Genomic DNA, 230,686 nt, shown 5'->3' on the forward strand with positions numbered 1-230,686 from the left:
CCGAATTGATGTAAATTGGTTGTTCGGTATCGTTGCTTAATGCCCAGCCGGATGTGCTGACTGCCAGGCAAAGCAGGGCGCTAATTTTGCAAAGCTTCATATCTACCTTTTACATTGTTCATCAGGGTCGCCACACTGCGCTCCATATTGCCTTTCATGCCAATCCCTTCATTCTGAAAGGCGCTGCCGGTAATCGTAACCGGATCGGGCGTATCGAAATCTTTACTGATTAAATCCAGCCGCAGTGTATCTGTTTTTATCGCTTCAATGGCGGAGTCGGGTAACAGGTTGAAGATTCTTACATTACCAGACATCTGCAGGATGTGTTCTTTATTTAGTGTGGCGTGATTTGCACTGATACGCCATTCGGTTTCATCGCCGTCTTTGTAAACCCAAATCACCGGCTGCTGGAAATCCGTGTTGCCGCTGAGATTGAAATACTCCAGCGTCTCAGATTCGATCCGATAACTGCGAATGCCCGACTCGGTATATGAGGTATTTCTGACCCCAGTACCCGTGAAGATTGGTTTTTCAGTATCCGGGGCGATCTGTGTTTCCTGTTGCCAGTGTTTCTGGAGCAGGTAGTAACCGGTCCATGCGCACAGGACGATCAGGAGCGCATAGAGCAGCCGGTTAAACGTCATATGCTCAGTCCCTTATGCTGATCCAGCTCACCGCGTGCTTCCAGAATCAGATCGCACACCTCACGCACGGCGCCGTAACCCCCTTTGATCCGGGTGGTCAGCTTGGCGCGCTGTGCCAGAAGCGGATGGCCATCGGCAACACAAACGGACAGTCCGACTTCGGCCATGACCGGCCAGTCAATCAGATCATCACCGATATAGGCGGTATGTTCCGGCGCGATAGCCAGTTTTTCTGTGAGATCCCGATACGCAGCCAGCTTGTTGTCCTGTCCCTGATAGACATGACGGATCCCCAGTGCGGACATCCGGTCTTCGACAATTTGTGAACGGCGGCCGGTAATGATGGCGACTTCCACACCGGCCGCCATCAGAGATTTGATGCCGTAGCCGTCACGGGTATGAAAGGTTTTCAGTTCTTCACCGTGGTTACCCATGTAGATCCGGCCATCAGAAAATACCCCGTCCACATCGCAGATCAGCAGACGGATATTTTTGGCTGTGTTGAAAGTTGCATCCGGGACTGGCCCGTACAATGTTGTTTGCATGGCGTTTGTCATTACATTACTCCGGCTCTGAGCAGGTCATGCATGTTCAGAGCGCCCACCAGTTGCTGATCATCCACAACAAGCAGGCCATTGATTTTTCTTTCTTCCATCAGTTTCAGGCCTTCGGCAGCCAGGACCTGAGAGGAAATCGTGCTCGGATTCGGTGACATGACCTCACCGATCGGGGTCTGATGGATATCGATACGTTTGTCGAGCAGGCGGCGCAGGTCGCCATCTGTAAAAATGCCGCTTAACTGCTGGTTATCATCAACAATAGCGGTCATGCCAAGTCCCTGACGGGACACTTCCAGCAGGGCATCTTTAATGCTGGCATCCTGATGGACGACGGGCAGACGCTCGCCGCTATGCATGACATCGCTGATCCGCAGCAGCAGTTTTCGTCCCAGTGCACCGCCTGGGTGGGAGAGAGCGAAATCGTTGGCGGTGAAGCCGCGTGCTTCCATCAGTGCAATGGCCAGCGCGTCTCCCATGGCCAGGGTTGCTGTGGTGCTGGAAGTAGGTGCCAGATTTAGCGGGCAGGCCTCCTGAGAGACTGTAATCTGTAAATGCACCTGAGCCAGCCGGGCCATGGTGGATTCTGGTTTGCCTGTCATCGCAATCATCTGAATGCCCTGGCGTTTGATGACCGGGAGCAGGGTCAGAATCTCGCCGGCTTCGCCGGAATTTGAAATTGCCAGAACAATATCGCGTTTATCCAGCATCCCCAGATCGCCATGGCTGGCTTCTCCCGGATGAACAAAAAAGGATGGGGTCCCTGTGCTGGCCAGTGTGGCAGCAATTTTATTGCCGATATGGCCGGATTTGCCCATTCCCATCACGATCACTTTGCCCTGACAACGGCGAATCAGCCGGCAGGCTTCGCTGAAGCTGCCGTTGATATACTGGGACAGCCCCTTGAGGGCTGTCGATTCGATTTCAATTACGCGGCGGCCAATCCGGCCGTAGTCAAAGGAATCAGGCATAGTTTCGCTCTCTGTTAGGCTGACAGATTATAAAGCAGATAACCCTGGTAAGCGACAAAGCATAAAATCAGCACCAGGCCTTCAAAACGATTGATTCGGCGACGCTTGCCCAGCGCCATCAGAACCAGCAGGACAGAGACGCCCAGCATAATATAAAAGTCACGCCCCATAGCCAGCGGGCTGAGTACTGAAGGATTCAGCAGCCCCGGGATTCCCATGACAGCCAAAATGTTAAATACATTGGAACCGATGATGTTCCCGACGGCCATGTCATCCTCACCCTTGTAAATACTGGCGATGGATGCCGCTAGCTCTGGCAGGCTGGTGCCGACAGCAATGATGGTCAGTCCGATCACCAGATCGCTCATGCCGAAGTGTTTGGCAATGATGACTGCCGAGTCAACCAGCATGCCTGCAGCGTAAGGCAGCAGGACCAGACCGATGATGACCCAGACGACGGCTGCCATATTACTGACCCCGTCCGGGATTTCTGATTCCTGTTCTTCTAAGAGGATGTCTTGATCTTTATTGCTGTTGCTGTTGCTGTTGCTGTTGCTTTTGCTGATTTTCAGCATCGCCAGGATAAAAATGATAAAGAGAACAACCAGCAGGACACCTTCAAAGAACCCCAGATAGCTGTCCCATAGCAGTGCACCGGCAATCAGTGTGACCACCATCATCAACGGGAGTTCACGGCGAATAATCCCTGAACTGATGGATAAGGGCTTTAAAATCGCAGTCAGGCCCAGAATTAACGCAATATTGGCAATATTTGAACCCAACACGTTGCCGACGGCAGTATCGGTTTTGCCTGCCAGGGCTGCAGTGGCGGAAACCATCATTTCCGGGGCAGAGGAGCCCATTGCCAGAATCGTCATCCCGATAATCAGCGGGGCGACCCCCAGGTTTTTTGCCAAGGCTGCTGATCCAAAGACAAGACGATCTGCACTCCATACCAGTAACGCGAGTCCGATACAGAGCAACACGATGGCTTCAAGCATTATTATCCCTTATTTCATTTTTTCTGTGAGCGATTTTTAAGAGAGCAATTTTGACGTTTCACTGACGAAAATGGAAGGAAAAGCCTTGAGTATTTACGGCTCTGGTTGTGATCTTCGTGTGGGAATGGCGGACTTCCGCCGAAAATTACTGAAGTAAAAAATGAATTACGTCGGGTATTGGTTCTATTCAGGTCAGTTATGATATAAAAAACACGGTTCATAAAATGAGTTGTTGAACGGCAAGTGCAGCCAGTCCGACCGTTGGGCTGAAAAATCACAACGTTCTGACAGCCGTTGCCTTGAGTTGGCCGGGGATTCTACCTATGATCAACCCGACTCAGATAACTATTTAATAATATTCATTTATGCCTGTATTGCGGCTGATCCCGGATGGATTATCTCAGCAGGTGATTGGGAAGGTTATGACAGCAACCGAAGCGCTAATTCGAATTGATCACCTGACGTTCTCACGGGGTGAGCGCAACATCTTTGATGATGTGTCGCTGACTGTCCCGAAGGGGAAGATTACCGCCATTATGGGGCCGTCAGGAATCGGTAAAACGACACTGCTTCGTCTGATCGGTGGGCAACTGATGCCGGATCAGGGCGGAGTCTGGTTTGAAGACCAGAACATCCCTTCTTTATCGCGCCGTGCGCTATATCAGGTACGCAAGCGGATGAGTATGCTGTTTCAGTCAGGCGCCTTATTTACCGATATGACGGTGTTTGACAATGTGGCATTTCCGCTGCGGGAGCACACCGACTTACCGGAAGATCTGCTGCGCACGCTGGTCTTGCTCAAGCTGGAAGCGGTCGGACTGCGCGGTGCCGCCAACCTGATGCCGAATGAGTTGTCCGGCGGGATGGCGCGTCGGGCGGCACTGGCAAGAGCCATAGCTCTGGATCCAGACCTGATTATGTATGACGAGCCTTTTGTCGGACAGGATCCCATTACCATGGGTGTTTTGGTGAAGCTGATCCACAGCCTGAACCATGCCTTGGGCATTACCTCTGTGATTGTGTCGCACGATGTGCCGGAGGTAATGAGCATTGCTGATCATGTGTATCTGCTGTCGGGCGGAAAAATCATTGGCAGCGGAACCCCGGATGAGCTGAATTCAAACCCGGATCCCAGAGTCCGGCAGTTTCTGGATGGCAATGCGGATGGCCCCGTTCCTTTCAAGTTTCCTGCCCAGTCACTGGAGCAGGATTTGTTCAGTCAGCCGGTCTCTTAACTGCGTGATGAACACGACATCGCAAATAAAGGTATTTTCATAATATGTTAACGGATTTTGTTGCTCGGCTGGGACATCGTTCACTGTCCCGCTGCCGGACCATGGGACGGGCAACCTTGTTGCTGTTTGGTGCGTTGGTGAGTAAGCCGCAGCCTGCCAAAATGTTTCCGCTGCTGATGAAACAGCTCTATACCGTCGGTGTGCTGTCCGTCGCAATCATTATGGTTTCCGGTTTATTTATCGGGATGGTGCTCAGCCTGCAGGGGTATATCGTCCTGGTGGATTTTGGTGCCGAAACCAGCCTAGGTCAGATGGTGGCTTTGTCTTTGCTGCGTGAGCTGGGACCTGTGGTCACCGCGCTATTGTTTGCCGGCCGTGCCGGTTCGGCACTGACCGCTGAAATTGGTCTGATGAAAGCCACGGAGCAGATTTCCAGTATGGAAATGATGGCTGTCGATCCGCTGCGACGTGTAGTTGCGCCGCGTTTTTGGGCCGGGGTAATTTCAATGCCGCTGCTGGCAATGCTGTTTATTGCCATCGGCATCTGGGGCGGCCAGTTGGTTGGTGTGAGCTGGAAAGGCATCGATCACGGCAGTTTCTGGTCTGTAATGCAGTCTTCCGTCGAATTGGGGTACGACATTGGCAACAGCCTGATCAAATCAATCTGTTTTGCGATAACCGTGACCTGGATTGCGGTGTTTAACGGGTTTGATGCCATACCGACATCTGAAGGGATCAGCCGGGCAACGACCCGGACCGTCGTGAATTCTTCACTGGCGGTACTAGGATTGGATTTTGTGCTGACAGCACTCATGTTTGGGAATTAATCATGCAACAGAACAGACAATTAGAATTATGGGTCGGCACCTTTGTCCTGGCAGGGATTGTTGCTTTGCTGGTGTTGATTTTTCAGGTCGCTGATGTGAAAAATCTGGGCGGCTCAGAAACGTATAACCTGAAGGCCCGGTTTGACAATATTGGCGGCCTGAAAGTGCGCTCTCCTGTGAAAGTGGGTGGGGTCACGATTGGCACCGTCAGTGATATTACGCTGGATACGACAACTTATGTTCCTGTCGTGACACTGGCGATTGATAAAAAGTTCGGTTACTTCCCAGAAACCAGTTCGGCTGCCATTCTTACATCAGGGCTGCTTGGAGAGCAGTATCTGGGAATGACGCCGGGCTTTGTTGATGAAGGCATTGTAATGCTGGAAGACGGCGACATCATTGAAGATACCAAATCCGCCCTGGTGCTGGAGGAGATGATTGGCCAGGTACTTTACAGCATTGGTAAAGATGGCGATGACTAAGGAATTCACAATGAAAGTATTCAAAATCTTCTGGCTTGCGATTCTTGCCAGTCTGCCGTTGTTTGCGAGTGCGGCGCTGGTTGATAAAACCGATCCGTATCGGATGATGGAAACCGTATCACAGCAGACATTTTCTCGTCTGAAAGCAGAGCAGGCGCAGATTCAGCGAAACCCTGAGCACCTGCGTACCGTGGTCCGCCAGGAACTGCTCCCTTACATCAATACCCGTTATGCTGCTTACAAGGTTCTTGGGCCTCAGTTGAAGCAGACCAGTAAAGAGCAGCGGAATGAGTTTGTGAATGCATTTACTGATTATCTGGTTGCTTCTTATGCACAGGTGCTGACGCAGTACACGGATCAGGAGATTCGGATCGAACCGGCCAAGAAAATACCGGCCAGCAGTTCGATCGTGTCGATTCGCGTGGATATCCTGGATCCTCAGCGCCCGCCTATTCGTCTGAATTTTAAATTACGTAAGAATAAGCAAAGCAACGAGTGGCAGGGTTATGACATGGTGGCAGAGGGTGTCAGCATGATCACGACGCAGCAAAGTGAGTGGAGTGGCCGGTTGCGGACGGAAGGAATCGACAAAGTGACCCGGGATCTTCGGGCGATTTCAGCTAAGCCAATCAAGCCAGAGGGAAAATGAGCATGAATCATGGATCCGTCCATTGGCAAGTGCTGGAAAATGGCCATTATCGCTTGTCAGGGGCGCTGGAACGTGACACAGTGCCAGCCTTTTGGCAGCAAAGACGTGAATGGATGCCACAAGATGCTAAGGTCACGATCGATCTGTCTGACCTGTCTCGGGTAGACTCTGCAGGCATGGTGATGTTGCTGCACCTGCAAAGGGAACTCAGTCAGGCAGGACGTCACCTGGTGTTGCAAGGAGTGCCGGAACAATTGTTAACGCTGCTCCGCCTTAGTCATGTCGACACGGTGCTGGCTGCCTGTATGGAAGTGTAGTTGAGGATAGCTTGTGGAAACATCTGAAATTAAACAAATTCTTGAGAATGCATTGGCGCTGGACGAAGTCATTGTGAACGGCGAAGGCAGCCACTATCAGGTGATTGCTGTTGGCGCGATGTTTGAAGGGATGAGCCGGGTGAAAAAACAGCAGGCGGTTTATGCCCCCCTGATGTCGCATATCGCCAGTAATGCCATCCACGCCTTGTCCATTAAAGCTTACACTCCGGAAGAGTGGGCGCGCGACAAGAAGCTGATGTCTTTGTAAGAGAAAACCAATGCAGAAGTTTCGAATTCAGGGCAATGGCCCTTTACGCGGCGAAGTCGCGATCTCAGGTGCTAAGAATGCAGCCCTGCCTATTTTATTTGCTTCGCTGTTAGCGGAGGAGCCGGTAGAAGTCGGCAACGTCCCTAAGCTGAAAGATATCGACACCACGATGGAGCTGCTGAGCCGTCTGGGTGCTAAAGTGGAACGCAATGGTTCTGTTTATGTCGATGCCAGCAATATTACTGAATATTGTGCGCCATATGATCTGGTGAAAACCATGCGCGCTTCTATCTGGGCGCTGGGCCCGCTGGTTGCTCGCTTTGGTCGGGGCCAGGTGTCTCTGCCGGGTGGTTGTGCCATTGGTGCACGTCCGGTGGATCTGCACATCCACGGGCTGGAGCAACTGGGCGCTAAAATCACCCTGGAAGAAGGTTACGTCAAAGCAGAAGTTGACGGCCGTCTGAAAGGCGCACATATCGTGATGGATAAAATCAGTGTCGGTGCGACCGTTACGATTATGTCGGCGGCGACGCTGGCTACCGGTAAAACCGTCATTGAAAATGCGGCCCGTGAGCCGGAAATCGTTGATACGGCTAATTTCCTAAATGCTATGGGTGCCAAAATCACCGGTGCAGGTTCCGACACTGTCGTCATTGAAGGTGTTGAGCGTCTGGGTGGCGGTTATCATGAAGTGCTGCCAGATCGCATCGAAACCGGAACATTCCTGGTTGCTGCGGCTATCTCTGGTGGAAAAGTGGTCTGCCGTAATACCCGTCCGTCTCTGCTGGAAGCAGCACTGGCGAAACTGGAAGAAGCTGGCGCCCTGATTGAAACCGGTGAAGACTGGATCAGTCTGGATATGACCGATCGTGAACTGAAAGCTGTGAATATCCGCACTGCACCGCACCCGGGCTTTCCGACCGATATGCAGGCTCAGTTCTCATTGCTGAACCTGGTGGCGAAAGGCACAGGGATCATCACGGAAACGATTTTTGAAAACCGCTTCATGCATATTCCGGAACTGATCCGGATGGGTGCACACGCTGAGATCGAAGGAAACACCGTGATCTGTGGTGAAACTGAAGGTCTGAGCGGGGCACAGGTTATGGCGACGGATCTGCGGGCTTCAGCCAGCCTGGTGATTGCCGGCAACATTGCCAAAGGCGAAACCATCGTTGATCGGATTTATCATATCGACCGCGGTTATGAGCGGATTGAAGAGAAATTGCGTGGTCTGGGCATGCAGATCGAACGTTTCAGCGAATAAGTTACGCATCTTAATTTTTCAGGCACGGCACGCTGTGCCTGGACACTTCTGCTTCATACCTTGAACACTTGCTGCCGCAGTATTCTCTGCACTTTTCTGCTTATCTGTCCGGCTCGTCGCCAATCAATACCTTGAGCTTTTTCGGTTTACCATTGCGTAGGACCGTCATTTCGACATAAGTCCCGGGGCGTAGTTCGGTGACAATATCCAGGACATTTCGCATGTCAGTCACTGGTTTATCGCCGATTTCCACCAGAATATCCTGGACCTTGAAGCCGGCTTTGTAAGCAGGCCCGTTGGGATCCATGCCCATCACGATAATCCCGCTGACCTGATCGGCATCATAAAGACGTGCCATCACCGGATTGATTTCCCGCCCGTCAATCCCGAGGTAGCCGCGGATCACCCGGCCGTCGGCAATCAGCTTGTTCATAATTTTCTGGGTTAGTTTGAACGGAATTGCAAAGGAGATCCCATAGGTTTCAATATCTGTCGCCTGCTGGAATGAAGCTGTATTGATTCCGACCAGTTCCCCGCGGGTATTAACCAGCGCACCGCCTGAGTTACCGTCATTGATGGCAGCATCGGTCTGCAGGAAGTCCTGGCGGCCGTAAAAGCTCATCCCGGATCGTCCGGTGGCCGAGATAATACCGTAAGTGGTGGTTTGGCCAAGGTTGTACGGGTTTCCGATCGCCAGCACCACGTCACCGACAGAAGGCATATAATCCGGATTGAGCGGAATGACGGGCAGGTTTTCCGCCTGAATCTTCAGTACGGCGATATCCGTTCGTTTGTCTTTCCCAATCAGTTGGGCGGTAAAAATCCGACTGTCCTGCAGCGCGACAATCACCTGATCGGCTTCAGCGACGACATGGTAATTCGTCACGATGTAGCCTTTTTCACTCATAATGACCCCGGAGCCCAGCCCCTGAGTACTGAGTTGCAGACGGTCTTCAGCGTTGTAGCGGCGGTTATAGATATTGACGACTGCTGGCGAGGCCCGGCGGACGGCATAGCTGAACGAAATTTGCTGAGGAACGGTGACCTGACCGTTCAGTGCGACCGTCGGGGAAAACATCTGGCTGCGCAGGCCCGGGAAAGCAAGTAGCAGTACTCCAGCCGTCAGTACGCCCAGTAAGGCGGATCGACCTAAAAATGCCAGCATTGATGCTCTCCTGATTGACCTGCACTTTGCTTTGATTGCAAAAAGTTAAAAAACCGCTTGAGAATAGCATTTACATCCAGTTTTCAACAAGTCGAAGCAGGCTGGAGTTGCGAGAAATGTAGAAATGTGAAAGTCCGGGCAAAGGCCCGGACTGATGCTGAGTGCGGATGATTCATCGGATGATGAGGTAGAGCTCGTTATCGCCGCGTCTGATCTCCAGAGCCAGAACGGAAGGCTGTTTATCGAGTGCCTTACGCAGCTCTCCCAGATTCCGGATCGGCTGTCGGTTCAGACCGATAATGATGTCATCTTCTTTGAGTCCGTAGCGTGCAGCCATCGACTGAGGGTCGATGCGGGTGACTTTAACGCCTTTCACTTTGTCTGCAGACGTCGTGTTACTGAATTCAGCACCTTGCAGGCTTTGGTGCAGGTGGTCTGCTTTCAGGTTCGCCATTTCGGCTTCTTGCAGGGTGACATCAAAGGTCATCTCGTCCCCGTCCCGCAGAACGCCGAGTTTCACTTTTTTACCGGCACCAATGGTCGCAATTTTGGCGCGCAGTTCCCCAAAAGTACGAATTGCTTTGTCATTCACAGAAACAATAATATCACCAGCTTTCAGACCGGCTTTTTCAGCGGCGGAGCCTGGCATCACCTGATTGACGAAGGCGCCATGGTTTGTTTCGTAGCCAAAGGCTTCGGCAAGCTCGGAGGTGAGTTCTCCTCCCTGAACACCCAGCACGCCACGTTTGACTTCACCATATTCAAGGATCTGGCTGGTCAGGTTTTTCACCATGTTGACCGGAATAGCAAAACCGATACCGACGTTCCCGCCGTTCGGGCCGAGAATCGCAGTATTGATGCCAATCAGCTCACCATTCAGGTTCACCAGCGCGCCACCGGAGTTACCGCTGTTGATGGCAGCATCTGTTTGAATGAAGTTCTCGAAGTTCTCAATGTTCAGGCCGCTTCGCCCCAGGGCGGAAATAATCCCTGAAGTGACGGTCTGGCCCAGTCCGAACGGGTTCCCGATTGCGACAGAGAAATCACCGACGCGCAGCTTATCTGAGTCTGCCATTTTGATGGCTTTCAGATTTTTGGTGTTTTCCAGCCGAAGCAGGGCAATATCTGACATTTCGTCGCTGCCGATGAGTTCGGCTTTCAGTTCCCGGCCATCATGGAGCTGAACCATGATTTTATCCGCACCGTCAATCACGTGATGGTTGGTAACCACATATCCTTTATTTGCATCAATGATGACTCCCGAACCCAGGCCACGGAACGGACGTTCCTGCAACTGCTCGCTGGGAGCATTGGGCCCGAAGAAGTAGCGGAAGGGCTCAGGGATCTGTTGTTTGGAAACATGCTTGCCTTCGACGGCTATACTGACCACGGCTGGGGTGACTTGCTCCAGCATCGGGGCCAGGCTGGGTAGCTGCTGATCATTGACAGCCAGAGGAAGAGCGGCAGAGGCTGTGACAGGGGACATCACTGCGCTAATACTGAACGCCAGCGCACTCAATACAAGTAAAGGCTTTTTCATCGTGACTCAACTCCGGTTTAACAAGTGCTTATTACGACTGGTAAAATCGGGCAAAGTTCCGAGAATTATCAAGATTGAAACAAAATGTGAATCTCAGACTCTGACCGTGGCGTCTCAGACGTACGACACGGTCAGGCAGACAATCAGGGCTCAGCTCGCTTTCGCTGGCTCTTCCAGCGCGCGTTCTTCTGCTTTCAACAGGCCCGATGCACCATTGGCATAATCACGTGGCTGTTGGGTTGATTCCTGTTCTTCCTGGCTGACAGGCTCAGAGGCTTCCGCCACCGCGGTCAGTGTACTGATCCGTTGTGAGAACGGATTGTCCTGTTCAGGCAGGTTCGGCATCAGCTCAGCAGAAGTTTTGGCCATGTGCTCGTAAAGTTTGCTGTAATCTTTTGCCAGATTGTCGAGCAGGTCGGAACTGCGGGCAAAATGATCGATAAGCTCCTGGCGGTATTGCTCCAGCTGATACTTGGTTTTATCCAGTTCTTTCTGTAACTCTTTTTGCTGTTTCAGGTTTTTATTCCCCAAACGGGCGGCAAAGGCACCGACCAGCGCGCCTGCGACAAAAATCAAAATCGCGTAGATCCAAGCCATGAAAAACTCCTTGTGACTGTGAGTACAACAGGTAGACCTGTTTTTTTATCTAATAAGCACATCTGCTTATTAGGGGGTTATTTAGTTACTATACATGCACATGAAGTGTCGTGGTACTATCTACGACTAAAGATGGAAATATTCAGAGGCATGGGTTGTGCTGAAAACCGATGTCTCCCAGCGACTGAGCAGGATGAGGATGACTCCGGAACAACGCTATCAAAACGATCTGAAAACCCCCGGCTTTTTGCCTGACGCCGCTCAGGCGATGGCGGTGGCTCACCTCAATGATCTTTATCATCGGATGCTGGCACCCAAGCCCGAATCAGAGAAGCCGACTTTACTCGGCCGCTTGTTCAAGCGTCAGACGCAGGAGCCAGTCAAACCAGTCAAAGGTTTGTATTTCTGGGGCGGGGTCGGTCGAGGCAAAACTTATCTGGTTGATACTTTCTTCGACTGTTTGCCGACAGAGCGCAAAATGCGGATGCACTTTCATCGATTCATGCATCGGGTCCATAAGGAAATGCAGTCTCTGGGTCACCAGACTGATCCGCTGGAAATTGTTGCGGACCGTTTTAAGCTGGAAACAGACATCATTTGTTTTGATGAGTTTTTTGTTTCAGATATCACGGATGCGATGATTCTGGGCACCCTGTTCCAGGCACTGTTCCGTCGCGGTATTACGCTGGTGGCAACGTCAAATATTCCGCCGGATGAGCTGTATCGTAATGGTTTGCAGCGTGCTCGTTTTCTGCCTGCGATTGATCTCATTCAAGAGCATTGTGAGATTGTCAATGTCGACTCCGGTGTGGATTATCGTCTCCGTACCCTGGAACAGGCTGAGATTTATCACTGGCCACTGGATGTAAGTGCGGCAGAGAACATGAAGCACTACTTTGTGCAGCTGTCGGTGGAGCCCCGTCGTGATGGCGGTGAGATCATTATTCATGACCGGCCGATTACGACGTGCCATGAGGCTGAAGGCGTGGTTCATTTTACTTTTGATGCATTGTGTCGGGGCGCGCGCAGCCAGAGCGATTACATGGAAATTGCGCAGATGTATCACAGCGTACTGCTTTCAGATGTGCCGGTACTGACGGAAAAAGATGATGATGCGTCCCGCCGTTTTATTGCCATGGTTGATGAATTTTATGAGCGGCATGTCAAACTGATCATCTCCGCTGAAACCAGCATGGAGAAGCTGTACCAGAGCGGCCGTCTGAGTTTTGAGTTTAAGCGCTGCTGTTCCCGCTTAATTGAAATGCAGAGTCATGAGTATCTGGCACGACCGCATCTCGCTTAGCTGAATTTGCCGATTGATGCATAGGGGAAAAGACAGAACTTTTTTTGAAAAAAAGGTGATTTTTTCCCCATGCTTCCGTATAATCCTGCGACCCACCGTACCTGTGACGGCGTTATGCCGGGAGTGCCAACCACTCGAAGGGGTGATGACTGGGCTCTTTATACAGAGAGAGCGCTTTGCGTTCTTAGAAAGTGAAACTATTTAAATTTGGGTAAGAATTAGCATGAAAACTTTCGTTGCTAAACCAGAAACTGTAAAACGTGACTGGTATGTTGTAGACGCTGAAGGTAAAACACTGGGTCGTCTGGCAACAGAAATCGCATCTCGTCTGCGCGGTAAGCACAAGCCTGAGTATACTCCTCACGTTGACACTGGTGACTACATCGTTGTTATCAACGCTGAGAAAGTTGCAGTAACTGGCGCGAAGCGTACTGACAAGATGTACCATCGTCACACTGGTTACATCGGCGGTCTGAAAACTATCAGCTTTGACAAGCTGCTGGACAAAAAGCCAGAAGCTATCATTGAAATCGCTGTTAAAGGCATGCTTCCTAAAGGTCCTCTAGGCCGTGCTATGTACCGTAAACTGAAAGTTTACGCAGGTAGTGAGCACAACCACGCTGCACAGCAGCCACAAGTTCTAGACATCTAATTGGGGAAGATGACAATGGCAGAGAATCAATACTACGGCACTGGCCGCCGCAAAAGCTCAGCTGCTCGTGTTTTCATCAAACCGGGTACTGGCAACATCGTAATCAACAAGCGCAGCATCGAAGAATACTTCGGTCGTGAAACTGCTCGCATGGTTGTTCGTCAGCCACTGGAGCTGGTTGAAATGACTGATAAGCTGGACCTGTACATCACTGTGAAAGGTGGTGGTATCACTGGTCAGTCTGGTGCGATCCGTCACGGTATCACTCGCGCTCTGATGGAGTACGATGAGACTCTACGTCCTGCTCTGCGTGCCGCTGGCTACGTGACTCGTGACGCTCGTCGCGTTGAACGTAAGAAAGTTGGTCTGCGTAAAGCACGTCGTCGTCCACAGTTCTCTAAGCGTTAATTCAACGCACCAGACTTCTGTCTGGTTACTGTGTACCGCAAAGCCCAGCCATTGGCTGGGCTTTTTGCATTTATTGTCAAAATTATTGAAAAACTGGCACGATTTTTTGCATTTTTTGCTCTTGACGAAAACGCAAATTATGCCCACAAATCTCTCACATTTGCGGTGTTTACCTTGTCTTAAAGTAGGGTTTTCTTTATCATTTGCCGCGATAAATAGCAGCATGAAAATTCTTAATCAATAAGCTGTTGAGTCTTTCCGTAGAAAGTTAGCCGTAAGCTCCAGGGACGCAGAAGGAAACTATAATCCTGAGCGGGAGCACATGGGAGAATGTTGGATGAGCAAAGCGCCAGTAAGTAACGGCCGACGCCGCTTCCTGACTGCGACGACCTCGGTTGTTGGAGGCTTAGGTGCAGTCGCTGTCGCCGTACCCTTTATCAAATCATGGAATCCGAGCGCCAAAGCCAAGGCCGCCGGTGCACCAGTTGAAGTTGATATCAGTAAACTCGAAGAAGGCCAGATGATCCGCGTAGAGTGGCGAGGCAAACCGGTGTGGGTAGTACGCCGGAGCCAGGCTATTCTGGATGAACTGCCGACTCACGACGACCGACTGCGTGATCCGCAGGCCGCTGAGCCTCAGCAGCCTGCCTACGCCACGAACGAATACCGTTCACGTAAACCTGAAATCTTTATTGCCGTTGGTATCTGTACCCACCTTGGCTGTTCGCCAACTTATCTGCCAGACACGTTCAGTGAGCAGGTGAGTGGTGTTCCTGCCGGCTTCTTCTGCCCATGCCACGGCTCTAAATTCGACTTGGCTGGTCGGGTTTTCCAGGGCGTGCCTGCGCCGCTGAATCTGGTGGTTCCAAAGCACATGTTCCTGAACGACAACACGATTTTAGTGGGTCAAGATGAGGAGTCGGCATAATGGAAGCTTTTCTGGGTTGGATTGAAAAACGTCTGCCAGTGATGAATGCTTATAAAAAGCATATGTCTGAATACCCGATGCCGAAGAACTTCAACTTCTGGTATCTGTTTGGCTCGCTGGCCATGCTTGTACTGGTGAACCAGATCCTGACGGGGATCTGGCTGACCATGAACTATGTACCATCCGGTGATGGTGCTTTTGCCTCAGTTGAATACATCATGCGTGATGTCGATTACGGTTGGCTGCTGCGTTACATGCACTCGACCGGTGCATCAGCATTCTTCATCGTGGTTTATCTGCACATGTTCCGTGGTCTGATCTACGGTTCCTATAAAAAACCGCGTGAACTGCTGTGGCTGTTCGGTATGCTGATTTTCCTGGCACTGATGGCGGAAGCTTTCATGGGTTACCTGCTGCCATGGGGACAGATGTCTTACTGGGGTGCTCAGGTTATCATTTCTCTGTTTGGCGCAATCCCTGTGATTGGTGACGATCTGACCCTGTGGATCCGTGGTGACTACGTGATCTCTGGTGCGACACTGAACCGTTTCTTTGCGCTGCACGTGATTGCATTGCCTATCGTTCTGCTACTGCTGATCGTGCTGCACATTCTGGCGCTGCACGAAGTGGGTTCAAACAACCCGGACGGTATTGAAACCAAACTGCCAAAAGGCAGCAAGGGTGACAATTACTCACCGAGCTTTAAGTTCCACGAGTACTACACCAAGAAATACGACATTATTGACTCTGTGCCTTTCCACCCTTATGGGACGGTGAAGGACATGGTGGGCGTGGCGATTTTTGCCTTCCTGTTCAGTTATGTGATTTTCTTTAACCCTGAAATGGGCGGCTATTTCCTTGAGCCACCTAACTTTGAAGCGGCGAACCCGCTGAAGACGCCTGAACACATTGCACCTGTATGGTACTTCACGCCTTTCTATGCGATTTTGCGTGCGGTTCCGGATAAGTTGGTGGGTGTAATCGCGATGGGTCTGTCGATTGCAATGCTGTTTGTGTTGCCATGGCTGGATCGCTGTAAAGTGCGTTCTTACCGTTACCGCAGCAAGCTGCATCTTGCAAACATCGTTCAGTTCACTATCTGCTTCATTGCATTGGGTATTTTGGGTGCGTTGCCTGCGACGCCTGTATACACCCTGATGGCGCAGATCTTCAGTTTCGGTTACTTCATGTTCTTTGTTCTGCTGTTCTTCTACAGCAAGAATGAAGCAACCAAACCGCTACCAGAGAGGGTCACATACAAATGAAAAAGCTGATGGTTATGCTGCTTGCTCTGTTGCCGTCTCTGGCGATTGCGGCTGGCGGTCACAGTGTTCACCTGGATGCGGCAAATAATGATTTGTCGGATAAGGCTTCGCTGCAACGCGGTGCCCGTACCTTTGTTAACTATTGTTTCGGTTGTCACGCGACTCAGTATCAGCGCTACCAGCGTGTTGCCGAGGATCTGGATATTCCGCTGGAACTGATGAAAGAAAACCTGATTTTCGATCAGAATGCGAAGATCGGTTCTCTGATGACCAACGCGATTTCTAAAGATTACGCAGCCGCTTCATTCGGTGCACCAGCACCGGATTTGACACTGGTTGCCCGGGTTCGTGGTTCAGACTGGCTTTATACGTATCTACGTTCATTCTATGCCGATCCAAACCGTCCGTTTGGTGTGAACAACCTGGTTTTCCCAAGCGTTGGTATGCCACATGTTCTGGAAGAGCTGCAGGGCACGCCACGACAAGTGTTTGAAACCCGTACGATTGACGGTCAGGAAGTCCAGGAGTTTGTCGGCCTGGAATCGGATGGCAACGGTGAGCTGAATACTGAAGAGTATGATGCGGTCGTGCGTGATCTGGTGAACTTCCTGGAGTACTCAGCAGAACCGATGAAGCTGGAACGCCAGCGCATGGGTCTGTGGGTGATGGGCTTTATCGTGATCTTCTTCGTTCTGACGCTGCTGCTGAAGAAAGAATATTGGCGCGATGTCCATTGATCGGGTAATCTAGTGCGTTAAGAAACTCGCAATGGGGGCAAGTGCCCCCGTTGCTTTTTGTGTATATGAGTATACTGGAGGGGTTGATGGCTGTAGCTGCCAATAAACGCTCTGTGATGACGCTGTATTCTGATGCTTCGGATATGTATAGCCATCAGGTGCGTATTGTACTTGCAGAAAAAGGCGTAAGTGTTGAGATTGAGCTGGTTGACCCAGACAACTTGCCTGAGGATCTGCTAGACCTGAATCCATACAATTCTGTTCCAACCCTGGTGGACCGTGAACTGGCTCTGTATCAGGCTGGTATCATCATGGAATACCTGGATGAGCGTTTTCCTCACCCACCTCTGATGCCAGTATATCCGGTTGCTCGTGGTAACAGCCGCCTGATGATGTATCGCATTGAGCGTAACTGGTATTCACTGGCTGAGAAGATCGAAAAAGGCTCAGCGGATGAAGCTGAGAAAGCCCGTAAACAACTGCGTGAAGAGCTGCTGGCTCTGTCGCCAGTGTTTGCTGAATTCCCATATTTCATGAGCGAAGAGTTCAGTCTGGTTGACTGCTACCTGGCACCACTGTTGTGGCGTTTGCCAGCGATGGGCATCGATTTGATCGGCCCTGGCTCTAAAGAAGTGAAAGCCTATATGAGTCGTGTATTTGAACGTGATTCATTCCTGGCGTCTCTGACTGAAGCTGAGCGCGAAATGCGCCTGGCAGGTCAGTAATGGATATGGCGGAGATGACCCCGCGCCGTCCTTATCTGGTGCGGGCTTTCTACGACTGGCTGGTGGATAATGATTTGACTCCCCATCTGGTTGTTGATGCAATGCTGCCAGGGGTGCAGGTTCCGCAGGAGTTTGTCAGCAATGGTCAGATCGTCCTGAACCTGGCACCTCGCGCGGTGGGTAATCTCGAGCTGGGTGATGAAGTGATTCGCTTCAATGCCCGTTTCGGGGGACGGCCTCAAGTTGTGGCCGTGCCTCTGGCTGCAGTCATGGCGTTGTATGCACGTGAGAATGGTGCAGGCACGATGTTTGAGCCTGAACCAGCATACGAGCTGTCTTCCAGTGAGTCTGAAATTGCTGAAGTGATCGCCGAGGAAGAGCAACTGTCGGCTGTGACCAGCGATGGCATCGATCACGAAGAGTCTGTTTCGCCTGCGGAAGAAGCACCACGTCCCCGTGGCCGCCCAAGCCTTCGGGTTGTGAAGTAGTTTTTCACATCTGTCAGCCATGAAAAAAGCAGTGCCTCCGAGGAAGCACTGCTTTTTTTATATCTTCATTTCGGAATCAGCGACCTGCTGGTTGCGATACCTGAAGTTTAGTCTGTGTACTCAAAGGCTTTGATGACATGCTTCACGCCGTCAATATTTCGGGCGATATCAGCCGCGGTTTGTCCCTGCTCACGGGTGACAAACCCAAGCAGATACACGCGTTGGTTTTCCGTCGCGACGGTCACGGCGCTGTTTCTTAATTTTTTACTGGCGATCAGCTGGGCTTTGACTTTAGTGGTCAGCCAGCTGTCTCTGCCGACATCGGCCAGTGTTGGCAGCGGACCGATTTGCAGCTGGTTATAGACCGTTTTGACAGAACCCAACTGTTTGACGTCAGTAACCAGTTGTTCGGCTGTTGACTGATCGACAGCCTGACCGACCAGTAACACTTTTCCTTCAGTTGAAATGGCATTGACTCTGACTTTGTTCAGATAAGGGGACTTATTGACCATACCGCCAATCTGCATTGCGACGTGTTGATCCTGCCAGTGCTGCTGGCCGCTGCGCGGGTCAGTTTGCAGCAAAGTGCCACAGCCCTGTAACAGGATCAGAAAGAGCAGGGCAATCCGAGAAATGCACTTCATAGCTTATCCTTCGTGCTGAGGAAACAAAATCTGGTCAATCAGATCGCACAGGCAGTGCACCGTGAGTAAATGACCTTCCTGGATCCGTGCCGTGCGCTGTGAAGGAATCCGAATTTCCACATCCTGTACACCCAGCAGGCCCGCCATTTCTCCGCCATCTTTCCCGGTCATCGCAATGATGTTCATGTCACGGGTCAGTGCAGCTTCCATGGCTTTGATAATGTTTTTGCTGTTGCCGCTGGTGGAAAACACCAACAGGATATCGCCGGGCTGACCTAAGGCGCGAATTTGTTTCGAGAACATTTCATCCTGATGATAGTCGTTCGCAACAGCGGTCAGCGTTGTGGTGTCTGCGGTCAGCGACAGGGCCGGCAGGCTGGGACGCTCTGTTTCAAAACGGTTAATCAGGCAGGAGGCAAAGTGCTGTGCGTTTGCCGCTGAGCCGCCATTTCCGCAGCACAGAATTTTATTGCCATTCAGCAGGCTCTGAACCATGAGTTGCGCTGAACGTGAGATGGCATCCGGCAGCGCTTCTGCCGCGGCGATCTGGGTTTGAATACTTTCGGTAAAGCTTTCTTTGATGCTCTCTAGCATATGTCACTCTTCGACTAAGATATTGGTCAGCCAGGTAATATGGCGGTCATCGCCCTGAATGGCGACTACATCAAACCGTAGCTGGCAGTGTTCGGCTGAGAGACCTTGTGAATGCAGCCAGTACAGCGCGGCACGTTTCACTCGTTGCTGCTTGCGCCAGTCGATGGCTTCAGCCGCTGAACCATAGCGGTCGTGGGCACGGAATTTGACTTCGATAAACACCCAACATCCGCCGTCTTTCATGATGAGATCCAGTTCGCCGCCCCGGCAATGGATATTGCGGGCGACACTGGTCAAACCCTGGCGTTGCAGGTACTGCTCCGCCAGAGATTCGTAATGGTACCCTTGCTGGCGCTTATTGAACAGGTTCAATGCCATTGGCGGTGAAAACAGCCCAGTCCAGCTGGCGCTGTACGACACAATGATCGTCAATACTCAACTGGCCGGTACGACCCTGTGTACTGTAACTGTCGACGACTTTCATCTGAGGCAGTTCGGTGATCATCCGGTACGCGTCCATACCAAAAGCATGCAGGCGGATCATGCCGTTCTTCTGTCCCGGCCAGAGCTGTTCAAATTTCTGCATAAACGGCTGATCCGGAGCAGCGAGCAGCGGGATGTCACTGAATTCAATGCCAGACAGTTCATTCATACCGGCTTTGTTATCCGGGTTGGCACGTGAACTGGCATAAAGCTTCGGTGGTGTGACATCCGGATTAATCGCGACCTGTATGAAGGGCTTCAGCAGCGTGACTTCATTTCGGTTCGCAATCAGGTAGACCGCATCTGTATCTCTGCGGCTGCGGGCCTGGGTTTCAAGTGACATACCCAGCACTTGCTGCATCTGCTCATTCCGGGCCCGGCTGTCGGTCAACCCGAATACAGTTGCAATCTGGTTTTGAATGTCACGGCTGGAACCGAAGGTCTGCAGTTCTGCCTGTTTACCCGTCAGGGTTTGCCATTTATCGACAAATGCCTGGCTGACCCGGCGGCCAAAGTCGTTGGCTGGTGCCATCACCATCGGATTGTGGTGACCTGCGGCATAGAGGTGCTGCGCGGCCTGTTCAGCTTCCTGCTCTGGTGAAAGTGAGAAATAACAGGTATTTGGCTGGCTGAGATCCAGATTCTGCGGTTCATTCAGCGCCAGCTGCGTCATGTTGCCCCCTTCAGCAGACTGAAACTCCGTGATGAATTCTTTCCGGAGCGGACCGATAACCAGTTGGATACCGTCCTGCTGAAGTTTATTCACGATACTGAACATCGGTTCGGATTCGGTATCGTAAATCGATAGTTCAGTGCTTGGGTCACGTTCGCCATCTTCGAGCATCGCATTGAGGAAGCCGTCGCGAACGGCTTTCCCCTGGCTTTCAAATTTACCGGAGAGCGGCAGCAGCAGCGCCACTTTTTCCAGCTCGATGACTTCCAGACTCATGATGGCCTGCAACTCGGCTGGCAGATAAGTACCGGCCGGATGATCCGGGTGGGTCGAGAGCCAGTTTTCAACTTCAGACTTCAGCCGGACCGGACGCTGAGCATAAGCGTTCTTCAGCATGCTCAGTTCGACCCAGCCCTGCAACACCGTTTCATTGGCCGCAATTTTTGCACTCTGGAGCTGGTGAGTATTGTATTGCGATAAGTCTTGCCACAGGTTCTGCCAGTTCACCGCTTTTTCACTTGTGTTGAGGTACTGAGCCAGGGAGGTGCGCTCACGGGCAGCCTCAAAGTATTGCTCTGTCTGGTTCAGCAGCTCGGCACGCAGCAAGTGGTAGCGACGGTACTGGTTATCGGACAGTGGCCACCATGGCAGGAAATTCAGGGTTTCCAGTGCGGCTTTGGGCTGTCCTTGCTGGTATCGCAGCGTCGCGCGAGCCAGTTGCCATTCCGCCATCTGCACCGGAGACATGTTCATGCTAGCCAGTTTGTTGGCTTGCTGCTCGGCCTGTGACCATCGGCCTTCTTTGATCAGGGCTTTCAGCGCCAGAATGTGCCAGTCGATACTGACGGCACCTTCGGAGGCTTCCGCTTTCAGCAGATAATTGGTCGCCGAGTCCGTTGCAGGTGCAGTGATATCCGCACCATAGGATGACGATTGTGTGCCCGGCGCTGAACAGCCTGCCAGGATCACGGCAAGGGCCACAGGGGCCAGAATACGTGATACACTTTTGCGCTTATGGGTAAAATTAAGCATTGAATTCATTCAACTGTGACAAATTACTCTCTATATTAATTGCAGATGAGATCATAGACAAATGAGTGAGACCAATTCGTGTTCGGTGGATGTCGCAACTTTGTACATCGTTCCGACCCCGATCGGCAATTTAGCCGATATCACCCAACGCGCGCTGGAAGTTCTTGCCAATGTAGACTTAATTGCCGCTGAGGACACGCGCCATACCTCTCGCCTGTTGTCCCATTTTGCCATTTCTACCCGGACTTTCGCGCTGCATGATCACAATGAACAGCAGAAAGCGGATGTACTGATAGACAAATTACGTCAGGGCAGCAGTATCGCGCTGGTCTCTGATGCCGGTACACCTCTCATCAGTGATCCAGGATACCATCTGGTGACGCGCTGTCGTCAGGCGGGTGTTAAAGTTGTGCCGCTGCCGGGAGCCTGTGCGGTGGTGACAGCATTAAGTGCTTCAGGGTTGCCATCAGACCGATTCAGTTTTGAAGGCTTTCTGCCGGCCAAGAGCAAAGGACGCCAGGATACCTTTCGTGCCTTGATGGAAGATCCGCGCACTCTGATTTTTTACGAATCACCGCACCGTATTCTGGATTCCCTGGCTGATATGCTGGCTGTGCTGGGACCGGAACGGCAGGTAGTGCTGGCCCGGGAACTGACCAAGACGTTTGAAACGATCCATGGCGCTCCTTTGGGTGAACTGATCCCCTGGCTGAATGAAGACAGCAACCGGATCCGGGGGGAAATGGTTCTGCTGGTGGCCGGTCATCGTGCAGATAAAGACGATCTGCCTGCGGAGGCGCTGCGTACCCTGAAGATTCTGGCGGCTGAGCTGCCGCTGAAGAAAGCCTCTGCGATGGCCGCAGAGATTCACGGTGTGAAAAAGAACGCGCTTTACAAGTGGGGACTGGAACACCTGGATTAAGCCAGAATTACCTGAGACTGATTACTTTCACGTCAGTTTCCGGGCAAAGGTGATCTTTCTCTGGTATCCGGGCCGGGAGTTTTATACAATCCGCGGTCTGAGTTGACCAGGTAACCGCTGCTTCGTTGATGTCCTTTGGGAGACTGACGAGGGGGAGGAAAGTCCGGGCTCCACAGGACAGGGTGCCAGATAACGTCTGGGGGGCGTAAGCCTACGACCAGTGCAGCAGAGAGCAAACCGCCGATGACTCGCTTGCGAGAACAGGTAAGGGTGAAAGGGTGCGGTAAGAGCGCACCGCGCGACTGGCAACAGTTCGTGGCACGGTAAACTCCACCCGGAGCAAGACCAAATAGGTCCCTAATGGCGTGGTCCGCGCTGGGGACGGGTAGGTTGCTTGAGCCTGCGAGCGATTTCAGGCCTAGAGGAATGGTTACCGCCGCGCAAGCGGAACAGAACCCGGCTTATCGGTTGACTCACTTCATTTTGGAAAGGTGATGTTTGCATTCGTGCGGGCATCACCTTTTATCGTTTCTGGGGGAGCAAACCGAAACGTTTCTCCCGGGCAATGCCCCGAAGCCGGCGGCGATGCAGGGCAAAACAAGGCAACCGCATCAAATGTTTGTCAGAACCGCTGTCGCTGTCTTGACAACATTTTTGCCGCCTTCGTACACTTCGTGTTGGTTTTTTGCGGAGAAAATGCGGATTCTGTGGCAAGAATTTCATTTTCCCTGTTGCCTGCATTCAAAGGGCAGGTATAAATAATGTTGTGTGTACTGACTGGGGCATAGAAACATTGCCCGGTTGGTGACCGATGACTGTCCTGAACAGTTCAGGCAGTGCAGCAGACAACCAACGCCCAGTGTTTTCTGGAGAGGGCATCCGGCCGGTGCCTTCAGTACGCTTTTTATTCAGCTGAATCAACAATTATGTCCGAACAATTTGCACATGTTTCCGTGCTGCTCCATGAGTCTGTCGATGGCCTGGCCATCAAACCAGACGGCATCTATATCGATGGCACTTTTGGCCGTGGCGGCCACAGTCGCCTGATCCTGTCCCAACTTGGTGAAGATGGCCGGTTATATGCCATCGACCGCGATCCGCAGGCGATTGCGGAAGCGGCTAAGATTGACGATCCGCGCTTTTCCATTATCCATGGCCCTTTTTCCGGTATGGCGGGTTATATGGCTGACCTGGGTCTGACCGGCAAAATTGACGGTGTGCTGCTGGATCTTGGCGTTTCCTCGCCTCAGCTTGATGATGCCGAGCGTGGCTTCAGCTTCATGCGAGACGGCCCGCTGGACATGCGAATGGATCCGACTTCCGGTGTGTCTGCGGCAGAATGGCTGGCGACAGCTGATGCTGACGATGTTGCCTGGGTACTGAAAGAGTTCGGGGAAGAACGTTTTGCCAAGCGAATTGCCCGCGGCATCGTGGAATACCGGACGAACCCGGACAATCAGCCGCTGGAGCGAACGACCCAGTTGGCGAAACTGATCGCGGATGTGTCACCGTTTAAAGACAAGCACAAACATCCGGCAACCCGCAGTTTTCAGGCAATCCGCATTTATATCAATAGTGAACTGGAAGAAATTGATACCGCCCTGCATGGTGCCCTTGAGGTGCTGGCTCCGGGAGGCCGTCTGTCCGTGATCAGCTTCCATTCACTGGAAGATCGTATGGTGAAGCGTTTTATCCGGAAGCAGAGCAAAGGACCGGAGATCCCGGCAGGTCTGCCGCTTACTGAAGACCAGATTAAAGCGCTGGGCAGTGCCGATCTGAAGGCTGTTGGTAAGGCGATTAAGCCAACGGCAGCGGAAACGCAGCATAATCCGCGAGCTCGCAGCTCGGTATTGCGACTGGCAGAGCGCCTATGAGTATTCAGCCAACACCTGCAGACAGTCTGATCCGTCAGATCGGTCGCGATTTGGCGACAGTCGGCCGTGTGCCGCTGGTACTCATGGTGTTGGTGCTGATCTCGGCACTCGGAGTGGTGTATATCACTCACCAGTCACGTCAGCTGGTGGCGCAGCAGGAGCAGTTACTGATTGAGCGGGATGACCTCGACATTGAGTGGCGTAACCAGCTGCTGGAGGAAAACTCGCTGGCAGAACACAGCCGTATTGAAACTCAGGCTGAGAAGGCGCTTGAAATGAAGCGCCCGAATACAAATAACGAAGTTGTTGTGCAGTGATGAAAAAAGACACGTCTGCTCCCGAACCGCAAACCCCACGCCCTGCATCTGCCTCATCCGCCTTTATTCCTTGGCGCTTCGGGTTAATCTGCGTAATTATCGCACTGGCTCTGATCGCTTTGATTGGCAGGGCTGCGTATATCCAGGTTCTGGAGCCGGGCAAGCTGATTCAGGAGGGAGACCTCCGCTCGTTGCGTGTCAAAGCGATGCCTTCTGCACGGGGCATTATTTCCGATCGCAATGATGAGCAACTGGCTGTCAGTGTACCGGTACAGGCGGTCTGGGCTGATCCTGTTGATATCTATAAGCATGGCGGCATTACCGAACCGGCCCGCTGGCATGCGCTGGCCGATGTTCTCGGGCTGGATCGCAAAGAGATGCTGTCCCGACTGGAAGAGAACAAAGCACGTCGGTTTATCTATCTGCAACGTCAGGTCAGCCCGGCGATGGCGGCTTATGTCGGCCGTCTGAAACTGCCCGGTATCGGACTGAAAGATGAGTCCCGCCGTTTTTATCCGGCTGGAGAAGTCAGTGCGCACCTGATCGGGGTGACCGGTATTGACGGACGCGGTCTGGAAGGAGTGGAACGCACCTACGACGGCTGGCTGACCGGAGAACCGGGACGCCGCACCGTCCGAAAAGACCGCTACGGCAGGGTGGTCGAAAACATTTCCCTCAAACAGCGGGAGCCTGGTAAACCGCTGACCCTGAGTATCGATCAGCGCCTGCAGGCCGTCGCCTATCGTGCCGTGAAGCAGGCTGTGGTGGATTACAACGCAACTTCTGCATCGATTGTCATGGTGGATGTCCGAACCGGCGAGGTTCTGGCAATGGTCAATGCCCCGTCTTACAACCCAAACAATCGCGATCAGCTGCAAAGCTTCCGGATGCGTAACCGGGCTATTACCGATGCAATGGAGCCGGGTTCTACGATCAAACCTTTTGTGGTGCTGGCAGCACTGGAAAACGGTGTTGCTGATGAGCAAACCATCATTGATACCGGCAACGGCATTATGCAGGTCGGCGGCAGCCGGGTCCGGGACGTGTCCCGGGTCGGCAAGGCGGATCTGGCGAAAATCCTGAAAAAGTCCAGTAACATCGGGGTCAGCAAATTATCACTGGCAATGCCGGTTGATGCCGTGCTTGGCATGTACAGCGGGATGGGATTGGGAGAAGCCTCGGGGATTAACCTGATTGGTGAAGCCCAGGGGCTGTTTCCGGATCGCCGTCGCTGGTCTGATTTTGAACGCGCAACACTGGCATTTGGATACGGTATTTCGGTAACACCGATTCAGTTAGTGCGCGCTTACGCAACTCTGGGAGCGATGGGCGTAAACCGGCCATTGTCGATCCTGAAAACTGAGGCTGTGGTACCTGGTCGTCAGGTAGTCTCTGCAGCGAATACCCGTAAAGTTCTGAATATGCTGGAAGGCGTGACTCACGCGGACGGCAGTGCCAAGCGGGCTGCGGTGCCGGGTTACCGGGTTGGCGCCAAAACGGGGACCGCGAAAAAAGCGGCTGCCGGGGGCTACAGTGATGAATATGTTGCCATGACCGCAGGTCTGGCACCGATCAGTGAGCCGCGGATTGCCATGGTTGTCGTGGTAAATGAGCCGCAGGGCGATGCGTATTATGGGGGTCAGGTTGCGGCACCGATTTTTTCAGAAGTGATGGGCAGTGCCTTGCAGATTCTGAATGTCAAACCTGATGCCGGAAAGGGTGATCAATTAAATATCGTACACAACAGAGGCAAATCTGATGCCGGAACCTGATGTTTCACTTTCTCTGGGGGAGCTGCTGGCTCCCTGGTTTGATCCAGCCGTCCTGACACCATCTGTCGCGGCACTGGCTGTGCGTGAGCTGACAATGGACAGCCGGGCGGTGTCGCCGGGCTGTATTTTTGTGGCCATTAAGGGCCATGCCGTGGATGGTCGCCAGTATATTGCTGCTGCAATTGCTGCAGGAGCCGCAGCGGTGCTGGCTCAGGCCGAAGAGAATCAGTCAGACGGACAGGTGGATTATCTGGACGATGTTCCGGTGATTGCGATTCAAGACCTGCAGGATCGGTTGTCCGAGGCGGCGGGAAGGGCCTATGGCCAGCCGGATCAGAAACTTCAGCTGGTCTCGGTGACCGGCACCAACGGTAAAACCACGGTCAGTCAGCTGCTGGCCCAATGGGCAACATTGCTGGGACGGACTTCCGGGGTGATGGGCACCACAGGAAATGGTTTGCTCGGCAGCCTGGTTCCTGCGATGAATACGACCGGGAACGCCATCGATATTCAGCGGACGCTGGCTGATCTGGCTCGTCAGGGGGCGGACTTTGCCGCCATGGAAGTTTCCTCGCATGGTTTGGTGCAGGGGCGGGTCAAGGCTGTGCATTTTGCTGCCAGTATTTTCACCAACCTGAGCCGGGATCACCTTGACTACCATGGTGATATGGATGCGTACGCAGCTGCGAAACAAAGCCTGTTTACCCAGCATCATGCAGGTATTGCTGTGATCAATGCCGATGATGCCGTTGGGCGGGCTTGGCTCATGACCTTATCTGATGCCGTGGCAGTTGCCACCGACCGGCAGTGTCTGGCGGCACATAGCGGACCGAAACTGTGGCTGACCGCTGTCAGTTACTCCACTCAGGGCGTGACAGTATCGTTTGACTCCAACTGGGGGGCGGGTGAATTCACTGCACCTCTCGTAGGCGCCTTTAATGTGTCGAACCTGCTGCTCTCGCTGGCAACGATGTTATCGCTCGGCTATGTGCTGGATGCGCTGCTGGCGGCAGCACCACGTCTGCAGGCCGTGACTGGCCGGATGGAAGTTTTTCAGACCGCTGACAAACCTATGATGGTGGTTGATTATGCTCACACCCCGGACGCGCTCGAGAAAGCGCTGGCGGCCCTGCGCCACCATTGCGAAGGGCAATTGTGGTGTCTGGTGGGCTGCGGTGGCGAGCGGGATCGCGGTAAACGACCGATGATGGCGTCCGTGGCCGAACAATTGGCAGACCATGTGATTTTGACCGACGACAATCCGCGCAGTGAATCACCGCAACAGATTGTCGCCGATATGCTGGCTGGCCTGACGTACCCAGAACGGGTCCAGGTCATCCATGACAGGGCCGAAGCCTGTAAACAGGCATTCATTCAGGCCGGCACCGATGACATTGTGCTGGTGGCCGGAAAAGGGCACGAGGATTATCAGGTCCTGGCGGGGAAAACAATTCACTACTCCGATCGTGAAACCGTTCAGGCCTTGTTGGAGACACACGCATGATTCAGGTGACACTGAACGAGCTGGCGAGGGCGCTGGACGCCCGTCTGATTGGTCAGGACGTCAGTATCGGGATGGTATCAACCGATACCCGGACGATTGAGCCGGGGACACTCTTTATTGCGCTCAAAGGTGAGCGTTTTGATGCCCATGATTTCGCCACACAGGCTCAGGCGCAGGGAGCAGCAGCACTGCTGGTCAGCCGACCGCTGGACGTAGCGTTGCCGCAGCTGCTGGTCGACGATACCCGGCTGGCTTTGGGGCAACTGGGGGCCTGGCTGAAAGCGAAGATGACCCGTGAGCACGGACTGAAGACGGTGGCTCTGACGGGCAGCTGCGGTAAAACCACGGTGAAGGAAATGGTTGCGGCGATTCTGGGTCAGTGCGGTGAGGTGCTGGCCACTGCCGGAAACTTCAATAATGACATCGGTGTGCCGCTGACGCTGCTGCGTCTGACACCGGAGCATGATTTTGCCGTGATTGAGCTGGGTGCGAATCATGAGAAAGAAATCGCCTATACCACGGCGCTGGTTCAGCCAGAGGCGGCGCTGGTCAACAATCTGGCGGCTTCTCATCTGGAAGGCTTCGGCTCGATGGATGGCGTGGCAAGAGCCAAAGGCGAGATTTTTGAAGGGCTGGTGCCGGGCGGCACGGCTGTAATCAACCTTGATTCCAACGCTCTTGAAATCTGGCAGCCAGTACTTGCTGACAAGCAGGTTATCAGCTTTGGCATGCCGGAAGCGGCGGCTGAAACGGCTCAGAAAACTGTCGCAGGGCTCTCAGCCAGCGGGATTAGCATTAACCCTCAGGGCTGCCCTTGCTTTACAATGCATACCCCTGCCGGTGATGTGACACTCACGCTGCCGGTGGCCGGACGTCACAATGTTGCCAACGCGCTGGCGGCCGCAGCTTTGGCTCTGGCAATGGGGGCGACGTTGACGCAGGTCGTGGCGGGACTGGAACAGATGATGGCAGTGAAAGGCCGTGCTCTGATCCTGAAACCCAGAACCGGACTGCGTCTGATTGACGACACTTATAATGCCAGTGTGGCATCTGTGAAAGCTGCGATAGATCTGCTGGCTGATTTCGAGGGACAACGCTGGCTGGTCTTTGGCGACATGGCTGAGATGGGACTGGAAAGTGAGCGGATGCATCGTGAGATTGCGGATTACGCCCGGCAAAAACAGCTGGACCGCGTGATGACATTCGGCAAAGACAGTGCCATTGTCAGTGCGCTGAATCAGGGACAGCATTTCAGTGATAAACCAGCTCTGCTGGACGAACTGACAACACTGGTACAGCAGCATCTTCATCAGGAATCCTTGAAGGATCCTCAACAACAACAAGAGATAACAGTGCTGGCAAAAGGGGCGCGCAGCGCCCGGATGGAAGATGTGATTGCCGCATTGCAGGACTTATAAGAATGATTTTTTGGTTAGCAGACTTACTTGAGTCGACTTTTCCTTTTTTCCGTTTGTTTGAATACCTGACGTTTCGCGCCATTATCAGCGTGCTGACAGCGTTGATTCTTTCCCTGTGGATGGGACCTCGCCTGATCGCTCGTTTGCAGATGATGCAGATTGGACAGGTTGTTCGTCATGATGGTCCGGAGTCTCATTTCAGCAAGCGCGGAACACCGACGATGGGCGGGATTATGATCCTGGCCGCCATCACTTTGACCGTGCTGCTCTGGTCTGATCTCAGTAACCCTTATGTCTGGGCCGTGCTGACGGTGATGCTGGGTTACGGCGTTGTGGGTTTCATCGATGACTACCGTAAGGTTGTCCGTAAAAATACCGACGGCCTGGTCGCCCGCTGGAAGTATTTCTGGCAGTCAGTGATTGCGCTGGTCGTGGCGTTTGCTCTGTATGTACACGGAAAAGACACGGCGGCAACACAGCTGGTGGTGCCGTTCTTCAAGGAAGTGATGCCACAACTGGGTTTGCTGTATATCGTCCTGACCTATTTCGTGATTGTGGGTACCAGTAATGCTGTGAACCTGACGGATGGCCTGGATGGACTGGCCATTATGCCAACCGTGATGGTTGCGGCAGGGATGGCGTTTATTGCCTGGGCAACCGGCAACGTGAACTTCGCCAGCTACCTGAATATTCCTTATATCAGCGATGCCAGTGAACTGGTGGTCGTCTGCGCCGCGATTGTCGGGGCCGGGCTGGGTTTCCTGTGGTTCAATACCTATCCGGCTCAGGTCTTTATGGGTGATGTGGGTTCACTGGCGCTGGGTGGCGCATTGGGAACCATCGCGGTTCTGGTTCGTCAGGAATTGCTGCTGGTGATCATGGGCGGTGTGTTCGTGATGGAAACCGTGTCTGTGATCCTGCAGGTGGGCTCTTATAAACTGCGTGGTCAGCGGATTTTCCGGATGGCACCAATTCATCACCACTATGAACTGAAAGGCTGGCCGGAGCCGCGCGTCATCGTGCGTTTCTGGATCATTACTCTGATGCTGGTGCTGTTTGCGCTGGCAACCCTGAAGGTACGTTAAGATGGAACGCTTGGCACTGGCAAAAAATGTCGTTGTCGTGGGGCTGGGCGTGACCGGGCTGTCTGTGGTGAATTATCTGAAAAGACAGCCTGTGGCACCGCAGATCCGGGTGATTGATACCCGTGCCAATCCGCCGGGTCAGGATCAGTTACCAGCGGATGTCGCGCTGAGTGCCGGTGCGTGGCAGATGGACTGGTTGCTGGCGGCCGATCTGATTGTCACCAATCCTGGTGTGGCATTAGCGACACCGCAATTGAAAACGGCTGCCGACGCAGGAATCCCGATTGTCGGCGATATCGAACTCTTTGCCTGGGCGGCGGATAAACCTGTCGTCGCCATTACCGGTTCAAACGGAAAAAGTACGGTCACCAGTCTGGTGGGTGAAATGGCAGCGGAAGCTGGCATGAAAGCTGGTGTCGGCGGCAATATCGGCCTGGCGGCACTCAATATGCTGGGGCAACAGAATGCGCTGTATGTTCTGGAACTGTCGAGCTTCCAGCTGGAAACGACAAGCTCGCTGGATCTGGTTGCGGCGGCCTATCTGAATCTGTCTGAAGATCATATGGACCGATACGACAGCTTTGCGGATTACGGTCTGGCAAAGCAGCGGATTTTCCGTCATGCCCGGCTGGCGATCAGCAACCGGGACGATGCAGCGACACAGCCCGCTGAATTTTCCGGTAAACAGACCAGCTTTGGTTTTGATGACCGGGATTACGGTCTGATCCAATATCAGCAGGAAGAATACCTTGCCGTCAACGGTGAACCGGTTTTGCCGAGCCGGGAGCTGGCGCTGGTAGGCCGTCATAATGTTGCCAACAGTCTGGCTGCGCTGGCACTGGCCGATGCGGCCGGCATTGATCGCGAAGCATCCTGCCGGGTACTGCGCCGGTATACCGGCCTGCCACATCGCTGTCAGCGCGTGGTGCAGGCGCATGGCGTAGACTGGGTCAACGATTCTAAAGCAACGAATCTCGCCAGTACGCTGGCGGCGCTGAACGGACTTTCGATCCCGGGCCGTTTGCATCTGTTGGTTGGTGGTGACAGCAAAGGCGCAGATTTTGCGCCGCTGAAAGCCATTCTTGAAACACTGAACGTGCAGCTGTACTGCTTCGGTCGTGACGGTCACCGGTTTGTTTCTCTGACTGCCAATCCGGTCGTGGTGGAAACGTTGGATCAGGCGATGGCAATGGCCGCGGCAGAGGCAACAGCCGGAGACATGGTTCTGTTGTCACCGGCTTGCGCCAGTCTGGACCAGTACCCGAACTTTATGGCTCGCGGGGATGCCTTTGCGGAACTGGCGCAGAGCCTGAAAGATCAGGTGCGGGGAGCGCACGTATGCTGAAAGGGGTCAAAGAAGCCCTGTTCGAAATCAGCCAGTGGTTTAGCCGGCCGGCACCGCCATGTCAGTATGACCGGCAACTGGTGTGGATCAGCCTGTCTCTGATGGTGACCGGGCTGGTAGTGGTGAGCTCGGCTTCTGTCCCGGTCGCCACCCGACTGACTGACATTCCTTTCTATTTTGCTCTGCGCCATGCCTTCTTTCTGGTTTGCGCGTTGCTGATTGCAGCGCTGATGGTCCAGGTTCCGCTGGCGCGCTGGCGACAGCTCAGTGTTCCGATGTTGTTCGTCTCACTGGCGTTACTGGTGATCGTGCTGGTGCTGGGGCGCTCGGTTAACGGTGCGGTGCGCTGGATCCCGCTGGGGATTTTTAACTTGCAGCCAGCCGAAGTTGCCAAGCTGTCGCTTTTTGTCTTTCTGTCAGGATATCTGGTGCGCCAGTATCAGCAGGTCCGGCAGAGTTTTTACGGTTTTATCAAACCCCTGGCAGTTCTGGCGCTGATGGCGATTCTGCTGTTGCAACAGCCGGATCTGGGTTCTTTCGTGGTGATGTTTGTGACCACGGTTGGCATGCTGTTTATTGCCGGGGCCAGGTTGTGGCAGTTTCTTGCGATGCTGTCGATGGCTCTGGTCGGCATTGTGATGCTGATTGTTTTTGAGCCTTACCGGATGCGACGGGTGACAGCGTTCCTGGATCCCTGGGAAGATCCCTTCGGCAGTGGCTATCAGCTGACCCAGTCGCTGATGGCTTTTGGCCGGGGTGACTGGCTGGGGCAAGGGCTGGGAAATTCAATTCAGAAACTTGAGTATCTGCCGGAAGCCCATACGGACTTCGTTTTTGCCGTTCTGGCTGAAGAGCTGGGGCTGGCGGGAGTGACTGTTGTATTACTGCTGATTTTTGCGCTGGTCTTCAAGGCACTGCTGATTGGCCGGAAAAGTTTGCAGTCCGGTCAGTTGTTCGGTGGCTTTCTGGCTTTCGGGATAGGCTTTTGGTTTGCCTTTCAGACGTTGGTTAATGTGGGAGCCGCGGCCGGCATGGTGCCGACCAAAGGTCTGACTTTGCCGCTGATCAGTTATGGTGGCTCCAGCTTATTCATAATGTCGACTGCAGTGGCAATCTTACTGCGTATCGATCATGAGCAGCGCCATCAGGCACGCTTCGGCCATGCTCAATCAAGTGATGAAAATGACAATGACGAAAAATAAACGCCTGTTGATCATGGCAGGCGGAACAGGTGGCCACGTATTTCCGGCGCTGGCTGTTGCTCGCCAGCTCCAGCAGCAAGGCTGGGAAATTCGCTGGCTGGGCACCGCGGACCGGATGGAAGCCGAGCTGGTACCTAAGCATGGTATTGAGATTGATTTTATTCAGGTCAAAGGATTACGTGGTCAGGGACTGAAGAAGCTGCTGGCTGCACCGTTCCAGATTCTGGGCGCCATTGCGCAGGCCCGTCGTTATATCAAGGCCTGGCAGCCGGATGCTGTGCTGGGGATGGGCGGATATGTCAGCGGACCGGGTGGCGTGGCTGCCTGGCTCAGCGGAATTCCGGTGATTTTGCATGAGCAGAATGCTGTGGCGGGTTTGACCAACCGCTGGCTTTCCCGAATTGCAGCCAGTGTATTGCAGGCGTTTCCGGGTGCGTTTCCGGGAAAAACGGTGGTCGGAAATCCGGTTCGCCGTGATGTAACCGAACTGGCCGGGCCTGAATTACGGCTGGCCGGACGGCAAGGTCCGACCCGTATTTTGGTGATGGGCGGAAGCCAGGGCGCGCGGATTCTTAACCAGACGCTGCCACAGGCTGCGGCAATTCTGGGCAAGGCCGTTGATATCTGGCATCAGGCCGGAAAAGGCAATCAGATGGCTACCGAACAGGCATATGCCGATGCTGGTGCGTCTCAGTACAAAGTGACTGAATTTATTGATGATGTGGCATCCGCGTACGACTGGGCTGATTTGGTGGTCTGTCGCTCCGGTGCTCTGACCGTTTCAGAACTGTCAGCAGCAGGTGTCGGTGCGATTTTCGTTCCTTTTATGCATAAGGACCGCCAGCAGGCTCTTAACGCCGACCATTTAGTCGCTTGCGGCGCCGCTTATATGATTGAGCAGCCAGAACTGACGGCAGATAAACTGGCTCAGCTGATTGCCACATTGGACCGCCCTGCATTGCTGAATATGGCCGGGGCGGCGAGAAAAGCTGCAATACTTGACGCAGATGTCCGGGTGGCAGATGTGATCAAGGCGCAGGCAAAGTAACAGATAAGAGAACAGAGTGATGAATAAACTGGATAACCAGCAAATAGCCAAAATCAGAACGATGGTGCCAGAAATGCGCCGGGTTGAGCGCATTCACTTTGTTGGAATAGGCGGTGCCGGTATGAGTGGTATCGCTGAGGTACTGCTGAACGAAGGTTATCGGATCAGCGGCTCAGATATCACGCCGAATTCTGTGACTGAACGTCTTTCAGAGCGCGGTGCAGAGCTGTTTTTCGGCCATGCCAGCAGTAACGTGGAAGGCGCCAGCGTCGTGGTCGTTTCGACGGCGATTGCTGCAGATAACCCGGAGCTGAAAGCCGCGCGTGCATTGCGTATTCCTGTGGTACGCCGCGCTGAGATGCTGGCAGAGCTGATGCGTTATCGTCATGGTATTGCCATTGCCGGTACGCACGGAAAAACCACCACCACAGCACTGACAACTCAGATTTACTCAGAGGCTGGCCTGGATCCAACGTTTGTGAACGGCGGTCTGGTGAAAAGTGCCGGAACCAATGCCCGTCTGGGATCCAGCCGTTATCTGATTGCTGAAGCGGATGAAAGTGATGCGTCGTTTATCCACCTGCAACCGATGGTGTCGGTGGTGACGAACATTGAAGCAGACCACATGGATACCTATGGTGGTGACTTCGAAAACCTCAAACAGACCTTTATTGATTTTCTGCATAATCTGCCGTTCTACGGTCTGGCGGTGATGTGTATTGATGATCCGGTCGTGCGTGAACTGTTGCCGCGTGTCGGCCGCCAGGTGATCACTTACGGTTTTTCTGAAGATGCGGATGTACGTCTTGTTGATTACCGTCAGCAGGGGCAGCAGGGCCATTTTTCGATCCTGCGAAAAGGCAAGCCAGCTTTGTCGGTGACGCTGAATATCCCGGGTCGCCATAATGCTCTGAATGCGACCGCTGCTGTGGCTGTTGCGACGGAAGAAGGCGTAGAAGATGACGCGATTCTGCGTGCGCTGGCTGAGTTCGAAGGAACGGGTCGCCGATTTGACCACCTTGGCGAGTTTGAAACCGGAAAAGGGAAAGTCATGCTGGTGGATGACTACGGTCATCACCCGAGTGAAGTTGATGTGACAATCCAGGCGGCTCGTGCCGGTTGGCCGGACAAACGGCTGGTGATGATCTTCCAGCCACACCGCTACAGCCGGACGCGTGATCTTTATGATGATTTTGCCAATGTGCTGGAGCAGGTGGATGTCCTGCTGATGCTGGATGTTTACAGTGCGGGTGAAGCTCCGATTCCGGGCGCTGATGGCCGCTCATTGTGCCGGACCATTCGTGGCCGGGGTAAGATCGATCCGATTTTTGTTCCGAATGCAGCCGCATTACCTGCCGCTCTGGCGAATGTTATGCAAGAGAATGACCTGGTCCTGACGCAAGGTGCTGGTGATGTTGGTAAAATTGCACGTCAACTGGCTGCACTAGGGTTGGATGAGAAAGAAATGAAGAAATAATGTGCTCCAGAGCCAGCCTGTCGTTAAAATCTAGGATATTTTGTGTCACTTTCTTGCGCTTTTTCGCTAAGCTTGTGGAAAAAGGCTGAAAAATCCTGTCGATGAATATGCAATGATGTTTCACGGCAGGAAATTGCGGACAATAGTTGGAGAGCTTCGTGTTGGTCGGTATAATCGGCCAACTTTTTTGCTGTCCTCGCCTGGATCTGGTGAAATTTTATGACAGGTAAGTCTTCACTTCGCTTGTCTGGTGATCAAAATAACGGCAGACTGATATGGTTCAGGAAATGAAGTGTTAAATCATGACTGAGGCAGCCTTAAAGCAGAATCATTGGGTTTCCGGCCCATGGTCCCAGTGGCGCGGCCTGAGCTTTCTGGCTTTGGTGATTGCCGGAATGATCTGGCTCTTTGTATCCGTGATGCACTGGATGACAGATGCCAACCGGATGCCGCTGTCGCAACTGATCATTCAGGGCGATCTGGAACATCTGACAACGGAGCAGGTGAGACAGGGAATCCTGAAGATGGGGGCATTAAGCAGTTTTATGCTGCAGGATGTTGATGAAATTCAGTATACACTGGAATCGCTTCCCTGGGTTGCGCAGGCATCGGTCCGCAAACAATGGCCGGATACGGTAAAAGTTTATCTGGTCGAGCACCGACCTGCGGCGGTCTGGAACGACAAGTTTCTGGTCAATCAGCAGGGACTGGTGTTTGAGGCGCCTGCGTCGGACGTATCCGGTGAATCTCTGGTGACGCTGGAAGGTCCGGACGGTAGTAGCGAAGAAATGCTTAAAACGTGGCGCGAAATGCAACCTGAGTTGCAGCGTGGCGGATTGGAAATTGTTAGGCTGTCATTGAATCAACGGCGGTCCTGGCGAATCTGGCTCAGTAACGGCATTCGGCTGGAGCTGGGGCGGGAAGCGCGACTGGAACGAATCAAGCGCTTTTTATGGCTTTACCCCGAGCTGGAACAGCAGGGCAAAGCAATAGATTATGTCGATCTGCGTTACGATACGGGTGTCGCCGTAGGTTGGCAGCAGAATAATGAAGAAGTGGTTCAGGAATAGAGCGTGCGCTAATGACGAAGGCTATAGATAAAAAACTCATCGTTGGCCTTGATATCGGTACCTCCAAAGTTTGTGCTTTGGTGGGTGAGGCATTGCCGGACGGCCTGGTGAATGTCATTGGTGTGGGCAGCAGCCCGTCTAAAGGCATGGATAAGGGTGGCGTCAACGATCTCGAATCTGTCGTCAAATCCGTGCAACGGGCGGTTGACCAGGCGGAACTTATGGCAGATTGTCAGATTGCCTCTGTATATCTGTCTCTGTCCGGGAAACATATTCGTTGCCAGACCGAAAAAGGTATGGTGCCGATTTCCGACAAAGAAGTGACTCAGGATGACGTGGATAACGTCATTCACACGGCAAAGTCGGTCAAAATCAGTGACGAGCACAGAACGTTGCACGTTATCCCGCAAGAATTTGCCATTGACTACCAGGAGGGGATTAAAAACCCGGTTGGTTTGTCTGGTGTGCGAATGGAAGCCAGCGTGCATCTGATCACTTGCCATAATGACATGGCAAGAAACATCGTGAAAGCGGTTGAACGCTGTGGCCTGAAAGTGGATCAGTTGATCTTTTCAGGGTTGGCTGCCAGCTATGCGGTGTTAACGGCGGATGAGCGTGAACTGGGTGTCTGTGTGGTCGATATCGGTGGCGGAACCATGGATATGGCTGTATGGACAGGCGGTGCACTCCGGCACGCGGAAGTGATTCCTTATGCAGGTAATGTGGTCACCAGCGACATTGCCTATGCCTTTGGCACCCCTCCGGGGGATGCTGAGGAAATCAAAGTGAAGTACGGCTGCGCACTGAGCGAGTTGGTCAGTAAAGACGCCAAAGTCGACGTTCCTAGTGTGGGCGGACGACCGTCGCGCAGCTTGCAAAGCCAGACACTCGCGGAAGTGATTGAACCGCGTTACAGCGAATTGCTGGGTCTGGTGAATCAAAAGTTGGTGGAAATACAAGAACAACTGCGTAATACGGGTGTCAAACACCAGCTGGCAGCTGGCATCGTGTTAACCGGCGGAGCCTCACAAATGGAAGGGCTGGTCGAATGTGCTGAGCGGGTATTCCGCAATCAGGTACGTTTGGGCCGACCGCTGGCATTAAGTGGCTTAACGGACTATGTCCAGGCCCCGCATTACGCAACGGCAGTAGGCTTACTGCATTACGGAAAGGACAGTCAGACATTTGAAGATAGTGAGTTGGAGCCCAAGCGTTCAGTGGCAGGCTTGTTCACTAAAATTAGTGGTTGGCTACGAAAAGAATTTTAAACCTGATGCGAACAGGAAAAACGGAGAGAACACATGTTTGAACCGATGATGGAATTGTCTGATGAAGCGGTAATTAAAGTCATTGGCGTTGGCGGTGGCGGTGGTAACGCTGTTGATCACATGGTCCGTGAGTCGATTGAAGGCGTACACTTCATCAGTGTGAATACTGATGCTCAGGCGCTGCGTAAAAGCAACGTTGGCACAGTGATCCAGATTGGCGGTGACATCACGAAAGGTTTGGGTGCAGGTGCTAACCCTCAGGTTGGCCGTGACTCAGCGCTGGAAGATCGTGAAGCGATTCGTGAAGCACTGGACGGTTCAGATATGGTCTTTATCGCGGCTGGCATGGGCGGTGGTACCGGAACCGGTGCTGCACCGATTATTGCTGAAGTTGCGAAAGAGCTGGGTATTCTGACCGTTGCTGTGGTGACCAAGCCTTTTAGTTTCGAAGGTAAAAAACGCATGGCGTTTGCAGAGCAGGGTATTGAGGAGCTGTCTAAGCACGTCGATTCTCTGATCACGATTCCGAATGAAAAACTGCTGAAAGTGCTGGGTCGTGGCATCACATTGCTGGACGCCTTTGCAAAAGCCAATGATGTACTGAAGAACGCGGTACAGGGCATTGCAGAGCTGATCACCCGTCCGGGCATGATCAACGTCGACTTTGCGGACGTACGTACCGTGATGTCTGAGATGGGTCATGCCATGATGGGCAGCGGTGTTGCGACCGGTGAAGACCGTGCGGAAGAAGCTGCTGAAATGGCGATTTCCAGCCCGCTGCTGGAAGATATCGATCTGGCTGGTGCTCGTGGTGTTCTGGTCAACATTACCGCAGGTCTGGATATGCGTCTGGATGAGTTCGAAACTGTCGGTAATACAGTGAAAGCATTCGCTTCTGATAATGCGACTGTGGTGATTGGTACTTCACTGGATCCGGACATGAGCGATGAGCTGCGTGTCACAGTTGTTGCGACCGGTATTGGCAAAGAAACGAAGCCTGATATTACGTTGGTTACGAACACGGCTAAACCTGCAGTGCAGGAAAAGCCAGTGGTTCAGCAAGAGCCGCAGGAAGAAACGATCAAGCCTCAGACCGTGCAACCAGCGGCAGAGAAAAATGTCCAGTCAGGTGCGGCAGCAACAGCGGCAAAGCCGAAGCAGCAAGCCGACCATGACTACCTGGATATCCCTGCGTTTTTACGCAAGCAGGCAGACTAATTTTAAAAAGTTTGGGTTAGATCACAATTGATGGTAAGATGACCGCCTGGCCGCATTAAAGTTTGCACCATGGCGGTCGATATATAATCATCAGTCAGTTGAGACGAGTAAGCAGATGATCAGACAACGTACACTAAAAAGCATCGTGAAAACGATTGGGGTGGGTCTTCACTCTGGTCGTAAAGTGACGCTTATTCTGCGCCCGGCCGCAGCAAATACTGGTGTTATCTATCGTCGTACGGATCTGAATCCGCCGGTGGATTTTCCGGCAAATGCTGATTCTGTGCGAGATACAATGTTGTGCACCGCGCTGGTGAACGATCAGGGCGTACGCATCTCAACTGTTGAGCACCTGAATGCCGCGCTGGCTGGTATGGGCATTGATAATGTGATTGTGGAAGTGGATGCACCGGAAATTCCGATTATGGACGGTAGCGCCAGCCCATTCATTTATCTGCTGCAATCTGCCGGGATTGAGACACTGAATGCGCCGAAGCGTTTTCTGCGTCTGAAAAAAACTGTTCGTGTTGAAGATGGCGACAAGTGGGCAGAGCTGAGACCTTACAATGGTTTCCGTCTGGACTTCGCGATTGAATTTAATCATCCGGCGATCGATGCAGATCAGCAACGTCTGGTTCTGGACTTTTCCAGTCAGTCGTTTGTGAAAGATATCAGCCGCGCCCGAACTTTTGGTTTCATGCGTGATATCGAATATCTGCAGTCACAGAATCTGTGCCTGGGTGGTAGCTTCGATAACGCCATTGTTCTTGATGACTACCGCATCCTGAATGATGAAGGTCTGCGTTTTGACAATGAGCTGGTGACACATAAAGTACTGGACGCCATTGGTGATCTGTACATGTGCGGTCACAATATCATTGGTGAAATGGTCGCTTATAAGTCCGGCCATGCCCTGAACAATAAACTGCTCCGTGCTGTTTTGGCAGACCAGGAAGCTTATGAGTGGTCGACCTTCCAGGATGAAGCGGACGTGCCTGTTACTTTTGCTCAACCGGGTATGGTACTGGCCTAAGCTCTTTTTCTTCTGCTCGCGACCGGCCCTGCAAGGACATCACTTGCAACAAATTGGTCGGTCCTGCGGGTAGATCATCTCCCATCCTTTTTGATACTGCCCTCCATTGACACTTAGTCTTTTCAATCTCTCATTGAACACCTCAAAGAACATCAGCATCTGATCCGTAAAGATAATCCCTTGATTTTCAACGATCTGATAGTCACTTTCTTCAACTATCATTGATAAGTGCATGAAAAAATAAGCTTTTACTGGATGGGAAGCGCAGCCATTGTTCTGAAAAGCTGTTGACGGCGTGATGGCGCCAGACGCAATCCTCTGAAATCAGTCAGGGATAAATAGGCTTCTGTAGTTTGATATCACATCGCTCAACGAGCGTTTGAGAGATGTGAAGAAACCGAGCAGATTATTTATTTTTGTTTGCCAGTGCAGCCAGTCGTTCCAGGCGGGCTTTGATCTTTGCCGGGGCATCCTGAGCAGTTTCCATGAGTGACTGGGCGGCACGTTCGGAAATGGGTTTGCGTTTCAGAACTGGCGTTTTATCGGCTTGGATCGGTTCTGCAGCCAGTGAAGGATTGATACTGATTTGAATATCCTGCAATTTGGGCAAGGTGTGCTCACGCAGCCGGTTGATGAGTTGATTGCGCTCATAATTCAATCGCATCGACCAAGCGGCAGATGCAACCTCGATCACCAATATGCCCTGACGATAGTTACTGACACGGCATGCCTGGGCGCAGCTGAGATATTGCTGTACCTGGCTGTTGAGTTTGTGAAGTGCCATCGCTCGTTGCTGGATATTGCCCAGGGCACTGTCATCATCGAGCAAACTGGCTGTCGTCTGGGGACGGTGATCTCTCATAGAAATGCCGAAAACCTCAATTAAATGAATGCGAAGAACCCACGGAACGGAGTGAGATCTAAGTTTTTGTATCTGGTTGCGAAGTTATTGTGATAAGTCTAGGCGTTCCTGCAATTATTTTTTTATCATAACAAATTCGGAGCTGTTCGGGGCCGGCTTGGTGAATGGTTCCATTTCACAAAGCATGTTATTGTGCCTGATGCCCTTGAAATTCCGTTCGGGAAACACAATATCACCATCACTGACATTTGTTTTCATCCCGGCGACAGTCATGATTGTCTGTCTGGAGAGGGGCGGAGCAAGGAAATGCTTCGTTATGATGGCAATTTTTGAGTCCTCAGCCTGCGCCTGTGCTGGGATCTGATATCACAAAGAGTAAAACGGCACCGCCATGTTATCAAAACTACTGACTAAAGTTATCGGCAGCCGCAACGACCGTACCATTCGACGTTTGCGTAAAATTGTTGATCAGATCAACAAGCTAGAACCTGAATTTGAGAGCCTGCAGGATGAAGAACTGAAGGCAAAAACAGCTGAGTTTCGTCAGCGGCTGGATCAGGGTGAAACCCTGGACCAATTGTTGCCTGAAGCCTTTGCGACTGTTCGTGAAGCCTCCAAACGTGTCTTCGGCATGCGTCATTTCGATGTTCAGATGATTGGTGGTATGGTTCTGAACAATCGCCAGATTGCTGAAATGCGTACCGGTGAGGGTAAAACCCTGACGGCGACCCTGCCTGCTTATCTGAATGCGTTGACCGGTAAAGGTGTTCACATTGTTACGGTGAACGATTATCTGGCGAGCCGGGATGCAGAGACGAACCGTCCGCTGTTCGAATTCCTGGGAATGACTGTAGGTGTGAACCTGTCCCAGATGCCGCCACAGGTGAAGAAAGAAGCTTACGCCTGTGACATTCTGTACGGAACCAACAACGAATTCGGTTTCGATTATCTGCGCGATAACATGGCCTTCCGTCCGGAAGACCGGGTCCAGCGTGAGCGTTTCTTTGCCGTAGTGGATGAAGTGGACTCCATTCTGATTGACGAAGCCCGTACCCCACTGATTATTTCCGGTCCGGCAGAAGACAGCTCTGAGCTTTATACCAAGATTAATACGTTGATCCCTGAACTGGTCAGACAGGACAAAGAGGACAGCGAAGAATACCGTGGTGAAGGGCACTACACGGTCGATGAAAAATCCAAACAGGTTCACCTGACAGAAAACGGTCAGGAGTTTGTTGAAGAACTGCTGAAGCAGCATGCGCTGATGCAGGAAGAAGACACCCTGTACTCTCCGGCCAATATCTCTCTGCTGCACCATGTCAATGCAGCGCTGCGTGCACATGTCCTGTTTGAGCGCGATGTTGACTACATCGTGAAGGACAACGAGGTCATCATTGTTGATGAGCACACCGGCCGTACGATGCCGGGACGTCGCTGGTCTGAAGGTCTGCATCAGGCTGTTGAAGCCAAAGAAGGTGTGAAGATTCAGAACGAAAACCAGACGCTGGCTTCGATCACCTTCCAGAACTATTTCCGTCTGTATGAAAAACTGTCTGGTATGACAGGTACAGCAGACACTGAAGCCTTCGAATTCCAGTCGATTTATGGTCTGGAAACAGTCGTGGTTCCGACCAATAAGCCAATGATCCGTGATGATATGGGTGATCTGGTTTACATGACGGAACGCGAGAAGTTCGAAGCGATTATTGAAGATATCAAGGCGCGTGTCGCCAATGGTCAGCCGGTGCTGGTCGGTACGGTCTCGATTGAGAAATCTGAGCTGTTGTCAAATGCGCTAAAGAAATCCGGAATTGCGCATCAGGTGCTGAATGCCAAGTTCCATGAAAAAGAAGCCGAGATTATTGCCCAGGCGGGTAAGCCGGGCACAGTGACGATTGCGACCAACATGGCCGGTCGTGGTACGGATATCGTGCTGGGTGGCAGTTGGCAAAGTGAAGTCGAGCTGCTGGAAAACCCGACTGAAGAACAGATTGCGTCGATCAAAGCCGCGTGGAAAGAGCGTCATGAAGCGGTTCTGACATCCGGTGGTTTGCATATTATCGGTACTGAGCGTCATGAATCCCGTCGTATTGATAACCAACTGCGTGGTCGTGCCGGTCGCCAGGGCGATGCCGGTTCTTCCCGTTTCTATCTGTCGATGGATGACGGTCTGATGCGTATCTTCGCCTCTGAACGTGTTTCTGCCATGATGAAGAAACTGGGTATGGAAGAAGGCGAAGCCATTGAGCACCCATGGGTGACCAAGGCTATTGAAAATGCTCAGCGTAAGGTTGAAGGCCGTAACTTCGATATCCGTAAACAGCTGCTTGAATTTGATGATGTCGCGAACGATCAGCGTAAAGTGGTTTATGAGCTGCGTGATGAACTGATGTTTGCTGAAGACATCAGTGACATGATGGTCCAGAACCGTGAAGATGTTCTGAACAGCGTGATTGATACTTATATTCCGCCGCAGTCCCTAGATGAAATGTGGGATATCCCGGGACTGGAAGAACGACTGAGAGTCGACTTCGATCTGGATCTGCCGATTCAGGATTGGCTGGATAAAGATGACAAGCTTTATGAAGAAGCGCTGCGTGAGCGTATCATTTCGGAAGCCGTGCGTGTTTACGATGAGAAAGAAGCGGCAGTGGGGGCGCCAGTCCTGCGTAACTTTGAAAAAACTGTGATGCTGCAGAATCTGGATACTCTGTGGAAAGAGCATCTGGCAGCGATGGATCACCTGCGTCAGGGAATCCATCTGCGTGGCTATGCGCAGAAGAACCCGAAACAGGAATACAAGCGTGAGTCTTTCGAGTTGTTCCAGGATATGCTGGAAAACCTGAAATCTGATGTTATCGCGATCCTGAGCAAGGTGCGGGTGCAGCAGCAGGAAGAAGTAGACCGGGTTGAAGCTGAGCGTCAGCGTATGGCTGAAGAAATGGCCCGCCGTCAGCAGTTTAACCATCAGGAAGCAACCAGTGCTGTGGCTGAAACCAGTCAGGGGGGCGAAGACAGCTTCTCGGGTGGTGAGCGCAAAGTTGGCCGAAATGAGCCATGTCCTTGTGGGTCAGGTAAAAAATATAAGCAGTGCCACGGTCGTATCAGCTGATAGAATCGGGTGAAGCTTTGTTCGAAGGCCGCTATTGCGGCCTTTGTTTTGTTCTGACTCAGGTTAAAATTGTATTCGGATTAACATCCTGGAGTTCAGGGTGTAAGTAAAGATTGAAACAGGTAAGCAGCGTGGAAAAAAAACGAGTCTGGATATCAGCTGGCATTATTCTGAACAGCCAGCAGGATAAAGTATTTATTACCCGTCGTCCGGAAACCTCCCACAAAGGCGGGTTCTGGGAATTTGCCGGTGGTAAGGTCGAACTCGGTGAAACAGCGGAACAAGCGGTCATCCGGGAGCTGAATGAAGAAGTGGGCATTGTGGCAACCGAGCTGGAGCACTTTATTGCACTGGAGCACGATTATCCGGAGAAGGCCCTGAAATTCGACTTTTTTCTGATCAAAGCTTTTGACGGCGAAGCTTATGGCCGGGAGGGTCAGCCGGGGCAATGGGTTGCGCTGGAAGCACTCCGGGATTTCGCTTTCCCTGAAGCGAATTATCCCGTGATTGACAAGCTGTTGGCTCGGTAAGCCTGTCGGGTTATTGGTGCGGGTCTCTGAAAACAGAGAACCGCACATCCGCATTACATCTCTTCAGACCAGCCGTCGGAATCCGACAGATCCGGTGCACCGGGAATGGCTTTTTCTTCCGCTGCCCATTCACCTAAATCAATCAGTTGACAGCGTTTGGAGCAGAAAGGCCGGAAAGGGCTTTGCTCACCCCAGACCACGTCTGTTTGGCAGGTGGGACATTTGACGATTGTCGGTGTTCTTGATTGCGACACGTTAACCTCAGCAAATCGCTAGTGTGAATTCAATGCATTCGGCAACCGGGTTGCCTGTTGTTGCCTGCCCTTCATCAAACGGCAGGAAACGAACAGCGAACCGGCTGCGATGTCCGGATATCATAGGGTAAACCCCATAACTCGGACAAACCTGCAGACGCAGCAGGCTGGCATTGTCGGCATCATGCTGGAAAAATCCGTTGCGGGCAACCCGGGATTTAAACTGACCCGACTCGCGTGTCACTCTCAGCCACAGCTGAAGTGCCCGGGCCATGGGCTGAAGCTGCTCATACCAGGCGGCCATATCGGCCTGTTTTCTGTCAAAAGACAGGTGCAGCCAGTGGTGCAGGCTGGGCAGGTCAAAGCAGCAACTGCCTCCCGGCAGGGAAAATCGCTGCTTGATTCCGGCCAGAAACCGATCTTCCCGGAGGTGCTGACCCAGCCGGGGCGCAGTGATCAGGTGGTGATGTACCGATGTCATCTGATCCAGCAGGGCAAGGACAGCGGTTTGATCAACGCCATCAACATCCAGCCACTGTTTGATTTGCAGCTGTTGTTTATCAAGGTCTTTGGCCAGTTCACTTTTGACCTGTACTTGATCGAGAATATCGAGAATGTCGAAAAGGGCGCGGAAAAAGACCTGATATTGCCAGGGATCATCAGAATCACGGGCATGGTTGATCTGGAGCATCAGGTACTCCAGTCGCAGGTAAATACGGACTTTTTCGTTTAACGGGTGCTCAAAACGGGTTGTCTGCATAGTTGCGGGCCTGTTTGTTGATCTCTGGTGTAGGTTCAGTTGCGACCGGGTTTTTCGCTCAGGCGCAGGTATTGCTGGTGCAGCCTGGCCACTTCGCCGTGCAGCTTGTGGCTGTCGCCATTGTTGTCGATGACATCATCTGCGGCAGCGAGACGTTGCTCCCGGGTCGCCTGTGCGGCCAGAATCTTACGGACCTGGATGCCATCGACTTGATCCCTGCTGGTGGTACGGGCGATCTGAACGTCTTCGCTTACATCAACAACCAGGAGCCGATCGGTCATCTTCTGGAGCTGGTTTTCTACCATTAAGGGTACAACCAGCAGGCAATAAGGCGAGTTGGCCTGGCTGATCTCCTGTTGCATTTGCTGACGAATCATTGGATGGAGCAGGCTATCCAGCCAGGCTTTTAAGGCTGGCTCATTGAAGATCGCCTCTCTGAGTTTACTGCGGTTGAGCTGGCCATCTGTCAGCAGGATGTCAGCACCCAAACGAGTTACGATTGCTTTCAGGCCTTCTGAACCGGGAGCCACAACTGCCCGGGCAATCACATCAGCATCAATGATATCAATCCCATAGTTGGCAAACAGATTGGCGACAGTTGTTTTTCCGCTGCCGATACCCCCGGTCAGGCCGATCACCAGAGTCATAGCGCATATCCTAAATAAGTGCCGACATACCACGTCAGAACCGGAGAGCCCCACAGTAAGGCTGCCCAGCCGGCAAGTGCGAGGTAGGGGCCAAATGAAAACGGTGTCTGTGCAGTATTTTCGGATTCACTGCGTTGCATACGTAATAAAATGATGCCACAGACAGTGCCAAGCAAGGAAGATAGCAGCACGATAAAAGGCAGTAACTGCCATCCTGCCCAGGCGCCCAGAGCCGCCAGAAGTTTGAAATCGCCGTATCCCATGCCTTCTTTGCCGGTCAGCAGTTTGAAGAGCCAGTATAGGCTCCAGAGTGACAGGTAACCGGCCATAGCGCCAATGACCGCAGATTCCAGACTGACCGGTCCGACTCCCAGCAATGCCAGCAGCAGTCCCCCCCAGAGCAGGGGAAGAGTGAGCTGATCCGGCAGCAGCATTTTGTCGATGTCGATAAACGTCAGAGCAATCAGCACAAAACTGGCAGCGATCACGGCCAGACTCCAGACTGATGGAGGCAGGACCAGTGCAACCGTCAGCGCTGCCAGAGAAGATAAGAACTCAATCGCAGGGTAGCGGGCGCTGATTTTCTGTTTGCAGTGACTGCACCGGCCGTGTAGCACTAACCAACTGATGACAGGGATATTTTCCCATGCCCGGATGCGGTGCTGGCAATGCGGACAGTGTGACGCCGGTACGCTGAGATTGAAGGCTGGCTGCGTCTCGACAGGACCGTATTCAGGAAAGCAGGCTGCACAGTCTGCACGCCACTGTCTTTCCATCATGATCGGCAAGCGGTGAATGACCACATTCAGAAAACTGCCGATGATCAGGCCCAGAAGGGCGGCAGCAAGAGGATAAAGCCAGGGATAGTCGATCAGCAGTGCCATGAGAAGACTCAATTTCCGTCAAGTTATCGCAACAAAAGGCTATTTTAGCCTGAATATATTGCCGGTAGCGAGTTATCCCACCACTTTCATTAAATCGAAGACAGGTAAGTACATGGCCAGCAGTAATGTCCCGACCAGTGCACCAATCAACAAAATGAGTAATGGCTCTGTCAGGGTGGTGAGTGTTTTGAGCTGGTGGGACAGCGCACTGTCATCCTGATCCGCCAGCCGGAGCAGCAGTGTATCGAGCTGACCGGTTTCTTCTCCGACCATGACCATGTGAACCAGACGATCAGAAACGCAGGCCTGCTGTCGGAGGGCCTGATGGAGTGGTTGACCGGCAGAGACCTGACGGGAAGCCTGACGATAGGCTTGTTCTAAAGCCCGGTTTCCGCAGGTAGCGGAGGCAAGTTTTAACCCGCTCAGCAGGGGCAGACCTGCCTGAAAGGTAATTCCCAGTGTGCGGGTGAATCTGGCTTGTGCGGCCAGCTGCCAGAGCGGGCCGAGTAACGGACAGCGGAGGCCGTACCGGTGAATGCGGGCCTGCCATAGGGGGCTCCGCTGATATAAAAGCCGGCTACACCCTATCAGGAATACAAGAGCTGTGGCGGCAGGCAGCCCGATATCTCTGAAGCGGTCGGAGAGAGTCAGAACGGTCCGGGTCAGCCAGGGAAGCTGATTGCCCATACTGGCAAACAGGCTGGCGAATTGAGGGATCACCCAGGCAAGCATCAGTGTGGTGACAGCTGCAGCCACCAGACATACCGCCGCCGGGTAGACCAGAGCCTGTTTCAGGTTGCGTTGTAATGCCTGGGACTGCTCCCGGTAAGTCGCGATCTGAGCCAGCATCTGAGGCAGTTGTCCAGCCTGCTCTCCGGCTGTGAGCAGACTGCAGAGCGTCGTGTCCGGAAAGGGCAGAGAGTCAGCCAGCGCATCAGACAGCGGGCGCCCTGACGCCACCTGCGTCCCTAAGCGGCGGAGGAGTGCGGCAGGTGCCATCCGTGACTGTTCACGAGCCAGCAGAGTCAGTGCGCTGGAAAGCGGCAGCGATGCGTGGAGCAGAATACTCAGTTGGCGCAGGAGCTGTGTCAGATCCTGTTGCCGGAGGTCATGGCGACGGCGGGTTAACCAGCCCGGCCTTCGACGTCGCATTGCCAGCAGGGTTATCTTTTCAGCTTTCAGCCGCTGAACGATCTCTTCGGGATCATAGGCGGCGGCCAGTCCCTGAGTACGCTGACCGTTCTGATGTCGTCCGCGCCAGAAGAAATAACGCAGCTGTACTGACAGCTTCATCATGCCGTGCTCATTAATTGGGTGAGCGGATCAGATGCGAGGACGCGCCGTAACTCACTCAGGCTGGTGATCCCCTGACGCAGCAGCCGGATACCGGCGGTTTCCAGAGACAGGCCATCGACCGGGGTCTGGGTCATGGTGAGGGTATTGTCTGCCGTTGGTGCGGATGAATTTGACATACAGAGCTCGAACAGGCCGGTCCGGCCAAGATAGCCCTGATTGCAGTATTCGCAGCCTTGCGGGCTGGCTTCGTACAGGGTAATCGGGAGCTCAGGATGGTTTTGCAATGAATCCGGCAGGGAAACAGCTTGCCGGCAATGGGGGCACAGACAGCGCACCAGACGCTGGGAAATAATCAGGCTCAGTGATGCGCCGAGTTCATAAGGCGCGATGCCAAGATGCCCCAGCCGGGTCAGGGTCTCGGCAGCAGAATTGGTATGCAGCGTCGAAAGTACCAGATGTCCGGTTTGTGCAGCTCTGACGGCCATGGCTGCGGTTTCCTGATCACGGATCTCGCCGATCATGATGACATCCGGATCCTGGCGGAGAAAAGTACGTAAGGCGGATGAAAAATCGAGCCCGATGACCGGGTTGATCTGGAGCTGATTGATCCCCGGCAACTGGATCTCTACCGGATCTTCCGCAGTACAGATATTCCGGTGTTCCTGGTTCAGCCAGCTCAGTCCGGCATAGAGCGACAGTGTTTTCCCGCTGCCAGTGGGGCCGGTGACCAGAATCAGTCCTTGCGGCTTTCGCAGGGCCTTTTCGAAGGCTTCCCGCTGGGAATCCGGGTAACCCAGATGTTCAAGGGAGAGTGGAATGTGGTTGTTATCGAGCAGTCTCAGAACGATTTTTTCTCCCCATTGTGCCGGGAGCGTGGACACTCGCATATCGACGGTCATGTTCTGGTTCAGTGCCAGCCTGAAACGGCCATCCTGTGGCAGACGGCGCTCGGCGATATTGAGCCGGGCAAGAATTTTCAGCCGGGCAGTCAGCCGGACGGCTAAATCCGTTGGCTGGTTGGCATAGATTAGCAGCAATCCATCACACCGAAAGCGGATCCGGCAGGATTGCTCGAAAGGTTCGATGTGAATGTCGGAAGCCTGTCGCCGGATTGCATCCAGCAGAAGCTGGTTCAAATAACGGCTGAGCGGCGCGTCATCGTCTTCCGGAGTGGCATCGGATCGTACCGGTGACTCGGTCAGCTGCATCAGATCCTGTTCACTGACGGGAGTCATGTTGAGAGTACTGGCAACCTGTTGACCATACACGCGACGGATCGCATTCTCCAATTGTTGCCGGGGCAGCAGCACGGGCTGAATGGTCAGTCCGGTTGCGAACCGGCACTCATCCAGGCTGCTGGTTTCCGTGGGATCTGCAATCCCCAGAGTTAAAATATTGTTGTCGATGGCCAGCGGCAGAATCCGGTGTCTTTCGATCAGCGGCCGGATAGCCAGCTGCTGGCACAAGCTCTGATAGTCAAACTGGTGGACATCTGCTACAGACAATGAAAACAGGTGAGCCAGGTGCCGGGCCAGATCTTTGTCGGTAAAAATGCCAGTCCGGATGAGTGCTTCGGGATACCCGATATGGTGTTGCCGGACTTCGTGCTGAACCTTGTCGATTTCGGTTTGGGAGATCAGGCTGGCCTGATGCAGCGCAGAGAGGAGGGAGCGGGTCATTTTCAGCTCCCCGGACAGAAGCTTGAGTGATCGTCACCGGCACATTCCGTTTTCCAGACTAGACCGTGTTCACTATTGTCCGGCAGCAGCCGGATTTCTGCATTGGCGGGCAGGCTGCCTTTGCTGTGACCATCCGGAATACTGCTGATCACCCCGGTGCCCGTGCGAACGCTCAGGTTGTTGCCAGTGTGGGTTGCCGTGACGGTGGAACGGATTTCAAAACTGTCACCATTCCCCTTATCGAAGCGTTGGGAATCCGGTACGCCGTTGCGACCGCTCTGGCAATCAATGGTGCGGGATGCACCGGAGACCTGACGCGTCATCAGGCACAGGCTGACGGCTGTTTTCATGGCGGTGGCTGCGTGGAGCATTTCGGTTGCATGCGCTCGCTGGGTGTAGCCCTGATAAGCCGGCATGGCAAAAGCGCTCAGTATGCTGATGATTGCCACGACAATCATGAGCTCAATTAAGGTAAATCCTCGGGATCGGGTCATTGCAGTCTGCCTTTCACTGAAAAAATCGCAGTCAGCATAGGGAGCGGGGATGCCCTGAAAAGCATGACCGAAGAATTTTCCGGTCCTCTTCAAACGAGCGGGTGAAAGCCTGGGCTATTACATATGAGTGCTGGAGATGTCTCGACAGCATAAAGGGATGAATCGGGGGATAGAAAGTAAAGAAAACCGGCATTTTTCGTCGTATTGAGATGGGGTGAAAGATAAGTAACTGTGTGCATACCTCTCAAAATCAAAAGTAAAGCCTTTGAAAAACATTACTTTTTATGTGTGTTCTTGAATATCAAACTCAGATCACAGATAGGGGGTGAGCAAAAACGAAAATATTTACTTTCGTCATCTCAGTTAATACGCTCACTCGCTCAAAAAATACCATCGCAATAATGATAATAATGAGGTTACCTCTGAATGTTTGGAATATTTCAACCTAAAGCGCATCAGCCTCGGCTTCCGGCCGATAAGCTTGATAGCACCTATACCCGCCTCCGGTGGCAGCTCTTCATCGGTATCTTTTTCGGATACGCCGGTTATTACCTGGTTCGTAAGAACTTCAGTCTGGCGATGCCTTACCTGATCGAGCAGGGGTTCAGCCGCGGTGATCTGGGTGTTGCCCTGGCCGCAGTGTCAATCTCTTATGGTCTGTCCAAGTTCCTGATGGGCAGTGTATCTGACCGCTCAGATCCGCGTTATTTCCTGAGTGCCGGTCTGCTGATGTCGGCTCTGGTCATGTTCTGTTTTGGTTTCATGCCGTGGGCAACGGGCAGTATTACGGCCATGTTTATCCTGTTGTTCCTGAACGGCTGGTTCCAGGGCATGGGCTGGCCTGCCTGTGGCCGGACGATGGTGCACTGGTGGTCCCGGAAAGAACGGGGAGAAATCGTCTCAGTCTGGAATGTGGCTCATAACGTCGGTGGGGGTCTGATTGGTCCGCTGTTCCTGCTGGGTCTGTGGGCTTTCCAGGACGACTGGCGCGCAGCCTTTTATGTGCCTGCTTTTTTTGCCGCGCTGGTTGCTGTCTTCATCTGGATGACTGTCCGCGATACACCTCAGTCCTGCGGATTGCCGCCGATTGAAGAATACAAGAATGATTATCCGGATGATTACGACAAGTCGCATGAAACCGAGATGACCGCGAAGGAAATCTTCTTCAAGTATGTGTTCTCGAACAAGCTGCTGTGGTCCATTGCAATTGCGAATGCCTTTGTTTACCTGATCCGCTACGGTGTACTGGACTGGGCACCGGTTTACCTGAAAGAAGCCAAAGAATTTACTGTGGATAAATCGTCCTGGGCTTATTTCCTGTACGAGTGGGCCGGGATCCCGGGTACCCTGCTGTGTGGCTGGATCTCTGACAAACTGTTCAAAGGCCGTCGTGCACCGGCTGGTATCCTCTTCATGGCGCTGGTTCTGGTGGCTGTGCTGGTTTACTGGTTTAACCCGGCAGGTAATCCGACAGTGGATATGCTGGCGCTGATCGCCATCGGCTTCCTGATCTACGGTCCGGTGATGCTGATCGGTCTGTATGCGCTGGAACTGGCACCGAAGAAAGCTGCGGGGACAGCGGCAGGTCTGACAGGTCTGTTCGGCTACCTGGGTGGCGCTGTGGCAGCGAATGCCATCCTGGGTTATACCGTGGATCACTTTGGCTGGGATGGCGGCTTCATCGTTCTGGTCGGCTCTTGTGTCGCATCAATCGTCTTCCTGTTGTATGCCTTTGTGGGCGAACGCGCACATCATGAGCAAAAAGCCCGTGAACAAGCAGTTGCTTAAGGTTTTGCTTTAATTTTCAATATATACAGGCCGTTTCATACATGTGACGGCCTGTTGTTTTGTGGCGTCTGACAAACAAAATATGGATAAAAATATGAAACTAAACGTAATTGGCTTATCAATGGCTGCCCTGACACTTTCTTCTGCAGCTTTTGCAGATCCACTGGTGATTGCACACCGCGGTGCTTCAGGTTACCTGCCGGAACATACGCTGGAAGCGAAAGCGATGGCTTATGCCATGAAGCCTGACTACATCGAGCAGGATGTGGTCATGACAAAAGATGACCAGCTGGTGGTCCTGCACGATCATTTTCTGGATCGTGTGACTGATGTTGCGGAGCAATATCCGGATCGTGCCCGTGCTGACGGTCGTTATTACGCGATTGACTTCACGCTGGCTGAAATTAAAGGTCTGAAGCTGACCGAAGGTTTCAATATCGATAAAGATGGCAAGAAAGTAGCGGGTTTCCCACAGCGTTTCCCACTGTGGAAATCGTCTTTCACTGTCCCGACGCTGCAAGAAGAAATCGAGCTGATCCAGGGGCTGAACAAATCGCTGGGTTACAACATCGGTATTTATCCGGAAATCAAAGCGCCTTGGTTCCACCGTCATGAAGGGAAGGATATTTCGAAAGCCGTCCTGAAAGTACTGAAAGAATATGGTTACGACAGCAAAGATGACAAAGCTTTCGTTCAATGTTTTGACCCAATCGAGCTGAAGCGTATCAATGATGAGCTGATGCCAGCGATGAAGATGGATCTGAACCTGGTTCAGCTGATGGCCTACACCGACTGGAATGAAACCATGGTGTACAAAGGCGATAAAGCTACACCATACAACTACGACTGGATGTATGAAAAAGGCGGCATGAAAAAAGTGGCTCAGTATGCTGACGGCATCGGTCCATGGAAGCCAATGCTGGTGGATGACAAGTCAACCAAAGACAACCTGATCATCCTGCCGCTAATGAAAGATGCGAAATCTGCCGGTCTGGTAGTTCACCCGTATACTTTCCGTGCAGACGAAGGCCGCATTGCGCCTTACGCTGACAGCTTTGATGACATGCTGGACGTGTTCTACAACAAAGTGAAAGTGGACGGTGTGTTTACCGACTTCCCGGACAAAGCGGTGTCTTTCCTGCATCGCGGTTAATCACAACGATAAGTAAGACCGATTCAAAAAGGGAGCGCATGGCGCTCCCTTTTATTGTTTTTTGTTTTCTGCGTATCAATGAGCAAGTAATACTGAGTTGAAATGCTTACTTGAAACGCATCGACAGATCCATTGCCCGGACATGCTTGGTCAGGGCGCCAACAGAGATATAGTCGACACCGGTTTCAGCAAAAGTACGCAGGGTTTCATCGGTCACATTGCCGGACACTTCGAGCGCGACACGGCCCTGATTCAGTGCTACGGCTTCACGCATCATGTCGGTGGTGAAATTGTCCAGCATCACGATGTCGGCACCGGCCTCAATGGCTTGCTTGAGTTCATCCAGACTTTCGGTTTCCACTTCAACCGGTTTGCCCGGGTTCAGCTGCTTGGCTGTTTCTACGGCCTGTTGAATGCCACCGCAGGCAATGATGTGGTTTTCCTTGATCAGATAAGCATCGAATACACCGATACGGTGATTAAAACCGCCGCCGCAGGCCACGGCATATTTCAGCGCATTGCGCAGGCCGGGAATGGTTTTCCGGGTATCCAGCAGCCGGGTTCCGGTGCCGTCGAGCAGGGCGGCATAATGCGCGACCTGAGTTGCACAGCCGGACAGGGTCTGAATGAAGTTCATGGCGTTCCGTTCTCCGGTCAGGAGAATCCGGGACGGGCCACGAAGAGTGCAAAGTACCTGATTGGGTTCAACCGGATCACCGTCGCTGACCTGCCAGTCGATACTGACTTCATCACCCAACTGACGAAACACTTCATCGGCCCACAGGCGGCCACAAAATACCCCGTGTTCCCGGGTAATAATGGTGGCTTCTCCCTGGCTGTCTGCCGGGATCAGGCTGGCTGTGATATCGCGGCCGGCATCAATGTCGCCGCCGAGATCTTCACACAGGGCATCGGCGACATTGCGTCGAATATCTTCAGGCAGTTGCTGACGCAGGTAGGCCAGGCGTGACTCAGAATCGTGTTTTTGTTCCGTAGGGCTCATCGTCGTTTTCCGTAATGGCTGAAGCAGAGATCGAAATGAGCCCGATCATACTGTGAGATGTTGGCAAGGGGAAGGCATTCTCGGGTTGAGTGGGAGGGGGAACAGGTTTTATGCTTGGCATCTGAATTACAGAGACATCACAGGTAACCTTATGGCATTTACCATCAATCAAGACCACTGGCTGGAGCAGGTGCGGCAGGTGCCTTCTTCGCATTGCGATATACGGGAAGATGAGCAGGATATCTCGTTACTGGTGATCCACAACATCAGCCTGCCGCCGGGCCAGTTTGGCGGGCCGTATATCGAGCAGTTGTTTACCGGTACCCTGGATCCGGCCGGGCATCCGTATTTTGCGGAAATTCATCAGCTGCGGGTTTCAGCCCATTGTTTGATCCGCCGTGATGGGGAAGTGGTGCAGTTTGTGCCTTTCAATGCCAGAGCCTGGCATGCCGGCATGTCTGAGTTTGGCGGCCGGGAGAAGTGTAATGATTTCTCGATCGGGATTGAACTGGAAGGAACGGACACGCTTCCTTACACCCCGGAGCAATATGACGCCCTGAAGGCACTGACGCAGACTTTAATGCAGATGTATCCGGCGATTACCCGTTCTCGTATTACCGGTCATGAGTTTATCGCACCCGGCCGGAAAACTGATCCGGGCCTGGCCTTCGACTGGAGACGGTATAAAACTGCGCTGAAAGTTTAAAAAATTTTGGGGGTATTTTACAAAAAGTGACATATTTCCCATTGTGACAAAAATGTTAAATAATTGGTCTGACCATTAACCTTTTCCGTGAATCTTGTTCGCAACACACGGAAAACTAGTCTAAAGTTGCCATAATTTTTGGCTTTCCGTCTGCTGAAAGGGAATATTTGCTTCCATTTCGGCCATGACCTGAATCAAGTTGTCGGTAGACATCCTCAATTATTTCTGTAAAATTTCTGTATATAGTTAAATTGGTATGACCAATTAACCGGTCGCAGGGTCGAGTTGTAAGATAAAAAATTACAAGAAGCAGAACGATATAAATGACTTATAAGCGTATCCGCCAAGCGAAGCTCTCAGACGTCATTGAGCAAGAACTTGAGCGACTGATTCTGGAGGGGATCTGGTCCCCCGGACACCAACTGCCGCCTGAACGTGAGTTAGCGCGGCAGTTTGACGTTTCACGTCCGTCAGTCCGCGAAGCGATTCAACGCTTAGAAGTCAAACATCTGCTGATCCGTCGTCAGGGCGGCGGTACCTTTGTCTCTGATCAGTTATGGCAAAGCTTTTCTGACCCGCTGCTGGACTTGCTGGCAGCCCACCCTGAAACACAACTCGATTTACTGGAATCACGCCATGCCCTGGAAGGGCTGGCCGCTTACTATGCTGCCCTGCGCGGAAATGAAGATGATTTTGACCGTATCCGTGACTGTCACAGCCGGATACAGGAAGCCCAGCAACAAGGGGATCTGAAGTCTGAAGCTGCCGCTGTGATGCAGTACCTGATTGCGGTGACCGAATCCGCACACAATCTGGTTTTGCTGCATATTATCCGCAGTCTCGCCCCATTGCTGGAGCAAAACGTATACCAAAACTTTGAACTCCTGAACCGTCGCCCTGAGGTGGTGGAGAAGGTGAGCAAGCACCGAGCCGACATTGTGCATGCGATCGTTTCCGGTCAGCCGGAAATGGCGCGAGAAGCATCGCATGCACATTTGGCTTATATCGAGGAAACATTGTTGGATTTAACTCTGGAAGACAGCAGACGTGAACGCTCTCTTCGCAGGATTCAACAACGCAAGGACGGGCTGGATTAATACCTCCCTCATATAAGCCGAGGTCGGTATCAAACAGTCGCGACATTGTTAGGGGCAAACCCAAGACCCTAGTTTTGTAGAATATCAACGAAAGGATAGATCGCATGTCTGAAGTCATGAAGAATGACGTGGACGCACTGGAGACCCAAGAGTGGCTAGCAGCCCTGGAGTCCGTCGTTCGTGAAGAAGGTGTAGAGCGCGCACAGTACCTGCTGGAGCAAGTGCTGGAAAAAGCTCGTCTGGATGGTGTCGACATGCCGACTGGCATCACCACCAACTACATCAATACCATTCCTTCGGCGCAAGAGCCGGCTTATCCGGGTGATACCACACTGGAACGCCGTATTCGTGCAATTATCCGTTGGAACGCCGTGATGATCGTACTGCGTGCTTCTAAGAAAGATCTGGAGCTGGGTGGCCACATGGCTTCTTTCCAGTCTTCTGCTGCTTTCTACGAAGTGTGCTTTAACCACTTCTTCCGCGCATCGAACGAGACCGATGGTGGCGACCTGGTTTACTATCAAGGTCACATCTCTCCGGGTATCTACTCCCGTGCATTCGTTGAAGGTCGTCTGACTGAAGACCAGCTGGACAACTTCCGTCAGGAAGTGGACGGCAAAGGTCTGTCTTCTTATCCGCACCCGAAACTGATGCCTGAATTCTGGCAGTTCCCGACTGTATCTATGGGTCTGGGTCCAATCGCTTCTATCTATCAGGCACGTTTCCTGAAGTATCTGAACGGCCGTGGTCTGAAAGATACCTCTGCTCAGCGCGTTTACGCCTTCCTGGGCGACGGTGAGATGGATGAGCCGGAATCACGTGGTGCCATTTCTTTCGCTGCGCGTGAGAAACTGGACAACCTGTGCTTCCTGATCAACTGTAACCTGCAGCGTCTGGACGGCCCGGTTATGGGTAACGGCAAGATCATCCAGGAACTGGAAGGCCTGTTCAAGGGTGCTGGCTGGAACGTTGTGAAAGTGATCTGGGGTAACAACTGGGATTCTCTGCTGGCAAAAGATACCTCGGGTAAACTGCTGCAGCTGATGAACGAAACCATCGACGGTGACTACCAGACTTTCAAAGCGAAAGATGGTGCCTACGTTCGTGAGCATTTCTTCGGTAAATACCCAGAGACTGCAGCCCTGGTTGCTGACATGACTGACGACGAAGTGTTTGCACTGAAGCGTGGTGGTCACGAGTCTTCTAAACTGTACGCTGCGTTCAAGAACGCACAAGACACCAAAGGCAAGCCAACTGTGATCCTGGCCAAGACCGTCAAAGGTTATGGTATGGGTGAAGCTGCCGAAGGTAAGAACATTGCGCACCAGGTGAAGAAAATGGACATGACACATGTTCTGCACCTGCGTGACCGCCTGGGTCTGCAAGACCTGGTTTCTGACGAAGCCGTGAAGGGCCTGCCTTACCTGAAACTGGAAGAAGGTTCGAAAGAATTCGAATACCTGCACGCCCGTCGTCAGGCGCTGCACGGCTACACGCCGAAGCGTCTGCCAAACTTCACTGGCGAATTCGTATCTCCTGAGCTGGAAGAGTTCAAACCACTGCTGGAAGAGCAGAAGCGTGATATCTCAACCACGATGGGCTTCGTACGTGCGCTGAACGTGCTGCTGAAGAATAAGAACATTGGTAAGAACATCGTTCCTATCATTGCTGACGAAGCACGTACTTTCGGTATGGAAGGTCTGTTCCGTCAAATCGGTATCTACAACCCGCACGGCCAGAACTATACGCCGCAAGACCGTGACATCGTGTCTTACTACAAAGAAGACACTGCGGGTCAGGTTCTGCAGGAAGGGATTAACGAGCTGGGTGCGATGTCTTCGTGGGTTGCTGCTGCGACGTCTTACAGCACCAACGACCTGCCAATGATTCCGTTCTACATCTACTACTCAATGTTCGGCTTCCAGCGTGTTGGCGACATGGCGTGGATGGCGGGTGACCAACAGGCACGCGGCTTCCTGCTGGGTGCAACTGCGGGTCGTACAACGCTGAACGGTGAAGGTCTGCAGCACGAAGATGGTCACAGCCACATCATGGCAAACACCATCCCGAACTGTATTTCTTACGATCCGACTTTCGCATACGAAGTTGCAGTCATCATGCAAGACGGTATCCGTCGCATGTACGGCGAGCAGGAGAACGTGTTCTACTACCTGACGCTGATGAACGAAAACTATGCGATGCCAGCAATGCCGGAAGGTGCTGAAGAAGGTATCCGTAAGGGAATCTACAAGCTGGAATCTTACGCGGGCGATAAATCAAAAGTTCAGCTGATGAGCTCCGGCACCATCATGAACGAAGTGCGTAAAGCGGCTCAAATCCTGAGCGACGATTACGGCATCGCATCTGACGTCTACTCTGTAACCTCATTTAACGAACTGGCCCGTGACGGTCAGGACGCAGAGCGTTACAACATGCTGCACCCAGAAGCTGAGCAGAAAGTATCTTACATCGCTGAAGTGATGGGTACTGAGCCTGCGATTGCAGCAACTGACTACATGAAGAACTACGCGGATCAGGTTCGTGCTTTCATCCCAGCTGAATCTTACAAGGTTCTGGGTACTGATGGCTTTGGCCGTTCTGACAGTCGTGAAAACCTGCGCCGTCACTTCGAAGTGAACGCTGGTTACGTGGTTGTTGCGGCTCTGACCGAGCTGGCGAAGCGTGGTGATGTTGAGAAATCTGCAGTTGCTGAAGCAATCAAGAAATTCGACATCGACGCTGACAAGATCAACCCGCTATTCGCGTAAGAGGCAATAAATAATGGCAATCGAAATTAATGTACCTGACATCGGTGCTGATGAGGTTGAAGTAACTGAGATCCTGGTCAGCGTTGGTGACAAGGTCGAAGAAGAACAGTCGCTGATCACCGTAGAAGGTGACAAAGCTTCTATGGAAGTACCGGCTTCTCAGGCGGGCATCGTGAAAGAAATCAAAGTAGCGGAAGGCGACAAAGTGTCGACCGGTTCTTTGATTATGATTTTTGAAGCGGAAGGTGCAGCAGCGGCTGCGCCTGCAGCTGAAGCGGCGCCAGCACCTGCAGCGGCTCCGGCAGCAGCAGAACTGAAAGAAGTTCATGTGCCGGATATCGGCGGTGACGAAGTTGAAGTGACTGAAATCATGGTTGCTGTCGGCGACAGCATCGCAGAAGAGCAGTCACTGATCACTGTGGAAGGCGACAAGGCTTCGATGGAAGTACCAGCACCATTCGCTGGCGTTCTGAAAGAAATCAAAGTTGCTGCGGGTGACAAAGTGTCTACCGGCTCTCTGATCATGGTCTTCGAAGTGGCAGGTTCAGGTGCTCCGGCAGCGGCTCCTGCAGCAGTTGAAGCGCCAGCAGCAGCACCTGCGGCAGCGGCTGACAAAGAAGTGAACGTACCGGATATCGGTGGCGACGAAGTTGAAGTCACTGAAATCATGGTTGCAGTTGGCGACATGGTGACAGAAGAGCAATCTCTGATCACTGTGGAAGGCGACAAAGCTTCGATGGAAGTGCCTGCACCATTCGCAGGTAAAGTAAAAGAAATCAAGATCGCGACGGGTGACAAAGTGTCTACCGGTTCTCTGATCATGGTCTTCGAAGTAGCAGGTGCAGCACCGGCTGCGGCACCTCAGGCAGCGGCTCCGGCGGCAGCCCCAGCAGCAGCTCCGGCAGCAAAAGCTGAAGCCCCTGCAGCGACCGGCGATTTCGTTGAAAACAACGAATACGCACACGCGTCTCCGGTTGTTCGTCGTCTGGCACGCGAGTTTGGCGTGAACCTGGCGAAAGTGAAAGGCACTGGCCGTAAGAACCGCGTTCTGAAAGAAGACGTTCAGAACTATGTGAAAGAAGCGCTGAAGCGTCTGGAGTCTGGTGCTGCGGCATCTGGCAAAGGCGACGGTGCGGCTCTGGGTCTGCTGCCTTGGCCGAAAGTTGATTTCAGCAAGTTCGGTGAAACCGAAGTGAAGCCTCTGTCTCGCATTAAGAAGATCTCTGGCGCGAACCTGCATCGTAACTGGGTGATGATTCCGCACGTGACTCAGTGGGATGATGCTGATATCACTGCACTGGAAGCATTCCGTAAAGAGCAGAACGCGATCGAAGCGAAGAAAGATTCAGGCATGAAGATCACCCCGCTGGTGTTCATCATGAAAGCAGTTGCGAAGACGCTGGAAGCCTTCCCTGCGTTCAACTCTTCTCTGTCTGAAGATGGTGAGAGCCTGATCCTGAAGAAATACGTCAACATCGGTATCGCGGTTGACACGCCAAACGGTCTGGTTGTACCTGTGTTCAAAGATGTGAACAAGAAAGGTATCTACGAGCTGTCTGAAGAACTGATGGTTATTTCTAAGAAAGCGCGTGCCGGTAAACTGACTGCATCTGACATGCAGGGCGGCTGCTTCACCATCTCAAGCCTGGGTGGCCTGGGTGGTACTGCATTCACACCAATCGTGAATGCACCGGAAGTGGGCATCCTGGGCGTGTCTAAGTCTGAGATGAAACCAGTATGGAACGGCAAGGACTTTGAACCTCGCCTGATGCTGCCATTGTCACTGTCTTACGATCACCGTGTGATCGACGGTGCCGAAGGTGCACGCTTCATTACTTACCTGAACGGCATGCTGTCTGACATTCGTCGACTGGTGCTGTAATAGGTGTGACCCGAGATTCCTTGCCCGATAAACGGGCAAGGAATTGTTGCCTGGCTCACAGGGAATGCCATTTTCCTTTTCAGGTTGATAACAGGTCTGTAAACTGTTGCGCGGTCTGAAAATAAAAATATAACGCATTCTGCCTTACAGCCAGTTTAGGGATAGATGACTTACAACGAGGTCAATAATGAGTAAAGAAATTAAAGCCCAGGTCGTAGTTCTAGGCTCAGGTCCTGCCGGTTACTCTGCCGCTTTCCGTTGCGCAGACTTAGGTCTGGAAACGGTTCTGATTGAAAAATACAGCACTCTGGGTGGCGTGTGTCTGAACGTGGGTTGTATCCCATCGAAAGCACTGCTGCACGTGGCGAAAGTCATCGAAGAAGCGAAAGCCATGGCCGAGCACGGCGTGGTCTTCGGTGAGCCGCAAACCGATATCAACAAGATCCGCATCTGGAAAGAAAAAGTCATCAACCAGCTGACTGGCGGTCTGGGTGGTATGGCGAAAATGCGTAAAGTAACGGTTGTGAACGGTTACGGTAAATTTACCGGCCCGAACACCATCGTTGTTGAAGGCGAAGAAACCACCACAGTGAACTTCGATAACGCGATTATCGCTGCGGGTTCTCGTCCGATCGAACTGCCATTTATCCCGCATGAAGACCCACGTATCTGGGATTCTACTGATGCGCTGGAACTGAAAGAAGTTCCTGAAAAACTGCTGGTGATGGGCGGCGGTATCATCGGTCTGGAAATGGGTACCGTGTATGACGCACTGGGCTCTCAGATCGATGTGGTTGAAATGTTTGACCAGGTGATCCCTGCGGCAGACAAAGACATCATCAAAGTCTTCACCAAGCGTATCAGCAAGAAGTTCAACCTGATGCTGGAAACCAAAGTGACTGCGGTTGAAGCGAAGGAAGACGGTATCTACGTATCAATGGAAGGCAAGAAAGCACCTGCTGAGCCTGTTCGTTATGATGCGGTTCTGGTTGCGATCGGCCGTACACCAAACGGTAAGCTGATCGACGCTGAGAAAGCTGGCGTTGCCGTTGATGAGCGTGGCTTCATCAACACTGACAAGCAAATGCGTACCAACGTCCCACACATCTTCGCGATTGGTGACGTTGTGGGTCAGCCAATGCTGGCGCACAAAGGTGTTCACGAAGGTCACGTGGCTGCAGAAGTCATTGCCGGTAAGAAACACTACTTCGATCCGAAAGTGATTCCTTCAATTGCTTACACTGAGCCAGAAGTGGCTTGGGTTGGTAAGACTGAGAAAGAAGCGAAAGCAGAAGGCATCAACTACGAAGTTGCAACCTTCCCATGGGCAGCCTCTGGCCGTGCGATTGCTTCTGACTGTGCCGACGGTATGACGAAGATGATCTTCGACAAAGACACCAACCGCGTGATCGGTGGTGCAATTGTGGGTACCAACGGTGGTGAGCTGCTGGGCGAAATCGGTCTGGCGATCGAGATGGGCTGTGATGCTGAAGATATCGCGCTGACCATCCACGCGCACCCGACGCTGCATGAGTCTGTGGGTCTGGCTGCTGAAGTGTTCGAAGGTTCGATCACTGACCTGCCAAACGCAAAAGCGAAGAAGAAAAAGTAAGTCATTACCTTTTCTGAAAGCATGAAAAAAGCGCCTTGATAGGCGCTTTTTTGTTTTCTGTGACCTGCCCACAACATGGTGTCTGTCCGGTCTGATTTCCCCGCCATCGCGGCGGGGCTGCCTTGATTATTGTTTGAAGCTGCTGACCATGCGTTCCAGACGAACTGACAGCGCATGCAGATTCTGACTGGAAGAAACCATCTGATTGGCGGTTTCTGAGGTACGCTGGGTATTCTCGTTGATCTCTTCAATATTCACGTTGATGTCGCTGACCACAGTGGACTGTTCTTCCGTCGCTGTGGCGACCTGGGTGTTGAGATCGGATATCTGCAGGATCTGTTCATTGATCAATTGCAGGGCCTTGGTGGCATCATCCGCAGCCTGGGTGCCGGCTTCCGTCAGCTGCTGACTGTTCTGCATGGCATTGACCGCATTCTGGGCTTCCTGCTGCAGACGGTCGATCATGGTCTGAATCTCATCGGTGGATTTCGCAGTCCGGCTGGCTAAGTTACGGACTTCTTCTGCCACAACCGCAAAGCCGCGGCCCTGTTCTCCGGCACGGGCGGCTTCAATGGCGGCATTGAGCGCCAGCAGGTTGGTTTGCTCAGATACCCCGCGGATCACTTCCAGAATGCCGCCGATCGCAACCGTGTTATCGGCCAGATCGCTGATGACCCGGGCCATGTTGTTCATATCAGCGGCCAGCTGTTCGATGCTGTCCTGAGCACTCAGAACCACTTGCTGACCATTGCTGGTGGCAGAGGTTGCCTGCGAGGCTGAATCAGCCGCAAAGGCTGCATTGCCTGCGATTTCATTGACGGTTGCGCCCATTTCATTGATGGCGGTTGCCACCTGCAGGGTTCGGTCGCGCTGATTCTGGCTGTGAGACAGGGTGGTTTGTGCGTGCGTGGAAACGTCTTCGGCGGCAACCCGCAGTTCGGTTCCCGTGGCAGCTACATCGGCCACCAGAGTATGGATCTTATTGGCAAAGGCATTGAAGCCTTCGGCCAGTTGCGCCATTTCATCCTTGCCGGACACCGGGATACGGCGGCGCAGGTCACCATCGCCTTCTCCGAGTTCACGGAAGGTTTCAGCGGCCTGCTGAATCGGTCCGGTGATGGTATGGCTCAGATAGATGGCCAGTGCGATGAACGCCAGGGTTGTCAGTACGACCAGCAGCATGACGTGCTGGCTGGTTTCCGCCAGCTGGGCGAAGACTTCTTTCTCAGGGACCTGAGCAATCAGGAACCAGTCGATGGACGGAATATAGCTGGAGGCCAGCAGCAGGCTCTCTCCCTGATATTCTGTGGTAAACAAGTTAAACGGTGTTTTTTCCAGCAGAACCCGGCTGTCCGGGCCGAAGCGGTCGATCAGACGGGATTTGTCCGGATTACGGGTGTTGGGATCCAACTGGATCACCCCCTGTGCATCGGTCAGGACCACAAAACCGCTTTTTTCCAGTTTGAATTGCGACAGCAGGTGGGCCATGTCATTGAAGGAGCGGGAAAAGCCCGCCATGCCTTTGCCGTTGGTCTGCTGGTAATTGACAAAGAGCTTCAGCTCACCGTTCGCTTCCCGGAAGACCTGAACCATTCTTGACTTGTTGCTGTCACGGAAGCTGAAGAACCAGCTATCCTGAGCGGGATTCAGGCGTCGCAGGAAACCATTCTGGTTCCAGTAATCACCGGTCTGGCGGTTTGCAATGGACGCATCATTCAGGCCATATTGCGCTTTCAGGGTGTTCAGCTGTTCAATCAGCTGCTGGTTATCGGCCGCACTGACGGGTTGATCCAGCAGTTTCAACGTCGCCGTATTGGAAGCCAGTTGCTGGCTGGCATTTTGCAATTGTTTGACTTCGGATTCGACCTTGTCACGAAATTGTGTCAGTCGTGTCGGCAGCTCAGTATTGAGCAGGCGCGTCTGAATAATATCCTGCGACTTGCTCAGGCTGAGGTAGCCAACCAGGGCACAGGACGCGATCACGGCGATACTCATCGCGAGTGTAAGTTTTTGTCTGATGGAAAGGTGCTTGATATTCATGCATCAATTCTCTGTTGCTACCGGTGTATCTGCGGTATAAGTGTGCGGATTAGTTGTGTTTTCAGGTCAGCCTTTGGGAGGCTGACCGCGTGATCAAAATGGTGTTTCAAAAAAGGATGTTACGGTTTTTTGCATTATTTCTTGTGATATCGGCAGTATTTCCATCAACTTTAGTGCTTGCAGAGCAAAAAAATGCTGAGCGGATCAAGGTCGGGCTGGTGCTGGGCGGCGGTGGCGCAAAAGGCGCCGCCCATGTTGGCGTGCTCAAAGCACTGGAAGAAATGCAGATACCGGTGGACTACATCGTCGGAACCAGCATGGGGGCTTATGTCGGGGGGCTGTATGCTTCAGGCATGAGCGCAGATGAAATCGAAGCCATTCTGAATACCGTGGACTGGGCGTCCGGTTACGAAGACCGGGTGAAGCGCAGTGAACGCCGGGTCCGGGAAAAACAGCAGGAAGACCGTTTTCAGATCATCACAGATTTCGGATTTTCTTTCTGGGAAATCAAGGTGCCCCGGGGCTTCGTTCAGGGGCAGACAATGGGGGAAATCTTGCGGACCACTTCAGGGAATCTGCCCTGGATGGCCAGTTTTGATGAGCTGCCGATCCCTTACCGGGCGGTCGCCACGGATATTGAGCATCTCAAACCTGTTGTGTTGTCCGGGGGCGATCTGGCGGAGTCGATGCAGGCCAGTATGTCGGTACCGGGGTTATTACCGCCGGTAAAACTCGATGGCAAATTACTGGTCGATGGCGGGATCACCAATAATCTGCCGATTTCGGTGGTCAAGGCTATGGGCGCGGATGTTGTGATAGCCGTCGACATCAGCAATGACTTCAAAACAGCGGATGAGCTCACCGACTATCTGGTGGTCATGGATCAGCTGACTGATTTTATGGTGCGGGACAATGCGGCCCGCCAGGAATCCTTGCTGCAGGATGCTGATTTTCTGCTGCGGCCCGATATTCAGGGCATTACTACCACAGACTTTGACCGGATGCCCGAAGCCTTTGACAGCGGCTATCACACGGTACAGGCGCAGCGTTTTCAGCTCTCGGCCCTGGGAAGTGCCACTATTTATCAGGACTATATCGAGAAAAAACAGGCCGCGCGCCGCCAGCTGGAGTTTCTGGAAGAAGGGCGGATTGATGAAATTAAGCTGATCAATAACAGCGATTATGCGGATGCGGTGTTGCTCGACCGTCTGCAGCTGAAGCCGGGCATGAAAGTCAATACGGAAAAGCTCGAGAAAAGTGTCCGCGATCTCTATGCGCTGGACCGGTTTGAGCGGGTGGATTACCGCATTGTGCGGCGGAATGACCGTCATATTCTGATCCTGGAAGTGAAAGCCAAAAGCTGGGGGCCGAACTTCATTGATATGCGTTTTGCTCTGGAAGATGATTTTGCCAATAACACGGACTATTCGATTGGATTGGCGCTGACGGCCACCGGACTGTCGGAGAAGGGTGCTGAGTGGCGGAATGAATTGGAATATGGTTCGGACAAACGCATTGCCTCTGAACTCTATGTGCCTTTCACCAGTGATCAGGAATGGTTCTCCGTGCTGGGGATGGCGTATGACGTGACCAATACGCATGTCACGGTTTCCGGTGAGGAACCGGACCTGAGAAAGATTGATGATTTCCTGGCTGCCCGTTTCAGCGATGTGTCGATTGACAGTTCGATCGGTTGGCAGCCGGCGCTGTGGCAGGAATTCAGGCTGGGTTACCTGTTTGGCAACGGGGAGACTGAGTTTCCCGGGATTCTCCAGCTGGGACGTGAGAAACGCAGCAGTCGTCGGATTTATCTCAGATACAATCTGGATACACTGGATGATTTTACCTTGCCCAAAGACGGGCACTATTTCCTGGCTGAGGTCGCGTCGTCTGATGACAGCGTTCGCTATAAGGGAGAGAAGTTTTCAGATTCCTCACTGCATTTCGATATTGGCTGGAAAGGTGCCTACACCTTTGGTCGCCATACAGTCATGGGTAAGGCGGAGTACGGTAAAGTCCGCTCCGACGCAGATTTGCGGCTCGATCCGAAAGAACTGGGCGGCTTTCTGAATTTATCCGGGATCCCGAAAAACAGTTTGTCCGGGAATAATAAGCTTTTCTCAGCATTGGTTTATCGTTACCACCTGATGGATAACGACTTTGGTCTGTTTAATTCGTCCATTTATCTGGGGGGCTCTGTGGAATGGGGCGGGGTGTACAATAACCCGGATCTCTCAGCCTCAGAAATTCCGGGCTATTATGCCGGGAGTATTTTTACCGGAATTACAACACCATTCGGGCCATTCATTCTGGCTTATGGTCAGACCGAAGAAGATCTGAGTTCATTTTATTTATTCTTTGGAGGAGAGTTGTAAGAAGCGGATTTTTCATGTTTTGTGAATGTTGTAAAAGTCCGTCCGATTTTAATTTTTAGTTAAAAATGGTATGCTCCGTAACCGGTTTTGGTCTCTCCTGCACGCCACAAAGGTCTGAATCAAATCAAGCATAATGCGTGCGAGAAAACCGGAGAGGGCAATCACTTCCAAGGATGTTTAACCGGTTGGTTAAACCGAAAAAAGAGGAATATGTCGTGCTTGAAGCCTACCGTAAACACGTCGAAGAGCGTGCTGCCGAAGGGGTTGTTCCCAAGCCTCTGGACGCCGAGCAAACTGCTGCTCTGGTTGAGCTGCTGAAAAATCCCCCTGCAGGCGAAGAAGCCGTCCTGATTGATCTGCTGGAAAACCGCATCCCACCGGGTGTGGATGAGGCAGCATATGTGAAAGCAGGTTTCCTGGCAGCGATTACCAAAGGTGAAGCCTCTTCCCCTATCGTCAGCAAAGAAAGAGCCGCTGAACTGCTGGGCACCATGCAAGGTGGTTATAATATTGAGCCGCTGGTCAGCCTGCTGGATGATGCTGTGCTTGCTCCGATTGCCGTGACGGCCCTGTCTCACACCCTGCTGATGTTTGATGCTTTCTATGATGTTGAAGAGAAAGCAAAAGCCGGCAATGAATATGCCAAACAGGTGCTGCAGTCCTGGGCTGATGCAGAGTGGTTCCTGTCTAAGCCTGAACTGGCTGAAAAAATCACCCTGACTGTCTTTAAGGTCACAGGTGAAACGAACACCGATGACCTGTCTCCGGCACCGGATGCATGGTCTCGTCCGGATATCCCGCTGCATGCGCTGGCCATGCTGAAAAATGAGCGTGACGGTATTGAACCGGATCAGGCTGGCAGCATTGGTCCGATGAAGCAAATTGAGGCCCTGAAAGAAAAAGGTCATCAACTGGTTTATGTTGGTGATGTTGTGGGTACCGGTTCTTCCCGTAAGTCTGCGACGAACTCCGTGCTGTGGTTCATGGGTGATGACATTCCGCATGTTCCGAACAAACGTGCCGGTGGTTATGTCCTGGGCGGTAAGATTGCGCCAATCTTCTTCAATACCATGGAAGATGCAGGTGCACTGCCAATCGAAGTGGACGTGACTGCCCTGAACATGGGTGACGTGATTGATGTATACCCGTTCAAAGGTGAAGTCCGCCGTCACGGCAGCGACGAAGTTGTGTCGACTTTCAAGCTGAAAACAGACGTGCTGATTGACGAAGTCCGCGCCGGTGGCCGGATTCCTCTGATTATCGGTCGTGGTCTGACGGACCGTGCCCGTGAATCTCTGGGTCTGGAAGCATCGAAAGTCTTCCGTCGTCCGCAGCCTGTTGCCGATACTGGCAAAGGTTATACGCTGGCCCAGAAGATGGTGGGTAAGGCATGTGGCGTCGACGGTATCCGTCCCGGCACATACTGTGAGCCGAAGATGACGACTGTGGGTTCTCAGGACACCACAGGCCCGATGACCCGTGATGAGCTGAAAGATCTGGCATGTCTGGGCTTCTCGGCTGACCTGACCATGCAGTCATTCTGTCACACCTCGGCCTATCCGAAGCCGGTGGATGTGAACACGCACCACACCCTGCCTGATTTCATCATGAACCGCGGCGGTGTCTCGCTGCGTCCGGGTGACGGCGTGATCCACTCCTGGCTGAACCGTATGCTGCTGCCTGATACCGTCGGTACCGGTGGTGACTCGCATACACGCTTCCCGCTGGGTATTTCTTTCCCGGCTGGTTCTGGTCTGGTTGCTTTCGCTGCGGCGACAGGTGTCATGCCGCTGGATATGCCTGAATCCATTCTGGTTCGCTTCAAAGGCGACATGCAGGAAGGTATTACCCTGCGTGATCTGGTTCATGCGATTCCTTACTACGCGATCAAACAAGGTCTGCTGACCGTGGAGAAAGCCGGTAAGATCAATGAATTCTCTGGTCGTATCCTGGAAATCGAAGGTGTTGAGCACCTGACGGTGGAGCAGGCGTTTGAACTGTCTGATGCGTCTGCTGAGCGCAGTGCTGCGGGTTGTACCGTGAAACTGTCTCAGGCATCTGTGGCAGAGTACCTGGAATCGAACATCGTGATGCTGAAGTGGATGATCGCTGAAGGTTACGGTGATCGTCGCACCATCGAGCGTCGTATCACTGCGATGCAGGAGTGGCTGGCGAACCCGTCACTGATGGAAGCTGATACAGATGCAGATTACGCTCATGTGATCGAAATCGATCTGGCTGAGATCAAAGAGCCGATTCTGTGTGCGCCAAACGATCCAGATGATGCACGTCTGCTGTCTGATGTTCAGGGCACAGCAATTGATGAAGTCTTCATTGGTTCGTGTATGACCAACATCGGTCACTTCCGTGCCGCCGGTAAGCTGCTGGATAAATTCGGTGGTCAGCTGAGCACCCGGATGTGGGTTGCACCGCCAACGAAGATGGACCGTGACCAGTTGACTGAAGAAGGTTACTACGGCATCTTCGGCCGTGCCGGGGTACGGATTGAAACGCCGGGATGTTCTCTGTGTATGGGTAACCAGGCGCGTGTTGCTGACAAAGCGACCGTGATGTCAACGTCGACCCGTAACTTCCCGAACCGTCTGGGTACGGGCGCGAATGTCTTCCTGTCATCTGCTGAACTAGCTGCTGTGGGTGCAATTCTGGGTCGAATTCCGACGCTGGATGAGTATCTGGAGTACGCGAAGCAAATCAATGCAACGGCAGCAGATACATACCGTTATCTGAACTTCCACCGCATGGATCAGTACACCAAACGTGCTGATGATGTGATTGTTCAGGCGGCGGTGTAATCCGGTCTGCTGACAACATGTAAATTGAAAGGGAGCCGATGGCTCCCTTTTTTAGTTCTGTTTTTTTATCCGCCTTTATGGAGATGATGCCTGTCTTTCAGCTGACCGCCCATGGTGAGCAAAGCGGCGATGTTGCGTGCTGTCAGCTCAAGGTTGGCAGCACCTTGCGCCAGTGCCTCATCCAGATCGCAGGCCCGGTTGACGATGCTGAACACAGCATCAATGCCCTGGTCGTGAACTACACTGCAGTCTTGAGACAAACTACCGGCGATCCCAATGACCGGTAATCCGAAGCGCTTTGCAGCCCGTGCCACACCCACGGGCGTTTTCCCGTGAATACTCTGACTGTCGATCCGGCCTTCACCGGTAATCACCAGGTCGGCATCGGCGATGGCGTCGTCCAGCCGGACGGCGTCCATCACAATCTCAATACCGGGACGCAACGTTGCACCGAGTACAGCAAGCAGCGCGGCGCCCATTCCGCCCGCTGCACCAGCGCCGGGAGTGTGCCCGATATCACGGCCAAGCTGGCGGCTGAGCAAGCCAGCAAAGTGAGATAGGTTCCGGTCGAGTTGCCCGACCATCGCTGGCGTTGCGCCTTTTTGCGGACCAAATATGGCGGAGGCTCCATGGGCGCCGCAGAGCGGGTTGTCGACATCACAGGCAACTTCCAGTCTGAGCGCTGCCAGCCGGGGATCCAGTCCTGAGACGTCGATGGTCGTCAGATCTGAGAGGGCGCCACCGCCACGGCCAATTTCCTGCCCGTGCTGATCGAGACACCGGACTCCCAGCGCCTGCAGCATTCCGGCACCGCCGTCATTGGTTGCACTCCCGCCGATACCAATGATGAGGTGCTCAATATGTTGTTCCAGGGTTGCTTTGATCAGCTCGCCAGTACCGTAACTGGTGGTCAGTAGCGGGTTGCGTTCATGCATGGGCACGAGGTGCAGCCCTGATGCGGCAGCCATCTCGATGACTGCCGTTTTGCCGTCCCCCAGCAAGCCGTAAAATGCCTCGACCTGATTGCCCAGTGGCCCGGTGACGTGCTGATGGATGATTTGCCCGCCGGTCGCATCCACCAGTGACCGGACGGTTCCTTCGCCGCCATCCGCCATCGGCAGTTTGTGGTAGTCAGCATCCGGCATGACCTGCCGAAAGCCGCGCTCAATGGCATCGGCAACTTCCATCGCCGTCAGGCTTTCTTTGTAGGAATCCGGCGCAATAATTATTTTCATAAGCAAGCCTTGTCAGCTTCTGCCGGAGGCATGGGAGGAAGCTGGTTGCAATTTGTCTGAGTTCCTGACATGGTGCGCGCCTGCTTTCAGCACGCACTGCGATGCCAGGCTGTGATGATGCCTTTTGCATTCAGTCTATCGAGCAAATGATCAATCGACAAACCGCCTGGTGGCGAAAAGAACAAGAGTAGGGCAGGTATGGATTACGAGTTTAAGAAAAATATGCTGGATGGCAGCTATCATGCCGTCTTTTCCATGGGACATGAGGCCCTGGGACGCTGGCTGGTGGAAGAGGTTCAGGATGACGAGGCGAAGATCAGCCTGATCCTGACTCATCTTGGTGCACTCAAGGGCACTACGAGAGAGTGGCAGCTGTCCGGGGAAGAAATGTCGCTGAACCTGCAGGATAATGAAGCGATCGTTCAAGCCAACTACCTGTTTTTCAATACGGAAGACGAACTGGACGAAGACATGAGCCATTATGATGACGAAGCAGTGTCCTGTTGCGGCTTTGAAGATCTTGAGCAGGTTTTGCATGCTTGGCGTGCATTTATCGCCGGCCGGTAGCCCTTCCGGCTGAGAGAAGCAGAGACTTGCTTCTTTTCGGGGAATCAGCCGCACCACGATGGTGCGGCTTTTTTGTGCAATTTGATTTCTTTCTCTTTAACTTGTTGTTTTTCAATTGATATAAAAATTGGCACGAAGCTTGTTTACTTGACTGTGTACTGACTGAGGGATGCACAGGTTTAAGGAGCAGGTTAATGAAACTCATCAACGCAATTATCAAACCTTTCAAGCTGGATGATGTTCGTGAAGCACTGGCAGATGTCGGCGTCGAGGGGATGACGGTTTCTGAGGTTAAGGGATTTGGCCGTCAGAAGGGACACACCGAGCTGTACCGTGGTGCGGAATACCAGGTCGACTTCCTGCCAAAAGTCAAACTGGAGATTGCCACGCAGGCTGAGAACCTCGACATCATTCTTGAGGCAATCACCAAGGCTGCACACACGGGCAAAATCGGTGACGGTAAGATTTTTGTTTATGACCTGGACCACGCGGTACGGATCCGTACCGGTGAGACAGATGCCGAAGCATTATAACAACAAGATGTGATAAGAGGACGATGACCATGGAATTATCAACCACAGTGACTGAGTTGCGTTACGCACTCGACACCTTCTTTTTTCTGATTTCCGGTGCGCTGGTGATGTGGATGGCGGCAGGTTTTGCCATGCTTGAAGCGGGCCTTGTGCGTTCAAAAAACACCACCGAAATTCTGACGAAAAACTTTTGTCTGTACGCGATTGCCTGCACCATGTATCTGATTATCGGTTACAACATTATGTACGTCGATAATGGTGAAGGAGGATGGCTGCCATCATTCGGCACCTTGTTCGGTGCTCAGGCTGAAGGGGCGGATCACTCGCTGGAATCGGATTTCTTCTTCCAGGTCGTCTTCGTGGCAACTGCGATGTCTGTTGTTTCCGGTGCGGTGGCTGAGCGGATGAAACTTTGGGTCTTCCTGATTTTCTCTGTGGTCCTGACAGCTGTCATTTATCCGATTGAAGGCTACTGGACCTGGGGTGGTGGCTTCCTGTCTGCAGCCGGCTTCAGTGACTTCGCCGGTTCCGGTATCGTGCACATGGCTGGTGCATCTGCGGCACTGGCGGGTGTTCTGCTGCTGGGTGCCCGGAAAGGGAAATATGGCAAGAATGGTGAAATTCTGCCAATCCCGGGCTCCAATATGCCGCTGGCGACGCTGGGTACTTTCATCCTGTGGTTTGGCTGGTTTGGCTTCAACGGTGGTTCTCAGCTGATGCTCTCCGATTTCGAGAATGCTACAGCGGTCGGTAAAATTTTCCTGAACACCAATGCGGCGGCGGCGGCGGGCTCTCTTGCTGCACTTGCGGTGTGTAAAACCACCTGGGGTAAAGCGGATCTGACCATGATTCTGAACGGTGCGCTGGCAGGTCTGGTTGCCATTACGGCGGACCCGCTGTCTCCGTCACCCATGTCAGCTGTGATTATCGGTGTGATTGCTGGTGCTGTGGTGGTCTTCAGTATTGTCGGTCTGGATAAGCTGAAAATTGATGATCCTGTGGGTGCGATTTCTGTTCACGGTGTGTGCGGCTTCTTCGGCCTGATGGTCGTCCCATTCAGCAATGGAGATGCAACTTTCGGTGCACAATTGCTGGGCGCAGCAGTCATCTTTGCCTGGGTCTTTGGTGCGAGTTTGGCTGTCTGGGCCATCCTGAAAGTGACAATGGGTATCCGTGTCAGTGAAGAAGAAGAGATGGCGGGAATGGACCTGCACGATTGCGGTATTGATGCGTATCCTGAGTTCGTCAGTGTGAAATAATTGCTCTAAATCTGAACTAATTCACAAAAATGTCAAAAACGCTGCTACTGGCAGCGTTTTTTTGTGTTCATTTGTTTCAGCGCATTGTTGGACGAGGCTGCTACAGTATAATTGAGCGATACTGATAAACGTTATCATTCATTTTTGTATTAAGGAATTGCTCGATGAAAAAGCTGTTAGCCTCAGCCGTATTACTTGGCCTGTCTGCGCCACAAGCAGTGCTTGCTGCTGAAGAAGTCAATGTTTACTCTCTGCGCCAGCCTTTTTTGATTGAGCCGATGCTGAAAGAATTCACCGATGAAACCGGCATCAAAGTGAATGTGAAATTTGCGAAAGATGGTATCGCCGAGAAGCTGGTACAGGAAGGCGAGTACAGCCCTGCGGATGTGATTCTGACTGTTGATATTAGCCGCCTGGCGGAGCTGAGCGAGAAAGGTCTGGTTCAACCGGTGCAAAGCGAAGTTATCGAGGCCAACGTCCCGGCTCAGTACCGTGATTCTGATGATGAGTGGTTTGCCCTGACACTGCGCACCCGCAGCGTTTACTCCTCCCGCGACCGTGTCGGTCATCTGCCGGACAGTTTTGACTACCTGGATCTGGCGAAACCAGAGTGGAAAGGCAAGATTTGTACCCGTTCTGGAAAACATCCGTACAACATCTCTCTGGTTTCTTCGATGATTGCTCACTACGGTGAAGCTGAAACCAAGACCTGGCTGGAAGGGGTGAAAGCGAATCTGGCCCGTAAGCCGCAGGGGAACGACCGGGGTCAGGTGAAAGCAGTGAAAGAAGGTCTGTGTGATCTGGCAATTGGTAACAGCTACTACCTGGGTAAAATGCTGAGTGATGACAGCCAGAAATCCTGGGCTGAGTCGGTTTACATTGACTTCCCGGGCCAACAGGCGAATGGCACCCATGTCAACATCAGCGGCATGGCGATGGCAAAATATGCGCCAAACAAAGATAACGCGAAGAAGCTGATGGAGTTTCTGACCTCAGACAAGGCGCAGCACATGTATGCGGAAGTGAACTTTGAGTATCCGGTGAAAGCTGGTGTTGCGCGTTCCGAGCTGGTCGCGTCGTGGGGCGACTTCCGGGCAGATAAACTGCCGCTGGAAGCGATTGCCGAGCATCACAGTGCGGCGACCAAACTGCTGGACGAAGTGCAGTTTGACCTGTAAGTGAAAGAAAAATAGGGGCCGGTTGGCCCCTTTTGCACTTTTGTCTGGTATCTTTGGGGGCGTTTTTTTCGCGGACTGCTTGGACGCATGCGTTGCTTGACTGAAGCAACAAGTACTATCGTGTCCGGTCAAGGATACTAAGTTGTAGGCAATGAAAGACAAATATCCTCTTTGGCAAACCAGTGGCTGGACGTTCGGAATGCTGTTGGTCATCCCTATTCTGGCCATCTTCTACACGGCGCTGGGCGCATCTGATCAGCTTTTCTCACACCTGATGGATACGGTGATGGGCACCTACACGCTCAATACGCTGGGGCTCGTCTTCGGAACCTCTTTGCTTGCTGCTGTTTTTGGCCTGCCTGCAGCATGGCTGATGGCCATGTGCCGTTTACCCGGGGAAAAGTGGCTGCAGTGGGCGCTGGTGCTGCCTCTGGCGATGCCGGGTTATATTATCGGTTATATCTATACCGACTGGCTGGATTATGCTGGTCCGGTTCAGATTTTGCTGCGTGACTGGTTTGGCTGGCAGAGCTATCAGGACTACTGGTTCCCAGACATTCGCACGTTGGGCGGCGCCTGTCTTGTTCTGGCGCTGGTCTTATATCCCTATATTTATCTGTTGGCGAGAACCGCATTCATGGAACAGAGCGCCAGCCTGTTGCAGTCGGCCCGGTTGCTGCGGTGTTCGCCGCTGGAGAGCTTCCGGCGTATCTCTTTGCCTTTGGCTCGTCCGTCCATTGCGGTAGGACTGTCACTGGTTGCCATGGAAACACTGGGCGACTTTGGGACGGTCAGTTACTTTGCCGTCCATTCTCTGACCACTGCGGTCTATGACACCTGGCTGGGATATTCCAATCTGAATGCCGCTGCGAAGATTTCAGCGTTGATGCTTTTGGCGATCTTTTTGCTCATCAGTGCAGAACGATTCAGCCGCAGGCGTCAGAAACTTTTTCAGCAGCACAATGGACTGAATGAAGATGTGCGATACACGCTGTCCGGCTGGAAAAAAGTGATGGCTTTGGTCTGGTGCTGGGGGCTGATCGGTTTTGCTTTTGTATTGCCGTTGCTGCAACTGATGTATTACGCCTGGCACTACTTCGCGCAAAGCTGGACAGCAGAGTTCCGGGACTACACGCTGAACAGCCTGATGGTTTCCGTGAGCGCGGCATTACTGGCGGTGTTGGTAGCGTTGCTGGTGAACTTTTACAATCGTCTGGATGGCAGGCCTGCGAGTCTGGCGCCGATGCGGATGAGCGCCATGGGATACGCGGTCCCGGGGACTGTTCTGGCGATCGGCGTGATGATCCCGCTGACGTCAGCTGATCATCTGCTCAATGACATCACCCGCACCATGGACTGGGGCCGCCCCGGACTGGTTTTTTCCGGCACGATGTTTGCGATGATTTTTGCCTTTGTTGTCCGTTTTGGCGCTGTGGCTGTCGGGAGTGTGGAAAGCAGTCTGGCTAAGATTTCTCCGTCACTCGACATGGCCGCGAAAACAATGGGATGTGCTTCCGTGTCAATGCTGCGCCGGGTGCACCTCCCGCTGATCCGACGAGGCTGTCTGATTGCCGGCCTGCTGGTGTTCATTGAATCCATGAAAGAGCTGAATGCAGCTTTGCTGCTGCGTCCGTTCAATTTTGAGACCCTGGCAACCTACGTTTTCAACTATGCCTCTGATGAGCAGCTGGAACTGGCGGCACTGCCAGCCATTTTGCTTGTCTTGGTTGGTTTGATCCCACTGGTTGTTATCAACCGTTCACTGGAGCAATCACATTGATGAATCATGCGTTATCCGTCCAAAATCTGACGTGCCGTTATAACGGCCAGGCAATTCTGGAAAATTTGTCTCTGGTGGTCGAAGACAGCGAAATCGTCTGTTTGCTGGGGGCCAGCGGATGCGGTAAAACCACGTTACTGAAAGCGATTGCAGGTCTGTTGCCGCTGGAACAGGGGCGTATGGTTATTAATGACCGGACGATAGCGGACAGTCATCATTGGGTCCCGCCTGAAAACCGTAACATTGGCATGATTTTTCAGGACTATGCACTATTTCCGCATCTGACCGTAGCAGAGAATGTTGCGTTTGGTCTGCGTCACTGGAGCAAAGCCAAAGCCGCGACCAAGGTCGCTGAGATGTTGTCACTGGTCCGTCTGGACGGGCTGGGACAGCGTTATCCTCATCAGTTGTCCGGCGGGCAGCAGCAGCGTGTAGCCATCGCCCGGGCACTGGCCTGTGAACCGGATCTGATCTTGCTGGATGAGCCGTTCTCCAATATTGATACTCAGGTCAGACATGGTTTGATCCGGGAAATCCGCCGGATCTTTAAAGCACAGGGCGTGACAGCTATCTTCGTGACTCACAGCCGAGAAGAAGCTTTTGCCTTTGCGGATCGCCTTGCCGTGATGCATAACGGCGTGATCGAACAGTTCGGCACGGCGGCGGAATTGTATTACCAGCCCTGCAGCCGGTTTGTGGCAGACTTTCTTGGTACTGGTTCTTACTTACCGGCAACCGTACATCATCATGAATTGCAGACGCCACTCGGTCCGGTCGATTTGTCCCGCGCGGTGACATTCGGAGAAGGAAAGCATCTTGAGTGGCTGGTCAGGCCGCAGAATCTGAGACTCATTGAGGATGATGAGGGAGAAGGGGAAATTCTGGAGCAGCAGTTTATGGGAGACAGTTGTCGTTATACGGTGAACTATAAGGGGCACCACCTGATTGTGAATACCCCTATGATCCTGCAAACAGGTCAGCGCGTGTCCGTGGAACTGGATTTATACCAATCGGTGTTGCTGGCGGCTGCCAGCTGACGCTGAAGTTGTCTGTTTACGGGAACATTAGGCTGATGTAAGCATCGGCCTGTGCCTGCATGCTGTCTTTGTTGGGTTCAATGTTGGCGCGCAGGTACAGTACATAACAGAGACCATGCAGCAACCAGGTCAGATCGTAAGATGCGATATCAGTACTCAGCTGGCCGTTTTGTTTACCCAGTTCAAAAATGTTGGTGACCTGTTTCAGGTTAGGCTGGTTTGCATCCAGGAATTGGGGCCATGTTTCAGTACGGACGGAAGTACTCCATTCGAACCATACTTTGAGCCAGTCTTGCTGCTCAATGACGGCATCAATCAAATAGCCTGTAATACAGCTCAGGTGACCGTGGATGGTGTCATGTTCTTCTCCCAGACACAGGTTTAACAGTTCGTTGAACTTGCGCTCAACCTGATAAAGAACTTGCTCAACGAGTGCTTCACGGGTTGGAAAGTAATTGAATACAGTCGCCACTGAAACATTGGCCATGTCAGCAATGTCGGCATGGCCGGCACGACCAATTCCCCTGCGGGCAAATACTTCCAGCGCACACTTGAGAAGTTGTTGTTTACGTTTCTCGGGTGAGAGACGTGTCCTCGTTTTCTTAACTATGGTGTCCATGCTACAAATTCCCTAGCCAATCATTTTAATATGCACTTTGCTTAATAACTCTACATCAGGCTGTGATTTGGTTCAATCCTGATTTGTTCAGGGGTGCAGCATGGCTCGAAGAATGGATGGATAACTTTTCTTGATTAAGGATGTTAGAATAGCCTTTTAGTCATCACAGAGAACCAGGCGCATGCCAGATGCGCATATGGAGAAGTAAATGAAGCATACCATTGAAGTCATGATTTCTGAGCAGGATGTTCAGGCTAGGATCAAAGAGCTGGGAGAGCAAATCACCGCCTACTACCAGGGCTCAGAAAACCTCGTCATGGTTGGGTTGCTGCGTGGTTCCTTTGTCTTTATGGCCGATCTGGCCCGTGCGATTGAGCTTCCGCACGAAGTCGATTTTATGACCGCTTCCAGCTACGGCAATGCCATGGAAAGCAGCCGAGATGTCCGGATTCTGAAAGATTTGGATGACGAAATTGAAGGTAAAGATGTTCTGCTGGTCGAAGATATTATCGATACCGGTAACACCTTGAATAAAGTACGTGAAATTCTGGCACTGCGGAATCCGAACTCGATTCGCATCTGTACGTTGCTTGATAAACCTGAGCGCCGTGAAGTGGCCGTGGATGCCGAATGGATTGGTTTCGAGATTCCGGATGAGTTCGTTGTCGGTGTCGGGATCGACTATGCCCAGAAGTATCGCCACCTGCCGTTTATCGGAAAAGTGGTACCGCTGGAAGACTGATCAGCCGTCATTCAGTTTGGTGTGATAAAACAAAAAGCGACCTCAGGGTCGCTTTTTGTTTCAGGGTTACTTGAGTGAACCCTGCAGGATACTGGCCATTGCGTCCTGATGAGACACTTCCAGGGTTTCCCGGCTGGTCGCGGTCACACCCAGATCACGGAGTTTACCGTCACCGATTCCGTAGACCCAGCCGTGAATCTTCACTTTCTGGCCGCGTTCCCACGCTTGCTGCATGATGGTGGAGTTCCCCAGGTTGTATACCTGTGATGCCACATTGATTTCACACAGTTTGTCGGCCCATTCCTCACGAGGCAGCTTGCCAAGATCACTGCGGTGTTTCAGGTACAGGTCCCGAATGTGCAGCAGCCAGTTATTGATCAGGCCCAGTTGCGGGTTGTCAATTGATGCTGCGACACCACCACAGCCATAGTGACCGCAAATGATGATATGTTTCACCTTGAGGACATCCACGGCATACTGAACGACAGAGAGACAGTTCAGATCAGTATGAATCACCTGATTGGCGACATTCCGGTGGACGAACAATTCACCGGAATCCAGACCGGTCAGCCGTTCTGCGGGTACCCGGCTGTCTGAACAGCCAATCCACAGGTACTCTGGGTGCTGTGCTTTAGCCAGATGTGAGAAAAACTCGGGATCTTCGGATTTGATTTTTTCCGACCAGGAAAAGTTATTGGCGAATAACTGTTTAATTTCTGCCATGACAACACCTTAGTTTGCTACATTGGGCTGTTTATCTTTGCTCTGTATACTCAGACAGATTCAAAGATAAACAGGTCATTACTATACACTTGCAAGGCGACTTGCAAATCCGATTAGTTGATAATTTAACGATTTATAACAAATCTCAAGCGTATTGTATGAATGCATTAGAAATTACTCATTTAAATAAGGTCTATCCCGGGGTGCAAGCCCTGAAGGAAATGAGCCTGACGGTAGAAGAAGGAGACTTCTTTGCGCTGCTTGGTCCCAACGGCGCAGGGAAGTCCACCACGATTGGTGTGATCAGCTCACTGGTGAACAAGACGTCCGGAAAGGTGAAGGTGTTTGGGTACGATATCGACACCCACCTGGTGGAAGCGAAGAATCAGCTGGGCCTGGTGCCGCAGGAATTTAACTTCAACCAGTTTGAAACGGTTGAACAGATTGTCATCAATCAGGCCGGTTTTTACGGTGTCCCGCGTACGCTGGCGAAAGAACGGGCGGAAAAATACCTGACCAAGCTGGATCTGTGGGAGAAACGCAACGAGCGTGCCCGTAATCTGTCCGGAGGGATGAAGCGGCGTCTGATGATTGCGAGGGCCCTGATGCATGAGCCGAAGCTGCTGATTCTGGATGAACCGACCGCCGGGGTCGATATTGAACTGCGTCGCTCTATGTGGACATTTCTGCGGGAAATCAATCGTCAGGGCGTGACCATTATCCTGACCACCCATTACCTGGAAGAAGCAGAGATGCTGTGCCGTAATATCGGGATTATCAATCATGGTGAGCTGATTGAGCACACCAGTATGAAATCTCTGCTGGCCAAGCTTGAGGTGGAAACCTTTATTCTGGATGTGACCTTAAATGGCAGCAAACCGGATCTGGCGGGCATTGCATGGAAAATGCCGGACAATCATACCCTGGAAATTGATATTCATAAGGGTACAGGTCTGAATGCCGTCTTCAGCCAGTTGTCGGCACAGGGGATTGAAGTCCTCTCGATGCGAAATAAAGCCAACCGTCTGGAGGAGTTATTCGTGACCTTAGTAGCTCAGAGTAAGGGAGCACCGTCTGCATGAGATATCAGTACTGGATTGCGTTTCAAAGCCTGATCAGTAAAGAAGTGAACCGATTCGCCCGTATTTGGGTACAGACGCTGGTGCCGCCGGCCATCACCATGACGCTGTATTTCATTATTTTCGGCAGTTTGATCGGCAGTCGCATCGGAGAAATGGGCGGCTTTACCTACATGGAATACATCGTGCCCGGACTGATTATGATGTCGGTGATTACCAACTCGTATTCCAATGTGGCGTCTTCATTCTTCAGTGCCAAGTTTCAGCATAATATTGAGGAATTGCTGGTCGCACCGGTGCCTAACTTCGTCATCATTGCCGGATATATTGGCGGTGGTGTGCTGCGCGGGCTGGGAGTCGGTGTGATTGTCACCGGGGTCTCTTTATTGTTTGTGGACTTGCAGATCGCTCATCTCGGGGTGATTGTCGCCACGGTCATCATGACCTCTGTGGTGTTTTCACTGGGCGGGCTGATCAATGCCGTGTTTGCGAGAACCTTTGATGATATCAGCATTATTCCGACGTTTGTGCTGACACCGCTGACCTATCTGGGAGGCGTATTTTACTCTTTAAGTCTGCTGCCTGAAGTCTGGCAGTGGGTGTCTAAGCTCAACCCGATTGTCTATATGGTCAATGCGTTCCGTTATGGCTTTCTGGGTGTTTCGGATGTCGGAATCGGGACCGCGTTCAGTGTGCTGCTGGCATTTGTGCTGGTGCTGTACAGCATTGCACATTATCTGATTTCGAAAGGGATTGGCTTACGATCCTGAGGTGATTCTGTCTCCCGAAATCATCACCGAAACCATCAAAAAGCCCCGGCAACAAGTGCCGGGGCTTTTTTTATCAATCAGTTGAATCTGTTCAGGAAGACTCAGACTCTGATGCCGGGGTACCCAGTTCAATCACCTGATTATCGATCAGGCGGGCTTTCCCCAGAAATGCAGACATCAGGATGACTGCCTGACTGGTTTCTTCTCCCACGACCTGCAGGGTGCGGGCGTCACGGATGTAAATTTCATCCGGTTCCAGTCCGGCAGCACGCAGCTGATCGTTGGCATCCAGCACCACTTCATCAAAGTCACGGCGTCCGCCACGGATCTGACTGCTGATCCAGCGCATGGTTTTCGCCAGTACGGGTGCACGCTGACGTTCATCCACGGTCAGATAGCCATTCCGGGAGCTCATCGCCAGGCCATCCATTTCACGGACAGTCGGGACACCGATGATATCAATTGGCATCGCCAGATCGGTCACCATCTGGCGGATTAATGCCAGCTGCTGGAAGTCTTTCTCGCCAAAACAGGCTACATCCGGCTGTACGATATTGAACAGCTTGCTCACAATCGTGGAGACACCACGGAAATGGCTAGGACGGAGCGCACCTTCCAGCATGTGCGACAGACCCGGAACTTCAACGAAGGTCTGGCGATCCATGCCGTTCGGATAGATGATATCGGGCGTCGGTGTGAAGACCAGTTCCACACCTTCACCGTTCAGTTTGGCCAGATCTTCATCCAGCGTTCGCGGGTAATTGTTCAGGTCGTCAGCTTTGTCGAACTGCATTGGGTTCACAAAGATGCTGACAACCACAACGTCAGCCTGTTCGCGAGCTTTGCGAACCAGAGTCAGGTGCCCCTGATGCAGATTCCCCATGGTCGGAACGAAGGCAATCCGGCGGCCATCACGGCGCCAGGCCCGAATCTGTTCACGAACAGGAGCAATCTCAGCAAAAGTCTGCATGTTGGGTTTTCCTTACTCAAAGGTATGCTCAGGAGCCGGGAAGGTTCCCGCTTCCACTTCTGACAGATACTGGGAAACCGCTTTGCGGATATCCCCGGTCTGTGCCAGATAATTTTTAGAAAAGCGTGGCATATAGTTGGCAGAGATGCCCAGCATATCATGCATGACCAGGATCTGGCCGTCAGTGACGTTACCGGCACCAATACCAATGACTGGGATATCCAGCGCTTCTGTAATTCGTTTTGCCAGCGAAGCCGGTACACATTCCAGTACCACAATCTGGGCGCCAGCATTTTGCAGGGCAATGGCATCGGCCAGCATCTCATCGGCACGGGCCTGATCGCGGCCCTGAATTTTATAACCGCCGAAAATGTTAACCGACTGAGGCGTCAGGCCCAGGTGGGCGCAGACAGGAACGGCGCGCTCTGTCAGGGTGCGAACGGTTTCAGCGAGCCAAGTGCCGCCTTCCAGTTTCACCATGTTGGCCCCGGCACGCATCAGTTTTGCGGCATTTTCGCAGGCTTGCTCCGGCGTACCATAGGTCATGAACGGCAGATCGGCCAGCAACAGGGCATTCGGGCTGCCGACCCGGACACTGCGGGTGTGGTAAGCCATGTCATCAATGGTGACGGGCAGAGTATCGGTCTGGCCCTGCAGGACCATGCCCAGAGAGTCACCGACCAGAAGCACCGGGACTTCCTGTTGCTCGAACAGCTGAGCAAAACTCGCATCGTATGCGGTGAGTGATGCAAACTTACGACCTTCCTGCTTCCATTTCATCAGGTCGTTAATGGTAATTTTCTTCATTATTTTCTCCCTTATCCCGGGTGTGTCAGGATTGCCACACTCGCAGGCCATTACGGTCCACCCCGGATAACAGTTCGGTCAGAACGGTGCCATCGGGCAGGACGAGTTCAGGGGCAATCTCAGCCAGTGGATACAGAACGAATTCACGGACTTTCATGCCATAGTGCGGAATTGTCAGGCGTTCGCAGTGATGTTGCAAATCGCCGTAGAGCAGGATATCCAAATCCAGAGTGCGCGGGCCCCAGCGCTCGGCTTTGCGGACCCTTCCATGTTCCTGCTCGATCTGTTGGGTCAGGTCGAGCAGCGCCAGCGGTGCCAGTGTTGTGTCGATGGCAACCACGGCATTGATATAATCCGGCTGATTCTGCGGCCCCATCGGGGTACTGCTATACAGCGAGGATTCGGCGACAACCTGAATATCCGGCGACTGTCGCAGGGCAGCCATGGCCTGATGCGCCTGGCTGACCGGATCATTCAGATTGCTGCCAATAGCGATATATGCGCGGATCATGACGCTGATTTCGCCTGAGGCTTCTTGCGTCGGGCCGGACGACGGCGGCGCCGTTTCTGTCCGTTTCCGCCGTTCAGTTCCTGCACCATTTTATTGCGATCATTGCGCTCGGCAAACTGGAACTGATGCCACCAGGTTGCCAGTTCAGCGATGTCATCGCCTTCGAACTGACCACGCATTTCCAGAAAATCAAAGGAAGCCCGGAATTTCGGGTTTTCCAGCATGGTAAAAGCGCGTTTGCCAAAACGGCGCTCAAAGCGGTGCTGCTGTTGCCAGATATCGCGGACTGTGGTCGTCAGACGGCGCGGAACGGCAATCGTCTTGACCTGTTCATCCAGAATGTCATTGGCCGCAATCATGAAGGCGTCATAGTCATTCAGGCCGCCGGTACTGGAAATTTCTTCCGCACGGGTGACCACCGGATACCACAGCATGGCGGCGAACATAAAGGCCGGGTTGACCCGTTTCCCGTCAGCGATGCGCGCATCGGTTGCTGCCAGAATGTGTTCAATCATCCGCTCTGTCTGACTGCTGTGATCTTCAGTGAAGTGTTCGGTCAGAATCGGGAACAGCTGTTGGAACAGATTGTATTCCCGCAGCATTTTGTAGGTATCCAGGCCTTGTCCGGATTGCAGCAGCTTCAGGCTTTCTTCAAACAGACGTGCCGGCGGAATGTCCTGCAGCAGGGTCGATAGTTCCCGGATAGGTGCAGCGGTCGCAGTTTCAATCTGCATGTCCAGTTTGACAGCAAAGCGCACGGCCCGCAGCATCCGCACCGGATCTTCACGATAACGGGTTTCCGGATCGCCAATCAGGCGCACCAGCCGGTTTTGCAGGTCCTGCACCCCGTTGGCATAATCCGTGACGGTGAAATCTTTAATGCTGTAATACAGGGCATTAATGGAGAAATCCCGGCGCTCCGCGTCTTCATCAATGGTGCCGTAGACATTATCGCGCAGCAGCATGCCTTCATGATTGCGGGACGAAACAGCCTGCTTCCCTGTCGGGGCTTTGACTGAGCCGGCATCATGGTGACCCCTGAAGGTGGCAACTTCAATTACATCGCGGCCGAACAGAATATGGGCCAGACGGAAACGGCGGCCAATCAGGCGGCAGTTTCGGAACAGCGCTTTAATTTCTTCCGGCGTTGCGTTGGTCGCAATATCAAAATCTTTGGGTTTTTGGTCCAGCAGCAGATCCCGCACACCACCGCCGACTAAATAAGCATCGAAACCGGCTTTGTTGAGGCGATAGAGTACCTTCAGCGCATTTTCGCTGATGTCTTTGCGGGAAATACCATGCTCCTGGCGTTGATAAACTTGCAAGCTTGGCTCCTTGTTACCCGAAGCATTTTGCTCTCGGGTCAATACTTTACGGCAAAAGCTGGCGACTCGACTAAAGATAACACACCTCGTTATTTCACATTGGCCGGACTGAACAGCCGCATATCATATACCCAACCCACCTCAAGATGCTAGGTTCAGCGTGATCGCTGTTGTTGGCGGCAGGTTCGAGACATCCCAGTGCGCGATCCCCCAATGGAGGATTTCCCGGGGGGCGGCAGACGATAATTCGGGTGGTGGCGACATGCCTAAAAAGGTCATGGCCTCACACAACAGCGGCCCGGATTGGCTTTTATCGATTGCCGGCGCATGGTTCTGTTTGGACAGTTTGTTTCCGTTTGCAGTGACGACCAGCGGCAGATGCAGATAACTGACTTCGGGCTTGCCCAACTGACGGTACAGGCCAATCTGGCGCCCGGTCGGTTCAATCAGATCGGCACCCCGGACGACTTCCGTGACGCCCTGAGCAATGTCATCCAGAACTACTGCCAGGTTATAGGCGTACAGGCCGTCACGTCGGCGGATAATAAAATCTTCCTGTGCCAGTTGCTCAGGAATGCTGATCCAGCCATGCAGCAGATCGTGAAAACCAGTCACGGCATCACTGACTTTCAGCCTGACGGCGCTGTCGGCGGCGGTATGACTCGCCGTCCGGCAGGTGCCTGGATAAAAGCCGCCTGCATCTTTTATGGCTTTGCGGCTGCAGCGGCAATAGTAAGCGTCGCCGTCAGCCAGCCACTGATCGATTTGTGCCTGATACAGGTGGTGGCGGTGGCTCTGATAAATAACCTCGCCGTCCCATTCCAGGCCAAAGGCTTCCAGGGTGCGGAGAATATCGTCAGCGGCGCCCGGCATTTCACGCGGCGGATCCAGGTCTTCCATTCTCACCAGCCAGCGTCCCTGACGGGCGCGTGCCTGCAGGTAACTGCCAAGCGCAGCCACCAGCGAGCCGAAGTGCAGCGGGCCGGAGGGCGATGGTGCAAAGCGGCCAGTATAAGAAGACTGAGTTGTCATAGCGGTCGGTATCAGCAAAAGAAAATAAAAAAGGGAGCAAGCGCTCCCTTTTGTCTGATTAGGGTTACAAAGGGCAGCTTAGCCGGCCATTTGTTTTTCTTTGATTTCTGCCAGTGTCTTACAGTCGATACAAAGGTCGGCAGTCGGACGGGCTTCCAGGCGGCGGATACCAATTTCCACACCGCATGAATCACAGAAACCAAAATCATCATCTTCGATACGTTGCAGCGTCTTTTCAATTTTTTTGATCAGTTTACGCTCACGATCGCGGTTACGCAGTTCCAGGCTGAATTCTTCTTCCTGTGCCGCGCGATCCACTGGATCCGGGAAGTTAGCCGCTTCGTCCTGCATGTGGTTTACGGTACGGTCAACCTCTTCACGTAGTTGGTTGCGCCAGGCTTCCAGAATTTTACGGAAGTGCGCCAGCTGCGCCTCACCCATATATTCTTCGCCGGCTTTTTCCTGATATGGATCAACCCCAGCAATAGCCAGGATGCCTAGCGATTTTTTAACTTTGCTCTCTGGCATATAGCATCTCCTAACATATACCGAATAACCGTCACTGGTTAATTTTGGCGGGTATCTATAGCAGAAAGGATATAGTGTGGCAATTGCTGCATCTCTTCAATTTTATACCATTGTGAAGAAAGCATCATTTTTCCTTTTTACTGTGCAAATTCTACCCGCTGGTTTAACGTCAGCGCCGTGGGGCTGATGTCTGCACGGTAGCAGAAGACCTCAACACCCGCTTTTTCTGCTTGTTTTAGCAATGTCTCATAGACCGGGTCTATATGGTGCGCCGCTGCGACGTTTTCAATCCCTGAATGAAGAACAGCGAAAAATAAAACCGCCCGTTGACCGCTTGCCGCAACTTCCGCCAGCTCCCGTAAGTGTTTTTGTCCCCGGGTGGTGACGGCGTCCGGGAAATAACCACGGCCGTCCTGTTCCAGCAGGGTGACACTTTTCACTTCGATAAAGCAGGATGGTAGCAACGGGTCATCAAGAACAATATCTACCCGGCTGTTTTCAGTACCATACTTCACTTCCGTGCGCAATGAAGCATAGCCCGATAATTCAGGAATGAGGTCATTTTTGAGCGCTTCAACCACAATCTGGTTGGCCCGGGCTGTATTGATGCAAATCCGATGACCGGCTTTGGTCTCAGTCAGTTCCCAGCTGTGGGCATATTTTCGCTTCGGATTATCTGAGGTGGAATACCAGATGGTGTCACCTGGTTCGGCGCAGCCGGTCATGGCACCGGTATTGGCACAGTGCATCGTGGTTTCCGTACCGTCCGGCAGGGTAACATCGGCCAGAAAGCGCTTATAACGACGAATGAGCGTTGCGGGCTGCAAAGGTGAGGGATAATTCATGTACTGTCCTGTGCGGCGTTTTGTTCAGTGAGGAGTAACCATTCCCGGGCCAGGCGGTAATTCACGCCTGACCTGTCCGGGTCAGAAATATACAGCCCGAAGCGCTGAAAGTGAAAATGAAACGTGTCCTGTTCATTCTGCAGTCCGGGGCGATGCCACACATTCCGCCGCAGTGTGATATGCGGTTTATAGGCTCTCTCTTCCTGCGGCAAGCCGACAGTCAGTGCGCACCGGGAGAGCTGCTGCGCCAGTAACAGCAGCTCTCCCGGTGTCTCTTCACTGCCCAGCCACAGTACCTTGCTGCGTTTCCAGTACCCCAGCTGGTCAAAACGGACAGAAAAGGCCGGAATCCGCAGCTGATCGACTTCGGTCAGCAACAGGTCACGTTGCTGCGCCGTGACCTGTCCCAGAAAAGCCAGGGTCAGGTGGAGGTTGGTATCAGGGACGGCGCGTCCTTTGCCGGGATAAGCGTTTTTCAGCTGACACAGTCGCTGAAGTACCTCCTGATTGACGGCCGGTGGTTCGTTCAGTGGCAGGGCAAAGAACATCCGCTGACTGGCATCGGTTGAAAGCCCGTGGGCAGGGTGTTCGGATAAATCGGTCATCGCAGGCTCCTTTTTCTCGGATAACTGCATCGCTTGGATAACACTATCTCTTGGATAGCCGTGTCTCTCGAATAGCACCGTGATTCTTGTTTGAGTACAATCATCCCGAACGATCGGAGCGTTTTGTACAGAAAAATGTTCCTCCTTAGAAGATGACACAAGGGTCCCACATTGTCACAGCTCCCCATTGAAGCCGTTCTGCCTGAATTGCACACGGTGTTGCAGCGCCATCGTCAGCTCATTCTCAAAGCGCCTCCCGGTGCCGGTAAATCGACCCGTTTACCGCTCTCGTTGCTGGAATCCCGTGCCGTAAGCGGCAAAATTGTGATGCTGGAACCCCGCCGGCTGGCGGCCCGAAACATTGCGGCTTATCTGGCCACTCAGTTGGGGGAGAACGTTGGGCAGACTGTTGGCCTGCGAATGCGCGGAGAAACGAAGGTCAGTACTGCGACCCGGCTGGAGATTGTCACGGAAGGGGTGATGACCCGCATGTTACAGCAGGATCCTGAATTATCCGGGATCGATCTGCTGATTTTCGACGAATTTCATGAGCGAAGCCTGCATGCTGATACGTCGCTGGCGCTGGCGCTGGAAGTCCAGGAGGCGATGCGGGATGACCTCAGGCTGCTGGTGATGTCGGCGACGCTGGATCATGAAGCCTTGCAGACTCTGCTGCCGGAGGCCGGATTTCTGGCATCTGAGGGGCGCAGTTTCCCGGTGGATTATCGTTATCAGAGTCAGGGAACGTCGGCCCAGCAAAGTCCCGGCGTGGTGACAGACTGGACCGGCAAGCAGATTCTGAAGTTACTGTCGGAAGAGTCAGGTTCCATGCTGGTCTTTCTGCCCGGGGCCGGTGAAATCCGCCGTCTGGCTGAGTGGCTTGAAGCGGCGGCAGGGGCGGAGGTCATCATTGCACCTTTATATGGTCAGTTGGATACGCAGGCGCAGCAGCAGGCGATTCAGCCGGCACCGAAAGGGAAACGCAAAGTGGTTTTGGCGACCAACATCGCGGAAACCAGTCTGACGATCGAAGGGATCCGGCTGGTGGTTGATACCGGCTGGGAACGGGTGTCGCAATGGGATCCGAAAACCGGGATCAGCCGTCTGGCAATGGTGCGGATTGCCCGCTCGTCGGCCGAACAGCGTGCCGGGCGGGCCGGACGTCTGGAGCCGGGCATTTGTCTGCGCTTGTACAGCGAAGAAATGCTGAGCCGCCAGCCTGCGGTCCCGCAACCTGAGATTCTGCGCGCCGATCTGAGCCGTCTGGCACTGGAACTGGCCCAGTGGGGATGCACCAGCGCCGACGAATTACGCTGGCTGGATACACCCGCCGATGCTGCGATGCAGCAGGCCAGAGTGCTATTACAGTCTCTGGGCGCACTGGACGAACGGGGCCAACTGACCGCCAGAGGCCAGCTGATTCAGCAATCAGGCACCGAGCCCAGACTGGCTGCGATCCTGGCGCATGCCCGTGCTTTACCTGCATCGGCGCAGACGACCGCCGCGCTGCTGGTGGCCCTGCTGGAAGAACCGGCACGTGGTATCAGCAATCCGGATCTGGCTTATCAGCTGCATTTACTGGAATCCGACCAACTGCCCCGCAGCAAGTTATACCGTCAGCGGGCCAGACAGCATCTGGCAATGCTCCGGGATGGACAGGATTCTGCACCGGGCTGGCGTACAGACCGACGCTGGCTGGCGACGCTGATGGCAGCCGGTTTTCCTGACCGGATTGCGCTGTCCCGTGGGCAGGAAGGCCGTTTTCAGCTGGCGAATGGTCAGGGTGTCAGTGTTGATCATGAACAGCTTCTGGCGACGGAAACTGCACTGGTTGTGGCGGATGTCGTCAAGACCCGTCAGGGCGATAGCCGGGTGTTCACAGCTGTTGCCGCAGATATCGAGCAGTTACGGGAAGATTTGCCACCTTTATTCCACGAGCGGGAATGGCTGGACTGGGATGATAAAAAAGGGCGGCTGGTCGCAGAAAAGCAATGCTGTTGTGGCAAGCTGGTGATTCAGCGAACACCCATGGCCGAACCTGATCCGGCCCGGGCCAGTGAAGCCCTGCTCAATGCCATCCGGCGTCAGGGGCTGGATGTCCTGCCGTGGAATGCCCGCAGTGAAAGTCTGCGAATCCGGGCCCGTTGTGCCGAAGCTTGGCTCCCTGAACTGGCGTTGCCTGCAATGGATGATGCCAGTCTGCTGGCGTCTCTGGAAGACTGGCTATTGCCCTTTATGACCGGTATCAGCACCCTAAAGGCGCTGGCAAATCTGGATCTGACGGCGGCACTGGAAGCGCATCTGGGATGGGCGCAGGCGAAGGCGCTGGATCACGCGCTGCCGACTCATTATGAGGTGCCCACCGGCTCCCGGTATCCGATCCGTTATCAGCCAGGACAGGCACCGGTGCTGGCGGTCCGGATGCAGGAGATGTTTGGTGAGCAGACGTCGCCCGTGATTGCCAACGGCAAAATTGCGGTGGTGCTGGAGCTGCTGTCTCCCGCCCAGCGGCCGCTACAGATCACCTCAGATCTGGCCGCATTCTGGCAGGGAGCCTATAAAGACGTGCAGAAAGAAATGAAGGGTCGTTACCCGAAACATGTCTGGCCGGATGATCCTGCCAGCCATGCGCCAACCCGAAAAACCAAGAAATTTATGTAAGCGCCGGACAGTGCAGAGACCCTGAACATAAAGATATCATGATGACCCAAGAGCCCAAGCGCCGTCAGGCAGCGCCGAAACCGCCCAGTGAGAAGAAACCGAGTCGCCGCAAACCTGCCGGGACGAAAAAAGCCCCGTCAAAACGTGGCACGAAGACCTCCTCGGGCAGTCAGCCAGCGAAGACTGCCGCAAAGAAAAAAGCCTCCGGCAGCCGTTTATCCCGGTTTGGACGCTGGATGTTTTTCTCCGCACTGAAGCTGGGTCTGGCGATCCTCGCCGTGGTCTTTGTGATGGGGATATATCTCGACACGCTGGTGCGGGACAAATTTGACGGCCAGCTCTGGGACCTGCCAGCCGTGGTTTATGGCCGGGTGCTGGATCTGCAGCCGGGACAGGCCATCACACTGAATGAAGTGCGCCGGGAACTGGACGCGCTGCAATACCATAAAGTCCGTACGCCGCAGCGGGCGGGGGAGTATTCAGCATCTTCCACCCGGATCGAGCTGATCCGCCGTCCGTTTGAATTTGAAGACGGTTATGAAAGCCAGCGCCATGTCATGCTGACCTTCGATGACAGCGGGCTGAGCAAGGTGTTCGATCTGGGACGGGAGAAGGCGCTGGGCTATTTACGGATTGAACCCAAGATGCTGGGCATGCTGGGCACCAAAGAAGGCGAGCAGCGGATCTTCACGCCCCGGAAAGAGTTCCCGGAAGTGCTGATTGACGCCCTGCTGGCGACCGAAGACCGGGATTTCTACCATCACAGTGGTGTTTCTCCGCTGGCGATATTGCGTGCGGCTGTGGTCAACCTGAGAGCCGGACGGACCGTACAGGGCGGCAGCACCCTGACGCAGCAGCTGGCGAAGAACATATTTCTGACCCGTGAACGCTCCCTGTGGCGGAAAATTCAGGAAGCCTACATCGCAGTCATCATCGACTATCGCTACAGCAAAGATCGGATCCTCGAAGCCTATCTCAATGAAGTTTATCTCGGACAGAGCAGTGGCCGTGAGATTCATGGCTTCGGGCTCGGTGCCCGCCTCTATTTTGGCAGACCGTTGCAGGAACTGCGGATTGATCAGCTGGCGATGCTGGTGGGCATGGTCAAAGGACCGTCTTATTACAACCCCTGGCGTCATACAGAGCGCGCCCGGGAGCGGCGGGATCTGGTACTGCGGCTGATGCTGGATCAGGACATTCTGACCGGCCCGGAATACGAGCAGGCGGCGACCCGCAAACTGGATGTCCAGAAACAGGCGGTGATTGCCAGTCTTCAGCCGGCCTATTTCCAGTTACTGCAGCGTGAACTGACGGAAAAAGTGGGCAACCGCTTTACCCCGGGTGTGGGCCTGCGGATTTTCAGTACCCTGGATCCGGTCTCTCAGCAGGAAGCGGAACGGGCCGTTGCCCAGTGGATCCCTGCGCTGGAGAAAAAAGTGGGCGGGGAGATTGAAACGGCCATGGTCGCGGTGGATCGCCATACCGGTGAAATCCGGGCGATGATTGGCGGCAGCCGGCCGGGATACGCCGGGTTTAACCGGGCGCTGGAAGGTCGTCGTCAGATAGGCTCGCTGGTGAAACCTGCGGTCTACCTGAGTGCGCTGCGTCAGCCGGAGAAATATACCCTGGCCACCACACTGGATGACAAACCAATTTTGCTGAAAGGAAATCAGGGCAGTGAGTGGCGGCCGCAGAACTACGATCGGCAGTTTCGCGGTAAAGTGCCGCTTTACTACGCGCTGTCACGCTCGCTCAATGTACCGACGGTGAATCTGGGTTTAGACGTTGGTTTAGATAACGTCATCACGACATTGACGGAACTGGGCGTGTCAAAAGACGAAGTGCCCCGATTACCGTCGATCTTGCTTGGTTCTTTCACCCTGACGCCGTTTGAAGTCAGTCAGATGTTTCAGAGCCTGACCAGTGGCGGACGGCGTGCCGAGCAGACGGCACTGCGTTCTGTCGTCGACAGGCAAGGCAAGATGCTGTACCGCCATATTCCGTCCGGCCGTCAGGTCGTGCCGGAACAAGCTGCCTGGCTGACGACTTATATGATGAAGCAGGTTGTCAGTCAGGGGACGGGGCGCTATCTGCAGTCCCGCTTTGGCTGGGCCACGCTGGCGGGTAAAACCGGGACGACGGATGATACCCGAGACAGCTGGTTTGTCGGTGCCGATGGCCGGGAAGTGGTGACCGTGTGGATGGGCCGCGATGACAACAAACCGGTTAAACTGACTGGCGCCAGCGGGGCATTGCGTTTGTACAGTGGTTATCTGGAAAGACGTCAGCCTGAGCGTTTGCAGCTCAACTGGCCGCAAAAACTGAGTACAGTGAAATATCACCGGTTGTCAGACGGCACGCTGGGAATGGACTGCCGGGGTGAGCAATCCCTGCCGGTCTGGGACCCGACAGGGCAGCTGGCGGCGCAGTGCCGTGAAAGCAAGCCCGAGGGCTGGCTGAAAGATATGTTCAGCTGGTAGGGCGTGCTCCTGCCAGCGATGAGAACCTTGCTGAGTTGTACGGGATTAGCTGTCCGTTTTCAGTTGACTGGGTTCTGCGGTCCGGATTTAGTTTTCCGGATCAAAGTAATAAGAAATCCGGGTCCGGGGGTTGAGATACTGACGGATTGGCTCGGGCAGCTTATTGGGCAACAGAGCCCGCTCAATGGTCAGTTCACTTTCCTCCAGATCCAGAATCGGTGCTTCATTGGAGGGAACACTGGGCTCATAAAGCAGAATGTTCGGGTAGAGCAGGCGTTTGGCATTGACGGAAATGACCATCCCGACCTGCTGGTTCGACAACAGCACCACACTGCCCGGTGGGTAGACCCCCATCATCCGGACCATCAGCGCAATATATTCCTCGCTGTACTGACCTTTCTTATGCTTGAACAGGTAGGACAGGGCACTGTACGGAATTCTGGCCTTGCTGGGATCCATCGGATGGCAGAGGTTGTCGTAGGCATTAACGACTGCCACCAGCTGGGCAAACCGGTTGATCTGGTGACCTTTCAGTCCCATCGGATACCCGCTGCCATCCATGAGCTCATGATGCTGGCTGAGGATAGGCTTCGCGGCGTCCGGAAAGTGCTCACTCAGTTCCGACAGTTCCAGGCTGTATTTCGGATGCAGTTTGAGGAAATTCGCCTCTGGCTCGGTGAGCGGGGTAATTTTCCGCAGGATATGGGTGGGAATTTTCTGTTTGCCGATATCGTGGAATAAAGCACCGATGGTGATTGTTTTAATATCGCTTGCAGACATCCCGTTGGACTTGGCCAGCAGCATCGACAGCACGGCGACGTTCATGGAATGGTAGTAAATATCTTCCGATTCTTGCGCGTCACTCATCAGATGCAGAGCCAGATTATCATTATCCAGCAGGGCATCCACCATATCACTCACCAGCTCTTTGGCATCCTGAAAAGCAGTGACCGGGCGGCTTTTAATTTTCTGCGAAATGGCGCGAAGCTGGGACAGGGAACGCTGAAAACTTTTCTCACATTGCTGGAGACTGCGTTTGTAGTTTTTCAGATGTTCAATCCGGCGTTGTTTCTCACGCCATAACCTGTCGGTATGTTTATGGATAAACCGAGCTTCCTGTTCGGAGATTTCCTTTGGCGGGCTGGCAACAGTTTCAGGCGGCAAAGGCGGGTTATCACTCTTATCCGGAAAGTGGAAAACGAATTTCAGACCCAGATTCCGGATCAGGCGGATTTGATGTTCATCCTTAATCTTAAAGTGATTAAGCATGAAGGGATGCTCCGTCCATTGCAGCGGCAATTTGATATAAAGGCCTGGTGTTAAACACTCGGTAGGGAGTTTTACGTTTGTCATTACCTTATTCTGTACATTCGCTTTTCAGGCCGGCGATATACGGCATGCCCGGTTAATATCATGCTGTGACAGTGGGGCAGGGCAGGTGAGAATTGCCGTATCAGAGACAAGATTATTTATCATAATACTGACCTGAGATCGATTATTAAGAATACCGTCAGTAAAAAAATGGGCTTAATGTCGTGAAAAATTTGTAAAAGGAATATGGGTAAAAAAAACCTCGCGGGCGCGAGGTTTAAAAGATGGTGCCGACTACCGGAATCGAACTGGTGACCTACTGATTACAAGTCAGTTGCTCTACCTACTGAGCTAAGTCGGCTTTTTTTTGTTCTTAAGTTATTCTTAAAAACGAATTTGGCTCCCCCTGCTGGACTTGAACCAGCGACATACGGATTAACAGTCCGCCGTTCTACCGACTGAACTAAGGGGGAATTGTTCTTTCTTATGACGTTACCAGAACACCATAAATGAAATCATGGTGCCTCGAGGCGGAATCGAACCACCGACACGAGGATTTTCAATCCTCTGCTCTACCGACTGAGCTATCGAGGCAACGGGGCGCATTAAAAAGGTTTTGCGCATTTTCGTCAATGCTTTTTTTGAAAATAATGGTCAACCTTCCTTTTTTTGTTCTGTTTGTCCGGATTTTAATCTCATTTGATAATATTCCGGTCTTTAAAGTGAGGATTTGCTGCGGAATATCTTTCAGGGTCAGGCGGTTCTGACTGGTATTTTTTATCACTTCCGCTATTTCATCTGCTCCTTTTCAACCGTTGTATGTTTTTTATACGCCACCTTCTGTGCTGCAAGATTTAAGTGTGATACAGATCACCTTTGTGGTTGGTGGTGTAAATATAAATGAAACTGATAATTGATCTCATTATCTCTTCTGTGCATGATGTGCGACCTGTTTAATGGTCAGAAAATTGCTTTTCTGAATTTTTCGGAAAAATGCGGCAAAAAGGGTGTGGTCGGGAAATGAAAAGTTGCTTCATCGGTATTGTGCTGAGCAGCGCTGCAAGTGTGTGGTGTGCTTCGGCAGCTTTCGCTTCTGACGTGCCTGTACATGCTGAGGTTCCCGGCCTAGCTGAGACATCTGCATCATACAGCTGGCTGCGGGATGACAGCCGGCAATCCGAAAAAGTTCTGACTTTCCTGCGTGATGAAAATCAGCACACCGAAAAGGCCCTGACGTCTCAGGCCGTGCTGGAAGCGTCGCTGCTCAATGAGTGGCAGTCACGTCGCGCCCGTGTGGCTGAAAGACCATGGCAGCTGGCCGGGAAGTATAACTACCGGCTGACGTCATCAGACGGCAGTGTGCAACTGCTTCGTCAGGATGCAGAAAGCGGAGCGTCACTTGTTGTGGCGGACTTTACCCAACGCGGGCAGCAGGCTGAGTATTATCAGCTGGGCAGTTGGCAGGTCAGTCCGGATCACCGGTTTGTGGCAATCACCGAAGATCGTCGGGGAGACCGGAATTACCGATTGACGGTCATGGAACTCAGCAGCGGACGTGAAATCGCCACTGTTTCTGAGCAGTCAGCAACCGATCTGGTCTGGAGTGAGGACGGCCAGAGCCTTTATTTTGTTGAAAACGAAGCGGGTACTTACCGTCCGCATCAGGTGCTTCGTTGGTCGCGGGAAGGCGGTCTCAAGACGATGCTGTATCGCGAATCGGATCCGGCCTGGCTGGTGTCGGTTTATGCAGCCAGCTCCGGCGACTACCTGCTTATCCAGTCGAACAACCATGACAGCAGTGAACAACAACTGGTGGCTTCAGACAGCGGCCAGATTCTGACAACAATCCGTTCCCGGACGCCGGGTGTGGAGTATTACGCTGATGTCCGCTATGGCGAACTGTATCTGTCCAGCAATCTTCAGGGCGATTTTGCACTTTACCGGTCAGCGCTGAATGACACCCAAGCTGCCTCCTGGCAGCCGGTCTGGCAACCGAAGCCACATCAGCACATCAAGAACTGGCTGCTGTTCCCTCAGCACATCGTGCTGGAAGTGACAGAACAGCAACTCAGCCGTCTGGTGGTGCTGAATACACAGGGTCGCACACTGTTTGATCAGGTCATTACTCCTGAAGGCGGTGTGGCCTGGTTGTCCGGAAACAGCAGCCGTTACGGTCAGTCGGTGATGATCCGCAGTATGTCGCTGACTCAGCCTCCTCAGTGGCAGGCGCTGGATCTGACGGAGTTACAGCTGACAACGTTGTCGGCAGACCGTTATCCGGAATTTGAGCCGGATCTGTACCGGACGGAACAGATCCGCGTCCGACACGGTGATGTGTCTGTGCCTGTTACCCTGGCTTACCGGACGGATCGGCTGACCGCCAAGTCTCCCGTCATTCTTTACGGCTACGGCGCGTACGGCACCCCGGTGCGTTCGTATTTCATGCCGCAGATCATCAGCCTGCTGGATCGCGGGGCGATTTATGCCATAGCCCATGTCAGGGGCGGCGGCTATCTCGGCCCAGAGTGGTACGCGCAGGGAAAAGGGATGCTGAAGCCCAATTCGTTTGACGACTATCTGGCCGTGGCACACGTGATGAAGCAGTTTCATCAGGGCTCAGACCGGCCCATTCTGGCGTTGGGCGGCAGCGCGGGCGGTACGCTGGTGGCCGCAGCACTGAACCGGCAGCCGGCGCTGTTTACGGGGGCTGCCCTGCAGGTGCCGTTTGTGGACGTGATCGCGACCATGGCTGATCCCAGTCTGCCGCTGACCCGCCAGGAATACGCAGAGTGGGGGGATCCGCGCGATCCGGCTCAACTCGCGGTGATGAAGCAATACAGTCCGAATGACAATATTTCGGCCCGGGCTTATCCGCCAATGCTGGTGACCGCCGGGCTCTATGATACTCAGGTTCCCTACTGGGAGCCTGCACGCTGGGTGATGAAAGTCCGGGATGCCAGTCTGGCTCAAGGTCCTTATCTGCTTCAAACGGATTTGTCCGGCGGACACCGGCAGGATGCCCGGCAGGCGATGCGGCAGCAGGCGAGAGAATATGCGTTTCTGCTCAGTCTGGTGCCCGGCAGCACCCCGTCCCCTTAACCTTTGAATGATGTGCTGTCCGCCCGGTGCAGTGATGTGCCGGTGGACTGCTTTTGCCTGAAAGGCACTGAACCCTGTTTATGTCCTTGATATCCGGAGTCCCCAACATGCAGTTGAAGCCTGTCCCTCTGGCTTTGTATGCCCTGTTCAGCCCAGTGATCAGCTCAGTCAGCTTCCAAAGTGTTGCTGCGCCTCAGCAACAAGCCTCTGAAATGACGACCGTGGTGGTCACGGCCACCCGCATTGAGCAGCCTTTGTCCGAAACCAATGGATCAGTGGCTGTGATCACTCAGGAAGAGATCGAGCAGGAAGGTGCCACCGAGCTCTATGATGCTCTGTCGCATGAACCGGGGGTCAGTGTGAGCGGGGGAGCCGGACGGCCGCAGAATATTACCATTCGCGGAATGAGCGGTAACCGGATCGCGGTCATCAAAGACGGCGTGAAAGTCGCGGACGGCTACGGGGCCAGCGATATGAACGACGTGGCCGGTCATAACAGTTTTGACCTGGGTGACGTCAAGCAAGTTGAAGTGGTGAAAGGCGCGGGCTCTTCGCTGTATGGCTCCGGTGCGATCGGGGGTGTGGTGGTCCTGACATCCAAAACACCGAGCGACTATCTGGGCAGCGAGGATCACTATGTCGGTCTGGAAGGGGGATACTCAGGGATCAGTGATAAATATACCTCGGCGCTGACCACTGCGACACGGCTGGGCGACACGGCGCATCTGGTTCGGGTCAGTTACTGGCAGGGCAGTGAAAGTAAAAATCATGATCAGTCGCTGTATGTTCGCGATATTGACGGGATCAATGCGGCGCTGACCAGCGAGTGGTTTCTGAATGACAGCTGGCTGCTGAAAGGTAAGGTGGATTATTACCGTCAGCAGGCGCGCCGGGAAGAGGGCATTGCCCCGACACAGGCGGACGGTGGCGGCTGGGAAGCGACATCGTTTCTGGAAGAGGTTGACACAACGACGCTCTCTGCCCGTGCGGGAGCCGAATGGGAAGGGGAAACCCTGCTGGCTGAACAGGCAGATATCAATCTGTACTATCGTCAGACCGAAACTTCGGGCGACAAAGATGTCGCAATGCAACGGACACAGGAAGGGCTGGTTTTCAAGCGCCGTCAGTCGGAAAACCGGGCGTTCAGGGATCATCTGATCGGATTGTCAGCAGATTTGCAACAGCGGAGTGCTCATGGCGAGCTTGAGCACACCGTTGCCTGGGGTGTTCAACTCGAATCCATGCTGCATGAGCGTCCGGTCAACGTCCGTATCGTCGACTGGACCGGCGATACGCTGAGTGAATCGGAGCCTTTTGCTTCGGCCAGAACCTACAGTCTGGGGATTTATGTTCATGATGACATGCGCTGGGGCAAGTGGAATCTGGCGCCGGGGCTGCGGTTTGATGCACAGCAGATGTCCTCTGAACTGGACGACACCATTGGCAGTTATCCCCTCCATGAACTGCGCAGCAGTGAGTTGTCGCCGAGCCTGTCGCTGGCTTACCAATGGACGCCGGATCTGAATACCTATCTGAGTTACACCCATGGTTTTCTGGCGCCTTCCTATGCCAAGGCGTACGGCTTCGTACCGCATCTGTCGAGCGATCTGGGGAATTTCGTGATCCGCCCGAATGCGGATCTGGAAGCCGAAACCAGTGACAACTTCGAGCTGGGTTCGAAGTATGACGATGGCCGGCTGGTAGTGTACGGCGCTGTGTTCTACTCCGTCTTCGATAACTTTATCAGCGAAAAAACAGTCGGCTGGAACGAGGCCGGTAAGTATGCCGAAGTGCAGTACCAGAACCTGGAAGGGGTGAAAACCTACGGGGCTGAGCTGACGGCCAGCTACTGGTTCACTGATCGGCTGAAGGTTTCCAGCAAACTGGGCATCGTCGATGGTGAAGATGAGCACGGCGAGCCAATCCGTACCCTGACACCGCTGGAAGGGAACACCTTGCTGAGCTATGAGCAGGATGTCTGGAACGGTTTCGTACGACTGAACTATGCCGGGGCCATGAACAAGGTACCGAGCTGTCAGGATGATTTGGGCATGAGTCAGACCTGTGCGACCACGTCGGGCTGGATGACCCTGGATGCCGGGGCGGGATACGACATCACGCCGGAATTCCGCATTAATGCTGCGGTGCACAACTTGCTGGACCGGGAATATACCCGTTATCAGGATGTGGCCGGCGTGACGGAATCGCAGACCCGTTTTTCAACGGAGCCGGGCCGCTATTTCAGCGTGAACGCCAGATACAGCTTTTAAGGGAAGCCGACATGAAACGATTGATTCTGACAGCGGCGGCCCTGCTCTGTACTCAGGCGCATGCCGGGGCTCAGCACCTGATTTATCCGCTGGAAACTGCTGTGATTCAGGACCGTGATGACGCGCTGGCGTATGTTCAGTCTCGTTATCCGCAGACCGGCACCCTGGCTCTGCTGGATACCCGGCAGAGTCTGCTGGGAACGCACTATCACTTTGCGCCGCAGAATGACGCTGGTCAGCCTTGCGAAGGCGCAATCGTGGTGACGACCGATCGCCAGGGGCAGCTGTACCGGCTGTTCAACAGCTTGCCGGATGATACCGCGGATTGTGTCTTGAATCTGCCGTTGCCGCCCCGGCCACATACGTTGCTGACACCGCCAGCCGGTGAGATTGTTCCGGCGACGATGACGGTGTTTGATCCGGATCCGCGGACGGCCACAGGTCTGGCACTCGAAGGCGATCATGCGGATGTGGATGACATTGTCATTCCGGCATCAGCCTATCAAACCGTCACCGGTATTGAGGTGACCCGTCAAAACGGCAGGCTCTATCTGGTCAACGACCGGGTGATGGCGGTCGATATCCAGTCGATGGCTGAGCTGGAGACTGGCCCTGAGCAGGGATTGGTGTCAGTTGCGGACGGCAGTTCGTTTGCGTTTACGCGGCAGGACACGGCCTTTCGCGATGTGAATGCTTTCTATCATCTGGATCATTCGCTTCAGTATCTGGCTGCGCTGGGATTCACAGGATCGCGGGCCTTGTTTACTGCGCCGTTAAAAATTGATGCGCAGGGACAAAATACCAATAACTCCACTTATCTGACCGATACCGGGATTCTGGCAATGGGTGTGGGCGGTGTGCCGGACAGTGAAGATGCGGATGTGGTGCTGCACGAGTTCGGACATGCCATTAATTACCAGCTGGTGCCGGACTGGAAAGGCGGCGACAGTGATGCGATTGGCGAGGGCTTCGGAGATTACTGGGCCGGTGCCTACAGTTTCTGGGTTCAGCGTGATCGCAATGAACGCTTCGAGCTGGATGTGTTTGCCAACTGGGATGGTGTGGTCGGCGCACTGAAGTCCCGGCGTTCGCTCAATGATCAGGAAGCGCGGTATGACCCGGAAATGGATTACCGGGCGCATGTGTCGGTCAACGGAACGCTCAGCGATCAGCTGTGGTCGACGCCACTGTTTCAGACCTTAAAACAGGCCGAAGCCGTTTATGGTGAAGCCGCATTTGATGAGTTCAACCGGGTGGTGCTCGAAGGCATGGCCGGCATGGGTTTTGGCATGAAGATGCATGATCTGGCCCGCTCTACCGTAGATGCAGCGCAGCGATTATACCCGCAGAAACCTTATGCCCAATGGCTGAACGCCCGGTTCAAACATCATGGCATCCTCCGTGACGCACTGGTTCTGGCGCAAAGCAATTCTGCTCTGACCGTGACGGGAAAAAATCAGACTGAACTGTCTTTGGCGCTGATTCAATCAGGTGCGAGCGCACTCAATAATGTTCAGGTTGATCTGGCGATGCCGGCACTGAACTGGCATCAGGTGGTCCGTTCGGAGCTGGTGGCGGCGGGGGCTGTTACCCGGGTGAACGAGTCAGTCAGTATTCCGGCATCTTTGCAGTGCGGAGAAACCCTTTCCCTGAATGCAGAAATTTCATTCAGTCAGGATACGGCTCAACAGCCTGTGAATTACCGGCAGGAACTTACATTTACGTATGGTGTGCCCGTGCTGTCGCAACCATTGCTGCATTTGCAGCAAGCCATACCGGATGCCCGCCAGATCAACCAGAACGGAAAGATTCTGCTGGGGGAGGCGCTCGTTGCCCTGAATGTTCCGGCTGGCGCTGGGTTGGTTTCGTATGACTTTGCGATTCAGCTTTCGCTGTCTCACCCGCGTTTTTCTGATCTGAAGGTCACCGTGCGTGCGCCTTCAGGGCGGAGCGTAACACTGCTGAATTATCAGAGCTTTCCGCTGCCGGAGAAAACCGACACCTTTACGATGGCCAATACCGCAGGGCTGTCGGAGCTGCTCGGGGAGCCGATGACGGGGAACTGGGTGCTTGAGGTGACTGACCGGGTCACGGGGCAGAGCGGCAAGATTCACTCATGGGGCGTGGGAGCCGTGACGGGTTATGACTGCAGTCAGACGGGCACTTCAACCGATCCCCAGAACAAACAAACGACAGACAACCCGGCAAAGCCAGAGAACAGCAGTTCATCCGGTGGGGGTTCACTCGGGCTGTTCAGCCTGCTGTTTGGCGTTGTGATGGCGTTGGCAAGACGCCGTCAATTTTAATTCGAGAAAAGTGAGAGTCAGATGAAATCATTCCAACTCGCAGTATTGCCGGTTGCGCTGACCATGGTCCTGAGCGGATGTAACGGTTCAGGCGGCGGCAGCAACTCAAATGATCAGAGTCAGCCAACCTATGACGTCAGCGGCCGTGTTTCCTCGGCATCGGTCGATCTGCCGATGACGGTGTGCGCGGATATCAATCGTGACTGGACTTGCAGTGCCGATGAACCGTCGGTCAAAGCCACGCAATATAACTTTACCCTGACCAGTACAGATATCCGGGTGAAAACTTCCCCGCTGCTGGTTCAGGCCACGCGGGTGGTTTCTGCTCGTTCATCGGCGTCAGCTTCGCTGAATCTGGCAGCCCCGGCAGCGCGTGAGCATGCTTTCACTCTGGTGAACGGGGTGACCACGCTGGTAGTGGGTGAAATGCTGAGTGGTGCCAGTTTGGAATCGGCGGTGGCAACGGTGAGCAATAATCTCAAAGCACACGGAATAACGCCGCCGTCTGATTTGCTGGCCAGCAGTGATGATTCGGCGCTGGCTGATCTCGATGAAAAGCTGGTGGCGCTGTTTGCTCAGCTGAAGGCCATCAGTTCAGATGACGCCGCAGGCATTGCGGGTGCTGCAAAAGGGTTTCCGGCCTACGGGACGGCATTGCTGGCAGGGTCTCTGAACGAGGCGCAGATTCAGGAGATTGCGTCGCTGGGCCGTCTGGCAACCAAACAGCTCAATGACACCGGGATGGTCAAACATCTGAATCTGTCCACTGGCACTTTGTCGAACCAGCCTGATCAGGGGGCGCCGGGCCAGGATGCCAGCTTCGGGCTGGATGTGACCGACGGCGGCTTCAAGCTGACCAAGCTGGATGCCAAAGGCCAGTCTTTGCCTGAAAGCAGTCCGGACTGGCAGTGTGTCAAAGATGAGCGCACCGGGTTGATCTGGGAAGTGAAAGCGGACGACCAGACTTCATTCCGCGATAAGCATCGTCTGTTTGCACTGGAAACCAGTACCCTCAAGTCGCATGCCGATGAAATCGCTCTGGCTTCCTGCAGTTCGGATCATCTGGCGGCTTGCACCACGCAAGAGTACAGCCAGAAACTGAATGATGCTGCTTACTGCGGCAAAACTAACTGGCGGCTGCCCACGATGAATGAGCAGTATGATTTGCTCGATTTCAGTGAAACGGCGACCGACGCAGACGGCAATGTTTATGGTCTGAACGTGAAGTTCTTCAATGATCAGTATATCGGTAGTGAAGATCTGCCTTACGGCTATTACTGGTCATCGACCTTATTACGGACCGATCCGAATTATACCGAGGGCCGGGCGATCAGCCATCTGTCACAGATGACACAAGCCAAAGGCGGTACCGGGCTGGGTGAACTCACTGCTTACTACGCGCCCTGTATGGCGGGTGAGGCGTGCCTCTCTCCGAATGTGATGGCAGTTCGAATGGTTGCGGAATAAGGAATAACACCATGTTGAAAAAGATGATTGGCACCATTTTCTGTGCTTTGGTTTGTTCAGCCAATGCGATGGCTGCAATGCAGTCGTGTGGTCTGAACATTGAGGCAAGCGCACCGGATATCCGGTTTCAGGACAATGGCAATGGGACAGTCACTGATTTACAGACAAAGTTGGTCTGGCGTCGCTGTCTGTTAGGCACACAGTGGAATTCGCTGCAACAGACCTGTGATGGCGCGCCGGAAGGGTACAGCTGGAAGAAGGCGCTGTTTCAGATCAACCTCAATGAGAAAAACACGGTGATTGACGGGGTGAGGGGCTGGCGGATGCCGAATATCAAAGAGCTGGTGAGTCTGCGCGAAGTGGCCTGCATTTCTCCGGCCGTGAACCTGAAGGCTTTCCCGGATTTTATCCAGACGGAAGATGATAAGTACGCAACAACAAGCAATGTCTGGTCATCAACGCCTCACGCGCAAAGTCAGAACATTCTGGTGTTCGGTCTCAATGATGGCATGATCATCCACTATGGTGCTCAGGATGCTGATTTTGGCGTGCTGCTGGTGAGTGATCAGGCGCGGTAGCCGGAGCGCCTTGTCTCATATCAGTTTGTCTAACAACAACCCCACACTATGATGTGGGGTTGTTTTTTTGTGGCTGGTTCTTGTGTGGCGGTTACTGTTTCAGACTGAATTTGCCGGTCCAGTTTTCCAGTTCATGATACAGCCGTTGCAGAGAGCGGGTACTGTTGTGGCTCTGACTGACGACGTCAGACAACTGGCGGCCACTTTCCTCAATCATATTGATCCGGGTGGAGATGTCGTCACCAACCTGTGTCTGTTCGGCTGCAGCCGCAGCAATCTGATGACTCATTCCGGTGATACTCTCCAGCGCTGAAACAATCTGATTCAGTGCGTCGGAGGCTTCCTGAGACTGATGTACTGTGGTCTGACTGGTTTCCGCACAGGTCTCCATGGTTTCAATGGCGTTTCGAGATCCGCTTTGCAGGCGGCCGATCATCTGCTGGATTTCTTTGGTACTGTGCTGGGTTCGACCTGCCAGATTCCGGACTTCATCGGCGACGACCGCAAAACCGCGACCCTGTTCTCCGGCACGGGCGGCTTCAATGGCAGCATTGAGTGCCAGTAAGTTGGTCTGCTCGGCGATATCGCCGATCACATCCAGGACTCTGGCAATGCTGTTCACTTCCGTATCCAGATGGGCGACGGCCTGACTGGCGGTGGCGAGCTGATCGGCCAGCCCCTGAATGTTGTCGACGGTCGACAGAATCAGGGTCTGAGTGACCTGGCTCTGCTGATCGGCACGTTCGGTATTGCTGGCGGTATCGCTGGCAGACTCCGCCACATTGTTGGCCGAAGAGGCCATTTCGGTCATCGCAGTTGCAATCATGGCCGTCGACTGTTGCTGGCTGTCCGTCAGTTCGGCAATCACGCCTGAACGTGACGAGACTTCACCGAGCTCCGTACGCAGTTCAGCCATCGACTGTTTCAGGTTATTGACCAGCTCTGCCAGAGACAGGCTCATGGTCTGTACGGCGTAATAAATGCTGCCCGGGGTCGCCCGGGTTTCAAAGTGGGTGGTGATTTTGCCGTCCGCCACCGCCTGCACGGCTGCCTGGACCTCATCCGGTTCGCCTCCCAGTAAGTTCACAATGCGCTTACTGGCGATGATCAGCACGGTCAGAATCGCTGCGGTGATCAGAAGACATAAGGCCAGCTGCCAGCCCGCGGTGGACCAGAAACGCTGGTTCACTTCGTTGAAACCAATTCCGGTCCCGACATACCATCCCCAAACGGGAGTGCGCCGGGCAATGGACAGTTTTTCTTCCACACTGCCATCCGCCTGTTTCTGGGTCCAGGTATATTGCGCCAGCTTATCTCCGCTGGCTGCGACAGCCTGTTTCAGGATATTACCGACGCTTTTTCCGTTGCCGTCTTTGAAGTCGTGAAAACTGGTGCCATGCAGCTGGGGATCCAGCGGCGCTGCAATAAAGGTCAGTTGCGCGTCCGCGACATAAACATATTCGTTGTCTTTATAGATATTGTTTCGCAACAACCGGGTTGCCAGCGTCTTTGCCTCCGATTCAGCCAGAAGGCCTTCCTGCGCCATTTTTTCCAGTTCGGAGAGGGTGTTGTAGGTGCTGTTAAACAGCTGCGTGACCCTGGATTCGTTATCCTGGTTACTGGCCATACGCAACGTCATCAGGCCCGTGACCATGATGGCCAGCATGGCCGTCAGGATAACAGCGGATAGCAGATAGGTTTGTGTCCTGAGTTTCATTCCCTGTTCTCTTGGTAATGCTGAAGAGACCTCCCGGCAATTGTCAGGAGGAGTTATTTTTCGACACGAAAATACTAGATCAGGTTAATACCCGTTCAGAGCAGAAAATTAACAAAACATGATCCTGGTTGAGAGGATTGATTCTGACGGTTTACCAATGAAAAGAAGTGTGAGTGGGATAAAACTGGAACATTATGCTGATAGTTTCGTATTGTGAAATACTGGTGGGCCATGGTGGCCCACCAGTCCATTGCGGTCAGTTCAGCTGCCACACAGCAGCCTGCCCGGGCTGTTCGCCTTTGGTCCACCATTTAGCGGTGTACAGCTTGCCCTGATAGAGCACCTGATCACCGGCAACATAGACCTGATTCGGATCCCAGTCAGGTGCTGCAGGTAATAGCTTGATGTCCAGCTGATAGCTGTAGTCTTTGTTTTTCAGGAAGACCTGATTGCCAAACAGATCCTGAGCATCGAATATGATACTGCCGTCTGCGGCCTGTTTACCGATCTGAACCTGTTGTGCATAGGTCTGGTTCACTGTGGCTGCCAGATCTGCGGCCCATACGGACTGATTCTGGTTGGCCGTGGTGATGGCCAACTGCTCAGAAACAGTTTCGACACCATTCTGGTCAAAAATACGGAACCAGACGGTTTCGTCAGGCTGGGCGACATCTGTGGCTTTGACGAAAGCGCCCGCACTGGACCAGCCACCGGGCTGACCGTTATCCGAGCCGTCAAACCGAATGTCGATACAGTTGTAAAAACCTTCTCCGGCCGGGTCATTACGCTGCCAGCGGGCATACAGGATGGCATCACCGGTTCTGTCGGTCGGCAGGGTGATGGTCATCTGATAGTATTTCTGTCCGTTGATGGTGGTGGTCGGAATGTTCCCGACTTCTCCGACCATATCCAGGTCGCTCCAGGCTAATGGCTGGGTTGCGCTGTCAAAGCCGGGTTTGGTCAGGTAGAACTTCCAGAAACTAGGGTTGTGCGGGGTTTCAGCACGATACAGCAGATCCAACTGACCATTATTCGTCAGATCAAGGGTTGTTTTCTGCCAGTAAGGCGAGGGGATATCCATGCCTGACTTTTTACTGTCTGCAGCAGAACACAGCGATCCGTCAGGGATGGCCCGTTCAACAGCGGCCTGGTTTTGATAGTCCGATACCAGTCTGGCAAACTCGGGTTTCTGAACAAAAGGGTACCAGCCAGACTGAACAAAGGCAGCGCGGCAGGCTGCATTGGGAATGGTTGAGCCGTCGGTCGAATCCCAATAGCCGCCATCCATATCGCAGATTTGCTGTCTGGCTGGTGGATATTCCATATACCCGTGTGCCTGAGCGGTTGTCGACAAGGAACTCAGCACTGAACTGACACCCAAGAGCCAAAGCCCTTTCCTCCATGAGGCATTTTGCAGCAACATATTCTCTCCTTCATCATTTCACATAAGCACAATTGCAGTACTGGTTTGAACGAGTCGCAGGAGACTGGCAATCGGGAGAATGTTAAGAGAGGAGGTGACTCAAAACCTGTCCTCATTTTTTTCACCGCGTATTAAATACTTGGGACTAATCGCAAGTTTTTTAAAGCGAGCAAAAAAGAGCAGGGTGAGGAAACTGTTGAGGTGATTGTAGTCAAGAGGGTACAGATAAAGAAAAACCCCGGTCTTTCGACCAGGGTTTCTGAAGTGGCTCCCCCTGCTGGACTTGAACCAGCGACATACGGATTAACAGTCCGCCGTTCTACCGACTGAACTAAGGGGGAATTGTATGGTGCCTCGAGGCGGAATCGAACCACCGACACGAGGATTTTCAATCCTCTGCTCTACCGACTGAGCTATCGAGGCAGAACAAAGATTAAAATCTTCGTTTTGCTGTTTGGCTCCCCCTCGCTGGACTTAACGCGGCCGGCCAGGCCAGCGACATTGAGCACAACGTGCTCACCAGTTTGGAGGTCATACACTGCGTAATGGCAATGTACTAAATTGGCTCCCCCTGCTGGACTTGAACCAGCGACATACGGATTAACAGTCCGCCGTTCTACCGACTGAACTAAGGGGGAATTGTACGTTATCGTGCTGTCGCGCTGACACCACAATCAAATATGGTGCCTCGAGGCGGAATCGAACCACCGACACGAGGATTTTCAATCCTCTGCTCTACCGACTGAGCTATCGAGGCAGGGTAAAGCAATTGTGCTTTACGCTGTATAAATGGTGCCGACTACCGGAATCGAACTGGTGACCTACTGATTACAAGTCAGTTGCTCTACCTACTGAGCTAAGTCGGCACACGAATTTGGCTCCCCCTGCTGGACTTGAACCAGCGACATACGGATTAACAGTCCGCCGTTCTACCGACTGAACTAAGGGGGAATTGTTCTTGCTTATGACGTTACCAGAACACCATAAAATAATTCATGGTGCCTCGAGGCGGAATCGAACCACCGACACGAGGATTTTCAATCCTCTGCTCTACCGACTGAGCTATCGAGGCAACGGAGCGCTATTAAACGGGTTTTGGTCCTCATCGTCAATACCTTTTTCCAGAAAAAAGTGCGATTCCCGATTGCTTGCTCGCTTTTTGCCCGTTATGGGGCGGCGAGCAGCAATTTTCATGCTTTCCGGCAGAAAGTCATTACTTTGTCTCAGATTTTTCCGTTGTTAAAATCTTTCTGGTAACGGGTGACTTTCTCCAGATATCGCCTGGCTTCTCCTTTCGGATGCTTGTTGGTCAGCGCCCAGAACACCTGATTGGGCTGCAACTGATTCAAATCCTGCATGGCGCGTTTGCGGTTACTGTGGAAAGTGCTCAATACACCGCCAGTACCGCCGTTATAGGCTGAAATCATGCTGTAGTGCAGCGAAAGCGGATTCCGGATTTCTTTCAGGTAACGGTTTTGCAGCAGGTAAAAATAGGCCGTGCCGGTATCAATATTATTTGCCGGATCAAACAGATATTGTGGTGAAGGGCGGCCGGAGCGTTTTTTCACCAGTTTAAACACGTCCGCTCCCGCAGTTTTCGGGACGACCTGCATCAGACCATAGGCATTGGCCGGGCTGACGGCATAAGGGTTGAAGCTGCTTTCGGTTTTGATGATGGCGTAAATCAGGTCTTCTTTAATGCCATAGCGGCGAGAGGCCTCACGAACGATGTCCGCATATTTGTAGCTTCGTTTGTTGACGTGGTCGGCCACCATCGGGATATCCACATAGTATGCCTTCTGGTAACGGACGTTTTTGGTTTTCAGTTTGTTGTTGACCAGATATTCCGCAAAACGTTTGGCCCGCCAGGACCATTCAATCGACTTGCCGTCCTGATCCAGGATCTGTCCGAGCAGGAACGGGCTGCCGGACAGGGCAAAATCCTGCGCGGAGTACAGATCGACTTCTGCGGGATCGGCCGGTGTGAGCAGGGTGGTGGCGATCGCATCGATCAGGTGCTGTTTCGGGTTGGTGGTCGCTACGGTTTCTATCGTGACCATCCCCTTGTCAAAGTCGACATGGGCCCGGCTCTGGTAGCCATCAGTGTATTTTACGTAGTGGCGCTTGCTGGCCATGAGTACGTTATCATTCCCCCAGCGCTGTTTGACCTGACCGCTGAAGGTTTGGATCAGGCGATCCAGGGCGGCGGTATCTTTCGTAAACTGGCCGGGTAAAGGAGCCAGATTTTTGGCAAAGCGGTTGGTTGGGGCGTAATCGACCTTATAGACTTTTTCGACTATTTCGCGGCTGCAGCCACTGAGGAGCAGCGTGAATGTGGCAAGGAGGAGTGCTTTCTTCATGTTCTGCATATAAAAAATGACATCACTGGCGTTAAGCCAAATGATGTCATTTTCCGTCCGGTCACGGTATGATTTTTGGTCACCGTGACCTGAGAACGTGATGTTCATGCACGCATCTGGTGCAGCAAGCAATTACTCGCTTGGCGGGGTATAACCGTCGATGATGACGTCCTGGCCTTCAAACAGGAAGTTCACCATTTCTGTTTCCAGCAGCTTGCGGTGCTCCGGATCCATCATGTTCAGCTTTTTCTCATTGATCAGCATGGTCTGTTTGCTTTGCCATTCAGCCCAGGCTTCTTTGGAAATGTTGTCGAAAATGCGTTTACCCAGCTCACCCGGGTATAGCTGGAAATCCAGACCTTCAGCTTCTTTTTTCAGTCGGGCACAAAATACAGTACGGCTCATGGGATCCTCAATCATGATTGGGCGGCAGTCTGACAGACTGCCAGAATCGAATGTCTGGTCACTAGTTTCCTGTTTCTGCCTGCGGGATTCAAGTTTGTTGGATCAAGTGTCCGGACGTTCTCTGATGCTTTTTCCCATCTGTTCTCCGGGCGGGAAAAACAGATGCGTTAGTTTGATACCCGTTTCTCAATAAATTTTCGGATCGGGGTCGGCAGTCCCAAATCACTGAGCGCATCAAGCGAAAACCACTGCTGATTGTCAGTCTGATCACCCAGACGATCCACGTGCCAGACACTGGCATTGAGTTTGTAGTGGGTAAAAGTGTGCTTAAAGGTGCCTTTCAGCTGCACATGATCCCCGAGCTGCTCCGGCTCCAGATAGATTTGCGGCAAGCACCAGAGCGCGCCCCAGATGCCATTATCTTCCCGTTTTTCCAGTAAGAGCTGACCGCCGGATTCAATCCACAGGAATTGCCCGGAACGGGTCGGGACGATTTTTTTAGGTTTGGGTGTCGGCAGCTCAGCGACACGGTTTGTCCTGAATGCAACACAGCTGTCCTGAAAGGCACAATCGTCACAAACCGGACTTTTCGGTTTGCACACCGTCGCGCCCATATCCAGCAGGCCCTGCGCAAAGGCGCGGTTGTGCTGTTGTGGGGTAAACTGCTCGGCATATTGCCAGAGCTGCTTGTCGACCTGCGTGGTGCCCGGGACGCCTTCAATGCCGAAAAACCGGCAAAAGAGACGTTTCACGTTACCATCCACAATCGGGCCATAGGTATTGTAAGCAAAAGAAGCAATGGCACCTGCGGTATAGCGGCCGACTCCCGGGATCTTCAGAAGCTGATCGATTTGATCCGGAAACTGGCCGCCGCACTCATGCACAATGTATTGCGCGGCTTTTCTCAGATTCCTTGCCCGGGAGTAATAGCCCAGTCCCTGCCAGTGATTCATCACGTCATCTTCTGAGGCTGCAGCGAGCAGCTCGACGGTCGGAAAACTGTTCATCCAGCGTTCAAAGTAGGGAATGACCGTCGACACCTGCGTTTGCTGCAGCATGATTTCAGAAACCAGCACCCGGTAGGGCGTTGGATTTTGCTGCCAGGGTAAATCGTGGCGACCATGGGTCTGTTGCCATTGGATCAGCCGATCCTGGAATGTTTTGGGGGGCAAGGGAGATTGCGTCATAAAATTTTCTTCACAGCTGCACTGTTCTGACAGCGTTCATTTTCGGAAATTATTCCTCTTCGATGCTGCAGTGCTTTGAAATGATTCATGTTGAACCCAGGTACCGCGGATTTGATCTGGCTGTACCTTGTGTCCGCTTTATTCTGTTTGTCCGCAGAGACGACATTGCGGTGACGATTGCACCACAATCCGCTGTTGTCTTCAATGCGAATACGGCACTTGCACTTGTGCGCTAACTTTGGATAATGCCGGATCCGTTTATACCAAACTGAAGAGAATTGCAGCTGGCGACAGCCTTCTCCTCAGTTTGGTATCTGAAATTGATTAACCCATTTTTTAGGTAAGGACCCATGAGCCAAGAATCCAGAACGAATGCTGACGTCACCCTGACGGAATACACGGAAGACGGAAAGCTGGTACGTAAAATCCGTAGCTTTGTCCGTCGTGAGGGCCGTTTAACCAAGGGCCAGCAACATGCTCTGGAAAATAACTGGCCAGCCATGGGGCTCGATTTTGAGCAAAAACCGCTGAACTGGACCGAAGTGTTCGGCCGTGACGGCCATGTGGTGCTGGAAATTGGCTTTGGTATGGGTGCCTCGCTGGTTGAAATGGCGAAAAACGCGCCGGAGAAAAACTTCGTCGGGATTGAAGTGCACAGTCCGGGTGTGGGTGCGTGTCTGATGGCTGCTGAAGAAGCAGGCCTGGCCAATCTGCGTGTAATGTGCCACGATGCCGTGGAAGTCTTTGATCACATGATCCCGGATGGCAGCCTGGATACCGTTCAGCTGTTCTTCCCGGACCCATGGCACAAAGCGCGTCACCACAAGCGTCGTATCGTCCAGCCAGCTTTTGTGGAAATGGTGCGTAAGAAGCTGAAGATCGGCGGTATTTTCCATATGGCTACTGACTGGGAAAATTACGCTGAGCATATGGTGGAAGTGATGAATGTTGCTCCGGGCTATGCGAATACGGCCACAGACGGTGATTATATCCCGCGTCCGGACGATCGCCCGCTGACCAAATTTGAAGCCCGCGGACATCGTCTGGGTCACGGTGTATGGGACATGAAGTTCGCCCGTACAGAATAATGTGCTATGGCTCATAGCCATTGGGGTTCAATATCGAATAAGATATGGGTCCTTTAAATACGATTAGCCTGAAAAGCCAGCCTTTGAGTTGGCTTTTTTGTCCTCTGGAGACAGTGAATGAAGCCAAGTGAGCAGTTGCTGAATGACATTCTGGATGAAGTCCGGCCGTTGATTGGGCAGGGCAAGGTTGCCGATTATATTCCGGCCCTGGCCGAGGTACCGTCAGACCGGCTGGGCATTGCCGTTTGTTATAACGACGGTGAGATTATTCAGGCTGGCGACAGCGACGTCGGCTTCTCGATTCAGTCGATCTCCAAAGTGCTCAGTCTGACGCTGGCCATGACGCTGTATGAAGCGGATGAGATCTGGTCCCGTGTCGGCAAAGAACCCTCAGGTCATGCGTTTAATTCCATGATTCAGCTGGAGATGGAACACGGTATTCCCCGTAATCCCTTCATCAATGCCGGCGCGCTAGTGGTTTCTGATCTGCTGCACAGTCGCCTTTCTGCGCCGCAGTACCGGATGCTGGAGCTGGTCAGAACGCTGTCCTGCAACGCGAATGTGGTGTACGACAAAAATGTGGCCGCTTCTGAGATGCAGCACAGCGATCGCAATGCCGCGATTGCGTATCTGATGCGCTCATTTGGTAACTTCGAGAATGAAGTGGTGCCGGTGCTGGGCAATTATTTCGGTTACTGTGCCCTGAAGATGAGCTGCGTGGATCTGGCCCGAACTTTCAGTTATCTGGCCAATAAAGGGCAGCCATTGTGCGCGGAAAAGCCGTTGATTTCACCGACACAAAGCAAACAGATCAATGCCTTGCTGGCAACCTGCGGCCTGTACGACGGGGCGGGTGAGTTTGCTTACCGGGTCGGGATGCCGGGTAAATCCGGTGTCGGCGGCGGTATCGTTGCGATTGTGCCGGGTGAGATGTCGATTGCGGTCTGGTCTCCGGAGCTGGACGCCTCCGGGAACTCTGTTGCCGGTACGGCAGCACTGGAGCTGCTGGCTGAACGCATTGGCCGTTCGATTTTCTAGTTGGAATCTAATGCCTTGGAATTCAAGGTTTGAGCTTGTCGCTGGCAGATGTCTGCCAGCGACAAATCGGCTTTAGTTGCTGTCTTCTTCGTCGTCTTCATCGACAAAGGCGGCCAGCAGGTCGTTGAGGAACAGCTTGCCCTGTTCGGTAATCTGCCAGCTGTTGCCCTGATCCAGCAGATACTCTTTGCCCAGCGCCCATTCAATCGGCGTCCGGATGCTGTCCAGCGGCAAGCCGGTGCGCGCAACGTAGTCCTGTTTCGGACAGGCCTCCAGCAGACGGAAACGGTTCATGAAAAACTCGAATGGCCGTTCGGTGTCTGCCACCTGCGTTTCCTGATCCAGATAAGGTTTCTGCGGATTCAGGTAACCGCGCGGATGTTTCACTTTCACCGTGCGGGTTATGGTGCCGTCAGCGAAGCTGATCTTCCCGTGTGCCCCGCAGCCGATGCCGAGGTAGTCACCAAAGCGCCAGTAGTTCAGATTGTGCTGACACTGCTTGCCCGGTTTGCTGTAGCCGGAAATTTCATACTGCTCATACCCGGCCGCGGCCAGCAGGGCATGTCCCTGCTCAAAGATATTCCACAAATCGTCGTCATCCGGCAGCGTCGGTGGTTTTGAGTAAAACAGGGTGTTTGGCTCAATCGTCAGCTGGTACCAGGACAGATGCGGCGGATCTAAGGCGATCGCCTGTTTCAGATCGGACAGGGCATCCGCCACGCTCTGATCCGGCAGGCCGTGCATCAGATCCAGATTGAAGCTGTTCAGACCGGCTTCTTGGGCCAGTCCGGCAGCCCGGATTGCTTCCTCACAGCCGTGAATCCGGCCCAGACGCTTCAGCTTGTCATCCTGAAAACTCTGAACACCGATGGAAATCCGGTTCACGCCCGCCTCACGGTATGCCTGAAAGCGGCCCGCTTCAACGGTGCCCGGGTTCGCTTCCATGGTGATTTCGATTTGATCACTGAATGGAATACGGGCCTGAATACCCGCCAGCAGCCGCCCGATTTCCGGAGCTGAGATCAGGCTGGGGGTGCCGCCGCCAATAAAGATGGAATGCAGGGAGCGGCTGTTGTCCGTCAGCTGATAACGGGCCAGATCCGTGTCGAGATCTTCCAGCAGCGCATCAATGTAATCCAGCTCCGGGATATCGTTTTTCAGTGCATGCGAATTGAAGTCACAGTACGGGCACTTCTGGACACACCAGGGGATATGAACATACAGGCTCAGCGGTGGCGGTACTAACATCAGGCGTCCTTCAGGGCAGCAAAGAGTTGTTGCAGGGCTTTGCCGCGGTGTGACAGTTGTTTCTTACGCTCAGCAGCCAGTTCGGCTGAAGCGCAGTTTTCTTCCGGTACCCAGAAAACCGGATCGTAACCGAAGCCGTTTTCACCACGGGCTTCCGTCAGAATACGCCCTTCCCAGGTGCCATGGCAAACCAGCGGGGTTGGATCGTCAGCATGGCGCATCATCACCAGCACACAATGGAAACGCGCGGTTCGCTCTGCCTCAGGCACCTCTTTCATGGCAACCAGCAGTTTCTCGAGATTCTGCAGGTCTGTGGCGTCTTCGCCGGCATAGCGGGCCGAATAAATACCGGGTGCACCTTTCAGCGCATCGACTTCAAGACCAGAGTCGTCTGCAATCGCTGGCAGACCGGTTTCTCTGGCGGCATGGCGCGCTTTGATGATGGCATTTTCAATAAAGGTGGTGCCGGTTTCGGCGACGTCAGAGACGTTCATATCGCTCTGGGCAATCACCTCGAAACCAAAATCAGCAAGCAGGTGAGCCATTTCACGGACTTTGCCCTGGTTACCGGTTGCGAGTACGAGTTTGCTCATGATGACTCCTGGTTTGTGTGGCTGGGGAGAGGGGGGCCTATGATACCCACAGGCAGCCCAAAAGCCAAAGACAGAAAAAGAAGGAATGGATCCTTCTTTTTCTGCGGGCAGAGCTTGAGATGTGCGGGGAATGGCCCGCACTGAACCGGGAGGCTTATTCGGCGAAGTAAGTCTGCTCGAACTGGATATTGCCGCGGGTCGATTGACGTGAGACGTCAATGTTGAACCGAAAGCGTTCCTCATTGGCATGGGACAGCTCAGCGATATAGTAAATGGCATCCCCTTCGCGGATCTCGCGGAAGGTCAGGTTCTTCTCATTGCCGACCAGGTTCCGCGCTGTTCCTTTCACCACAGCGGCAACGGCGGGTTTTCCTTCGGCAGTGGTATCAAGTACGGTGACATTGATCAGTGCGGAGTAACGGCTGCGCTGAATCCGGTAAGTCTTCGCGATTTCCGGGGTCAGAAATGTCGAAGGGAAGGTGGAATAGTGAACTTCCAGTTCGCCGATATTCTTGAGTTGCTCGGCATGAACGGGGAGGGAAAGGCCGAGTAAAGCAATAAAAGCAACAAGTAACTGTTTCATAAGGCTGTCCTTTAATCCTGTTGAGATGAGTCTCATGATATAAGACCTTACACTCCAAGGGGATATTGCTGCATTCTTTATAGTATAGAGTGACTTGCTTTGACCAGCTGTACGAGGCTGAGATTCACAGCATGTGACGAAAAAGATCCGGAATCACCTGAGGTGATTGTATGCGGATTTGCTTATGCCGCCCGGTTTCTCCTTTTTCTATCACTACCTGGCCTTTGGCAACCCTGAACTGTTTGGCCAGGTATTTCACCAGATGGCTGTTCGCTTTGCCGTCAACAGGCGGTGCCGTGATGGCAACCTTCACTTCATCACCATGCAGGCCAACCAGCTGATCCCGGCTGGCCTTGGGCTGAACGTAAAAGCGGATCACCAGATCCGCTTTATCCTGACTGACGGCTTGCTGCGTCATAGCTGGAACCAGATCGGGCCAATCAGATCACCGATCAGGATGTTGGCAAATTGCAGGCCGATGAAAAGAACCAGCACACTCAGATCCAGACCACCCATCACCGGAATGAAGCGACGGATTGGCGCGGTCATCGGTTCGGTCAGCTGGTGCATCACGTATTCAATCGGGCTGCGGCCCTGGCTGACCCAGCTGAGAATGGCACGGATCAGCAGAACCCAGAACACCAGGCCTCCTGCGGCCTTGAGCAGTGACAGACCTGAAATCCAGAACAGATCAATGCTGAATGCCACGCCACCTTTGGTCAGGACCAATTGCAGGATGACAAATTTAGCGATTGTCAGCAGATAAGCAAACAGCAGAGTTGCCAGATCCAACGCGCCAATTGACGGGATTAAACGGCGCAGCGGACCAACCACGGGCTGGGTTGCCTTTACCACGAACTGGGAGAACGGATTATAGAAATCCGCTCTGGCCCACTGAAGCCACAAGCGCAGCAGTACCACCATAATGTACAGATCGAACGCTGTACTGACTAAAAAACCAATTGAGTTCATAAGGTTACCTTAAAACAATTTTTCCATTTCCTGTGCGCGGCTGACAGCGGCCTGCATTGCTTTCGCTACGATATCACTAAGTTGCGCTTCGTTAAATGTACGGATCGCTTCGGCGGTCGTGCCGCCTTTCGAGGTGACCTGTTCACGCAAAGTCGACAGTTCTGTGTCCGGGTTGGCGAGCACCATGCCTGCAGCGCCTGCAGCAGCTTGCTGAACCAGTTCTCGGGCCGTGTCTTTATCAAATCCCTGACGAATGGCCTCGTTTTGCATCGCTTCCATGAACAGGAAGAAATACGCCGGTGCACTGCCGGCCGCGGCAATCACGCCATTGATCCCGGATTCTTCTGATACCCAGCAGGTTTTTCCGACCGCGGCCATCAGGTCATCGGAGAAGGTACGGTCCGTCTCGCTGACGTCAGCACCGGCATACATACCGCTCATTCCTTTGCCGATCAGTGACGGAGTATTTGGCATAACGCGAACCAGACTGACTTTTGCTGCCAGCATTTCCTGCAAGCGGGCGACAGAAATTCCAGCCGCAATGGAGATCACCAGTTTATCTTTGAAATCAATCGACTGAAGCGGCTGACACACGGTTTCCATCAGCTGGGGTTTGACCGCCAGGACAATGACATCGGCCTGTTGTGCTGCGCGCAGGTTGTCATGATCGGTATGGATACCGTAATCGCGGGCCAGGGGTTCACGACGTTCAGCGCTGGGCGCCGTTGCGGTGATCTGTTCAGCCGGATAACCGCTGGCGACCAGTCCGGCAATGATAGAGCGGGCCATATTGCCGGCACCGATGAATGCGATCGAACGATGTTCCATGAAAAAATCCTTCTAAAATGATGAGAAACGTCTGCCTTTTCAGGCGGCGTTAACTGTAATTCCGGGCGCCAAAAATTGCGGTGCCGATCCGGACCATAGTGCTGCCGGCTGCAACTGCGGCTTCCATATCGCCGCTCATGCCCATCGACAGAGTATCCAGGGTTGTTTCGGGCAACTGTTGTTGCAGTCTGTCCCGGGCCTGAGCCAGTGACGCAAAGGCGCTGAGCTGGCTGTTATAGTCGTCTGCTTTTTCCGGGATCGACATCAGGCCACGTAACTCGAGGTTGGGCAGTGAGACAATTTCGGCAGCCAGTGCGGCTAATTCGTCAAATTCCACGCCGGATTTCGAGGCTTCGCCGCTGGTATTAACCTGCAGCAGGATTTTCAGCGGCGGCAGATTGTCCGGGCGCTGCTCACTGAGGCGGCGGGCAATTTTGGCGCGGTCGACCGAATGAACCCAGTCGAAGTGCTCTGCAACGGGCCGGGTTTTGTTGGACTGAATCGGACCGATAAAGTGCCAGCTCAGGGCCAGATCCGGTTTGGTGGCAGCAAAGTGCTGGATCTTATCCACGCCTTCCTGCACATAGTTTTCACCGAATGCCAGCTGTCCGGCAGCGATGGCTTCGGAAATGGCGCTGACCGGTTTGGTTTTACTCACTGCCAGCAGTTGTACGGAATCCGCGCAGCGCCCGCATTTCTCACAGGCCTCGCAGATCTCCTGAGTGACCTTTGTAATGTTTTGTCTGATACTACTCATAATTGATTCTTAGGGGAAAATATATGGATATCACCGAGCTACTGGACTTTAGTGTAAAGCATAATGCCTCCGATCTGCACCTCTCTGCGGGGGTATCGCCGATGATCCGGGTGGACGGTGATGTCAGAGCGCTCAGTATCCCGCCTTTCAGCCATGAAACGGTGCACCGGCTGATTACAGATATTATGGATGATGCGCAGCGCCGGGAATTTGAAGAGCACCTCGAAGTTGATTTTTCTTTTGCTCTGCCGGATGTCGGACGTTTCCGGGTCAATGCCTTTCAGCAGTCCCGGGGCTGCGCTGCAGTTTTCCGTTCAATTCCGGTGACGGTTCCGTCACTGGAATCGCTGGGTGTTCCTGAAGTGTTTTATCAGATTGCCAGGAGCCAGCGCGGCCTGGTACTGGTCACCGGGGCCACGGGTTCGGGCAAGTCCACCACGATTGCGGCGCTGGTGGATCACATAAATTCTCTTTCCCACCGTCATATCCTGACGATTGAGGATCCGATCGAGTTTATCCATGAAAGCAAACGCTGTCTGATCAATCAGCGCGAAGTCCATCGGGACACCCACAGTTTTCAGAATGCCCTGCGTTCGGCGTTGCGGGAAGATCCGGATGTCATTATGGTCGGCGAGCTGCGCGATCAGGAAACCATCCGGCTTGCGCTGACGGCCGCTGAAACCGGCCATCTGGTGCTGGGCACTCTGCATACCAGCTCGGCGGCGAAAGCGATCGATCGCATCATTGATGTCTTCCCCGGGAATGACAAAGCGATGGTCCGTTCCATGCTGTCGGAATCGCTGCGGGCGGTGATTGCACAGTCGCTGCTGAAATGTCCTGCTGGCGGCAGGGTCGCGGCTTATGAAATCATGCTGGCGACGCCGGCGATCCGTAACCTGATCCGGGAAGACAAAGTCGCGCAGATGTATTCGATGATCCAGACCGGTGCCGGTCTGGGAATGCAGACCATGGAGCAGGCTGTCAACCGGCTGCTGGCACAGGGGCTGGTGGAACCCGATGAAGTGCTCCGGGTGACCGAGCGGACTCAGGGGCTGTAAGACAGGATAGACTTATGGAACTTGCAAGCATTCTGGCACAAATGGCGGCGGATCAGGCATCGGATCTGTATCTCACGGTTTCTGCACCCTGCCAGTTGAAAATCAACGGTCAGCTGAGTGCTGTCGGGCCTAGCCTGACTGTTGATGAAGTTGAGCGTTTGTGTCAGCAGGCCATGTCAGCCAGTCAATGGCAGACGTTTGTGGCCACGAAAGAAGCTAATTTTGCACTGGTCCGGGAAGGGCATCGTTTCCGTATCAGTGCGTTCTGGCAGCGGGAACAGCCGGGCATGGTAATCCGGCGTATCGAGAGCATGATTCCGGATGTCGACGCTCTGACCCTGCCGGAGCCGATGAAAGCGATGGCGCTGGCCAAGCGCGGACTAGTGCTGGTGGTCGGGGCAACGGGTTCGGGAAAATCAACTTCAATGGCTGCGCTGACCGGTTACAGAAACCGGAACCGCAGCGGACATATTCTGACCGTCGAAGATCCGATTGAATTTATTCATCAGCACGACCGTTGTATCGTGACCCAGCGTGAAGTCGGACTGGATACCGAAAGCTATGAAGTCGCCCTGAAAAACTCCCTGCGGCAGGCGCCGGATATGATCCTGATCGGTGAGATCCGAAACCAGGAAACCATGGAATATGCCCTGAACTTTGCAGAAACCGGCCATCTTTGCATGGCAACTCTGCATGCAAACAATGCCAATCAGGCACTGGAGCGGATCCTGCATCTGGTGCCCAGGGAACGGCGGGAGCAGTTGTTGTTCGATTTATCCCTGAATCTGAAAGGGATCCTGGCGCAGCAGTTGATCCCGGACAGTCACGGCGCCGGGCGTCATGCTGCCTTTGAGCTGATGATCAATACCCCCAGAATTTCGGATCTGATCCGAAGAAATGCCCTGCATGAGCTGAAAGAAACGATGGCCAAAGGAAAAGAGCAGGGCATGCAGACTTTAGATCAGTCTTTGTATGCATTGTATCAGGCCGGAAAGATCAGTGAAGCGGACGCTTTGGCCCATGCCGATTCTGCCAATGATGTCCGGTTGATGATCAAACTGGGTCAGTCCGGTCAGACCGCATCCGGGCATAGTCTGGCGGGAGTCTCCATTCGTTTTGACTGAGAGCCGGCAATGTACAAGCGGCTCCCTGTACAGCTTATTCAGTTTTGGGGCACCCATGATCCCAAAGCTGATCAGGCTACAGACATCGGCTTTTGCTGACATCATTGTTAATTATTTGTGATCGCATCGTTGATTTCAAAATAACCATCTTGAGCGCGAAGTGTTCTCTCTTTATATGTATATACAAATAACATGGAGAGGGAGTCAATCAAATGGAACAATCACAGGCCCGTGCCGGGATATCGGATACCCTGGCGCGATTCCGGTTGCTGGTACTCAGCGCTGTCGGAATCTTTTTCTTTTTCATTCCAGTCACCCTGAACGGAAAGTCGACCATTCCGCTGGATCACCTGGTCAGCCAGATCAAAGGGTGGCTGGGCAGCGGCGTAGCCTGGTATGCACTGGGCATGATTGTCGTGGGTGCCATTTATCCGTTTGTGACCGGTCAGTGGTCGAAAAGTCTGACGGATAAAATATTCTCAGTGCTGAAAGTTCTGGGGGCTGCAGCCGCGCTGATGGCGGTGACCGGAGCAGGCCCTGAGTTTCTGCACAGTAAAGATATGCTGCCGTTTCTTTTCGAGAAGCTGGTGATCTCGGTCGGACTGATTGTGCCTGTCGGGGCTGTGTTTCTGTCTTTTCTGGTCAGTTACGGCTTGCTGGAGCTGATTGGCATTCTGGTGCAGCCGGTGATGCGGCCGATCTGGCGGACACCGGGCCGTTCAGCGATTGATGCGGTTGCTTCCTTCGTCGGCAGCTATTCGCTGGGATTGCTGATCACGAATCGTGTATACAAATCAGGCCAGTATTCGGCGAAAGAAGCGGCGATCATTGCGACGGGGTTCTCGACAGTTTCAGCCACCTTTATGATCATTGTGGCGAAGACGCTGGATCTGATGGCGGTATGGAACCTGTATTTCTGGGGGACGCTGGTGATCACCTTCATCGTCACGGCAATCACTGTGCGGTTACCGCCACTCCGGGGTATGGATGAGTCGGTTCGTGATCCGGAACCGGAAGCCGGGCGAGACGGGCGTCTGCAGACGGCGTATCAAACCGGGATGGATGTGGCGCGCCAGGCGCCGGCACTGGGGAGCAGCATGCTGTCGACCATCAAAGATGGTTTGCTGATGACGATTGCCATTCTGCCGTCCATTATGTCGGTGGGTCTGATTGGCCTGCTGGTTGCCAAGTACACCCCGGTTTTTGACTGGCTGGGTTACCTGTTTTATCCGTTCACCGCGATTTGGGGGATTGAGGGCGCGAAAGCGCTGGCGCAGGCTTCTGCATCCGGGCTGGCGGAGATGTTCCTGCCGGCACTCTTACTGCGTGAAGCGGATATGGTGGTTCGCATGGCGGCGGCGGTGGTTTGTGTGTCCAGTGTCCTGTTCTTCTCAGCCTCAATTCCATGCATCCTGTCGACTTCGATTCCGCTGAGTGTGGGGCGTCTGGTCGTGGTCTGGTTTATCCGCACGGCACTCAGTCTGCTGCTGGCGATTCCGTTTGCTCTTTTGGTGGCTGGACAGATGTAGCGCGGCAAGTGCATCTGTAACAAAAACAGCCCCGGTACACATGTGTCCGGGGCTGTTTCGATTCGGGGGTTGTGCAGCTTTCAGTGCTTTGGGTCACCCATGATCCAAAAGCCTTCAGGGCTGTACAGAGAAAATCAGTACAAGCCGATTACCCGTATTGCTGTTCAAACCAGCTTTCTAAGATGACAACCGCGGACTGAGAGTCTACATTGCCTTTGCTCAGAGAGCGGTAGCCACCCCGGGCAAACAGATCCGAACGGGCTTCCACTGTGCTCAGGCGTTCATCGTGCAGCTCAACCTGGCAACCGAACCGGCCATGCAGGCGGTTGGCAAATTTACGGGCGCGCGGGGTGATGCTGTCCAGCTCTTCACCATATACGTCCAGCGGCAGACCCACGACCACCAGATCCGGCTGCCATTCCTTGAGCAGTTTTTCAATGGCTTCCCAGCTCGGGATACCGTCATTGGCTTTCAGCGCGGCAAGCGGATTGGCCGTGCCCGTCAGCTCCTGGCCGATCGCGGCGCCAATGCTTTTCACGCCATAGTCAAAGGCGAGTACGGTGCGTGATGTGCTCATGAATGTCCTACTTCTGTCGATAAATTGGCTGAATGAATGCCCAGTTTGGCGACGGCTTTTTCCCAGCGCTCACTGATTGGGGTTTCGAAAACCACTTCCGGGTCTGCTTCCATGGTCAGCCAGCTGTTTTCAGCCAGCTCCTGCTCGAGTTGTCCGGCCGTCCAGCCGGCATAGCCCAGGGCGACCAGAAACTGACTCGGTTCATCCTTCGTTCCCAAAAGCGGCAGAATATCTTTGGACGTGGTCATTTTGAGCTCATCAGTCAGATCCAGACTGGAGCTGTAATTCGCTTTGCTGTTATGCAGCACAAACCCGCGGTCGCCAGCTACCGGGCCACCGATCATCACAGGTTTTTTCAGGCTGTCCGGATGCGCCAGCGGCAGCTCACGCTCCACTTCGATCTGTTCCAGCATGCTGCCGACCGACACATCAATCGGCAGGTTGATGACAATACCCATGGCACCTTCGTCGTTGTGCTCGCACACATAGACCACACTGCGTTTGAAGTGTGGATCCTGCAGACTGGGCATGGCCACCAGAAAATGATTGGTGAGATTCATCATTCAGTCCTTACAACAAGCGCTCATAGTTACAGTATGAGGACTATTTGGCTTAAATGGTATGTCTGGCCGAGGTGTTGTCAGAAGTCTCAAGCGAATCCTTGGTCATATATTTGACAACACACTCAGGCACAGTGTTCCGGTTAAGCGTCTTTCAGACGACGTTCAATGGCATCCATCAGTTTTCCGGTGATGGAGATATCGTAAGCGGCTTCGATTTCGCGGATACAGGTCGGGCTGGTGACATTAATTTCTGTCAGTTTGTCGCCAATCACATCCAGACCCACAAAAATCAGGCCTTTTTCTTTCAGGACCGGCGCCACGGCTTCAGCAATCTGACGGTCTGTGTCACTCAGCGGGCGGGGTTCGCCACGACCACCGGCAGCCAGGTTACCGCGGGTTTCACCTTCTGCCGGAATCCGGGCCAGACAGTAAGGCATTGGTTCACCGTCAACCACCAGAATTCGCTTGTCCCCGTTGCTGATGTCCGGCACGAATGTCTGGGCCATGCAGTAGAACTGGCCGTGGTTGGTCAGGGCTTCGATGATCACCGACAGGTTCGGATCCCCTTGTTTGACACGGAAAATCGAAGAGCCGCCCATGCCATCCAGTGGTTTCAGGATCATATCGCCATGCGTTTCATAGAACGCACGGATCTTGTCATCGCGCCGGGTGACGAGCGTCGTCGGTGTCAGCTCCGGGAACCAGGCGGTAAACAGCTTTTCGTTACAGTCACGCAGGCTTTGTGGTTTGTTGACGATCAGTGTGCCTTGTTCTTCTGCGCGCTCCAGAATATAGGTGGCGTAGATGTATTCGGTGTCGAATGGCGGGTCTTTTCGCATCAGGACCGCATCCAGGTCGCTCAGGGCAATTTCCTGATCGCCATGGAAGGTGAACCAGTCGTTTGGATCTTCTTTCAGGGTGACGATTCGGGTGCGTGCCAGCGCTTTCCCCTGTTCCAGTGACAGGTCGGCCATTTCCATGTAGTGGATTTCCCAGCCACGGCGCTGCGCTTCCAGCATCATCGCAAAACTGGAATCTTTCTTGATGTTAATGGACTGGATGGGATCCATCACAATACCCAATTTGATCATGTGTTTCTCCTTGGTTAGCCGAGATCGCCAAAGCGAACCTGTAGCGCAGTCATTGCCGTCATGGCGGCGGTTTCGGTTCTGAGGACCCGCGGGCCCAGCAGCACTTCGCTGAACTGGTAGTTTTCGGTCATGCTGATTTCCTGCTCCGACAGACCGCCTTCCGGGCCAATCAGCAGACGAACACGGGAAACCGGGGCGGGCAGGGTATTAATGGAATATTGGGCTCTTGGGTGCAAATTCAACTTCAGGCCTTCAAATTCTTCCGCACACCAATCTTCCAGTTTCATGATCGGGCGGATTTCCGGAACCACGTTGCGGCCGCACTGTTCACAGGCACTGATGGCGATCTTTTGCCACTGGGATAGTTTCTTATCAAATCTGTCCTGGCTTAGTTTGACGCCGCAGCGTTCAGAAATCAGCGGGGTAATGCTGCTGACACCCAGTTCAACGGACTTCTGGATAGTGAATTCCATCTTCTCACCCCGGGATATGACCTGGCCCAGATGCAGTTCCAGCGGGGATTCCACATTGTTTTCACGGCGTTCGCTGATCTCAACTTCCACCCGCTTTTTACCGGCTTCGGTAATCACGGCCGGAAATTCAGCATTGCTGCCGTCAAACAGCAGGACGTCCTGACCTGGTTGCATGCGCATGACGCGGCCCACATGATTGGCGGCGTCGTCACTTAATGTCACTTTTCCGCTTGCAGGCAGCGGTTCAGGATGGAAAATACGTGGCACTCTCATATTCGATTCATTGGCTGTGAAGATAATGTCTGGCGCCAGTATATCAATCTTGATGGCAATGTATCGAACATTGCTTGTGGCGGATTGAAAAACGACGACATTGCCGGTGATGGGCTATCCGGCACAGCCTGGAACTGAAATCCGGCTCAATGATAACGTTTCAGCTCAAAAATAAGGGAAGAAGTTAAGCAATCTATTGCACTTTCAATTAGATTGCTGGCGTGATTGCATTTGGGACACACAAAGAACAATGTCAAAAAAACAAAAATTACAACGGCTGAGCATCATTGCGGCAGCCATGCTGGTCATTGCAGGCTGTGGCGGTAGTAAATCCGGGGACAGAAGCCTGAACCAGAGTGGCGATCCGCGCCTGGAAGATTTGCAGCCTTATCTGGCAGACAGCCTCTACGCACAATCTGCCATAGACTGTGCCGTGATCTACAAACAGGGGCAGTCCTGTCAGATGCAGGACATCGCTCCGCTGGGGTATCAGACATCCGGCGATCTGACTCCGGATGATATCGCCGGGCGATTACTGGTTTCACATTCGTGGATGGGGGACAGTTTCATGGATGTGGTCCGGGAATTACCGCAGGATGTATTGAATCTGTTTAAGCCGCTCAATGTCATTGTGCTGAGCTTTGAAGTTCGACCGTCTTTTTATCACAGCGCGACAGCCGGGATGTATATCGATCCGCGTTATCTGTGGCGGGATGTGGTGGAATGGAATGATATTTATCAGCAGGATGATTACCGGTCCGGTTTTTCAGACAGCCAGCGCTTTATTGCTTTGCAGCGTTATGTTGATCCGGCCAGCGGTGAATATGTGACTTACAGTAATACCTACAATGAGTTCAGCAACGCCTGGCGATCGGCTGCTGAAATCAAACCGGGGTTGTTGCGGTTACTCACCCATGAACTGGCCCATGCCAATGACTTTCTGCCGCCGGAGCTGCTTAGCAGCCTGGATGCATCGACCAGTATTCTCACCAACATCAACCGGAATAAATCCAGTCAAATTCATCAGAGACTGAACCAGGACTATGCGCTTGAATCGGATGATTTGACTCAGGCTGCCAACAGCTATTTCGGCGGTTCATCGGTTCAGAAAATTTTGACGCCGGAACAGGCCGGGGCCGCATTTGAGCCTGACGGCGCCGCAGAATTCTATGGTTACTATACCGCAGAAGAAGATGTCGCCATGTTGTTTGAAGCCTACATGATGTGGCGCGAGTATGGCGTGGTGTCGGATGTCGGCTTTACGACGGTACCGGCAAGGTCGGATTATAATTGCGATGATTTGATTCTCGGCTGGGGGCAGCGTAACCGGCTGGCGCAGGACGAGGTGGCTCCAAGGGCCAAGCTGGTGTCAGAAGCGATCTTACAGCAGAACCTGACAGCTGAGTTTGTGCCGATCACTTCTGCAACGCCGGTTGACTTACCTTACGGGGATGGCTGGTGTCAGTCCCGGACTGCTGTAATGTCAGCTCGGTTTGAACGGCTCTCAGGTGCTCAGCCAGCGATGGAGCATCACAGGCGGTATCAGGAAGAAATGCTTCGCGAGTGATTGTTGCTGGGCAGAAAAAGGACGGCTGAGCCGGAGAGCCCAGCCGTTGTTCTGAACTACAGACCAGCCTGCTGGCAGGCCTCCAGTACGAAGCGGTTATGCTGCTTCTGGATACCAGCGATGCGGCGGTCCCGTTCACATTCCCAGGCACTGACCGGATAGGTCTTGTGCCAGGCCTGCATCAGCTGACGCTGGTTTTTGGCCAGCCGGAATCGGTATTCCTGCTCCATGTAGAGATAAGTTCGCGCAATGGCACCTCGTGCGCGCTGCGGCGGATCAACCCGGCGGTTTTTGAAATCAACTTTGATGTCGCACTGGCCGTAGTTGGCTCCCTCATTGTCTTTCCATGGTGTAAAGCGGAAGTTCGAGCGGTCGCCGTTTACTTCGCCTATCGCCGGGGTCAGATTGTGCATGTCGGCTTCCATGCGGTTGAAGAGCGGATCTTTCCGGCAGTTCTTCCGGCCGCCGTCCTGCCAGCATTGTAACTGATGGCCAAACTGCCAGGCGGGGACCACATGTTCCCATTCGATGCGGCTGGCCCGCTTTGCCTGCTTCCGAACCTGATAGCCGCAGCTGTCCAGATCGGGAACACCTTTCTTGCCGTGCCAGTCAATCCGGCAGCCGCAGTAAAAACTTTCGTTGTGGTCCTGATAAATCTTGACCAGTAACTTCTTGGCTTTGGCAAATGACTCAGGCGGGTTGGCATAGACAACCTGTGGGAGGAGGCTGAGGCTCAGCAGTGAGCCGGCCAGGACCCATTTCAACTTGGTGAACATGATACATCCGGTGACTGATATAAGGGATGATGATGTTATCAGTACCGAATTTATTTAGAAGTGTTTCACGTTATGTCTGTGTAAAACATCAAGATATTGAATTGGGTGCGGCAGACATCAAATTCCCAGAGGTTGGGGATGGTGTCTTCGCTGCCAGTAAGGCATGCCGGGCCAGCGCTGTTCCTGCAGATAGTAGTGCCGGTGATGATCCAGATACCGTTGCCAGACTGATGTGATTTGAGCGCTGTGGGTATGACTGAGCGCAGTCAGTGCTTCCGGATGATTGAGTCCGGTATCCACAAGCTGTTCCGTCAGCTGCATGGCCGTTGCCATGGCATTGAACATTCCCTGCGAGGACAGCGGGTTAAAGCTGCAGGCGGCATCACCGATGGCCGCCCAGCGGAATCCGGCGACTTGCTTGAGGCGTGTGGTATTGGCGGAGGTTTTGCCGTGCAGTTGCCATTGTTTTTGCGGCGCCGGACTGGCGGCAAGCAACCCGGCAATATCTTTCTGTGTCCGGGCCATCTGAAAAAAGCGTTCATCATCAAGATGTAAACCATGTCTGAGCAGATCCGCATCGGTTTGCAGCGCCAGTACCCGACGCTGACCCGGTAACCGAGCACTGTACCACCAGCCGTATTCGCAGGCACTCAGCGTTGCCATGCGATCATCACACTCACACGCCAGACTGGCCCAGATCGCAACCTGTTTGTCGAGTGCCAGACGTCTGATGCCCAGCATGGCGGAAAAGACGCTGCGACGGCCACTGGCATCAATCACAAAGTGGCAGGGTACGGCAGACCGGCTTTCAGCTGTTTCTCCGTGAAGCTGCAACAACCAGCCGTCACGACCTTGCTGAACCGCCACAGGTCTGGCTGGCCACAGGCAGCGGACGTTGCTGGCCATCACATGTTGCCGCAGCCAGTTATCAAACCCGGCACGGTCGAGCTGCCAGCCCGGTCCGTCCGGGTTCCTGAGGTTGTCATTCATCACACATGCATCGCTGCCCCAGTGACTGCGGATCCCGTGACAGGGAAGATGCAGCGCCTGATGGCGGGTGAAAGCTTCGAGCAGGCCGAGTTCGCGCAGAATACGGCCTGCCGCCGGAGGCAGACATTCGCCGATTCTGGCCGGGCATTCAGTGTGTTGGTCGATCAGGATAACATCGAAATGGCGGCTCAGGGCCAGTGCGGCGATACAACCGCCAATCCCTGCGCCGATCACTGCGATTTGCGTCTGGATAATTTGCGTCAAAATTTTTTCCTGCAGTGAGGCGGGCGTGGAGTTCAGCCACGCCCGGTGCAAGGACTCAGTCCGATTTAAATTTCCCCGGGAAATTCACGCCAAAGCGACTGACTTTCTCGATCACACCGAGATCAATGCGTGAACGGACACTCGGTGTCGTCGGCTGAATGTTGTCCCGGCCGTGGCGATCCGGCACTAGATTCCGTGCCAGTTCAGCCACTGTCTGCAATCGGCCGGTATCCGTGATTTCTGCACTGTCAGCCAGTTCACTCACGGCATGATCTTTGGCGGTGATCCCCACCTGCATTATGGCAGGGAAGTTCGGATCACCCGCAACACCCGGGCGGCCCTGAACTACGGCCAGCTGATTGAAATTGAAGATCATACTGTTGATCTGTGCCGTATACGTGGGCGGCTGACCGTACAGGGGCAGGGCATCGAGCCAGTCAGTCCGGTAATTGAAAGCCTGAATCCGGGTTTGCTCATCCAGATTGGGGGCCAGCGTTTCCTGATAACGGGTGGTATCCAGAATATTGTTCGGCACCCGGGCCGGCCAGAAGGTCGGCAGGTAAGGGTCATACTTGGAGGTGTACCCGTCGCGGCAACTGGCGGTATCGGTCTGCCAGGGAATCGCCATCCAGCGGGTGATCCCGCCCGGGACCTGACCGCCGAGCAGCGGCCCTTGCGCCAGCGTGATGATATCGCTGTTCATCAGAGGGCCGTAGTAGGTGGTGTCTTTACGGATCCCTTCGCTGGCATGCTTGAGGCGGAACGGCGCCATGTACATTCCGGCGGTACGCATCGGCCAGGTCATTTCACAGCCGGGGTGAAAGGCATCTGCAAGACAGAATTCCAGCGCGCCCCGGGTCAGCATCTCTGGCTGTTCCGCCACCGGGACTTTGTCGATGTCATCGGGTTCAGCTGCGTGCGGGCAGATCTGCGGGTCGACATAGTCGGGAACGAAGTCGCCTTGCACCCATTGATCCAGAAACGCCAGCTGCAGCTCAGACAGCGTGGCATGCTGACGTTCAGAGCCTGACGGCGGGATAGTAATCGCATCGCCATAGAGCCAGGGCCACAGCTGGGCGGCCTGCGCGCCGGGCTGACCATAGCGGCGAAAGTTATTGGAGATGGTCCGCCGCAGCTCGGTATAGGCCGGAGACGGATCGCTGAGCTTGGCGATCCATGCCTGCGTGGTGTAGTCGAACTGACCGCCGTGACCGAAAGCCGCGGCAAAACCGGCGTTGACCCACTGCAGGTTGGTCATGCGCGCAAAGATCGGCAGGATATCTTTGCGGAATGACGGACGTGGCGGGCGGGTGAGCATTCCGGCGCTCACCGCTACCGAACGCATCAGATCCCACATGGTCCGTACCGATTTCTGCATGGGTGCGTAATCCGGTGGCGCACAGACGACCCAGGCAGGATCAACCTGAAGGGTGACACCCAGATATTCGACTTCAGCAGTGACCGGGCCGTCAGAGATATCATCGTGCCAGCCTTCATTGTTGGCAAAGGTAATGGCGATATCGCCGTTGATATTGCGTGAGATCCCTTTGCCGCCCAGGACAATCAGGCGACCCTTTTTATCGGTTTTCAGCTCACCCAGATAGACGGACTCGTCCATGAACTTGCCGACAAATTCGGGACCTTTCTTTACCCCGGCCTCGTCCAGTTGCCGGGCTCCGCCGTCGATCAGCAGGCGGCGGCGATCAGCCACATTGTTGTTGCGCAGCAGTGAAGGCGGCGCCTGCTCGGCCTCCGGAATATCCAGCGCGAGCTGGAATTCGTACCAGGAGGACTTCTGATTGGCCAGATGGACGTGCCACTTGAGTTTTGCGTTGTCCATGGTCAGCTCTTTGACGGCTTTGCCAGCAGCATTCAGACCATAAACCCGGAACTGAGCCGCCTGACGTTTCAGCAGACCACGGGCATCCCGGTAGGCATCTTCTTCCAGCCGGGGCCTGGGATTAGGGACCAGCGGGCCGATAAAATACTCGTCGCTGCCGCCGACCCGCATTATGCCGATGGGCGGGTAAATCGCGGCCCGGACAATGCAGTCGCTGTCTTCATCGGTGTTGCCGGTGAACTTTGGGTCGATGCGAACCGGCTCATTCATCTGCTGGCCGTTGGCCTGATGGCGTGTGTCGGCACTGGCCTGATAAACCACTTTACGGGCCTGTGCAATGGAGCCCAGCGGTTCATGTTCAGGCAGGGTGCGCCAGATGTTAAAGGCAAGGTTACGGCCAAACTCAGCCTGACCGATGGCCGTGATTTCCTGCTTTGGCAGCGTGAGCGTGGCGACCGGGATAAAAGGGCTTTCAGATTCCGGCCAGACGACCTGAGCGTCGTCCAACGGCATAGTTGCCGGATCGGTGCGCAACTGCACTTCAAACAGGAAGCGGCTTTCGTCCTGACGCAGGCGGTTTTGCAGATCCTGCGCCAGATAATCGCGGCTGTTGCTGGGGGCGCCGTGATAGGTGTCCAGCGGTGTGAGACGGTATTTGACCACCTGGCTGTCGCCGAGTTTGAAAGGCAGAATGGCCCAGTAGCTGGCACTCAGACAACTGGCCTCGACTTTGGACATGGCATTGATGATCTCATGGACCTTGGGATGTTTTTCCAGATAGGCCGGGTAGTCACCGTCAATGACACCAGCCGTGGTAAAGGCACACATCTGAGCCGCATCGCGGGCAAAGAAACGGTCGATGTTCTGCATGATGAAATCGGCATTATCACTGTCACCGAGCAGCTTGGGACCGGGGACCCCGAACAGTTTGATCCCGACGCCCAGCGTGGTGTGCAGATCCGGCGCGCTGGGTGAGGTGTCACTGGAAAAACGCAGCACACATTCATACCGGCTGCCGCTGAAGATACCAATTTTCAGAGCTTCCGGAATATCCCGGTGGATATCAAAATGTCCGTAGGCGATGCCGTGTTGTTTGCGGAAAACGGCACGTTCCGCAGGCTGCTGGCCGCGTTCGATACGGGTCTTTTGCCCCATTTCGACAAACATTTCTTTCAGTCTCTGAGTAGCCAGCGTGATGTCAGCGTAGTGGTCGCCGCCCGTCCAGCACTCGACGTCATTGGCATCGGGCGCTTTGTCGTTGTTCTTCAGGACATATTGAGGATTGACCAGCTCACCCTGTTGCTTGCTGTGTTTTTGCTTCTCTTTGTCTTTCTTTTTCTTGTGCGTCATGGCGGTTTCCATTGGGTTGACATGCCGTGTCAGGTAACCGCAACAAAGCCAGCGTATTTTCTGGAGTGAGTCCCATGACTGGGAGGATCGGTCCGCTCAAGACTGAGCCAATGTTTACCTGTGATTCTGGTTGAACCTGAGAAGGGTATGTCACTTGTGGCACTCAGGTCGTTGAAAAGTATAGTCAGGGAAGCGGGGAAGACCAATTGCGGCTGGTGTTTGTGTGACAGACGCGCCAGCGTCAGCCATCAGCTGTCCGGACGCAATGGCTGGTGGCATTGAGTGCAATGATAAATCGCCTGCTGTCGCATTACTTTATTGTGCCGTCTGAGAGTCAGCTGGTGTTCCCGGCACTGGCAGCGATAGCAGAAGGTTTGTCCGGAGACCGAAGTAACATCAAAACTGTGGGTGGTTCGGGCCGGGACATGAAAAATATCTGTCATCATCCGCTGCCACTCCGTTCCGTGGGGTTTGACCCGGCCATAACAGGCAAATGTCAGCAGGTGAGCCAGTTCATGAGGAACGACTTCTTCCAGGAACGCCTGGGGATTCTCGGCCATCAGCACCGGATTGTATCGGATCTCCCAGCTTTGCAGCCGGGCGCTGCCTGCGCTCTTGCCGCGCTGGGTAAAGCGAATGGCCGGATCCGGAAATTGTCTGCCCAGTTTTTGCTCTGCCAGCCGCAGGCAGGCGAGGGTACGTTCAATGATGGCTTGCTGAAGTGGGTTCATGGAGCTGACGGGTCATAAAACAAGGCGGACAGTATGAAAGGTCTGGTGTTTTTTTTCCAGTCTGTCCGGCACGATCAGCTTAAGGGACATGAGTGGTCAAAAGCTTCAGAAGCTGCACACGAATGCCTGTTCAGCTTTTGGTGCGATTGGGTTGCTGGTACTCAAAAGCTAAGAAGTATTTTTGAAACAATTGCTTATGTTGTTTTGGTTTGGGTTTGTTCAGATTCTGATGCTTTTGGAACATGGGTGTCCCAAAGCGGAAAGAGCTGTACGGTACAGCGAACAGCAATGAAAAAGGAAGCCGAAGCTTCCTTTTTCACGAGTAAGAATAACAGCCGGGCTGCGATTACTTAATGTTTGCGTAATCGCGCAGCAGGTCGGCTTTGTCAGTTTTTTCCCAAGGGAACTCTTCGCGACCAAAGTGACCGTAAGCAGCCGTCTTCTTGTAGATAGGCTGCAGCAGATCCAGCATTTCGATCAGGCCGTACGGGCGCAGGTCGAAGTGGTGGCGAACGGCTTCAACAATCAGGTCGTGAGAAACTTTCTCAGTCCCGAAGGTTTCCACCATGATAGACGTTGGATCTGCAATACCAATCGCATAAGACAGCTGGATTTCACAACGGTCCGCCAGACCGGCAGCCACGATGTTTTTCGCAACATAACGTGCTGCGTAAGCGGCACTACGGTCTACTTTCGATGGATCTTTACCAGAGAATGCACCGCCACCGTGACGGGCTGCGCCGCCGTAGGTATCTACGATGATTTTACGGCCAGTCAGACCACAGTCACCCATTGGACCGCCAATCACAAAGCGACCGGTTGGGTTGATGAAGTATTTGGTGTCTTTGTTCAGCCACTCAGATGGCAGGACCGGCTTGATAATTTCTTCCATCACCGCTTCCTGCAGTACAGGCAGTTCAATGCTGTCGCAGTGCTGCGTTGACAGAACCACAGCATCAACACCGACGATTTTGCCGTTGTCATAGGCAAAAGTGACCTGGCTTTTCGCGTCCGGACGCAACCAAGGCAGAGTGCCGTTTTTACGGACTTTGGCCTGACGCTCAACCAGACGGTGTGCATAAGTGATTGGTGCCGGCATCAGCACTTCAGTTTCGTTGGTTGCGTAACCAAACATAATTCCCTGATCACCTGCACCCAGCTCTTTCGGGTCTTCACGGTCAACACCCTGGTTGATATCCGGAGACTGTTTACCGATCGCGCTCAGGACAGCACAAGAGTTGGCATCAAAGCCCATGTCTGAATGGGTGTAGCCGATTTCGCGTACGGTCTGACGGGTCAGTTCTTCAATATCAACCCAGGCAGAGGTTGTGATTTCACCGCCAACCATGACCATACCGGTCTTGACGTAAGTCTCACACGCAACACGTGCTTTCGGGTCTTGTTCTAAGATCGCATCCAGGACTGCATCTGAGATCTGGTCTGCAATTTTATCTGGATGGCCTTCCGATACCGACTCAGAAGTAAACAGGTGTTTCGCCATGAGTATTCTCACTATCTGAAAAAACTGAAAAGAGGTCGGAGGTGTGAAATTAGTCAGTCTGAGTGAATATTCATCAGTCTGTATGTATAGAGCTACCTCCGTCTAGACGGCTATAATAACTTGTATGGGATCAAAATCAACAATAAGTAGAAATTAGATATAGATTGTCCAAATACTTCCGTTAATCGCGGCATCGGTGAAAGGTCTGGATGATTATATCGCGAGCATGAATTTTACTGGTTCATCATTCCGAGATTCTGGTTTGCTTACCGGGTTATGCCTTGAGAGAATCTGCTTCCGCTTTGCCTGATACCGACATTTGCCGTTGTCAGGGATGGCTGATACTTCCCCGATAAACAAGAATAATGAAGTTGGAGCAGACATGTCTTCTCGTAAAGTACTTGCGAATGCTATCCGTGCGCTGAGCATGGACGGTGTACAACAGGCGAACTCCGGTCACCCGGGCGCACCGATGGGTATGGCGGACATCGCTGAAGTTCTGTGGCGTGACCACCTGAACCACAACCCGCAAAACCCGAACTGGGCTGACCGCGACCGCTTCGTGCTGTCCAACGGCCACGGCTCCATGCTGATTTACTCCCTGCTGCACCTGAGCGGTTACGCGCTGTCCATTGACGACCTGAAAAACTTCCGTCAGCTGCATTCAAAAACACCGGGTCACCCGGAGTACGGTTACACGCCGGGTATCGAAACCACCACCGGCCCGCTGGGTCAGGGCATCACCAATGCTGTGGGTATGGCGATTGCTGAGAAGTCTCTGGCAGCTCAATTTAACCGCGACGGCCACGACATCGTTGACCACTACACCTATGCGTTCCTGGGCGACGGCTGTCTGATGGAAGGGATTTCTCACGAAGCTTGTTCTCTGGCCGGTACCCTGGGTCTGGGCAAACTGATCGCGTTCTGGGATGACAACGGCATCTCTATCGACGGTCACGTGGAAGGCTGGTTCTCTGACGACACGCCAAAACGCTTTGAAGCTTACGGCTGGCACGTGATCCCTGCGGTTGACGGCCACGATGCTGCAGCAATCAACGCAGCCATCGAAGCAGCGAAAGCAGACCCTCGCCCAACGCTGATCTGTACCAAAACTATCATCGGTTTCGGTTCTCCGAACAAAGCCGGTTCTCACGACTGTCACGGTGCCCCGCTGGGTCACGACGAAATCGCAGCAGCCCGTGAATTCCTGGGCTGGCAGCATGGTCCGTTCGAAATCCCTGCTGACGTTTACGCAGAGTGGGATGCCAAAGAAGCAGGCGAAGCGAAAGAAGCAGCATGGAATGAAAAACTGGCTGCTTATGAAGCCGCTTACCCAGAACTGGCTGCAGAATTCAAACGTCGTGTAAACGGCGAACTGCCAGCACAATGGGAAGCAGAAGCCAGCAAGATCATTGCTGATCTGCAAGCCAACCCGGTGAACATCGCCTCCCGTAAAGCTTCTCAGAATGCGCTGGAAGCCTTCGGTCAGATCCTGCCTGAGTTCATGGGTGGTTCTGCGGACCTGGCACCTTCGAACCTGACCATGTGGTCTGGCTCGAAGTCGCTGACGGCTGATGACGCATCTGGTAACTACATCCACTACGGTGTGCGTGAGTTCGGGATGACGGCGATCATCAACGGTATCGCACTGCACGGTGGTTTCGTCCCTTACGGCGCAACCTTCCTGATGTTCATGGAATATGCCCGTAACGCGATGCGTATGGCTGCCCTGATGAAAGTTCAGAACATTCAGGTATACACCCACGACTCCATTGGTCTGGGTGAAGACGGCCCGACGCACCAGCCGGTTGAGCAGATGGCTTCTCTGCGCCTGACGCCAAACATGAGCACCTGGCGTCCGTGTGACCAGGTTGAATCAGCAATGGCGTGGAAACTGGCGATTGAGCGCAAAGATGCACCAACCGCGCTGATCTTCTCGCGTCAGAACCTGGCTCAGCAAGAGCGCAGCGAACAGCAGGTTGCTGATATCGCAAAAGGTGGTTACACCCTGAAAGACTGTGCAGGCAAACCTGAGCTGATCCTGATTGCCACCGGTTCTGAAGTTGAGCTGGCCGTGAACGCTACCGCTGAACTGAGCGCAGAAGGCAAGCAGGTTCGTGTTGTTTCAATGCCGTCTACCGACGCATTCGACAAGCAAGATGCGGCTTACCGTGAATCTGTGCTGCCATCTGACGTGACTGCCCGTATCGCCATTGAAGCCGGTATTGCCGACTTCTGGTACAAGTACGTCGGTTTCGACGGCCGCATCATCGGCATGACCAGCTTCGGTGAATCTGCACCGGCTGGCGAACTGTTCAAACTGTTCGGCTTCACCACTGAAAACGTGGTGAGCACGGCGAAAGAACTGCTGGCTTAAGCACTACCCGGACCAATTGTTATGGTCAGGTTGCAGAAAAATTATTTCGAAGGTTGAAAAAAAGGCTCCGGAACGGGGCCTTTTTTATCCCGCGAATGTGTGAATCAGATATTTGATATAAGGGACAATAGTGTCGGAGCGGGCGTATTTACTGGATTTGTGACCTCCTCACAGAGAATCATTCTGGGGGGTGAGGCGGGTCACAATTAGGGTGATTCTCGTTAACGCTTGGTATACACTAGAGCGGCTTTTCACTTTTGTAGCACGGATATGACAGTACGAGTCGCAATTAATGGATTTGGCCGTATTGGCCGCAGCATTCTGCGGGCCTTATATGAAAGCGGCAAACATCGCCAGATCAAAGTCGTGGCGGTCAATGAACTGGCTCAGCCGGAATCAATGGCGCATCTGCTCCAGTATGATTCCAGTCATGGTCGTTTTGGCCGTAAAGTGACGCATGATCAGGAGCATCTCTTCGTGGCCGGAGAAGACGGCGAAGATGCGATTCGTATTCTGCACCTGAGTGATATCGAGCTCTTGCCCTGGCGCGATTTAGAAGTGGATATCGTTCTCGATTGCACCGGCATTTTTGGCTCCAGAGCAGATGGCGAAGCCCATCTGAAAGCGGGCGCCCGGCAAGTTCTTTTCTCTCATCCTGCTGCAAATGACATCGATAACACGATTATCTTCGGTGTGAACCACCAGACATTGTCGCCTCAAGACCGCATCGTTTCCAACGGCTCCTGTACGACCAACTGTATCGTCCCTGTAATTAAAGTGCTTGATGATGCCTTCGGCATTGAATCCGGCACTATCACAACCATCCACTCTGCGATGAATGACCAGCAGGTGATCGATGCCTACCACACGGATTTGCGACGGACACGTGCTGCCAGTCAGTCGATTATTCCTGTTGATACCAAACTGCACTTGGGCATAGGTCGTATTTTTCCCAAATTTGCCGACAAATTCGAGGCGATTTCAGTCAGGGTTCCTACAATTAACGTCACCGCGATGGATTTAAGCGTCACCGTCAAAACTAATGTCTCGGTTGATGATGTAAATCAAGCTCTGGCTGAGGCCGCTCGGTGTAAATTGACAGATATCGTCGATTACACCACTGCACCGCTTGTTTCTGTTGATTTCAATCATGATCCCCACAGCGCCATTGTTGATGGTACCCAAACCCGGGTCAGTAACCAGCACCTGCTGAAGCTGCTGGTCTGGTGTGATAATGAATGGGGATTTGCCAACCGTATGCTGGATACGGCGCTGGCGATGTATCAGGCAAGCCACAAACTAAAAGACGTCACAGAATTTCCCAGTCAGGCGAATTCGCAGGGCTGAAAGTATTTATCATTTAAACAGTAAGACTATTGAGAGGACAAACCATGTCTGTAATCAAGATGACTGATCTGGATCTGGCCGGTAAACGTGTACTGATCCGTGCTGATCTGAACGTGCCAGTCAAAGAAGGCAAAGTAACTTCTGATGCACGTATCCTGGCATCTCTGCCAACGATTCAGCACTGCCTGGCGGCAGGTGCTAAGGTAATGGTTACCTCTCACCTGGGTCGTCCGACCGAAGGTGAATACGCGGAAGAATTTTCTCTGCAGCCTGTTGTGAACTATCTGCAGGACGCACTGGATTGTGACGTGAAACTGGCGAAAGACTACCTGGATGGTCTGGAACTGAACACCGGCGAGCTGGTTGTTCTGGAAAACGTTCGCTTCAATGCGGGCGAGAAGAAGAACGATGAAGCGCTGTCCAAGAAATATGCTGCACTGTGCGACATCTTTGTTATGGATGCATTCGGTACCGCGCACCGTGCGCAGGCGTCTACGCATGGCGTCGGCATGTTTGCCCCGGTTGCCTGTGCAGGCCCGCTGCTGGCAGCTGAGCTGGAAGCTCTGGGTAAAGCGCTGGATAACCCGGCTCGTCCAATGGTTGCCATCGTTGGCGGTTCAAAAGTATCGACCAAACTGACCGTGCTTGAGTCTCTGGCGAAAATTGCCGATCAGGTTGTTGTCGGCGGCGGTATTGCGAATACCTTCATCGCAGCAGAAGGCCACGGCGTTGGTAAGTCTCTGTATGAAGCTGATTTGGTTGATACGGCAAAAGCACTGATGGCACAGACTGACGTGCCAGTGGCAACTGATGTTGTGTGTGCCAAAGAATTTTCTGAGTCTGCTGAAGCGACCATTAAAGCTGCGAACGAAATCGCAGAAGACGACATGGTACTGGATATCGGCCCGGACTCAGCGGCTGAGCTGGCTCGTATCATCAAAGATGCGAAGACCATCCTGTGGAATGGCCCTGTGGGTGTCTTCGAAATTGAGCAGTTCGGCAAAGGCACTGAAGTGGTTTCTAAAGCCATTGCTGAATCCGCTGGTTTCTCAATTGCAGGTGGCGGTGATACGCTGGCAGCGATTGATAAGTACGGCATCAAAGATAAAGTATCTTACATTTCAACCGGTGGCGGCGCATTCCTGGAGTTTGTGGAAGGTAAAAAACTGCCAGCCGTTGCTATGCTGGAAGAACGAGCGAAAGCCTGATAACAGTTGCGCAGGGTTGGTCCCTGCGCCCTGAACATGCGGTGTGTGGCTGTACAGCCAAAACAGATTCTGACGGCCACACCAATTTGCAACGAGTTTATCTTTAAACCCGGACAACAAAGCTAATAGGACTATTGTTATGTCTAAGATCTTCGACTTCGTAAAACCTGGTGTGATTTCTGGCGATGACGTTCAGAAAGTTTTTGAAGTGGCAAAAGAAAACAAATTTGCCCTGCCAGCAGTAAACGTGGTTAACACTGACTCTGTCAACGCTGTACTGGAAGCGGCTGCAAAAGTGAAAGCGCCGGTTGTGGTTCAGTTTTCTAACGGCGGTGCCGGGTTCTTTGCGGGTAAAGGCCTGAAACTGGAAGGTCAGCAAGGCCCGATCTTGGGTGCTATCGCGGGTGCGAAATACGTTCACGCTGTCGCTGAGACGTATGGCGTGCCAGTTATTCTGCACACCGACCACGCGGCGAAGAAACTGCTGCCATGGATTGACGGTCTGCTGGACGCTGGTGAGAAGCACTTTGCAGAAACAGGCAAGCCGCTGTTCTCTTCTCACATGATTGACCTGTCTGAAGAGTCTCTGGAAGAAAACATCGAGATCAGCGCCAAGTACCTGGAACGCATGAGCAAGATGGGCATGACGCTGGAAATCGAACTGGGTTGTACCGGTGGCGAAGAAGACGGTGTTGATAACTCTCACCTGGATCAGTCTTCTCTGTACACGCAGCCAGAAGATGTTGCTTACGCTTACGAGAAACTGATCGCAATCAGCCCTCGTTTCACCATCGCGGCCTCTTTCGGTAACGTTCACGGTGTTTATAAGCCAGGTAATGTTGTCCTGACGCCAACCATTCTGCGCGACTCTCAGGCGTACTGTGCTGAGAAATTCGGTATTGCACCAAACGCACTGAACTTCGTATTCCACGGTGGTTCTGGTTCAACGCTGGAAGAAATCCGTGAGTCTATCGGTTACGGTGTGATCAAAATGAACATCGATACTGATACTCAGTGGGCGACCTGGAATGGCATCCGTGAATACTACCTAGAGAATGAAGCTTACCTTCAGGGTCAGATCGGTAACCCAACTGGTGAAGACGCACCAAACAAGAAATTCTATGACCCACGCGTATGGCTGCGTAAAGGTCAGGAATCGATGGTGAAACGTCTGGAACAAGCTTTCTCTGATCTGAATGCGATCGACGTTCTGTAAATCTCAGTAATTTGAGAAGAAAGCCCGCGAATGCGGGCTTTTTTATTGTGTTTTACCAGACTTTCACAATAATTTGTTGGTTGCCGCATAAACTGAACCTTGTTCCGAATTGCACGGACAGCGTCAATTGAGCAATAGTGATTATTCGGTAAGACAAAGCGGTTCAATGTTGATAGGTTAGAGAGAAATTCAGTTTGTTTCATTATCAGGGACGTGCATGATCGCGTCAGTTGAATAATAAATAATAGAGAGAGTGCTATGACTGAAAGCGTGACAGATAAAGTGGTGGATACCATAGCAAATAATGAGTTGGCGGACGGCGTCAAACAAGCTGGCGGCTGGATTATGGATAACCAGGATCTGCTGATCCAGTACGGGGTAAACCTGATCTCAGCACTGCTGATTCTGTTTATCGGTAATCTGATTGCCAAAGGCATTGCGAACGGCTTCAGTAAGATGCTGCGCCGCAAGCAGATGGATGAAGCGGTTGTGAAGTTCCTGCAGTCACTGGTGCGTTATCTGCTGTTTGTGATTGTTCTGATTGCGGCGCTGAGCCGGGTAGGGGTGCAGACGGCTTCCGTTGTCGCGGTGATTGGTGCCGCCGGCCTGGCCGTGGGTCTGGCCTTGCAGGGTTCTCTGTCTAACTTCGCAGCCGGTGTGCTGATTGTTGCGTTTCGTCCTTTTAAATCCGGCGATTATGTGGAAGTGGCAGGGGTTGCAGGCTCTGTGGAGTCGATTCAGGTATTTCAGACTGTACTGAAAACGCCGGACAACAAAATGGTTGTCGTTCCGAACTCTGCTGTGATTGGCGGACCGATTACGAACTACTCCAGACATGAGACCCGCCGGATTGACTTCTTGATTGGCGTTTCATACAAGTCTGATCTTAAGAAAACCAAGGAAGTGCTGAAGCGAGTGGTGGATGCTGAGTCGCGTGTGCTGAAAGATCCGGCACCGACCATTGGTGTGGTTGCACTTGCCGATTCTTCCGTGAATTTCGTAGTACGCCCCTGGGTGAAGACTTCTGAATACTGGGCTGTGTATTTTGATTTGCTGCAGGCAATCAAAGAAGGGCTGGATAAAGAAGGCATTGAGATTCCATTCCCGCAAATGGATGTGCATCTCAACAAAGTCGAAGACTGATGTCTTTCAGACTGACCCTGAACAATGGAGCCGTTTGGCTCCATTGTTGTTTAGGGACGGATTAAACCAGTAATCCTTTGGCTAAATGGGCCGCGATGACAAACATCATTGCGGCGACGGCGATATCAATGCCCCGTTTGACATGAGGCTTCGATAAGGTCGGTGCCATTTTTGCTGCCGCAACCGACAGGGTAAAGAACCAGACAAAAGATGCCAGAATGGTGCCGATTGCAAACGCAATACGGTCGTGTCCTTCAAATTGACCGCCAATGGACCCCAGAATGACCACGGTATCCAGATACAGATGCGGGTTCAGCACCGTCACTGCCAGTGCGCCGGCAATCACGGCCCGTCGGCCGCGGGCCAGCATCTGGTCCTGAGCTTCCTCTGAGGATGGATGGCTGAAGGCGCTTTTCAGAGAGAGGCTGCCGTAAAACACCAGAAATGCGATGCCCCCCAGAGTGACCACCAGCAATACGGTTTCATTACTGGATAACAGGGCGCCGCCGCCAAAGACCCCTAGGCTGATGAACAGCATGTCCAGCAGACTGCACACCGTTGCTGTGGTCAGGTGATGGTTGCGTTTGATTCCCTGATTCAGCACATAGGCATTTTGTGCGCCGATAGGAATAATCATACTGGCGCCCAGGCCAAAGCCTTGCAGTAACGGCCACAGACTCATATTTTTTTGTCCTTACTCTGAATTGTGATGATGGGCTAAAACTTTCAACTGGCTAAAGCTTAAAGGGCTCGCTATGATTTAGTAAAACTAATAATTTTTATGATTTATTAGATTGGCTAATAATCAAGGGGTGACATGGAAGGACTCGATTATCGCTGGGTACAGGCGCTGGATGCTGTTGTGTCTCAGCGGGGCTTTGAGCGCGCAGCCGAAGTCCTGTGTATTACGCAGTCCGCAGTTTCGCAGCGGATCAAACAGCTGGAAAAACACATGGCTCAGCCGCTGCTTGTTCGTGAACAGCCTCCGCGTCCGACACCGGCAGGGCAAAAGCTGCTGGGGTTGTACCGGCGGGTGCGTTTGCTGGAGCAGGAGCTGTTGCCGGATATCCGTCCCGGCGAGCAGAGTCAGCCGCTGCAAATGTCGATTGCCTCCAATGCCGACAGCCTGGCAACCTGGTTGCTCCCGGCACTCAGCCCGCTGCTCAAACAGCGACGCATTGAAATCAATCTGATGCTGGAAGATGAAAGCCGCACACTGGACCGATTACGCAGCGGGGAAGTGGTCGGCGCGATCAGCATGGAAGCAACGCCAATGCCGGGCTGCGTGGCCGATTATCTAGGCCGGATGGACTATCTGTGTGTTGCCAGCCCCGACTTTCAGGCGACCTATTTTGCAGACGGGGTGAATCGCGATACGTTGCTGGGAGCCCCCGCTGTAGCTTTCGATCAGTACGATGACATGCACGAAGTTTTCATTCAGCAGCACTTTAATCTGCCGCGGGGCAGCGTCCTGACACACCGGGTGCGCTCTTCGGAAGCATTCGTCAAGCTGGCGCTACACGGCGTGGCATACTGCCTGATCCCGAAAGTGCAGATAGAAGAAGAGCTGGCAAGCGGCGAACTGGTGAATCTGACGCCGGGCATCATGCTGACCCGACGAATTTACTGGCATCATTGGGCTCTGGAAAGCGGTGTGTTCAGCGAAGTGACCGCTCAGTTACTGGACCATGCCCGGCATAAGCTGCCGCAGTGAGGCTTTTCCGGAACGCCGGATATCCTGTCATCAGCAGAATGTTTTGTGTAAATTGATGTAAAGTCGGGATAAATTCTTTTCTCCGCTTGTCCAAACCCGCACAAGTTTACAGAACCGGATGCCCGTAATACCTCAGAAGGCTGGGTGTCACTTTATCAATAGATTGGGATGGTGTTATGAAGAAAACTTTGCTTGCTGTTTGTTTCGGTGGTGCCACTCTGCTCAGTCCGCTGGCTATGGCAGATGACAACTTTCCGCGGCTGGAAACCATTGGTGTGGGCGAGGTGACTGCTCAGCCAGATATGGCTATGTTCACGGTCGCAGTTGAGGAAACCCGTAAATCGGCACAGGAAGCCAAGCAGGCTGTCGACAAAGCTGTGACTGCGTTCATGGACCGTCTGCAAAAGAGCGGCGTGAAGCGTGCAGATATTGAAAGTGCCAACATCTATCTGCATCCGCAGTACCACCGGAGTAACGACAATCCGCCTGAACTGGTCGGCTATCAGGCGACGCGTCAGGTGACGGTGATGGTCCGTGACCTCGATAAACTCAATACCTATCTGGATAATGCGCTGGGTGACGGGATCAATCACATTCAAAATATTGAGCTGAAGGTCAGCGACGCAGAAAAGTATCAGGAGCAGGCTCGTCAGGCTGCTATCAAAGATGCGAAGAGCAAAGCAAAATCTCTGGCAAAAGGCTTTGATACCGATATTGATGGGGTCTGGAATATTCGTTATTTCGATCCGATGCCTCGCCCGGTCATGGGACGCATGGCGATGGATGCTGCGGTTGAAACTAAAGCGACCTATCAGGATGCTGAAATCACCTTCCGTGACCGTGTGGAAGTGGTCTTCCGTCTGGAAAACTAATCTCAGCTGGTTTATCTCCGAAAGAAAGAAGCTCGCCATAGTGCGAGCTTCTTGTTGTTTACAAGGAAGGAAACTGAACGGTTAGTGCAGGATACGGGCTCGAATGGTTCCGTCGATAGCCTTCAGTTTGTTCAGGGCTTCTTCTGAGCGCTCTGTCTCAACATCAATGACCACGTAACCCAGTTCAGGACTGGTTTGCAGGTATTGTGCCGCGATGTTGATGCCTTCTGAAGCGAAAATCGTCGTAATTTGGTTCAGAATGCCCGGACGGTTTTCGTGAATGTGCAGCAGACGTGAACACCCTCTGTGCTCGGGCAAAGTTACTTCCGGGAAACCAACGGCTGAAACGGTTGAACCGTTGTCTGAGTACTTCACAATCTTACCGGCGACTTCAATGCCGATATTCTGTTGCGCTTCCTGTGTTGACCCACCGATATGCGGCGTCAGAATCACGTTGTCGAAACGGGTCAGTGGTGATTCAAACGGGTCGTTATTGGTTTTAGGCTCAACCGGGAAAACATCAATTGCCGCACCGGCCAGATGCTTGCTCTCCAGTGCACTGCACAGCGCGTCAATATCGACCACAGTGCCGCGGGCCGCGTTGATGAAGATGGAACCCGGCTTCATGCGTGCAAACTCTTCTGCACCCATCATGTTCTGAGTATCCAGCGTTTCCGGGACATGCAGTGTGATGACATCGGCTTTGTTCAGCAATTCACTCAGCGTATCCACCTGGGTTGCATTGCCCAGGGTCAGCTTGTTTTCAATGTCATAGAAATAAACATCCATTCCCAGGTTTTCAGCCAGGATACTGAGCTGTGTACCGATGTGGCCGTAACCGATGATCCCCAGTTTTTTCCCGCGGGCTTCATAGGAGGCGTCGGCGCTTTTCAGCCATTCACCGCGATGGGCTTTGGCATTTTTCTCCGGAATGCCGCGCAGCAGCAAAAGAATTTCACCCAGCACCAGCTCTGCAACACTTCGGGTATTTGAGAATGGGGCGTTAAACACCGGGATACCACGGCGGTTGGCTTCTGCCAGATCGACCTGGTTGGTCCCGATACAGAAACAGCCGACAGCGATCAGTTTCTTGGCGGCATCAAAGACTTCTGCGGAAAGCTGCGTGCGGGAACGGATACCCACGAAATGCGCGTCTTGAATTGCTTCCAGCAGTTCATCACCAGCCAGAGAGCCTTTGTGATACTCAATGTTTTCGTAACCGGCTTGTTTGAGAACTTCCAGTGCTGAGGGGTGAACGCCTTCCAGGAGCAGGATTTTAATTTTATCTTTATCCAGAGAAACTTTAGCCATAGGTTCTTTTCCTTAAAAACAACAGGTATTCCATTCAGCGAGCAGGATAACGTGCTCCCGCCACATCACTGTGTGATGCGGTATGGTGACAGGCGTACACCCTGTATTGCTGTCTGGTGAGCTTAAACGATTGCGTTCTCACTAAAGTATCAAAAATTTTGGTGGCGTGGCGAGAATATTACGAAATGGATAAGAAAAAACGGCATATATTATGCCGTTTAGTCATCAAGCCGTATGAAAAGCGTCAAAATTGTTATTTAGTGACAGTTTTCACGCCCTCAGGTGTGCCAACCAGCAGGACATCTGCGCCACGATGGGCAAACAGGCCAACCGTAACCACGCCCGGCAGGGCATTGATTTGATCTTCCAGTGCTTTCGGGTCGGTGATTTTCATGCTGTGGACATCCAGAATGATGTTGCCGTTGTCTGTGACCACGCCTTCACGGTAAACCGGGTCACCGCCCAGTTTCACCAGTTCACGGCCAATGAAAGACCGGGCCATCGGAATCACTTCAACGGGTAGCGGGAATTGACCCAGCACGTCGACTTCTTTGGTGTTATCGACAATACAGATGAACTTCTTGGCAATTGCGGCCACGATTTTTTCGCGGGTCAGGGCGGCTCCGCCCCCTTTGATCATGTCAAACTCGGCATTGATTTCATCGGCACCATCGACGTAGATGTCCAGTGAGGACACTTCGTTGGCATCAAAGACCGGGATACCCAGCTCTTCCAGACGCTTGGTGGAAGCCACAGAACTGGAGACCGCCCCTTTGATTTCTTCTTTGCGGGTGGCCAGGGCATCGATGAAGTGATTGACGGTCGAGCCGGTGCCAACGCCGACAATGCTGCCTTTGGTCACATAGTCCAGGGCTGCCCAGCCCGCCGCTTTCTTCATTTCATCTTGTGTCATGCCTTTCTCCTCGTGATGACCAACAGAATGCGAGCGCTGATTATAGCCGACCCTGCGGTTGCTGACATTGGAAAAACATGACTGAGATCCCTGTTTAGATATCCTGTGATTCAGATGTTTACCAATGATGGTAGGCCGATGGGGTGATGATGGCGGGTAAGGGGACATCCCAGGCTTCGGATGGCAGGTGACGGACCTGCTGGCAGTCATGTGCCAGTCCGAGTGGCCGAGGTCCTTTTCCGTGATGATGCCACTGGCTCAGTGTACGGTCATAATAGCCGCCGCCCATGCCCAGTCGCTGCCCCTGTTCATCAAAGGCAACCAGTGGCGTGCACATCAAATCCAGTTCGTGTACGGGTTTGACATGGCGAACATCCAGCACAGGCTCCGCAATGCCGTAGCGGTTACAGTGCATCCGGCTGTCCGGATGATAGTGTAAAAACAGCAGGTGGCCTTTGCTGAAGGGATGCAGTACCGGCAGATACACGGTTTTACCATGATGCCACAACCACTCGATCAGCGGTCCTGTATCCAGTTCTCCGTCACTGCTGAGGTAAATCGCAACATGCTGCGCGTGATGAACATCCTGAAGCTGATTAAAACGTGCCAGCACGGCTTTGCTCGCCTGTTCCTGCTGGTGAAGCGACAGTGTCTGACGTTTCAGGCGGACTTGCTGACGAAGTTGCTGTCGGGTGGATTGAGTTGTCAGGCCAGCCTGGCCATGGCGGTGGAAGGCATCCATATCATGCTTTATCCGTCGTCGCCTGCTCAGGAAAATACTGCTGGCTGAGAGCAGGATAGAAAAGAAGGAGTACCCCAAGGTGCCGTTGCGAATTGTTGCCCTTGAACCAGACGTTCAAGGTGGATTGGCAGCATCAGCCGTAGGCTTCTCAGTCATGCTGAGCCTGCTCAGTAGCTGATAAAAGCCGATCCTGGTTTTTTGCTTATCGGCTCGGGGACGTCGATTCGCTGACGCACACCCCAGGGTCAATTCATTATCAACGTTGCGGTTGATTTTGCAATGCCTGATCTAAGCTTTCTGCTAATTGTCCGATTCGGTCGGACACAGATTGCGCATTGCTGCTAAATTCTTTGCGTTCTTTGTGCAGCTCGCTGCAAATGTTTAGTCCGGTAAACATCAGTAACTGTTCTGGATTCGAGACTTTGGTTCGCTGAGACAGCTCTTGCAGGCGGTTATCAAAATCTGCCGCCGCCGCACGCAGTGCCGTTTCCTGGCCTTCCGGACAATTGACCTTAATGGTACGGCCTAAAATTTCAATTTCAACTGCCTGCGAGCTCATAGCTGTCTTGGTTCCGTGTCAGTCACTGTGATTTGATTGAGCCATTATCCCCCTACTGACCTCAAGCGACAGAGACCATCAACCGGTACCGGGCCTGTGAACCAAGCAAATCTGACTGAATCAGACTTCTTGAGGGGATTTGGATATATCTGCGGCTAATATAGAAAAAGCCAATTTAACTTGCAAGCGCGCGACTGGGTCAGACTGAAGGGAAGCCATCAGGGAGACAGTTCTTCATCAGTTCGGCGCTTTTTCTGTCATTCTGCTGAAGGGAGGCTGCAAAAATGACGGATGAATCAATCGCCTCCTGCTTTACGTTAGCCTGAAACCAGCCTTAGTGGTAGCATATCTCCAACCCATCTGACACCAACTGATTAAGGTGAAAAGCCCATGAGCGAAGTAAAGTTGCCGGCATATGAAGCGGTTGAAACTGCTTTGAAAATTCAGTCTCTGGCAGTCACGCCTGCTGAACTGCACGGACTGCTGACAGGCATGTTGTGCGGCGGTTTGCCGGCAGACGGAGAACAGTGGATTGGTCCGATTGCGGACTATGCCAATAACGGTGAATCGCTGGGTGGTGAAGCCAGAACACTGACACAAAGTCTGGTGGAAATTACGGCCAAAGCGCTGGCGAGTACCGGGTTTGAAGTCACTTTGCTCCTGCCGGATGATGAAATGGACCTGATGGATCGCGCCGAAGCATTAAGCGAATGGGTGAACTGTTTCCTCTCCGGGCTGGGTTTGATGGGATTGAATCATGAGAAATTACCGGCTGCCGTCCAGGAAGCGCTGGGTGATTTGCAGGATATTGCACAGCTGGGCATCGATGAAGATGACGATATGGAAGAGCAGGCCGCGCTGTTCGAACAGGTGATTGAGCATGTTCGCATGTGTGCACTGACCTGTTACTTTGAACTGGTTGCAAGGCACCAGAGTGAGCAGGCTGACAAGCCGACCCTGCACTGATCATCGTGGTGTTCTGAGGGAAGACAAACGTGAAGCAGTATGATGTTGTGATTGCCGGAGGCGCAATGACGGGCGCCAGCCTGGCGCTGGCGCTGGACAGGCTGAGTGAAGGCGCTTTGCGTATTGCTGTTGTTGAGGCCGTGTTACCGGAGCAGTCCGGTCATCCCGGTTATGACGCCCGCAGTATTGCCCTGTCGCTGGGGTCGGTGCAGCTGATGACAGAGCTTGGTCTCTGGCCTGCACTGATGCGTGAAGCAACTGCGATTTCCCGGATTCATGTGTCTGACCGGGGCCATGCCGGTCTGGCTCGGATCGCGGCAGATGAATATGGTGCTGATGCGCTGGGTTATGTGATCGAACTGGCTCAGGCTGGCGCGGTTTTTCATGAACAGCTCGCGCAAAGTTCGGGGATTGATCTGCTTTGTCCGGTAAAAATCAAGGCGATTGAGCGGGAAACTGATCAGGTCATCCTGCAGCTTTCTTCCGGTGAATCCTGCCGGGCGAATTTGCTGGTTGCTGCAGACGGAGGGCTGTCGGAATGCTGCCTTCAACTGGGAATTTCCCAGACGTCACTGAATTTTGAACAGGTGGCAATCATTGCCAATGTGTCAACTACGAAACCGCATCAGGGCGAAGCTTTTGAACGCTTTACGCCCTTTGGCCCGCTTGCCCTGTTGCCGATGAGTCAGGGACGCAGCTCGCTGGTTTGGTGCGTTCCTCCGGAACAGCAAGAGACGGTGATGGGCTGGGATGACGAAATGTTTTTGCAGCAATTACAGAAAGCTTTTGGCTGGCGTCTGGGACAGATGGTCAAAACGGGTCAGCGCTATGCCTACCCGCTGAGCCTGCGTCAGGCGGAGCGTCGGGTGTCGCACCGGTTTGCGGTCATTGGCAATGCAGCACAAACCCTGCATCCGATCGCCGGACAGGGATTTAATCTGGGGCTGCGTGATGTGATGACGCTGGCTGAAGAAGTTGTGGCCGGCGTTTCGCGGGGCGATGAGGCTGGCAGCATGGCTGTACTCAGTCGTTTCCGTCAGCGCCGAGAGTCAGATCAGGCCGCTACAATTGCGATGACCTCAGGATTGGTGACAGTCTTTGCCAACGAATACTGGCCATTGGTGGCAGGCCGGAATGCCGGTCTGATGGCCATGAATGCACTAAACGTATTGAAAGCACCGCTGGTGAAGCGGGCGATGGGACAGGTGGACAGATAAGCATGATGCAAAGCGTAGATGTAGCAATTATCGGCGGTGGTATGGTTGGCCTGACCCTGGCTGCGGCACTGGCAGATACGGAGCTCCGGATCGCTGTGATTGAAGGCCACCTGCCGGAGCCTGAACTGTCGTCGCTGCCGGATGTCCGGGTATCGGCGCTCAGCCGGGCCAGCGAACGTATCCTGTGCCGTGTCGGCGCCTGGCAGGGGATGGCAGCACGCCGGATCAGCCCCTATCAGCAAATGGATGTCTGGGAGCAGGACAGCTTCGCTCATATCAGTTTTGACGCACAAGCGTTGTCACAGCCGGATCTGGGCCACATCGTTGAAAATCGTGTGATTCAGTTATCTTTACTGGATCAGATCCAAAAACAGCACAATGTCAGCCTGATGGCTCCTGTCCGTTGCCAGCAACTGGCCTTTGGCGAACATGAAGCCTGGCTGACCCTGGATAACGGACAGCATCTGACGGCCAAACTGGTGGTTGGTGCCGATGGCGCCAATTCCTGGGTACGCAATCAACTCGATATTCCGCTGACACACTGGGATTACGGTCATCATGCGCTGGTGGCAAATATTCGTTGTGCGGAGTCGCATCAGCAGACTGCCCGGCAAATTTTCACGCCGGATGGCCCGCTCGCATTTCTGCCGCTGGCAGAGTCGGATTTGTGCTCCATCGTGTGGTCTGTCACACCGGAGAAGGCGGAAGCGCTCCTGGCCATGACGCCGGATGCATTCAATCATGCCCTGACAGCTGCATTTGATTGTCGTCTGGGCTTATGCAGTCTGGAAGGAGAGCGTCAGGTTGTGCCGCTGAAAATGCGTTATGCCCGTGACTTTGTCCGGGATCGTGTTGCTCTGATAGGGGACGCTGCCCATACCATTCATCCCCTGGCGGGTCAGGGCGTGAATCTGGGACTGCTGGATGCGGCCAGTCTGGCGGAGACGCTGATTGAACTGTGGCGTCAGGATAAGGATATCGGTGCTCGTCAGCACCTGCGTTACTTTGAGCGCTGGCGTAAAGCTGAAGCCGCGAAGATGATTGCGACCATGCAGGCATTCCGTGAATTGTTTGACGGCAATCATCCGGCGAAAAAATTACTGCGTGATGTCGGCCTTCTGCTGGCCAATCATGCCCCGGGCGTGAAAGATCAGTTCATGCGCCGGGCGCTGGGTCTCAGTGGTGACCTGCCGGCACTGGCGAAAGCATAAGCAGAGAATCAGTCGTTGAGCTGAGTGATTATTTTGAAATTTGAAACAGAAGCCGTCTCGAAAGAGGCGGCTTTTTTTGTGAGGGGATTTGCTTTCAATCTGATTTTTTTCTCCTAAAGTAATGTTAGGCAGGGCTGGCGAAGCCCGCTTTTCGGGAAACTTCTTTTGTCGAGAACGTGTCGGCTGTCGCGAAACAGGCCGCTTTGGGTAAGGAACTATTTATGAGTCACATTCCTTCTGAACTGAAATATACGAATACCCATGAATGGGTGCGTCCCGAAGGGGATGGCGTTTATACCGTAGGGATCAGCGATCATGCTCAGGAATTACTGGGAGATATGGTTTTTGTTGATCTGCCGGATGTGGACAGTACGACAGAAGCGGGCGATGAATGTGCCGTTGCGGAGTCGGTGAAAGCGGCTTCCGATGTGTATGCCCCTTTATCCGGGGTGGTCATTGCGATCAATGAAGATCTTGAGCTGGCTCCGGAACTGGTGAATAACGATCCTTACGGCGATGGCTGGCTGTTTCAGATCAAAGCGGATGATGAAGGTGAACTGGATGAATTGCTTGATGCGGCGGCATACCAGGAGTTAACACAAGAAGAAGATTAACCCATCGGTTTGTTGATCTTTGCCAGTCAGGCCGGTTGTGACCGGCCTGCTCATTTCGGTTACGCAGCCTCTTTCAGGCGGCGGATTTCCTGATTGACTTCTTTGACGGTGTCAAAATGACGCTGTTGTGCTTTGGTTGGGATTTTTAACAGCCCATTATCGAATTCATACCCCCCGCGACCATCAATATAAATTCTTCCACTGAATAGCCTGCTGACGTGTTTTGCAACCATCTTGGGGATGTACTGTTTAAACATGCGCATAATGATGAGCAACCTTGCCTTAAGTTTTTATGTGTTCTTGGTGTTCGTGATCGGGGGCATTATAGGGAATCAACTGTGAAATAATTGTGATATTCACAGCATAATGTTTATGTAAAATGAGATCTTGATTTAAATAATTTTGTCAAAATCCGACCGATACAGGATAAAGTTCTGAAGTATTGTATGGATAGCCATGTAACAAAATGTTTGGAAACAGACAGATGTCTGTATTTGATTTAGACATTCCTTATGTTTATCAGTGGTTTAAAGCTTGTTTTTGGAGTGCAGTGCAACTTTCCGACACGTTCATAAGGCTGGGGTGTGGTGAAATATGAGGCAGAAAACGGGAGAGCCAGCAGATAAAAAAGTAGGATCTGCTGGAATTTATGACTGCTCCGATCTCTGCGTTTTATGACGGAAAAGTTGCATGTTTACGCAAATGAGAATCAGATGCTGAGGAAACCTAACGGCAAATGTCGCCGTACATCGGCGCACAGAGCTGAACTAAATCCTGCATTGCTAGTTCAATTCCGGCCATACGGTCGCCGCTGCTGATATTGACGCGCTGGAATTCTGCCAGCGCGTGGTCGAAGACGACCGGCAATCTTTGCTTCAGCCCGATGGGGGCGACGGTGCCAATGATCAGTCCGGTGACACTTTCGACGTCTCTGGCGTCTGCGCAGGTCATACGCCGGCACGCAAACAGAGCCCGGACCTTCTTGGGATCGACCTGCCTGGTACCCGGCACACAGGCCAGGACATGAAAACCGCTCATATCCCGCAGCAGAATCGATTTGACCATTACTTCGGGTGCGACTCCGCGGGCTTCAGCGGCTTCCTCGATGGTACGGGCGGGTTTGCTGTGCGTCAGCAGCAGGAAGTCGATGCCTTCCTGCTGAAGATAACGGGTGACAGGCGTATCTAACATCAGGCCTCTTCATCCAGCGAATAGGGCAGTGGTTGTTGCAGCCACTGACCTTCAGGCTCGGCTGCCAGACGGAAAGCAGTTCCCTCATCCAGATCATTCGGCAGCACAACCAGGGCAATCGCCTGACCATCGCTGAACTGATAACCGGCAATCACCGTGCCGCCTTTACGCCAGTTTTCGCCGACGCTGCGCTCCAGTACGTCTCCGGCTTTCGGACAGTGCGCTGCCGGTCCGGACAGCAAATACATGGCGCGTTTATTGATGCCGCGCCATTTGGCCCGGGCAACGGTTTCCTGGCCGGTGTAGCAGCCTTTCTTGAAGCTGATCCCGTCCAGTGCCTGCAGATTCAGGGACTGAGGAATGAATTCAAGCTCAGTTGCTGATTCGATCCGGGCAATGCCCTGACGGATATCATGAAGATCCCACAGTGAATCATCAGACAATAAGGCTGTGCCACTCAATTTGGCTGCAATGTCATTGGCCGTTGCTGCATCGACGGCCAGCAGCCAGCGCTGATCATCAATTTTCACGGCAGTGCCATCAGGCAGCGGGCGCACATCACCTTCGCCGCCAACAAGCTGATCGATCATGGCTTCAGCCTGCTCACCCGCGAATCCCAACAGAATGTCCTGACTGGCTTCGATGGTGGTTTTTGAGAAGATGGCGTACTTTTTCAATTCCGGTAACTGGGTGTCCATCACGCTCTTGCGCTGTAACCAGCCCAGCCCATCCCGATGGCGGAACAGACGGAAGACGGTCCGCATCTTGCCTTTGGCATCACAATGAGCGCCCAGGGTGGACTGGTCCGGCGCCAGTGAGACGACATCACAGGTCACTTGTCCCTGCAGGTATGAAATGCTGTCCGGGCCAACGAGAGTCACCAGTCCCCAGCTGCTGAGATCGATCAGGGCAAGGGAAGGCATTGCGCTTTCAGCGGTAAGCGGGATTTTGTCGAATTGCAAAGTTTCAGACCAGGTACTCATCATCGTATCCATTGTTGAAAGAGGGAACGAATTACCCTCAGAAAGGCATCGAATAAGCGCTATGTTATCGCTCTGGCTGGATTTTGTCAGCCAGCAGTCTGCAATACCTGAGTTTTGATGTCAGGAATTATCTCGACCAGCTCTCATTTTACTGTGCCGTCTGCTTGTGCAGATAGGCGGCGGCCAGCCTGGCTGGTAGTATTGCCGCAATAAATACACCAACAGGAGTTGAGGTTGGAAATGATAGGTGCCAATGATAAAGCACGAATTAGGTGGGCTTGCCGCCGTGGCATGCTGGAGCTGGACGTCATCCTTTTGCCGTTTTTTGAAGAGTGTTTTGATGATCTGAGCCCGCAGGAATGTCAGGATTTCGTTTCTCTGCTGACATGTGACGATCCTGACTTGTTTAATTGGCTGATGGAACACGGGAACAGCAGCAACCCGGTTCATGCAGCGATGGTGGACAAAATTGTTGCCCACAACAAGAGTAAGCTTCGCTAATCTGCATATCTTTCCTTCTGATATCTTGCTTGTCGCTTTAACCGGGGCTTACCTGACGGCGGCAGGCATGCTGTTCTTTCTGGCCGTGATTGAGGTGTTGTCATTGCCGCTGGTTTGGCTGATGTGTTTATGGCTGTGGCCTGAATATGTAAAAGCCGGAAACCGCGCCGCTCAAATCAAAGGTCGCCTCGTTCTTTTTGCGGATCAGCAACTGGAATGGCAAAACCGGCAGTGGCAATTATCTCATGCACTGTTGCTCACCCCCTACCTGCTGGTGATGGAACTGGAAGCTTCCCAACACGTACATCGCCTGACGATATGTCTGGATGCCTGTACAGATCAGGAATTCCGACGTTTGAGTCTCTTCTGTCGGTTGGCTTAACTATTTCCTTTGGCTTGTTACTGCGACAGATTCAAACTTGGAAGGCACTTCAATTTTTAACACATAACCCGCTTGAAAACCTCGCGAAGTCCTCAGGATACCGGCGTTGTCTGACGTTCTTACTGTGTAATTACATGATGAGAAATTTATAATAACAGCCTCGGAATTAGCAATGGCGAACTTCCGCACAGGTGTCTCTTGAGGGAAAGCAATGTAATGAAAATCAGACATAAGTTACTGGGGCTGGCGGGGTTAACTGTTGCTGCGATTTTTTTACTGATCGGGATCAACAGTTACAGTAATCAGCAGTTCGCAAAAATAGAAACTGCAAAAGGGCAAATCGATAAGCTGGAAGTGACATTGCTGAACCTCAGACGCAATGAAAAAGATTTTCTGGCCCGTATGGACGTGAAATATCTCAAGACGTTTAACGGGAATATCGACAAGTTTTCTCGTCAGCTGACATCGTTGAAAAATGACTTGGCTTCACTGTCGATTCAATTGCCGCAGGTCAATTCACTGCCCGGGCAGATGGCAAGCTACCATCACGGGATGCAAGACCTGGTTGCCGGTTATCAGTCTCTGGGACTGAGCCTGTCTGAAGGGCTGTATCATGACCTGTATGAAAAAGGCGATGTTCTGATTACACAGGCATCGGACAGCCCGCTGTCACTGGAAGCTTATCAGGTTGTCCTGACGGCCAAGCTCTTTGCGACTACAGATGACAAAGCTTTGCTTTCCGAATATCACCGCTATCAGGACGCATACGGCGATCAGTTAACGGCCGGACTGGGTCAGCTGTATCGTGATTTTCAACAGGCATTTGATCAGTTTGTCGCTCAGAAAACCCGGGTGGGCCTGAGCCATAAAGAAGGCATGAGAGGTCAGATCCGTGATCAGTCACATCAGGTTGAAGCTGAGTTTGCACTGATGCAGCAGAAACTGGATCAAGAGGCGGTTGCCGTCAATGCCATGATTACCCGGTTTACCTGGCTGGTGGTCATCGCGATCATTGCGACTGTGATCGTTCTTTCCTGGCGAATCAGTGTGTCCATCTTGCGTCCGGTTGAACGCCTCAGCGGTCTGATGAACCGTATTGCGACGCGCCATGACCTGACTTTGCATGCCGATACTTCGGGGAATGATGAGCTGGCGGAAATGGGGACACATTTTAACTATCTTCTGAATAGCCTGCGTCAGCTTGTGAGCGAAGTACAGTCAGCTGTATCTGAGCTGGGTGCCGCTTCTTCTCAGCTGCAAAAGCGAAGCCAGGAGGCTGAACATGCTCTGGCCGCCCAGCTGACAGACAGTGACTCGGTTGCTACAGCCAGTACGGAAATGCGCGCGACGATCGGGGATGTCGCCAGCAGTACTCAGCAGGCGGCTTCGCACACGGCCCGCAGTCATGATGAAGCGTCACGGGGACTGGCGGAAGTTGTGGAGACCCGTTCGCGTATTTATCAGCTGTCGTCAGGTCTGGCGCAAAGTACCGAGGAAGTGTCGAGCCTATCGGGCTTGTCTGACAATATCGGCTCTGTGGTCGATGTGATCAAAAATATCGCTGAGCAGACCAACCTGCTGGCACTGAATGCGGCGATTGAAGCAGCCCGTGCCGGTGAGCAGGGCAGAGGCTTTGCGGTAGTTGCGGATGAAGTTCGCTCTCTGGCGATGCGGACTCAGCAATCGACACAGGAAATCACGTCGATTATCAGCTCCCTGCAACAGCAGACCGAGCAGGTCGTGAGCCATATTGAACATTGTCGTTCGCTGGGTGAACAGAGCGTTGCGCAGGCCGACAGTGCGGAGACCAAAATCAACACTATTATTTCGGATATGCAGCAAATCCTGGAGACCAGCACTCAGATTGCCGCTGCTGTGGAACAGCAAAGCTATGTGTCTGAGGACATTGGTGAGCGTGTGGTTTCAATTCGTGATGTGACCAACAGTAATGTCACCATCGTGCAGGAAAATGTGCAGGCGGCGCAGTCGGTCTCGCAGCAGGCCAGTACGCTGGCCGAAGCCATCAAGGTCTTCAAAGTCTGAGCTGATTAACTGTCAGATCTGAAACGGGAGCCATGGCGGCTCCCGTTTTTTTATCCGCTATTGGGTCTTGCGCGGATCCAGAATGGTTGGCGACAGGGTCTCCAGCATTTCCGGGTAATCGAGTGTGTAGTGCAGGCCCCGGCTTTCTTTGCGTGCCAGGGCACAGTGGACCATCAGCTCAGCAACTTGCACCAGATTCCGCAACTCCAGCAGGTTGTTTGAGACCCGGAAGTTACTGTAGTACTCGTCGATTTCCTGCTTCAGCAGCTGGATACGGCGCATGGCTCGCTCCAGACGCTTGGTCGTCCGCACGATTCCCACATAGTCCCACATAAAGAGACGCAACTCATGCCAGTTGTGCTGAATCACGACTTCTTCGTCGGAGTTGGAGACTTTACTTTCGTCCCACAGCGGCAGTGAAGCAGGCAGGCTGACCTCATTCATATGCTCGCTGATATGGTTTGCGGCCGACCAGGCGTAGACCACACATTCCAGCAATGAGTTAGAAGCCATCCGGTTCGCACCGTGCAGACCGGTGTAGCTCACCTCACCAATGGCATACAAGCCGGTCAGATCTGTCTGGCCCTGTTTGTTCACCATCACACCGCCACAGGTATAGTGGGCTGCAGGTACGACAGGGATCGGATCGGTCGTGATGTCGATGCCGTAGGTCAGCAACTTTTCATAAATGGTCGGGAAGTGTTTGGTAACGAAATCAGCCGGTTTGTGACTGATATCCAGATACATACAGTCTGCACCCAGACGCTTCATCTCATAGTCGATGGCGCGGGCGACGACATCCCGGGGGGCCAGTTCCGCACGCTCGTCAAATTCCGGCATGAAACGGGAGCCGTCCGGGCGACGTAAGTAAGCACCTTCACCACGCAGTGCCTCCGTTAACAGGAAGTTGCGCGCCTCCGGATGGAACAGACAGGTTGGATGGAATTGGTTGAACTCTAGGTTAGCGACCCGGCAACCGGCCCGCCAGGCCATGGCAATCCCGTCGCCGGAAGAAACGTCCGGGTTTGACGTATACTGATAAACCTTGGACGCTCCGCCAGTGGCCAGAACCACGAATTTTGCACGTACGGTTTCGACGGACTCGCGCTGGCGGTTCCAGATATAAGCACCGAGAACACGGTTTGGCTGTTCGGTCTGACCCAGCTTGTGGCTGGTGATTAAGTCCAGTGCGTTGTGGCGTTCAAGCACCTGAATGTTCGGGTGATTGTGGACGTTGTCCTGCAGCGACATCTGCATCGCCATACCGGTGGCATCGGCTGCATGCAGAATTCTTCGGTGACTGTGGCCGCCTTCGCGGGTCAGGTGGTAACGCGGTTGAGCATCCGTACTGTTATCTTCCTGATCAAACGGTACCCCGGCATCAATCAGCCATTGCACGCAGTCGCGGGCATTTTCCGCAATGAAACGGACCACATCTTCATCGCATAAATGGGCACCGGCAATCTGAGTATCTTCAACATGAGAGTCCACACTGTCCGTTTCATCAAAAACAGCAGCGATACCGCCTTGGGCATAGTAGGTTGAACCTTCGCTACGCGGGCCTTTACTCAGGACAAGCACTTGACACATCGGAGCAAGACGCAGTGCCAGAGACAGGCCTGCCGCGCCACTACCGATGACCAGGACATCGCAACTGTGTTCTCGGTTCTCTTTCATATTGATCTCATATCCCTGTGGTAAGCTCGCTATATTATCAAAAAACCGTTTTGGTGGGACTTTTTTGATGGTGTGAGCATTGAGTTTGCATTTCTGTCGATCGCGGCTGTGCGGTTCAATTGTCAATAGATAGGCAGTTGCGCACAAACGGCTGAGTCAGTATGGTGTGCATGGAACTTTGCGCTTTTTTTGGGGTCTTTAGTTCTTTAGGCTTCTATGTCCATAGAATATAAGCGGTTCTGAAGTGAGGATGATCAATGGTGAAGCCATCTTTATTATTGCATTCAGAACAGGATGACCTTGTCACAGACAGAGGAGTACACGCTCGAATGAGCGAGCCGTTAACTGACCAGGTACTGATAGAGCGAGTACAACGAGGGGACAAACAAGCCTTTAATCTGCTGGTCGTGAAATACCAGAATAAGGTTTGTAATCTGATTGCCCGTTATGTCGGTAACTCCGGTGATGTGCCGGATGTAGCGCAGGAAGCTTTTATTAAGGCTTACCGCGCGCTGCCGTCTTTTCGTGGGGAAAGCGCGTTTTATACCTGGCTTTATCGTATTGCTGTCAACACAGCAAAAAATCATTTAGTCGCTCAGGGGCGACGTCCGCCAGCCACCGATGTGGACGCGGAGGAGGCCGAATATTATGAAAATGGCGGTGCTCTGAAAGAAATTTCGAACCCTGAGAACCAAATGTTGTCAGATGAATTGAAGCGGGTGGTATTCAGTACCATAGAAAGCCTCCCGGATGATTTGAAGACCGCAATTACGCTTCGTGAACTTGAGGGATTGAGTTACGAGGAAATTGCAGAAGTCATGGGCTGTCCGGTCGGTACGGTACGTTCTCGTATTTTCCGGGCTCGGGAGGCGGTCGAAAAACGGATCACCCCCCTGATGCAGCGCTAATATTTGGGCCAAACGGTGACAAAGATGGCTGATAAAGAAAAAATTTCGGCTTTGCTTGATGGTGAAGATGTCGATCAGAGTGTGATTAACCAGCTTCTGGTCGATGACGCCGCAAAGCAAAGCTGGCAGGCTTATCATTTGATGAGCGATGTTTTGCATGGTGAAGCGCCGGGACAACCGCGATGGGATATCGCCGGTCAGGTGTCGATGGCACTGGAAGACGAACCTGCGCACAGCCTGTCAGGCAATCATGCTGTAACGACAGGTCATGACAATGTGGTTCAGATGCCACAGACTGAGCAGCCTCGTCCTCAGCAGGCTCGGCGTTCCATGCCAGCCTGGCTGATGCAGTTTGGTCAGGTTGCTGTCGCAGCCAGCGTCTCATTGGCAGTGATTATCGGCGTACAACAATATAACGGTGGTGAAGAAGCATCATTAGCCAGTGGGGCAAATAATGATGTACCTGTTCTTCAGACCATTCCTTTTGCCGGAACTGCTGAACCTGTGAGCCTGACCCGTGATTCTGTTCGCCCTCACTCTGAGTCGCCAAGCGAAGCACAACTGATGGAGCAACGCCGGCGTATCAACGCAATGTTGCAGGATTATGAGTTGCAGCTGCGCCTGAATGCAGAAGACGGCAGTCTGGATAAAACTCTGTTGGAATCACACTGATTCGTGGCGGTGATATGAAAAAATTTCTGGTCGGTGTAATGACACTGGTCAGCCTGGCAATGCCTTGGCAAGCCTCTGCGGAAGAAGACACAACCACTTCTGCAGAGGCTTTGTTGCATCAAATGGATAAGGCCACCAGGCAATTGAGTTATGAGGTGTCTTACATCCTCATCAAGAAAAACAGTATTGAGCCGTTACGCTACCGCCATGCGATAGAAGACGGTCAGACTTATGCACATCTGGTTTATCTCAGTGGTCCGCCGCGGGAAGTGATTCAGCGGGGGGAGGAAGTCAGCTATTTCGAGCCTGGTCTGGATCCGTTTACGATCAACAGTAACCGTATGGTGGCCCCTTTGCCGCCGATCATGCGGAGTAATGTTGCAGAACTGGCGCAATATTACGATTTCATTCCGATGGGACGCTCCCGCGAGGCCGGAACGGCCTGCGATGTGGTGCGCATTGCTCCAAAAGACGGCGCCCGTTACTCCTATCTGTTGTGGATGGATACTCACTCACATCTGGTGCTGAGGGCAGATTTGCTCGATCGCGACGGGGAACCGCTGGAGCAGTATCGGGCGGTCTCGTATGTCGTCAATGATAAAGTGGCGGATGTGCTGGAAAGTCTGAAGTCGGTGAAACTGCCTGAAGTTGTTCAGTTGCCGCCCCAGCCTCAGGTTCAGTTGTCCTGGCAGGTGACCTGGCTGCCACAGGGGTTTGAGAGTATTGCGCATAACCGGCACCGGCTGATGCTGACAGAGCGTCCGGTGGAAAGTCAGATGTATACCGACGGGTTGTTCAGCTTTTCAATTTACGTTTCCGCAGCGGACGGGTTCAGTGTGCGGGAACAACTGGTTCGCCAGGGCCGCCGCACGCTGCACAGCCAGCTGCTGAAAGATAAAGAAGTGACTGTGGTCGGGGATATTCCGCCTGCGACCGCCAGACGGGTTGCTGAGTCAGTAACCTTTGATGGAGCCGGAAAACCATGATGCATTCACTGGCGACGGTCGTCGCCGTTGCACGGAACCAGATTACGGTGAGTTGCCAGCAACAAACCAGTTGTGGTTCCTGTGCCTCGCAGAATAGTTGCGGGACGGGAGTCATCAGCAAGGTGCTGCCCGGGCGGCAGCATCAGCTGACTCTGTCGACAAGAAATATTGATGAACCGATTGAAGTCGGGCAGCTGGTTGAAATCGGTCTGTCTGAGCGCAGTGTACTGCAGTCGGCGCTTTTGGTGTACGTTTTGCCGCTGGTGTGTATGCTGCTCGGGACCTTACTGGGTCAATGGTGGTTTGTTGAGCTGGCCGGTGGCGGTGAAGGCGGTGTGATTGCCTGTGCACTGCTGGGCGGTGCGCTGGGGTTGCTGCTGGCCCGTCGTCGCGCGTCCGGCTTGTCCTCTCAGGGGGAATACCAGCCCAGCCTGATCCGGGTTCTTGGTCAGCCCGTTGCGGACGGCCTGTCAACAAATGCGTTATCGAAAGATAGCAGCAGCCGTTGAAATTCGGTAGAATCTGCCAACTTGATCTTAGGATCCCATTCATTTTTTAATCACGAGTTAGTCACGCCAATTCATGAAGCACATTCGTAACTTTTCGATTATTGCACATATCGACCATGGTAAGTCGACGTTATCTGACCGCCTGATTCAAGTCTGCGGTGGCCTTTCCGATCGTGAAATGGCTGCGCAAGTGCTTGATTCAATGGATCTGGAACGTGAACGTGGTATCACCATCAAGGCCCAGAGCGTGACGCTCAACTATACGGCAAAAGATGGCGAAACCTATCAGCTGAACTTTATCGACACCCCGGGGCACGTGGACTTTTCCTATGAAGTTTCCCGCTCGCTGGCGGCCTGTGAAGGCGCGCTGCTGGTAGTCGATGCCGGTCAGGGGGTTGAAGCCCAGACGCTGGCCAACTGTTATACAGCGATCGAGATGGATCTGGAAGTTGTGCCGATCCTGAACAAAATCGATCTGCCTGCCGCTGACCCAGAGCGTGTCGCGGAAGAAATTGAAGAAATCGTGGGTATCGACGCACTGGAAGCGACCCGCTGTTCAGCCAAAACCGGTTTGGGTGTTGAAGATGTTCTGGAGAACATCGTGCGTTCAATTCCGGCGCCAGAAGGTGATCCGGATGCGCCGCCACAGGCACTGATCATCGACTCCTGGTTTGATAACTATCTGGGTGTTGTTTCTCTGGTCCGTATTAAGAATGGTTCCCTGAAGAAAAACGACAAGATTAAGGTGATGAGTACCGGTCAGAGCTGGAATATTGATCGTATCGGTATCTTTACGCCAAAACAGGTTGATACAGACATCCTGAGAACCGGTGAAGTGGGCTGGGTTGTTTGCGGTATTAAAGACATCCTCGGTGCGCCGGTGGGTGATACCCTGACGCTGGCGAAAAACGGCTGTGACAAACCACTACCGGGCTTTAAGAAGGTGAAACCTCAGGTTTATGCAGGTCTGTTCCCGGTTTCATCTGATGAATATGAAAACTTCCGTGATGCGTTGGGCAAGCTGAGCCTGAACGATGCGTCACTGTTTTACGAGCCGGAAAATTCAGCCGCACTGGGCTTTGGCTTCCGTTGTGGTTTCCTTGGCATGCTGCATATGGAAATCATTCAGGAGCGCCTGGAGCGTGAGTATGATCTGGATCTGATCACGACTGCACCGACTGTGGTGTATGAAGTGAAGAAGAGCAACGGTGAATTATTCTATGTTGACAGCCCGGCGAAACTGCCGCCAATCAATGAGATTGAAGTGATTGGTGAGCCGATTGCCCGCTGTAACATTCTGGTACCAAGTGAATATCTGGGTAACGTGATCACATTGTGTGTGGAAAAACGCGGTACGCAGGTTGACATGGTTTACCACGGAAATCAGGTTGCGCTGACATACGATATCCCGATGTCTGAAGTGGTTCTGGATTTCTTCGACCGTCTGAAGTCGACTTCCCGCGGCTATGCGTCGCTGGATTATGGCTTCCAGCGCTATGAAGAATCGGACATGGTTCGCGTAGATATTCTTCTGAATGGTGATCGTGTTGATGCCTTGGCTATTATTACCCATAAGGATCATGCACAGTCCCGTGGCCGTGATCTGGTTGAGAAGATGAGAGAGTTCATTCCTCGCCAGATGTTCGATATCGCAATTCAGGCGGCTATTGGTAACCACATCATTGCCCGTTCGACGGTCAAACAGTTACGTAAAAACGTGATTGCCAAGTGCTACGGTGGTGATGTGAGCCGTAAGAAAAAGCTGCTGCAGAAGCAGAAAGAAGGTAAGAAGCGGATGAAGCAGATCGGTAACGTCGAACTGCCGCAGGAAGCCTTCCTCGCCATTCTGCATGTAGGCAAAGACAAATAAATTGAGTTCGCCTTCCGCCGCAGTTTTGCGGCGGAATGGCTAGAAATACATGAAAAAATCATCATAGGGACATAGGAACAGCAATGGCTAATCTGTTTTCGTTAATCCTGGTGCTGGCGACCCTGTTTACCGGGATCATCTGGGCACTGGATCGGTTTATCTGGGCACCCAAGCGTCAGCTTAAAATTGATGCTGCCGCTGCAAATGCAGGTGGTCAGGTAGATGCAAAAACACTGGAGTCGGTTGCACCACAGCCGAGCTGGGTTGAATCAAGCAGCTCAATGTTCCCTGTGATTGCCATTATCATGGTTTTTCGCTCATTTATTTATGAGCCGTTCCAGATCCCATCCGGATCGATGATGCCAACCCTGCTGGTGGGTGATTTCATTCTGGTTGAAAAGTTTGCCTATGGCCTGCGTGATCCGGTTTTCCGTCACAAGATGGTAGAAACCGGTGAGCCGGAACGTGGGGATATTGTGGTTTTCAAATATCCGCCGCAACCGAGCGTAGATTACATTAAGCGCGTCGTAGGACTGCCAGGTGATACCGTGCGGTACAGTTACAACAAGCAGATTTGTATCGTGCCTCAGGGCGGCACTGAGTGTAAGCCAGTCCTGATGACCCATATGCAGGACAGTGATTTTGTTCAGGGCAGAACGCGCCTGATTCAGTTCACAGAACAGCTGGGTGAAGTGCAGCATAACATTCTCATCCATCCGCTGGAGCCGAATCAGACGCTGAAATATCAATATCACTCAGCGTCAGACATGGCGGAGTGGGTTGTACCGGAAGGTCAATACTTTGTGATGGGTGACAACCGTGACAACAGCGCTGACAGTCGTTACTGGGGCTTCGTGCCGGAAGCAAACCTGGTGGGCAAGGCGGTCGGGATCTGGATCAGCTTTGAATTTGAACGAAGTGCCGAGAGCGTACTTCCATCTTGGATTCCTACCGGTGTGCGATTCAATCGCATCGGTGGCATAAACTGATCGGGAAAAAATGACATCTCCTGTAGAAAGACTCCAGCGAAAGCTGGGACACGAATTTAATAACAGCGAATTACTGACGCTGGCGCTGACGCACCGCAGCGCGAACGGGACACACAACGAACGTCTGGAATTTCTGGGCGATTCTATTTTGAGTTTTGTGATTGCCGATGATTTGTATCACCGCTTCCCGAAAGTGGATGAAGGTGATATGAGCCGGATGCGTGCCACGCTGGTACGCGGCAAAACCCTGGCTGAACTGGGCCGGGAGTTTGAACTGGGTGATTACCTGTTGCTGGGACCGGGTGAACTGAAAAGTGGCGGCTATCGCCGTGATTCGATTCTGGCCGACTGTGTGGAAGCTATCATTGGCGCTATTTATCTCGACAGTGATATTGAGCATGTCCGCAGCATCGTCCTGAGCTGGTATCAGAGCCGTCTCGAAACCATTAAGCCCGGGATTAACCAGAAAGACCCGAAAACCCGCCTACAGGAATGCCTGCAGGGACGACGTTTGCCGTTGCCTGCGTATACTGTAACTAAGGTGCAGGGTGAAGCACATAATCAGGAATTCACTGTGCAGTGCGAGGTCACGGGGCTGGATAAACCTGTGATTGGAAAAGGCGGTAGCCGGCGCAAGGCTGAGCAGGCTGCAGCAGAACTGGCATTGAAGCAGTTAGAATCATGACAGACAAAACCCATTGTGGCTTTATTGCCATTGTAGGCCGTCCGAACGTCGGCAAATCCACGCTGCTGAACCGTTTGGTCGGGCAGAAGTTATCCATTACCTCACGTAAGCCGCAGACAACACGTCACCGGATTATGGGGGTGGACACCCGCGACGGCTTTCAGGCGGTATACGTCGATACGCCGGGACTGCACATCGAAGAAAAACGAACCATCAACCGTCTGATGAACCGGGCGGCAAGCAGTTCTCTGACTGATGTGGAGCTGGTGTTGTTCCTGGTCGACGGAACCCAGTGGACGCCAGATGACGAGATGGTGCTCAACAAGCTGGCGAAAACAGGTCTGCCTGTTGTTTTGCTGGTGAATAAAATCGACAACGTCAAAATGAAATATGATCTTTTCCCGCACATCCAGGCGCTGTCGGAAAAGATGGATTTTAAAGCAATCGTACCGGTTTCGGCCAAACACGGCGGCGGTATCGACGTGGTCGAGCAGATCGTTCGCGAAAGTCTGCCGGAAGGGGAATACTACTTCCCGGAAGAGTATGTGACAGACCGTTCTCAGCGCTTTATGGCGTCTGAAATTATCCGTGAAAAGCTGATGCGTTTTACCGGTGAGGAACTGCCGTATTCTGTGACCGTGGAAATCGAGCGGTTTGACTATAATCCGGAAACGGACGGCTTTGATATCAATGGCCTGATTCTTGTGGAACGTAAAGGCCAGAAGAAGATGGTCATCGGTAAAGGTGGCGAGAAAATCAAAACCATCGGCCGTGAAGCCCGTCTGGATATGGAAGATCTGTTCGAACGTAAGGTTTACCTGGAACTCTGGGTGAAAGTGAAATCCGGTTGGGCAGATGACGAGCGCGCCTTGCGCAGCCTCGGTTATATCGACGATCTCTAAGGACAGCGATGGAAGGGTTGCAGCGCTGTTTTGTCCTGCATGCTCGTCCCTACAGTGAGACGAGTCTGATCCTGGACGTCTTCAGTGAAGAGTCCGGTCGGATCAGCCTGATGGCAAAAGGCGCACGCCGCAAGCGCTCCAATCTCAAAGGAGCGCTTCAACCTTTTACCCCGTTATTTCTCAAATGGTCTGGTCGTGGCAGCATGCCCGTCATGACCCATGCTGAGCCGATCAGTATCGGACTGCCGATGCGCAGTTACATTCTCTATTCCGCCCTGTATGTGAATGAAATTCTCGCCCGGGTGCTGGAAGCACAGACGCCGTATCCGGCGCTGTTTCTTGATTATCTCAATGTCTTGCGTGAACTGGCTCAGGCCGAGAACCCGGAACCGGCCCTGCGACGGTTTGAACTGGCTTTATTGGATCATCTGGGGTACGGCGTGGATTTCCTGCATTGTGCGGGCAGTGGCCTGCCTGTGGATGATGTGATGACCTATAACTACCGGGAGCAAAGGGGGTTTATTGCCTCTGTCGTCGCCGGGCAGCTTACGTTTACCGGACGGCAGCTGAAAGCCATTGCCGCCCGTCATTTTGAAACACAGGATCAGCTCAGGGCTGCAAAGCGCTTTACACGGATGGCCCTGAAACCGTATCTTGGCAGCAAACCATTAAAAAGCAGGGAATTGTTTATCCCTAGAGGAAGGAGTACCGCTTCATGAAGAATATACTGCTCGGCGTCAATATTGACCACGTCGCTACTTTACGCAATGCCCGTGGCACCCGTTATCCGGATCCTGTCCACGCGGCAGAAGTAGCCGAACGCGCTGGCGCTGATGGTATTACCATTCATTTACGCGAAGACCGCCGCCACATTACCGACCGTGACGTGCGCATTCTGCGTGAAACGATTCAGACCCGGATGAATCTGGAAATGGCGGTGACCGATGAAATGGTTCAGATTGCTCTGGAGACCAAACCTGAGTTTGTTTGCCTGGTGCCAGAAAAACGCGAAGAGCTGACCACAGAAGGAGGCTTGGATGTGGTCGGACAGCTGGACAAAGTGAAAGCGGCGACTGAAAAACTGTCTGCAGCCGGAATTCTGGTGTCGTTATTCATTGATGCTGACCGTGCGCAGATTGATGCTGCGGTAGCCTGTGGCGCGCCTTATATCGAGCTGCACACTGGTCACTATGCCGATGCAACGACGGATACAGAGCAGCAGGCCGAGCTGAAAAAAATTGCTGCGGCAGCCAGCTACGCCAGCGATCAGGGGATCAAGGTGAATGCCGGTCATGGTCTGACGTACCATAACGTGAAGCCAATCGCCGCACTGCCGGAAATCTATGAGCTGAACATTGGCCACGCGATTGTGGGCCGCGCTCTATTCGACGGTCTGCACCAAGCGGTTGCCGACATGAAAGCTGTGATGCTGGAAGCGCGCTGGTAATGGCCATTGTCGGTCTGGGCACGGATATTGCGGAAATTGCCCGCGTTGAGCTTGTGCTTGAGCGTACCGGGGCAGCCTTTGCACGCAGAGTGCTGACCCCTCAGGAGCAGGCCATTTTCAGCCAGCACAAACAGGCTGGCCGTTATCTGGCAAAGCGCTTTGCTGTCAAAGAAGCGGCTGCTAAAGCGCTGGGAACCGGCATCGCCTGTGGTGTGTCTTTTCAGGATTTTACTGTGACGAACAATGAGCGCGGTAAACCGGAACTGACGCTGAGCGGGAAAGCTGCTGAACTGGCGGCGCAGATGGCTGTTCGTCATGTCCACCTGACAATTGCTGATGAAAAGCACTATGCCGTTGCTACCGTGATTCTGGAAACAGACTGACGCGCGCGGTTACCCCGGCGACAAACAAAAAAAGGCCAGACGCGATATGTCTGGCCTTTTGTTTGTCATGTAGATGGCTTATTGCCGGTAGGCCTGTGATGCTTTCACGACATTGTTCATCTCATCAATCAGCTCAAACAGCTCCGGCTCCAGGTCTGTGACTGCCGTGCCGGCTTTCAGCTGGGTTTCCAGTGTGTAGCAGAGATTTTTCAGCCTCGGAACCCCGCTGTAGGCACAACTGCCGTGAAGTTTGTGTATCGACGGCCACAGCTCAATCTCTTTGCCGTCCAGCACTTCGTTTACCAGCATTTCGACCTCGGGCATGAAGTCGAGCAGCATCTGCAGCATGTCTCTGGCCAGATCTTCCTTACCGGCGGCCTGCTTCAGCGCCAGATCCCAATCCCAGCTGACATTCTGATTGAGCGGACCCGGCGCGGGGGCTGCTGAATTGGTTGGTGCCGGTTCCGGGAGGCTGGCAGGCCCGTTGTTCTGAGGCTGAGGAATCCATTTGGCCAGCATCTGCTGCAGGATCTGTTCTTCAATGGGTTTGGTCAGGTAGTCATCCATCCCCGCCTGAAGCAGGCGTTCGCGCTCACCGGCCATGGCGTGGGCCGTGACGGCAATTACCGGCGTATTATGGTTAAGGTCGGTTTCATGGATGGCCTGACAGGCGCTGACCCCGTCCATTTCCGGCATCTGAATGTCCATGAAAATAAGGTCAAAAGCCTTCTGATGGGCATATTCCACCGCTTTACGGCCACCTGTTGCGGTGATGACGGTTTCGACCCGCTCACTGAGCAGGGCTGCGATCAACTTGAGGTTCGCCGGGTTATCATCGACGGCCATGACCGTCAGTGGTAACAGCGCATCAGCCGGGGAAGCCAGCGGTAAAGGTTCCGGTTCTTCCAGCTGATCGGTCTGGCCGATCAGTGCATCGAAGAGTTTACGCTGTGCCAGTGGTTTACCCAGGCAGGCGGTAACACCAGCGGTCAGCAGGCGTTCCGACAGGGCAAGCTCAGTGGTCGGCAGACACACCAGAACCTTATCGGCCAGTTGCTCAGCTTTGAACACCATATCCAGAATGTTCGCCAGCGGCGGCTGTTCGCCCGGCGACAGGCAGAGCAGGGCAAAATCGTGATGCTCGACATCATCTTCCGGCATATCGGCGCGGTAGGTTACTTCCAGCCCAGCCTGAAGCAGGCGCTGTTGCAACACGTTGGCAGCCTGCAGGTTCGATTCGATCAGCAGCAGGTGGCGTCCTTTGAGGTCGCGGGTATCGATCGGCTGTGAAACCGGCAGGTCGGTTTTATTCAGCCGTAAGGTAAACCAGAAGGTTGAGCCCTGATGCAGTCGGCTGGTCAGGCTGATTTCACCGCCCATCTGGGTGACCAGTTTCTGGGTAATCACCAGCCCCAGACCGGTTCCGCCATACCGGCGTGAAATACTGGCATCGGCCTGACTGAATGCCTGGAACAGCTGGGCTTGCTGGCGCTCAGAAATCCCGATCCCGGTATCCCGGACCATGAACTGAAGTTCAAGGTTTTCATCTCGGTCGGCTTTCAGCTCGACGGCAATATCAATGTTACCGCGCTCGGTAAATTTAACGGCATTACCAATCAGGTTCGTCAGTACTTGCTGGATGCGAAGCGGATCCCCAATCAGGCCGGTTGGAATCCGCGGATCGACTCGCAGCGTCAATTCCAGTCCTTTTTCGTGGGCGCTTGGTGCAAGCAGTCTCATCACCTCATCGAGAGAATCGGTAAAGTCGAACGGAATGTTTTCCAGCAGCAGTTTTCCGGCTTCCAGTTTCGAGAAGTCGAGGATGTCATTGATGATGGTCAGCAGGTTGTTGGCCGACTTTTCAATCGTCAGCAGATAATCATGCTGGCTGGCACTGAGCCGGGTTTTCAGCATCTGACGGGTAAAGCCGATGACGCCGTTGAGTGGGGTGCGCAGTTCATGGGACATGTTGGCCAGGAATTCTGATTTCACCCGGGCAGCTTCCTGTGCCCGCTTTTTGGCAATATCCAGCTCGACGTTCTGGATCTCCAGCTGCTCCAGAGTTTCACGCAGATCGGAAGTGGCCTGATCGATGCTCTGTTGCATCTCGATGTGATAATCCGACAGGGAAATCGCCATGGCGTTGATCCCGTTTTTCAGGTTATCCAGTTCGCCCAGCAGTTCTCCTTCAATCCGAACGTCCAGGTGGCCGCGGCGGATACGGTCAACGACACTGATCATGTGGGAAATCGGCCGGGTGACATCCCGCATCAGGCGATAGGCGAACAGGCCGGAGAGGATCAGACCCAGCAACAGGACCATCAGGGCGGTGAAGACTTCCTGATACTGTTGCAGCCGCAGCGGACTCATGTCCATTTCAATCGAAATGTAGCCCAGCGCCTTGGCCTGAAAGCCCGGTGCTGAGAGGTTACTTTGCTGGGCTTCAGTCAGGATCGGTGCCCGCATGATCATCGTGGTGTCATTGACGACAATATCGGGCAGAAAAGGAATCGGCTTGTCATCCGGGAACATCAGGGCTTCAAAATTCCGGTGGAAGTTTGAAGTGACAAAAAGCTCATTATTGCTGTCGAAGACGGCGATACTGCGTACAATGTCGGAATGCTTGCGGTGCGCGTAGCTGATAATGCGCCGGACTGCTTCACGGTTGTGATCAGCCATCCCGTATTCGGTCGAGATTGCCAGCGGTTCAATAATGCTGGTCCCGGTTGCCACCAGCTGATGTTCCAGATCCCGGTAGCGGCTCAGGGTAAAAAATGCGCTCAATAGCAGGCCAATGATCAGGGTTGGTGCTAATGTCAGGGTGAAAACCCGGGCGCGAAGTCCGTATTTGGTCATGGTTACAAGAAATCGATTCTGTGGGAGAATTGCGGCCTATGCTGGCCACGCAAGCATGTTCCAGCCCTTAGCTTAATGAATCTTTCCCGCAGCGACAATTGAAGTCTCTGCGGCATCGCCCTGAAAAGGCGACAAAACACCGTGAGTTACAACATTATGGCACGCTTTTTTAAGCCGACGAAACGTACTGTCAGCGACACCAAGCACAAAGAAGTTACTGTGACCCGCCTGGATCACCTGGGCGCGGGGATTGCCCACCTTGACCGCAAACCGGTGTTTATTCCGGGGTTGCTGCCCGGCGAACGCGCACTGGTTCAGCTCACTGAAAACAAAAAACAATACGCCCGAGCGAAAGTGATCAAACGGCTGACAGACAGCCCGGAACGCATTACACCGCAGTGCCCGGTTTATGACCAGTGCGGTGGCTGTAACTTGCAACACCTCTCTCATTCTGCTCAGGTTGATGCAAAGCGTCAGTCGCTGGGAGAGCTGATGGCAAAATTTGCCCTCGCTGACGGGCAGGAAAAAACCGCGGTTCTGACTCAGGACAGCGCAGTGACGGGTCAGGAATGGCTGTATCGCCGCAGTGCGCGTTTCAGCCTGAGAGTTGAGCCGGGTCAGGGGCTGTGTCTGGGATTTCGCAAGGAACAGAGCAAAGACATTGTCGACATCGCACATTGCCCGGTGCTGGCCGCATCGCTGAATGATCTGCTGCCGCCGCTCCGGGAAATGCTGAACTCCCTGCAGGGACGGCGTAACCTCGGGCATGTGGAGCTGGTGGAAGCGGATAACGGCCCGGTGGTCCTGATCCGGCATCTGAAACCATTTTCTGACCCGGATATGACGAAGATTCAGCAATTTGCTGACAATCAACGTGTTATGCTATTCCTTTCACCCGCTCCTGATGAAGTGATTCAGCTGACCGGCGATGCGCCGTATTACGAAGTGGAAGGACTCCGGCTGGCGTTTTCACCGAAGGATTTTATTCAGGTCAACCGGCCGGTCAATGAACAGATGATCGCACAGGCGATGTCATGGCTGGATGTGCAGCCTGAAGACCGGGTGCTGGATTTATTCTGCGGGTTGGGTAACTTCAGCTTGCCGCTGGCCAAAAGAGCGCGGGAAGTGGTAGGCGTTGAAGGCGTGGATGCCATGGTGCAGCGTGCCAGTGAGAATGCTGCGCTGAACGGTCTGAAAAATACTGCTTTTTATCAGGGCAATCTGGAAGACGGAATTGCGTCGTTCAGCTGGGCGCATGAAGGCTTTGATAAAGTCCTGCTGGATCCGGCCCGTGCAGGAGCGGCAGGCGTGATGACGCAGGTGGCAGCTTTGTCACCCAGCCATATTTTATATGTGTCCTGCAATCCGGCAACGCTGGCGCGGGACAGTCAGGTACTGTTGCAGCAAGGCTATCAGTTGCAACGCCTGGGGATGCTGGATATGTTTCCCCATACCGGACATTTGGAATCGATGGCCCTGTTTACCCGTGCCTGAATTCAGGCACTGACTTGAAAGGTGACAGGTATCCATCCGTAACTACGAAATACAGGACAGAATCATGGTCGCAGTTCGCGGTGCGCATTTAAAGGAAAACGTTCAATTTGAGCTGGTGCCCTGGGCAGAAAGCCTGTTACAGGACAGTACAACCTCGAACCGTCTGATCCAAACCTATCAGCGTTGTGAAGCGCATCTGGATAATCAGGCTGTTGCCAGTCAGATGCTGTGGCGTGGCCGGGAGATGGTCGAAATCCTGGTGATGCTCAGTATGGATGCCGATACCCTGATTGCTGCGTTGCTGTTCCCGCTGGTCGAGGCCGGGCTCTACAAGAGTGATGAGGTCAGAGAGGAATACGGCCAGTCGATCCTGTACATGGTGAAAGGGGTCAAACAGATGGCTGCTATCAGCCAGCTGAATGCCATCAAAGAAGGCGCGGCACAATCGGCGCAGGTGGATAATATCCGCCGGATGCTGCTGTCGATGGTAGACGACTTCCGCTGCGTGGTTATCAAACTGGCTGAGCGGATCTGTCATTTACGCGAAGTGAAAGACGAGCCGGATGCGGTACGCCGTGCTGCTGCGCGCGAATGTGCCAATATCTACGCGCCGCTGGCGAACCGTCTGGGGATTGGTCAGCTCAAGTGGGAAATCGAAGACTACGCCTTCCGGTACAATCACCCGGAGACCTACAAGCAGATTGCCAAGCAATTGGCTGAACGCCGGATTGACCGTGAACAGTACATCGAACGCTTCGTGGCCGATCTGGATGAATCGATGAAAGCCTCGCACATCAAAGCCGAAGTACATGGCCGGCCGAAGCATATTTACAGCATCTGGCGCAAGATGCAGAAGAAGAGCCTGGCGTTTGATGAGCTGTTTGACGTGCGTGCGGTGCGGATTATTGCTGACCAGCTTCAGGATTGTTACGCCGCGCTGGGAGTAGTTCACACCAAGTACCGTCATCTGCCCAAAGAATTCGACGACTATGTCGCGAACCCGAAACCGAACGGTTATCAGTCGATTCATACCGTGGTGATTGGTCCGGAAGGCAAAACGATTGAAATCCAGATCCGCACCAAGCAGATGCACGAAGAGTCGGAACTGGGCGTGGCTGCGCACTGGAAATACAAAGAGTCCGGCACGTCGTCCGGTGCTCATTCCGCCTATGATGAGAAAATCAACTGGCTGCGGAAACTGCTGGCCTGGCAGGAAGAGATGTCCGATTCGGGCGAAATGCTCGAAGAACTGCGCAGTCAGGTGTTCGACGATCGGGTTTATGCCTTTACGCCCAAAGGGGATGTGGTGGACCTGCCGCAGAATGCGACCCCGCTGGATTTTGCTTACCACATTCACTCAGAAGTGGGACACCGCTGTATCGGTGCCAAAGTCGAAGGACGTATCGTACCTTTCACCTATCACCTGCAAATGGGTGATCAGGTGGAAATCATCACCCAGAAAGAACCCAATCCGTCCCGTGACTGGCTGAATCCGAACCTGGGCTTTGTGAATTCCAGCCGTGCCCGTGCCAAAGTGCATGCCTGGTTCCGGAAGCAGGACAGAGACAAGAATATTGCGGCCGGCCGGGAGATCCTGGAGCAGGAACTGCACAAAATCGGCGCGACGATGAAAGACGCCGAAGCTTATGCTCTGAAACGCTTCAACGTGAATTCAACCGACGAACTCTTTGCGGGTGTCGGGAGCGGTGACCTGCGTATCAATCAGGTGATCAACCACATCAATGCGCTGGTGAACAAACCGACCGCGGAAGAAGAAGATCAGCAATTGCTGGAGCGCCTGACGGAAGCGAGTAACAAGGCCAGTCAGAAAAAACCGCAGCGTGATGCAGTGGTCGTGGAAGGGGTCGATAACCTGATGACGCATCTGGCGCGCTGTTGTCAGCCGATCCCCGGTGATGACATTGCAGGCTTTGTGACTCAGGGCCGGGGGATCTCGGTGCACCGCAGTGACTGCGAACAGCTGGAAGAATTGCGTCATGTAGCGCCGCAGCGAATCATCAACACGGTCTGGGGCGGCAGTTTTGCAGGGCGTTACGCGCTGACAGTGCGGGTAACGGCATCTGAACGCAATGGCCTGATCAAAGATCTGACGAACACGCTGCATAACGAGAAGGTCAAGGTTGCCGGTGTGAAGAGCCGGATTGATTTCAGAAAGCAGATGTCAATCATGGATTTTGATGTCGAACTGACTGACCTGGATACGCTGGGCAGGGTCCTCAAGCGGCTGGAACAGGTCAAAGATGTGGTCGAGGCCAGACGGTTACACTGAATCTGGCAGATTCACGAGATTAACCATTCAGCAGAAGCGGGCACCGGCCCGCTTCGTTTTATGAACAGAGCAGGATACGGTCATCATGAGCGAGAAAGCCCCCATCAACACATTGCAGGCTATTATGGCAAAACTGCGGGATCCGGACGGCGGTTGTCCCTGGGACCTCAAGCAGGATTTTGCCTCAATCGTGCCGCATACCCTGGAAGAAGCTTACGAAGTCGCGGATGCGATTGCTGAAGAAAACTGGGCTGAAGTGAAGGAAGAGCTGGGGGATTTGCTGTTTCAGGTGATTTTCTACAGTCAGTTGGGGAAAGAACAGGGACTGTTTGAATTTGATGATATCGTCAGCGGAATCAACAACAAGCTGATCCGGCGTCATCCGCATGTGTTTGCCGACCAGCGTTTTGAAGATGAAGCAGCCATTCACGCCAACTGGGAAGCGGAAAAAGCCAAAGAGCGTGCAGAAAAAGGGCTGGACGACAGCATTCTGGCGAATATCCCCAAAGCCATGCCCGCACTGAATCGTGCCGATAAAATCCAGAAACGCTGTGCGAGATATGGTTTCGACTGGCTAACGCTGGGCCCGGTCGTCGAAAAAGTGCAGGAAGAAATGGATGAGGTGATGGCAGAAGCCCATCAGGCCATCCCTGATCAGGACAGAATTGAGGAAGAGATCGGGGATCTGCTGTTCGCGGTGGTGAACCTCAGCCGTCACCTGAAAGTGAAGCCGGAAATGGCGCTGCACCGGGCCAACCGAAAGTTCGAACGCCGCTTTCGCGCAGTAGAACAAAGTGTCCTGGAACAAGGAAAACGCGTAGATACTTGCTCACTGGATGAGCTTGATGCAGAGTGGGAAAAAGTTAAACAGAAGGAAAAACTGAGCCAATCGGGGGAGTAAGCGCTAACCGGCTTGCATTTAAACCGTCAAGGCATTTGGGCTTGATTTGGGACAAAAACCTGTCGTCTATACTGTGATAGTTTTCACGTTGTGGCAATAAAATGTGTCTGGTATACTAATTTCCCGTCCAGATACTTTTTATCCTCTACACCAAATCTTCCAGGTTTAACATGACAACGAATTACATTTTTGTGACGGGCGGTGTTGTATCCTCCCTAGGTAAAGGTATTGCTGCAGCATCACTAGCGGCCATCTTAGAGGCCCGTGGTCTGAAAGTGACCATGATGAAGCTAGACCCTTACATCAACGTTGATCCGGGTACGATGAGCCCCATTCAACACGGTGAAGTATTCGTTACGGAAGACGGTGCAGAGACCGACCTAGACCTCGGTCACTACGAGCGTTTCATTCGTACCAAGATGACCAAGCGCAACAACTTTACCGCAGGCCGTGTTTATGAAGACGTACTGCGTAAAGAGCGTCGCGGTGACTACCTGGGTGCGACCATCCAGGTGATCCCACATATCACAAACGCGATTAAAGAGCGTGTGATTGCCGGTGCCGAAGGCCACGACATTGCGATTGTCGAAGTGGGCGGTACTGTGGGTGATATCGAATCCCTGCCATTCATGGAAGCGATCCGTCAGCTGGCGGTTGAGCTGGGCCGTGAGCGTGCCATCTTTACTCACCTGACGCTGGTGCCATATCTGGCTGCCGCGGGTGAAGTGAAAACCAAGCCAACTCAGCACTCAGTGAAAGAACTGCTGTCTATCGGTATTCAGCCAGACGTGCTGATCTGCCGTTCTGACCGCATGATTCCTGCGAACGAACGTGCCAAGATTGCACTGTTCTGTAACGTGCCTGAGAAAGCTGTGATTTCGATGAAAGACGTCGACTCCATCTACAAAATCCCTCAGCTGATTAAGTCTCAGGGTCTGGATGAGCTGGTTTGTCAGCGTTTCGGCATTACTGCGCCAGAAGCTGATCTGAGCGAGTGGGAACGCGTGATTTATGAAGAAGCGAATCCAACCAGCGAAGTGACGATCGGTATGGTCGGTAAGTACACCGAGCTGCCAGATGCTTACAAGTCAGTCAACGAAGCGCTGAAACATGCCGGTCTGAAAAACCGTCTGTCTGTGAACATCAAATATGTTGATTCACAGGACGTTGAGTCGAAAGGCGTTGAAATGCTGGAAGGCCTGGACGCAATTCTGGTTCCGGGCGGCTTCGGTGGCCGTGGTGTTGAAGGCAAGATCATGACAGCGCAGTATGCGCGTGAAAACAAAATTCCGTACCTGGGCATCTGTCTGGGCATGCAGGTGGCTCTGATTGAGTTCGCTCGTAACGTGGCTGGCCTGACTGGTGCACACTCCACTGAGTTTGATGCGAAATCCCCTTATCCGGTTGTGGGTCTGATCACTGAGTGGGTTGACAGCGAAGGGAACGTTGAAGAACGTACTGAAGCGTCTGATCTGGGCGGTACTATGCGTCTGGGTTCTCAGCTGTGTCATCTGGAAGAAGGCAGCAAAGCCCGTGAACTGTACGGCAGTGCGACCATTCATGAGCGTCACCGTCACCGTTACGAAGTGAACAACAATCTGCTGCCTCAGCTGAAAGAAGCTGGTCTGAAAGTCTCCGGCCTGTCCGCAGACAAGAAACTGGTCGAAATTATTGAAGTGCCGGATCACCCATGGTTCGTTGCGGCTCAGTTCCACCCTGAGTTCACTTCGACCCCACGTGACGGGCATCCGTTGTTTGAAGGCTTCGTGAAGGCGGCTGGTCAGCACCAGCGCGGCGAGCTGGAAAACAGCTAAGATTACAAATAGCTGTTGCACAGGAGTGCGACAGCTTTTTTTTCGCTTTTTTAAATCAAAATAAAGCAAGAGGAAACACAATGTCTAAGATCGTTAAAGTTCTGGGTCGTGAAATTATCGACTCACGCGGTAACCCAACAGTTGAAGCGGAAGTTCACCTGGAAGGCGGATTCGTAGGTATGGCTGCGGCGCCATCTGGTGCATCTACCGGTTCTCGTGAAGCACTGGAACTGCGTGACGGCGACAAATCTCGTTTCCTTGGCAAAGGTGTACTGAAAGCCGTTGAAGCGGTGAATGGTCCTATTGCTCAGGCACTGGTTGGTAAAGATGCGAAAGCACAAGCCGACATCGACCAAATCATGATCGACCTGGACGGCACTGAAAACAAATCTAAGTTCGGTGCAAACGCAATCCTGGCGGTATCTCTGGCAAACGCAAAAGCAGCCGCTGCTGCGAAAGGCATGCCTCTGTATGAGCATATCGCTGAGCTGAACGGCACTCCGGGCCAGTTCTCTATGCCTCTGCCAATGATGAACATCATCAACGGTGGTGAGCACGCAGACAACAACGTAGACATCCAGGAATTCATGATTCAGCCAGTTGGCGCAAAAACGCTGAAAGAAGCGCTGCGTATCGGTGCTGAAGTATTCCATAACCTGGCGAAAGTTCTGAAGGCGAAAGGCCTGAACACTGCTGTGGGTGACGAAGGTGGTTTCGCACCAAACCTGGAATCTAACGCTGCGGCACTGGCTGCAATCAAAGAAGCAGTCGAAATGGCTGGTTACGTTCTGGGTAAAGACGTGACTCTGGCGATGGACTGTGCGGCTTCTGAGTTCTATGACAAAGAAGCGGGCCACTACAACATGAAAGGCGAAGGTAAAATCTTCACTTCTGAAGAGTTTAACTTCTACCTGCAGGATCTGGCGAACCAGTACCCAATCGTTTCTATCGAAGACGGTCTGGACGAGTCTGACTGGGATGGCTTCAAGCACCAGACAGAACTGCTGGGCGACAAACTGCAACTGGTGGGCGACGACCTGTTCGTAACCAACACCAAGATCCTGAAAGAAGGTATCGAGAAAGGTATCGCGAACTCTATCCTGATCAAATTCAACCAGATCGGTTCTCTGACTGAAACCCTGGCTGCGATCAAGATGGCGAAAGACGCGGGTTACACTGCCGTGATCTCTCACCGTTCTGGTGAAACTGAAGATGCAACCATCGCTGATCTGGCGGTAGGTACTGCAGCGGGTCAAATCAAGACAGGTTCTATGAGCCGTTCTGACCGTGTTGCGAAGTACAACCAGCTGATCCGTATCGAAGAAGCGCTGGGTGAGAAAGCACCTTTCAACGGTCTGAAAGAAGTGAAAGGCCAGGCATAAGCCTGATCTCTTCCTTTCGTCAGCACTGCTGACACAGAATGATAAGCCGCTCATACAGAGCGGCTTTTTTATGTCCGAATGGCGGTGCAGGAACTGGTCACACCGGGCGCTTTATGGGATTATTAGCCATTCCGGGGCTGAAAATCTGGCCTGCCGGTCTGAATCAATCAACCAAGAACGAGGCTTGCATGCGTGTATTCTGTGCTGTGTTGCTGTTAGTCCTGGCCTGGCTGCAGTACGAATTCTGGCTCGGCAAGAATGGCATGTCTGATTACATGGCGCTGACTGAAAATGTCGCGTTACAACAAAAAGCCAATGCGGAGTTGGGACAACGAAACCAGCAGATGTATGCGGAAATTAATGATTTACATCAGGGGCTGGAAGCTGTTGAAGAACGTGCCCGCCATGAGTTGGGCATGATCAAGCCGGGAGAAACCTTTTTCCGCATCGTGGGTGACAATACGCCCTGAGGGCACACTCTGACGTTATTTTTGCAGTAAGACCAACCATGACTCAAACCTTAACTGCAGTCGTTCCTGCCGCGGGTATCGGCAGCCGGATGAAGGCTGACCGCCCCAAGCAGTATCTGACCATTGCAGGCAAAACGATTTTAGAACATACGGTGGACTGCCTGTTGCAGCATCCCGCGATAGGCCGGGTTGTGATTGCGATCAGCGACGGCGATCCCTATTTTAAACAACTGCCGCTGGCACACCGCCCGGAAGTCGTGGTTGTGCCGGGCGGCGCTGAGCGTGCTGATTCGGTTTTTGCCGGTCTGGCGGTGCTGGCAGACGACGACTGGGTGCTGGTCCATGATGCCGCGCGTCCCTGTCTGCATCAGGATGATATTACCCGCTTAATTACACAGGCCAGACAGAGCCGGGATGGTGCCATTCTGGCTGCGCCGGTGCGCGATACGATGAAACGGGGCAATGGGCATCAGGCGATCGCAACGACGGTTGACCGGACGGATCTCTGGCACGCGCTTACGCCGCAGATGTTTCAGGTGGGCAGGTTACGTGATGCCATGGCCAAAGCTCTGGCCGAGGGGGCTGTGATCACCGATGAAGCCTCGGCGTTAGAATATTGTGGTTTTGCACCAACGCTGGTTCCGGGCCGGGCCGATAATCTGAAAGTGACACAGCCGGAAGACCTGGTACTGGCTGAATTTTACCTGCAGCAAAAATGTAAGGAGCAGGCGTAATGCGAATTGGACACGGTTTTGACGTACATAAATTTGGCGGCGAAGGCCCGGTCATCATCGGTGGTGTTGAAGTGCCTTATGAATATGGCCTGATTGCTCACTCTGACGGGGATGTTGCCCTGCATGCCGTGTGCGATGCGCTGCTGGGTGCCATTGGTGCCGGTGATATCGGCCGTCATTTTCCGGATACCGATGCCGAGTGGGCAGGCGCGGACAGTCGGATGCTGCTCCGCGATGTGTATTCCAAAGTGAAGGCCAAAGGCTACTGTCTTGGGAATCTGGATGTCACCATTATTGCCCAGGCACCGAAAATGGCACCTTATATTGATGAGATGTGTCAGCGGATTGCCGACGATCTGGAAACAACAGTCGATAATATTAATGTAAAGGCCACGACCTCTGAGCGTCTGGGCTTTACAGGTCGCAAAGAAGGCATTGCCTGCGAAGCGGTCGTTCTGCTGCGTTCTCTGTAACGCAGTGACTTTCTGTTGAACGGAAAAACTATGACAATTGATATGGACAGCCTGAGCTGGCTGAATGGCAAGCCTGTCTGTGAGGGCCGGAGTAAAGTCCGCCCGGAAGATTTTATTGTAAAAGAGCAGCTGGGTTTTGACTTTGCCGGGAGTGGTGAGCACTTCATGGTGAAGATCCGTAAAACCGGTGAAAACACCAAGTATGTGGTCAATGAACTGGCGAAAGCATGCGGTGTGAAATCCCGGGATGTCAGCTGGGCGGGTCTGAAAGACCGGCATGCGGTGACAGAACAGTGGCTGAGCGTTCATCTGCCGGGTAAACCGGATCCGGATTTGACTCAGTTTGTTGCTGAACATCCGGGTGTGGAAGTGCTTGCGACAGACCGACATGATAAGAAACTGCGTCCGGGCGATCTGGCCGGCAACCATTTTGAGTTGCGCCTGACTGAGCTGACACAACCGCAGGAGCTGGAATCGCGCCTGGTGAAAATTCAGCAACAGGGTGTCCCGAATTATTTTGGCGCTCAACGCTTTGGTCACGACGGCAATAATGTGGTGAAAGCCCGTGCCTGGGGGAACGATGAGTTTCGGGTCCGGGATAAGAGCAAGCGCAGTTTTTACCTCTCTGCGGCCCGTTCCTGGCTGTTCAATCAGGTGCTCTCCCAGCGGATTGCTCAGGGGCAATCGGGGCTGCTGCTGGCCGGTGACTGTGTTCAGGCTGTAAACAGTGAAGGCTGGGACGTGGTCGAGCAGGTAACACCGGAATTACAGGCGCAGGTCGACAACGGAACCTTGTTTATTACTGCGCCAATGATGGGGGACAACGCCTTACCGAGTCTGGGAGAGGTGGCGGCCTTTGAAATGCAGGTCATTGAGCAGGAACCCCTGTTGCTGAAGCTGATCCGTGATAACCGGATGCGGCACGAACGCCGTCCGCTGATGCTGCGTCCGTCAGAAATGGACTGGCAACTGGAAGAAAATTCGCTTGTGGTTCAGTTTTCTTTGCCGGCCGGCTGTTTTGCGACGGCTGTCATGCGGGAGCTGATCGATGAGCCAGAGCAAAAGGATGGCAGATATGCGAATTTTGATCAGTAACGATGACGGTATCTTTGCTGAAGGAATTAATATTCTGGCCGATACCCTGAAAGAGCTGGGTGAGGTTTATGTGGTTGCCCCTGACCGGAACCGCAGCGGGGCTTCGAACTCTCTGACCCTGGAGACACCTTTGCGTGTCCGTGAAGAAGGGATCAGAAGAGTCTCCGTTGAAGGGACTCCGACGGATTGCGTGCATTTCGCGCTGAATGAATGGTTGACCGAAAAACCGGATATCGTGGTGGCAGGTATTAATCATGGCGCAAACCTGGGGGATGATGTCCTGTATTCAGGCACCGTTGCTGCTGCAACGGAAGGTCATTTTCTGGGCGTCCCTGCAATTGCCGTCTCCCTCGTTGGTCGTGAACATTTTGCGACGGCAGCGCAGGTCGTGAAGGAAATGATCGGGCGGCTCAAGATGCAGCCATTGCCCAGCAATAAGATTTTGAATATTAATGTGCCTGATGTTCCGCTGTCCGATTTGGGTGAGTGGCAGATCACCCGCTTAGGTGCACGTCACCGGGCGGAAAAAATGGTGAAAGATGTCGATCCCCGGGGCAAAACGATCTACTGGCTCGGCCCTCCGGGCAGTTGTCAGGATGCCGGACCCGGAACGGATTTTTACGCCATTGAACGTAAGCAGGTATCAATTACACCGCTTCAGGTCGATCTCACCGCGCATGATGTGCTGGACGAGCTGACACAGTGGATGAAACAAGTGGAGAACAACGGATAATGCGCTATGCGGAACAACGCCATAGCCTGATGGAATATTTGCGTCAGCAGGGAATTGCTGACCGGAAAGTGCTGCAAGTCATGGACAGGGTTCCCCGCGAACATTTTGTGGATGAGGCTCTGTCACACAAAGCTTATGAAAATAATGCTCTGCCGATTGGCAGCGGGCAGACCATTTCTCAACCCTATATCGTCGCCAGAATGACGGAATTGCTTGAGCTGAAACCGGATTCCCGGGTGCTGGAAATCGGCACCGGTTCCGGTTATCAGACAGCCATTCTGTCACAGATGGTCGAACGTGTTTACTCGGTTGAGCGGATCAAAACGCTGCAATGGCAGGCCAAGCGCCGCTTCAAGCAGCTGGATTTGCATAACATATCCACCAAGCATGGTGACGGTTGGCTCGGCTGGGCCAGCAAAGGACCTTTTGACGCCATTATTGTCACCGCAGCCGCCGAAACGGTGCCAACCGCACTGCTCGGACAGCTGGCTGAAAGAGGGCGTCTGGTCATTCCGGTAGGCGACGATTATCAGGTTCTGAAGCGTATTCGTTTCATTGACGGCCAGTTTGTCACGGACGATATTATTCCCGTTCGTTTTGTTCCCTTAGTTGCTGGGGAGCTGGCATAACGGATGAATGGCATGAGCAGAAAGAAGCGCAGACTCTCAGTGATGTTGACAGCGGGCTTGCTGCTGTCTGCTTGTGCCACTTATCCGCCGCCCGGCGCCAATTATGAGAATACTGAAGCCGGAAGCTATCGCGGCAGTTTTTACGAAGTGCAGAGAGGAGACACGCTGTACTTTATTGCCTATCTGTCTGGGCGTGATGTCAATGAGCTGATTGCAATTAATCAGCTGGCTCCGCCTTATACGATTTACCCGGGACAGAAACTCTTCCTGTGGAAGCCCAAGTATGTGGCGCCTCAGTTTGGCCATAAGGTTGCGGCGCAGCCGACTCAGCCAATCATCCAAAAACCGTCCGCGCCGCCCAAACCGCCAAAACGTGAGGTTGTACCTTATCAACCCACCGTTGTGGTCGGTCCAGCAGTTGCGGCAACGGCAGTCCCTGCAACCGCAGCGACCTCGGTGCCGGCTCCGGTGATCAAACCGCCTGTCAAATCAGCCCCAGTCAGTAAGCCAGTGGTGAAGCCATCGCCCAAACCGGCGACAGTACCACCAAAACCGGCGACATCTACGACTAAAATCGCACAAAAAAGCGTCAAGAAAGATGTTGATCGTCCTTCCACAAAAGAGTACTCTCAAGATTCAAAAAGTAACAAAGTTGTTACAAGTCAGGCCCAGCCGAAGGACGATTCTGGTAAGACTTCAAAGTCTGGTGCTGACAAGGTTGACAGTTGGGTATGGCCGACGAAAGGAAGAGTGATTGCCCGTTTCTCCGATAAGGAAAACGGCAATAAAGGCATTGATATCGCTGGTCACAGAGGCCAGGACGTCAAAGCTACTGCAGCCGGAAAAGTCGTTTATGCCGGTAATGCATTAAGGGGCTATGGCAACCTTGTCATTATCAAACACAACGACGATTACCTCAGTGCATATGCGCACAATGACCGGGTACTCGTCAGGGAGCAAGATACGGTAACCGCGGGGCAAAAAATTGCCGCGATGGGCAGCTCAGGAACGAACAGTGTCCGGCTGCACTTTGAGATCCGTTACAAAGGCAAGTCAGTGAATCCGCTCAGGTACCTGCCAGACTGACAGACTGCTCGAGCGTGATGAACCGGATTTGTGAGATGCTATCTGGGAGGCGCTATGAGCAGAAGTAATGCAGCTACTGATATCGAAAACTATGATGAGTTTGATGATGACATGGAGATCGATGTCGAAGAGCAGGAAGCCGATATTTCCGCTAAATCAGAGATCGATGATGCAGACGATGAGCTGGACATCTCGTCATACACTGTCACTCAGAAAGCATTAGATGCGACTCAGCTTTACCTTGGTGAGATCGGTTTTTCCCCACTTTTAACCGCCGAGGAAGAAGTTCTTTACGCCCGTCGTGCCCTGCGTGGTGACGAAGTGGCGCGCAAACGCATGATTGAAAGTAACCTTCGATTGGTCGTGAAGATCTCCCGCCGTTACAGCAACCGCGGTCTGGCACTGCTGGATCTGGTTGAAGAAGGGAACCTTGGCCTGATCCGTGCGGTTGAGAAATTTGATCCGGAACGTGGTTTCCGCTTCTCGACCTATGCAACCTGGTGGATCCGTCAGACGATTGAACGGGCTATCATGAACCAGACCCGGACGATTCGCCTGCCGATTCATGTCGTCAAAGAGCTGAATGTCTACCTGCGGACTGCCCGTGAGCTCGCTCAGAAGCTGGATCACGAACCAACCGCTGAAGATATTGCGTTGCAGCTTGATAAGTCGGTCGATGATGTGAACCGGATGCTGCGTCTGAATGAACGCGTCGGTTCGGTCGACAATCCGATAGGCGGTGACTCAGAAAAAGCGTTGCTGGATATTATTCCGGATGAACGTTGCGGCGGACCGGAAACTTCAACTCAGGACGACGATATGAAAACATCCATCGTCACCTGGCTGCAGGAGCTGAATCCGAAACAACGCGAAGTACTGGCCCGCCGTTTTGGCCTGCTCGGTTATGAAGCCTCAACGTTGGAAGATGTTGGCCGGGAAATCGGTCTGACCCGTGAGCGGGTGCGCCAGATTCAGGTTGAGGGGCTGCGCCGTCTGCGTGATATGCTGACCCATCAGGGCTTGAATATCGAGTCGCTGTTTAATCAGGAAATGTGAATACAGCTTTGCTGAGAGCATTTCAGCCGAAAATAAAAAAGGACGCCACGGCGTCCTTTTTTGATCGGGAGAGTTCTGAATTACAGCAGTGCTTTCAGGCGGTATAACTCATCAAGCGCCTGTCGTGGCGTCAGCTCATCCGGATTCAGACGCGCCAGCGCTTCTTCGACTTCACTCGGCTCATGAATCAGTGAAAGTTGCTGATTATCGGAGTGTTGCTGGCTCGGCTGCTCAATGGCCTGCTGATGGCCACTGGCCTCCAGTTGCTGCAGCTTTTGCTTCGCGCGCTTGATCACGGACTTCGGAACCCCGGCCAGGCTGGCGACGGCTAAACCGAAGGATTTACTGGCTGCACCTTCCTGCACCGCGTGCATAAAGGCGATTTCGTCACCGTGCTCAATCGCATCCAGATGGACATTGGCCAGCCCCGGAAGCAGTGAAGGTAATTCTGTCAGTTCGAAATAGTGGGTTGCGAACAGGGTCATGGCAGCGATCTTCTCGGCCAGCCATTCAGCACTGGCCCAGGCCAGTGACAAACCATCGTAAGTACTGGTGCCGCGGCCGATTTCATCCATCAGCACCAGACTGTTTTCCGTCGCATTGTGCAGGATATTTGCGGTCTCAGTCATTTCCACCATGAAAGTCGAACGGCCGGAAGCCAGATCGTCTGAGGCGCCAATCCGGGTAAAGATCCGATCCAGCGGGCCAATGGTGGCTGCATCTGCCGGGACGTAAGAGCCGACATGAGCCATCAGGGCAATCAGTGCTGTCTGTCGCATGTAGGTGGATTTACCGCCCATGTTCGGTCCGGTAATGATCAGCATGCGGCGGTCCTGATGCAGCGAAATCGGGTTGGCAATGAACGGATCATCCAGCACTTGCTCAACGACAGGATGGCGGCCAGCACTGATTTCAACCTCAGGTTTGTCACTCAGGGTCGGACGACAGTAATTCAGGGTATCGGCCCGTTCAGCCAGGTTTGCCAGGACATCCAGTTCTGACAGTGCTGATGCGGTCTGCTGTAATTGCGCCAGATGCGGCAGCAACTGATCAAAGAGGGCTTCCCAGAGCTGTTTTTCCAGTGCCAGTGCTTTGGATTTGGAATTCAGAACTTTGTCTTCATGCTCTTTCAGCTCAGGAATGATATAACGCTCAGCGTTTTTCAGGGTCTGACGACGGACGTAATGACTGGGCACACGGTGGCTCTGACCCCGGCTGATCTGGATATAGAAGCCATGGACCTGATTAAAACCGACTTTCAGGCTGTCGATGTCGTGGCGTTCCCGCTCACGTTCTTCCAGCTCTTCCAGAAACTTGGTTGCGCCGTCAGCCAGATCCCGCCATTCGTCCAGTTCAGCATTGTAGCCGGGGGCCAGGACGCCGCCATCGCGGATCACGACGGGCGGATTTTCAATAATGGCACGTTCTAACAGTGCGCACAGTTCATCCATTGGCTGGCTGTATTCGGCGAGCTGGCGAACATGGGCACTGTCGAGCTCATTCAGCAATTCTGCCAGCTGAGGCAGATGCTGCAGTGCGGTCCGCATCCGGGCCAGATCCCGGGGACGGGCTGAACGAAGTGCCAGTCGGGCCAGAATCCGCTCCAGATCTCCCATATGGCGCAGGACCTCAGCCAGCTCGGCAAACATGCCACTGTCTTTCAGATTGCCAATGGCGTTCAGCCGGTGATTCAGTTGCTGGCGGTTGCGAACCGGCTGATGCAGCCAGCGTTTGAGCAGGCGGCTGCCCATCGGCGTTGCAGTATGATCCAGGACTGAAGCCAGCGTGTTTTCGGTGCCGCCGGCCAGATTCTGGGTCAGTTCCAGATTTCGGCGGGTGGCGGCATCCAGCACCACCGACTCATCCTGGCTGTCACGGGTGATGGCGCGAATATGCGGCAGGGCAGTGCGCTGGGTATCTTTGACGTACTGCAGCAGGCAGCCTGCGGCACAGAGGCCAAATTCAGCCTGTTCGACGCCGAAACCAATCAGATCCCGGGTGCCGAATTGCAGCGTCAGTTGCTGGCGGGCCGTTTCCAGATTGAATTCCCAGACCGGACGACGGCGTGCGCCTTTCATATGGCTGAACAGGCCGGGCAGCGGGAAATCTTCCGGGTACAGCAACTCGACCGGGCTGGTGCGTTGCAGTTCAGCCTGCATTGCTTCTTCTGTTTCGGGTTCGGTCAGCATGAAGCGGCCGGAGGTGATATCCAGTGTGGCATAGCCGAAGCGGCCGTTCTGACAGAAAATTGCGGCAATCAGGTTATCACGCCGCTCGTGCAGCAGCGCTTCGTCACTGACGGTACCCGGCGTGACAATACGCACGACCTGTCTTTCTACCGGGCCTTTGCTGGTGGCCGGGTCGCCGATTTGCTCACAGATTGCCACCGACACACCTAACTGGACCAGTTTGGCCAGATAGGCTTCTACAGCGTGGTAAGGCACACCGGCCATCGGGATTGGCTGGCCGTTGCTGGAGCCCCGCTTGGTCAGTGATATATCGAGCAGCTGAGAGGCTTGTTTGGCATCGTCAAAGAAAAGCTCGTAGAAATCTCCCATCCGGTAAAACAGCAGGACATCAGGGTTTTCTGCCTTGATCCGTAAGAATTGCTGCATCATGGGGGTGTGTTTTTCTAAACCTTGTACTGTCACGCTGTCGCCCGCTTCAAACCGAGAAAAATCAGGCTGCCTAGGATACGTGAAAGGCCCTGATGGGCAAAGGGGGGAGGAAGAATTTCTGTGGCTTGATAGCGGATGGACAACCGAGTAAGGTGGCGGCATTGGCTGCGCACGGAGGAAAGCAGATGACAGGAACATCTTTGGCAATACAGGTTGGACAGGCACTGAAAGACCAGCAATGGCTGGCGGTGACTGCGGAATCTTGTACCGGTGGCGGTGTATCTGCTGCAATCACTGATATTGCCGGGAGCTCGGGCTGGTTTGACCGCGCTTTCGTGACTTACAGCAATGAGGCCAAGCAGGACATGCTGGGGGTACGGGCAGACACGCTGACTGAGTATGGTGCTGTGAGTGAGCCTGTGGTGTCACAAATGGCGCAAGGCGCGCTGACTTACTCTCGAGGCCAGATCAGTGTCGCCATCAGCGGCATTGCAGGTCCGGATGGTGGAACACCGGACAAACCGGTTGGCACGGTCTGTTTTGCCTGGGCGGATGCGACGGGCTGGATGTTGGTGGAGACCTGCCATTTTGACGGTGACCGCTGGAGCGTGCGTGAGCAGGCCGTCGAGCGGGCGCTGCAAGGGATTTTGGATCGCCTGAATGCGATGCAGTGAAGATCACAATCCGGCCCGGTGGATCCCCCGGAGCGGAAAAAAATGCCATCCAGCGCTAGACACTGTATGAATAGACAGTATACTAAGCACAACTTTGATTGAATGAATTAGCATCCGTTGGAGAGTCGAATGGACGACAACAAACAGAAGGCTCTTGCCGCTGCCCTGGGTCAGATCGAAAAGCAGTTCGGTAAAGGCTCCATCATGAAGCTGGGTGACAACCGTACGATGGATATTGAAACCATCTCGACCGGTTCTCTGTCACTGGATATCGCACTGGGCGCGGGCGGCCTGCCAATGGGTCGTATCGTTGAAATCTATGGTCCGGAATCTTCGGGTAAAACAACGCTGACGCTGGAAACAATTGCAGCGGCACAGCGTAAAGGAAAGACTTGTGCCTTCATTGATGCCGAGCACGCACTGGATCCGATCTATGCGAAGAAGCTGGGCGTGAACATCGATGAGCTGCTGGTTTCTCAGCCAGATACCGGTGAGCAGGCGCTGGAAATCTGTGATGCATTGGCCCGTTCCGGTGCGGTCGATCTGATTGTTGTTGACTCCGTGGCTGCACTGACGCCGAAAGCTGAAATTGAAGGCGAAATGGGCGACTCTCACATGGGTTTGCAGGCGCGTATGCTGTCTCAGGCAATGCGTAAGCTGACGGGTAATCTGAAGCAGTCAAACTGTATGTGTATCTTCATCAACCAGATCCGGATGAAGATCGGCGTGATGTTCGGTAACCCGGAAACCACAACTGGTGGTAACGCCCTGAAATTCTATGCTTCTGTTCGTCTGGATATTCGCCGTACCGGCGCCATTAAAGAAGGCGACGAAGTGGTGGGTAACGAAACCCGTATCAAGGTTGTGAAGAATAAAGTGGCTGCGCCGTTCAAGCAAGCGGATACACAAATTCTGTACGGACAGGGCTTCAACCGCAATGGCGAGCTGATTGACCTGGGTGTGAAGCAGAAATTGATCGAAAAAGCCGGTGCCTGGTACAGCTATCAGGGTGATAAGATTGGTCAGGGTAAAGCCAATGCTTGTAAGTACCTGGCGGAGAATCCGGAAATCGCTCAAGTTATTGACAAGCAATTGCGTGAGCAACTGCTGAACCCGGCGAATCTGGCTGATGAGGCGGGTGAACCGACCAGTGCTGAGGCGGAAGATTTTGAAGCGCAGCAGGACGATGCGTTTTAATCTCTGAACCAGAGACATAAGCCTGGTTCAGAAATGTTGGAACAAACAGGCTTTTCTTAGCGGGCGCTGAACGGCGGTGAAAACACCAAAGTCAGTGCCCGCTTTGTTTTTATCAATTAGCCCGTGGGTGAATCAGCCACAGCATGGGAAAGAGGGAGACAGCAGGTGAGGAGACAAGCTCCCAAAATATCAGCAAGAGAAGCGGCGGTTGGCTATCTGTCACGCCGGGATCATGCTGAACGAGAATTGCAGCAAAAGCTGAAACAGCGAGGCTTCACTGCACAGGAAGTCAGCGAGGCGATTGCTTATTGCCAGGATTATAACTGGCTGGATGATGCGCGCTATGCAGCCATGGCGGTTCGGAACGGAATCGCAAAAGGCTGGGGAAAGCTACGGATACAGCAGGAAATGAAGATGAAGGGAGTCCATGAACTGTGTATCCGACACGCATTAGATGAAGCAGACGTTGACTGGTTCGAGCAGGCGAAAAGTGTTGCCCAGCGGAAGTTTGGCGAAACACCGATGGAAACCCCGAAAGAGAAAGCACGCCGTTTGCGCTTTATGCAGTCTCGCGGATTCGACTTTGATCAAATTCGTTATGCGCTGTCGGTCGATGATGAATATTGAGCCTGATTTTTCTCATGTGTTAACAGAACATTTCCCGTCAAACCCGCGTTGTTTTACAATAGTCGGCAAACCTTTTATCTTAGTCTGATTAAACCTGCAGCGGACTGCACTTTGACGCGCAGCCGCAGGCAGGGTGATTAACACAGCATTATTCAGGATTTTCAAATGTACATGAGCACTGATGAGATTCGCCGTGCGTTTCTTACGTTTTTTGAAAGTAAAGGCCACCAGATAGTCGAAAGTTCGTCACTGGTTCCAGCCAATGACCCGACCCTGCTGTTTACGAACGCGGGGATGAACCAGTTTAAAGATACTTTCCTGGGTCTGGAAAAGCGTAATTACACCCGAGCGACCACGGCGCAGCGCTGTGTACGTGCCGGTGGTAAGCACAATGACCTGGAAAATGTCGGTTTTACAGCCCGTCACCACACTTTCTTTGAAATGCTGGGCAACTTCAGCTTTGGTGATTATTTCAAAGAAGATGCGATTCAGTTCGGCTGGGCATTCCTGACTGATGTGCTGAAACTGCCGAAAGAGCGTCTGCTGGTGACTGTGTATCAGACGGATGATGAAGCGTTTGATATCTGGCACAAAGTGATTGGTCTGCCTGAAGATCGCATTATCCGTATCGGTGATAAAGAAGGCGGTAAAGCCTTTGAGTCAGATAACTTCTGGCAGATGGGTGATACTGGTCCTTGTGGTCCGTGTACTGAGATTTTCTACGATCATGGTGATCACATCTGGGGTGGTCCTCCGGGTTCTCCGGAAGAAGACGGCGATCGTTTCATTGAAATCTGGAACATCGTTTTCATGCAATTCAACCGCCATGCGGATGGCAACATGGATCCTTTGCCAAAGCCGTCTGTAGATACCGGTATGGGAATTGAGCGCCTGGCTGCCATCATGCAGAACGTTCACTCCAACTACGAGATTGATATCTTCCAGACCCTGATTAAAGAAGCGGCATCTGTGATTGGTTACGACGATCTGTCGAATCAGTCGCTGCGTGTGGTCGCCGACCATATCCGTTCTTGTGCGTATCTGATTGTTGATGGTGTTATGCCATCAAATGAAGGCCGTGGTTATGTGCTGCGCCGGATCATTCGCCGTGCCGTTCGTCATGGGAACAAACTGGGTGCGAAAGGGGCGTTCTTCTACAAGCTGGTTGGTCCGCTCGCAGAGGTTATGGGTACTGCGGGAGACGCGCTGAAACAACAGCAGGCTGTGGTTGAGAAAGTTCTGAAGATTGAAGAAGAAAATTTCGGCCGTACGCTGGATCGCGGCATGGCAATTCTGAACGAAGCGCTGGAAACACTGGATGGCAAAGTGCTGGACGGTGAGACGGTATTCAAACTGTATGATACCTACGGTTTCCCGGCCGACCTGACCAACGATGTCGCACGTGAGCGCGGTTTCAGCATTGATGAAGAAGGCTTCAATAATGCGATGGAAGCACAGCGTCAGCGTGCTCGCGAAGCCGGTCAGTTCGGTGTGGATTATAACGACAGCGTGAAAGTGGATGCGGAAACTGAATTCTGTGGCTATGAAGGCACACAGGGTGAAGGCAAGGTGATTGCACTGTTCCGTGACGGCGAAGCCGTGGATGCGATTGCTGCCGGTGAAAAAGCGCTGGTGGTTCTGGACCATACACCGTTCTACGCCGAATCCGGCGGTCAGTGTGGTGATGCCGGTATCCTGTCTGGCAACGGGGTGACTTTCAGTGTTGAAGATACCCAGAAGTTTGGTGATGCCATTGGTCATCAGGGAATCCTGCAAGCAGGCAGCCTGTCTGTCGGCGACAGCCTCAACGCAGTGGTTGATGCAGAGCGTCGTGCTGCGATCAGCCTGAACCACTCCGCAACGCACCTGCTGCATGCAGCATTGCGTCAGGAGCTGGGTGAGCATGTGGCTCAGAAAGGTTCATTGGTGAAACCAGACGGCCTGCGTTTCGACTTTTCGCATCTGGAGTCGGTCAAACCGGAACAACTGCGCAAGATCGAACGTATCGTCAACGAGCAGATCCGTCTGAACCATGTGATTGAAACCCACATCATGGATATCGAAGCGGCGAAAGCCAAAGGTGCGATGGCACTGTTTGGTGAGAAGTATGACGATGAAGTCCGTGTTCTGAGTATGGGCGACTTCTCGACTGAGCTGTGCGGCGGTATTCACGCGCGTCAAACCGGTGATATCGGTTTGTTCAAGATTGTTTCTGAAGGTGGTATTGCTGCCGGTATCCGCCGTATTGAAGCGGTGACGGGTGCCGGTGCGATTGCTGCGTTGCATGCCCAGGACAGTCAACTGGCAGAAACGGCCAGCCTGCTGAAGTCTGATTCAGCGTCTGTGACCAGCAAAGTCAGCGCATTGGTGGCGCAGAACAAGCAGCTGGAAAAAGAAATTCAGCAACTGAAAGACAAACTGGCGGCTCAGGAAAGTGCTGACCTGATCAATCAGGTACAGGATATCAATGGGACTAAGGTCTTGATTGCGAAGCTTGACGGTGCAGATAACAAAGCACTCCGTGGTATGGTAGACGAGCTGAAAAACAAGCTGGGAAGCGGTGTCGTCGTACTGGGGAATGTCAGCGATGGTAAAGTTGGCCTGATTGCAGGTGTGACTAAGGATATGACCGCCAAAGTGAAAGCCGGTGAACTCATTAATATGGTCGCCCAGCAGGTTGGCGGTAAAGGCGGCGGTCGTCCGGATATGGCTCAGGCTGGTGGTACCGATGCCGGTGCATTACCTGCCGCGCTGGAAAGTGTGTCGCCTTGGCTGAGTGAACGTCTCTGATTCTGGTCATTCGCACTGAAGTGTCTGATGTCGGCTGTGGTTCAGTCGACATCAATGATGAGGAAAGTGCTACAATTACAGGCAATTGAGTCGTTGAACCTGACAGTGGATGCTCGGGCGGGTGGTCATGTACAGTGATTCGAGAAGGATCTGAGCTGTACGCCTGATGCAGAAAATGTTTGTGGTTGATTGTCAAAGTCTGGATAATCGCCCACTTCTCGCTGTTTCTTGAGCAGTGACCATGAACCCGAAGGACATTGTTGAATGAATAATGGCCTTGTTTAAACTAATTAAAAGTAAGATTACTCAAGGAGCAATCGAATGCTAATTTTGACTCGTCGCGTAGGTGAGACGCTAATGATCGGTGACGAAGTAACAGTGACCGTACTTGGCGTGAAAGGAAATCAGGTTCGCATCGGTGTTAATGCGCCGAAAGAAGTGTCTGTTCACCGTGAAGAAATTTACATGCGGATACAGGCAGAGAAAGATACCGGAACGCAAGGCTCGGGTAACTACTAAACCCTGTTTTATAAAGAGGTCGGCATTGAAGCTGGCCTTTTTTGTTTTTTGGCGGCCAGCTTTGTTTGGTCAGGAAATAGAGTAGGTTGTACCGCTTAGGTTGCTTTTGTTAGCGGTTTGGTGATTAAGTATCCAGCCGGGGGCGGAAAGGCACTTTTTCTCAATAAAGTGTTTGACTTATTTTTGCCTGACAGTAATATGAGCGACCGCAAGACGGTGAGGTGGCCGAGAGGCTGAAGGCGCTCCCCTGCTAAGGGAGTATACGGTTTATCCCGTATCGAGGGTTCGAATCCCTCCTTCACCGCCATTTCTTCCTGAAGAAATAAATCTTGCAATTGCGCGTCCGTAGCTCAGCTGGATAGAGTACCTGGCTACGAACCAGGCGGTCGGAGGTTCGAATCCTCCCGGACGCGCCATAATTTGAAAGCAGTGCTTAAGGGCGCTGCTCAATCACTGTTTCTGCGCGCTCGTAGCTCAGCTGGATAGAGTACCTGGCTACGAACCAGGCGGTCGGAGGTTCGAATCCTCCCGAGCGCGCCATTAATCAGTGTGGTGAGGTGGCCGAGAGGCTGAAGGCGCTCCCCTGCTAAGGGAGTATACGGTTTATCCCGTATCGAGGGTTCGAATCCCTCCTTCACCGCCATTCTTTAGTCTGGTGTGATGATCATCAGGCAAGAAGAAAGAAAAGCCTGCGCGTCCGTAGCTCAGCTGGATAGAGTACCTGGCTACGAACCAGGCGGTCGGAGGTTCGAATCCTCCCGGACGCGCCATAATTTGATCTCAGTGCTAACGCATTGTGAAAACACAAGATTCTGCGCGCTCGTAGCTCAGCTGGATAGAGTACCTGGCTACGAACCAGGCGGTCGGAGGTTCGAATCCTCCCGAGCGCGCCATAATTTGTGTGGTGAGGTGGCCGAGAGGCTGAAGGCGCTCCCCTGCTAAGGGAGTATACGGTTTATCCCGTATCGAGGGTTCGAATCCCTCCTTCACCGCCATTCATCCCAATAGCTAGAGTCCCTTTAGATATTGTGTGAAACCCCTGCGCGTCCGTAGCTCAGCTGGATAGAGTACCTGGCTACGAACCAGGCGGTCGGAGGTTCGAATCCTCCCGGACGCGCCATATTGACCAAGTATCAATGGACTGCTACTTCAAAAACTGATTCTGCGCGCTCGTAGCTCAGCTGGATAGAGTACCTGGCTACGAACCAGGCGGTCGGAGGTTCGAATCCTCCCGAGCGCGCCATCATTCTGTACCGTGATCGCATCACGAAGCCTGCGCGTCCGTAGCTCAGCTGGATAGAGTACCTGGCTACGAACCAGGCGGTCGGAGGTTCGAATCCTCCCGGACGCGCCATAATTTGATCTCAGTGCTAACGCATTGTGAAAACACAAGATTCTGCGCGCTCGTAGCTCAGCTGGATAGAGTACCTGGCTACGAACCAGGCGGTCGGAGGTTCGAATCCTCCCGAGCGCGCCATCATTTCGTACCGTGATCGCATCACGAACACAATCTGCGCGTCCGTAGCTCAGCTGGATAGAGTACCTGGCTACGAACCAGGCGGTCGGAGGTTCGAATCCTCCCGGACGCGCCATCTTTTTAAACCCGGCCTCGTGCCGGGTTTTTTTATACTCTGAACTTTTCAATCCCCCTCAATCCGACTGACCAGCGGCGCTGGTATTTCCGGGCAGAAAGCGGTAGTTTTGGCTGGCGTGAAGGAATTCCAACGGAATCAGAAGGAAAACAACACATGACATGTCAACAGCTTGCTATCTCGGCATTCGGCGATGCCAACTGTCTGAAATTGCAGTCTGCAACGTTATCCGCTCCGCAGGGAGATCAGGTACTTGTGGCGATTGCGTTTGCCGGAGTGAATCCGATTGATGCCAAAACCCGTGCCGGTCTGGGCTGGGCGGCGCAGCAGAACAAAGACAAACTGCCCTGGGTGCCTGGTTATGATATGGCCGGAACGGTTCTGGCTGTTGGCGAGGATGTGACGCAGTGGACAATCGGACAGCGGGTTTGCGGGTTCATCGGTTTTCCGCTGGATGGCGGGGCATACAGTGAGCAGATTCTGGTTGAAGCGAGTAGCCTGAGTGAAGTGCCGGACGGCGTATCACTTGAACAGGCCGCAGCCTTACCGCTTGCCGGACAAACGGCCTGGCAGGCGCTGGAGAAAGCTTCAGTGAAACCGAAAGAGCGCGTGTTAATTCTGGCAGGGGCGGGCGGCGTCGGCCATCTGGCGGTGCAGCTGGCGTATGCGAAAGGTGCTGAAGTGCTGGCGAGCTGTTCGGCAGAAAACCTGGCGTTTGTTGCTGGCTTGGGGGCTGAAGCCGTGAATTATCAAGCCGGTGATCTGAAGACGCAGATCCAGCCTGTTGATGTCCTGATCGATCTGGTCGGCGGCGACGTGGGGATTGCTGCGCTTGCTTGCGTGAAACCCGGCGGACGTGTTGTGACCGTGCCTACCATCACTGCCGAAGCGGTCAACGCCTCTGCAAAAGTTGCCGGGTTGCATGCGCAGGGCATGCTGGTCTCCCCATCGGTGACACAAAACGAACACATGCTGGCGATGCTGGCAAAGGGAGAGCTGCGCATTCATATTGCGGCTCAATTCCCATTGCAACAGGGGGCGGATGCCCATCGTCAGATTGAAACCGGCCGGACGCGGGGCAAGGTTGTCCTGTCGATGAAAGGCTGAAGCATGGGATTGAGCTGGTCCGGAGAAGCCTTGTTGTGGGGGCTGTTTTTCTCTGGACTACTGAGTGCCACTTTATTGCCGGGCGGCTCGGAAGCGGGTCTGCTGGCAGCCCTCACACAGGCGTCATACCCGGCCTGGATCCTGGTTGTCGTGGTCACTGCAGGCAACACTGTGGGCGGGATGGTGAGTTTTTATCTGGGACGTTGCTTTCCTGATAAAACTTCTGAAGAAAATCAGAGTCATAATAAAGCTGTCTGCTGGATAAAAAAGTACGGGTACTGGAGTCTGTTGCTGAGCTGGGTGCCCATTGTCGGTGATCCCCTCTGCCTGGCTGCAGGCTGGCTGCGAATGCGCGCCGGACTCTGTGCTTTGTTTATTCTGGCTGGCAAAGCTGCGCGGTATGCGTTGTTAGCGCTGCTGTTTTGATTGATAACCCCAAATAGAAGGAAGGCGAACGTGCAAAAGCGGATTCTGAGCCTTGTGTTGCTGGTCCTGAGCGGATGCAGTAGTCAGACGTCCCCCGAGCAGTCACAATCTTTGCCCGATGGTGTGCACTTTGTGGAAAGTGTATCGAATACCGGCAATGATGTGGTGATCCCTTATAGTAAGTACGTGCTGGATAACGGTTTGACCGTGATTCTTCATGAGGATGATTCGGATCCGCTGGTTCATGTGGATGTGACCTATCATGTCGGCTCAGCGCGCGAGCAGCTGGGCAAGTCCGGTTTTGCCCATTTCTTTGAACACATGATGTTTCAGGGGTCCAAGCACGTCGGCGATCAGGAGCATTTCCGCCTGATCACTGAAGCCGGAGGTTCGATGAACGGTACGACCAACCGGGACCGGACCAATTATTTTGAAACTGTGCCTTCGAATCAGCTGGAAAAAGTACTGTGGCTGGAATCGGACCGCATGGGATTTCTGTTAAGTGCGGTGTCTCAGCACAAGTTTGAGATCCAGCGTGCCACGGTGAAAAATGAGCGAGGCCAGCGTTATGAAAACACCCCTTACGGGCTGGTGAATGAACGTATCGGCGAAGCGCTTTTCCCGCGGACCCATCCTTATTCCTGGCAGCCTATTGGTTATGTTGCAGATCTGGACCGGGTGGACGTCAATGATCTGAAAGCATTTTTCCTGCGCTGGTACGGACCGAATAATGCGACGCTGACAATTGGCGGCAACCTTGATAAAGCACAGACCCTGGCCTGGGTTGAGAAGTATTTCGGGGACATTCCGCGTGGTCCGAAGGTTGAGAATCCGGCCAAACAGCCCGTCACACTGAATACGGACCGTTTCCTGACGCTGGAAGATAATATTCGTCAACCGATGCTGATGATGGCCTGGCCGACATCTTATAAAGGCGCGAAAGACGATGCCTCGCTGGATATGCTGGCGAAAGTCATAGGTGGCGGTCAGAACAGCATGCTGTATCAGGCATTGGTGAAAACCGGCAAAGTTGTTGATGCCGGGGCTTATCACGATTGTGGCGAACTCGCCTGTACGTTGTATGTGTACGCGATTGGGCAGAGTGGCGAACAGGGCAAGCTGAATCAAATTTATGATGATGTCAGTACGGTACTGGGCAGTCTGGCACCGCGGGGAGTCAACCAGAAAGATCTGGATGAAATGAAGGGTATGGCGGAAGCGTCAGCCATCTTCGGCCTGCAAAGTGTTCACGGTAAGGTAGCGCAGCTGGCGGCCTATCAGACGTTCTACGGCAATCCGAACCGTCTGGGAACTGAGCTGAAAAATCTGCGCGATCTTCAGCCGTCGGATGTTGAAGCGGTATACAAACGCTATGTTGAGAACAAGCCGAAAGTGGTGCTCAGCACTGTGCCGAACGGACGCACGGATATGGCTGCAGCCAAAGCGAACTATCAGCCTGCAGACCGGATTATTCCCAAGCACCAGCATCTGACAGACAGCGAACTGAATTTGCGCGAACCGCAGCATGAAAGTTTTGACCGTTCGGTGATGCCGCAGCCTTCAGCGCCGGTAACGGCGAAGGTTCCTGAGCTGTACCGCCTGAATCTGGCGAACGGGATTGAGGTGCTGGGCACCGATTACAACGAAACACCAACGGTTGAGCTACAGCTGGTACTGCCTGCCGGTCGCCGCTATGAGCCTGCCGGAAAGAACGGACTGGCTGAACTGACCGCCGCCATGATGGCGGAAGACAGCCTGCGCAGCTCCTCTGAAGACCTGGTATCCCGACTGGATAAACTGGGCAGTACGATCAACTTTGACCCAGGCATGTACGGTACCGTCGTGTCCGTGACAACGCTGAAGAAATATCTTCCGGAAACCCTGGCGATCTTACAGGAGCGTCTGTTTGAGCCAGCCTTCAAAGAAGATGATTTTGCCCGTGTGAAACAGCAGGCGTTGGAAGGCCTGGTGTACGATCACCAGCGTCCGAGCTGGCTGGCCAGCCAGGCGACCCGGGAAGTTCTGTATGGTAAGACCGTCTTTGGCCGTCCTGCGGAAGGGACCATGGCGTCAATTCAGGGGATTACCCTCAATGATGTGAAAGCGTTTTATCAGCGTTTTTATACGCCAAACGGAGCGCAGATGGCGGTGGTCGGCGATATCCTGCCGTCTGAGCTCAAATCAGATCTGGCATTTTTGTCTCAGTGGCAAGGTGCCCCGGCGCCATCTTATGTGACACCGGTCGTTCCGTCTCAGACTCAGCCTGCTGTCTGGTTGATTGATAAACCGGGAGCGCCGCAAAGCGCAGTCCGTTTTGTCCGTCGTGGTCTGCCGTTTGATGCGACTGGCGAGCAGTTTGAGATCCAACTGGCGAATTTTAACCTCGCGGGGAACTTCAACAGCCGGATCAATCTGAACCTGCGTGAGGATAAAGGCTACACCTACGGTGCCGGCGGTTATCAGGTCGGTAACAAAGAAGTCGGCTCTTCTCTGTTTTATGCTGAGGTACGCGCAGATGTCACGCTGCCGTCCATTCAGGAAATGATCAAGGAACTGCAGAAGTACAGTCAGGACGGCCTGACGAATGAAGAGCTGGCCTTTATGCGCCTGGCGGTCGGGCAGCAGGAAGCACTGAGCTATGAAACGCCAAGTGATAAAGCAGATTTGCTGCGTCAGATCATGACATATCATCTGGACGATGACTTTGTGTCTCAGCGCAATACGCTGACGGCAACAATCAGCAAAGAGCGTCTGAATGCATTGGCTGAGAAGTGGTTTAATCCGGAAGACTATCAGATTATTGTGGTCGGTGATTCGGCGACATTATTGCCGCAGCTGAAAACGCTGGGACGACCTGTTCACCAGCTGACTCCAGAGCAATAATGACAGCATAATGATCTGATGATTCAGGTTATATTCAGTTGAAAATCCAAGCCGGCACCTGATGTGCCGGCTTTTCTTATGGTTGTTATTATCCCGGCAGGAAACCCTTTTCTAAATCAACAATAATCATGGTAATCAACCAGAATTATGATTACCCTAGCTCCCCTGTGATAGAAAGAATTGAGAAGAGCCTGATGGATTTTTCGCAAAGGTTAGAGAGAGTGTCGGCGAACCCACAAGCGCTGACACAAATCGGGCGCGGCCTGGAACGGGAAGCGTTACGAATTACCCCGCAAGGCAAGTTATCCCCCCAACCCCATCCTGCAGGCCTGGGTTCGGCATTGACCAATCAGTGGATCACGACCGATTTTGCAGAATCTTTGCTGGAGTTTATTACTCCGGTATCAAGAAATGTCGACGAACTTCTGTCTCAATTGTCTGATATCCACAAATTCAGCTACAGCCAAATGGGCGAAGAGATGCTGTGGCCAATGTCCATGCCTTGTTATGTTGGTGATGAATCGGACATTCAGCTGGCTCAATACGGCAGTTCAAATATCGGCCGGATGAAAACACTGTACCGTGAGGGACTGAAACGTCGCTATGGCAGTGTGATGCAAATTATTTCAGGCGTGCATTTCAACTTTTCCTTTCCGGACAGCTTCTGGGAGCAGCTGTTTGGTGAGCAAAGCGACAGCGAACGCCAGGCGGCGGTATCCGATGCGTATTTTGCACTGATTCGTAACTATTACCGTTTTGGCTGGCTGATTCCGTATCTGTTCGGTGCTTCTCCTGCGCTCTGTGGTTCATTCCTGAAACGGGATGCCGAGCATCTCAAGTTCAGCAAGACCGGAGCAGGTACTTACTTTCTGCCGCAGTCGACAGCACTTCGCCTGAGTGATCTGGGATATACCAATCATGCTCAGAGTGCGCTCAGAATTGGGTTTAATAGCCTGGAGCAGTATTTAGAGGGCCTGCAAAAAGCCATTCATACCCCTTCGGAAGAGTTCGCTGAAATCGGCGTCAAAGTCGATGGGGAACTGCGCCAGCTCAATACCAATGTGCTGCAAATCGAAAATGAATTGTATGCTCCGATCCGTCCGAAGCGGGTGACGCAAAGCGGTGAAAAACCTTCAGAGGCACTCAGTCGCGGCGGTGTTGAATATATTGAAGTGCGTTCACTGGATGTGAACCCGTTCAGCCCGATTGGGATCACTGCGGATCAGGTGCGTTTTCTGGATCTCTTCCTTATCTGGACCGTTCTGTCGCCTTCAGATGAAATGAATGACGCTGAACTGGCATGCTGGCGTGATAACTGGAAAAAAGTTGTGCTTGGCGGCCGCGATTCAGAACTGAAGCTTCAGATTGGCTGCAGTGGGGAACGTTTAACCCTGGCTGAGTGGGCGAAGCATGTGTTTGCTGAACTGGAACAAGTCGCTATTGTGATGGACCAGGCTCACGGTGGTGATGCATACCAGCAGACGCTGACGAAACTGGCCGGTTGGATTGATAATCCAAATCTGACCTTATCTGCACAGGTGCTGCGCCAGATTGAAGCGCACGAAGGCATCGGTAATTTCGGTCTGGAGCTGGCTGTAAGACATGCAGAATGGTTGAAGGCGAATGGCTACAGCCGTTATTCTCTGGCTGAGTTTGAGCAGGAAGCCGCGGATTCTGTAGCGAAACAGCAGCAGATTGAACAGTCGGATGTGTTGTCTTTCGAGGCATTCCTGGCTGATTACTTTGCTGATCTGGAAGCGAATGCGTTTCGGGAAGCGTGAGCAGCGGATAAAAAAACGGGCAGCGACCTTGCTGCCCAATCAATAATTACAATTTCGCAGGGATGACGACAGTTTGCACTGCCAGTCATAGTATCAGACCTGCCATTTTCACTTTGGTTCCACTTCAGGGAATGAAAAAATGCTTTTGGCGAAAAAAAAATGGCTGGCGCTGATACTGTTGGCTTTGTTAACAACAGGTTGTGCGACATCACCACCCAAAAATCAGGCCAATTTATGTGATATTTTTCGGGAATACCCCGATTGGTATGAAGATGGATTGGCAATGGAAAAGCGTTGGGGCACCCCGATTCAGGTCGCCATGGCCTTTGTGCGTCAGGAAAGTGCTTTTCGTCATGATGCAAGACCCCCCCGTCCTTATGTCTTCGGCTTTATCCCCTGGTTTCGCAGCAGCAGTGCTTATGGTTATGCTCAGGCACAGGATCCCGCCTGGGAGGACTATCAGCGTGCGACAGGGAGTTGGGGCTCCCGCTCCAGTTTTGATGACTCGCTGATGTTCATTGGCTGGTATACCGCGGAAACACAGCGCCAACTGGGGATTTCCAAGTGGGATGCGTATCATCAGTATCTGGCCTATCATGAAGGACGGGGCGGATACAGCCGGGGAACTTACCGGAGTAAGCCCAATTTGCTGCAGGTATCCCGCAAGGTTGATCAGCAGGCGAAATCTTATGGCTGGCAGCTCAAGCAGTGCCGACAGGAGCTCGAAGAGAATCGCAGCTGGTGGCCGTTCTGATGAAGGTGGCTGGCTGAGCAACAGGAAAGACAGGCAAAGGAGAAGGATATAATGCCATTACTTGATAGTTTTACGGTTGACCACACCAAGATGCATGCACCGGCTGTGCGTGTTGCCAAAACCATGCAGACGCCGAAAGGCGACACCATCACCGTCTTTGATCTGCGCTTCTGCAGACCCAACCATGAGATTCTGTCTGAACGCGGAATTCATACGCTCGAACATCTCTTTGCCGGTTTCATGCGTGCTCATCTGAATTCCGATCAGGTCGAGATTATTGACCTGTCCCCGATGGGGTGCAGGACCGGATTTTACATGAGCCTGATTGGTGCTCCGGATGAGCAGCAGGTCGCTGACAGCTGGCGGGCTGCAATGGAGGATGTGCTGAAAGTTGCTGCACAGTCGCAGATACCTGAGCTGAATGAATATCAGTGTGGTACTTACAGCATGCATTCACTGGAAGAGGCGAAGCAGATTGCACAGGACATTCTGGATCGGGGTATCGATGTGAACAGAAATGAAGAGCTTGCACTGCCTGAGAGTATGCTTCAGGAACTGAAAGTGAAATAGCTTTTCGGTGCCGGTTGGATGCAAAAGAAAAAGCCAGCACTGAAATGCTGGCTTTTTTTCATTCTTAACAGGCTCTTATGATGGCGATCAGCCGGTTTTACGAAGCTGAGTCGGCAGAATTTTGACCTGTTTGATCATGTTGTCGGAGATTTCCACGATTTCCATCTGGTAGCCAGCAACAGACACACTCAGAATGCTGTCCGGAATATCTTCCAGGTGCTCCAGCAGCAGGCCGTTCAGGGTCCGCGGACCGTCAGTCGGCAGATCCCAGTTCAGGCTCTTGTTCAGTTCACGAATATTCGCAGTGCCTTCAATCAACAGGCTGCCGTCACTCTGCGGAGTAATTTCTTCGGCCAGAGTCGGGGAAATTGAAGTGGTAAATTCACCGACGATCTCTTCCAGAATATCTTCCAGCGTGATCAGGCCCTGAATATCACCGTATTCATCCACAATCAGGCCAATTCGTTCTTTACGGCGCTGAAACTTCAGCAGCTGGATATTCAGAGGTGTGCCTTCCGGGATGAAGTACATCTTATCCGCGGCCCGCAGCAGATTTTCTTTACTGAAATCGTTCTTATCCATCATCAAACGATACGCTTCACGTACCCGAAGCATGCCGACCACTTCATCAATACTGTCGCGGTACAGGACAATCCGGCCATGGGCGGAGTGGCTGAGCTGGCGCACAATTGATTTCCAGTCGTCGTTGATATTGATACCGACGATTTCGTTTCGGGGCACCATCAAATCTTCAACTTTGACGTTTTCCAGATCCAGAATCGACAGCAGCATGTCCTGGTGACGACGCGGGATCAGGCTGCCGGCTTCATTGACCACAGTACGCAGCTCTTCGGAGCTGAGCGGGGAGTCGTTCATGTTATCGACACGAAGACCCAGCAGACGCAGGAATCCATTGGTGATCCCATTGACGAACAAGACCAGCGGATACATTAATTTCATCAGCAGCTGGAGCAAGATACTGCTGGAATAGGCAACTTTCTCAGGATACAAAGCGGCCAGTGTTTTCGGAGTCACTTCTGCAAAGACCAGTACCGCCATGGTGAGCACACCGGTGGCAATGGCGACACCGACATCGCCGTACAGTCGCATGCCCAGAATAGTTGCGATGGCAGAAGCCAGAATGTTGACCAGGTTGTTGCCGATCAGGATCAGGCCAATCAGACGGTCCGGGCGATTAAGCAGTTTTTCAACTCGCTTTGCCCCGCGGTGTCCCTGGCTGGCCAGGTGACGGAGTTTATAGCGGTTGAGCGCCATCATGCCGGTTTCAGAGCCGGAAAAATATCCGGAGATCAGGAGCAGTAATACCAGAATGGAGAATAAGACTCCCGTGGATATATCGTCCAAAAAGCTAGTTCCTTGTATCGCGGTGAATTTGTACTCTGTACTGAATCTGAGTATGGGTGTCAAGTGCAGGCTGGCAATTATACCAGCCCATGGTCAACTTTCTTCATGCTTAAGCATGGATCCGGTTATCTGGATTGTCATTAATGACCGATAATGATTTCTTTCACGAAGCGGCTGCCGAAGTACGCCAGTGTCAGCAGGAAAGCACCAATCAGGCTGAACCAGATGACTTTCTTGCCCCGCCACCCCTGACGATAGTGTCCCCACAGCATGACGCTGTAGACACACCAGGCCAGAATGGATAACACAGCCTTGTGCGTTTTGCCCTGTGCAAACATATCCTGCAGGTAAATAAATCCGGTGATAAGCGTGACTGTCAGCAGGACATAGCCGACCAGAATAATCTTAAACAGCTGGCGCTCTACCAGCATCAGCGGCGGCAGATTCGGGTTAAATGCCAGCTTCTTGTGTTTGAGTTTGTAATCGAGCCATGCCAGTTGGATCGCATACAGCGTCGCGATCATCAGGGTTGAATAGGCAAAGAGTGCCAGAGAAATATGGAACAGGACCTGCGGGTGAGATTCCAGGTGTGTAATAAAGGCGCCGGGCAGAATGGCAGCCGCGACCAGATTGATTGCCGCAAAACTGTAAATGACGGGCAGCAGGAACCAGAGCCGCATCCGGAGCATTGCAACTGTGGTGATCACTGAAATAATCAGGCTGATCAGGGAAGCGACGTTGAGAATACTCAGGTTCTGGCCGACGCCGCCCAGAATCAGATCTTTCAGAAAAACGACATGCAGTACAATGGCCGCTGTAGCGCTGATCAGTACTGGTCGTGATTGAATGCCATTATTATGGCTCAGGCCGGGCACGATAAATGCCAGCGCCAGCAGATATAAACAAGCTGCAGAAAAGGCTATCAATATATCCATAACACCTGAAAAGTTCGTAACATCTGAAAAGATCGTAAATTAGGACTAGTGAGTATACCTTGTGAACGGATAGCACGACAATGATACAGGGGGATCAATCCTGTGGGACAGTGCGCACTTTCTGGTCCGGCTGCCTGTTTACCGGGACATCCGGCGCTGCTTTTGCGCGGCAAAAGGTAAGATTTCTGACACAGGCAGCAGGTATGGCATGAAACCCGTTCACTGATTGCGGTATACTGGCACAAAATGAGTGCGTAACGAGCGAGTCACACATGTTTGACAATTTAACCGAGCGTTTATCGTCAACGCTGAAAAATATCAGCGGCCGTGGCCGTCTGACCGAGGACAACATCAAAGAGACCCTGCGCGAAGTGCGTATGGCATTGCTGGAGGCCGATGTTGCCTTGCCGGTTGTCCGGGATTTCGTCAAGCGCGTCAAAGAGCGTGCTGTCGGAACAGAAGTCTCCAAGAGTCTGACACCAGGCCAGGAATTTATCAAAATCGTTCAGGCGGAATTAGAAGCCGTCATGGGCGAATCGAACGAAGCTTTGGATCTGGCCAGCCAGCCGCCAGCCGTGATTCTGATGGCTGGTTTGCAGGGTGCCGGTAAAACCACCAGTGTGGGTAAGCTGGGTAAACTGCTGAAAGAGCGCCATAAGAAGAAGGTGCTGGTGGTCTCTGCTGACGTGTATCGTCCGGCAGCGATTAAACAGCTGGAAACGCTGGCAGATGATATCGGCATTGATTTCTTCCCGTCTTCACCGGATCAGAAACCGGTTGTAATTACTGAATCGGCCATTGAGCACGGTAAGCGTAAATTCTACGATGTCGTGATTGTCGATACCGCGGGTCGTCTGCACGTCGACAGCGAGATGATGGACGAGATCATCGCTGTTCATCAGACGGCCAATCCGGTCGAAACCCTGTTTGTGGTCGATGCCATGACAGGTCAGGATGCCGCAAATACAGCCAAAGCCTTTAACGACGCTCTGCCGCTGACCGGTGTGATCCTGACGAAAGTTGATGGTGATGCCCGGGGTGGTGCGGCGCTGTCTGTCCGTTATATCACAGGTAAACCGATTAAGTTCCTGGGTGTGGGTGAGAAAACTGACGCACTGGAACCTTTCTATCCGGACCGTGTTGCATCCCGTATTCTGGGCATGGGCGATGTTCTGTCGCTGATCGAAGACCTGGAACGTAATGTCGATAAAGAAAAAGCTGAGAAGCTGGCGAAGAAGTTCAAAGAGAAGAAAGGCTTTGATCTGGAAGACTTCCGTGGTCAGCTGCAGCAAATGAAGAACATGGGCGGCATGATGGGCATGCTGGACAAGCTGCCGGGTATGTCTCAGTTGCCGGGCAATGTCAAAGATCAGGTCGATGACAAAGTCTTTGTACAGATGGAAGCCATCATTAATTCCATGACGGCAAAAGAGCGTGAGCGTCCAGAGCTGATCAAGGGTTCTCGCAAGAAGCGGATTGCAGCAGGTTCCGGTACTCAGGTTCAGGATGTGAACCGTCTGCTGAAACAGTTCACCCAGATGCAGAAGATGATGAAGAAAATGCAGAAGGGCGGCATGAAGAATATGATGCGCCAGATGAAAGGTATGATGCCGGGTGGCGGCATGTTCCCTGGGCGCTAATTGCTTCAATTGCTTGTTTTTTAATCTCGGGTGAGAATTTTACTGGTGAAAAAGTAGCTAAAGCAGTTGCATTCGCGAGTTGAAAGAGTAAAATTCCGAGGCTTTATTTGGCACGGGCCCCGTTTTTATCGCGGGGCCGATTTTATTTACAGTAATGCAAAGAGGACGATATGGTAACCATTCGTTTGGCACGTCACGGCGCGAAAAAGCGTCCATTTTATCACATCGTTGTTGCTGACAGCCGCGCTGCGCGCGACGGTCGTAACATCGAGCGTGTAGGTTTCTTCAACCCACTGGCAACTGGTCAGGAAGAGCGTCTGCGTCTGGACCTGGACCGTGTAAATCACTGGGTTGGTCAAGGCGCAACTGTGTCTGACCGCGCAGCGAAGCTGATCAAAGATGCTGCTAAAGCAGCTGCTTAAGATTAGTGAATGGGTAGCAGAGAAGCAATGAGTTCACACAACCAAGACCACGTCGTTGTCGGTAAAATCGGTGCCACTTATGGTATCAAAGGGTGGCTCAAAGTTTTTTCCTACACAGAACAAGCCGAAAGCATTTTCGCTTATCAGCCATGGCTGATAAAGATGAAAGGTGAATGGCAGACCTTCCATGTGGAAGCATGGAAACGTCATGGTCAGGGATTAGTTGCCAAGTTGCAAGGCCTGGATGTCCGTGAAGACGCCCAGGTAATGACCAACGCGGAAATTAACGTACCTGCCGATCAATTACCGGCGCTGTCAGATGAAGAATTCTACTGGCGCGAATTGATGGGGATGACTGTTGTGACAATCCAAGGTTACGACCTGGGTAAAGTGACGGACATTCTTGAAACCGGTTCTAATGACGTTCTAGTGGTCAAAGCCAATCTGAAAGATGCTTTTGGACAGAAGGAACGTTTAATTCCGTTCCTCGATGAGCAGGTCATCAAGTCGATTGATCGCACTGCTCAACGGATCGAAGTTGACTGGGATCCTGGGTTTTAACCTTTTCAGTAAGAGCGAAAAGAACCATGCGGATAGGAATAATCAGCCTATTCCCTGAAATGTTCCGGGCTATTACTGAGTTTGGGGTAACAGGTCAGGCGGTAAAAAAAGGCCTCGTGTCTGTAGAAACGTGGAATCCCCGCGATTTTACGCACGATAAACACCGTACGGTTGATGATCGACCATACGGCGGCGGACCTGGTATGTTGATGATGGTGCAGCCTTTGCGCGATGCCATTCATGCTGCCAGAGAATCTGCTCAGGGCCGGGCGAAAGTGATTTACCTCTCTCCTCAGGGCCGTAAGCTGGATCAGGCGGGTGTTGAGGAACTGGCGCAGAACGAAGATTTGATCTTAATCTGCGGCCGTTATGAAGGGGTCGATGAGCGCATTATCCAACAAGAGGTAGACGAAGAATGGTCTATCGGAGATTTTGTGCTGACGGGTGGTGAACTGCCAGCCATGACCTTAGTCGATGCAGTCGTGCGGTTTGTGCCGGGCGTACTGGGAGATTTTGCGTCAGCAGAAGAAGATTCTTTTGCGAATGGTTTGCTGGATTGCCCGCATTACACACGTCCTGAAGTGTTAGACGGACAAGCAGTACCCCCGGTACTGTTGTCTGGAAACCATAAGGATATTCGCCGCTGGCGATTGAAACAATCGCTGGGTCGTACCTGGCTGAGAAGACCAGAGCTCCTGGAAAACCTAGCTCTGACTGACGATCAGGAGTGCTTGTTGGCGGAGTTTATCCGCGAATACCGGCAAGCCATGAGTTAATTTAGTATCAGTTTATTCTAGGGTATATACCAATGAGTAATATCATCAAAGCTCTTGAGCAAGAGCAAATGAAAAAAGACCTGCCTGATTTTGCACCAGGTGACACTGTTGTTGTTCAGGTTAAGGTAAAAGAGGGTGAGCGTGAGCGTCTGCAGGCGTTCGAAGGCGTTGTTATCGCTAAGCGTAACCGTGGTCTGCACTCTGCTTTCACTGTTCGTAAGATCTCTAACGGTGAAGGTGTTGAGCGTGCATTCCAGGCTCACTCTCCAATCGTAGACAGCATTACTGTTAAGCGTCGTGGTGCAGTACGTCGTGCCAAGTTGTACTACCTGCGTGAGCGTTCTGGTAAAGCGGCTCGTATCAAAGAGAAGCTGGCCAAAAAATAATAACGCGACACGAAAGACGCGTATTGAGAAGCCCGCCTGAATGGCGGGCTTTTTTTATGCCGTTTTTCAGCCCTAAAGAAAAAGCCTTTTTTCCGCTTCTTCCTCACTGATACTCAGACAATCTCCTGGGCCACAGCCCTGACTTCTGATTTCGATGCCTCTGCCTCGTTCGTCTCCGGTCTATTCTTTAAAAGATACGGGCTCAGGCCGGTAAAGATCAGGTGGGGGCTTTGATGAGTGATTTTATTTTTCATGTAATCGACTTTCTCAGCAGCTTGCTTTTGCTGGCGATTGGCTGCATGGGTTTGGTGATCATTTATTTATATTTTGTTGATGTTCATCAGCATCAGCATGCAATTCGCCGCAATTATCCGGTGATTGGCCGGTTTCGTTACTTTTTCGAACGTCAGGGCAAGTTTTTCCGTCAATACTTTTTTGCGCTGGACCGGGAAGAAATGCCGTTCAATCGTGCGGAGCGAAGCTGGGTGTATCAGGCAGCCAAGAATCAGGATCGCACCTCTGCGTTTGGTTCGACTCAGAGTCTGGACCCGACAGGGACGATTTTATTCATGAACTGTGCGTTTCCGACACTGGACGAGGATGCTCTTGAACCAGAGCACGTTTTAATTGGTGAATACAGCCGATGTCCTTATCACGCGAAAGCGGTATTCAATATTTCCGGGATGAGTTACGGCTCTCTGTCCAAGCGAGCGGTCCAGGCACTTTCCCGGGGGGCTAAACTTGCCGGTTGCTGGATCAATACCGGTGAAGGCGGGTTGAGCCCTTATCACCTTGAAGGTGGCGCAGACATCGTCTTTCAGATCGGCACGGCAAAATATGGTGTCCGTGATGAACAGGGACGACTTTGCGATGAGAAGCTGCTGGCAGTGGCGTCGCACGAGCAGGTGAAAATGTTTGAGATTAAACTTTCTCAGGGCGCCAAACCCGGGAAAGGCGGCATTTTGCCCGGATGTAAGGTGACGGCTGAGATCGCCAGCATTCGCGGGATCCCTGAGGGATTGGACTCCATCAGCCCGAATCGCCATCCGGAAATCAAATCGGCAGCAGATTTACTGGCGATGGTGAACCATATTAGATCGCTGACGGGAAAGCCGACCGGGTTTAAAGCGGTGATCGGAGAGACCGGCTGGCTGGAAGAACTGATGGGTGAAATTCATCAACGCGGGAAAGAAAGTGCACCTGATTTTATTACGATCGATGGGGCCGACGGCGGTACAGGTGCAGCGCCTCAGCCGTTGATGGACTCGGTGGGACTGCCGCTGAAAGAAAGCTTACCCTGGCTGGTAAATCTGCTGGAAAGGCATGGCCTGCGGGAGCGGATTCGGATCATTGCCTCGGGTAAATTGATCGTGCCGTCCAGAGTTGCCTGGGCGATAGCCCTGGGTGCGGATTTTGTCGTTTCTGCCCGCGGTCATATGTTTGCGCTTGGTTGTATTCAGGCGATGCAATGCAATAAAAACACCTGTCCGACCGGTGTCACGACGCATCATCCGAAATTGATGCAGGGGCTGGATGTTGCTGATAAAACGCAGCGGGTCGCGAATTATAACCGGTATATTCACTATGGGATTGGCCTGATTGCGCACTCCTGCGGGGTGAAAAATATCCGGAGTCTGAACCGCGGGCATGTAAGGGTTGTGCAGGAAGACGGGCTGTCTCAAACCCTGGATGAGATGTACGCCCATTACAAGTAAGTGAACCCGGGAAGATTTCTGAAATGGGGTTCTGTTGTGCAAATCAGAACACAACAGCCGCTCTGAGAGCGGCTGTTGTCATGGCGGATTCAGCGGGAGATTAGGCGGTTTCCAGCTTGCCTTTTACTTCATCGTCATCCTGTTCAATGTCACCTTTACCCTTGGATTTCACAATGACATAGACAGTAATTGCCAGGGTGGTGATCAGGCCAATGGCGGTGGAAAGCGTCATTGGCTGACCAAAGCCCAGAGTGCTGTTGTTCAGAATGAAAGTAATCACAACGGTTGTCATAAAGATTGCCGGAACTGTGGTGACCCAGTGCAGCTTGTTATGGCGCAGCAGGTAAGCTGATGCAGTCCAGAGCATCATGACAGCTGTGGTTTGGTTGGCAAAACCGAAGTAGCGCCAGATGATCCCGAAGTCGACCTGAGTCAGGATACCACCGATAACGAACAGAGGCACTGCCATCAGCAGGCGGTTACGCAGGCTCTTTTGTTCCATGTTGAAGTACTCAGCCAGAATCAGGCGGCTGGAGCGGAAAGCCGTATCCCCTGAGGTGATTGGCAGAATAACCACACCCAGGAAGGCAACAACACCGCCCACAACACCCAGAAGACCGAAAGATGCGCTGTACACCACATTGCCCGGACCGCCGTTTGCAACTGCGTCTGACAGGTTTTCAACCGAACCGAAGAATGACAATGCCAGGGCACACCAGATCAGCGCAATCACACCTTCACCGATCATTGCGCCGTAAAAAACAAAGCGGCCGTTCTTTTCATTTTCCATGCAGCGTGCCATCAGCGGCGACTGCGTGGCGTGGAATCCGGAAATTGCACCGCAGGCAATGGTGATGAACAGAGCTGGCCACAGCGGCATGTCTTTCGGGTTCATGTTGGTCAGCATCTGGCTGATTTCATAGTCACCCAGCAGCGTGTAATCACTGGAGAATGCAATGGCTGTAATCAGGCCAACGGACATGAAGATCAGCAGGAAACCGAACAGCGGATAGAAACGACCAATGATTTTATCCACGGGGACAATCGTCGCCACGATGTAGTAGGCAAAGATGATACCGACCATGGTTGACATGGAGACTGTCAGGTCAGTTTGTTCGTTCACCAGGTTGGTAATCATCCCCGCAGGGGCTGATACGAAGACCACACCGACCAGCAGCAGAAGGACAATAGCAAAGATGTTCATAAAGTGCTTGGCGCCATTGCCCAGGTAACGGCCAGACAGGCTGGGGACGGAGGCTCCGCCGTTGCGAACAGACAGCATCCCGGAGAAATAATCGTGAACTGCGCCGGCGAAGATACAGCCCAGAACAATCCACAGCATGGCAGCCGGGCCATACAGGGCACCCATGATCGGACCGAAGATTGGGCCGACACCGGCAATGTTCAGCAGTTGGACCAGGTAAACCTTTTTCTTCGACATCGGAACAAAGTCAACGCCGTCCTGCTTGCTGTAAGCTGGTGTCTGGCGCTTTTCATTAATGCCGAATACTTTTTCAATAAAAGTACCGTAGATAAAGTAACCGCCGATCAACGCAGCGACACAAGTCAAAAACCAGGCCATATCTGTGCCTCACTCTTGTAGGGTAATTAAGTTAGTGAACTATCAAGACTGGCATCTTAGCGGCTCACGAAACAGACGCACGGCCAAAATCCCTGAGTGGTTGTATGGTGATACTGAGTGGTCGATAAACAGATTAAGTGGTGGCTGTTCCCGGCGAGCGGTTGCGTGAAAGCCTGAGTGGCTGGCTGGAAGAGCCAGTGGCATGCTGGTGGGGTTCAATGGATAAAAGCCGGAACAGCAGGACTGTTCCGACTGGTGCGGACTCAGCTCAGGCCAAAGCGGTCTTTGATTTCTTTGAGGTAGCGACGACTGACCGGCACTTGCTGGCCGTGCAGAGTGGTAATTTCTGCCAGTCCGTTTTCCAGCAGCTTAATTTCACGAATGGCCTGCGGGTGAACCAGATACTGCCGGTGACACCGGATCAACGGGGTTTTCTCTTCCAGTATTTTCAGCGTCAGCTGCGTGGTCGCCCGGGTCTCTTTGGTGACGACGTGCACACCGGATAAATCTGAAAACGCCACTTCAATGTCTGCCGGACTGAGCAGCAGGATACGGTGGTGGCCGCTGCAGGGGATCAACTCCAGCATTTCACTCAGCAGGGGCGTATAGTCCGGCTGACGCAGCTCCCGCTTCAGCTTGGTCAGTGTTTTCTCCAGCCGGGCCGGCTCGACGGGTTTCAGCAGATAGTCAAATGCATTGTCTTCAAAGGCTTTGATGGCGTAATCATCATAGGCGGTGACAAAAACCACCTTGGGCATGGTGTCCGGGTCCAGCATGCTGAGCAGCTCAATGCCGGTGATTTGTGGCATCTGGATATCCAGAAAGACCACTTCTGGCTTGAGGCTGTTGATCATCTTCAGCCCTTCAATCGCGTTGCCGCCACTGCCAATGATCTCAACACCGCCGCAATCCAGCAGCAGGTCGATCAGTTCTTCGCGTGCATAGGGTTCATCATCAATGACGAGTGCCTTCATCATGGGTGTCCGTTCTCCTTCGGCAGGCTGATGGTGGCCAGAGTCCACTGGTTCGGCTCCCAGCTCATCTGCAGGCCATACTCCTGGCCGTATTGATTCTTCAGTCGCTTGTCGACAATTTTCATGCCCAGTCCGCTTTCTTCACCGACAGGCTGATATAACCCGGCATTATCCCGGACTTCCAGGATAATGCGATCCTGTGCCTGATAGGCGTTGATGGTGAGCTGTCCGCTCTCCAGCAGGTTCGAGGTACCGTGCTTGATGGCATTTTCCACCAGAGGCTGCAACGTAAAGGTCGGAATCCTGATATTGAGCAGGCTGTCGTCAACCTTCACTTCAATCTGCAACCGATCGGCAAAACGGGCTCGTTCAATTTCCAGATAAGCATGTACGTGTTGCAGCTCTTCTTCCAGCGTGACGGTCTCGATATTTTGCTTCAGATTCCGCCGGAAAAACTGTGACAGGTGCTGGATCAACTGTCTGGCTTTATCCGGATCCCGCCGGATCACGGCATTGATGGTATTGAGGGCATTAAACAGGAAGTGAGGGTTGACCTGAGCCTGCAGCAGCCGTAGCTCGGCCTGAGTCAGCAGTGTTTGCTGGCGGTTGTATCGACCGGTCAGGATCTGGTTGGACAACAGTTTGGCGATGCCTTCGCCCAGCGTCAGATTGATGGTGGAAAACAACTTACGCTTGGGTTCATAAAGTTTAATGGTGCCAATCACCTCATGATTGCCGCCAATCAGCGGGATCACCAGTGCCGAACCGAGCTTACATTTGTCGTAGAGTGAGCAGCAGTATGGGACTTCATAGCCGTCGGCATAAACCAGCTCACAGTTTTCAATGGCCTGTTTTGTCTGGTCAGAAGAGATCGGTGTTCCCGGTAAATGGTGATCATCACCGATACCAATAAAGGCCAGTATTTTTTCACGGTCGGTAATGGAAACAGCACCCACGCCGGTTTCCTCATAAACGATGCGAGCAATTTGCTTGGAGTTTTCCTGATTGAACCCCTGACTGAGAATACCGACCGAGCGCTGGGCAATCTTCAGGGCCCGGCTGGAAAAGGCTGCGGAATATTTTTCGTAGATGGTTTTTTTGTCCCGGATAATGCTCATAAACAGCGCGGCCCCGACCGAGTTGGCGATTACCATGGGCAGCGCAATGGCGCTGACCAGGCTGTAGGCTTTGTCGAAGGGATCGGCCACCATGAGAATGATGACCATCTGAAAAATTTCAGCCACCAGGGTGATGGCAAAGACGGTCAGCGGGCGGAAAATTGCGTCGAAATTACTGCGACGGACAAAATCGCTGTGCATGATCCCGCCGATTAAGCCTTCAACCGTCGTCGAGATTGCACAGGCAACATCTGTAAACCCGCCCATACTGTAACGATGCAGGCCGCCGGTCAGGCCAACTGCGAATCCGACAACCGGCCCGCCAAGCAGTCCGCCCATGACTGCGCCAATTGCCCGGGTGTTGGCAATAGCATCTTCAATATGCAGACCAAAATAGGTGCCTAAAATACAAAACAGGGAAAACAGGACATAGCAGGCAAAGCGCTGGGATAACCTGCCGGACACAGTGGTGACAGGCATAAAGAGTGGTGTTTTACTCAACAGGTAAGCCAGTACCAGATAAACACTCAGCTGCTGCAGTAAAGAGAGGATCAGTTCCATGGTGGTGTCGTTTTTGCGAATGTGGCGGTTATGGTAGCGCTCTTTTGACGAAAGGCAATTCCATATACCATGTGTAAATTAATATTTACGATTGGTATTTTTTCTTTACACAATCTTGCCCCATGAAAAATCAGTTGTTATTGTCTCTAACAGACAGGGGAAATCCTGTTGTAATTAAATTTTTACACCCAAGGTATAGCAGACTCAGGATGGCCCCATGCAGAAAGATGTGTTGAATAATGTCCATATTCAGGATGAACAAGTCCTGATCACGCCACAGCAGTTAAAGGAGAAACTGCCGGTCAGCGACACTGCGCTGAAGTTTATTGAGCAATCACGTAAAACGGTTGCCGACATTATCCATAAGCGTGATCACCGTTTGCTGGTGGTCTGTGGTCCCTGTTCTATTCATGATGTAGAAGCCGCGAAAAATTACGCCAGACGTTTTAAAGAACTGGCTGCGGAGCTTGGCGATCAGCTATACCTTGTGATGCGCGTCTACTTTGAAAAACCCCGGACGACAGTGGGCTGGAAAGGCCTGATTAACGATCCGCACCTGGACGGTTCGTTTGAGATCGAAGAAGGACTGCATATTGCCCGCCAGTTGCTGATTGATCTGGTTGAAATGGGGATCCCGCTGGCAACGGAAGCGCTGGATCCGATCAGCCCGCAGTACATCGGAGATCTCTTCAGCTGGGCGGCGATCGGGGCCCGAACCACCGAATCCCAGACTCACCGTGAAATGGCTAGTGGTCTGTCGATGCCGGTTGGTTTTAAAAACGGTACAGATGGTAGTCTCGGAACAGCTATCAATGCGATGCAGGCGGCAGCGTCGGGCCACCGTTTTATGGGGATCAATCGCGAAGGTCAGGTTGCCCTGCTCAACACACAGGGGAATCCGGACGGACACGTAATCCTTCGCGGCGGTAAACAGACGAACTATGATTCCGTCTCGGTTACTGAGTGTGAAAATGAGATGAAAGCGGCGGGCCTGATTCCGGCCTTGATGGTAGACTGTTCGCATGCCAATTCTCGCAAAGATTACCGTCGTCAGCCGCTGGTGGCGGAAGATGTCATCCATCAGATCCGTGAAGGAAACCGTTCCGTGATTGGCCTGATGCTGGAAAGCCATCTGAACGAAGGCAATCAGAGCGCGGATCTGGATCGCAGCGAAATGGCTTATGGTGTGTCCATTACCGATGCCTGTATTAATTGGGAAGATACAGAAAGTCTGCTGCGTCAGGCCCGTCTGGAACTGATTCCCTTCCTGCAAGATCGTATTCAATAACGGAAAAACAGACGAATGGTAGCAGAACTGAGCACGCTCCGAGATCAAATTGATGAAGTTGATAAGCAGATGGTGGCGTTGCTGGCGCGCCGTCTGGCACTGGTAGAAGAAGTGGGCCATGTGAAAAGTCAGCATGGTCTGCCGATTTACGCACCGGACCGGGAGGCTGCAATGCTGGCGTCCCGACGTCAGGAAGCGACAGAACAGGGCGTACCGCCGGATCTGATTGAGGATATTCTGCGCCGTACCATGCGGGAGTCGTATGCCAGTGAGAATGACTCTGGTTTTAAATGTCTGAAACCGGAGTTGCGACCCATTGTCGTGGTTGGTGGTTACGGCCAGCTGGGCAGCTTATTCTGCCGTTTGTTTACACTTTCAGGGTATCAGGTTCGTAAGCTCGGCAGTCAGGACTGGGATCAGGCGGAAGAATTACTGGCTGACGCCGGTATGGTGGTTGTGACGGTGCCGATTCATCTGACGGAGCAAGTGATCCGCCGGTTGCCGAAGTTACCGGAAGACTGCATTTTGGCGGATCTGACCTCTATCAAGAGTGGCCCTCTGCAAACCATGCTGGAAGTGCATGAAGGGCCAGTCGTTGGTCTGCATCCGATGTTTGGCCCGGATATCAGCAGTCTGGCGAAACAGGTTGTCGTTTACTGTGATGGCCGACTTCCGGAGCATTATCAGTGGTTGCTGGAGCAAATTCAGATTTGGGGCGCCAGTCTCAACCGGATCAGTGCGATCGAACACGATCAGGGAATGACGCTGATTCAGGCGCTGCGTCACTTCACTTCCTTCGTGTATGGCGTCCATCTCGCGGAAGAAGATCCACGACTGGAACAGTTACTGTCACTCAGCTCGCCAATTTACCGGCTTGAGCTGGCCATGGTAGGTCGCTTGTTTGCGCAGGACGGACAATTGTATGCGGATATCATTATGTCGTCTCCGCAGAATCTGGCGATGATTAAGCGGTTCCATCAGCGTTTCGGCGAAGCCATTCAGATTTTGGAGAATCAGGATAAGGCCGCTTTCAGACAGGCTTTCGCTCAGGTTGAAAGTTGGTTTGGCGATTATGCCGGACGCTTCATGAAGGAAAGTCAGTCTCTGCTGCGTCAGGCCAATGACGCGGCTCACCGAGCCTGATACTGAAAATCAGGATCAACAGGATAAAAAAGAGGCCAGCATATCGCTGGCCTTTTTCGTTTTTCTACTCTGCTTAATCTTCCAGATAATCCACTTCTGCTGGTTTGACGTTTTCGCTTGGATAACATCCCAGGACTTTGATGAATCGGGTCAGTCCGGTCAGTTCTTTCAGCGCCTGCTGCATCACATCCGCTTTCAGGTTCGCTTCAACGTCCATATAGAACATTTCTTCCCACGGGTTACCAATGACAGGGCGGGATTCCAGTTTGGCCATATTAATATTGAGGTTACGCAGAACCAGCAGGCACTCCACCAGTGAACCGGGTTTCTGGCCGGTGGACATGATCAGGGTGGTTTTCGCCGGGATCAGCGGCGTCACATCCACGGCCTTGCGCGCGACCACAATAAAGCGGGTGTAGTTTTCATGCTGGTTTGCAATCCCGGTTTTCAGTGGCGTCAGACCATAGAGTTCGCCGCTGGAGGCATTCCCGATTGCCGCAACATTCGGCAGCTTTAACTCGGCGACCTGCTGCATGGCTTCAGCCGTACTGGAGGTGTACTCTTGCTTAATTTCCCCCATGTTGTGGAGAAATTCGCTGCACTGCTGGTGGGGCTGTGGGTGAGAATACAGGGTGTCGATTTGTTCCAGCGTCGAAGGCACGGCCGTCAGCAGACTGTGTTCAATCGGCTGAGTGATTTCACCGACAATAGACAGGCTGGTGTGCTGAAGCAGATCGTAAACTTCATTGATGGAACCCGAACTGGTGTTCTCAATGGGTAATACACCGTAATCGGCCTGGCCGGTTTCGACGACATTGACTACCTCACGGAAACTGGAGCAACTCATCTCCACCAGTTGGGTCTGTTTCCGGCTGAAGTATTGCCGGCTGGCGAGATTAGAGTAGGAGCCTTTGGCACCGAGAAAGGAGACCCGAGCGACAGGCTGCAGGCTGTCTGGGTTCGTCAGTTTTTGCAGATAGGCTTGCTGGAACAGCACAGAATCTTCAATGATGGTGTGAAAAATTTGAGTGACGTAGCTGGCATCAAGCTGATGTTCCTTGCCTTTTTCTATCAGTCGAATAAGCAGCGCCTGCTCTCTTTCCAGATCCCGGACCGGTTTCGTGGTTTTGATTTTACTTTTGGCCACTTCTAGGCTGAGCTGTCGCCGTTCGCCCAGCAGTGCCAGAATTTCATTATCAATCCGGGTGACTTCGCTGCGGATCTCATCCAGTGAGTGATAGCTTTTGGTCATGCTGCGTTCCTGTCTGTGCTGTGATTCTGATGATGCTTACAAAAAAGCCTCCCGGGTGGGAGGCTTGCTGTTCGTCTTTCGCTTATTTCTTGCGTAACGAGAGCCCCCACTTATGGTGAGCGAAAAAAGAAGCGAAAGAAAAACAGGGCGGCGTGAATCATATGTCGGCAGTACTCTGGTTGAAGGTGAATGGTCAACGTGCAGGAATCAACCTAGGGTGAATTATTGTGCTTGTCAAGAATAAATCGGCCCCGCGTTAAGCAGGGCCGTGTTGATTTGGGTTCAGGCTTCGAAATCCTCAGGCTCGAATTCTTCTGTCTGGGATGCGACCGGCTTCAGGCTGTGGGTTGCGCGACGAGATTCTGGTTTATGCGCTTGTTTGCTTAGCTGCCGCTCCAGTTTGTGGTACATGTCTTTAATCGCTGCATACATATTTTCCTGTTCAGAGGACGCTACAATGTTTCCTCCAGGAATGCCGGCTGTTGCTTCCACCTTGAAGTGCCGGTTTGGTTCTTTACTGATGACTGCGTGTTTGCCAATCAGTGGGACCTGAAAGCGCTCTAACTTACTGAATTTCTCTTCAATGCGCTCACGGATAGCAGGGGTGACATCAATGTTTTTGCCTGTGACTTCTACTTGCATAGTCTCTCTCCTGTTTTGCTACCCCTTGGTGGGTTAACTTCAGATTACTCTTCTGAAGAGGTAATAAAGTGATCTGGATCAACTTTGAAAAGTAAATTAATCCACCAATTTATTTATGTGACTTGCTCTGCTTTGTGACAAGAAAATGACGAAAAATCGCTTGTCGAGCCTCTGGTGATTACGGCAGTATGAAGTTATCTCTTGACTGGCGGCCAGTGCTGCTCAGGGGCTTTTTTCGGCCTTGAGACAGTTCCGGGAGAGGCCGAGCATGCGGCCGAGAGATGAAATTCAAGGTTGAGAAGAAGTAGAAAGCGAAAACATTCAGGAAAGCATTCAAAGAAAGAATAAAGAAGAACAAAGAAAGTAAATCATCAGTTGCAACGCACCAGATCAAAAACGGCAGCCCAGTGGCTGCCGTTTGTTGTATCAGGAGGGCTTAAACCGGATTCAAAGCAATGAGACGCTGGGTATGTTGTGCCGGTGTATCCAGCCCAAGTTTTTCATACGCGGTCAGCATCAATGGCAGCGATTTCTTCGCAGCTTCCGTATCCGGATACAGGTTCTGGATTTGCTGGCATCGATTAATTGCAGCAACCCACGCTTCCCGGCGGATATAGAAGTCTGCCGCCGCTAACTCATAATTCGCAAGGCGGTTTTTGAGGTATACCAAACGGGCTTTCGCATCGGCGGCAAACGGACTGCCCGGATAGCGTTCCAGCAAGCGTTTGAAGTCGCGGAATGCCTGGCGGGCTGGCTCCGGATCTCGGTCATGACGGTCAATGTCAAAGACGTCATGCATGAAGGAACGATCCTGCGCCATATGCGTGAGGCCACGCATGTATAGGACCCAGTCGGCTTTCTCATGGGTTGGATTGAGGCGGGTAAAGCGGTCAATGGTTGCTTCGCCCAGGGCCAGGTCATCGTTTTTGTAGTATGCATAAATCAGATCAAGCTGAACCTGCTCCGAATAAGCGCCAAACGGATAGCGTGAATCCAGGGTTTCCAGCCTTTCGATGGCTGTGACCCAGCTGCCACTTTGCAGGGCTTCCTGAGCACTGGCATAGAGCTCTGAAGGCGGGATATCCGGGACTACTTCCTCTGTACTTGAACATCCAGAGACAATAGCAGCGGCAAGAAATGTCGGGATTATCAGGCGTTTCATTGCGGCGTCAGTTTCCTTGGTCATAATTTATTTTTGTGATCCATTACGGTTTGAAGCGTTAACGGATACAATGACAGCTATTCATTGTCATTTTACGCAGCGTTTGAGCTTTAGTCTCAGGTATTTTAAAAAAGTTCTTTATGGCACAGCAAATAGAGTTAAGCAACACAGTAAACGATAGCCAGTTAGGTCAGCGTCTGGATCAGGCTCTGGCTGAGCTGTATCCGGATTATTCACGCTCCCGTATCAAAGACTGGATCCTTAACGGTAATGTCAGCATGAACGGTGAGGTGGTGACCAAACCACGAACAAAAGTCATGGGCGGCGAGTTGCTGACCGTTGTCGCTGAAATTGAAGATGAAGAGCGCTGGATTGCACAGGACATCCCGCTGAACATCGTCTATGAAGATGAGCACCTGCTGGTGATTAACAAACCGCGTGACTTTGTGGTTCACCCGGGAGCGGGAACACCGGATGGTACTGTACTGAATGCATTGCTGCATCATTGCCCGTCGCTGGCAGAAGTACCGCGTGCCGGCATTGTCCATCGTCTCGATAAAGACACGACGGGCCTGATGGTTGTCGCGAAAACCATTCAGTGTCAGACCCGTCTGGTTCGCGCATTGCAGAAACGTAAGATTACCCGTGAATATGAAGCCGTTGCGATGGGTAAAATGACCGGGGGCGGTGTGGTTGAAAAACCAATCGGCCGTCATTCAACCAAGCGTACGTCGATGGCTGTCCATGAGCTGGGTAAACCGGCGATCACACACTATCGTGTGGCAGAGCATTTCCGTGAGCATACCAGCATCGTGCTTCGTCTGGAGACGGGCCGTACGCATCAGATTCGTGTGCATATGGCTTATCTGTCTCACCCGCTGGTAGGAGACACTTTATATGGTGGTCGTCCGCGTCCGCCGCGTAATGCATCTCAGGAAGTGATTCAGGCTTTGCGCGCCTTTGACCGCCAGGCGCTGCATGCCCGTATGCTGCGACTGGAACACCCAATTACAGGTGAACTGATGGAATGGCACGCAGAGACACCGGATGACATGGTGACACTGGTTGAGATTCTGCGTCAGGACAAGATTGATCATCCAGAGGACGATTATTGATATGTGGATTACCCCAGACTGGCCCGCGCCTGCCAATGTAAAGGCGATCAGTACGACACGTTCTGGCGGAATGAGCCAGGGACCGTATGAAGGGCTGAATCTGGGGGATCATGTTGGTGATGAGCGGGCTGCCGTTATACATAATCGGCAATGGCTGCAACAACAGTTGGGCCTGACTCAGGCGCCGGCCTGGCTCTCGCAGACACACAGCACCATTGTTTTGGATATTCAGGTGCCGCTGAAAGATGTGCCGAATGCAGATGCCAGTGTGACACGTCAGTCCGGCATTGCTTGCACGGTGATGACAGCCGATTGCCTGCCTGTCTTACTGTGTGATCGTTCAGGGACGCAAGTGGGCGCGGTTCATGCCGGCTGGCGTGGACTGGCCGATGGCATTCTTGAAGAAACCGTCGCCAGATTTACAGCTGAACCGGAACAAATCCTGGCCTGGCTGGGTCCGGCTATCGGGCCAGCTGCGTTCGAAGTTGGCGGGGAAGTCCGTGAGCAGTTTATTGCCGGACAACCCGAAGCGGCTGCAGCGTTTCAACCACACGGTGAAAAATGGCTGGCGGACTTATACCAGCTGGCAGCGCTCAGGTTGAATCGACTGGGAATCACGCAAGTTTTTGGCGGAACAGAATGTACTTATGCCGATCCGGCCCGCTTTTATTCCTATCGCAGGGATGGCGTGACCGGGCGTCAGGCCAGTTTGATTTGGCTGGATGAGTAAACAAAATTTTCCAATTTTCTAAAAGCGGCTTCAGGCCGCTTTTTTTATCTCCGCACAATTTATGCTTGAAAAGCACACAGCGCGTAACCATATAAAAGGTAATGACAAGGTCATATCAAGAGTGGAGGACTTATGCGTCTTGACCGGTTTACAAGCAAGTTTCAATTAGCGATTTCTGATGCGCAGTCGCTGGCTTTGGGTCGCGACCATCAGTATATCGAGCCTGTCCATCTGATGATGGCACTGATGAATCAGGACAGCAGCACAACGCGGCCGCTGCTGACTCTGCTCAATGTCGACATTACTCAATTACGTTCCAGTCTGTCTGAGCAATTAGATCGTTTGCCTAAAGTCAGTGGGATTGGCGGTGATGTGCAGCTTTCTCATCAAATGGGCGTGCTGTTTAACATGTGCGATAAGCTGGCCCAGAAGCGCAAAGACAAATACATTTCTTCTGAACTTTTTATTCTGGCGGCGGTGGATGACAAAGGTCCGCTGGGTGAGCTGCTGCGCAAGTTTGGTCTGAATGCCCAGAAAGTAGAAGCTGCCATTGAAAAGATCCGCGGTGGTCAGAAGGTTGATGATCCGAATGCGGAAGAAAACCGTCAGGCGCTTGAAAAATTCACCATTGATCTGACTGAGCGCGCAGAGCAGGGCAAGTTGGATCCTGTGATTGGCCGGGATGAAGAAATCCGGCGTACGATTCAGGTCCTGCAACGCCGGACTAAAAATAACCCGGTGCTGATAGGTGAACCGGGTGTCGGTAAGACCGCGATTGTTGAAGGACTGGCTCAGCGCATTGTCAATGGCGAGGTACCGGAAGGGCTGCGTCATAAGCGTGTTTTATCCCTGGATATGGGGGCATTGATTGCCGGTGCTAAATATCGTGGTGAGTTTGAGGAACGTCTGAAAGCCGTACTGAACGAACTGGCGCAGGAAGAAGGCAGCGTTATTCTCTTTATTGATGAACTTCATACTATGGTCGGTGCCGGTAAGGGTGAAGGTGCGATGGATGCCGGCAACATGCTGAAACCTGCATTGGCTCGTGGCGAGCTTCACTGTGTTGGTGCTACGACGCTGGATGAATATCGTCAGTTTATTGAAAAAGATGCGGCACTGGAGCGTCGTTTTCAGAAAGTGCTGGTGGAAGAGCCGAGTGTCGAAGATACCGTGGCGATTTTGCGTGGCCTGAAAGAGCGCTATGCGCTGCACCATCATGTTGAAATTACCGATCCGGCAATCGTGGCAGCGGCGAGTTTGTCGCATCGTTACATCTCAGATCGTCAGCTCCCGGATAAAGCGATCGATCTGATTGATGAAGCGGCATCCAGTATCCGGATGCAAATTGACTCCAAGCCTGAAGCGCTGGACCGCCTCGAACGTCGTATCATTCAGCTGAAAATTGAGCAGCAGGCACTGTCGAAAGAAAGTGACGATGCCAGTCAGAAGCGTCTGGCGGTACTCAGTGAAGAGCTGGACACGAAAGAGAAGGAATACGCGGAACTGGAAGAAGTCTGGAAAGCAGAAAAAGCGGCTTTGTCCGGGACTCAGCATATTAAAGCGGAGCTGGAGCAGGCCCGTACGGATATGGAAATTGCCCGGCGGGCTGGTGACCTGAACCGTATGTCAGAATTGCAGTACGGCAAAATTCCTGAGCTGGAAAGACAGCTGGATTTAGCGGCGCAGGCTGAAATGCAGGAAATGACACTGCTGAAAAACCGCGTTACTGATGCAGAGATTGCCGAAGTGCTTTCACGGCAGACGGGGATCCCGGTCTCGCGGATGCTGGAAGGCGAGCGGGATAAACTGCTGCGCATGGAAGAAGCGCTTCACGCCCGGGTCATTGGTCAGGATGAAGCCGTGAATTCCGTGGCGAACGCAATTCGTCGTAGCCGTGCGGGTTTGTCTGATCCGAATCGTCCGATTGGCTCCTTCTTATTCCTCGGACCGACGGGGGTGGGTAAAACCGAACTGTGTAAGGCGCTGGCCAACTTCATGTTCGACAGTGATGACGCCATGGTGCGGATTGATATGTCTGAGTTCATGGAGAAACACTCCGTTGCGAGACTGGTTGGTGCGCCTCCGGGTTACGTGGGATATGAAGAAGGGGGTTACCTGACGGAAGCTGTGCGTCGTCGTCCTTATTCTGTGATTCTGCTGGATGAAGTGGAAAAGGCGCATCCGGATGTGTTTAACATCCTGCTTCAGGTTCTGGATGACGGCCGTCTGACGGACGGACAAGGCAGAACGGTGGATTTCCGGAACAGTGTCATCATTATGACCTCGAACCTGGGATCGGATCGGATTCAGGAACATTTTGGTGAACTGGATTATGACGGGATTAAAGCAATCGTCATGGAAGTGGTCGGTCATCATTTCCGTCCGGAGTTTATCAACCGTGTCGACGAAACAGTTGTGTTCCATCCATTGGGTGACAAACACATTAAAGACATTGCCCGGATTCAGATTCAGCGTCTGAGCAAACGACTGGAAGAAAAAGGCTTTGAACTGAAAGTTGAGGATTCAGCTTTGGATCTGATTGCCAGTGCCGGTTTTGATCCGGTTTATGGTGCGCGACCCTTGAAGCGTGCGATTCAGCAATATATTGAAAATCCGTTAGCGCAGGATATCCTGTCGGGTAAACTCAAGGTTGATAAGCCGATTGTCCTTGCAGCAACCGCTGACCATATTACTGCCAGCCAATGAACCTGTAGCGTGTGTTGATAGAAAGCCTGCTGTATTCAGCAGGCTTTTTTCATGAATCTTCACTGGATTTGCTACGGAATTCGACGGAAAAAGCTGTGCTTTGTATGATTTTTGCTCGGTTGGTTTTTTTTTATGATTTAGTGCTTGCTAAGGCGATCGAACTCTCTATAATGCCGCATCACCGACACGGAGAACGGCGCTTCAGCCAGGGCCGTATCGGAAAGCTCTTTAACAATTTGACCATGCAATCTGTGTGGGCACTCGACAATGATACAGTCAAAAAGATTTTATCAGTGAACTGAGTGACCAATCGAAAGTTCTTTTTAAGAGCTTCGGCACAGTCAATTTATCAGTAATCACTGAGCCGCTTTTCTTCGGAAAGGCAACAAAATTCTAATTGAAGAGTTTGATCATGGCTCAGATTGAACGCTGGCGGCAGGCCTAACACATGCAAGTCGAGCGGCAGCGACATGACTGAACCTTCGGGGGACGTTATGGGCGGCGAGCGGCGGACGGGTGAGTAATGCCTGGGAACATGCCTTAGTGTGGGGGATAACCATTGGAAACGATGGCTAATACCGCATAATCTCTACGGAGCAAAGCGGGGGACCTTCGGGCCTCGCGCGCTAAGATTGGCCCAGGTGGGATTAGCTAGTAGGTGGGGTAACGGCTCACCTAGGCGACGATCCCTAGCTGGTCTGAGAGGATGATCAGCCACACTGGAACTGAGACACGGTCCAGACTCCTACGGGAGGCAGCAGTGGGGAATATTGCACAATGGGGGAAACCCTGATGCAGCCATGCCGCGTGTGTGAAGAAGGCCTTCGGGTTGTAAAGCACTTTCAGCAGTGAGGAAGGGGTGAGTATTAATAGTGCTCATCCTTGACGTTAGCTGCAGAAGAAGCACCGGCTAACTCCGTGCCAGCAGCCGCGGTAATACGGAGGGTGCGAGCGTTAATCGGAATTACTGGGCGTAAAGCGCATGCAGGCGGCGTGTTAAGCCAGATGTGAAAGCCCGGGGCTCAACCTCGGAATCGCATTTGGAACTGGCATGCTAGAGTCTTGTAGAGGGGGGTAGAATTTCAGGTGTAGCGGTGAAATGCGTAGAGATCTGAAGGAATACCGGTGGCGAAGGCGGCCCCCTGGACAAAGACTGACGCTCAGATGCGAAAGCGTGGGGAGCAAACAGGATTAGATACCCTGGTAGTCCACGCCGTAAACGATGTCTACTTGGAGGTTGGTGTCTTGAACACTGGCTTTCGGAGCTAACGCGTTAAGTAGACCGCCTGGGGAGTACGGTCGCAAGATTAAAACTCAAATGAATTGACGGGGGCCCGCACAAGCGGTGGAGCATGTGGTTTAATTCGATGCAACGCGAAGAACCTTACCTACTCTTGACATCCAGAGAACTTAGCAGAGATGCTTTGGTGCCTTCGGGAACTCTGAGACAGGTGCTGCATGGCTGTCGTCAGCTCGTGTTGTGAAATGTTGGGTTAAGTCCCGCAACGAGCGCAACCCTTATCCTTGTTTGCCAGCACTTCGGGTGGGAACTCCAGGGAGACTGCCGGTGATAAACCGGAGGAAGGTGGGGACGACGTCAAGTCATCATGGCCCTTACGAGTAGGGCTACACACGTGCTACAATGGCGTATACAGAGGGCTGCCAACTAGCGATAGTGAGCGAATCCCACAAAGTACGTCGTAGTCCGGATTGGAGTCTGCAACTCGACTCCATGAAGTCGGAATCGCTAGTAATCGTGGATCAGAATGCCACGGTGAATACGTTCCCGGGCCTTGTACACACCGCCCGTCACACCATGGGAGTGGGCTGCACCAGAAGTAGATAGCTTAACCTTCGGGAGGGCGTTTACCACGGTGTGGTTCATGACTGGGGTGAAGTCGTAACAAGGTAGCCCTAGGGGAACCTGGGGCTGGATCACCTCCTTACCTAAAGACTGCGTTGTTATCGCAGTGTCCACACAGATTGCCTGGTCGAAATGTAGAGAGCCACTGGTGCTGCCCAACAGCATCAGTACGAATTAGAAGTCCCGTTCGTCTAGAGGCCTAGGACACCGCCCTTTCACGGCGGTAACAGGGGTTCGACTCCCCTACGGGACGCCACTTTCTAAGTGCACTTTCAAGTGTCATTAGAAAGTGGTTTTTTCTCTCTGGAGAAAAGATACACAATGCTCTTTAACAATCTGGAAAGCTGACTAGTAAATTCAATCTTTGAGATTGAATCAAACTGTTTCGAAAGAAACAGAGTTCTCAAGCAAAACACATTCAAGTGTCTTGTGTAAGAAGAGTCCGGCGAAACAAATCAAACCTTGGTTGTTTGAACATACGAAACCTCTTGGGGTTGTATGGTTAAGTGACTAAGCGTACACGGTGGATGCCTGGGCAGTCAGAGGCGATGAAGGACGTACTAACTTGCGATAAGCGGTGATGAGGCAGTAAGAGCCACTTGAGTCACCGATTTCCGAATGGGGAAACCCAGCCGCATAAGCGGTTATCATCAGGTGAATACATAGCCTGATGAGGCGAACCGGGGGAACTGAAACATCTAAGTACCCCGAGGAAGAGAAATCAACCGAGATTCCGGCAGTAGCGGCGAGCGAAACCGGATTAGCCCTTAAGCGTTTTTTGTGTCAGGTGAAGGCTCTGGAAAGTGCCGCGATACAGGGTGACAGCCCCGTAACCGACGATACCTTAAACGTGAAAACGAGTAGGACGGGACACGTGTTATCTTGTCTGAAGATGGGGGGACCATCCTCCAAGGCTAAATACTCCTGACTGACCGATAGTGAACCAGTACCGTGAGGGAAAGGCGAAAAGAACCCCTGTGAGGGGAGTGAAAAAGAACCTGAAACCGTGTACGTACAAGCAGTAGGAGCCCTTCGGGGTGACTGCGTACCTTTTGTATAATGGGTCAGCGACTTAATTTCAGTAGCAAGGTTAACCGTATAGGGGAGCCGTAGGGAAACCGAGTCTTAACTGGGCGTGCAGTTGCTGGGATTAGACCCGAAACCAGGTGATCTAGCCATGGGCAGGTTGAAGGTGAGGTAACACTTACTGGAGGACCGAACCGACTAATGTTGAAAAATTAGCGGATGACTTGTGGCTAGGGGTGAAAGGCCAATCAAACCTGGAGATAGCTGGTTCTCCCCGAAAGCTATTTAGGTAGCGCCTCGGACGAATACTACTGGGGGTAGAGCACTGTTAAGGCTAGGGGGTCATCCCGACTTACCAACCCTTTGCAAACTCCGAATACCAGTAAGTACTATCCGGGAGACACACGGCGGGTGCTAACGTCCGTCGTGGAGAGGGAAACAACCCAGACCGCCAGCTAAGGTCCCAAAGTATCACTAAGTGGGAAACGATGTGGGAAGGCTCAGACAGCCAGGATGTTGGCTTAGAAGCAGCCATCATTTAAAGAAAGCGTAATAGCTCACTGGTCGAGTCGGCCTGCGCGGAAGATTTAACGGGGCTAAGTGATACACCGAAGCTGCGGCAATGCGATTTATCGTATTGGGTAGGGGAGCGTTCTGTAAGCGGCTGAAGGTGTGCTGTAAGGCATGCTGGACGTATCAGAAGTGCGAATGCTGACATGAGTAACGACAAGGGGGGTGAAAAACCTCCCCGCCGGAAGACCAAGGGTTCCTGTCCAACGTTAATCGGGGCAGGGTAAGTCGACCCCTAAGGCGAGGCCGAAAGGCGTAGTCGATGGGAAACGGGTTAATATTCCCGTACTTCTTACTATTGCGATGGGGGGACGGAGAAGGCTAGGTGGGCCAGGCGACGGTTGTCCTGGTTCAAGGGTGTAGGCTGATGGTTTAGGCAAATCCGGACCATCTCAAGGCTGAGACCCGATGTCGAGTCACTACGGTGATGAAGTCATTGATGCCATGCTTCCGGGAAAAGCCTCTAAGCTTCAGATAGTAAGGAATCGTACCCCAAACCGACACAGGTGGTCGGGTAGAGAATACCAAGGCGCTTGAGAGAACTCGGGTGAAGGAACTAGGCAAAATGGTACCGTAACTTCGGGAGAAGGTACGCTGCCGGCGGTGAAGAGACTTGCTCTTGGAGCTGCTGGCAGTCGCAGATACCAGGTGGCTGCAACTGTTTATTAAAAACACAGCACTGTGCAAAATCGAAAGATGACGTATACGGTGTGACGCCTGCCCGGTGCCGGAAGGTTAATTGATGGGGTTATCTTCGGAGAAGCTCTTGATCGAAGCCCCGGTAAACGGCGGCCGTAACTATAACGGTCCTAAGGTAGCGAAATTCCTTGTCGGGTAAGTTCCGACCTGCACGAATGGCGTAATGATGGCCACGCTGTCTCCACCCGAGACTCAGTGAAATTGAAATCGCAGTGAAGATGCTGCGTACCCGCGGCTAGACGGAAAGACCCCGTGAACCTTTACTACAGCTTGGCACTGAACATTGACCCTACATGTGTAGGATAGGTGGGAGGCTTCGAAGCAGGTACGCCAGTATCTGTGGAGCCGTCCTTGAAATACCACCCTTGTAGTGTTGATGTTCTAACGTCGCCCCGTTATCCGGGGTGCGGACAGTGCCTGGTGGGTAGTTTGACTGGGGCGGTCTCCTCCCAAAGCGTAACGGAGGAGCACGAAGGTGGGCTAATCACGGTCGGACATCGTGAGGTTAGTGCAATGGCATAAGCCCGCTTAACTGCGAGAATGACGGTTCGAGCAGGTGCGAAAGCAGGTCATAGTGATCCGGTGGTTCTGAATGGAAGGGCCATCGCTCAACGGATAAAAGGTACTCCGGGGATAACAGGCTGATACCGCCCAAGAGTTCATATCGACGGCGGTGTTTGGCACCTCGATGTCGGCTCATCACATCCTGGGGCTGAAGTCGGTCCCAAGGGTATGGCTGTTCGCCATTTAAAGTGGTACGCGAGCTGGGTTTAGAACGTCGTGAGACAGTTCGGTCCCTATCTGCCGTGGGCGCTGGATGATTGAAGGGAGTTGCTCCTAGTACGAGAGGACCGGAGTGAACGAACCGCTGGTGTTCGGGTTGTGTCGCCAGACGCATTGCCCGGTAGCTAAGTTCGGAACAGATAACCGCTGAAAGCATCTAAGCGGGAAGCTGGCCCTGAGATGAGTCATCCCTGAGACTTTGAGTCTCCTGAAGGGCTGTTCGAGACTAGAACGTTGATAGGCAGGGTGTGTAAGCGTTGTGAGGCGCTCAGCTAACCTGTACTAATTGCCCGTGAGGCTTAACCATACAACACCCAAGGGGTTTTAAGTACGGACTCCATGAGCACTTGAATGATGTGCTGAGAACTTAGTCAGATATTTCCGAGATTGTTGAACAAATTTTGCCTGGCGACCATAGCGCTGTGGAACCACCTGATCCCATGCCGAACTCAGACGTGAAACGCAGCAGCGCCGATGGTAGTGTGGGGTCTCCCCATGTGAGAGTAGGACATCGCCAGGCGCCCTATTTTGAAGTCAGATTATTCTGGTTTCAGCCGTGTGGAGCGGTAGTTCAGTTGGTTAGAATACCGGCCTGTCACGCCGGGGGTCGCGGGTTCGAGTCCCGTCCGCTCCGCCACTTCTTAGAGAAACCCAGTCAGTAATGGCTGGGTTTTTTGCTATTCGGAGTTCTGATAATTTCTCACTGACGAAAAGCCTCAGACTAGGCGTCCCCGTCGAAAGACTGGGGCTTTTTTACGTTTGGGATTTGTTATCCGTCCTTCGGCCGGACGCCTCCCGATCGAATGCGATTCCAGCTGTCCGCTACTTCTTAAAGAAAACCAGTTGTTCTTTGCTGGTCTCTCCGTTTGAAATCCCTGCGTGAACCTGACGAGGTGTTTTAGTACCTGGTTACAATTTCGTGTTGTTTGACCTTGTCTTGCGCGTCGGGCTGTGAGAGGTTTAGCGTCACTTTTTCTGAAATGGCCAGACACAACACCATGAGCTTTTTCTATGAGCGGGAAGAAACCGCAGATACAGTGACCATTACTCTTAAGCCACATTCTCTGTATCTGATGTTGGGGATGCTGGCTGTCTGGTTGGGGAATGATTTGATTTTAAAGTCGGCCCCGATGGCGCAAATTGTGATGCCAATTTTTATCGTCTTTATGGTGATCCGATTTTTTGCCTTGATGCGTATTCAGCGAGAAGTGCTGATTGCGATGAAGCAAGGCCGGGTGGAGACCCAGGGGAGCAAGTTTTCCTTCAGAAGTCCTTTTCGGTACGTACTCAGAAAAGCTCAGGAATCAGCCACTTCTTAATGTTCTAAGTGAGTAGCCGTGTGAACATGCGGCTATTCTTTCCTGTCAGGACAGAGCTTCTGTAGCCGATGATGGCTTATTCCCTGCTTGATAACAGGCATAATGACTGTGTTGTTATCGATAAAGAGAAATCTATGCCAGCCTTCCATTGGAAACCTCTGTTATTTGCCTGTCTGATTGTCAGTATTGGTCAACTGGGCCTTGGCCTGGTATTCCCATTGTTGCCCTGGATTGGGCATGATCTGGCATTAACATCAGATCAGATGCAATTACTTGTCGC

The 230,686-nt window shown here is 52.9% G+C and carries 203 protein-coding genes, 24 tRNA genes, 3 rRNA genes, 2 other RNA genes and 1 other annotated feature (2 of these 233 running past the window's edge); of the genes, 147 read left to right on the forward strand and 85 right to left on the reverse strand.

What is annotated here, in order from left to right:
• The 5 genes in view from lptA to L4174_RS01855 are tightly spaced (at most 14 nt apart) and all read right to left on the reverse strand, a layout consistent with a single transcriptional unit that may run on beyond the window.
• A protein-coding gene (gene lptA, locus L4174_RS01835; protein WP_248143885.1) for a lipopolysaccharide transport periplasmic protein LptA crosses the window boundary here: on the reverse strand, positions 1–100 show its 5' end (the start). Its footprint begins 401 nt before the window's first position; 100 of the gene's 501 nt are visible here — the first part of the coding sequence; the start codon lies at positions 98–100; its stop codon lies beyond the left edge, outside the window.
• Positions 81–644: an LPS export ABC transporter periplasmic protein LptC gene (gene lptC / locus L4174_RS01840; protein ID WP_248143886.1), complete on the reverse strand. Its 564-nt coding sequence runs from the start codon at positions 642–644 to the stop codon at positions 81–83. Before lptC ends, lptA begins: the two co-directional genes overlap by 20 nt.
• Complete coding sequence (gene kdsC / locus L4174_RS01845; RefSeq protein ID WP_371929367.1) at positions 641–1,189, reverse strand: 3-deoxy-manno-octulosonate-8-phosphatase KdsC; 549 nt, start codon at positions 1,187–1,189, stop codon at positions 641–643. Before kdsC ends, lptC begins: the two co-directional genes overlap by 4 nt.
• 11 nt (positions 1,190–1,200) lie before the next feature.
• Positions 1,201–2,172 carry a KpsF/GutQ family sugar-phosphate isomerase gene (locus L4174_RS01850; protein ID WP_248143888.1) on the reverse strand — a complete coding sequence of 324 codons (972 nt, stop codon included), beginning with the start codon at positions 2,170–2,172 and terminating at the stop codon, positions 1,201–1,203.
• A gap of 14 nt (positions 2,173–2,186) precedes the next feature.
• The gene (locus tag L4174_RS01855; protein ID WP_248143889.1) at positions 2,187–3,173 is read right to left on the reverse strand and encodes a calcium/sodium antiporter; all 987 of its coding nucleotides are present in this window, start codon (positions 3,171–3,173) and stop codon (positions 2,187–2,189) included.
• Positions 3,174–3,595: 422 nt separating this feature from the next.
• Here L4174_RS01855 and mlaF point away from each other — a divergent pair, with 422 nt between their 5' ends.
• The 7 genes from mlaF to murA are packed head-to-tail and all read left to right on the forward strand — an operon-like array spanning position 3,596 to position 8,218.
• Positions 3,596–4,408, forward strand: a complete 813-nt coding sequence (gene mlaF / locus L4174_RS01860; RefSeq protein ID WP_248143890.1) for a phospholipid ABC transporter ATP-binding protein MlaF — start codon at positions 3,596–3,598, stop codon at positions 4,406–4,408.
• A 44-nt stretch (positions 4,409–4,452) separates the two neighbouring features.
• Complete coding sequence (gene mlaE, locus L4174_RS01865) at positions 4,453–5,235, forward strand: lipid asymmetry maintenance ABC transporter permease subunit MlaE (RefSeq protein WP_248143891.1); 783 nt, start codon at positions 4,453–4,455, stop codon at positions 5,233–5,235.
• 2 nt (positions 5,236–5,237) lie between these two features.
• Positions 5,238–5,717 (forward strand): outer membrane lipid asymmetry maintenance protein MlaD, encoded by a 480-nt coding sequence (gene mlaD, locus L4174_RS01870; protein ID WP_248143892.1) that lies wholly within the window; start codon positions 5,238–5,240, stop codon positions 5,715–5,717.
• 10 nt (positions 5,718–5,727) lie between these two features.
• Positions 5,728–6,366: a phospholipid-binding protein MlaC gene (mlaC, locus tag L4174_RS01875; RefSeq protein ID WP_248143893.1), complete on the forward strand. Its 639-nt coding sequence runs from the start codon at positions 5,728–5,730 to the stop codon at positions 6,364–6,366.
• A 2-nt stretch (positions 6,367–6,368) separates the two neighbouring features.
• Complete coding sequence (locus L4174_RS01880; RefSeq protein ID WP_371929368.1) at positions 6,369–6,683, forward strand: lipid asymmetry maintenance protein MlaB; 315 nt, start codon at positions 6,369–6,371, stop codon at positions 6,681–6,683.
• A gap of 13 nt (positions 6,684–6,696) precedes the next feature.
• Positions 6,697–6,951: a BolA family protein gene (gene ibaG / locus L4174_RS01885; protein ID WP_248143895.1), complete on the forward strand. Its 255-nt coding sequence runs from the start codon at positions 6,697–6,699 to the stop codon at positions 6,949–6,951.
• A 10-nt stretch (positions 6,952–6,961) separates the two neighbouring features.
• A complete protein-coding gene (murA, locus tag L4174_RS01890) occupies positions 6,962–8,218 on the forward strand; it encodes a UDP-N-acetylglucosamine 1-carboxyvinyltransferase (RefSeq protein WP_248143896.1) in 1,257 nt (418 codons plus the stop codon).
• A 100-nt stretch (positions 8,219–8,318) separates the two neighbouring features.
• Here murA and degS read toward each other — a convergent pair whose 3' ends face one another.
• The 3 genes from degS to zapG all read right to left on the reverse strand — a co-directional run bounded on the left by degS (position 8,319) and on the right by zapG (position 11,520).
• Positions 8,319–9,383, reverse strand: a complete 1,065-nt coding sequence (gene degS / locus L4174_RS01895) for an outer membrane-stress sensor serine endopeptidase DegS (RefSeq protein WP_248143897.1) — start codon at positions 9,381–9,383, stop codon at positions 8,319–8,321.
• A gap of 172 nt (positions 9,384–9,555) precedes the next feature.
• Positions 9,556–10,923, reverse strand: a complete 1,368-nt coding sequence (locus tag L4174_RS01900; RefSeq protein ID WP_248143898.1) for a Do family serine endopeptidase — start codon at positions 10,921–10,923, stop codon at positions 9,556–9,558.
• Between the two features lie 150 nt (positions 10,924–11,073).
• Positions 11,074–11,520, reverse strand: a complete 447-nt coding sequence (zapG, locus tag L4174_RS01905; protein WP_248143899.1) for a Z-ring associated protein ZapG — start codon at positions 11,518–11,520, stop codon at positions 11,074–11,076.
• 199 nt (positions 11,521–11,719) lie between these two features.
• Between zapG and zapE the strand changes: the two genes are divergently transcribed.
• The 8 genes from zapE (at position 11,720) to sspB (ending at position 18,026) form a co-directional block, all read left to right on the forward strand.
• Positions 11,720–12,823 (forward strand): cell division protein ZapE, encoded by a 1,104-nt coding sequence (gene zapE / locus L4174_RS01910; protein WP_248143900.1) that lies wholly within the window; start codon positions 11,720–11,722, stop codon positions 12,821–12,823.
• Between the two features lie 223 nt (positions 12,824–13,046).
• Entirely contained in the window at positions 13,047–13,475 is a 429-nt protein-coding gene (rplM, locus tag L4174_RS01915; RefSeq protein ID WP_211646339.1) for a 50S ribosomal protein L13, read from the forward strand.
• Positions 13,476–13,490: 15 nt separating this feature from the next.
• Positions 13,491–13,883 carry a 30S ribosomal protein S9 gene (gene rpsI / locus L4174_RS01920; protein ID WP_248143901.1) on the forward strand — a complete coding sequence of 131 codons (393 nt, stop codon included), beginning with the start codon at positions 13,491–13,493 and terminating at the stop codon, positions 13,881–13,883.
• 337 nt (positions 13,884–14,220) lie between these two features.
• Entirely contained in the window at positions 14,221–14,811 is a 591-nt protein-coding gene (petA, locus tag L4174_RS01925; protein ID WP_248143902.1) for a ubiquinol-cytochrome c reductase iron-sulfur subunit, read from the forward strand.
• Positions 14,811–16,076 carry a cytochrome bc complex cytochrome b subunit gene (locus tag L4174_RS01930; RefSeq protein WP_248143903.1) on the forward strand — a complete coding sequence of 422 codons (1,266 nt, stop codon included), beginning with the start codon at positions 14,811–14,813 and terminating at the stop codon, positions 16,074–16,076. The genes petA and L4174_RS01930 overlap by 1 nt, the downstream gene beginning before the upstream one ends.
• Positions 16,073–16,813 carry a cytochrome c1 gene (locus L4174_RS01935; protein ID WP_248143904.1) on the forward strand — a complete coding sequence of 247 codons (741 nt, stop codon included), beginning with the start codon at positions 16,073–16,075 and terminating at the stop codon, positions 16,811–16,813. The genes L4174_RS01930 and L4174_RS01935 overlap by 4 nt, the downstream gene beginning before the upstream one ends.
• 86 nt (positions 16,814–16,899) lie before the next feature.
• On the forward strand, positions 16,900–17,538 hold the full coding sequence (gene sspA, locus L4174_RS01940; protein ID WP_248143905.1) for a stringent starvation protein SspA: 639 nt from the start codon (positions 16,900–16,902) through the stop codon (positions 17,536–17,538).
• A complete protein-coding gene (sspB, locus tag L4174_RS01945) occupies positions 17,538–18,026 on the forward strand; it encodes a ClpXP protease specificity-enhancing factor (RefSeq protein WP_248143906.1) in 489 nt (162 codons plus the stop codon). The genes sspA and sspB overlap by 1 nt, the downstream gene beginning before the upstream one ends.
• A 107-nt stretch (positions 18,027–18,133) precedes the next feature.
• On the opposite strand, the gene L4174_RS01950 is transcribed toward sspB, so the two are convergent.
• From L4174_RS01950 to L4174_RS01965, 4 genes are read right to left on the reverse strand one after another with little or no spacing between them, the layout of a single operon-like run.
• Positions 18,134–18,670 (reverse strand): BON domain-containing protein, encoded by a 537-nt coding sequence (locus tag L4174_RS01950; RefSeq protein ID WP_248143907.1) that lies wholly within the window; start codon positions 18,668–18,670, stop codon positions 18,134–18,136.
• A 3-nt stretch (positions 18,671–18,673) separates the two neighbouring features.
• On the reverse strand, positions 18,674–19,264 hold the full coding sequence (locus L4174_RS01955; RefSeq protein WP_248143908.1) for a phosphoheptose isomerase: 591 nt from the start codon (positions 19,262–19,264) through the stop codon (positions 18,674–18,676).
• A 3-nt stretch (positions 19,265–19,267) separates the two neighbouring features.
• Positions 19,268–19,642, reverse strand: a complete 375-nt coding sequence (locus tag L4174_RS01960; RefSeq protein WP_248143909.1) for a YraN family protein — start codon at positions 19,640–19,642, stop codon at positions 19,268–19,270.
• Positions 19,620–21,452 (reverse strand): penicillin-binding protein activator, encoded by a 1,833-nt coding sequence (locus L4174_RS01965; protein WP_248143910.1) that lies wholly within the window; start codon positions 21,450–21,452, stop codon positions 19,620–19,622. The genes L4174_RS01960 and L4174_RS01965 overlap by 23 nt, the downstream gene beginning before the upstream one ends.
• Before the next feature lie 61 nt (positions 21,453–21,513).
• Here L4174_RS01965 and rsmI point away from each other — a divergent pair, with 61 nt between their 5' ends.
• From rsmI to lpxC, 17 genes are all read left to right on the forward strand, one after another.
• Complete coding sequence (gene rsmI / locus L4174_RS01970) at positions 21,514–22,374, forward strand: 16S rRNA (cytidine(1402)-2'-O)-methyltransferase (RefSeq protein WP_248143911.1); 861 nt, start codon at positions 21,514–21,516, stop codon at positions 22,372–22,374.
• Positions 22,375–22,472: 98 nt separating this feature from the next.
• Positions 22,473–22,854: RNase P RNA component class A (gene rnpB, locus L4174_RS01975), an RNA gene on the forward strand.
• 14 nt (positions 22,855–22,868) lie between these two features.
• Complete coding sequence (locus L4174_RS01980) at positions 22,869–23,132, forward strand: hypothetical protein (protein ID WP_248143912.1); 264 nt, start codon at positions 22,869–22,871, stop codon at positions 23,130–23,132.
• Between the two features lie 168 nt (positions 23,133–23,300).
• Complete coding sequence (rsmH, locus tag L4174_RS01985; protein ID WP_248143913.1) at positions 23,301–24,248, forward strand: 16S rRNA (cytosine(1402)-N(4))-methyltransferase RsmH; 948 nt, start codon at positions 23,301–23,303, stop codon at positions 24,246–24,248.
• Entirely contained in the window at positions 24,245–24,565 is a 321-nt protein-coding gene (gene ftsL / locus L4174_RS01990; RefSeq protein ID WP_248143914.1) for a cell division protein FtsL, read from the forward strand. The genes rsmH and ftsL overlap by 4 nt, the downstream gene beginning before the upstream one ends.
• A complete protein-coding gene (locus tag L4174_RS01995; RefSeq protein WP_248143915.1) occupies positions 24,565–26,337 on the forward strand; it encodes a penicillin-binding transpeptidase domain-containing protein in 1,773 nt (590 codons plus the stop codon). Before ftsL ends, L4174_RS01995 begins: the two co-directional genes overlap by 1 nt.
• Positions 26,324–27,841, forward strand: a complete 1,518-nt coding sequence (murE, locus tag L4174_RS02000) for a UDP-N-acetylmuramoyl-L-alanyl-D-glutamate--2,6-diaminopimelate ligase (protein ID WP_248143916.1) — start codon at positions 26,324–26,326, stop codon at positions 27,839–27,841. The genes L4174_RS01995 and murE overlap by 14 nt, the downstream gene beginning before the upstream one ends.
• Entirely contained in the window at positions 27,838–29,259 is a 1,422-nt protein-coding gene (murF, locus tag L4174_RS02005; RefSeq protein WP_248143917.1) for a UDP-N-acetylmuramoyl-tripeptide--D-alanyl-D-alanine ligase, read from the forward strand. Before murE ends, murF begins: the two co-directional genes overlap by 4 nt.
• A gap of 2 nt (positions 29,260–29,261) precedes the next feature.
• Positions 29,262–30,344, forward strand: a complete 1,083-nt coding sequence (gene mraY / locus L4174_RS02010) for a phospho-N-acetylmuramoyl-pentapeptide-transferase (protein WP_248143918.1) — start codon at positions 29,262–29,264, stop codon at positions 30,342–30,344.
• 1 nt (position 30,345) lies between these two features.
• Entirely contained in the window at positions 30,346–31,689 is a 1,344-nt protein-coding gene (gene murD / locus L4174_RS02015; protein ID WP_248143919.1) for a UDP-N-acetylmuramoyl-L-alanine--D-glutamate ligase, read from the forward strand.
• Positions 31,683–32,891 carry a cell division protein FtsW gene (gene ftsW / locus L4174_RS02020; protein WP_248143920.1) on the forward strand — a complete coding sequence of 403 codons (1,209 nt, stop codon included), beginning with the start codon at positions 31,683–31,685 and terminating at the stop codon, positions 32,889–32,891. Before murD ends, ftsW begins: the two co-directional genes overlap by 7 nt.
• Positions 32,878–33,939, forward strand: a complete 1,062-nt coding sequence (gene murG / locus L4174_RS02025; RefSeq protein WP_248143921.1) for an undecaprenyldiphospho-muramoylpentapeptide beta-N-acetylglucosaminyltransferase — start codon at positions 32,878–32,880, stop codon at positions 33,937–33,939. The genes ftsW and murG overlap by 14 nt, the downstream gene beginning before the upstream one ends.
• A 19-nt stretch (positions 33,940–33,958) precedes the next feature.
• Complete coding sequence (gene murC / locus L4174_RS02030; protein ID WP_248143922.1) at positions 33,959–35,416, forward strand: UDP-N-acetylmuramate--L-alanine ligase; 1,458 nt, start codon at positions 33,959–33,961, stop codon at positions 35,414–35,416.
• A gap of 302 nt (positions 35,417–35,718) precedes the next feature.
• On the forward strand, positions 35,719–36,486 hold the full coding sequence (locus tag L4174_RS02035) for a cell division protein FtsQ/DivIB (RefSeq protein WP_248143923.1): 768 nt from the start codon (positions 35,719–35,721) through the stop codon (positions 36,484–36,486).
• A gap of 11 nt (positions 36,487–36,497) precedes the next feature.
• Positions 36,498–37,754, forward strand: coding sequence for a cell division protein FtsA (gene ftsA, locus L4174_RS02040; RefSeq protein ID WP_248143924.1), 1,257 nt, complete (start codon positions 36,498–36,500; stop codon positions 37,752–37,754).
• A 33-nt stretch (positions 37,755–37,787) separates the two neighbouring features.
• On the forward strand, positions 37,788–38,972 hold the full coding sequence (gene ftsZ, locus L4174_RS02045; protein ID WP_248143925.1) for a cell division protein FtsZ: 1,185 nt from the start codon (positions 37,788–37,790) through the stop codon (positions 38,970–38,972).
• Between the two features lie 115 nt (positions 38,973–39,087).
• The gene (gene lpxC, locus L4174_RS02050; protein WP_248143926.1) at positions 39,088–40,005 is read left to right on the forward strand and encodes a UDP-3-O-acyl-N-acetylglucosamine deacetylase; all 918 of its coding nucleotides are present in this window, start codon (positions 39,088–39,090) and stop codon (positions 40,003–40,005) included.
• A 406-nt stretch (positions 40,006–40,411) separates the two neighbouring features.
• On the opposite strand, the gene L4174_RS02055 is transcribed toward lpxC, so the two are convergent.
• Positions 40,412–40,867 carry a DUF721 domain-containing protein gene (locus L4174_RS02055; RefSeq protein ID WP_248143927.1) on the reverse strand — a complete coding sequence of 152 codons (456 nt, stop codon included), beginning with the start codon at positions 40,865–40,867 and terminating at the stop codon, positions 40,412–40,414.
• Between the two features lie 391 nt (positions 40,868–41,258).
• Between L4174_RS02055 and secA the strand changes: the two genes are divergently transcribed.
• A complete protein-coding gene (gene secA, locus L4174_RS02060; protein WP_248143928.1) occupies positions 41,259–43,979 on the forward strand; it encodes a preprotein translocase subunit SecA in 2,721 nt (906 codons plus the stop codon).
• 131 nt (positions 43,980–44,110) lie between these two features.
• Positions 44,111–44,509 (forward strand): 8-oxo-dGTP diphosphatase MutT, encoded by a 399-nt coding sequence (gene mutT / locus L4174_RS02065; protein ID WP_248143929.1) that lies wholly within the window; start codon positions 44,111–44,113, stop codon positions 44,507–44,509.
• Positions 44,510–44,562: 53 nt separating this feature from the next.
• On the opposite strand, the gene yacG is transcribed toward mutT, so the two are convergent.
• From yacG to L4174_RS24075, 7 genes are all read right to left on the reverse strand, one after another.
• A complete protein-coding gene (gene yacG, locus L4174_RS02070) occupies positions 44,563–44,763 on the reverse strand; it encodes a DNA gyrase inhibitor YacG (RefSeq protein WP_248143930.1) in 201 nt (66 codons plus the stop codon).
• A 7-nt stretch (positions 44,764–44,770) separates the two neighbouring features.
• Positions 44,771–45,523 (reverse strand): cell division protein ZapD, encoded by a 753-nt coding sequence (gene zapD, locus L4174_RS02075; RefSeq protein WP_248143931.1) that lies wholly within the window; start codon positions 45,521–45,523, stop codon positions 44,771–44,773.
• Between the two features lie 35 nt (positions 45,524–45,558).
• Positions 45,559–46,170, reverse strand: coding sequence for a dephospho-CoA kinase (gene coaE / locus L4174_RS02080; protein ID WP_248143932.1), 612 nt, complete (start codon positions 46,168–46,170; stop codon positions 45,559–45,561).
• Entirely contained in the window at positions 46,167–47,054 is an 888-nt protein-coding gene (locus L4174_RS02085) for an A24 family peptidase (RefSeq protein ID WP_248143933.1), read from the reverse strand. Before L4174_RS02085 ends, coaE begins: the two co-directional genes overlap by 4 nt.
• Positions 47,055–47,126: 72 nt before the next feature.
• Positions 47,127–48,350 (reverse strand): type II secretion system F family protein, encoded by a 1,224-nt coding sequence (locus L4174_RS02090; RefSeq protein WP_248143934.1) that lies wholly within the window; start codon positions 48,348–48,350, stop codon positions 47,127–47,129.
• A complete protein-coding gene (locus tag L4174_RS02095) occupies positions 48,347–50,029 on the reverse strand; it encodes a GspE/PulE family protein (protein WP_248143935.1) in 1,683 nt (560 codons plus the stop codon). The genes L4174_RS02090 and L4174_RS02095 overlap by 4 nt, the downstream gene beginning before the upstream one ends.
• A gap of 2 nt (positions 50,030–50,031) precedes the next feature.
• Positions 50,032–50,523: a prepilin-type N-terminal cleavage/methylation domain-containing protein gene (locus L4174_RS24075; RefSeq protein WP_305885152.1), complete on the reverse strand. Its 492-nt coding sequence runs from the start codon at positions 50,521–50,523 to the stop codon at positions 50,032–50,034.
• A 426-nt stretch (positions 50,524–50,949) separates the two neighbouring features.
• On the opposite strand from L4174_RS24075, the gene glpT reads away from it, so the two are divergent.
• Together glpT and glpQ are read left to right on the forward strand one after the other, a co-directional pair.
• Complete coding sequence (gene glpT / locus L4174_RS02105) at positions 50,950–52,311, forward strand: glycerol-3-phosphate transporter (protein ID WP_248143936.1); 1,362 nt, start codon at positions 50,950–50,952, stop codon at positions 52,309–52,311.
• A gap of 94 nt (positions 52,312–52,405) precedes the next feature.
• Positions 52,406–53,464 carry a glycerophosphodiester phosphodiesterase gene (gene glpQ / locus L4174_RS02110; RefSeq protein WP_248143937.1) on the forward strand — a complete coding sequence of 353 codons (1,059 nt, stop codon included), beginning with the start codon at positions 52,406–52,408 and terminating at the stop codon, positions 53,462–53,464.
• A gap of 106 nt (positions 53,465–53,570) precedes the next feature.
• Here the strand turns inward: glpQ and nadC are convergent, their stop codons facing one another.
• Positions 53,571–54,467, reverse strand: coding sequence for a carboxylating nicotinate-nucleotide diphosphorylase (gene nadC, locus L4174_RS02115; RefSeq protein WP_248143938.1), 897 nt, complete (start codon positions 54,465–54,467; stop codon positions 53,571–53,573).
• Between the two features lie 151 nt (positions 54,468–54,618).
• Between nadC and ampD the strand changes: the two genes are divergently transcribed.
• The 5 genes from ampD (at position 54,619) to lpdA (ending at position 62,532) form a co-directional block, all read left to right on the forward strand.
• On the forward strand, positions 54,619–55,173 hold the full coding sequence (ampD, locus tag L4174_RS02120; protein WP_248143939.1) for a 1,6-anhydro-N-acetylmuramyl-L-alanine amidase AmpD: 555 nt from the start codon (positions 54,619–54,621) through the stop codon (positions 55,171–55,173).
• 323 nt (positions 55,174–55,496) lie between these two features.
• A complete protein-coding gene (pdhR, locus tag L4174_RS02125; protein ID WP_248143940.1) occupies positions 55,497–56,270 on the forward strand; it encodes a pyruvate dehydrogenase complex transcriptional repressor PdhR in 774 nt (257 codons plus the stop codon).
• Between the two features lie 104 nt (positions 56,271–56,374).
• On the forward strand, positions 56,375–59,038 hold the full coding sequence (gene aceE / locus L4174_RS02130) for a pyruvate dehydrogenase (acetyl-transferring), homodimeric type (RefSeq protein WP_248143941.1): 2,664 nt from the start codon (positions 56,375–56,377) through the stop codon (positions 59,036–59,038).
• A gap of 13 nt (positions 59,039–59,051) precedes the next feature.
• Positions 59,052–60,920, forward strand: a complete 1,869-nt coding sequence (gene aceF / locus L4174_RS02135) for a pyruvate dehydrogenase complex dihydrolipoyllysine-residue acetyltransferase (RefSeq protein ID WP_248143942.1) — start codon at positions 59,052–59,054, stop codon at positions 60,918–60,920.
• Between the two features lie 187 nt (positions 60,921–61,107).
• Positions 61,108–62,532 (forward strand): dihydrolipoyl dehydrogenase, encoded by a 1,425-nt coding sequence (lpdA, locus tag L4174_RS02140; RefSeq protein WP_248143943.1) that lies wholly within the window; start codon positions 61,108–61,110, stop codon positions 62,530–62,532.
• 126 nt (positions 62,533–62,658) lie between these two features.
• Here the strand turns inward: lpdA and L4174_RS02145 are convergent, their stop codons facing one another.
• Positions 62,659–64,572 carry a methyl-accepting chemotaxis protein gene (locus L4174_RS02145; RefSeq protein WP_248143944.1) on the reverse strand — a complete coding sequence of 638 codons (1,914 nt, stop codon included), beginning with the start codon at positions 64,570–64,572 and terminating at the stop codon, positions 62,659–62,661.
• A 98-nt stretch (positions 64,573–64,670) separates the two neighbouring features.
• Here L4174_RS02145 and L4174_RS02150 point away from each other — a divergent pair, with 98 nt between their 5' ends.
• Together L4174_RS02150 and acnB are read left to right on the forward strand one after the other, a co-directional pair.
• Complete coding sequence (locus L4174_RS02150) at positions 64,671–66,947, forward strand: patatin-like phospholipase family protein (RefSeq protein ID WP_248143945.1); 2,277 nt, start codon at positions 64,671–64,673, stop codon at positions 66,945–66,947.
• Positions 66,948–67,162: 215 nt separating this feature from the next.
• Positions 67,163–69,760 carry a bifunctional aconitate hydratase 2/2-methylisocitrate dehydratase gene (gene acnB, locus L4174_RS02155; protein WP_248144204.1) on the forward strand — a complete coding sequence of 866 codons (2,598 nt, stop codon included), beginning with the start codon at positions 67,163–67,165 and terminating at the stop codon, positions 69,758–69,760.
• A 65-nt stretch (positions 69,761–69,825) separates the two neighbouring features.
• Here acnB and L4174_RS02160 read toward each other — a convergent pair whose 3' ends face one another.
• Positions 69,826–70,995 carry a glycerate kinase gene (locus L4174_RS02160; protein WP_248143946.1) on the reverse strand — a complete coding sequence of 390 codons (1,170 nt, stop codon included), beginning with the start codon at positions 70,993–70,995 and terminating at the stop codon, positions 69,826–69,828.
• Between the two features lie 198 nt (positions 70,996–71,193).
• On the opposite strand from L4174_RS02160, the gene L4174_RS02165 reads away from it, so the two are divergent.
• The 6 genes from L4174_RS02165 (at position 71,194) to L4174_RS02190 (ending at position 77,349) form a co-directional block, all read left to right on the forward strand.
• On the forward strand, positions 71,194–71,562 hold the full coding sequence (locus tag L4174_RS02165; protein ID WP_248143947.1) for a YacL family protein: 369 nt from the start codon (positions 71,194–71,196) through the stop codon (positions 71,560–71,562).
• 194 nt (positions 71,563–71,756) lie between these two features.
• Positions 71,757–72,095 carry a P-II family nitrogen regulator gene (locus L4174_RS02170; protein ID WP_027253649.1) on the forward strand — a complete coding sequence of 113 codons (339 nt, stop codon included), beginning with the start codon at positions 71,757–71,759 and terminating at the stop codon, positions 72,093–72,095.
• A 29-nt stretch (positions 72,096–72,124) separates the two neighbouring features.
• Positions 72,125–73,354, forward strand: coding sequence for an ammonium transporter (locus tag L4174_RS02175; protein WP_248143948.1), 1,230 nt, complete (start codon positions 72,125–72,127; stop codon positions 73,352–73,354).
• Between the two features lie 164 nt (positions 73,355–73,518).
• Positions 73,519–74,532 (forward strand): Fe(3+) ABC transporter substrate-binding protein, encoded by a 1,014-nt coding sequence (locus L4174_RS02180; RefSeq protein ID WP_248143949.1) that lies wholly within the window; start codon positions 73,519–73,521, stop codon positions 74,530–74,532.
• Between the two features lie 151 nt (positions 74,533–74,683).
• Positions 74,684–76,312, forward strand: a complete 1,629-nt coding sequence (locus L4174_RS02185; RefSeq protein ID WP_248143950.1) for an iron ABC transporter permease — start codon at positions 74,684–74,686, stop codon at positions 76,310–76,312.
• The gene (locus L4174_RS02190; RefSeq protein WP_248143951.1) at positions 76,312–77,349 is read left to right on the forward strand and encodes an ABC transporter ATP-binding protein; all 1,038 of its coding nucleotides are present in this window, start codon (positions 76,312–76,314) and stop codon (positions 77,347–77,349) included. The genes L4174_RS02185 and L4174_RS02190 overlap by 1 nt, the downstream gene beginning before the upstream one ends.
• 16 nt (positions 77,350–77,365) lie before the next feature.
• On the opposite strand, the gene L4174_RS02195 is transcribed toward L4174_RS02190, so the two are convergent.
• Positions 77,366–77,968 (reverse strand): TetR/AcrR family transcriptional regulator, encoded by a 603-nt coding sequence (locus tag L4174_RS02195; protein WP_036749519.1) that lies wholly within the window; start codon positions 77,966–77,968, stop codon positions 77,366–77,368.
• 208 nt (positions 77,969–78,176) lie between these two features.
• On the opposite strand from L4174_RS02195, the gene hpt reads away from it, so the two are divergent.
• Positions 78,177–78,710 (forward strand): hypoxanthine phosphoribosyltransferase, encoded by a 534-nt coding sequence (gene hpt / locus L4174_RS02200; RefSeq protein WP_248143952.1) that lies wholly within the window; start codon positions 78,177–78,179, stop codon positions 78,708–78,710.
• Positions 78,711–78,776: 66 nt separating this feature from the next.
• On the opposite strand, the gene can is transcribed toward hpt, so the two are convergent.
• Positions 78,777–79,433 (reverse strand): carbonate dehydratase, encoded by a 657-nt coding sequence (gene can, locus L4174_RS02205; RefSeq protein WP_248143953.1) that lies wholly within the window; start codon positions 79,431–79,433, stop codon positions 78,777–78,779.
• Positions 79,434–79,591: 158 nt separating this feature from the next.
• Here can and L4174_RS02210 point away from each other — a divergent pair, with 158 nt between their 5' ends.
• Positions 79,592–80,515: an ABC transporter ATP-binding protein gene (locus L4174_RS02210; RefSeq protein WP_248143954.1), complete on the forward strand. Its 924-nt coding sequence runs from the start codon at positions 79,592–79,594 to the stop codon at positions 80,513–80,515.
• Positions 80,512–81,282, forward strand: a complete 771-nt coding sequence (locus L4174_RS02215) for an ABC transporter permease (protein ID WP_248143955.1) — start codon at positions 80,512–80,514, stop codon at positions 81,280–81,282. Before L4174_RS02210 ends, L4174_RS02215 begins: the two co-directional genes overlap by 4 nt.
• Before the next feature lie 91 nt (positions 81,283–81,373).
• Here L4174_RS02215 and panC read toward each other — a convergent pair whose 3' ends face one another.
• From panC to thpR, 8 genes are all read right to left on the reverse strand, one after another.
• Positions 81,374–82,252 carry a pantoate--beta-alanine ligase gene (gene panC, locus L4174_RS02220; RefSeq protein ID WP_248143956.1) on the reverse strand — a complete coding sequence of 293 codons (879 nt, stop codon included), beginning with the start codon at positions 82,250–82,252 and terminating at the stop codon, positions 81,374–81,376.
• 12 nt (positions 82,253–82,264) lie between these two features.
• Positions 82,265–83,059 carry a 3-methyl-2-oxobutanoate hydroxymethyltransferase gene (gene panB / locus L4174_RS02225; RefSeq protein ID WP_248143957.1) on the reverse strand — a complete coding sequence of 265 codons (795 nt, stop codon included), beginning with the start codon at positions 83,057–83,059 and terminating at the stop codon, positions 82,265–82,267.
• 25 nt (positions 83,060–83,084) lie between these two features.
• Positions 83,085–83,570, reverse strand: a complete 486-nt coding sequence (folK, locus tag L4174_RS02230; RefSeq protein WP_248143958.1) for a 2-amino-4-hydroxy-6-hydroxymethyldihydropteridine diphosphokinase — start codon at positions 83,568–83,570, stop codon at positions 83,085–83,087.
• Positions 83,567–84,937, reverse strand: a complete 1,371-nt coding sequence (gene pcnB, locus L4174_RS02235; protein WP_248143959.1) for a polynucleotide adenylyltransferase PcnB — start codon at positions 84,935–84,937, stop codon at positions 83,567–83,569. Before pcnB ends, folK begins: the two co-directional genes overlap by 4 nt.
• A gap of 99 nt (positions 84,938–85,036) precedes the next feature.
• Entirely contained in the window at positions 85,037–85,927 is an 891-nt protein-coding gene (gluQRS, locus tag L4174_RS02240; RefSeq protein ID WP_248143960.1) for a tRNA glutamyl-Q(34) synthetase GluQRS, read from the reverse strand.
• 78 nt (positions 85,928–86,005) lie between these two features.
• Positions 86,006–86,455, reverse strand: coding sequence for an RNA polymerase-binding protein DksA (gene dksA / locus L4174_RS02245; protein WP_036749487.1), 450 nt, complete (start codon positions 86,453–86,455; stop codon positions 86,006–86,008).
• Between the two features lie 137 nt (positions 86,456–86,592).
• Positions 86,593–87,300 (reverse strand): DNA/RNA nuclease SfsA, encoded by a 708-nt coding sequence (gene sfsA, locus L4174_RS02250; RefSeq protein ID WP_248143961.1) that lies wholly within the window; start codon positions 87,298–87,300, stop codon positions 86,593–86,595.
• Positions 87,297–87,905, reverse strand: a complete 609-nt coding sequence (gene thpR / locus L4174_RS02255; RefSeq protein WP_248143962.1) for an RNA 2',3'-cyclic phosphodiesterase — start codon at positions 87,903–87,905, stop codon at positions 87,297–87,299. The genes sfsA and thpR overlap by 4 nt, the downstream gene beginning before the upstream one ends.
• A gap of 171 nt (positions 87,906–88,076) precedes the next feature.
• On the opposite strand from thpR, the gene hrpB reads away from it, so the two are divergent.
• Together hrpB and mrcB are read left to right on the forward strand one after the other, a co-directional pair.
• Positions 88,077–90,566, forward strand: coding sequence for an ATP-dependent helicase HrpB (gene hrpB, locus L4174_RS02260; protein WP_248143963.1), 2,490 nt, complete (start codon positions 88,077–88,079; stop codon positions 90,564–90,566).
• 41 nt (positions 90,567–90,607) lie between these two features.
• Positions 90,608–93,046 (forward strand): penicillin-binding protein 1B, encoded by a 2,439-nt coding sequence (gene mrcB / locus L4174_RS02265; protein ID WP_371929390.1) that lies wholly within the window; start codon positions 90,608–90,610, stop codon positions 93,044–93,046.
• An 87-nt stretch (positions 93,047–93,133) separates the two neighbouring features.
• Here the strand turns inward: mrcB and L4174_RS02270 are convergent, their stop codons facing one another.
• The 4 genes from L4174_RS02270 to L4174_RS02285 all read right to left on the reverse strand — a co-directional run bounded on the left by L4174_RS02270 (position 93,134) and on the right by L4174_RS02285 (position 94,951).
• Complete coding sequence (locus L4174_RS02270; protein WP_248143965.1) at positions 93,134–94,399, reverse strand: HD-GYP domain-containing protein; 1,266 nt, start codon at positions 94,397–94,399, stop codon at positions 93,134–93,136.
• Between the two features lie 243 nt (positions 94,400–94,642).
• Positions 94,643–94,718: transfer RNA gene (locus tag L4174_RS02275), tRNA-Thr, on the reverse strand.
• A gap of 36 nt (positions 94,719–94,754) precedes the next feature.
• Positions 94,755–94,830 (reverse strand) — tRNA-Asn (locus L4174_RS02280).
• Between the two features lie 45 nt (positions 94,831–94,875).
• Positions 94,876–94,951, reverse strand: a tRNA-Phe gene (locus L4174_RS02285).
• Positions 94,952–95,377: 426 nt separating this feature from the next.
• Between L4174_RS02285 and L4174_RS02290 the strand changes: the two genes are divergently transcribed.
• The 5 genes from L4174_RS02290 to L4174_RS02310 all read left to right on the forward strand — a co-directional run bounded on the left by L4174_RS02290 (position 95,378) and on the right by L4174_RS02310 (position 104,077).
• Positions 95,378–97,456, forward strand: a complete 2,079-nt coding sequence (locus L4174_RS02290) for a prolyl oligopeptidase family serine peptidase (protein WP_248143966.1) — start codon at positions 95,378–95,380, stop codon at positions 97,454–97,456.
• Positions 97,457–97,563: 107 nt separating this feature from the next.
• Positions 97,564–99,726, forward strand: coding sequence for a TonB-dependent hemoglobin/transferrin/lactoferrin family receptor (locus L4174_RS02295; RefSeq protein ID WP_248143967.1), 2,163 nt, complete (start codon positions 97,564–97,566; stop codon positions 99,724–99,726).
• An 11-nt stretch (positions 99,727–99,737) separates the two neighbouring features.
• Positions 99,738–102,032, forward strand: a complete 2,295-nt coding sequence (locus L4174_RS02300; RefSeq protein WP_248143968.1) for a proprotein convertase P-domain-containing protein — start codon at positions 99,738–99,740, stop codon at positions 102,030–102,032.
• A gap of 21 nt (positions 102,033–102,053) precedes the next feature.
• The gene (locus tag L4174_RS02305; RefSeq protein ID WP_248143969.1) at positions 102,054–103,499 is read left to right on the forward strand and encodes a DUF1566 domain-containing protein; all 1,446 of its coding nucleotides are present in this window, start codon (positions 102,054–102,056) and stop codon (positions 103,497–103,499) included.
• 11 nt (positions 103,500–103,510) lie between these two features.
• Entirely contained in the window at positions 103,511–104,077 is a 567-nt protein-coding gene (locus L4174_RS02310) for a DUF1566 domain-containing protein (RefSeq protein WP_248143970.1), read from the forward strand.
• A 91-nt stretch (positions 104,078–104,168) separates the two neighbouring features.
• On the opposite strand, the gene L4174_RS02315 is transcribed toward L4174_RS02310, so the two are convergent.
• From L4174_RS02315 to mutY, 12 genes are all read right to left on the reverse strand, one after another.
• The gene (locus L4174_RS02315; RefSeq protein ID WP_248143971.1) at positions 104,169–105,794 is read right to left on the reverse strand and encodes a methyl-accepting chemotaxis protein; all 1,626 of its coding nucleotides are present in this window, start codon (positions 105,792–105,794) and stop codon (positions 104,169–104,171) included.
• Positions 105,795–106,050: 256 nt separating this feature from the next.
• Positions 106,051–107,217 (reverse strand): lytic polysaccharide monooxygenase, encoded by a 1,167-nt coding sequence (locus L4174_RS02320; RefSeq protein WP_305885153.1) that lies wholly within the window; start codon positions 107,215–107,217, stop codon positions 106,051–106,053.
• A 265-nt stretch (positions 107,218–107,482) separates the two neighbouring features.
• Positions 107,483–107,558, reverse strand: a tRNA-Asn gene (locus L4174_RS02325).
• Positions 107,559–107,564: 6 nt separating this feature from the next.
• Positions 107,565–107,640: transfer RNA gene (locus L4174_RS02330), tRNA-Phe, on the reverse strand.
• 139 nt (positions 107,641–107,779) lie between these two features.
• Positions 107,780–107,855: transfer RNA gene (locus L4174_RS02335), tRNA-Asn, on the reverse strand.
• A gap of 43 nt (positions 107,856–107,898) precedes the next feature.
• Positions 107,899–107,974: transfer RNA gene (locus L4174_RS02340), tRNA-Phe, on the reverse strand.
• Positions 107,975–108,007: 33 nt separating this feature from the next.
• Positions 108,008–108,083 (reverse strand) — tRNA-Thr (locus L4174_RS02345).
• A gap of 9 nt (positions 108,084–108,092) precedes the next feature.
• Positions 108,093–108,168: transfer RNA gene (locus L4174_RS02350), tRNA-Asn, on the reverse strand.
• A gap of 45 nt (positions 108,169–108,213) precedes the next feature.
• Positions 108,214–108,289 (reverse strand) — tRNA-Phe (locus L4174_RS02355).
• 151 nt (positions 108,290–108,440) lie between these two features.
• Complete coding sequence (gene mltC / locus L4174_RS02360) at positions 108,441–109,577, reverse strand: membrane-bound lytic murein transglycosylase MltC (RefSeq protein WP_248143972.1); 1,137 nt, start codon at positions 109,575–109,577, stop codon at positions 108,441–108,443.
• 132 nt (positions 109,578–109,709) lie between these two features.
• The gene (locus L4174_RS02365; RefSeq protein ID WP_248143973.1) at positions 109,710–109,982 is read right to left on the reverse strand and encodes an oxidative damage protection protein; all 273 of its coding nucleotides are present in this window, start codon (positions 109,980–109,982) and stop codon (positions 109,710–109,712) included.
• Between the two features lie 167 nt (positions 109,983–110,149).
• Positions 110,150–111,169 carry an A/G-specific adenine glycosylase gene (gene mutY, locus L4174_RS02370; protein WP_248143974.1) on the reverse strand — a complete coding sequence of 340 codons (1,020 nt, stop codon included), beginning with the start codon at positions 111,167–111,169 and terminating at the stop codon, positions 110,150–110,152.
• An 80-nt stretch (positions 111,170–111,249) separates the two neighbouring features.
• Here mutY and L4174_RS02375 point away from each other — a divergent pair, with 80 nt between their 5' ends.
• From L4174_RS02375 to glsB, 3 genes are all read left to right on the forward strand, one after another.
• Positions 111,250–111,405, forward strand: coding sequence for a hypothetical protein (locus L4174_RS02375; RefSeq protein WP_248143975.1), 156 nt, complete (start codon positions 111,250–111,252; stop codon positions 111,403–111,405).
• A 114-nt stretch (positions 111,406–111,519) separates the two neighbouring features.
• A complete protein-coding gene (trmB, locus tag L4174_RS02380; protein ID WP_248143976.1) occupies positions 111,520–112,257 on the forward strand; it encodes a tRNA (guanosine(46)-N7)-methyltransferase TrmB in 738 nt (245 codons plus the stop codon).
• A gap of 117 nt (positions 112,258–112,374) precedes the next feature.
• Positions 112,375–113,295, forward strand: coding sequence for a glutaminase B (gene glsB / locus L4174_RS02385; protein WP_248143977.1), 921 nt, complete (start codon positions 112,375–112,377; stop codon positions 113,293–113,295).
• A 72-nt stretch (positions 113,296–113,367) separates the two neighbouring features.
• Here the strand turns inward: glsB and hemW are convergent, their stop codons facing one another.
• The 7 genes from hemW to L4174_RS02420 form a co-directional block, all read right to left on the reverse strand.
• Positions 113,368–114,543 (reverse strand): radical SAM family heme chaperone HemW, encoded by a 1,176-nt coding sequence (gene hemW, locus L4174_RS02390; protein ID WP_248143978.1) that lies wholly within the window; start codon positions 114,541–114,543, stop codon positions 113,368–113,370.
• Positions 114,543–115,136, reverse strand: a complete 594-nt coding sequence (locus L4174_RS02395; protein WP_248143979.1) for an XTP/dITP diphosphatase — start codon at positions 115,134–115,136, stop codon at positions 114,543–114,545. Before L4174_RS02395 ends, hemW begins: the two co-directional genes overlap by 1 nt.
• Positions 115,137–115,290: 154 nt before the next feature.
• Complete coding sequence (locus tag L4174_RS02400; RefSeq protein ID WP_248143980.1) at positions 115,291–115,719, reverse strand: DUF4426 domain-containing protein; 429 nt, start codon at positions 115,717–115,719, stop codon at positions 115,291–115,293.
• A 124-nt stretch (positions 115,720–115,843) separates the two neighbouring features.
• Entirely contained in the window at positions 115,844–116,137 is a 294-nt protein-coding gene (gene yggU, locus L4174_RS02405; RefSeq protein WP_248143981.1) for a DUF167 family protein YggU, read from the reverse strand.
• A complete protein-coding gene (locus L4174_RS02410; RefSeq protein ID WP_248143982.1) occupies positions 116,134–116,691 on the reverse strand; it encodes a YggT family protein in 558 nt (185 codons plus the stop codon). The genes yggU and L4174_RS02410 overlap by 4 nt, the downstream gene beginning before the upstream one ends.
• 9 nt (positions 116,692–116,700) lie before the next feature.
• Complete coding sequence (proC, locus tag L4174_RS02415; protein WP_248143983.1) at positions 116,701–117,519, reverse strand: pyrroline-5-carboxylate reductase; 819 nt, start codon at positions 117,517–117,519, stop codon at positions 116,701–116,703.
• Between the two features lie 49 nt (positions 117,520–117,568).
• The gene (locus L4174_RS02420) at positions 117,569–118,276 is read right to left on the reverse strand and encodes a YggS family pyridoxal phosphate-dependent enzyme (protein WP_248143984.1); all 708 of its coding nucleotides are present in this window, start codon (positions 118,274–118,276) and stop codon (positions 117,569–117,571) included.
• A gap of 23 nt (positions 118,277–118,299) precedes the next feature.
• On the opposite strand from L4174_RS02420, the gene L4174_RS02425 reads away from it, so the two are divergent.
• The 3 genes from L4174_RS02425 (at position 118,300) to L4174_RS02435 (ending at position 121,987) form a co-directional block, all read left to right on the forward strand.
• Positions 118,300–119,334 carry a type IV pilus twitching motility protein PilT gene (locus tag L4174_RS02425; RefSeq protein WP_248143985.1) on the forward strand — a complete coding sequence of 345 codons (1,035 nt, stop codon included), beginning with the start codon at positions 118,300–118,302 and terminating at the stop codon, positions 119,332–119,334.
• A 14-nt stretch (positions 119,335–119,348) separates the two neighbouring features.
• On the forward strand, positions 119,349–120,458 hold the full coding sequence (locus tag L4174_RS02430) for a PilT/PilU family type 4a pilus ATPase (protein ID WP_248143986.1): 1,110 nt from the start codon (positions 119,349–119,351) through the stop codon (positions 120,456–120,458).
• 212 nt (positions 120,459–120,670) lie between these two features.
• Positions 120,671–121,987 (forward strand): YjiH family protein, encoded by a 1,317-nt coding sequence (locus L4174_RS02435; RefSeq protein ID WP_248143987.1) that lies wholly within the window; start codon positions 120,671–120,673, stop codon positions 121,985–121,987.
• 148 nt (positions 121,988–122,135) lie between these two features.
• On the opposite strand, the gene ruvX is transcribed toward L4174_RS02435, so the two are convergent.
• The 4 genes from ruvX to rsmE form a co-directional block, all read right to left on the reverse strand.
• Positions 122,136–122,564 (reverse strand): Holliday junction resolvase RuvX, encoded by a 429-nt coding sequence (gene ruvX / locus L4174_RS02440; RefSeq protein ID WP_248143988.1) that lies wholly within the window; start codon positions 122,562–122,564, stop codon positions 122,136–122,138.
• Positions 122,561–123,124: a YqgE/AlgH family protein gene (locus L4174_RS02445; RefSeq protein WP_248143989.1), complete on the reverse strand. Its 564-nt coding sequence runs from the start codon at positions 123,122–123,124 to the stop codon at positions 122,561–122,563. The genes ruvX and L4174_RS02445 overlap by 4 nt, the downstream gene beginning before the upstream one ends.
• A 143-nt stretch (positions 123,125–123,267) precedes the next feature.
• A complete protein-coding gene (gshB, locus tag L4174_RS02450; protein WP_248143990.1) occupies positions 123,268–124,218 on the reverse strand; it encodes a glutathione synthase in 951 nt (316 codons plus the stop codon).
• A 14-nt stretch (positions 124,219–124,232) separates the two neighbouring features.
• Positions 124,233–124,964 (reverse strand): 16S rRNA (uracil(1498)-N(3))-methyltransferase, encoded by a 732-nt coding sequence (gene rsmE, locus L4174_RS02455; RefSeq protein WP_248143991.1) that lies wholly within the window; start codon positions 124,962–124,964, stop codon positions 124,233–124,235.
• Between the two features lie 250 nt (positions 124,965–125,214).
• On the opposite strand from rsmE, the gene L4174_RS02460 reads away from it, so the two are divergent.
• Positions 125,215–126,531: a hypothetical protein gene (locus L4174_RS02460; protein WP_248143992.1), complete on the forward strand. Its 1,317-nt coding sequence runs from the start codon at positions 125,215–125,217 to the stop codon at positions 126,529–126,531.
• A 56-nt stretch (positions 126,532–126,587) separates the two neighbouring features.
• On the opposite strand, the gene L4174_RS02465 is transcribed toward L4174_RS02460, so the two are convergent.
• From L4174_RS02465 to L4174_RS02480, 4 genes are all read right to left on the reverse strand, one after another.
• Positions 126,588–127,307, reverse strand: coding sequence for an endonuclease (locus L4174_RS02465; RefSeq protein ID WP_248143993.1), 720 nt, complete (start codon positions 127,305–127,307; stop codon positions 126,588–126,590).
• Positions 127,308–127,424: 117 nt separating this feature from the next.
• Positions 127,425–128,561, reverse strand: a complete 1,137-nt coding sequence (locus tag L4174_RS02470; protein WP_248143994.1) for an FAD-dependent monooxygenase — start codon at positions 128,559–128,561, stop codon at positions 127,425–127,427.
• Positions 128,562–128,616: 55 nt separating this feature from the next.
• Complete coding sequence (locus L4174_RS02475) at positions 128,617–131,751, reverse strand: LodA/GoxA family CTQ-dependent oxidase (protein WP_248143995.1); 3,135 nt, start codon at positions 131,749–131,751, stop codon at positions 128,617–128,619.
• 248 nt (positions 131,752–131,999) lie between these two features.
• Positions 132,000–132,482 carry a SprT family zinc-dependent metalloprotease gene (locus tag L4174_RS02480; protein ID WP_248143996.1) on the reverse strand — a complete coding sequence of 161 codons (483 nt, stop codon included), beginning with the start codon at positions 132,480–132,482 and terminating at the stop codon, positions 132,000–132,002.
• A 33-nt stretch (positions 132,483–132,515) separates the two neighbouring features.
• Between L4174_RS02480 and L4174_RS02485 the strand changes: the two genes are divergently transcribed.
• Complete coding sequence (locus tag L4174_RS02485) at positions 132,516–132,836, forward strand: hypothetical protein (RefSeq protein ID WP_248143997.1); 321 nt, start codon at positions 132,516–132,518, stop codon at positions 132,834–132,836.
• Here the strand turns inward: L4174_RS02485 and metK are convergent.
• Complete coding sequence (metK, locus tag L4174_RS02490) at positions 132,829–133,983, reverse strand: methionine adenosyltransferase (RefSeq protein WP_248143998.1); 1,155 nt, start codon at positions 133,981–133,983, stop codon at positions 132,829–132,831. The two genes, L4174_RS02485 and metK, sit on opposite strands and share 8 nt — an antisense overlap.
• Before the next feature lie 382 nt (positions 133,984–134,365).
• On the opposite strand from metK, the gene tkt reads away from it, so the two are divergent.
• The 5 genes from tkt (at position 134,366) to mscS (ending at position 141,274) form a co-directional block, all read left to right on the forward strand.
• Entirely contained in the window at positions 134,366–136,360 is a 1,995-nt protein-coding gene (tkt, locus tag L4174_RS02495; RefSeq protein WP_248143999.1) for a transketolase, read from the forward strand.
• Positions 136,361–136,630: 270 nt separating this feature from the next.
• Positions 136,631–137,707, forward strand: coding sequence for an erythrose-4-phosphate dehydrogenase (gene epd, locus L4174_RS02500; RefSeq protein ID WP_248144000.1), 1,077 nt, complete (start codon positions 136,631–136,633; stop codon positions 137,705–137,707).
• 44 nt (positions 137,708–137,751) lie between these two features.
• Positions 137,752–138,915: a phosphoglycerate kinase gene (locus L4174_RS02505; RefSeq protein WP_248144001.1), complete on the forward strand. Its 1,164-nt coding sequence runs from the start codon at positions 137,752–137,754 to the stop codon at positions 138,913–138,915.
• Positions 138,916–139,054: 139 nt separating this feature from the next.
• Positions 139,055–140,131 carry a class II fructose-bisphosphate aldolase gene (gene fbaA / locus L4174_RS02510; RefSeq protein WP_248144002.1) on the forward strand — a complete coding sequence of 359 codons (1,077 nt, stop codon included), beginning with the start codon at positions 139,055–139,057 and terminating at the stop codon, positions 140,129–140,131.
• 258 nt (positions 140,132–140,389) lie between these two features.
• Positions 140,390–141,274 carry a small-conductance mechanosensitive channel MscS gene (gene mscS, locus L4174_RS02515; RefSeq protein WP_248144003.1) on the forward strand — a complete coding sequence of 295 codons (885 nt, stop codon included), beginning with the start codon at positions 140,390–140,392 and terminating at the stop codon, positions 141,272–141,274.
• A gap of 61 nt (positions 141,275–141,335) precedes the next feature.
• On the opposite strand, the gene L4174_RS02520 is transcribed toward mscS, so the two are convergent.
• Entirely contained in the window at positions 141,336–141,956 is a 621-nt protein-coding gene (locus L4174_RS02520) for a LysE/ArgO family amino acid transporter (protein WP_248144004.1), read from the reverse strand.
• Between the two features lie 135 nt (positions 141,957–142,091).
• Here L4174_RS02520 and L4174_RS02525 point away from each other — a divergent pair, with 135 nt between their 5' ends.
• Positions 142,092–142,988, forward strand: a complete 897-nt coding sequence (locus L4174_RS02525; protein ID WP_248144005.1) for a LysR family transcriptional regulator ArgP — start codon at positions 142,092–142,094, stop codon at positions 142,986–142,988.
• Between the two features lie 176 nt (positions 142,989–143,164).
• Positions 143,165–143,860 (forward strand): oxidative stress defense protein, encoded by a 696-nt coding sequence (locus L4174_RS02530; RefSeq protein ID WP_248144006.1) that lies wholly within the window; start codon positions 143,165–143,167, stop codon positions 143,858–143,860.
• Between the two features lie 81 nt (positions 143,861–143,941).
• On the opposite strand, the gene serA is transcribed toward L4174_RS02530, so the two are convergent.
• The 5 genes from serA to zapA form a co-directional block, all read right to left on the reverse strand.
• Positions 143,942–145,171 (reverse strand): phosphoglycerate dehydrogenase, encoded by a 1,230-nt coding sequence (gene serA / locus L4174_RS02535; protein WP_248144007.1) that lies wholly within the window; start codon positions 145,169–145,171, stop codon positions 143,942–143,944.
• 253 nt (positions 145,172–145,424) lie between these two features.
• Positions 145,425–146,084, reverse strand: a complete 660-nt coding sequence (gene rpiA, locus L4174_RS02540; RefSeq protein ID WP_248144008.1) for a ribose-5-phosphate isomerase RpiA — start codon at positions 146,082–146,084, stop codon at positions 145,425–145,427.
• 118 nt (positions 146,085–146,202) lie between these two features.
• Positions 146,203–146,826, reverse strand: coding sequence for a 5-formyltetrahydrofolate cyclo-ligase (locus L4174_RS02545; protein WP_248144009.1), 624 nt, complete (start codon positions 146,824–146,826; stop codon positions 146,203–146,205).
• Positions 146,827–146,893: 67 nt separating this feature from the next.
• Positions 146,894–147,075, reverse strand: a non-coding RNA gene (gene ssrS / locus L4174_RS02550) — 6S RNA.
• Positions 147,076–147,082: 7 nt separating this feature from the next.
• The gene (gene zapA, locus L4174_RS02555; RefSeq protein WP_248144010.1) at positions 147,083–147,385 is read right to left on the reverse strand and encodes a cell division protein ZapA; all 303 of its coding nucleotides are present in this window, start codon (positions 147,383–147,385) and stop codon (positions 147,083–147,085) included.
• A gap of 390 nt (positions 147,386–147,775) precedes the next feature.
• Between zapA and L4174_RS02560 the strand changes: the two genes are divergently transcribed.
• From L4174_RS02560 to gcvH, 4 genes are all read left to right on the forward strand, one after another.
• Entirely contained in the window at positions 147,776–148,351 is a 576-nt protein-coding gene (locus tag L4174_RS02560; RefSeq protein WP_248144011.1) for a YecA family protein, read from the forward strand.
• Positions 148,352–148,380: 29 nt separating this feature from the next.
• Positions 148,381–149,568, forward strand: coding sequence for a 2-octaprenyl-6-methoxyphenyl hydroxylase (ubiH, locus tag L4174_RS02565; RefSeq protein WP_248144013.1), 1,188 nt, complete (start codon positions 148,381–148,383; stop codon positions 149,566–149,568).
• Positions 149,569–149,570: 2 nt separating this feature from the next.
• A complete protein-coding gene (locus L4174_RS02570) occupies positions 149,571–150,779 on the forward strand; it encodes an FAD-dependent 2-octaprenylphenol hydroxylase (RefSeq protein ID WP_248144015.1) in 1,209 nt (402 codons plus the stop codon).
• A 221-nt stretch (positions 150,780–151,000) separates the two neighbouring features.
• Positions 151,001–151,393, forward strand: a complete 393-nt coding sequence (gcvH, locus tag L4174_RS02575) for a glycine cleavage system protein GcvH (RefSeq protein ID WP_248144017.1) — start codon at positions 151,001–151,003, stop codon at positions 151,391–151,393.
• A gap of 59 nt (positions 151,394–151,452) precedes the next feature.
• Here gcvH and L4174_RS02580 read toward each other — a convergent pair whose 3' ends face one another.
• The 3 genes from L4174_RS02580 to ygfZ form a co-directional block, all read right to left on the reverse strand.
• Complete coding sequence (locus L4174_RS02580) at positions 151,453–151,656, reverse strand: DUF1107 domain-containing protein (RefSeq protein ID WP_248144019.1); 204 nt, start codon at positions 151,654–151,656, stop codon at positions 151,453–151,455.
• A gap of 463 nt (positions 151,657–152,119) precedes the next feature.
• Positions 152,120–152,584, reverse strand: coding sequence for an aminoacyl-tRNA deacylase (locus tag L4174_RS02585; RefSeq protein WP_248144021.1), 465 nt, complete (start codon positions 152,582–152,584; stop codon positions 152,120–152,122).
• Positions 152,584–153,567: a tRNA-modifying protein YgfZ gene (ygfZ, locus tag L4174_RS02590; protein WP_248144023.1), complete on the reverse strand. Its 984-nt coding sequence runs from the start codon at positions 153,565–153,567 to the stop codon at positions 152,584–152,586. The genes L4174_RS02585 and ygfZ overlap by 1 nt, the downstream gene beginning before the upstream one ends.
• Positions 153,568–153,807: 240 nt before the next feature.
• Between ygfZ and L4174_RS02595 the strand changes: the two genes are divergently transcribed.
• The 3 genes from L4174_RS02595 (at position 153,808) to L4174_RS02605 (ending at position 156,493) form a co-directional block, all read left to right on the forward strand.
• Positions 153,808–154,068, forward strand: a complete 261-nt coding sequence (locus tag L4174_RS02595) for a succinate dehydrogenase assembly factor 2 (RefSeq protein WP_036749374.1) — start codon at positions 153,808–153,810, stop codon at positions 154,066–154,068.
• A gap of 25 nt (positions 154,069–154,093) precedes the next feature.
• A complete protein-coding gene (locus L4174_RS02600; protein WP_248144025.1) occupies positions 154,094–154,450 on the forward strand; it encodes a protein YgfX in 357 nt (118 codons plus the stop codon).
• Positions 154,451–154,666: 216 nt separating this feature from the next.
• Complete coding sequence (locus L4174_RS02605) at positions 154,667–156,493, forward strand: methyl-accepting chemotaxis protein (protein ID WP_248144027.1); 1,827 nt, start codon at positions 154,667–154,669, stop codon at positions 156,491–156,493.
• Positions 156,494–156,550: 57 nt separating this feature from the next.
• On the opposite strand, the gene nadB is transcribed toward L4174_RS02605, so the two are convergent.
• Positions 156,551–158,170, reverse strand: a complete 1,620-nt coding sequence (gene nadB / locus L4174_RS02610) for an L-aspartate oxidase (protein ID WP_248144028.1) — start codon at positions 158,168–158,170, stop codon at positions 156,551–156,553.
• A gap of 329 nt (positions 158,171–158,499) precedes the next feature.
• On the opposite strand from nadB, the gene rpoE reads away from it, so the two are divergent.
• The 11 genes from rpoE to acpS all read left to right on the forward strand — a co-directional run bounded on the left by rpoE (position 158,500) and on the right by acpS (position 167,521).
• Positions 158,500–159,078 (forward strand): RNA polymerase sigma factor RpoE, encoded by a 579-nt coding sequence (rpoE, locus tag L4174_RS02615; protein WP_248144030.1) that lies wholly within the window; start codon positions 158,500–158,502, stop codon positions 159,076–159,078.
• Positions 159,079–159,102: 24 nt separating this feature from the next.
• Entirely contained in the window at positions 159,103–159,750 is a 648-nt protein-coding gene (locus L4174_RS02620; protein ID WP_248144031.1) for an RseA family anti-sigma factor, read from the forward strand.
• A 14-nt stretch (positions 159,751–159,764) separates the two neighbouring features.
• A complete protein-coding gene (gene rseB / locus L4174_RS02625) occupies positions 159,765–160,736 on the forward strand; it encodes a sigma-E factor regulatory protein RseB (protein ID WP_248144032.1) in 972 nt (323 codons plus the stop codon).
• Positions 160,733–161,245 (forward strand): SoxR reducing system RseC family protein, encoded by a 513-nt coding sequence (locus L4174_RS02630; RefSeq protein ID WP_248144033.1) that lies wholly within the window; start codon positions 160,733–160,735, stop codon positions 161,243–161,245. The genes rseB and L4174_RS02630 overlap by 4 nt, the downstream gene beginning before the upstream one ends.
• 73 nt (positions 161,246–161,318) lie before the next feature.
• Entirely contained in the window at positions 161,319–163,115 is a 1,797-nt protein-coding gene (gene lepA, locus L4174_RS02635; protein WP_248144035.1) for a translation elongation factor 4, read from the forward strand.
• 83 nt (positions 163,116–163,198) lie between these two features.
• Positions 163,199–164,104, forward strand: coding sequence for a signal peptidase I (gene lepB, locus L4174_RS02640; protein WP_248144036.1), 906 nt, complete (start codon positions 163,199–163,201; stop codon positions 164,102–164,104).
• Positions 164,105–164,114: 10 nt separating this feature from the next.
• Positions 164,115–164,789 carry a ribonuclease III gene (gene rnc / locus L4174_RS02645; RefSeq protein ID WP_248144037.1) on the forward strand — a complete coding sequence of 225 codons (675 nt, stop codon included), beginning with the start codon at positions 164,115–164,117 and terminating at the stop codon, positions 164,787–164,789.
• Positions 164,786–165,691: a GTPase Era gene (gene era / locus L4174_RS02650; RefSeq protein WP_248144038.1), complete on the forward strand. Its 906-nt coding sequence runs from the start codon at positions 164,786–164,788 to the stop codon at positions 165,689–165,691. The genes rnc and era overlap by 4 nt, the downstream gene beginning before the upstream one ends.
• Before the next feature lie 8 nt (positions 165,692–165,699).
• The gene (gene recO, locus L4174_RS02655; protein WP_248144039.1) at positions 165,700–166,410 is read left to right on the forward strand and encodes a DNA repair protein RecO; all 711 of its coding nucleotides are present in this window, start codon (positions 165,700–165,702) and stop codon (positions 166,408–166,410) included.
• The gene (gene pdxJ, locus L4174_RS02660; protein WP_248144040.1) at positions 166,407–167,138 is read left to right on the forward strand and encodes a pyridoxine 5'-phosphate synthase; all 732 of its coding nucleotides are present in this window, start codon (positions 166,407–166,409) and stop codon (positions 167,136–167,138) included. Before recO ends, pdxJ begins: the two co-directional genes overlap by 4 nt.
• Positions 167,138–167,521 carry a holo-ACP synthase gene (gene acpS / locus L4174_RS02665; RefSeq protein ID WP_248144041.1) on the forward strand — a complete coding sequence of 128 codons (384 nt, stop codon included), beginning with the start codon at positions 167,138–167,140 and terminating at the stop codon, positions 167,519–167,521. The genes pdxJ and acpS overlap by 1 nt, the downstream gene beginning before the upstream one ends.
• Positions 167,522–167,599: 78 nt before the next feature.
• On the opposite strand, the gene barA is transcribed toward acpS, so the two are convergent.
• A complete protein-coding gene (gene barA / locus L4174_RS02670) occupies positions 167,600–170,377 on the reverse strand; it encodes a two-component sensor histidine kinase BarA (protein ID WP_248144042.1) in 2,778 nt (925 codons plus the stop codon).
• 156 nt (positions 170,378–170,533) lie between these two features.
• On the opposite strand from barA, the gene rlmD reads away from it, so the two are divergent.
• The 13 genes from rlmD (at position 170,534) to rpoS (ending at position 184,534) form a co-directional block, all read left to right on the forward strand.
• Complete coding sequence (gene rlmD, locus L4174_RS02675; protein WP_248144206.1) at positions 170,534–171,871, forward strand: 23S rRNA (uracil(1939)-C(5))-methyltransferase RlmD; 1,338 nt, start codon at positions 170,534–170,536, stop codon at positions 171,869–171,871.
• A gap of 64 nt (positions 171,872–171,935) precedes the next feature.
• Positions 171,936–174,161 carry a GTP diphosphokinase gene (gene relA / locus L4174_RS02680; RefSeq protein WP_248144043.1) on the forward strand — a complete coding sequence of 742 codons (2,226 nt, stop codon included), beginning with the start codon at positions 171,936–171,938 and terminating at the stop codon, positions 174,159–174,161.
• An 85-nt stretch (positions 174,162–174,246) separates the two neighbouring features.
• Entirely contained in the window at positions 174,247–175,062 is an 816-nt protein-coding gene (mazG, locus tag L4174_RS02685) for a nucleoside triphosphate pyrophosphohydrolase (RefSeq protein ID WP_248144044.1), read from the forward strand.
• Between the two features lie 170 nt (positions 175,063–175,232).
• Positions 175,233–176,876: a CTP synthase gene (locus L4174_RS02690; RefSeq protein WP_248144045.1), complete on the forward strand. Its 1,644-nt coding sequence runs from the start codon at positions 175,233–175,235 to the stop codon at positions 176,874–176,876.
• A gap of 80 nt (positions 176,877–176,956) precedes the next feature.
• A complete protein-coding gene (gene eno, locus L4174_RS02695) occupies positions 176,957–178,258 on the forward strand; it encodes a phosphopyruvate hydratase (protein ID WP_248144046.1) in 1,302 nt (433 codons plus the stop codon).
• A 188-nt stretch (positions 178,259–178,446) separates the two neighbouring features.
• Entirely contained in the window at positions 178,447–178,728 is a 282-nt protein-coding gene (ftsB, locus tag L4174_RS02700) for a cell division protein FtsB (RefSeq protein WP_248144208.1), read from the forward strand.
• Between the two features lie 38 nt (positions 178,729–178,766).
• Positions 178,767–179,462, forward strand: coding sequence for a 2-C-methyl-D-erythritol 4-phosphate cytidylyltransferase (ispD, locus tag L4174_RS02705; protein ID WP_248144047.1), 696 nt, complete (start codon positions 178,767–178,769; stop codon positions 179,460–179,462).
• The gene (gene ispF / locus L4174_RS02710; protein WP_248144049.1) at positions 179,462–179,935 is read left to right on the forward strand and encodes a 2-C-methyl-D-erythritol 2,4-cyclodiphosphate synthase; all 474 of its coding nucleotides are present in this window, start codon (positions 179,462–179,464) and stop codon (positions 179,933–179,935) included. Before ispD ends, ispF begins: the two co-directional genes overlap by 1 nt.
• 30 nt (positions 179,936–179,965) lie before the next feature.
• Positions 179,966–181,030, forward strand: a complete 1,065-nt coding sequence (truD, locus tag L4174_RS02715; protein WP_248144050.1) for a tRNA pseudouridine(13) synthase TruD — start codon at positions 179,966–179,968, stop codon at positions 181,028–181,030.
• Positions 181,011–181,763 carry a 5'/3'-nucleotidase SurE gene (surE, locus tag L4174_RS02720; RefSeq protein ID WP_248144052.1) on the forward strand — a complete coding sequence of 251 codons (753 nt, stop codon included), beginning with the start codon at positions 181,011–181,013 and terminating at the stop codon, positions 181,761–181,763. Before truD ends, surE begins: the two co-directional genes overlap by 20 nt.
• Positions 181,763–182,392, forward strand: coding sequence for a protein-L-isoaspartate(D-aspartate) O-methyltransferase (locus L4174_RS02725; RefSeq protein ID WP_248144054.1), 630 nt, complete (start codon positions 181,763–181,765; stop codon positions 182,390–182,392). Before surE ends, L4174_RS02725 begins: the two co-directional genes overlap by 1 nt.
• 3 nt (positions 182,393–182,395) lie before the next feature.
• Positions 182,396–183,478 (forward strand): peptidoglycan DD-metalloendopeptidase family protein, encoded by a 1,083-nt coding sequence (locus L4174_RS02730; protein ID WP_248144056.1) that lies wholly within the window; start codon positions 182,396–182,398, stop codon positions 183,476–183,478.
• Between the two features lie 54 nt (positions 183,479–183,532).
• Complete coding sequence (rpoS, locus tag L4174_RS02735; RefSeq protein ID WP_248144057.1) at positions 183,533–184,534, forward strand: RNA polymerase sigma factor RpoS; 1,002 nt, start codon at positions 183,533–183,535, stop codon at positions 184,532–184,534.
• Between the two features lie 80 nt (positions 184,535–184,614).
• Here the strand turns inward: rpoS and mutS are convergent, their stop codons facing one another.
• Positions 184,615–187,152, reverse strand: coding sequence for a DNA mismatch repair protein MutS (gene mutS / locus L4174_RS02740; protein WP_371929391.1), 2,538 nt, complete (start codon positions 187,150–187,152; stop codon positions 184,615–184,617).
• Positions 187,153–187,337: 185 nt separating this feature from the next.
• On the opposite strand from mutS, the gene pncC reads away from it, so the two are divergent.
• From pncC to luxS, 23 genes are all read left to right on the forward strand, one after another.
• Positions 187,338–187,826, forward strand: a complete 489-nt coding sequence (gene pncC / locus L4174_RS02745) for a nicotinamide-nucleotide amidase (protein WP_248144059.1) — start codon at positions 187,338–187,340, stop codon at positions 187,824–187,826.
• Between the two features lie 129 nt (positions 187,827–187,955).
• The gene (gene recA, locus L4174_RS02750; protein ID WP_248144060.1) at positions 187,956–189,023 is read left to right on the forward strand and encodes a recombinase RecA; all 1,068 of its coding nucleotides are present in this window, start codon (positions 187,956–187,958) and stop codon (positions 189,021–189,023) included.
• Between the two features lie 165 nt (positions 189,024–189,188).
• Entirely contained in the window at positions 189,189–189,650 is a 462-nt protein-coding gene (gene recX / locus L4174_RS02755) for a recombination regulator RecX (protein ID WP_248144061.1), read from the forward strand.
• A gap of 165 nt (positions 189,651–189,815) precedes the next feature.
• Complete coding sequence (gene alaS / locus L4174_RS02760; RefSeq protein WP_248144062.1) at positions 189,816–192,440, forward strand: alanine--tRNA ligase; 2,625 nt, start codon at positions 189,816–189,818, stop codon at positions 192,438–192,440.
• A gap of 321 nt (positions 192,441–192,761) precedes the next feature.
• Positions 192,762–192,959 (forward strand): carbon storage regulator CsrA, encoded by a 198-nt coding sequence (gene csrA / locus L4174_RS02765; protein ID WP_027253546.1) that lies wholly within the window; start codon positions 192,762–192,764, stop codon positions 192,957–192,959.
• A gap of 215 nt (positions 192,960–193,174) precedes the next feature.
• Positions 193,175–193,266: transfer RNA gene (locus L4174_RS02770), tRNA-Ser, on the forward strand.
• Positions 193,267–193,298: 32 nt separating this feature from the next.
• Positions 193,299–193,375: transfer RNA gene (locus tag L4174_RS02775), tRNA-Arg, on the forward strand.
• A 47-nt stretch (positions 193,376–193,422) separates the two neighbouring features.
• Positions 193,423–193,499: transfer RNA gene (locus L4174_RS02780), tRNA-Arg, on the forward strand.
• An 11-nt stretch (positions 193,500–193,510) separates the two neighbouring features.
• Positions 193,511–193,602, forward strand: a tRNA-Ser gene (locus tag L4174_RS02785).
• 50 nt (positions 193,603–193,652) lie between these two features.
• A tRNA-Arg gene (locus L4174_RS02790) sits at positions 193,653–193,729 on the forward strand.
• A gap of 46 nt (positions 193,730–193,775) precedes the next feature.
• Positions 193,776–193,852 (forward strand) — tRNA-Arg (locus L4174_RS02795).
• Positions 193,853–193,862: 10 nt separating this feature from the next.
• Positions 193,863–193,954, forward strand: a tRNA-Ser gene (locus L4174_RS02800).
• 48 nt (positions 193,955–194,002) lie between these two features.
• Positions 194,003–194,079, forward strand: a tRNA-Arg gene (locus tag L4174_RS02805).
• A 46-nt stretch (positions 194,080–194,125) separates the two neighbouring features.
• A tRNA-Arg gene (locus L4174_RS02810) sits at positions 194,126–194,202 on the forward strand.
• Positions 194,203–194,236: 34 nt separating this feature from the next.
• Positions 194,237–194,313: transfer RNA gene (locus L4174_RS02815), tRNA-Arg, on the forward strand.
• A 46-nt stretch (positions 194,314–194,359) separates the two neighbouring features.
• A tRNA-Arg gene (locus tag L4174_RS02820) sits at positions 194,360–194,436 on the forward strand.
• A 38-nt stretch (positions 194,437–194,474) separates the two neighbouring features.
• Positions 194,475–194,551, forward strand: a tRNA-Arg gene (locus tag L4174_RS02825).
• Between the two features lie 156 nt (positions 194,552–194,707).
• Positions 194,708–195,658, forward strand: a complete 951-nt coding sequence (locus tag L4174_RS02830; protein ID WP_248144063.1) for an NADP-dependent oxidoreductase — start codon at positions 194,708–194,710, stop codon at positions 195,656–195,658.
• A 3-nt stretch (positions 195,659–195,661) separates the two neighbouring features.
• Complete coding sequence (locus tag L4174_RS02835) at positions 195,662–196,084, forward strand: YqaA family protein (protein ID WP_248144064.1); 423 nt, start codon at positions 195,662–195,664, stop codon at positions 196,082–196,084.
• Positions 196,085–196,114: 30 nt separating this feature from the next.
• Entirely contained in the window at positions 196,115–198,967 is a 2,853-nt protein-coding gene (locus L4174_RS02840) for a pitrilysin family protein (protein ID WP_248144065.1), read from the forward strand.
• A gap of 191 nt (positions 198,968–199,158) precedes the next feature.
• Positions 199,159–200,748, forward strand: coding sequence for a glutamate--cysteine ligase (gene gshA / locus L4174_RS02845; RefSeq protein ID WP_248144210.1), 1,590 nt, complete (start codon positions 199,159–199,161; stop codon positions 200,746–200,748).
• Between the two features lie 139 nt (positions 200,749–200,887).
• The gene (locus tag L4174_RS02850) at positions 200,888–201,502 is read left to right on the forward strand and encodes a hypothetical protein (protein ID WP_248144066.1); all 615 of its coding nucleotides are present in this window, start codon (positions 200,888–200,890) and stop codon (positions 201,500–201,502) included.
• Positions 201,503–201,553: 51 nt separating this feature from the next.
• Positions 201,554–202,072 carry an S-ribosylhomocysteine lyase gene (luxS, locus tag L4174_RS02855; protein ID WP_248144067.1) on the forward strand — a complete coding sequence of 173 codons (519 nt, stop codon included), beginning with the start codon at positions 201,554–201,556 and terminating at the stop codon, positions 202,070–202,072.
• An 87-nt stretch (positions 202,073–202,159) separates the two neighbouring features.
• Here luxS and L4174_RS02860 read toward each other — a convergent pair whose 3' ends face one another.
• Positions 202,160–203,437, reverse strand: a complete 1,278-nt coding sequence (locus L4174_RS02860; RefSeq protein ID WP_248144069.1) for an HlyC/CorC family transporter — start codon at positions 203,435–203,437, stop codon at positions 202,160–202,162.
• 140 nt (positions 203,438–203,577) lie between these two features.
• The gene (locus tag L4174_RS02865; RefSeq protein WP_248144071.1) at positions 203,578–204,372 is read right to left on the reverse strand and encodes an inner membrane protein YpjD; all 795 of its coding nucleotides are present in this window, start codon (positions 204,370–204,372) and stop codon (positions 203,578–203,580) included.
• A 272-nt stretch (positions 204,373–204,644) separates the two neighbouring features.
• On the opposite strand from L4174_RS02865, the gene ffh reads away from it, so the two are divergent.
• From ffh to L4174_RS02895, 6 genes are all read left to right on the forward strand, one after another.
• Positions 204,645–206,012 (forward strand): signal recognition particle protein, encoded by a 1,368-nt coding sequence (gene ffh / locus L4174_RS02870; RefSeq protein WP_248144073.1) that lies wholly within the window; start codon positions 204,645–204,647, stop codon positions 206,010–206,012.
• 170 nt (positions 206,013–206,182) lie between these two features.
• The gene (gene rpsP, locus L4174_RS02875; RefSeq protein WP_027253536.1) at positions 206,183–206,434 is read left to right on the forward strand and encodes a 30S ribosomal protein S16; all 252 of its coding nucleotides are present in this window, start codon (positions 206,183–206,185) and stop codon (positions 206,432–206,434) included.
• A 27-nt stretch (positions 206,435–206,461) separates the two neighbouring features.
• Positions 206,462–206,995, forward strand: coding sequence for a ribosome maturation factor RimM (rimM, locus tag L4174_RS02880; protein WP_248144212.1), 534 nt, complete (start codon positions 206,462–206,464; stop codon positions 206,993–206,995).
• Between the two features lie 26 nt (positions 206,996–207,021).
• A complete protein-coding gene (trmD, locus tag L4174_RS02885) occupies positions 207,022–207,771 on the forward strand; it encodes a tRNA (guanosine(37)-N1)-methyltransferase TrmD (RefSeq protein ID WP_248144075.1) in 750 nt (249 codons plus the stop codon).
• 32 nt (positions 207,772–207,803) lie between these two features.
• Positions 207,804–208,157 carry a 50S ribosomal protein L19 gene (gene rplS / locus L4174_RS02890; RefSeq protein WP_036749250.1) on the forward strand — a complete coding sequence of 118 codons (354 nt, stop codon included), beginning with the start codon at positions 207,804–207,806 and terminating at the stop codon, positions 208,155–208,157.
• Positions 208,158–208,390: 233 nt separating this feature from the next.
• Positions 208,391–209,872 (forward strand): FMN-binding glutamate synthase family protein, encoded by a 1,482-nt coding sequence (locus L4174_RS02895; protein WP_248144077.1) that lies wholly within the window; start codon positions 208,391–208,393, stop codon positions 209,870–209,872.
• A gap of 100 nt (positions 209,873–209,972) precedes the next feature.
• On the opposite strand, the gene L4174_RS02900 is transcribed toward L4174_RS02895, so the two are convergent.
• The 3 genes from L4174_RS02900 to L4174_RS02910 form a co-directional block, all read right to left on the reverse strand.
• The gene (locus tag L4174_RS02900; RefSeq protein ID WP_248144079.1) at positions 209,973–211,454 is read right to left on the reverse strand and encodes a carbon starvation protein A; all 1,482 of its coding nucleotides are present in this window, start codon (positions 211,452–211,454) and stop codon (positions 209,973–209,975) included.
• A gap of 263 nt (positions 211,455–211,717) precedes the next feature.
• Complete coding sequence (btsR, locus tag L4174_RS02905; RefSeq protein WP_248144080.1) at positions 211,718–212,431, reverse strand: two-component system response regulator BtsR; 714 nt, start codon at positions 212,429–212,431, stop codon at positions 211,718–211,720.
• Complete coding sequence (locus L4174_RS02910; protein ID WP_248144081.1) at positions 212,428–214,107, reverse strand: sensor histidine kinase; 1,680 nt, start codon at positions 214,105–214,107, stop codon at positions 212,428–212,430. The genes btsR and L4174_RS02910 overlap by 4 nt, the downstream gene beginning before the upstream one ends.
• Positions 214,108–214,324: 217 nt before the next feature.
• Between L4174_RS02910 and L4174_RS02915 the strand changes: the two genes are divergently transcribed.
• Positions 214,325–215,395 carry a 3-deoxy-7-phosphoheptulonate synthase gene (locus L4174_RS02915; protein WP_248144082.1) on the forward strand — a complete coding sequence of 357 codons (1,071 nt, stop codon included), beginning with the start codon at positions 214,325–214,327 and terminating at the stop codon, positions 215,393–215,395.
• A 15-nt stretch (positions 215,396–215,410) separates the two neighbouring features.
• The gene (gene tyrA / locus L4174_RS02920; RefSeq protein WP_248144083.1) at positions 215,411–216,538 is read left to right on the forward strand and encodes a bifunctional chorismate mutase/prephenate dehydrogenase; all 1,128 of its coding nucleotides are present in this window, start codon (positions 215,411–215,413) and stop codon (positions 216,536–216,538) included.
• Positions 216,539–216,611: 73 nt separating this feature from the next.
• Here tyrA and pheA read toward each other — a convergent pair whose 3' ends face one another.
• From pheA to bamD, 3 genes are all read right to left on the reverse strand, one after another.
• A complete protein-coding gene (pheA, locus tag L4174_RS02925) occupies positions 216,612–217,790 on the reverse strand; it encodes a prephenate dehydratase (RefSeq protein WP_248144084.1) in 1,179 nt (392 codons plus the stop codon).
• Between the two features lie 38 nt (positions 217,791–217,828).
• Positions 217,829–217,949 (reverse strand) — a sequence feature (Phe leader region).
• A gap of 123 nt (positions 217,950–218,072) precedes the next feature.
• Entirely contained in the window at positions 218,073–218,432 is a 360-nt protein-coding gene (gene hpf, locus L4174_RS02930; protein ID WP_248144086.1) for a ribosome hibernation-promoting factor, HPF/YfiA family, read from the reverse strand.
• Positions 218,433–218,868: 436 nt separating this feature from the next.
• Complete coding sequence (gene bamD, locus L4174_RS02935) at positions 218,869–219,594, reverse strand: outer membrane protein assembly factor BamD (protein WP_248144087.1); 726 nt, start codon at positions 219,592–219,594, stop codon at positions 218,869–218,871.
• Between the two features lie 140 nt (positions 219,595–219,734).
• Between bamD and rluD the strand changes: the two genes are divergently transcribed.
• From rluD to L4174_RS02990, 11 genes are all read left to right on the forward strand, one after another.
• Positions 219,735–220,709, forward strand: coding sequence for a 23S rRNA pseudouridine(1911/1915/1917) synthase RluD (gene rluD, locus L4174_RS02940; RefSeq protein ID WP_248144091.1), 975 nt, complete (start codon positions 219,735–219,737; stop codon positions 220,707–220,709).
• Between the two features lies 1 nt (position 220,710).
• On the forward strand, positions 220,711–221,439 hold the full coding sequence (pgeF, locus tag L4174_RS02945) for a peptidoglycan editing factor PgeF (protein WP_248144092.1): 729 nt from the start codon (positions 220,711–220,713) through the stop codon (positions 221,437–221,439).
• Between the two features lie 132 nt (positions 221,440–221,571).
• Positions 221,572–224,145 carry an ATP-dependent chaperone ClpB gene (gene clpB, locus L4174_RS02950; protein ID WP_248144093.1) on the forward strand — a complete coding sequence of 858 codons (2,574 nt, stop codon included), beginning with the start codon at positions 221,572–221,574 and terminating at the stop codon, positions 224,143–224,145.
• Positions 224,146–224,156: 11 nt separating this feature from the next.
• Positions 224,157–224,447, forward strand: a complete 291-nt coding sequence (locus tag L4174_RS02955) for a hypothetical protein (protein WP_248144094.1) — start codon at positions 224,157–224,159, stop codon at positions 224,445–224,447.
• Between the two features lie 92 nt (positions 224,448–224,539).
• A 16S ribosomal RNA gene (locus L4174_RS02960) occupies positions 224,540–226,091 on the forward strand.
• Between the two features lie 98 nt (positions 226,092–226,189).
• Positions 226,190–226,265, forward strand: a tRNA-Glu gene (locus L4174_RS02965).
• Between the two features lie 244 nt (positions 226,266–226,509).
• Positions 226,510–229,394, forward strand: a 23S ribosomal RNA gene (locus tag L4174_RS02970).
• Positions 229,395–229,491: 97 nt separating this feature from the next.
• Positions 229,492–229,607: ribosomal RNA gene (rrf, locus tag L4174_RS02975) — 5S ribosomal RNA — on the forward strand.
• Together the 16S, 23S and 5S rRNA genes with 2 tRNA genes alongside form the textbook arrangement of a ribosomal RNA operon.
• A 40-nt stretch (positions 229,608–229,647) precedes the next feature.
• Positions 229,648–229,724, forward strand: a tRNA-Asp gene (locus tag L4174_RS02980).
• 361 nt (positions 229,725–230,085) lie between these two features.
• Positions 230,086–230,406 carry a hypothetical protein gene (locus L4174_RS02985; RefSeq protein ID WP_248144095.1) on the forward strand — a complete coding sequence of 107 codons (321 nt, stop codon included), beginning with the start codon at positions 230,086–230,088 and terminating at the stop codon, positions 230,404–230,406.
• A 134-nt stretch (positions 230,407–230,540) separates the two neighbouring features.
• On the forward strand, positions 230,541–230,686 hold the 5' end (the start) of the coding sequence (locus tag L4174_RS02990) for a multidrug effflux MFS transporter (RefSeq protein ID WP_248144096.1). 1,057 nt of this gene lie beyond the right edge of the window; 146 of the gene's 1,203 nt are visible here — the first part of the coding sequence; the start codon lies at positions 230,541–230,543; the stop codon falls past the right edge of the window.

Source organism: Photobacterium sp. CCB-ST2H9 (assembly GCF_023151555.2).
Taxonomy (GTDB): domain Bacteria; phylum Pseudomonadota; class Gammaproteobacteria; order Enterobacterales; family Vibrionaceae; genus Photobacterium.

Coding starts and splice junctions, on each gene's coding strand:
- L4174_RS02480 (WP_248143996.1), bottom strand. CDS start 132,482: ATGAACCCACTTCAGCAAGCCATCATTGAACGTACCCTCGCCTGCCTG.
- thpR (WP_248143962.1), bottom strand. CDS start 87,905: ATGACCGATTTATCCGAACACCCTGCCCACGGGCTTTCAACCGATGCC.
- L4174_RS01955 (WP_248143908.1), bottom strand. CDS start 19,264: ATGCTAGAGAGCATCAAAGAAAGCTTTACCGAAAGTATTCAAACCCAG.
- tyrA (WP_248144083.1), top strand. CDS start 215,411: ATGGTAGCAGAACTGAGCACGCTCCGAGATCAAATTGATGAAGTTGAT.
- L4174_RS02850 (WP_248144066.1), top strand. CDS start 200,888: ATGCTTTTGGCGAAAAAAAAATGGCTGGCGCTGATACTGTTGGCTTTG.
- L4174_RS02830 (WP_248144063.1), top strand. CDS start 194,708: ATGACATGTCAACAGCTTGCTATCTCGGCATTCGGCGATGCCAACTGT.
- L4174_RS02055 (WP_248143927.1), bottom strand. CDS start 40,867: ATGAGAGATCACCGTCCCCAGACGACAGCCAGTTTGCTCGATGATGAC.
- pdxJ (WP_248144040.1), top strand. CDS start 166,407: ATGAAGAATATACTGCTCGGCGTCAATATTGACCACGTCGCTACTTTA.
- rplS (WP_036749250.1), top strand. CDS start 207,804: ATGAGTAATATCATCAAAGCTCTTGAGCAAGAGCAAATGAAAAAAGAC.
- L4174_RS02435 (WP_248143987.1), top strand. CDS start 120,671: ATGGAACAATCACAGGCCCGTGCCGGGATATCGGATACCCTGGCGCGA.
- L4174_RS02185 (WP_248143950.1), top strand. CDS start 74,684: ATGAAAGACAAATATCCTCTTTGGCAAACCAGTGGCTGGACGTTCGGA.
- L4174_RS02585 (WP_248144021.1), bottom strand. CDS start 152,584: ATGTTAGATACGCCTGTCACCCGTTATCTTCAGCAGGAAGGCATCGAC.
- L4174_RS02595 (WP_036749374.1), top strand. CDS start 153,808: ATGATAGGTGCCAATGATAAAGCACGAATTAGGTGGGCTTGCCGCCGT.
- mraY (WP_248143918.1), top strand. CDS start 29,262: ATGATTTTTTGGTTAGCAGACTTACTTGAGTCGACTTTTCCTTTTTTC.
- trmD (WP_248144075.1), top strand. CDS start 207,022: ATGCGGATAGGAATAATCAGCCTATTCCCTGAAATGTTCCGGGCTATT.
- tkt (WP_248143999.1), top strand. CDS start 134,366: ATGTCTTCTCGTAAAGTACTTGCGAATGCTATCCGTGCGCTGAGCATG.
- L4174_RS02150 (WP_248143945.1), top strand. CDS start 64,671: ATGGTGTTTCAAAAAAGGATGTTACGGTTTTTTGCATTATTTCTTGTG.
- L4174_RS02410 (WP_248143982.1), bottom strand. CDS start 116,691: ATGAACTCAATTGGTTTTTTAGTCAGTACAGCGTTCGATCTGTACATT.
- L4174_RS02530 (WP_248144006.1), top strand. CDS start 143,165: ATGAAGAAAACTTTGCTTGCTGTTTGTTTCGGTGGTGCCACTCTGCTC.
- murD (WP_248143919.1), top strand. CDS start 30,346: ATGGAACGCTTGGCACTGGCAAAAAATGTCGTTGTCGTGGGGCTGGGC.
- glpQ (WP_248143937.1), top strand. CDS start 52,406: ATGAAACTAAACGTAATTGGCTTATCAATGGCTGCCCTGACACTTTCT.
- rplM (WP_211646339.1), top strand. CDS start 13,047: ATGAAAACTTTCGTTGCTAAACCAGAAACTGTAAAACGTGACTGGTAT.
- L4174_RS02270 (WP_248143965.1), bottom strand. CDS start 94,399: ATGACAAACGTAAAACTCCCTACCGAGTGTTTAACACCAGGCCTTTAT.
- L4174_RS01930 (WP_248143903.1), top strand. CDS start 14,811: ATGGAAGCTTTTCTGGGTTGGATTGAAAAACGTCTGCCAGTGATGAAT.
- L4174_RS02215 (WP_248143955.1), top strand. CDS start 80,512: ATGAGATATCAGTACTGGATTGCGTTTCAAAGCCTGATCAGTAAAGAA.
- L4174_RS01965 (WP_248143910.1), bottom strand. CDS start 21,452: ATGCTTAATTTTACCCATAAGCGCAAAAGTGTATCACGTATTCTGGCC.
- btsR (WP_248144080.1), bottom strand. CDS start 212,431: ATGATGAAGGCACTCGTCATTGATGATGAACCCTATGCACGCGAAGAA.
- pncC (WP_248144059.1), top strand. CDS start 187,338: ATGACAGGAACATCTTTGGCAATACAGGTTGGACAGGCACTGAAAGAC.
- alaS (WP_248144062.1), top strand. CDS start 189,816: ATGTACATGAGCACTGATGAGATTCGCCGTGCGTTTCTTACGTTTTTT.
- folK (WP_248143958.1), bottom strand. CDS start 83,570: ATGATCCGCGCATATATCGCTATTGGCAGCAATCTGAATGATCCGGTC.
- L4174_RS02290 (WP_248143966.1), top strand. CDS start 95,378: ATGAAAAGTTGCTTCATCGGTATTGTGCTGAGCAGCGCTGCAAGTGTG.
- secA (WP_248143928.1), top strand. CDS start 41,259: ATGTTATCAAAACTACTGACTAAAGTTATCGGCAGCCGCAACGACCGT.
- dksA (WP_036749487.1), bottom strand. CDS start 86,455: ATGCCAGAGAGCAAAGTTAAAAAATCGCTAGGCATCCTGGCTATTGCT.
- L4174_RS02180 (WP_248143949.1), top strand. CDS start 73,519: ATGAAAAAGCTGTTAGCCTCAGCCGTATTACTTGGCCTGTCTGCGCCA.
- kdsC (WP_371929367.1), bottom strand. CDS start 1,189: ATGCAAACAACATTGTACGGGCCAGTCCCGGATGCAACTTTCAACACA.
- L4174_RS02525 (WP_248144005.1), top strand. CDS start 142,092: ATGGAAGGACTCGATTATCGCTGGGTACAGGCGCTGGATGCTGTTGTG.
- L4174_RS02725 (WP_248144054.1), top strand. CDS start 181,763: ATGCGCTATGCGGAACAACGCCATAGCCTGATGGAATATTTGCGTCAG.
- L4174_RS01995 (WP_248143915.1), top strand. CDS start 24,565: ATGAAAAAAGACACGTCTGCTCCCGAACCGCAAACCCCACGCCCTGCA.
- ftsL (WP_248143914.1), top strand. CDS start 24,245: ATGAGTATTCAGCCAACACCTGCAGACAGTCTGATCCGTCAGATCGGT.
- lptC (WP_248143886.1), bottom strand. CDS start 644: ATGACGTTTAACCGGCTGCTCTATGCGCTCCTGATCGTCCTGTGCGCA.
- epd (WP_248144000.1), top strand. CDS start 136,631: ATGACAGTACGAGTCGCAATTAATGGATTTGGCCGTATTGGCCGCAGC.
- lpxC (WP_248143926.1), top strand. CDS start 39,088: ATGATCAGACAACGTACACTAAAAAGCATCGTGAAAACGATTGGGGTG.
- L4174_RS02310 (WP_248143970.1), top strand. CDS start 103,511: ATGTTGAAAAAGATGATTGGCACCATTTTCTGTGCTTTGGTTTGTTCA.
- surE (WP_248144052.1), top strand. CDS start 181,011: ATGCGAATTTTGATCAGTAACGATGACGGTATCTTTGCTGAAGGAATT.
- murE (WP_248143916.1), top strand. CDS start 26,324: ATGCCGGAACCTGATGTTTCACTTTCTCTGGGGGAGCTGCTGGCTCCC.
- fbaA (WP_248144002.1), top strand. CDS start 139,055: ATGTCTAAGATCTTCGACTTCGTAAAACCTGGTGTGATTTCTGGCGAT.
- rlmD (WP_248144206.1), top strand. CDS start 170,534: ATGGCACGCTTTTTTAAGCCGACGAAACGTACTGTCAGCGACACCAAG.
- recA (WP_248144060.1), top strand. CDS start 187,956: ATGGACGACAACAAACAGAAGGCTCTTGCCGCTGCCCTGGGTCAGATC.
- nadB (WP_248144028.1), bottom strand. CDS start 158,170: ATGAAAGAGAACCGAGAACACAGTTGCGATGTCCTGGTCATCGGTAGT.
- L4174_RS02865 (WP_248144071.1), bottom strand. CDS start 204,372: ATGGATATATTGATAGCCTTTTCTGCAGCTTGTTTATATCTGCTGGCG.
- hpt (WP_248143952.1), top strand. CDS start 78,177: ATGAAGCATACCATTGAAGTCATGATTTCTGAGCAGGATGTTCAGGCT.
- nadC (WP_248143938.1), bottom strand. CDS start 54,467: ATGAGCCCTACGGAACAAAAACACGATTCTGAGTCACGCCTGGCCTAC.
- L4174_RS02895 (WP_248144077.1), top strand. CDS start 208,391: ATGAGTGATTTTATTTTTCATGTAATCGACTTTCTCAGCAGCTTGCTT.
- murA (WP_248143896.1), top strand. CDS start 6,962: ATGCAGAAGTTTCGAATTCAGGGCAATGGCCCTTTACGCGGCGAAGTC.
- L4174_RS01855 (WP_248143889.1), bottom strand. CDS start 3,173: ATGCTTGAAGCCATCGTGTTGCTCTGTATCGGACTCGCGTTACTGGTA.
- rnc (WP_248144037.1), top strand. CDS start 164,115: ATGACATCTCCTGTAGAAAGACTCCAGCGAAAGCTGGGACACGAATTT.
- yggU (WP_248143981.1), bottom strand. CDS start 116,137: ATGACGCAGCAAGCCGTCAGTCAGGATAAAGCGGATCTGGTGATCCGC.
- L4174_RS02365 (WP_248143973.1), bottom strand. CDS start 109,982: ATGAGCCGTACTGTATTTTGTGCCCGACTGAAAAAAGAAGCTGAAGGT.
- hpf (WP_248144086.1), bottom strand. CDS start 218,432: ATGCAAGTAGAAGTCACAGGCAAAAACATTGATGTCACCCCTGCTATC.
- L4174_RS02445 (WP_248143989.1), bottom strand. CDS start 123,124: ATGAATCTCACCAATCATTTTCTGGTGGCCATGCCCAGTCTGCAGGAT.
- rpoE (WP_248144030.1), top strand. CDS start 158,500: ATGAGCGAGCCGTTAACTGACCAGGTACTGATAGAGCGAGTACAACGA.
- glpT (WP_248143936.1), top strand. CDS start 50,950: ATGTTTGGAATATTTCAACCTAAAGCGCATCAGCCTCGGCTTCCGGCC.
- zapA (WP_248144010.1), bottom strand. CDS start 147,385: ATGAGCTCGCAGGCAGTTGAAATTGAAATTTTAGGCCGTACCATTAAG.
- L4174_RS02690 (WP_248144045.1), top strand. CDS start 175,233: ATGACAACGAATTACATTTTTGTGACGGGCGGTGTTGTATCCTCCCTA.
- mlaF (WP_248143890.1), top strand. CDS start 3,596: ATGACAGCAACCGAAGCGCTAATTCGAATTGATCACCTGACGTTCTCA.
- L4174_RS01980 (WP_248143912.1), top strand. CDS start 22,869: ATGTTTGCATTCGTGCGGGCATCACCTTTTATCGTTTCTGGGGGAGCA.
- mutS (WP_371929391.1), bottom strand. CDS start 187,152: ATGATGCAGCAATTCTTACGGATCAAGGCAGAAAACCCTGATGTCCTG.
- L4174_RS02915 (WP_248144082.1), top strand. CDS start 214,325: ATGCAGAAAGATGTGTTGAATAATGTCCATATTCAGGATGAACAAGTC.
- L4174_RS02190 (WP_248143951.1), top strand. CDS start 76,312: ATGAATCATGCGTTATCCGTCCAAAATCTGACGTGCCGTTATAACGGC.
- ampD (WP_248143939.1), top strand. CDS start 54,619: ATGGCATTTACCATCAATCAAGACCACTGGCTGGAGCAGGTGCGGCAG.
- rsmH (WP_248143913.1), top strand. CDS start 23,301: ATGTCCGAACAATTTGCACATGTTTCCGTGCTGCTCCATGAGTCTGTC.
- panC (WP_248143956.1), bottom strand. CDS start 82,252: ATGCAGACTTTTGCTGAGATTGCTCCTGTTCGTGAACAGATTCGGGCC.
- rseB (WP_248144032.1), top strand. CDS start 159,765: ATGAAAAAATTTCTGGTCGGTGTAATGACACTGGTCAGCCTGGCAATG.
- rpoS (WP_248144057.1), top strand. CDS start 183,533: ATGAGCAGAAGTAATGCAGCTACTGATATCGAAAACTATGATGAGTTT.
- rsmI (WP_248143911.1), top strand. CDS start 21,514: ATGAGTGAGACCAATTCGTGTTCGGTGGATGTCGCAACTTTGTACATC.
- trmB (WP_248143976.1), top strand. CDS start 111,520: ATGAGCCAAGAATCCAGAACGAATGCTGACGTCACCCTGACGGAATAC.
- L4174_RS02630 (WP_248144033.1), top strand. CDS start 160,733: ATGATGCATTCACTGGCGACGGTCGTCGCCGTTGCACGGAACCAGATT.
- L4174_RS02295 (WP_248143967.1), top strand. CDS start 97,564: ATGCAGTTGAAGCCTGTCCCTCTGGCTTTGTATGCCCTGTTCAGCCCA.
- L4174_RS02900 (WP_248144079.1), bottom strand. CDS start 211,454: ATGGCCTGGTTTTTGACTTGTGTCGCTGCGTTGATCGGCGGTTACTTT.
- ispD (WP_248144047.1), top strand. CDS start 178,767: ATGACTCAAACCTTAACTGCAGTCGTTCCTGCCGCGGGTATCGGCAGC.
- csrA (WP_027253546.1), top strand. CDS start 192,762: ATGCTAATTTTGACTCGTCGCGTAGGTGAGACGCTAATGATCGGTGAC.
- ftsB (WP_248144208.1), top strand. CDS start 178,447: ATGCGTGTATTCTGTGCTGTGTTGCTGTTAGTCCTGGCCTGGCTGCAG.
- L4174_RS02605 (WP_248144027.1), top strand. CDS start 154,667: ATGAAAATCAGACATAAGTTACTGGGGCTGGCGGGGTTAACTGTTGCT.
- L4174_RS02545 (WP_248144009.1), bottom strand. CDS start 146,826: ATGGATGCCTTCCACCGCCATGGCCAGGCTGGCCTGACAACTCAATCC.
- zapG (WP_248143899.1), bottom strand. CDS start 11,520: ATGGCTTGGATCTACGCGATTTTGATTTTTGTCGCAGGCGCGCTGGTC.
- L4174_RS02160 (WP_248143946.1), bottom strand. CDS start 70,995: ATGAAAATAATTATTGCGCCGGATTCCTACAAAGAAAGCCTGACGGCG.
- metK (WP_248143998.1), bottom strand. CDS start 133,983: ATGGCGAAACACCTGTTTACTTCTGAGTCGGTATCGGAAGGCCATCCA.
- L4174_RS02420 (WP_248143984.1), bottom strand. CDS start 118,276: ATGAGTAGTATCAGACAAAACATTACAAAGGTCACTCAGGAGATCTGC.
- L4174_RS01935 (WP_248143904.1), top strand. CDS start 16,073: ATGAAAAAGCTGATGGTTATGCTGCTTGCTCTGTTGCCGTCTCTGGCG.
- rpsI (WP_248143901.1), top strand. CDS start 13,491: ATGGCAGAGAATCAATACTACGGCACTGGCCGCCGCAAAAGCTCAGCT.
- rsmE (WP_248143991.1), bottom strand. CDS start 124,964: ATGAGAGTGCCACGTATTTTCCATCCTGAACCGCTGCCTGCAAGCGGA.
- glsB (WP_248143977.1), top strand. CDS start 112,375: ATGAAGCCAAGTGAGCAGTTGCTGAATGACATTCTGGATGAAGTCCGG.
- mutY (WP_248143974.1), bottom strand. CDS start 111,169: ATGACGCAATCTCCCTTGCCCCCCAAAACATTCCAGGATCGGCTGATC.
- zapE (WP_248143900.1), top strand. CDS start 11,720: ATGACTCCGGAACAACGCTATCAAAACGATCTGAAAACCCCCGGCTTT.
- barA (WP_248144042.1), bottom strand. CDS start 170,377: ATGACCAAATACGGACTTCGCGCCCGGGTTTTCACCCTGACATTAGCA.
- recO (WP_248144039.1), top strand. CDS start 165,700: ATGGAAGGGTTGCAGCGCTGTTTTGTCCTGCATGCTCGTCCCTACAGT.
- rpiA (WP_248144008.1), bottom strand. CDS start 146,084: ATGACACAAGATGAAATGAAGAAAGCGGCGGGCTGGGCAGCCCTGGAC.
- L4174_RS02315 (WP_248143971.1), bottom strand. CDS start 105,794: ATGAAACTCAGGACACAAACCTATCTGCTATCCGCTGTTATCCTGACG.
- L4174_RS02460 (WP_248143992.1), top strand. CDS start 125,215: ATGTCAAAAAAACAAAAATTACAACGGCTGAGCATCATTGCGGCAGCC.
- mrcB (WP_371929390.1), top strand. CDS start 90,608: ATGACCCAAGAGCCCAAGCGCCGTCAGGCAGCGCCGAAACCGCCCAGT.
- sspA (WP_248143905.1), top strand. CDS start 16,900: ATGGCTGTAGCTGCCAATAAACGCTCTGTGATGACGCTGTATTCTGAT.
- aceE (WP_248143941.1), top strand. CDS start 56,375: ATGTCTGAAGTCATGAAGAATGACGTGGACGCACTGGAGACCCAAGAG.
- L4174_RS02475 (WP_248143995.1), bottom strand. CDS start 131,751: ATGACGCACAAGAAAAAGAAAGACAAAGAGAAGCAAAAACACAGCAAG.
- gshB (WP_248143990.1), bottom strand. CDS start 124,218: ATGATCAAATTGGGTATTGTGATGGATCCCATCCAGTCCATTAACATC.
- pheA (WP_248144084.1), bottom strand. CDS start 217,790: ATGACCAAAAGCTATCACTCACTGGATGAGATCCGCAGCGAAGTCACC.
- L4174_RS02465 (WP_248143993.1), bottom strand. CDS start 127,307: ATGTTCACCAAGTTGAAATGGGTCCTGGCCGGCTCACTGCTGAGCCTC.
- L4174_RS01960 (WP_248143909.1), bottom strand. CDS start 19,642: ATGGCATTGAACCTGTTCAATAAGCGCCAGCAAGGGTACCATTACGAA.
- L4174_RS02305 (WP_248143969.1), top strand. CDS start 102,054: ATGAAATCATTCCAACTCGCAGTATTGCCGGTTGCGCTGACCATGGTC.
- L4174_RS02580 (WP_248144019.1), bottom strand. CDS start 151,656: ATGCGCATGTTTAAACAGTACATCCCCAAGATGGTTGCAAAACACGTC.
- L4174_RS02835 (WP_248144064.1), top strand. CDS start 195,662: ATGGGATTGAGCTGGTCCGGAGAAGCCTTGTTGTGGGGGCTGTTTTTC.
- panB (WP_248143957.1), bottom strand. CDS start 83,059: ATGAAGAAAATTACCATTAACGACCTGATGAAATGGAAGCAGGAAGGT.
- L4174_RS02175 (WP_248143948.1), top strand. CDS start 72,125: ATGGAATTATCAACCACAGTGACTGAGTTGCGTTACGCACTCGACACC.
- luxS (WP_248144067.1), top strand. CDS start 201,554: ATGCCATTACTTGATAGTTTTACGGTTGACCACACCAAGATGCATGCA.
- L4174_RS02620 (WP_248144031.1), top strand. CDS start 159,103: ATGGCTGATAAAGAAAAAATTTCGGCTTTGCTTGATGGTGAAGATGTC.
- serA (WP_248144007.1), bottom strand. CDS start 145,171: ATGGCTAAAGTTTCTCTGGATAAAGATAAAATTAAAATCCTGCTCCTG.
- L4174_RS02430 (WP_248143986.1), top strand. CDS start 119,349: ATGGAACTTGCAAGCATTCTGGCACAAATGGCGGCGGATCAGGCATCG.
- coaE (WP_248143932.1), bottom strand. CDS start 46,170: ATGACTCTGGTGATCGGCCTGACCGGGGGTATCGGCAGCGGAAAAACA.
- ispF (WP_248144049.1), top strand. CDS start 179,462: ATGCGAATTGGACACGGTTTTGACGTACATAAATTTGGCGGCGAAGGC.
- lpdA (WP_248143943.1), top strand. CDS start 61,108: ATGAGTAAAGAAATTAAAGCCCAGGTCGTAGTTCTAGGCTCAGGTCCT.
- mlaD (WP_248143892.1), top strand. CDS start 5,238: ATGCAACAGAACAGACAATTAGAATTATGGGTCGGCACCTTTGTCCTG.
- relA (WP_248144043.1), top strand. CDS start 171,936: ATGGTCGCAGTTCGCGGTGCGCATTTAAAGGAAAACGTTCAATTTGAG.
- L4174_RS02485 (WP_248143997.1), top strand. CDS start 132,516: ATGAAAGGTCTGGTGTTTTTTTTCCAGTCTGTCCGGCACGATCAGCTT.
- lepA (WP_248144035.1), top strand. CDS start 161,319: ATGAAGCACATTCGTAACTTTTCGATTATTGCACATATCGACCATGGT.
- L4174_RS02560 (WP_248144011.1), top strand. CDS start 147,776: ATGAGCGAAGTAAAGTTGCCGGCATATGAAGCGGTTGAAACTGCTTTG.
- sfsA (WP_248143961.1), bottom strand. CDS start 87,300: ATGAATTATCCCTCACCTTTGCAGCCCGCAACGCTCATTCGTCGTTAT.
- L4174_RS02300 (WP_248143968.1), top strand. CDS start 99,738: ATGAAACGATTGATTCTGACAGCGGCGGCCCTGCTCTGTACTCAGGCG.
- L4174_RS02195 (WP_036749519.1), bottom strand. CDS start 77,968: ATGGACACCATAGTTAAGAAAACGAGGACACGTCTCTCACCCGAGAAA.
- ftsZ (WP_248143925.1), top strand. CDS start 37,788: ATGTTTGAACCGATGATGGAATTGTCTGATGAAGCGGTAATTAAAGTC.
- rluD (WP_248144091.1), top strand. CDS start 219,735: ATGGCACAGCAAATAGAGTTAAGCAACACAGTAAACGATAGCCAGTTA.
- L4174_RS02730 (WP_248144056.1), top strand. CDS start 182,396: ATGAATGGCATGAGCAGAAAGAAGCGCAGACTCTCAGTGATGTTGACA.
- L4174_RS02145 (WP_248143944.1), bottom strand. CDS start 64,572: ATGAATATCAAGCACCTTTCCATCAGACAAAAACTTACACTCGCGATG.
- L4174_RS02400 (WP_248143980.1), bottom strand. CDS start 115,719: ATGAAACAGTTACTTGTTGCTTTTATTGCTTTACTCGGCCTTTCCCTC.
- L4174_RS02090 (WP_248143934.1), bottom strand. CDS start 48,350: ATGATGAAGCTGTCAGTACAGCTGCGTTATTTCTTCTGGCGCGGACGA.
- zapD (WP_248143931.1), bottom strand. CDS start 45,523: ATGCAGACAACCCGTTTTGAGCACCCGTTAAACGAAAAAGTCCGTATT.
- acpS (WP_248144041.1), top strand. CDS start 167,138: ATGGCCATTGTCGGTCTGGGCACGGATATTGCGGAAATTGCCCGCGTT.
- ftsA (WP_248143924.1), top strand. CDS start 36,498: ATGACGAAGGCTATAGATAAAAAACTCATCGTTGGCCTTGATATCGGT.
- mscS (WP_248144003.1), top strand. CDS start 140,390: ATGACTGAAAGCGTGACAGATAAAGTGGTGGATACCATAGCAAATAAT.
- eno (WP_248144046.1), top strand. CDS start 176,957: ATGTCTAAGATCGTTAAAGTTCTGGGTCGTGAAATTATCGACTCACGC.
- can (WP_248143953.1), bottom strand. CDS start 79,433: ATGGCAGAAATTAAACAGTTATTCGCCAATAACTTTTCCTGGTCGGAA.
- L4174_RS01950 (WP_248143907.1), bottom strand. CDS start 18,670: ATGAAGTGCATTTCTCGGATTGCCCTGCTCTTTCTGATCCTGTTACAG.
- era (WP_248144038.1), top strand. CDS start 164,786: ATGACAGACAAAACCCATTGTGGCTTTATTGCCATTGTAGGCCGTCCG.
- mlaE (WP_248143891.1), top strand. CDS start 4,453: ATGTTAACGGATTTTGTTGCTCGGCTGGGACATCGTTCACTGTCCCGC.
- pgeF (WP_248144092.1), top strand. CDS start 220,711: ATGTGGATTACCCCAGACTGGCCCGCGCCTGCCAATGTAAAGGCGATC.
- murG (WP_248143921.1), top strand. CDS start 32,878: ATGACGAAAAATAAACGCCTGTTGATCATGGCAGGCGGAACAGGTGGC.
- mazG (WP_248144044.1), top strand. CDS start 174,247: ATGAGCGAGAAAGCCCCCATCAACACATTGCAGGCTATTATGGCAAAA.
- ygfZ (WP_248144023.1), bottom strand. CDS start 153,567: ATGAGTACCTGGTCTGAAACTTTGCAATTCGACAAAATCCCGCTTACC.
- L4174_RS02570 (WP_248144015.1), top strand. CDS start 149,571: ATGATGCAAAGCGTAGATGTAGCAATTATCGGCGGTGGTATGGTTGGC.
- petA (WP_248143902.1), top strand. CDS start 14,221: ATGAGCAAAGCGCCAGTAAGTAACGGCCGACGCCGCTTCCTGACTGCG.
- L4174_RS02095 (WP_248143935.1), bottom strand. CDS start 50,029: ATGACCCGCTCCCTCCTCTCTGCGCTGCATCAGGCCAGCCTGATCTCC.
- proC (WP_248143983.1), bottom strand. CDS start 117,519: ATGGAACATCGTTCGATCGCATTCATCGGTGCCGGCAATATGGCCCGC.
- murC (WP_248143922.1), top strand. CDS start 33,959: ATGAATAAACTGGATAACCAGCAAATAGCCAAAATCAGAACGATGGTG.
- L4174_RS02375 (WP_248143975.1), top strand. CDS start 111,250: ATGATTCATGTTGAACCCAGGTACCGCGGATTTGATCTGGCTGTACCT.
- L4174_RS24075 (WP_305885152.1), bottom strand. CDS start 50,523: ATGACCCGATCCCGAGGATTTACCTTAATTGAGCTCATGATTGTCGTG.
- bamD (WP_248144087.1), bottom strand. CDS start 219,594: ATGAAACGCCTGATAATCCCGACATTTCTTGCCGCTGCTATTGTCTCT.
- degS (WP_248143897.1), bottom strand. CDS start 9,383: ATGCTGGCATTTTTAGGTCGATCCGCCTTACTGGGCGTACTGACGGCT.
- gluQRS (WP_248143960.1), bottom strand. CDS start 85,927: ATGACAACTCAGTCTTCTTATACTGGCCGCTTTGCACCATCGCCCTCC.
- L4174_RS02165 (WP_248143947.1), top strand. CDS start 71,194: ATGGATTACGAGTTTAAGAAAAATATGCTGGATGGCAGCTATCATGCC.
- L4174_RS02320 (WP_305885153.1), bottom strand. CDS start 107,217: ATGTTGCTGCAAAATGCCTCATGGAGGAAAGGGCTTTGGCTCTTGGGT.
- L4174_RS02170 (WP_027253649.1), top strand. CDS start 71,757: ATGAAACTCATCAACGCAATTATCAAACCTTTCAAGCTGGATGATGTT.
- aceF (WP_248143942.1), top strand. CDS start 59,052: ATGGCAATCGAAATTAATGTACCTGACATCGGTGCTGATGAGGTTGAA.
- rpsP (WP_027253536.1), top strand. CDS start 206,183: ATGGTAACCATTCGTTTGGCACGTCACGGCGCGAAAAAGCGTCCATTT.
- ruvX (WP_248143988.1), bottom strand. CDS start 122,564: ATGAGCACATCACGCACCGTACTCGCCTTTGACTATGGCGTGAAAAGC.
- mlaC (WP_248143893.1), top strand. CDS start 5,728: ATGAAAGTATTCAAAATCTTCTGGCTTGCGATTCTTGCCAGTCTGCCG.
- L4174_RS01850 (WP_248143888.1), bottom strand. CDS start 2,172: ATGCCTGATTCCTTTGACTACGGCCGGATTGGCCGCCGCGTAATTGAA.
- L4174_RS02035 (WP_248143923.1), top strand. CDS start 35,719: ATGACTGAGGCAGCCTTAAAGCAGAATCATTGGGTTTCCGGCCCATGG.
- L4174_RS02985 (WP_248144095.1), top strand. CDS start 230,086: ATGAGCTTTTTCTATGAGCGGGAAGAAACCGCAGATACAGTGACCATT.
- L4174_RS01900 (WP_248143898.1), bottom strand. CDS start 10,923: ATGAAAAAGCCTTTACTTGTATTGAGTGCGCTGGCGTTCAGTATTAGC.
- L4174_RS02505 (WP_248144001.1), top strand. CDS start 137,752: ATGTCTGTAATCAAGATGACTGATCTGGATCTGGCCGGTAAACGTGTA.
- hemW (WP_248143978.1), bottom strand. CDS start 114,543: ATGTTAGTACCGCCACCGCTGAGCCTGTATGTTCATATCCCCTGGTGT.
- L4174_RS01880 (WP_371929368.1), top strand. CDS start 6,369: ATGAATCATGGATCCGTCCATTGGCAAGTGCTGGAAAATGGCCATTAT.
- truD (WP_248144050.1), top strand. CDS start 179,966: ATGACAATTGATATGGACAGCCTGAGCTGGCTGAATGGCAAGCCTGTC.
- ffh (WP_248144073.1), top strand. CDS start 204,645: ATGTTTGACAATTTAACCGAGCGTTTATCGTCAACGCTGAAAAATATC.
- ftsW (WP_248143920.1), top strand. CDS start 31,683: ATGCTGAAAGGGGTCAAAGAAGCCCTGTTCGAAATCAGCCAGTGGTTT.
- murF (WP_248143917.1), top strand. CDS start 27,838: ATGATTCAGGTGACACTGAACGAGCTGGCGAGGGCGCTGGACGCCCGT.
- L4174_RS02395 (WP_248143979.1), bottom strand. CDS start 115,136: ATGAGCAAACTCGTACTCGCAACCGGTAACCAGGGCAAAGTCCGTGAA.
- mltC (WP_248143972.1), bottom strand. CDS start 109,577: ATGAAGAAAGCACTCCTCCTTGCCACATTCACGCTGCTCCTCAGTGGC.
- L4174_RS02085 (WP_248143933.1), bottom strand. CDS start 47,054: ATGGCACTGCTGATCGACTATCCCTGGCTTTATCCTCTTGCTGCCGCC.
- L4174_RS02425 (WP_248143985.1), top strand. CDS start 118,300: ATGGATATCACCGAGCTACTGGACTTTAGTGTAAAGCATAATGCCTCC.
- L4174_RS02520 (WP_248144004.1), bottom strand. CDS start 141,956: ATGAGTCTGTGGCCGTTACTGCAAGGCTTTGGCCTGGGCGCCAGTATG.
- sspB (WP_248143906.1), top strand. CDS start 17,538: ATGGATATGGCGGAGATGACCCCGCGCCGTCCTTATCTGGTGCGGGCT.
- pdhR (WP_248143940.1), top strand. CDS start 55,497: ATGACTTATAAGCGTATCCGCCAAGCGAAGCTCTCAGACGTCATTGAG.
- lepB (WP_248144036.1), top strand. CDS start 163,199: ATGGCTAATCTGTTTTCGTTAATCCTGGTGCTGGCGACCCTGTTTACC.
- L4174_RS02910 (WP_248144081.1), bottom strand. CDS start 214,107: ATGGAACTGATCCTCTCTTTACTGCAGCAGCTGAGTGTTTATCTGGTA.
- clpB (WP_248144093.1), top strand. CDS start 221,572: ATGCGTCTTGACCGGTTTACAAGCAAGTTTCAATTAGCGATTTCTGAT.
- gcvH (WP_248144017.1), top strand. CDS start 151,001: ATGAGTCACATTCCTTCTGAACTGAAATATACGAATACCCATGAATGG.
- rimM (WP_248144212.1), top strand. CDS start 206,462: ATGAGTTCACACAACCAAGACCACGTCGTTGTCGGTAAAATCGGTGCC.
- L4174_RS02210 (WP_248143954.1), top strand. CDS start 79,592: ATGAATGCATTAGAAATTACTCATTTAAATAAGGTCTATCCCGGGGTG.